This window comes from Pigmentiphaga litoralis (assembly GCF_013408655.1).
In the GTDB taxonomy this organism is placed as follows: Bacteria; Pseudomonadota; Gammaproteobacteria; order Burkholderiales; family Burkholderiaceae_B; genus Pigmentiphaga; species Pigmentiphaga litoralis_A.
In genome coordinates this window covers 3,419,123-3,648,301 of the sequence record NZ_JACCBP010000001.1, presented here as the reverse complement: position 1 = coordinate 3,648,301, position 229,179 = coordinate 3,419,123, and the positions used below count along the sequence as shown (strand labels likewise).

Sequence of the window (229,179 nt, the reverse complement as noted above, 5' to 3'; positions counted from 1 at the left end):
CGCGGCGAAATTTCGCGGCCGAAGATTTCATGGTCATCAAGCCGCACGCCGCCGGTCAGGATCAGCTGGTCGGTCAGGCGCCATTCGTCTTCCAGGAACACGGCCTTGATCGTTGTCGACAGCTTCGAGTCCGCCACGTTGATCGCACGGTACGAACTGCTGTTGTTCGGCGTGCCCGTCGCGACGCAGTTGAAGAACGGGTCGGCCGGATTGTTGCGGATGCACTCGCGACCCACATAGTTGTTGGCGGTGAAGGCTTCCTTGCGATACTGCCCGCCGATGGTCATCAGGTGATTGCCCAGCGGCAGGGTCCACTTGCCGTCGAGCACGGTGTTGCGCAACTTGTTGGGCGAGGCGGGCACCGCGCCGGTTTCAAGGTCGAAATTGCGGCGATAGGATTCTTCCTGGTAGATCGACACGGTCGACGTGCCCAGGTCGCCATACCGGCCCGTATGCGTGAGCGCGATGTTGTCGCGCTGGTTCAGGCTGCGGCCCGATGCCGTCGTGGCGGTGACCGACTCGCCGCGGTGGTACGACACGTCCTGCCGGCTGCGGCCAAGGTCCAGCACGATGTCGTGGTTCTTGTTCGGCGTCAATGACAGGCGGCCGTTCAGGTTGGTGTTCTCGGCGCGGTTAAAGCCATACAGGATCTCGTCTTCGGCACGGTTGAAGTAACCGCCGAACAGGGCCAGGCCCAGCAGGTCGTTCTTGATCGGGCCGCTCAGGTAGAAGTTGGTGCCGCCCGAATTGCCGGAGGCCGACCGTTCCTGCAGCGTGCCTTCGACGCGAACCGAGCCGCCCCACTTCTTTGCGACCTTGCGCGTGATGATGTTGACCACGCCGCCCATCGCGTCGGATCCGTACAGCGACGACATGGCGCCGCGGATCACTTCGATCCGTTCGATCGCTTCCAGCGGCGGGATCCAGCCCGCTTCGTAGCCTGCGTTGCCGTTGGTGCGGGCTTCGCGCGTGTTCTGCCGGCGGCCGTCGACCAGGATCAGGGTGTACGCGCCCGGCATGCCGCGAATGCTGATGTCGTAGCCGCCACCGCCTTGCTGCGCCGCCGCGCCGGTCACGCTCACGCCTTCCACGTTGCGCAGCGCGTCTGTCAGGTCACGAAAGGCGCCGCTGTCCAGCTCTTCCTTGGTGACCACAGTGATCGACGCGGGCGCTTCCTTGATGTCCTGTTCGAAGCCGGACGCCGACACGACGACGCTGTCGAGGGTGACCGGGTTGGGTGACGCAGTCTGCGCAAGAACGGGGGGAGCGGCGAAGGCGGCAATGAGCGCAACGCTCAGGACAGAAGGAGCGGAAAAACGGGAAACAGGGGAGGGCATGCGACAACTCTTGAAAAGTACGGAGATTTCCGACGTTACCTATGGATCTAAATGAGAATGGTTGCTAACCTGATTTACTATACGGTTTCACGCGCGTTGTCTGTCCGGCAGGTTCCCAACTTTGGCTATCTTTTGACTTCTTGATGTCCACTCCCGCTTTCCATCCCCCTCCCGTCGCACTCCGGCCACAGGCCGCCCTGGTGTCCGGTCACCCGCACACTGCCGACGGCGGGCCGTCCCCCGCCACGCCGTTGTCGATATTGCTGGTGGAAGACGACGTCGAGCTGGCGCAGATGCTGGTCGAATTCATGAGCGACGAAACGCAGGCGGTCACGCTGGCGCACGATGGCGTGGCGGCGCTGGGCCTGCTGCTGGAGCAGCCTTTCGACCTGGTGGTGCTGGACGTGATGCTGCCGCGGGCCGACGGCTTCGAGTTGCTGCAGACCCTGAGGCGGCGGTCGCAGGTGCCGGTGATCATGATGACGGCGCGCACTGCCGCGGCCGATCGCATCTCGGGCCTGGAACTGGGCGCCGATGACTACCTGTGCAAGCCGGTGGATCCCCTGGAATTGATGGCGCGGATCCGGGCCGTGTTGCGGCGCACGCAGGCGCCGTCACGCGACATGCCTGCCGAGCCCGACGCGTCGGCGCATGGCCCCTTGCGGGTCGTGCCCTCATTGCAGCGCGCGACGCTGGCCGGGGTGGACCTGGGCCTGACGGCGGCCGAACTGCGCGTGCTGGACATGCTGGTGCGGCAGGCCGGCACGCCGGTCAGCCGCGAATACCTGACCGAGCTGGCGCTGGGCCGCAGCCTGGAAGCCTATGACCGCAGCCTGGATACGCACGTCAGCAATCTGCGCCGCAAATTGCGCCGTGCCGCCGACCTGGCCAATGCGCCGGATGCCTCGGTGCCCGAGATCCGCGGGCTGCGCAGTTTCGGGTATGTGCTGACCTCGGGGGCATCGATGCCCGGGCCGCTGGCGTGAACTCGCTGTTCCTGCGCATCGTCGTCTGCTTCTGGCTGGCGATGGGGTTGATCGTGACGGGCGTGATCGTCGTGATGTCCCGCGCCGAAGCCAGCCGCAGCGAAGCCCTGGCCGCGATCGACCCATCGGCATTGGCCACCGAAGCGCGCGCGATTGCGCTGGCTGACGGCCTGCCCGGCCTGCGCACCTGGATCCGCGAAACCGAAAACGAGCACCCGATGCTGGCGGTCTACATCGTTGATAAACGCAACGAAGACCTGCTGTCGCGGGACTTGTCCGAATTGGCCGACGATCGCATCAAGGCCTATCGCGCCCGCACCGTGCGACGCTATGTCGATGACCCCGGCTACGTCGAAGGCATGGAGCCCGAGTCGACCCTGCGCGCCGCGCATCGGCAGGCGTGGTGGAACATCCGCCGGCTCTACCTGAATGACAGCACCCGCTACGAACTCATCTTCGATCCCATGTTCACGCCCGGCTTCGGCGACTTCGGTCATCCGAATCTGCCGTGGCTGTTGCTGATCTTTGCGCTGACCGTGAGCGGGCTGGTCTGCTATGGGCTGGCGCGGTATCTGGTGCTGCCGCTGCGCGATCTGCAGGTGGGTGTGCGGCGCCTGGCCACCGGCGATCTGACGCCGCTGTCGATGGGCACGGCGTCGACCCGGCGTGATGACGTGGGCGTGCTGGCGCGTGATGTGGAAACCATGGCCGAGCGCATCCGCGATCTGATCACCATGAAAGAAACGTTGCTGCGGGATGTCTCGCACGAACTGCGGTCGCCGCTTGCCCGACTGCAAGTGGCCCTGGGCCTGGCGCGCCGGGGCGGCGAGCGTTTACCTGTGCAGCTGGACCGGATCGAACGGGAATGTGCATTCCTGGAAGAGATGACGCGCCGCATTCTGGAGTCGGCCAGCCTGGAAGCACGCAGCGGCACGCTGCACGCGCTGGTGCTGGATCCGATCGTGGATCGCGTGGTGGACGATGCGCGCTTCGAAGCCAGCACGCGTCAGGTCGGCGTGCGGGTGGTGCGCGCGTCCCGGCCGCTGTGCCTGCACGGCGATGCTGTCGCCCTGCATAGTGCGATTGAAAACGTGCTGCGCAACGCGCTGCGATTTTCGCCGTCGGGATCGGAAGTGGTGGTGACCTTGAAGGAAGAACCGGGGCCGGTCCACGCCTGGGTCTGCGTCGACATTGCCGACCGTGGCCCCGGTGTGCCGCAAGCGGATCTGGACCGCATTTTTGCGCCCTTCTTTCGCGTGGCGGCGGCCCGGGATCGCAACTCGGGCGGCGTCGGCCTGGGCCTGGCCATTGTGGCCGAAGCCGTGCGGCGGCATGGCGGGAAGGTGTCGGCCCGCAACCGTGACGATGGCGCTGGCCTGACGGTCAGCCTGTGCCTGCCCGCCACGGGGCAGGACGCCGGCACGTCGCCCCACGCTCATTTGCCCGCCGCCCGATACGCCACCTTCAACGCTTCCACGATCGCGCCGTAGGCACGCTGTCGCGTGTCTTCATCGGGCGCGCGCAGCACGAACGACGGGTGATAGGTCGGCACCACCTGCCGGCCGTCGTGCTCGATCACGGTGCCAATCACGCTCTGCAAGGTGGCCGTGCGCTGCGACAGCACCGACTTCAATGCCGTGGCACCCAGGGCCACGATCACCCGCGGCCCGACATCGTCCAGTTCCTGCTCGAGCCAGTAATGACAGGCGGCAATTTCTTTTTGCGCAGGGGTCTTGTGCATGCGCCGCTTTCCGCGCGGTTCCCACTTGAAATGTTTGACCGCGTTCGTCACATAGACATCATGACGCGGCACGCCGGCTTCTTTCAGCGCCGCGTCCAGCATCGCGCCGGCGGGGCCCACGAAGGGTTCGCCCGCCAGGTCTTCCTTGTCGCCGGGTTGCTCGCCCACCATCATCAGCGGCGCGTGCTTCGGCCCGGCGCCGGCCACGCCTTGCGTTGCGTCGTGCCACAGGCCGCAGCGGCGGCAGTCGGCCAGCCGCGACGGTTGCTGATCAGGCAGGATCTCGATCGGTGTTCCGTCATTCGCGGTCACGGCCTTTCCGCTTGATGCGGGCGCGTGATTTGCGACACCTTTTGCGTTCGAAGCGCGAGGGGCCGCAGGGTGGCCCAAGTTAGTGGTGGCGGTCGTGCGAGGCATGGCGGTTTCTCCGGCAAGGTCTGCTCGTCAGTGTGCTGATGGAACGCATGCTGACTGTCAGCACACTGCCGTTCAGCATGCTGTATGCCTGGCGCCCGTTCCGCCAGCAGGCCGCCGTGTGGTGCTTTTGCCTCATCCGTCGGCTGCCACTTGAAAGCCCTCCGCGCATCGCCATGTAGTGCCTATACGCAAGAGGTACGAACGCCATGAGATCACGAGACCTGGGTTCCTGGATGTGGGGCGATGCCCTGTCGCTGCTTGAGCAGGCCGACCGCCTGCACCGGCAGTTCTTCCAGAACGGGCCGGCCGAAGGCCGCTGTTGGGAACCCCCAGTCGATGTCGTGGAAACCGCCAACGAAGTGCTGATCCATATCGCCCTCCCGGGCGTGCCGGCATCGGGCATCGTCGTCGGTTTCGATCCCGACGGGATCACCGTGTCGGGCGTGCGCCGTTTTCCGGCGCCCCGTTCGGCACGTATCCACCGCATCGAAATTCCCTACGGCCGTTTCGAGCGACGCATCGCATTGCCTCTCCACGCACTGAACCCTTCTCCCCCTGAATGGGCCGACGGGTGCCTGCTGCTGACGCTGACCAAGGTAAAGGTAAATCCATGATCCATGTTTCTCCGATGCAGGACCTGCGGACGGGTGAAGATGGCCCCCATACCGGGGCTGCAGCCGCCGCACCCACGCCAGCCCAGGGCGCCTACAAGCGTCTGCCCACGGACGCGATCGCCATCGTGCCGCTGCGCGCGTCCGTGCTGTTTCCGGGCGTGCTGTCGCCGGTGACAGTGCATCGCGCCACCGCGGTCGCCGCGGCGCAGGAAGCCGTCAAGAACGAGCATCAGGTGGGCTTCCTGTTGCAGCGCGATCCCATGACGACCGACGTGTCGCCGTCCGATCTGTACTGGGTCGGCACGGCCGGCCCGATCGTGCGCTACATCACGGGCCAGGACGATACCCATCACCTCGTGGTGCAGGGACAGTCGCGTTTCCGGGTGCTCGAATTCCTGGAAGGCTGGCCCTTCCTGGTGGCGCGCGTCGCCATGATCGAGCAGCCCAAGGGCGAGGGCAAGGACATCGATGCCCGCTTCCTGCAGTTGAAGGAACGCTCGATCGAAGCCATCGGCCTTCTGCCGCACATTCCCGATGAACTCGCGGGGGTGGTGCGCAGCATCGACTCGCCCGCCGCGCTGGCCGACATGGTCGCGAACCTGGTCGACGTCAAGAGCGAAGAGAAGCAGGACATCCTGGAAACCTTCGATCTCGAACGTCGCCTGGACAAGGTGATCGCCGCGCTGTCGGCACGTGTCGAAGTGCTGAAGCTGTCGAAGGAAATCGGCGACAAGACGCGCGCGCAGTTCGACGAGCGTCAGCGTGAACACATGCTGCGCGAACAGCTCAAGCAGATCCAGATGGCGTTGGGCGAAGGCAATGAATCGGCGCAGGAAGTCGAGGCGTTGCGCGCCGCGATCGATACCGCCGGCATGCCCGAAGACATCCACAAGCACGCCGAAAAGGAACTGAAGCGGCTGCAACGCATGGCCGATGGCAGCGGCGAAGCTTCGTCGGTGCGCACCTACCTGGAGTGGCTGACCGAGCTGCCCTGGAAGGTCGAACCGCAGGAACCCATCGACATCGGCCAGGCCCGTCAGGTGCTGGATGACGACCACTTCGGCTTGCCCAAGATCAAGCGCCGCATCCTGGAATATCTGGCTGTCCGCAAGCTCAATCCGGAAGGCAAGAGCCCGGTGCTGTGCTTCTCGGGTCCGCCGGGGGTCGGCAAGACCTCGCTCGGGCAATCGATCGCCCGCGCGACTGGTCGCGCCTTCCAGCGGGTGGCCATGGGCGGCCTGCATGATGAAGCGGAAATCCGTGGCCATCGCCGCACCTATGTGGGCGCGTTGCCGGGCAACATCATCCAGGCGATGCGTCGTGCCGGCACGAGCAACGTCGTGCTGATGCTGGACGAGATCGACAAGCTGGGGGCGGGTGGCTTCCATGGCGATCCGGCCAGTGCGCTGCTCGAAGTGCTCGATCCGGAACAGAACCACAAATTCCGCGACAACTATCTGGGCGTCGACTTCGACTTGTCGCGCGTCATGTTCATCTGCACCGCGAACGTGCTCGACACGATTCCCGGCCCGCTGCGCGACCGGATGGAAATCATCCAGCTGCCTGGCTATACCGAGGAAGAAAAGATCCAGATCGCCAAACGCTATCTGGTCGAGCGCCAGCTGAAGGCGAATGGCCTGACGACGGAACAGGTGACCGTGACCGACGATGCCATTGCGTCGCTGGTGGGCGACTACACCCGGGAAGCCGGCGTGCGGGGCCTGGAACGGGAGATCGGTGCGGTACTGCGCCGGACTGCCATGCAGGTGGCCGAAGGCGAAGGGGCGGCTGTGACGATCACGGCGGATGACCTGCCAGGCATCCTGGGCGGCAAGCGCTTCGAAAACGAAGTGGCCTTGCGGACCAGCGTGCCGGGCGTGGCGACCGGTCTGGCATGGACGCCGGTGGGTGGCGACATCCTGTTCATCGAAGCCAGCAAGGTGCCGGGCACCGGGCGGTTGATCCTGACCGGTCAGCTGGGCGACGTGATGAAGGAGTCGGTGCAGGCGGCGCTGACGCTGGTCAAGGCGGCGCGCGGGGATTCGATGGATAAAATCGACATCCACGTGCACGTGCCGGCGGGCGCCACACCCAAGGATGGTCCCAGCGCAGGGGTTGCGATGTATCTTGCGCTGGCGTCCCTGATGAGCGACAAGCCGATCCGTTCGGACGTCGCGATGACGGGCGAGATCAGCCTGCGCGGGCAGGTGCTGCCGATTGGCGGCCTGAAGGAAAAGACGTTGGCCGCGCTGCGTGCCGGCATCAAGACCGTCATGCTGCCCCGGCGCAACGCGAAGGACCTGGAAGACGTGCCGGGGGAAGCCCGCGAGAAGCTCGAGTTCGTGCTGCTCGACACGGTGGAAGACGCGGTGCGGTGCGCCATCGGGGAAGACGTGCGGACCCCGGAAGCCGCGGCGCATTAAACGATAGCAACCGGTATTCAGCGGTTGGCATGAAGCAGAAAGGCGATCGGCAACGGTCGCCTTTTTTGCGTCCGCGCTCGTTGACGTGGCCGGGCACGGCGATTGCGCTTTGGCATGAACTCAACCATACAGAGAGCCCCGCCATGACCGCCAGCTTCCCGCAATCCCCCACCGCCGCCGACCCGATCCGCTACCGCGCCGACCTGGAACAACCCGAGCCGGACGAAGCGGAAACGATCCAGGGGCTGACGGACGCCCTGCACAAGGTCAGCGCCACGGTCTACGAAGACAGCGGCCATGCCGAGCGCAGCGTCCACGCCAAAAGCCATGCGCTACTGCGCGGCGTGCTCCAGGTGGATGCGGGGCTGCCCGCGACGCTGGCCCAGGGCATCTTCAAGACGCCGGGATCGTTCGAGGTGGTCATGCGTTTTTCGACCAACCCGGGTGACATCCTGAACGACAAGGTGTCCACACCGCGCGGGCTGGCGGTCAAGGTGCTGGGGGTGGAGGGCGATCGTCTGCCTGGGTCCGAAGAGGACACGTCACAAGACTTCGTAATGCAGAACGCCAAGGCCTTCACGGTGCCCACGCCCAAGGCCTTCCTGAAAAACCTGAAGATGCTGGCCGGCACCACCGACAAGGCGCCAGGCATGAAGCAGGCGCTGTCCGCCGTCTTGCGTGGTCTGGAAAAAGGGATCGAAGCCGTGGGCGGCGAAAGCGGCACGATCAAAAGCCTAGGTGGCCATCCGCTGACGAACCTGCTTGGCGAGACGTATACGACGGTGGTGCCGCTGCGCTATGGCGATTACGTCGCGAAGATTGCCGTGGTCCCGGTCTCGCCGGGACTGGTCGCGCTCAAGGATGCGCCGGTCGACCTGGACGACAAGCCCGATGGCTTGCGGGAAGCCATGCAGACCTTCTTTGCCACGCAGTCAGCCGAATGGGAAATCCAGGTCCAACTCTGCACGAACCTGGAGACCATGCCGATCGAAGACGCGTCGAAGGAATGGCCGGAAGACGAAAGTCCGTTTGTTCGCGTGGCCACCCTACGGGTCGACCCGCAACCTGCATGGACCGACGCGCGGCATGCCCGGGTCGACGACGGCATGGCCTTTGGTCCATGGAAAGGCGTGGTCGAACATCAACCGCTGGGCGGCGTGATGCGCGCCCGCAAGTCGACCTATAAACATTCCATGGATTTCCGGAGCCAAGCAAACGGCTGTCCGATGCACCGTCTTGAAAAGACGGCGGACCTTCCGGACTAAGACGTCAGTTCAGGGGTAGGGATCGCGGGCACGGCGGCGGCGCATGCCGGCCGCTTGCGGCGCCATGCTGTCGCTGCGGTGACGGCGCTGGTTCGACGAATGCGAATGGCCGCTGGTGACGACGGCGCGTGCGGTGCAAGGCACGGCCACGCGGCGGGCGCGGCGCATGCCCGACGGGGCAGGCAGGCTGGCCCACGGCGACATGGTGTGGCTGCTGTTCATGACCATGCGGTCATCCGCCGGGGCACCCAGGCGCTTGTACATGATGTGGGCATCGACGAAGCCCAGCGACGCATGGCGGAAAGCATCGGGCAGGGTGCCGATGATCTCGAAGCCCAGGCGCTGCCAGAGCTGCACGGCGGCCAGGTTGGTCGCCACGACCATGTTGAACTGCATGGCGCGGAACCCCAGGCGCATGCTCATTTGCTGCGAGTGCTCGCACATCAGGCTGGCCACGCCCTGACCCTTGGCGCGGTCGGAAACGATGTAGGCGCAGCTGGCGACATGAGAACCGAGCCCGGGCTGATTGGCCGTCAGGTAGTAGGTACCCAGGACGTCGCCACGGTCGTTCTTGGCTACGTACGTTGCCACCGGCTGGTCGACCCAAAGCTTGCGGGCTTCGGCTTCACTGATTTCGGGCGAATACGCAAACGTTTCGCCGGCGCGAATCACGGGTGCGATGATGGCCCACACGGCGGACCAGTCGTCGACGTCGAATTTTTGGATGGCAATCATTTTTCTCAGTTATCCGTCAGCGGAACAGGTGGCGTGTTCGCCGAAGTGATATGACGTTCACGGAATGTAGATTAGCGCCTGTTATGACGACTGTCCCTCCACCTCCCCGGTTGGCTCAACCGGATCGTCGTTGATTTGCGGTAATCGCAACGTCGCTTGCTAGGAGAATGTCTCGAATGCTCTCCGTCCAACTATATCTGCGGTGCGATGATGCCCTGCGTGATGTCAGAATCGTTCTTACAACCTAAGCACTAGTCCAGTGGGCGTAAAAACTCATCCGTCCAGCTGATGCCAGACTGCGAAAATCACGAAAGCTGGCCGCTACTTGTCATAAATGTGTCAGGGCTTACATGTAGGACGAGATGACGGGTAGGTCGTCAACGGGTTCAACCGGGCTCAAAAAGCCGGTTCAACCCCTACGCCGGTTCACTGGAGACGAACCGATCGAGATTGCGCGGGTTGGCCTGCTGTCTACCGCTTCCCTAAAAGCGCCGATCCACCGATCCGCTCGGGCTTATTTGGTTTGAAGGGGAGAGGGGCGGATAGGTCAGCGGCGGCAATGGATTCGTCCAGCCGGGGAAGACTCCACGTCTTTTGCAACCGCAGACTGTTCATGCCTTCGTTCCAGGCATACAGCATTCGCTTTCCCGTTTCATGGAAAGACGGGTATTGCCGTAGTGAGTCAATGACTTGCGGAGTTACCTGCACAATGGCTTCGCAGATTCGTTCAACGCGCTGGAGCGTCTCGGCCGGGGCCAGATTGCATCGCGTCTGAAGAAAACGCTCCAGTGCTTTACCGGGTCTCCAGGTGGATCTTCCCTCGATTGCCATGCCCGGAGGGTTCTTTGCATAGTCGTCGTAGACCGTGATGGTCAGCATGTCGTAGACGGGCGCGAGTTCAATTTGCTCACGGGAGCTATAGAGCAAAGCAATGTTCTTGGTGTGGCAATCCGCGTTGCGAAGGGCATAGGTGAGCAACAGCAGATCTGCCAGATTCGACAGCGCTGCGTTCTGCTGGTCAGGAAGAGTGACGACGTCCTTGATACGGCTCACAACGCGTTCCCACGTGGATTCGTACTTCTGTTCGGGACGTAAGGTGAGCAAGCTGCAGAGGTCTTCCATGCCTTTACGTGTCGTTCCGTCCGACTCGAAGTCAAATCGATGCACCACCAAGGCTTTTCCGTCGTCGGAGACTTCCGTGACAGCAGTCGGAAAACCAGCTTGGCGCGACACCTCCATGCACAGATGCTCATTGAGGGCCACACCCGGCAAGCGTGAGGTGGTTCCCTTGATGATGTACCGGTCCGTGGCTAACGTTCCCTTGCCATGCTCTCCTAACGTTTTAGGGGAAAGAAATTTGGGCACGACACCGGACACGCCTGACATCGCATGTTGGCGCACCAGGTCAACGAAAGCCTCCTCCGAGTTGTCTCCTCGCAAGATGCCGTTCAACTCGAACGCTATGGGGGGCTGCGTAGGATCGGCATTCGGCGCCGCGACCTTGACGCGTCCGATAGCATTGCGGCCAACTACGGACAGCAACTGCAACGGAGACGCCCCGATATGGGGGCCCAGCTGCTCTTGAAGAATCGAGAGTAAAAAGCCTTCGGGCAAGTTCATCCGGAATAGCGGATGAAGTTCTGGATAAGCGTAGGACTCCGTGCGCACAGGCATCAGCAAGGACGCGAAGTTCTCGGTTGGGACGTCCGGGTGATAAGTCATCACGTGACGGAAACCGTCTATTGACTCCAGAGTCGCCACTGGCTTGTCATGAACATAGACATGCAGCTTCATCGATGTCCGCTCCACCGTGGGTCCGTTTCCCCCTCCGTTTCGAGTCGCTGCCGTTCCGCTAAAGCATCGTCAAGCGTGAAGCTGGCTTTTTTAGGCTTGAACGCCAGCTCATATCCCAGGATCTCCAATAGGCGAAGCAATTTGCGAGAACCAAATTCGGCAACGCCGCCGATTTCAAAGCGGGCAATGGTTGACTGAGCCAAGCCACTGAGGTCACCGAGCTGTTTTTGCGTTAAGCCGCGATCACGTCGCAGTTGGGCGACGGCATGTCCTAGTGCCTGAAGGTTGTCCATATGCTGTATTTGTCATCAATATTCAGCGTCTAATGGCTCTGTCGAAGAGACGAAAGCCAACAGAAGCAGCCTAACTATAGCAAATACGCTATAGGAAATGGAGTTTAAAAATGCTGTATTTTTCATAGCAGTCCAATTCCATTTTTTTACTGCTGCGGTGAAATGGTCCATGTTCACAGCGTTTCTAATAGCAAATACAGCATTTTTCGGTCGCTTGCTGTAGAGACATTTAGCTTCCAGTTCGATTGTGAACACTGGGATTAATCAAACCAAAAAAGGCAGCTTGCGCTGCCTTTTTTCACTCCACCGTCACGCTCTTCGCCAGATTCCGCGGCTTGTCCACGTCCGTCCCCCGTGCACACGCCGTGTGATACGCCAGCAACTGCATCGGCACCACGTGCAGGATCGGCGACAGCGAACCGTAGTGCTCGGGCATGCGGATCACGTGCACGCCGACTTCGTTCCGGATATTGCTGCCGGCATCGGCGAACACATACAGCTGGCCGCCACGCGCCCGTACTTCCTGCATGTTGGACTTCAGCTTCTGCAGCAACTGGTCTTGCGGCGCCACGGTGATCACGGGCATCTGGTCGGTCACCAGCGCCAGCGGGCCGTGCTTCAGTTCACCGGCCGGGTAGGCCTCGGCATGGATGTAGCTGATCTCTTTCAGCTTGAGCGCGCCTTCCAGTGCGATCGGGTAGTGCATGCCGCGGCCCAGGAACAGCGCGTGTTCCTTGCGGACGAATTCTTCGGCCCAGGAAATGATCTGCGGTTCGAGCGCCAGCACCGATTGCACGGCCACGGGCAGGTGGCGCAGCGCCTTGATGGCGTCGGCTTCCTGTTCGGCGTTGAGACGGCCCTTGAGCTTGGCCAGGGTCAGCGTGAGCAGGTACAGGCCGATCAGCTGGGTGGAAAACGCCTTGGTCGACGCCACGCCGATCTCGACGCCGGCGCGGGTCAGGAAGGCCAGGCTGCATTCGCGGACCATGGCGCTGGTCGCCACGTTGCAGATGGTCAGCGTCTTGTCCATGCCGAGTGAACGGGCATGTTTGAGCGCGGCCAGGGTGTCAGCCGTTTCGCCCGACTGCGAAATCGTGACGACCAGCGAACGGGGATTCGGCACGCTGGTGCGGTAGCGGTATTCGCTGGCGATTTCGACGTTGCAGGTAATCGACGCAATGGATTCGATCCAGTACTTGGCGGTCAGGCCGGCGTAGTAGCTGGTACCGCAGGCCAGGATCAGCACCGAGTCGATGTCTTCCAGAATGGCGGCGGCGCCTTCCCCAAACAGTTCCGGCGTGATGGCTTCCACGCCTTGCAGCGTGTCGCCGATCGCGCGGGGCTGCTCGAAGATTTCCTTCTGCATGTAGTGGCGATAGGGGCCGAGTTCAGCGGCGGCGGTGTATGCCATCACGACACGCACGGGGCGCTCGACCGGGTTGCCGTCGATGTCGACGATCCAGGTGCGCGACAACTGCAGGTCGACGACGTCGCCGTCTTCCAGGTAGACGATGCGGTCGGTGGTGCCGGTCAGCGCCATGGCGTCGGATGCCAGGAAGTTTTCGCCATCCCCCAGGCCCACGATCAATGGCGAGCCGTGACGCGCGCCCACCACCCGGTGCGGTTCGTCGCGGCAGAACGCGGCGATCGCGTAGGCGCCCTGCAGGCGTTTGACGGTTTGCTGCACGGCCAGGAGCAGGTCGCCGTCGTACACGTGGTTGATCAGGTGGGCGATGACTTCGGTGTCGGTCTGGCTTTCGAACACGTAGCCGGCCGCTTCGAGTTCGGTGCGCAGTTCATCGTGGTTTTCGATGATGCCGTTGTGCACGATGCCGATCCGGTTGTGGCCGGTGCGGTCTTTCGAAAAGTGGGGGTGGGCGTTGTGCGTGGCAGGTTCGCCATGCGTCGCCCAGCGGGTGTGGGCAATGCCCGTGTAGCCGCCCAGGTGTTCTTTTTCGATCAGGGCTTCAAGCTCGGCCACGCGCGACGTGCTGCGTGTGCGCTTGAGTTCGCCGTCGGCATAGACCGCGACGCCGCAGGAGTCATATCCCCGGTACTCGAGCCGCTTCAGGCCTTCAACGAGGATGGGGGTGATATCGCGCTGGGCGACCGCGCCGACGATGCCGCACATAGGAGGTCTCGCTTGATGAGAAGTAATCGTTGCCGCTATTCTCTGCCTTTCCGCGTGAAATATGCTTTCTGAAGACGGCTGAAAATGGTTGTAGATTTCATGGCCTATATCGGTAGACCAAATATTTCATTATCTTCAGCCTAATGAAAGAAATGGGAGGTTTTTTGGACACCAAGGCGACCCCGACTCCGCTGGACGACGTAGACCGCGCCATCCTCATGCTGCTTCAGGATGATGCGGGAATCACGAATCATGAGCTCGCCCGGCGGGTTGCCGTGTCGCCGCCCACCTGCCTGCGGCGGGTACGGCGGCTGATCGAGCAGGGCATCATCGAAAAGCAGGTGGTGATCGTGTCGCCCGAGAAGGTCGGGGCGGGACTCACGGGCATCGTGGAAGTCACCCTGGACGTGCAAGCCGCCGAAGCCCTGATCACGTTCGAACGTTGCATGGCGAAAGAAGCCACCGTCACGCAGTGCTATCGCGTGTCGCAGGGGCCGGACTTCGTGCTGATGGTGCAGGTGCCCGATATGGAGGCGTATCACGCGCTGGTGCATCGCGCGTTCACCGCACAGAACAACGTCCGCAATGTGCGGACGTTTTTCTCGATTCATCGAAGCAAGTTCGATACGCGGGTGGTGGTCTAAAGCGGCCAGCTCACACCAGCGCGGCCGCCTCGGACCGGCGCGGTCGGCTCAGACCGGCTTTTTCACCGGCCGCTTCCACCCCGGCACGCTGACCTGCTTGGCCCGCGACACGGTCAGCGTGTCGGCTGGCGCGTCGCGCGTCAGTGTCGTACCCGCTGCGATCGTCGCGCCGCGGCCGACCCGGATCGGGGCGATCAACTGGCTGTCGGACCCGATGAAAGCGTCGTCTTCAATGATCGTGCGGTGCTTGTTCACGCCGTCGTAATTGCACGTGATGGTGCCGGCGCCGATGTTGACGCGCGCGCCCACGGTGGCGTCGCCGATGTAGCTCAGGTGATTGGCCTTCGCGCCGGTGTCGAGCGTGGCGTTCTTGATCTCGACGAAGTTGCCGACATGCGTGTCGTTGCCCAGGCGGGCGCCGGGGCGCAGGCGCGCATACGGACCGACGCGCGACACGTCGCCGACTTCGGCATCGTGCAGGTGGCTGAAGGCTTCGATGCGGGTGCCCGCGCCGACCTTGACGTTGCGCAGCACACAGTACGGGCCGATGGTGACGCCGTTGCCGAGTTCGACCACGCCTTCAAAGATACAGCCCACGTCGATCGCCACGTCGCTGCCGCACGTCAGCTGGCCGCGCAGGTCGAAGCGCGCGGGGTCGGCCAGCGTCACGCCGGCTTCGAGCAGCCGCGTGGCCTGCGCCTGTTGATAGACCCGTTCCAGTTCGGCCTGCTGCACGCGGCTGTTGACGCCCAGCGTTTCCCAATCGTGCGCGGGCTGCGCGGTGGCGACCGGCATGCCTTCGGCCACGGCCATCGCCACGATGTCGGTCAGGTAGTACTCGCCTTGAGCGTTGTCATTCCTGAGCGCGCTCAACCAGCGCTTGAGCGCGGCAGTGGGCGCGGCCAGGATGCCGGTGTTGACCTCGCGGATCGCCAGCTGGCCCGGCGACGCATCCTTGTGTTCGACGATGGCAGTCACCGCGCCGGCTGTATCGCGAACAATGCGGCCGTAACCGGTTGCATCCGGCATCGTCACAGTCAGAATGCCCAGACCCCCGCCTTGCCCCGCGCACGCGTCCAGCAAGGACCGCAGCGTCGACGAGGCCACTAACGGAACGTCACCATAGAGCACCAGTGTCACATCGTCGCCACTGCCGCTTTCCAGTAGAGTGGGGACAGCCTGTTGCACGGCGTGGCCGGTGCCGAGCTGGGGCGATTGCATCGCGAACGCCAGGTCGTCGTCGCCAGCGTAGCGGGCTTCGACCGTGGCTGCGCCGTGTCCGACCACCAGCGTGATCCGGGCCGGATCAAGGGCGCGGGCACTGGCGAGCACATGGCTCAACATCGGCTGGCCGGCCAGCGTGTGCAGCACCTTGGGCAGGTCCGACTTCATGCGTTTGCCCAGGCCGGCTGCAAGAATGACGATGTTCAGCATGAAGCGCTTATCCAAGTGGGAGTGACGAGCGTCGCAGTTTAAGGCATTGGAGAAGGGAAAATGATACGTTGGGTACTCGTCGCTTTGACTGTGTTGACTTTGAGTGCCTGCACCACCATGCGGCTCGGCTACAACTCGGCCAACACGCTCATCGCCTATCGCATGAACGATTGGTTCGACACGTCGGGCGAACTCGAGGCCCCCGCGCGGGAACGTCTCGACTCGGTCATCGCCTGGCATCGCCGTGAAGAACTGCCCGAGTATTCGCGCCTGCTGCTCGGTGCGCGCGAACGCTTTGCCGACCCGGCTCCCTTTACGCCCGAGCAGGTGCTGGCCATGCAGAAGCAGGTCACGCAGCGCCTGGTCCGCACCGGCGACAAGGCGGCGGATGCCTTTGCCGACCTGTTCCCCCGCTTCGGCCTGGCCCAGCGCAAACGGGTGATCGCCCGGATGGACGAGAGCAATGCCGAGTTCACCGAAAAGAACATCGATATTTCGCCCGCCAAGTTGCGCAAGCGCCGCATTGACGACATGGAAGACCGGTTTGCCTTCTGGTTCGGCAAGCTGGACGCGTCGCAACGCGAGCGGATCGAGAAGTGGGCCGACGAGGCCGAGCCATCCGGCACCGAGCGCCTGGCCGTGCGGCGCATGCGTCAGACCGCATTCCTGAACATCATGGATACCGGCAAGACGGCCTCCGTGCCCGAGACCAACCGCAAGTTGAAGGCGTTTTTTGCCGACCTGGAGACGCCTGCCGATGCCGGTGTGCGCGAGCGCCAGCGCAAGCAATTGCAGCATTGGGCGGCCCTGACGTCCGATCTCATCAATAGCGCATCGCCTGCGCAACGTGCGCGGATCCAGGAAAAGATCAAGACCATGTCGGACGACTTCCTGACCTTGTCGCGGCAGAAATAGGCCGAATGCGGCAGGTCGCCCCCCGGTTCGCGATGCTAGGATAGGCACTTACTGACTGGAGTCCCTATGAGCAAGCTTCCCGGAATCGTGATTGCGCTGCTGCTGGCGGTGGTTGCGGCCGGCGCCTATCTCTGGTGGCGCCAGCCCGCCGAGCTGCCCGCCATCGAGCAGGCGGCAGACGCCCCGCCGCTGGCCGACGCGCCGATCGAAGTGCCGCCGCCCAGCCCCGAAACGCGGTATCCGATCGAATCGGTGCCGTCCACTGCCGATACGGCGATCACCGATCCGGGCAACGACTTTGGCGTGGCCATGAGCCAGCTCATTGGTCGTGATGCGGTCGCCAAATTCCTGCAATTGGCCGATTTCCCCCGCCGCGTGGTGGCGACCGTCGACAATCTGGCGCGCGCACATGCCGCGCCGGTGCTCTGGCCGGTCAACCCGACAGCAGGACGTTTTACGGTGGAAGGGGTCGCTGACAATCAGTCCATCGTGTCGGCCAGCAACGCGCCGCGCTACCAGCCGCTGGTGTCCGTCATCCAGAACGTGCCGACCGACAAGGCCGTTGCGCTGTATGTGCGCATGTACCCGCAATTCCAGAGCGCCTATGAAGAGCTGGGCTACCCGCGCGGGTATTTCAATGATCGCCTGATCGCGGTGATCGACAGCCTGCTGTCGACGCCCGAGCCTGACGAGCCGCCCAAGCTGCAGCTGACCGAGGTGAAGGGGGAAGTGAAGTCGCAGCGGCCGTGGGTGCGTTATCAATATGTGGACGCCAACCTCGAGGCCCTGCCGTCGGGCCAGAAGATGCTGGTGCGCATGTCGCCTGCCCAGCGCAAGACCGTCAAGGCCAAGCTGGCCGACTTTCGGCGTCGTCTGACGGGCGAAGCGCCCAATCTGTCGCTGTCGTCGGAATCGAACCGCTAGGCCTTTGCAGGCGCGGCCTCAATTCGACGGATTGCGTTCCAGCAAGGCCGCGCGCACATGCGGCGCGCGCGTTTGCGCACTCAACCAGACCGAAAACAAGGACTTTGCCAGGACTGCGTCATGGCTGCTGGCTTGCGGCTCGCCATTGAGCACCAGGCACAGGCCCGCGCCAGGCCGGTAGACGCCGATCACGACGTCGCCGGGTTCGATGTCGGGCAGGGCCGCCGACAGCCACCGCAGCCATTCGGCGCGTTGGGAATCAGTGCCCCGGCCGATCGCGCCAATCTCTTCCACCAGGCGCCGCGCCAGGTGCGGGCCGGAAAATTCGCGGGCAAAGCGCAGCGCCAGTGCAAACGGCTGGGCCAGCGTGGCCGTATCGATCCCCTGGCTGCCCGTCCACAACCACGCATCGTAGATGTAGTAGCCCCAGTGCGTGTGGCGGCATGCGCCCGACAGCCGGGGCGTGTCGAAGCACGCCTGTACGTTGGCTGGCAGGGGAAGCGTGGCAGGGGCGACCGCGTGGGCCCGGCCCCAGACGGCGATCACGTTGTCGGCCGCGCCAGCAGGCGTTCGATCTCGCGCGTCAGGCGGGGATCTTCGGGTTCGACGTTGCTGGGGAACGCAGCCACTGGCTGGCCATTCCGGTCCACCAGGTACTTGTGGAAATTCCACGCGGGCGCCTGCCCCGTGGTCTTGATCAGGGTGCGGAACAAGGGGTTGGCCCCGTTGCCCGTCACAGGGGTGGGCGTGAAGATCGGAAACTTCACGCCGTAGGTATTGAAGCAGAGCGTTTCGATCTTGCTCTTGTCGGCCGCTTCCTGGCCAAAGTCATTGGACGGGAAGGCCAGGACGACCAGCCCGCGATTGCGGTACTTGCCGTACAGCTTTTCCAGCCCTTCGTACTGGCGCGTGTAGCCGCAATAGCTGGCGGTGTTCACGACCAGCAGCACCTTGCCGGCGTACTGGCACAGGTTCTGTACCGATTCGTCCTGCAATTTGTGCATGTCGACATTGAGCGAGCTTGGGCAGGAACCTGCCGTATCGGCAACTTCCAGCGTCCGTGCATCGCTTCGTGCACCCGGTCCTGCTGCCATGGCCTGGAACGCAACCAGGGACGCCGCGACCAATGCGGTCATCATCCACGCCATGTGAAGGCGGCGGGGATCACGACGCAGGGCAAGGGTCTTGCGGGCAGGGTGGGTCATGTCATGTCTCCAGCTTTTGCGAATGGCCCGCGCAATGCCGGAGCATCGGGCGGGCCATCCTCTATCTTGCTTCAGAACGCGACAGCGTCCAAGCGCAACACCATCAGAATGCGACGGCGATGTCCGTCAGCAACGGTCCGGTCGCGCCGCCAACCAGGCCAGTGCTGGTATCGGTCGGGGCGAGCGCGGTCAGGGCGCCGGTGGCGAGGTTGACCGTGAACAGCTTCGACGGGCCGGTGGCGGTGGTCGACGACGAGGCGACTGCCAGGCCGTTGGCGCCGCCGCCGATGTCGAATCCGACGCGGGTGCCGATCGTCGTGCCCAACGGGCCCACGTCGACCAGCGTGCCGTCGTTTGGCGGGTTCTGCAGCGACAGCACGTTCGACGTGCGTTCCATGTCATACAGCGCCGTGGCGGTCGTGCCCGCGAAGCTGTTGGTGTAGGCCGCAGCCGCCACCACAGGGGCCGCGCCGGCGCGGTTGATGTTGCCGTCGGTGGTCGTTGCACCGGTGGCCACGTTGATGCGCAGGCTGGCGCCGGTGCTGGTGATCACGCGCAGGCGATCGGCGACCGGGTTGAAGTCGACCGAGAAGGTCGTGCCGGCGGCCGGGAAGGCCGTGTACGGTGCGGTCGTGTCGGCCGGATCGGCAGCCAGGGTGGCGACCACCGTTGCCACGCCCGTGGTCGGGACGACGGTGAACAGGCGGCCGGTGCTGCTCAGGCCATAGACCTTGCCATCGGCAGGACGCTGGTCGATGCCGACCACGGTTTCACCGGTGGCCAGGCCCGTGACTGCCACGTTGCTGGCGAGGGTACCCGGCGTGGCGGGCTTGAAGGTCACCAGGCGGCTGTCGGACGTCAGGCCGACCATGGTCGGACCGGCCTTCTGACGCAGGGCCAGGCCGCCCACGGCCGTGGTGCCGGCGCCGATGGCGTTGACGCGCGTCGCGGCAGGCGCGCCCGCGGCCGGCGTCAGGTTGATCGCATACAGGCTGGTCACGCCGCCGACTGTCAGTGCGGCAAAGCCCTGGTTGGTCGTGGCGTCGATGTCGAAGCCGTTGGCGGCAGTGGCGTCAAAGCCCAGCGGCACCGGGGTCGACAGGGTGCCGTCGTTCGGCGGGTTCTGCACGTACAGGACGTCGTTGGCGGTATCGATGTCATACAGCGTCGTGGCGGCGGTGCCGGCGAACGAGTTCGTGTAGGCCGCGCTGGTCACGGCTGCGCCAGCTGCGCCACCGTTCACGATGCCGTCGACGGTCGTCGCGCCGGTATCCACGTTGATACGCAGGTTCTGGCCCGTGTTGCTGACGACGCGCAGGCGGTCGGCGGCGGGGTTGAAGTCGACGCCAAAGGTGGTGCCGTTCAGGACGACAGCAGCGCCGCCGGCGGTGGCAGGAGCCAGGGCCGATTTACGCGTGGCGACGCCGGTGGCGGGGTCGATCGTGTAGATCACGCCGGTGGTCGAGATGCCGTACAGCAGGTTGTCGGCCGGGCGGAAGTCCATGCCGACCAGGGTTTCGCCAGAAGCGGCAAGACCGGTCAACGCCACGGAGGACAGGAACGTCTGGGGAGCGGCGCGGTTGAAGCTGGCGAGCTGGCCGGCTGCCGTCAGGACCACGACGTCGCCAGGGGCGGTCGGGGCAGGCGTGTTGTTGTTGTTATCGTCGTCGCTGCCGCCGCAGGCGACCAGCGCCAGGCACAGCATGCCGGCGCCAGCCAGCTTGAATGGGGTTGTCGATGCCAGGCTCGCCTTGCGGCCTGTTTGCTTGAGATTCTTCGCCATCTTCCCGCTCCTTTGTCTTTGTCATCAGTGACGTTTGCACGCGTCGCAGTACGCGTTGGCGAACACTAACCGTGGGCTCGGTATTCAGATGCAAGCCGAACGACGTATGTCTGACAAAAGGTAAGGAAAGGATGAAAGGTGTGTGACCAGTCTTCTTCAATACTAAAGAAAAGTCACCAGAACCCCGGTGTACCAGGATATGCGGTCCCCATAAATCTCGCCATTTGCGAACAAGCCAATCAAGGGAACGTCGCCCAGTTGCTGCTGCACCAGCTGCATTTCGGCCGATGGACCGCCGAACAGCGTACCGGTGCGCCCCAGGCAGGAGATGTAGAGCGCACCGCGGATGCGGTCCATGCTGCCGTAGCGTGTCTCGATGGTTTCGCGCAATTCGGTGCACGCACGGATCAGGTCGACCTGCGCGGCATGGCGATCGCGGCGGCAGAACACCACGTGATCGGCATCGTCCAGTTCGGCTCCCATGGCAAGCGCCCGTTCGTGCGGATCGACGCCGACCAGCGGCCGGACCGGATAGTTGCCCCGCAGAAACGCGTCGCCTTCACCAAAACCGATAAAAGTGCCTTGCAGCATCTGCACGGTGGAGGCTGCCTGCTGCTTGCGGGCATCAGGCGCCACCGGCACGCCTTGCACGATGCTGGGCGCCCATTCGGTCGGGGCACCCATGTCGCGCAGCAGCACGTCGAGCGCGGGCGCGTCGTCCAGCCGGTTCAAGAGCCGTCCGGCCGATGCCGTGACGCGATGCACCGGGCCGATCGGCTGGCAGCCCTGGCTGATGCGGCTTTCGACCTGGATGTTCTCGGACAGCACCACGCCCGACAGGCCGCCGGCAAAGATGCCATCGGCAATCAGGGCATTGGCGTGGCGGCTGCTGGACACACCGCCGAACAGGGTGTCGCCCGCAATCTTGCCCGCCATGTCCTGCAGCAGTTCGGGCAGGTCGGGTGTCGAGGCATCGGCGTGCACCAGGGCCGTCCACGAGGCGGACCGGCCGTTGGGAGTGCGTGCCTCCCGCGCCGGCGGGCGTGACTTGCCCGAGAACACCTGGAAGTCATCGGGCGAAAAATCCGCCAGCATGAAGGCCATGGCGGGTTCGTCAATATATTCGGCCATTCCGGCCGCCACGCCGACCCCGATCGCGCCGGTCCAGTGCGTGATCCCGGTGCGTTCCCGCAGAAACGCCAGAATGTCGTCCGAGGCTTCAGCAAAGTGGTCGGTCAGATACAGAAAGCCCAGCGTGGCCTGCCGTCCGGTTTCGGTGCGGCTGGCGTGTTCGATCTGAGCCAGACACAAGGACGCCGCCATCCGCCAATCGGGATGGGTGGCATGCGCCCAGGGAAACTGCGTGGTCATGCCTTGCCTCGGGCTCCGCGCGCGGGCGCCTTCTTGGCCGGCGCCTTGCTGGCAACAGGCGCCCGCTTGGCCGCGGTCTTGCCGGCGGCCTTTTTGGCGGGGGCCTTGGATGCAGGGGGCCGGGGCGCAGACGACCTGGATGCCGACGACTTGGATGCTGCGCCGTTCTTGCCCGACGAGGCCTTGCGGGCAGGTGGCGACGTGCGTTCAGCAGGGGCTGCCTTGCGGGCAGGCGCATCCGGCGCGCGCGACGGTTCGAACACGGTGCGCGCGGCGGCAGCGGCGGCCTTGGCCAGGTCCATGTGCGGCATCGCCGGCATCTGGGGCATCGCCGGGACGGCGGGCACCGCTTGCGAGGCGGCGGCGGTGATCTTGTTGAACTGGTCCTGCAGCATCGACCACCACGCATTGGCCTGCGGCGAGCCGGGTGGCGCACCGGTGCTGTCGTCAGCCGCCTCGGCGTCGGCCGGAGGCGTCTGGGGCTGCGACGGTGCGGCGGGCTGCGGGGTGGGCGGCTGCATCGCTGCAGGCATCGGCGGCGGCGTGGGGATGAACGCCGGCGCGGACGCCGCGGTGGACGCCGACCCGGGCATGTGCGCAGGCGTGTGCGGCCACCCGGTCGGCTGCGCAGCCGGTGCGGATGCTGCGGGGGCCGGCGCCGATGGCGCGGCGCTGGCCGAGAAGCCGAAAGGCGATGCATCGGCCGCGGCCCCCGGCGCCTTGCGCAGGCCCAGCACGATTTCCAGCGGCGACGGCGGCGGCAGGTCGGACGCGTCGGCGTCGGACGCACCCGCCGGGGTATGCGCCTGATAGGCACTGCTGACGTTCTGCGCAAAATTGCGCAGCGTCGAGATCGTGGCGCGCTGCACCTCCAGACCCTGGATGCTTCCGCGCAGCATGGTCAGGTTCAGGTTCAACCAGTTTTCAATCGCGCGCAGGTCGGTGATCCGCTTGTCCAGTTCATCCAGCCCGGGGACGTTTCCGCCCGGCGCCGCCGTGGCCATCGAACCGAGGTTGCCCCACACCTGCCGCATCATATCCAGGCTCTGCATGACCGGATTGGCCGCGCCCGGATCGAAAGACGGGCCCGCGCCGGGCATGCCAGGGAACGCAAAAGGATTACCGCTGGGGATCATCGCTCTTCCTTGTCTCGATAGGGGGCGGGGTCAGGCCGCGCCGGGGGGCGCGATCACCTGGTCAATGGCGCCGAAAATGCTGGCGCCTTTTTCGTCGAGCATCTCGATACGGATGCTGTCGCCAAACTTCATGAATTCGGTCACCGGCGCACCGGTTTCAATGGTTTCCAGACAGCGCTTTTCGGCAATGCAGGCGTAGCCCACCGAACTGTCCTTGTTCGATACCGTGCCCGAGCCCACGATGCTGCCGGCCCGGCAATTGCGCGTCTTGCAGATGTGGGCGATCAGCGCCGGAAAGTTGAAGACCATGTCTTCGCCCGCCAGCGGCTTGCCCACCACCTTGCCGTTCCATTCGACGGTGAGCGGCCGATGCACCTTGCCGTCACGCCACGCCGACCCCAATTCATCGGGCGTCACCGCCACCGGCGAAAACGCGGTGGCGGGCTTGCTCTGGAAGAAGCCAAAGCCCTTGCCCAGCTCGCCCGGAATCAGGTTGCGCAGCGACACGTCGTTGACAAGCATCAGCAGGCGGATGGCGTCGCTGGCGCCGTTGGGTGGCGTGCCCATGGCCACGTCACCCGTGATCACCGCGATCTCGCCTTCGAAATCGATGCCGAACGCTTCGGAAGGCACCACGATGTCGTCATGCGGCCCCAGAAAATCGTCGCTGCCGCCCTGATAGATCAGGGGATCGGTCCAGAACGTCTCGGGCATCTCGGCATTGCGCGCCTTGCGCACCAGTTCGACATGGTTGACGTACGCCGACCCGTCAGCCCACTGATAGGCACGCGGCAGCGGCGATGCGCACTTGGACGGATCAAAAGGGAAGGGGTGGCGGGCGCGCCCGGTATTCAGCGCGTCGGACAGGTCCTGCAATTGGGAGACGACAAAGTTCCAGTCGTCCAGCGCACGCTGCAGCGTGGGGGCGATGTCGGTGGCGAAATGCGCGGTCTTGAGGTCGCGCGACACCACCATCAATTGACCGTCGCGCGAACCGTCGCGCAAGGAGGCGAGTTTCATAAGACGTAAACGAAAGAATAGGGCGTCAGTCTGGCCGGCCGGGGCACGTGAATGCCGGGTATCGGGCAGGGGGCGACAGGATGCGCTTACAGTAACATGCGCCGCCTGGCGGTTTGGCCGGGGGAACTCTCTCGATCCGCTGGCCCTCTACACCCTGCTGCGTCCGGTACGATGAACCCCTTGCTTACAGGCGGCGCCGGGCCAACCGGCGTCTTCATGCCCCATGATTGCATTCCGCATGACCGCTTCCTTGATGACCGAACCCCTGTCGTTCGCGCGCCGGGCCGTTGCGCGCCGCGGTATCGCCCTGGCCGCCGCGCTGGTGCTTGCTCCCGTCGCAGCGTTTGTTGCGACCGGCTCTGCCGCTGCGGCGGCATCCTCGGCGGCAGCAACGCCTGCCGCCGTCAGCGTGCCCGGCTCATCGTCCATGACCTACACGCTGAAGGCTTCGGCCAAGGGCTTCAAGATCAATGTCGATAGCCACTTTGACTGGATGCGCGAAGGCGACGCCTACCGGCTCGTCAACAGCGGCCGCTTCACCCTGTTCAGCTTCAATTTCGAGAGCAGCGGCGTGATCACCCCCGACGGCCTGCAGCCCGCGCGCTATCAGGAAACCCGCAACAAACGCGTCAAGGCGGTCACCTTCGATCCGGAAGCCAAGAAGATCACCTTCTCGGGCGGCGAGTCGGAACCCCTGCAGGCCGGCACCCAGGACCGCATGTCGGTGCTGGTGCAACTGGCCGCGATGGGCCGCAAGAACCCCGACGTGTTCGCATCCGGCAAGGTCGTTCCCTTCCGCGTCGCAGGGTCCAGCCGGACCGGCATGTGGCGCTTCAGGGTGGCCGGCACCGATACGCTCGACACCCCGCTGGGCGCCGTCAAGGCCGTCCACCTGGTTCGCGAGCGGGATGAGGACGACGGGCAGAAAGTGGAAGTCTGGCTGTCGGCGGACTACGACTGGATGCCCGTGCGGGTGCTGTCCAATGAATCGGATGGGGATTACCTGGATCAGGTGTTGAGCAAGTTCGAGCGGAAGTAGGCATGTCAGCAACTATGGACGCCCACATCGCCCCGGTCGAACTACCTAAAGCCTACCGGCTGCTCAACCACGGGCCGACCGTTCTGGTTTCGTCCCGTCACGACGGCGTCGACGACGTCATGTCGGCGGCGTGGGCGTGCGCGCTGGACTTTGCGCCGCCCAAGGTCACCGTGGTGATCGACAAGGCCACCCGCACGCGGGGGCTGGTGGAGGGCAGCGGACATTTCGTGTTGCAGGTGCCGACCTTTGCGCAGTTGCAGCTGACCTACGACGTGGGCAACCTCAGCCTGGCCGATGCGCCGGACAAGCTGGCGCGCTGCGGGGTGTCGACCTTCGAGGCGCCCGGGTTCGATGTCCCGCTGGTCGAAGGATGTTCGGCCTGGCTGGTGTGCAAGGTGCTGCCCGAGCCGCACAATCAGCAGGCCTACGATCTCTTCATTGGCGAGGTGGTGGGCGCCTGGGCCGACACCCGCGTGTTCCGCAACGGACACTGGGAATTCGAGTCGGCCGGCCCCGCGTTCAGAAGCCTGCACTACATCGCCGGCGGCACGTTCTACGCGATCGGCGATCAGGCGCTGGCAAGGACGGAATAGATAGGTAGGGCACTGCGCATTAACAGGACACAGCGGATCCGGCTCCGCCGGTCCGCCAGTGTCGCCCCCAGGGGAGGCGGGAAGCGCCCAGGGGGGGCTTATTCCCCCGGTCCGCCAGTGCCGCCCCTGGGGGAGGCGCAAAGCGCCCAGGGGGGTCATAAATTCTCGAACGGCAGCTGGAAGTGGCGGGACGTCGTTTTCAATTCCTCCCGATGCAGCGCAGCCAGCCTTGCCAGCACGACCTCGCCCTGTTCCGTCAGGTGGATGCGTACCTGGCGCTTGTCTTCGGGCGCAGGTTCGCGGCGCACCAGGCCTAGCGCAACGCACCGATTCACCAGCGCGACCGTGCCGTGGTGGACCGACACCATCCGCTCGGCAAGTTCGCCGATGGTCGCCCACTCGCGGCCCGGAAAGCCCTTGATATGCAGCAGCAACAGGTATTGCAGCGGCGTGATGCCCTCTGCCTGGACGACCTCTTCCGAAAAATGCAGGAAGCGGCGCAGCTGATGCCGGAATTCCGACAGCACTTCAAAGTCGGACTTCTGCAGGGGCTTGGTCGATCGTGTGGTCATGTCGGCATGGGCGTGGAAAGGGGCGGCGTGCGTGGCGGTCAGGTCATCGGCGTCGGCGGCACGGCTACAGGCACGTGGTTCTGCGCGTTGCTCCGTACGTTGTTGCGCGCGTTGTTCCGCGTCGTCGACCAGAGTAACAAGGTCGTCGGTATCGATGGTCAACAGCTCATTGCGGCTGTCCAGCACGGCGGCGATGTCGGCGTCCGTGACCCCTGACCGCGTCGTTCGCGCCACGTGGGGCGTGCCGCCATGATGCGGATACCGGTGCCGCGTCGCCCAATGAAACAGCAACGCGCACGCGAGCATGATCACACTGTTGATCGCCACCGGCATCACTACAAAACCATACCCGGCCGCCTTGATGCCGGGCCCGCCGAATACTGCGGTGAGCGCCACCGCGCCCGACGGCGGGTGCAGACACCGGCACGCAAACATCATCGCGATCGCCAACGCCACGGCCACCGCTGCCGCCAGGATGGGCACCGGGATCCAGTTGGCACAGGTCACACCGATCGCGGCCGCCAGCAGGTTGCCGCCGATCACGCTCCAGGGCTGGGCCAGCGGACTGGCGGGCGCCGCGAACAGCAATACGGCCGATGCACCCATGGGCGCGATCAACAAGGGCAGATCCGCATGGTCGCCCATGGTCCAGATCGACATCACGCCGGTCAGGCCGATGCCGATCAACGCGCCCAGCACCGCGCGAAGGCGCTCGGTGCGGCTGACGTGAAGCGGTTCGGGCACACAGGCGCCCAGCCAGGACGCAATCGAAGCGGTGGGGAAAGACATGGAAGACGACAACAGCAATGGGGAAGGCGCAGCTTCAGGCAAGCAGCGGCGCGGCCCGACATTGTGCCATATATATCACGGCGTGATATATCAAGTTGATGTTGTCAACAGGTGGACGTCAACTGGTGGATGAAAGCAACTGGTGGATGAAAGCAACTGGTGGATGAAAGCAACTGGTGGATGAAAGCAACTGGTGGATGAAAGCAACTGGTGGATGAAAGCAACCGATCACGCGCGGCAACCACGCGCGTGTGGGCTTCCGTGCATGCTTCTGAAGTGCTACGGAAGCCCTGCCAGTCAGTCCGCGGTACCCGGCGCGGCGTCGCCTATGGGCGCCACCGCATCCGCCGCCTGATACTTCACGTTGCCCATGGCGCGGGTCACCGCATGCCACGCAAACTCGGTCTCGCCCAGCGCTTGCGTTGCCGTCACCAGCAAGGCGTCTTCCGAACTCGTGTCCGGCGACAGCCATTCCAGCGCGCCCTCGGCCGTCAATGCAATCGGGCGGCGATCGTGCACATCCAGCAACCCGGCATCCGCCGAACTGGTCACGATCGCAAACCCGTCGGACCCAAGAATGGCCGCCAGCAGCAGCGGCGCATCGTCGGTGCGATGGATGAAATGCGGTTGGCGATTCGGCTTGTCGCCCGTCCATTCAAACCAGCCATCGGCCGGGACCAGGATGCGGCCGCGTTCCCACAGCGGCTTCCAATAGCCGGACGTCGCAGCCTTTTCTACACGCGCATTCACATACATGCGCGGCGCGCGGCCGCGATAGCCCCAGTGCGCCGTTGCAGGCTCCGGGCCGTCGCCTCCCGCGCGGATGATCATCGGATCGGTGCCTGGCGATACGTTGTAGACCGGCGCGTGGGCGAAGGACGTCTGCGCAAACGGTGCAGCCGGGTTGGGGCGCAGCAGTTCGAAGTAACGTTCCGCGTCGCGATACTGGGCAAGTCGTCCGCACATGAGGGGCTCCTGGAACACGGCGATGTTCAGGGTGTAGCAGGAGTCGATCCCGGCGCGACGGTAAATGAGGCGTCGCACCGGAGCGCGACGAGGAATCGTCACGCCCGGGGGTCAGTCGCCACCGTCATGCCCATCACATCCAGCCAGGAACACGCTAGCCTCGGCCACGCTGCCCACGGTCCATCAAAAATCCAGACTGACCTTCGCGTCCTTCACCAGCTTCGCGAACCTTTCGGTATCCGCCGCAATCAGCTGCTTCATCTGGTCCGGACTGTCGCCGATCGCTTCCGCGCCCAGGTCGGCCATCCGCTTCTTGAAATCCGCCGACTGAATGATTTTGACCATGTCATGGTTGAGTTTTGCAACGATCGCGGCGGGCGTACCCGTGGGGGCCAGGACGCCGAACCACGTGCCCAGGTTGAAGCCTTTCATGCCCGACTCGTCCAGGGTCGGTACGTCGGGCAAGGCGGCCGATCGATGGGACGTGGTCACGGCCAACGCGCGCAGCTTGCCGCTTTTGATGAAGGGCAAGACGGGCGTGACGGTGTCGAAAGACATGGCGATCTGGCCGCCCATCAGGTCGGTGGTGAGCGGGCCGCTGCCTTTGTAGGGCACGTGCAGCAACTGCACGCCGCCCATGGATTCAAACTGTGCGCCGATCAGGTGCTGGCCGGTGCCCGTGCCGTTGGACCCATAGGCGAGCTTGCCGGGCTGCGCCTTGGCCAGGGTCAGCAGTTCCTGCACCGACTTGGCAGGGATGGCGGGGTTGATGACCAGCACGTTCGGCACCAGGGCAACGGTGGTGATGGGCATCAGGTCTTTCTGGAAGTCGTAGGGCAGCTTCTTGTAGACGCTGGATGCGATGGTGTGATGCACGGCGCCCATCAGCAGGGTGTAGCCGTCGGGTTTGGCCTTGGCGACATAGTCGGCGCCCAGCGTCGATCCGGCGCCCGGTTTGCTTTCGACGATCACCGGCTGGCCCAGGGTCTTGGACATTTCATTGCCCAGCGCGCGAGCCAGAACGTCGGTGGTGCCGCCGGTCGGGAAGGGCACGATCAGGGTGATCGGCCGGTTGGGATAGTCCTGCGCCAGGGCGGGGGCGGTCAGCGTAATGCCGACGGCGGCTGCGGCCAGCGCGGTCTTGATCAACGAATGGGTCATGTCATCTCCGGAGTTCACGGCCGGCGCGTCATGGCCGGCTTCTTGTGCGTAGGGGAAAAAAATCAGGCGGCGCGGCTTTGCGCGGTGGCGCAGATGCGTGCGCATACCGCTTCGGTCACTTGACGGGTGGTGGCCTTGCCGCCCAGGTCGCCGGTGTGCAGCGCGGGGTCGGCGGTGACGGCTTCGATGGCTTGCATCAGCGTGGCTGCGGCGGCGTGCTCGCCCAGGTGCTCGAGCAGCATCACCACGGACCAGAAGGTGCCGACCGGATTGGCCAGGCCCTTGCCCATGATGTCGAAGGCCGAGCCGTGAATCGGCTCGAACATGGACGGGTAGCGGCGTTCGGGGTCGATGTTGCCGGTGGGCGCAATGCCCAGGCTGCCGGCCAGGGCCGCCGCAAGATCGCTCAGGATGTCGGCGTGCAGGTTGGTGGCGACGATGGTGTCCAGCGTGGCGGGCCGGTTGACCATGCGGGCGGTGGCGGCATCGACCAGCTCCTTGTCCCACGTGACGTCCGGAAATTCCTTGCTGATCTGTACCGCGATCTCGTCCCACATCACCATGGCGTGACGCTGCGCGTTGGACTTGGTGACGACGGTCAGCAGCTTGCGCGGCCGCGATTGGGCAAGCTTGAATGCGAAGCGCATGATGCGTTCGACGCCGGCACGCGTCATCATCGACAGGTCGGTCGCGACTTCGATCGGGTGACCTTGGTGCGCGCGGCCGCCCACGCCGGCATATTCGCCTTCCGAGTTCTCGCGCACGATGACCCAGTCCAGATCGTCGGGTCCGCAGCGTTTGAGTGGGCCATCAATGCCAGGAAGGATGCGGGTCGGCCGAACGTTTGCATACTGATCAAAGCCCTGGCAGATCTTGAGTCGCAAGCCCCACAGCGTGATGTGGTCGGGAATGTGCGGATCGCCCGCCGAGCCGAACAGAATGGCGTCCATGTCCCGCAGTGCGTCCAGGCCGTCTTCGGGCATCATCGCGCCGTGTTCGCGGTAGTAGTCGCCGCCCCAGTCAAACGACGTGAAGTCGAAACGGAAGCCGGACTGCGCGGCGGCCAGTGCTTCCATGACGGTCTGTCCGGCGGGCACGACTTCCTTGCCGATGCCGTCGCCGGGAATGCATGCGATTCGATACTGTTTCATGTGATGTGTCCTAAAAAGTTGGGGTAGTCAGGTGTCAGGGAAGGCTGGCGATACGCAGCAGGTTGGTGGTGCCCGGCGCCTTGAATGGCATGCCGGCGGAAATGACGATCGTGTCGCGCGACTGCGCGAATTCCTGGTCAAGCGCCGTCGCGCAAGCGAACTCGGTCATCTCGCTGACGCTCTCGACTTCATGGACCTGGACCGCGTGCACGCCCCAGATCAGGGCCATGCGGCGTGCGGTCGATTGATTGGGGGTCATGCCCAGGATCGCGGTGCTGGGCCGTTCGCGCGACATGCGCATCGCCGAATAGCCCGAGCTGGTGTAGGCGACCAGGGCTTTGGCGTGGAGCAGGCCGCACACGGCGCGGGCCGCCATGCCGATGGCGTTGGCGGGGTCGGCCTCGGGTGGCGTACGGGACGCTTCGATCACGTCGTGGTAGTAGGGGTCGGCTTCGGTCTGGGTGATGATGCGGTTCATCATGGCCACCGCCTCCACCGGAAACTGCCCCGAGGCGGACTCGGCCGACAGCATCACCGCGTCGGCGCCGTCGTACACCGCAGACGCCACGTCAGACGCTTCGGCTCGCGTCGGGGTGGGCGACGAGATCATCGACTCCAGCATCTGGGTCGCCACGATCACCGGCTTGCCCGCGCGGCGGCAGGCTCGCACGATCCGCTTCTGAATCGCGGGCACCTGCTCGGCGGGCATCTCGACACCCAGATCCCCGCGCGCCACCATCACGGCATCGGTCTCGGCAATGATGGCGTCCAGATCAAGGATCGCCGCGGGCTTCTCCAGCTTGGCCACGATGCGGGCACGCCCGCCGATGCGTTCGCGCACCTCGCGAATGTCGGCCGCGCGCTGCACGAAGGACAACGCCACCCAGTCCACGCCCTGGTCCAGGCCAAAGGCCAGGTCCTCGATATCCTTGGGCGTCAGGGCCGACAGCGGCAGGATCACGCTGGGCACATTGACGCCCTTGCGATTGGACAGCGCGCCGCCCACCACCACACGCGTGACCGCATGCGTGGCATCGATGCGCAGCACGCGCAGGCGGATCTTGCCGTCGTCGAGCAGCAGATCGGTGTCCGGCTTGAGCGCGGCAAATATCTCGGGATGCGGCATGCTGACGCGCGTCACGTCGCCGGGTACCTGCGTGTCCAGATCGAGCCTGAAGTCCTGACCCGTGCGCAGCACGACGCTGCCGGTCTCGAAGGTGCCCACCCGCAGCTTCGGTCCTTGCAGGTCAAGCAGGATGCCGATCGGGCGCTGCACGTCCTGCTCCAGCTTCCGAATGGCGAGCACGCGCGCGCGGTGGTCGTCGTGCGTGCCGTGGCTGAAGTTCAGCCGGAACACGTCGGCGCCTGCACGGAACAATTGGCTGAGGGTGTCGGCGCTGCTGCTGGCCGGGCCCAGGGTCGCCACGATTTTGGTGTTGCGGGTACGGCGCATGACTCAGATTCCTGTGGGTGCCAGGCCGGGCCTGGCGATGTAGATGGCGCGAAAGTCATTCACGTTGGTCAACGTCGGACCGGTGACCACGGCGTCGCCAAGACAGCCGAATAGCGAATGGGCGTCGTTGTTGTCGAGCCAGGTGCGGGGCAGGGGTTGCAGGGCGCGCGTGCGAGCCCACGACGTCGGGTCGATGCAGGCGCCCGCGATCGGCTCCACGCCGTCCACGCCATCGGTATCCGCGGCCAACGCATGCACTTGCGGCTGCTCGCCCAGGGCCAGCATCAACGACAGCAGGAACTGCACGTTGCGGCCGCCACGGCCCGACCCGGTCACCGTCACGGTGGTCTCTCCCCCCGACAGCAGCACGCAGGGCAAGGTGAATGGCCCTTGATCGCGGACCGCATGCAGCACCAGTCCCGCCATCGCCTTGCCGACATCGGTGGCATTGCCTTCCCACCGGTCGCCCAGCAGATACGGCGTGATGCCAGCATGACGGGCGGCGCTGGCGGCGGCTTCCAGGGCGGCGTAAGGCGTGGCCATCATCGACACCGTGGCGCGCGCCAGCCGCGCATCGCCCGGCTTGATGCTTTCGGCGCGGCCATCCTTCAGCATGCGGAGGATCGAATCGCCGACGCGCAGGCGATAGCGGTCGATGATCTCGAGCGCATCACGGCAGGTGGTCGGATCGCCCACGGTGGGACCCGATGCGATGTCCACCGGGTCATCACCTGGCACATCGGAAATCAGCAGCGTATGCACCCGCGCGGGCAGGCAGGCCGCGGCCAGCCGCCCGCCCTTCACGGCCGACAGATGACGGCGCACGCAGTTCATCTCGGAGATGGACGCGCCGCTGTGCAGCAACTGTCGATTGATATCGCGCTTGTCGTCGGGCGCAATGCCGGGCAAGGGCTGGCACAGCAAGGCAGACCCGCCGCCCGACATCAGGCAGATCACCAGATCATCCTGTGTCAGCCCCCGGACAGCGTCCAGAATCTGTTCGGTGGCAGCCAGGCCGGCAGCGTCGGGTACCGGGTGGGACGCTTCGATCACGCGGATGCGCGACAGCGGCAACGCATGGCCGTACCGCGTCACGACGACGCCCGACATGTCACCGTCCCACGCCGCTTCAAGCGCCTGCGCCATGCTGGCGGCCGCCTTGCCCGCACCGATCACCACGGTGCGGCCCGCCGGTTGGCCAGGCAGATGCGTGGCCAGCGTTTGCGCCGGAGACGCCGCCTGGACGGCCGCCTGGAACAAGGCGTTCAATACGTCGCGGGGGCGTTGCGGTGTCATCGGGGCGGTCTCCTCCGTACGTTGCGGATAAGATGCAGCAGTCCTGTCAGGGCCGTCTGCAATGCAAAGCGAGACCGTACTGTGCAGGCGCAAGGCCCTGCGTGCCCGCGTCACCTTTCAAGCCATTGATGACTCTGGATTCAACAATGAACAAACCCGCATCGATGCTCGCCCACAATCCGCAGTTGTCGGATTTCGCCTTCTTCGTGCTGGTGGTCCGCAAAGGCAGTCTGTCCGTTGCCGCGCGCGAACTGGACATCACCTTGTCGGCAGTCAGCAAGCGACTGTCGCGGATCGAACAGGGGCTGGGTGTCCGCCTGCTCAACCGCACCACGCGGCGTCTGTCGCTGACGGAAGAAGGCAGCATCTTCCTGGACCGTGCCCGCCAGATCCTGGCCGACATCGAAGAAATGGAGCTCTATTTCCAGCGCACCCGCGTCAAGCCGAGCGGCCTGCTGCGCATCAACGCGCCAATGGGATTCGGGCGCCAGTACATCGCACCCGTGGTGTCGGCCTTTGCCAAACTGCATCGCGACATCGACGTGCAACTGGCGCTGACCGATCGGCCCGTTGGCTTGAACGACGACGATTTCGATATCGCGATCCGCTTCGGCGAATTGCCTGACGCGCGTGTGATCGCCCGCAAGATCGCACCCAACCGGCGACTGCTCTGTGCATCGCCGGCGTACCTGAACCTGCGCGGCAGGCCGGAGACGCCGCAAGACCTGCTGGACCACCAATGCATCGTGCTGCGGCAGAATGACTCGGGCTTTGGCGTGTGGCGTTTGAGCAAGGAGGGGGAAACGCATTCCATCAAGGTCAACGGGGCGCTGAGCAGCAACGATGGCGAGGTGACGCTGACCTGGGGCCTGGACGGCCACGGGATTTTGATGCGCGCCGAATGGGACATTGCCCGCTATTTCCGCAGCGGGCGTCTTGAACATGTGCTGGTGGATTACGAGCTGCCGCCCGCGGATATCTTCGCGGTGTACAGCGAGCAGAACCACACGTCGCCAAGGATCCAGGCCTTTGTCGACTTTCTGGCAAGCCGCTTTTCGTTCGACCAGGCGAGCGATGGGGCGGTGACGTCGTTGTGGTGAAGGCGGCGCGCGCAGGTTGTGGACAAAGTCAACAATGCCTTGCCTGCGCCGTCATCAATGACCGTACCTGCCGACACTACGATGTGTCCCATGAACACCCCTCACGACCTGATCCATCGGTTCTTCTGGTGCCTTGACGAGCGCGACAACGACGGCGTCCTTGCCACCCTCGCCAGCGATGTGGTGTGGTTCAGGCAAGGACAGCGCCATGCAGGACTGGATGGCGTATCGGCTGCCTTGCAGCGCCGCTCGCCCACGCTGTTCGTCCGGCATGTCATCAGCAATGTGTTTGAAATGAGCCAGCGAGATATCGCTGCGTCTGACGCAACACTGAGGCAAGTGGATGGCGATCTTCGCCCAGGCGCTTCCGGCGACATCGTGCTTTCCTATTATTTGTCCGGCTACACCTTCGACAACGGAACGCCTGTCCAGGCGCCCTGTTATGGCGGACATCTGCACAAGATGTCGTGGGTACGAACGCGCCTGTCCCGGTTCGATGACGGCTGGCGTATTGTGGACAAACATATGTTGCCGCTCTTCGTGTTCGACTCCGCATGATCTCCGTCGCCACGCATCGGCCCGACGATCGCGGGCCAACCATTCCCCGGCCCAAGTCCGACACGTCGTCGCCCGCCACGCGGTTCCCGCTGGGCAGTTGCGATTGCCACGCTCACATTTTTGGCGATCTCGACACCCATCCGGTCTTGCCCGGCAGCCACTTCGTTCCGCATCCCAGCCCTGTCGCCGACTACGCCGCCATGTTGCGCGTTCTTGGGTGCGATCGCGCCGTGCTGGTCCAGCCAAGCGTCTACGGCACCGACAACCGGTTGATTGCCCAGACGCTTGCAGGTCTGCAGGCCACGTCTGCCTGGAACGGTGGGCTTGCGCTTCGCGCCATTGCGGTGGTCGACGAGACCACGACAGATCGTGAACTGGAAGTCATGCACGCATTGGGATTTCGCGGCGTGCGCATCAACACCGCTTCGGCGACCCCGGGATTGACCCTCCCGCAGATCCGCAGGCTGGCGGATCGGATACGGCACCTGGGATGGCATGTGCAGTGCTTTGTCGACCTCAAACAATTGCCCGGCTTCACCGACGAACTGGCTCGCCTGCCTGTGCCCATCGTGATCGATCATTTCGGAAAAGTAGACGCATCGGCAGGTGTCGAAGCGGCGCCATTCAAGGCCCTGTTGGAGCTGCTCCGTCGTGACAGTTGCTGGGCCAAGTTGATGGGTCCCTACTTCGTGTCGACGCGGGGTCCTGGCTTTGCCGATGTGGCGCCATTGGCGCAGGAGATGGCCAGGGTTGCACCTGACAGGCTGGTGTGGGGCACCGACTGGCCGCACCCAAGCGCGCATGCCCAGATGCCCAATGACGGCGCGTTGGCCGATCTATTGACGACATGGATACCGGATGCCGCCCTGCGGCAGCGGGTACTGGTCGACAACCCGGCGCGACTGTACGGGTTCTGAAACGCAAGGAGACAACAATGAAAATAACGCAGACGTTTTGCGTGGCGGCGCTTGCCTTGGCCACGTCGGGCACGTACGCCCAATCCTATCCCACCAAGCCTATCCGGCTCATCATCGGGTATCCCGCAGGCGGCGGCGCTGATGTGGTGGGTCGCGTCGTTGCGCAGAAACTGGGTGAGCGATTGGGGCAACCTATCGTGGTCGAGAACCGGGGCGGAGCAGCGGGCGTCATCGCCACGACGGCCGCCGCCCAGGTTGCACCTGACGGATATACCTTGCTGCTGGGTCACGTCAATGCATTGTCGATTGCGCCCGCTGCCCCGACACCGCTGGGCTACGATGCGACGCGCGATTTTGCACCTGTCGGCTACATCGGATTTGTTCCCAACATCCTCGTGGTCAACCCGGCCACCGGCATCAAGTCCGTCGCCGAGGTGGCTGCGCTCGCTAAGAAGCAACCGGGCAAGCTCAGCTTTGCATCGCCCGGCGTGGGCAGCACCAACCACCTTGCGGGGGAGATGTTCAAGGCGGCAGCGGGTGTCGAGATGCTGCATGTGCCATACCGCGGCAGCGCGCCCGCGATCACCGACCTCTTGGGGGGGCAGGTCACCATGAACTTCGATGCGCTGTCGTCGGTCTCGAACTTCGTGCGTCAAGGCAAGATGACCGCGCTGGCAGTGACCAGCAAGGAACGGAACCCGGCGTTCCCGACGGTTCCGACCATGGTCGAGCTGGGGTACAAGGATTTCGACGTGACCATCTGGTATGGCATCGTCGCCCCTATCAAGACGCCGGCTGACATCGTGAACGTGCTCAATCGCGAGGTCAATGCCGCGCTCGTTGATCCAGGCGTGGTCAAGCAGCTTGCCGAACTGGGCGTTCAACCCAAGCAGATGACGCCTGCGGCATTCGGTACATTGATCCGGCAGGACACCGAAAAGTATGGTCAGGTGATCAAGCGCGCGGGCATTGTCATCGAATGATGCCGGGTGGCAGGATGCGGGACGTCAGACGCCCATCACCATCAGATAGCACGCGTTGAACCACGCGTGTATCACCATGCATGGCACGACAGATCCCGTCACTTCGCGGACCTTGCCGAGCAACAGCGAAGGCAGCAGCACGGCTGCCGCCATTCCGATCGGCTGATAGGGCAGGTGACAGGCGGCGAAGGCGAGGCTGGTGATGACATTGGTTCGGGTAAGGGTCGATGTGTCCGCCATCGCAAGGCGCTTCAGCAAGGCGTGCACCAGGTCCGTCACCGCGCCGCGAAACGCCAGTTCTTCCAGCACGGGCGCGGCCACGATCATCAGGATCGCGGCCTGCAGGGAAATTGGCGGCGGCCGTCCTGGCCCGCCGCCTTCATTCAGCAACGCCAACGCCAGCGCGCCTAAGGGACCTGCGGCGAGAGCCAGCGCAAGGGTCGCGCGGGTTCTGCCGCGAATCACGACAGAAAACACTGGCTGCCTCAGCCGTGCTCGGGGTCGGGCTTGGCCTTGGGTTTGCGCCGACGGATCAGCCCGAGCGCGGCAAGCAGGGTGAGCCCGGCAAGCATCGGATCGAATCCGCCCTTGCCGATGGTGCATCCGCCCCCTCCGCCGCCCCCAACGGACTCAGGCAGCGCTGCCTGCGCGGTGGCAGGAAGATCCACGAATTGGGCGGTCTGTGCGCCGGCATACGATGCCGTCACCTTGCCATCCGTGAAGGCGGCGTTGCCGCAGGTGGCGACGCCGCTTGCGTCGGTCGTTGCGGTGCAGGACGCGTTCGAGCCCTCTGCCTTGAAGGTGATGGGTTGGCCAGACACCTGGCTCCATCCGTTCTGAAGCTTTGCTGTCAGCTTGGCGGGCGTTGGCTGGCCAACGAATTCCACGGTGTTGACACGCCAGGTCGCAAATGACCTTGCGGGATCGAGTCGCGTCAGCCAGGCGGCCGAACATTCGCGGGCCACGGCCAGTTGCCGAAGCACCATCTCCTGGCCGAACACGAACTGGCTGGGCTTGCCGCGCCCCTTGGCGATGATGTCATCCACCTTCAGCACGGTGCCATCCCAGTAGATATGCGGCGTCATCACGCCTTCGACGTTCTGTTCCTTGGCCAGGGTGTAGGTGCGCTCGATGGAGTCCAGATACTGCGCCACGGCGGGCACCGAGCTGGTCATGGATTGACCGCCATTGATCAGTACACGCACATCCCGGCCGTTGTCCTTGACGGTCAGCACGGCCGACGTCGATCCTGGCGTGTGGCCGGGCGTGGAGAGCATGGTGAACGCCTTGCCGCCTACCGAAATCTGCTGCGGCGACAAGTTGTTTGAATCAATCAACTTGGGTTGGTAGGACTTGTTGGCGGTATCGGCGGATCCCAGCCATGACCGCGCACCGAGGTTGTCCAGCAACCACTGCGCGCCGCCATCGTGGTCCCCGTGGCCATGCGTCAGGAACACTTCTTTCAATGGGTAGGAGGCGCTCAGACCCAGCGAGCGGAGCGCCGGCAGGTTGTAGGTTTCCACCTCGGCCGCATTGTTGCCACCGTCCACCATCACGAAGCCGTCGGGCGTCTTGATGATGTACTGCGCCACGTAACGCGAACCGACAATCCACACATCGTCGAAGATCTGCGTCAGTGGCACGCGAATGCTGTTGGTCGCTCGCGCCGCAAGCACGATCGCGTTGTTGTCGTCGGGCAGGTTGCAGTAGAAGGCGCGTGCGTTCTGCGTCATGAACACGTCTCCGCCGACGTTACGGGTGGCGGCGTCTCGGTGGATGTCGCTTTGCGTTTGCGCCGCCACATGCGCCGATGCGCTGATGGCAATGGCAGTAGCGACGGCGCGCCTGATGAAATGACGATGCGGGCTCAATGGTGGTCTCCTGTTTTTTATATTCCCCCAACCTTCCCGGTCGGTTGCGATCAATGTACCGATCGCAACCGCGAAAAGACGTGGTCCAGGTAAAGGTGATCTTTACCTGAAGGTTGAGAGTGGAGACCTGCAATGCCGGATGGAGCTGCCGCCTAGCGCCCCGCGGCAATGCGCTGCGTGATGTCCTGCGCGATGCCCACCAGTTGCCCCGCCAGATACGTTTCGTTGAAGGCATGGAAGCGGTCGAACGCCCCCACCGCAGTGATGCTGCCGATCACGCGTTTGCCATCGAAGATCGGCGCGGCAATGCCTGCCTTGCCATTGTCCAGGTCGCCTTCCGACACGCTGTAGCCCCGCTTGCGGGTGTCCAGCATCGCCTTTGCAAAGGCCTTCCAGTGCTCACCCAGACGCTGCACATCCGGGTGGTCGGCGTTGTCGTCGTACACACGCCGCAGGTGCCGGGATGGCAGATGCGCAAGGATCACGCGGGCGGTGGCGCTGCGGAACAGCGCCATGGGGCGGCCGCGCCCGAATCGCAGGGGTTCGCTGTCGCGCCCCTGTTCCTGGTGGACGTTGATGACGGTGTCGCCATAGAGCTCGCTGAGCAGCACGCTCAGGCCGGTGGTTTCGGCAAGTTGCTGCATGGCCGCCCGGCTGCTGTTGAGCAAGGGGTCTTCTTCGCGCATCTGCAGGTCGAGCTCGATGATGCGCGGCCCGAGCGCGTAGCCGCCGGGCAGGCGCACGAGCAATCCGACGTCGCACAGTTCACGCACGTAGCGGTAGGCCGAGGCGGGGGCGTAGTCGAGTTGAGCGCAGATCGCTTCGATGTCGACGGCCGGGGTGCCGGGCTTGAAAAGGTCCAGCACGTCCAGCATGCGTCTGAGGCTGTTCATAAGAAGGGGCAGTGGCGAGTCACGGGCGTGAGGGTGACGCAAAGGTCGGTGCTTGGCAAGCCGGCACGAAATGCCCGACTTGGGCAAAAACACAGAATTTCGCTCTTGGGATAAAAATGCAAATATCGCTGGACGCCGCCGCTTTTTGATTTCACACTTCTATCCCAGGACGATAATTCTGCAAAAAGGAGTGGCGGCTATGCACACGGGTGCGACGGAAGTTCTCGCGGTTCTGCAGCAGCGCGGGGTGCACGTGTGCTTTGCCAATCCCGGGACGACCGAACTGGATGTGGTCCGCGCGCTGGAGACCCACCCGGCCATGCGCTGCGTGCTGGGTCTGCAGGAAAACGTGTGCACCGGCGCGGCCGACGGCTATGGCCGCATGACGGGAACCCCCGCGCTGACACTGCTGCATCTGGGGCCGGGCTTTGCGAACGGCATTGCCAACCTGCACAACGCACGGCGCGCCCACACGCCAATCATCAATCTGATCGGCGACCACATGAGCTGGCATTTGGCTTACGACGCACCGTTGACGTCGGATATCGAGTCGCTGGCGCGGCCGGTGTCGGGCTGGGTCCGGCGCATCACCGGCACGGCCGATGCCGTGGCCGCGGCAGCCGAAGCGGTGGACCGCTCGCACGACAACGGGGGGCAGGGCGTCACGCTGATCTTTCCGGCGGACTATCAGGCGGAAACAGTCGAGGCAGTCAGGCCGCCTGGCGCCGCCGCCGACCCCTCCGCCGCCTTCACCACCGCGCCGCGTACTGACTTCGACGTAACTGGTTGCGCCGACCGCCTGCGCGCCGCACGCAAGGTCGTGTTCCTGCTTGGCGGCGGTGGCGACACCAGTGGCCTGGGCGAACGGGCCCAGCAGGCTGCGGCCCGGCTGTGCGATGTCCTGGGCGCGACGGCCTATGCCGAGACCTTTCCGGCCCGCGCGGCGCGGGGCGGTGGCCTGCCCGACTTCGATCGCCTGCCTTATTTTCCGGAGCCGGCCCGCGCCGTGCTCGACGCGGCCGACCTGATCGTGCTGGCCGGCGCGCCGACGCCGATCACCTATTTTGGCTATGACGGCCACCCCAGCCAGCTCGTCGAGAACGATCGTCTGCTGGTCCTGGGCACGGCGGGCGATGACCTGGCCACACCGCTCGAGGCACTGGCAGACGCACTGCATGCACCGGCCTACACGCCACAACACCACGACATTCCCGGCACGGAAGACGGCGCCTTGACCCCTGCAGGCATCGCCGCGACCGTCGCGCGCCTGCTGCCTGCCGGCGTCATCGTGTCGGTGGAAGGCGGCACCTGCGGCTATCCGTTCTATGCGGCATCGGCCGGCGCGGCGCGCCACACCACCTTGACCAACACGGGCGGCGCCATCGGCCAGGGCCTGCCCGTGGCATTGGGCGCGGCCGTGGCCTGCCCGGATCGCCGCGTGGTGGCGCTGCTGTCGGACGGCAGCACGCAATACACCATCCAGACCCTGTGGACGCTGGCGCATGAAGCGCTGCCGGTGGTGGTGCTGATCGCGGCCAATCACCAGTACGGCATCTTGCGCAATGAACTCAAACGCGGCGGGCAGGCGCTGGGCGATCGCGCGACGGGGCTGACCAGCCTGGATCGCCCGCGCATCGACTGGGTGGATCTGGCCCATGCCTATGGCGTCGATGCCGCGTCGGTCGAGACGACGGGCGAACTGGCGGCGGCAATGACGCGCGCGCTGGATCGCCCGGGTCCGACGCTGATTGCCATGCAGCTGTAGTCCCACCCCCGCATCCCCCACATCGCACCCGCACTTCAAGGAGACATCATGGATTTGCAACTGAGCGGCAAGGTGGCCGTGATCACCGGCGGCAGCCTCGGCATCGGGCGCGCTTGCGCCGACGCGTTGGTGGCGGAAGGCGTCAAGGTCGCCATCGTGGCGCGCCGGCAGGCCCAGCTCGATGCGGTGGCGCGCGAGATCATGGAAGCCACGGGCGGCGAAGTGATCGGCGTGGCGGCGGACGTGTCCGACACGGCGCAGGTCGAAGCGATGATGGAAAAGGTGGCGAGCCATTTTGGCCGCATCGACATCCTGGTGAACGGCGCGGCGCATCCGGGCGGACTGGTCCGCAGCGAGATCGAACACGCCGATCCGGAAGGCCTGCTTGAAGACATCAACATCAAGGTGGTCGGCTACATGCGGTGCGCCAAGGCCGCGGCGCCGCACATGAAGCGCAACGGCTATGGCCGCATCGTCAATATCGGTGGGCTGACCGGCCGCGGCAGCAAGCAGCTGTCGGGCATGCGCAATGCCGCCATCTGCCATCTGACCAAGACCCTGTCGGACCAGCTGGGCCCATCGGGCATCACGGTCAACGTGATCCATCCGGGGGTGGTCGAGACCCCGCACATCCACGAGCTCTATGAAAAGGAAGCGATCAAGCAGGGGCTGACGGCGGCCGAGGTCGAGGCCAACTACTGCAAGATCACGCCGATCCGCCGCGTCCTGCAACCGCCGGAAATCGCCGACGTCGTGCTGTTCCTTGCATCGCCACGCGCCGCCGCCATCACGGGCGAATCGCTGGCCGTTGACGGCGGCATCACCCGCGGCATCTTCCTCTGACGCTTCCGGAGACAGTTCATGAAAGGCACGATTCTGGTCGGCACCGCAGGGCAGGGCATCCTGCGCAGCGTGGACAACGGCGCAAGCTGGCATCGCCTGGGTTTGCGTGAAGCGATCGAGTTCGATGGCGTGGTGCGCAGCCTGGCCGTGGACCCGTCGGATCCGTCGCGGGTGTTCGCGGGCGCCGATGCGGGCATGTGCATCAGCACCGATGGCGGGGCGCATTTTTCGCGGGTCGACTCGCCCATGAACGGCATGACGGTGTGGGCGATCGCGATCGACCCGACCGATGCGCGCCAGATGTATGCGGGGACCGGAGCGCCATCGCGCGCCGCCATGTTCCGCTCGCAAGATGGTGGCGCGACCTGGACGCGGCTGTCGCCCGACATTCCCGAGTTCTGCCGGGGCGTGAATCGCCCGCGCATCCTGTCGGTGTGCGTCGACCCCCAAAACGGCCGCAACGTGTGGTTCGGGGTGGAAGAAGGCGGGGCATGGCACAGCGCCGATCATGGCGACACCTGGACACGCATCGACCAGGAAGATGGCGTGCTCGGCAATCCCGACATCCACGCGATCAGTGTGCTGCCATCCGCGGGCGATGCGCCGCGGCGGGTGCTGGTCCTGACCGTCAACACGGTCTACACCACCGACGACGACGGCGAGCAGTGGACCGGCGTGCCTTCGCGCACCCGCTTCGACGGCATGTACTACACCCGCACCGTGCAGCCCACCCCGGACGGCGCAGCCCTGATGATCGCGATCGGTGACGGCACGCCGGGCACCCGCAGCAAGCTCTACCGGTCCACCGATCGCGGCGACAGCTGGACCGAAGCGCTGCTGCACACTGCGCCGAACTCCACGTTCTGGGCATTTGGTGCGCACGCGGCCGACGCCTCGCTGATGTTCGCGGGCACCAAGTACGGCGACCTGTTCCGGTCCATGGATGGCGGCGCCAGCTGGTTCAAGGAATGGCGCAGCTTCAGTGAAATCACGGCGATCGCATGGACGCCGTTCGAAGCGCCCGTGCATGCGCATCCTCAATCGATAGCCTGACCGGAGCGACCCCATGACCGAGACCATGACGGACCCCATGACCGACCCCACCGCGAACCCCGGCGCGCAGACCACCCCGCCCCTGCGCCCGCGTATTGCCCGCACCCATCTGTCCTTGTTCGTAAAGGACCCGTTCACGTCCGCGCCCTGGTATGTCGACACGCTCGGCATGCAGGAGACCGCGCGCGGGGCCGAGTGGGTGTTCCTGTCATTCGGGACCAAACACCACGACATCGCTCTGATCCGTGCGCATGACGAGACCGGCACCTACACGCGGGGTCCGATCAACATGCAGCACTACGGGCTGGAGATCGATGGCGGCGTTGACGACCTGCGCCGGCTGTATGGCGCCTTGCTCGCCAAGGGGGTCGAGATCGTCAAGATCACGGATCACAAGATCGGCTATGGCCTGTACTTCCTCGACCCCGACGGGCACAGGCTGGAATTTTTCTGCCCGCTGATCCATGACGACGAAGAAGGCAAGCGCGTGCTGCACGCCTACAACGCGCCCAGCGACCCCATGTCGCTCGAACCGCTCTGACCCGTCCATTTTTCCCGATACAAGGTTTACCGATACAAGGAGACACCCCATGCGCCCCGGCAACTTTGGCGATTTGTTCATCCGCAAGTGGTACCTGCAGTTCGAGGACACCCTGGCGACGGAAAGCGGCGAGCCTGCCGATGGCGAGCCATTGCGCAAGATCGTGATCGCGGCTGCGATCCACAACCCCCATGCGGGCCGCTATGTCGACAAGCTCGAAACCACCATTGCCGCGTCGGCCGCGCTTGGCGTCGAGTTCGGCCGACGCATCCAGGAAGCGGCTGCCGGCCAGGCCATCGAAAGTTATGGGAAGGCGTGCGTGGTCGGCCAGGCAGGGGACTACGAACACGGCAATGCGCTGCTGACCACGGTGTTTGCCAACCCGGTGCGCGAAGCCCTGGGCGGGGCGCTGTCGTGGGTGCCGTCGACCGGCAAGCGTGGCGGGCCCGGCACCACGATCGACATTCCGCTTGCCCACAAAGACGCGCTATATGTGCGGTCGCATTACGACACCGTCAGCGCCACCTTCCACGATGCGCCCAATGCCGACGAAGTGCTGGTGGTGTTTGCCTTTGCCACGCGCGGCCGGCTGCGTGCCCGGCTTGGCGGCCTGCGCGCCGCAGACATCGAAGGCCGTGACGGCCTGAACTGAGAACGCCATGGAACGCCGCGAGTACGCCGTGAAATCGGAAGGATTGTCGCTGCATGTCACCGAGTGGGGACCTGTGCACTGCGATCCGGTGGTGATGCTGCATGGCATCCGGGGCTATGCCGAGACCTTTGCCGGACTGGCAGCGGCCCTGCAGCCCGAATACCGCGTGATCGGCATCGATCAGCGCGGCCGGGGCGCCAGCGAGTGGGATCCGGCGCGCAACTACTACACCGATGCGTATGTGGCGGACCTGGCGGCGGTGGCGGACCATCTGGGTCTGCGGCAGTTTGATCTGCTGGGACATTCGATGGGCGGCATTGCCGCGATCGTGTATGCCGCCGCGCACCCGGCACGCGTGCGCCGCATGGTGATCGAAGACGCCGGCCCGGGCGCGTTCGAAGGCAGCGCGGGGGCGGAACGGATACAGCGCGAACTGGCGACCACGCCTGCCGGTTTTGCGGATTGGGATGCGGCCATGGCCTTCATGCGCGCGCTGCGTCCCACGGTGACGGAAGCGGCGCGCGAGCAGCGACTGCGCAGCATGCTGAAGGTATTGCCCGACGGGGGATACACCTGGCGCTATGACCACGCGGGCATTGTCGCGACCCGTCTGCATCCGGATCCCGCGCGGGTCGTGGACTTGCGGCCGCATGTCGCGCAACTGGCTTGTCCGACCCTCGTGCTGCGCGGCGGCCGGTCCGATTACCTGCAGAACGCGTCGGCGCAGGCCATGGCCGACGCCAATCCGAACATTCAGTGGAAAGAGGTGCCCGATGCGGGGCACTACATCCACGACGACCAGCCCGCGATCGTTGCCGGCCACGTCCGGGCATTTCTGTTGGCCCGCGACATTCCAGTGACCCGCGACGTGCAAGCGACCCCGACGCATCGTTCAGGAGACTCCCATGTTGGTTGAGATGCGCACCTATACGCTGGTGCCCGGCGGTGTCGCCGAATACCTGCGGCTGTATGAAGGCGACGCCCGCGCGCTGCAGACGCGGCTGCTGGGTGACCTGGCCGGGCTCTATCAGACGGAGACCGGCGAGTTGAATCAGCTGGTCTTCCTGTGGCGGTATGCCTCGGCCGAAGACCGCGTGCGGCGGCGGGGCGAACTCATGGCCGATCCGGGCTTCACGGCATTCCGCAAGGCCACGCGCCATCTGCTGGTCCGGCAGGAAAACCGGATGTTGAGTCCGCTATGACCGCCGCGCTGCAAGCCCTGCCCGGGTCTGCGTCGGTGCCCGCGCCGGCGACCGACACCGTGGACGTCCTGGTGATCGGCGCCGGCCCGGTCGGCGCCACCCTGGCCAATCTGCTGGGCACCTATGGCGTCCGCACGCTGGTGCTCGAGCGCAATACCGAGATCCTGGACTACCCCCGCGCGGTCGGCCTGGACGATGAAGCCATGCGCACCCTGCAAGGCGCGGGGGTGGCCGACAGCATGCTGAAAGACATGATGCAGAACGTGCCCATGCGCATGTATACGGCCAGCAATCAATGTTTTGCCGAGTTCCTGCCAGCCACGCGGGAATTCGGATGGTTCCGGCGCAACCTGTTTTCGCAGCCCCTGGGTGAACGGGCGCTGCGCACCGGACTGCAACGGTTCCCGCATGTGGAACTGCGTTCGGGTGTGGAACTGACGGGGCTCGAGCAGGATGCCGAGGGTGTCACGGCGCGGGTGCGCGATGCCGATGGCACGGAACGTGTCGTGCGGGCCAGCCTGCTGCTGGGCGCGGACGGCGGCCGCAGCACCGTGCGCGAAAAATTGCTGCAGCTGCCCTTCCCGGGCGCGACCCATGCGCGCAAGTGGGTTGTCATCGAATGCGACAACGACCCGCTCGACGCACCCTACACGGCGCTGCATTGCGACCCGGTCCGGCCCTATGTCTGCCTGCATCTGCCCTATGGCATCCGCCGGTGGGAATTCATGCTGTTTCCAGGCGAAGACGACGTGCAGATGCTGCATCCCGACAAGGTGCGCGAACTCCTGAGCCGGCAGGTGCCCGATCCGGGGGCGCTGAACGTGATCCGCGCCCGGGTCTACACGCACCATTCGCGCATCGCCTCCAGCTTCGTCGTGGGCCGGGTCTGCATTGCGGGCGACGCGGCGCACCTGACGCCGCCGTGGATCGGGCAGGGCCTGAACGCCGGCCTGCGCGACGCCTGCAACCTGGCCTGGAAGGCCGCGTGGATCGTGCAGGGCCGGCTCAAGCCCGAGGCCTTGGCGACCTACCACGATGAGCGCCATCGGCACGCCAAGGCCATGATCGAACTGGCCGACCTGTTCGGCGCGGTGCTGTCGCAGACGCAGCCGGCGCTGGCCTGGCTGCGCGACCGCACCTTCATGGCGATCCGCAATATTCCACGGCTGCGCGATTACGTGCTGCAGATGAAGTTCAAGCCCATGCCGCGCTACACCGACGGGGTGGTGCTGGATGCGGAACGCAACGATGGCGTGGGCCGCATGTTCATCCAGCCGACCGTGGACACGGCGGATCGCAGCGGCATTCGCCTCGACGACGCGCTGGGCCATGGCTTCACGTTGCTGGCCTGGCGGCACATGCCTGGCTTGAGCGCCGCCGCCCTGGATGGGCTGGACCGGCTTGGCTGCCATCGGACCGTCGCGGCCATGGCGCGCAGCGGTCCGTCCAGCGGCCGTCGCATCGATGTGCCCGCCGGCGTGGCGTTGATCGAAGACACCGAAAACGCGCTGAACCTGTGGTTTCGCGCGGCCGGGGTCGACTGGGTGCTGATCCGTCCGGATCGCTACATTGCGGCGATGGGCAAACGCGCCGATGCGGACGCCACCCTGCGGCGCTTTGTTGACCGGTTCGTGCCGGCCGCGCCTGCCTGTGCCGCCAAGGAAGCCGCATGACACCGACCGTGACCCGTAACGTGCTGTTCGTGATGTGCGACCAGCTCCGCGCCGATGTGCTGTCCTGCTACCGGCCCGGTGGCGCGCTGCAGACGCCGAACATCGACCGGCTGGCCGCGCTGGGCGTGCGCTTTGATCGCGCCCACGTCAGCTCGGCCGTGTGCGGCCCATCGCGCGCGTCGTACTACACGGGCCGTTATCCGGTGTCGCATCGGGTCACCTGGAACCGCGTTCCCATGCCCATCGACGAATGGAGCCTGGGCGACTACCTGGCGCAGCATGGCCGTGAATGCCACCTGTTGGGCAAGACCCATTTCGTGCCCGATGACCGCGGCATGAAGCAGCGCGGCCTCGATGTGTCCGGCGCGGCCGCGGTGCGGTTCCGGCAAGGCGGCTTCACGCCGATCGAACGCTACGACGGTCACTTCGAAATGCAGGCCGACAGCCCGTACCGGCAGCACCTGCTGGCGCGCGGCTACGACAGCGACCGGCCTTGGGAAGACTACGTGATCGGCAGCCTGGACACGGACGGGGCGTTCGCATCCGGCTGGTATCTGCGGAACGCGGGCCTGCCCGCGCGCGTCGATCGCCGCGATTCCGAGACGGCCTATCTGACCGACCGCGCGATCGATTTCATCCAGGCCAAGGGCGAGTCCCCCTGGACCCTGCACCTGTCCTACATCAAACCGCATTGGCCCTACAAGGCGCCTGCGCCGTACCACGCGATGTTCGGGCCCGCCGACTGCGCGCCGCCCGTGCGGTCGGCCAGGGAACGGTCGCACCCGCACCCGGTGCAGGCGGCCTACCAGAAGCATGAAGAGTCCGAAGCGTTTGCGCACGACACGGCCTGGCAGACCATCAAGCCGGTGTACCTGGGCCTGGTCAGACAGATCGATGACGAGTTCGGCCGATTGCTGGACGTGCTTGATGCGGCGGGGCGGATGCAGGACACGCTGATCGTGTTTTCGTCCGACCATGGCGACCACCTGGGCGATCACTGGCTGGGTGAAAAGGAAGTGTTCTTTGACAGCGCGATGCGTGTGCCGCTGATCGTCTATGACCCCGACGCTCGCGCCGCCGGGACTCGCGGCACGGTATCCCACGCCTTTGCGGAATGCGTCGATGTGGTCCCGACCATCCTGGATGCGCTGGGCATGTTGCCGCGTTCCCAGCGTATCGAAGGGCAGTCGCTGCTGCCCTGGTTGCGCGGCGAGACGACCGGCACGCTGCGCGAGATCACCGTGGGCACGCTGGACTACGCCTATCGCGAGGCCCGCCTGACCCTGGGACGCGGGGTGGACGAGAGCCACGGCACGATGGTCCGCGACGACCGCTACAAGCTGATGCTGTGGCAAGGCTATCGCCCGCAGCTGTTCGACCTGCACGACGACCCCGATGAATTGCATGACATCGGCAACGATCCGGCCACGGCGCCCGTGCACCGCCGGATGCGCGAGGCGCTGGACGACTGGCATGCCCGGCGTCGGCAGCGCGCGACGGAGTCCGATGCCGACGTCGTCCTGCGCACCCATGCCCACGAACGCATGATGAATATCCTGATCGGACGCTGGTGACCCGGCGAGACAGCTTTTCGACCCGGCGGTAACGGCCGCCGGGGGATCCCTGCCGGCCCTGCCGGTGCAGTGCAACCTCTGGAGAGCAAGATGGGAAGTCTCGACCCGAAATGGGTGATCGCAGCATTGGGTTGCGTGGCAGCGTTGTGCGGCGCGCCGGCCAGCGCGCAATGGCCGGCAGGGCAGGTCAGGATCGTCGTTCCCTATCCGCCCGGTACCGAGCCCGATGTCATGGCGCGCGACATCGGCCAGCGCCTGAGCCACAACGGCAACGTCGTGGTGATCGAAAACCGTCCGGGCGCCAACGGCATGATCGGCACCGCGGCGGTGGCCAAGGCCGCGGCCGACGGCAACACCCTGTTGATGATCGACCGGCTGGCCCTGGTCACCAACCCCATGCTGTACAGCACGCTGCCCTACGATCCCAAGACCGACATCCGGCCCGTGGCCGAAGTCGGCAGGATCAACCTGCTGGTGGCCGTGCGCCAGAACTTTCCGGGGTCGACCTACAAGGACTTCGTCGCCTATTCCAGAACCGCACCGGGCAAGACCAATGTCGGGACGGGCGGCAATGGCCACGTGAATCATCTCGGCATGGAAATGCTGGCGCAGTCCGAGAACATGCAGTTTTCGTACGTGCCGTACAAGGGCGTCGCCCCCGCGATCAATGCGCTGCTGGCAGGGGAAGTGGATGCGGTGATGGCAGGCGGGCTGGTCATGTCGCAGCATGCGGGCGGGGGCCGCATCAAGGTCCTGGCCGTGGGCGATACGACGCGCAGCGCGTTCCTGCCTGACGTGCCGACGCTGGGTGAAGCCGGCGGCAAACCCGGTGCGATTCCGTCCACCGTGTTCATGCTGGCCGCGCCAGGCAAGACACCCGCGCCCGTGATCGACCAGGTCAGCGCGGCGATCAACAAGGTGCTGGCCGATCCGGAACTGCAGGCTTCGTACCGCAAGCGGGGTGTCGAGTTGTTGAGCTCGACCCCGGCCTCGTCGCAGGAAGGCATCCAGCGCGAAACCGTGGTGTACGACGCGCTCATGAAACGTTCGCCAATCAAGCTGCAATAAGAGGCCGCGCATGTACCCGAGCCTGACCTTCACTCTGGACGGAACGCCAATCGGCGCCGAGAGCAGAACGACGCAGCCGGTCATCAATCCTGCCACCGGCGCGTTGGTCGGATCGTTGCCCTGCGCAACGACCGAGGATGTCGACGCCGCGTTGCAGTCGTCGCAGCGGGCCCTGCCCGGATGGCGGCGCATGTCGCCGCTCGACCGGTCGGCCATCCTGCGGCGGGCCGCCACCCTGACGCGCGATCGCGCGCCGGACATCGCGCGCGGCATTACGCTTGACGAGGGCAAGCCGCTGGCCGAAGCCCTGGGCGAAGTCATGTCGTGTGCCGAACAATTCGAGTGGCACGCGGAAGAGGGCAGACGCATCTATGGCCGCGTCGTGCCCCCGCGGCTGCCCGAGGTGCGGCAGATCGTGCTGCGGGAACCGGTCGGCGTGTGCGCGGCGTTCACGCCGTGGAACTTTCCCATGTCGCAGGCCGTGCGCAAGGTGGCGGCGGCGTTGGCGGCCGGATGCACGCTGATCCTGAAAGGGCCGGAAGAGTCGCCCAGCGCCGTGGTGGCGATGACCGATTTGCTGCACGAGGCGGGACTGCCCCCTGGCGTGTTGAACACGCTGTGGGGCGACCCGGCCGCGATTTCCACGCAGCTGATCACGTCGCCCATCGTGCGCAAGATCTCGTTTACCGGATCCGTGCCGGTCGGCAAGCAGCTGGCCGCACTGGCCGGCGCCCACATGAAGCGGACGACGCTGGAGCTGGGCGGGCATTCGCCGGTGCTGGTGTTCGATGATGCCGACATCGATCGCGCGGCCGCCATGCTGGCGCAGTTCAAGCTGCGCAACGCGGGGCAGGTGTGCGTGTCGCCCACCCGTTTCTATGTGCAGCGCAAGGCCTACGACCGGTTCGTGGCGGCGTTTGCCGATGCGATGTCCACGACCCGGGTCGGCGACGGGCTGGCCGAGGGCACGCAGATGGGGCCGCTGGCCAACGCGCGGCGCGTGCAGGCCATGGAAGCGTTCGTCGACGATGCCGTGTCGCGCCGCGCGGAAGTCGTGACCGGCGGCAGGCGTATCGGCGACACCGGCTTTTTTTATGCGCCGACGGTGCTGGCGGGCATCGTCGACGACGCGCGCATCATGACCGAAGAGCCCTTCGGTCCCGTCGTGCCCGTCACCCGCTTCGATGCGATCGACGAGGTGCTGACCCGCGCCAATGCCTTGCCGTTCGGCCTGGCGTCCTATGTGTTCACCGAGAGCCTGAAGACCGCGCATGCCGTGTCCAACGGCCTGGAAGCCGGGATGGTGAACATCAACCACTTTGGCATGGGCAACGTCGAAACGCCTTTTGGCGGCATCAAGGACAGCGGCATGGGCAGTGAAGGCGGCACCGAAAGCATGGATGGCTACCTGGTGACCAAGTTCATTACGCAGATGTAGGGCGCGTCATCGGCAGGGTCGGCAACCGGCCGGTGGCGAACGCCGTCATCAGCTGGATGACACGGCGATGGGCGGGGTGCGGCGTCGCGTCCCGCAGCAGGATGGCGCCCACTTCCTGGTAGGGCGTCTGCAGCCCATCCAGACAGCGCACCAGCCCTTCGTCCTGCAGGCGTGTCGCTTCGCTTTCGGGAAACAGCGCCAGCAGGGGATGCGAGGTCATCATCGGCAGATCATTGAGCCCCAGCATCGACAGCACCGATGCCTGCGGCGGCGCCAGGTTGTCCGACAGGAAAGCCTGTTCGAACACATGGTGCGCAAAGGTGCCCGGCGGCGGCAGGATCCATTCCTGAGTGGCCAGGGCCGCCAGGCTGGCCGACCGCTTGCGCCACCACGGATGCCCGCGGCCGCACACCACCACGAACCGGTCGCGATAGATCGGGTGGTATTCGAATTCGGCGCGCCGAAAGCCCGCGTCGCATCTTCCGAACACGACGTCCAGCGCCTTGCGTTCCAACTCGGCCAGCATGTGTTCGCGGGTGCCGCGATGCAGGCTGACCAGCATCCCGTCTTTCAGCAACGCTGCCGGCAAGGTGCCCGACACCGCGGCTTCGGCCACGCGCGTCGTGCCGATCGCGAACCGTTCGCGGGTGCCGAGCTTGGCGCGCTGGGTTTCACGTTCCAGATCATCGACGTTGCGCAAGATCGCCCGCGCGCGCTGGACCACCACCTGGCCAGCCGGTGTCCACTGCAACCCTTCGCCTGTCGATTCGAACAGCGCGTCGCCCACAATGTCGCGCAGGTCCCGCACGGTCTTGGACACCGCCGGCTGCGTCACATGCAGCAGACGGGCCGTGCGCGAGACGCCGCCCATGTCGTACAGGGTCACAAGCAGGCGCAGGTGCCGCATGGTCAGGCGACGGATGAGCTCATTCATGGCATGGGCATAAAGGAACGGTTATGGCGCTCGGATGCGGATTCATTATCCGCGCCAGGGCATCTTACCTAGAATGGCTTCACCGTAGTACTTGTCAGGACGATGCCATGAGATGCACCCGACGCAGTTTCCTAGGCGCCAGCGCCGTACTGTTGAGCGGCCTGCCGCCTGTCCGCGCCGCGGCGCCGCCGTCGCGCCTGCGCTTGCTTGTCGCCGGGCCGGCCGGGGGCGCGGTGGACGTGGCGGCGCGCCTTGCGGCCGACCAGCTCAAGGAATCGGGCTATCTCGCCATTGTCGAAAACCATGCGGGCGCGGCCGGGCAGATCGCTGTCGAGATGCTGGCCCGCGCGCCCGCCGATGGCGGCACGGTGCTGGTCACGCCGCCGGGCGTGTTCACAATCTTTCCGCACATCTACCCCCGGCTGCCCTATCGCACCGCCGACTTTTCGGGCGTCGGCACCCTGTGCGGTTACCAGTTCGCGCTGGCCGTGGGGCCGGCGGTCAAGGCCGATACCGTGCCCGGCTTTCTGGACTGGGCGCGCACGCGGCCCGAGCAGGCGTCCTACGGCACACCGGGCGCGGGGACCGAGCCGCACTTCATCGGCACCGAGCTGGAGCGCCTGTCGGGCGTCAAGCTGGCGCATGTGCCCTACCGCGGCGGCGCGCAGGCCATCAACGACCTGGCGGGTGGGCATCTGCCCGCGGTGATTTCGGCGGTGCCCAATCTGGTGGCGCAACATCAGGCGGGCAAGATCCGTGTGCTGGCGACCACCGGCAGCCACCGCAGCGACTTCCTGCCTGCCGTGCCGACCATTGGCGAAGCAGGCTATCCGCAGATTACCGGCGACCTGTTCTATGGCGTCTTTGCGTCGGCCAAGGTGCCAGGCGACACGCTGGCCGGGCTGTCGCTGGCCTTTGCCCGCGCGGCGCAGGCCACGGCGTTCCGCGATGGCCTGCGCCGGATGTCGCTCGAACCCATGACCTTGTCGCGCCCGGATCTGGCCGCCACGATGTCAGCCATGAGCGACAAGTGGGCGGCCGTGGTGAAACGTTCCGGCTTCAACCCGGAGACGTGAAGACATGGCTGCAGATCGCATGAACACCCTGTTCCTGATGTCCGACGAACATAACCCCTGGGTAATGGGGTTTCTTGGCCACCCCTGCGTGCGCACGCCCAACCTGGACCGGCTAGCCGCGCGAGGCACGACGTTTACCCGCGCCTGGGCTGCAAGTCCGCTCTGCGTGCCGTCGCGCGCATCGATCGCCACTGGCCGCTATGTGCATCAGCATCAGTGCTGGGACAACGCCATCGCCTATCCGGGCAATCCGCGTTCGTGGATGCACGCGCTGTCCAGGGCGGGTTATGTGGTCGATGCCATCGGCAAGCTGCACTTTCGCAGCGCAGGCGATCCGGTGGGCTTTCGCCAGCAGATCGAGACCGTGCACATCCAGGACGGTATCGGCCAGGTCTGGGGATCGGTGCGCGATCCCTTGCCGTCGACATCGAGCCGGTCCGGCATGTTCGACAAGCTGGGCGCAGGCGAGTCGGCCTACAACCGGTACGACCGTTTCGTGCGCGATGCCGCCTGCCATTGGCTGGAAAGCCATGCCGGAGGCGACGCGCCCTGGACCCTGTTCGTCGGGCTGGTCGCGCCCCACTTTCCGCTGGTCGTGCCGCCGTCGTTTCTAGAACGCGTTCTGAACGATCCGGGCCTGGAAGCCTGCCTGCCGGTCGATCCGCCGCCGCGCCACCATCCGTGGGTGACCCGCATGCTGTCCTACATGGACCATGATGCCGCCCTGGGGACGGCAGAACGCCGGCGGCTGGCCGTCGCCGCCTATCTGGCGCTGGTCGAGTTCATGGACGGACTGGTCGGCGATATCCTGGCCGCGCTGGAAAAGAGCGGCATGGCGGATACCACCCGCGTCATCTACACGTCGGACCACGGCGACAACCTGGGCGCCCGGCGGTTGTGGAACAAAGGCACGATGTATCGCGAATCGGCCGGCGTACCGCTCATCCTGGCCGGTCCCGACATTCCCGCCGGCAGGCTCTGCACGACCAACGTGAGCCTGGTGGACCTGCATCCCACCTTGCTGGCGGCCCAGGGCTTGCGCTGCGTCGACCCGGGGTTGCCGGGCCGGTCGCTTCTGGACATCGCGTGCGAAGCCGACGATCCTGAACGCATCGCCTTTTCGGAATACCACGGCGTCGGGTCGCCCACCGGCGCCTACCTGGTCGCCAATGGCCGCTATGTCTACCACCACTACGTGGGCTATCCGCCCGAACTGTTTGACGCCGTCAACGATCCGCGCGAGCAGCATGACCTGAGCGACGACCCGGCGCATGCGGCGGCCCTGGCGCAGATGGTTGCGGCGCTCAACGACATCGTCGATCCCGGCAGGGCCGATGCCGCGGCCAAACGCGACCAGCGGCAGCTGGTGGCAGCGCATGGGGGGCCCGAACAAGCGCTGCGCAGCGGCCATCGCGGCGCGACCGGCGTGCCGGGCGGCGCATCTTCTTCCAATTCCCTTCCGTCCATCCTGAGTGAGCCCACATCATGAATGCAGCCACGCCCACCGTGGGCGATGCGATCGTCGACTACCTGCACCGCCTTAGCGTCGAACACGCTTTTGGCGTTCTTTCCATCCACAACATGCCGCTGCTGGATGCGCTGGGGCGCGATGGCCGCATCCGGTATGTCGGTGCACGGGGCGAAGCCGGCGCGGTCGGCATGGCGGACGCCTGCGCCCGTGTCACAGGACGGATAGGAGTTGCGTTCACCAGTACCGGTACCGGCGCGGGCAACGCCGCGGGCGCGTTGATCGAAGCGTTGACCGCCGGCACGCCCCTGCTGCACATCACGGGGCAGGTGGCTGTGCCTTACCTGGATCGCGGGCGATCGTACGTCCACGAAACCAAGGACCAATTGAGCATGCTCACCGCGGTATCCAAAGCCGCGTTCCGCGTGTGGTCCGCGCGAACGGCCTTGGCCACGCTGGAAGAAGCGGCGCGCGTGGCCATGACCGCGCCCACCGGCCCGGTCAGTGTCGAGATCCCGATCGACCTGCAAGGCGAGCCCTTCATGGCGATGGTGCCGGCAGCGCCGCGCGTCGAGCGCGCCGAGCCCGACGATGCCGCGTTGCGCGAACTGGCCATTCGGCTCAAGCAGGCGCGCCGCCCGCTGCTATGGGTGGGCGGCGGCGCGCGCCATGCCAAGACCGAAGTGCGGCGTCTGCTCGACATGGGCTTTGCCGTCGTCACGACCCTGCAGGGCCGGGGCATCGTGCCCGAAGACGATCCGCGCACACTGGCTGCCTTCAATTCGCAGCCCGCGATCGAAGCGTTCTATGGCACCTGCGATGCGCTGCTGGTGGTCGGGTCGCGGCTGCGGGTTCCCGAGACCCTGACCCACACCTTGAAGCTGCCGACACCGTGTTATCAGATCGATGCCGATCCGCTGGCGTCGCAACGCGGTTACCCGACCGATCTTTTCGTCTGTGCCGATGCGCAGCGCGCGCTGTCGCGGCTGATCGCCTTGCTGGAAGAAGGCCTGGCCATCGATCCGGCATTGCAGGAGGACGCGGCCACCGCGCGGCACCAGGCGGCCAGCATGCTGCGTGCGGCGGTGGCGCCGTATGACCAGGTGGCGGACGCCTTGCAAATGGTGTGTGGCCGCGACTTCAACTGGGTCCGCGACGTCACGATCTCGAACAGCACGTGGGGCAACCGGCTGTTCCCTCTGCTGGATGTCGCCCAGGGCGTGCATGCCGTGGGCGGAGGGATCGGCCAGGGCCTGGCGATGGCCATCGGCGCCGCGGTCGGCACGCCCGGTCGCCGCACGTGGGCGCTTGCCGGTGATGGCGGCTTCATGCTGAACCTGGGCGAACTGGCCACGGCCGTGCAGGAAGATACCGGCATGGTCCTGCTCGTGATGAATGATGGGGGGTATGGCATCCTGCGCAATCTGCAGGACGCCGATTACGGTGGCCGGCGCTATTACGCGGACCTGCACGGCTTCGATCTGCGGCTGCTGGCCGAATCGGTCGGCGCCAGCTACCTGCGGGTGGGCACGATGACGGAGGTCCAGGAGGTACTGGCGGTGGCGGCTCGGCGCCGGCCGCCGGTCACGCTGATCGAATTCGACATGCAGGCGATCGGCCCGTTCGCCAAGCCCTTCACCGGACCGCCGCTCGGGAAGGGCTGACGACGATCAGGCCTTGCCGGCCACCTTGTCCAGGCAGCGCGCAAAGTCCGCCAGCAGGTCGTCGGCTTCTTCCAGGCCCACCGACACGCGGATGAAGCCGTCAGGAATGTCCATTTCCTTGCGCTTCTCAGGACCGGCTTCCCAGAAGATCGTGGCGGCGACCGGAATAACCAGGGTGCGGGTATCGCCCAGGCCCGTCGCCTTGATCGGGATGCTCAGATCGTTCATGAAGGCCACGGTCTGGCTGGCGTCGCGCAGCTCGAACGACAGCAGCCACGCGTTGGCGCGGAACAGTTCCTTTGCGCGGGCGTGTTGCGGATGGTCGGGCAGGCCGGGGTAGGACACGCGGCCCACGGCGGGGTGCGACACCAGGAATTCGGCCAGGGCTTGCGCGGTCTGGCTGCTCTGGCGCACACGCAGGGTCAGCGTTTCCATGCCGATCGACACCTGGTTCGCATGCTCGGAAGACAGCGAGCCGCCCATGTCGCGCAGCCCCTTCTTGCGGATCTGCTGCAGGCCTTGCTGGGCGGGCGCGACGTCGCGGTAGGCGTCGGCAATGTTGGGATAGCTGGCCCAATCGAACAGGCCGGTGTCGGTCACGGCGCCGCCAAGTGCGGCGCCGTGGCCGGACAGGGTCTTGGTCAGCGAGTTGATGACCAGCGTGGCGCCGACGCGCTTGGGCTTGAACAGGGCAGGCGATGTAATCGTGTTGTCGACCACGTAGACCAGGCCCTTGTCGCGGCAGATGTCGCCAATGCCTTGCAGATCGACGATCTGGGTACCGGGGTTGGCAATGGTCTCGACAAAGACCATGCGGGTGGCCGGCGTGATCGCATCGGCCACGCGCTGGGCATCGGTCAGGTCGTCCATGGTGACCAGGATGCCGAACTGGCGCAGCGTGCCGAACAGGCTGTTGGTGTTGCCGAACACATGCTGGCTGGCAATGATGTGGTCACCGGCCTTGAGGAGGGTCAGGAAGACGGCAGTGATCGCGGCCATGCCGGTCGCGAAGCAGACAGTGCCGACGCCTTCTTCCAGTTCATTGATCTTGGCTTCGAGCATGGCCGACGTGGGCGTGGCCTGGCGGGCGTAGTTGAACGCGCCTTTCTTGGTGCCCTGGAACATCCCGATCAGGTCTTCGACCTTCTCGAAACCATACTGGGCGGACATATGGACGGGGGAGCGCAGCGCGCCGAATTCCACGCCGACGCGGCGGTCGCGGTGGACGATGGTGGTGGTGATGCCCTGCTTGTCTGTCTTGTCCATGTGAATCGCATTCCTTGAAAGTGTCTGCAACGTTAACCCAACTCGGCCAGCCGTTTGGCGGCAATGGCCGCCACATGGCGCACGTGGGCCTGCGAAGCGTCTTGCGCGGCGTCCGGATCGCGGTCTTTCAGGGCCTTGACCAGCCTGGCCATTTCGGCCGCGGCGTCGGCCCGCCGGCCGGTGGACGAGATGGTCACGGCACGCAGGCGGTTGATGCGGGCGTTCAGCGACTGCACCACGCCCCAGGCCACCGTCATGCCGCTGCCGGCGAACATGGCTTCGTAGAAGTCGGCGGTGCGCGCCATGACTTCGGCAAAGTCGTTGCGGCCGAACGCGGCATGGATGCGGTCATTGAGCTCGCTCAATCTTGCAATCATGTCGTCGCTGGCCTTCTCGGCACACAGCCGCGCCGCATGGCCTTCAAGCAGGGCGCGGATCTCATAGATCTGCGCGGCCTGCCCGCTGTCGAGCCGCGCAACCACCGGACCCTGATAGGGAATCGACTCGACCAGGCCTTCGGTCTCCAGGTGCCGCAGCACTTCCCGGACGATCGACCGGCTCACGTCCAGTTGCGCGCACAGCGTGCGCTCGACCAGACGTTCGCCGGGCTTGAAGTGATCGTTGAGAATGGCGTCGCGCATTTTCTCCAGCGACAGCTCACGCAAGGTCTTGGCGCTGCGGTCGACCTTGAGCGAAGCGGCGTTAGGGACTGACATCGTGGTGGACTTCCTGATTCTTCGATTCGATATCGAAGTATTCCACGTCTCGCGGCATGGCCAGGAAGGTCCGGAGCGACGCGTTCACTTCGTCCGGATGGGTCAGGTTCATCATGTGGCGCGCATCCGGCAGGATCTTGACCACCGCATTGGGCGCGAGGTCGCCCATCGCGCGTGACATGGCCGGGCTGGAATTGGCATCGAATTCGCCGGTCAGGAACAGCGCCGGCATGGCCAGCGTGGGCAAGCGGCTGGCGTGCACGGCGTCGCTGCTGGCGAACAGGCGGTAGGTGCGCGCGTAGCCCGTGGGGCTGACGCGGGTCAGCAGGCCCGCTACCAGGTCGGCGGCATCACGCAAGCGCGCAGGCACCGGCGTGCCGAACCACCGGTCGATGGTCGGGCCGATGGTGGCCGCAAAGCCGCTTTGTTTCAGGGCCTCGGCACGCGCTTGCACCGCCGCGCGTTGCTCGGGCGTGCGCTCGAACACCGCGTTCAATGCCGCCACCCGCAAGGTGCGCTTGGGCTGCGTCAACGCAAATTCCAGCGCGATCAATGCGCCCATCGAATGCCCCACGATGTTCGCGGCCTTGATGCCCAGATGGTCCATCAGGTCCGCCAGTTGCGCGGCATAGTCAGCCAGCGTCGCCCCTTCGGCTGGCAAGGTGCTGTCGCCGTGGCCCAGCATGTCGTAGACGATGACGTCGTGATCGCGAGACAGGGCATCGACCTGCGGCTGCCACACCGACTGCGCCATGCCCACGCCGTGGATCAGGATCACGGGTTCGCCGTGACCGGTGCGGCGCCAGGCAGTCTGCGGCAGGGCGCCCGTGACAGGAAGGCGCTCAGGCATGGTTGCTGCCCAGATCGGCCAGGTCCTGGTAGCGGTCGCCAATGCGGTGATGGGGCCGGCCACCGATCGATGCACCCAGCGCCACCACGATCTCGTCCGGACCCGGCGCATCGTTGATCGCGAACTGCAGCGTCAGGTAGTGTGACCGCATGCCTTCATCGTGCTTGTGCATCATCGGGATCGAGATGGCGCAGTTCGGACCGCCGCGCACATTGGTAAAGCTCAGATAGCTTTTGGCGCCCACGGCCTTGCGATAGAAGTTGCCGAAGCGCAGCGTGTGGATCAGCGCCGATGCATGCTCGATCTCGCCATTGCTGCCCACGACCGCGGCCTTGCCATACGCTTCAATGGCATCGCCGCCGCCGGTCAGGCCCAGCAGCGTGTTGGTGATCTGCTCCCCCAGCACCGGGGCAACCGCGTGGATCTGCGGCTTCAGGTCATCGACGAAGCCCTGGCCGGCCCAAGGGTTTTTCAGCACGGCGGCGACGGCAAACAGGCGCAGCGGGGTCGCGGCGTCCTTGCCGCCTTCGATAAAGGTGTCTTCGGTATAGGTAACGATCTTGCGAATTCCGTGGCTCATGGCGTTCCAGTCAGGCAAAAGAAATGGGGCGGTGCGGGAAAGAGGCGGTGGCGCGCGGCGTCATTCCGCAGTGATGTTGGCGGCCTTCACGACCGCGCGGTATTTCTCGACCTCGGCCGCCATGAAGGTGCGCAGTTCGTCGGCCGACGCGCCCGATGCCGTGATGCCCTGATCCGCCAGGTTCTTGCGAATGGCCGGATCACGCAGCACGTCCTGCGACGCCGCCTGCACCTTCTGCACGATGTCGCCAGGCGTCTTGACCGGCACGAACAGGCCGAACCACACGCCCAGGTCGAAGCCTTCCAGCCCCGGCTGCTGACCCATCGCCGGGATGCCCGGCGCAAGGTCCGATGGCTTGGCGCTGGTCACGGCCAGTGCCTTCAACTTGCCCGACTTGATGTAGACCTGCGCTGCGCTCAGCGTGGACACGCCCAGGTCGATCTGGCCGCCCAGCAGGTCCACCAAGGCGGGAGCCGCGCCGCGATAGGGCACATGCGTCATGTCGATCTTGGCGCGCATCTTGAGCAGTTCGCCCGCCACATGCATGGGCGTGCCGTTGCCGGCGGATGCATAGCTCAGCTTGCCCGGCTCGGCGCGGGCCAGTTGCAGCAGTTCCGGCACCGTCTTGGCCGCCAGGCTTGGCTTGCCCAACAGCACCATCGGACCCGTGCCGATGAACACGGCCGGCGCCAGATCCTTCATGCCGTCATAGCCCACCGACGGGTTGATCAGCTTGTTGATCAGGATCTCGGACCCCGACCCCAGCAGGATCGTGTAGCCATCGGCCGACGCCCGCACCGCGCGCTGCGTGCCCAGCATGCCGCCCGCACCGGCAACGTTTTCCACCACAATGGTCTGGCCCAGCTTCGCGCTTAATGCCGGCGCGATGTTGCGCGCAATGATGTCCGAGCTGCCGCCCGGCGCGAACGGCACGACCAGCGTGATGGGCTTGTCGGGATAGGCGGCGTGGGCCATCAACGGGGCGGTGGCGAACAGGGCGGCCGTGGCGATCAAAGCGAGGCGGCGGGCGGGGCGCGCGGGAAGGGCGGAATGGGTCATGGTGTCCTTCTGTAGGGGAGTGTCATGAAGCGCCAGCGGGGCCGGCGGACCTAGGGCGAACGCGGTCTCTGCGCGTGCGTCATCGGAGTCAAGGTGATCGGTTGGTATGATGGTATACCAACATACCAAAAATAGTCGAGGCGGAATTCAAGCTTTTCCGCGGCGGCGTTCAACACGCCGCCGCCGCGGCCATGCCTTGTGTCAGGCCTCAGCCATCACATGTTCGGGAATCAGGACATTGCCTTCGAACAGCCGGCGCGCGGTGCGGATCAGCGCCGCCCGATGGATGACGGGGTGATCGCCGCCCAACTCGACATTCAGGTCGATGGCAATGCTGCCCGACGGATGTTCGATCTCGACCACGCCTTGCGGCGACGTATCCGGCAATCCGGACAGGCGCTGCGCAATCGTTCCGGGCGTGGCGCACGCGGCCGCCACGCAGACGGCACCCGTGACCGCATGCGCCTTGTGGCAGGCGTAGGGCACGAAGTAGCGGGACGAAATGGTGCCCCCCTTGGCAGGCCGCGCCATCAGCCCGATCTTGGGCACCACCGACTTCGACACGTCGCCCAACCCCATCAGTTCACCCGCCTGGCGACGGATCGCTTCCATGCGGGCCAGCAGCGCCACGTCGGCATCCAGTTCGTTGGCGCCTTCGTGACCAGTTTTGCCCACCTGTTCGGCCGGGATCAGCACCATGGGCATGGCGACGTCCACGCAGCTGACTTCCACGCCGTCGATCACATCGATCGGGCGGCCCGTCGGCAGCAGCTTGCCGGTGACGGAACCGATGGCGCTGCGAAAGTTCAGGCGAACCGGTGCGGCTGTTCCCGGCACGCCATCGATCGCGGTCGTGCCGGCGTAGGTGACGACGCCGTTCGGCGTTTCGACGATGGCATCGACCTCGGCCCGGGTGTTCACATTGAAGATGCGGACCGTGGTCTCGCCCGCTTGTGCAGGCACGAGGCCCTGCTCGATGGCAAACGGGCCCACCGCGCCGAGCATGTTGCCGCAGTTGGGTTTGGTGTCGACATAGCGTTCGTTGACCAGCACCTGCGCAAACAGATAGTCGACATCGATGCCAGGCCGGGTGGACCGGCTGATGATCGCGACCTTGCTGGTGAACGGCGTGGCGCCGCCGATACCGTCGACCTGGTATTCGTGCGGCGAACCCATTGCGGCAATCAGGATCTCGTCGCGCAAGGCAATGTCGTCGGGCAGGTCCCTGGCAAGGAAGAAGGGACCGCTGGAAGTGCCGCCGCGCATCATCACGCAGGGAATCTTGGTTTGCATCGTGTGTCCTTCGGCGGGAAAGCCGCCGGGTGTTTCGTGGAAATCAGTCGTCCGGGGGACAAGGAAGGCGCACGGGCCGGGTGGCGCTGCGCCAGGGCGCGGTCAGTCCACCTGGATGCGCGCGTCGGCCACGACACGCCGCCACAGGGCGACTTCTTTATTGATCTGGTCCATGAAGGCAGCAGGCGTGCCGGGCGAGGTCTCTTCGCCGGTCGTCTTCAAGTGGTCCTGGACTTCCTTGCTGCCCAGCGCCGTATTGATGGACTGGTTCAACTGCTTTTGAATCGCCGGGTCCAGGCCTTTGGGCGCGATGATGCCGTACCACACCGTCACGTCGTAGTCGGGCAGGCCGGACTCCATGACCGTTGGAATCTGCGGTTCGGCCGCGCTGCGTTTGGGTGTCGTCACGGCCAGCACGTTCAATCGCTGGTTCTTCATGTAAGGCGACGCCGCGCCGGGCGTGCTGAAGAACACATCGGTCAGGCCGGCCACCGTGTCGGTCAATGCGGGCGACGTTCCCTTGTAGGGCACGTGGGTCATGTCGATGCCGGCGCTCTTCAGGAAGAGTTCGGTCGCCAGGTGCGAGATGCCGCCCTGTCCGGACGACGCAAAGGTCAGCCCTCCGGATTTGGTTTTGGCCAGCGCAATCAGTTCAGGCACGGTGCGGGCCGGCAGCTTGGGATTCACTGCAATCAGCAGGGGCGCACGGGCAATCATGCCAACCGGGGTAATGTCCTTGAGCGGATCGAACTTGATCGGGTAAAGGCTGGGGTTGGCGGCATAACTGTTAGAGATCAGCGTCAGCGTATAGCCGTCGGGTTCCGCGCGGATACCTTGTTCGACCCCCAGCCGTCCACCGGCCCCCGCACGGTTGTCGATCACAACCGGTTGGCCAAGCGATTCCGACAGCTGCCGTCCAAGCAGCCGGGCAATCGCATCATTGCCGCCGCCGGGCGCGAACGGCACGATCAGCTTGATGGGCTTGGCGGGATAGGCTTGCGCGGTCGCGGGGTGGTGCCAGGCCAGCGCCGTCAGTCCCAGGAACAAACCGAGCGCCATGCCCAAACCCAGGACGTGCCTGCGGCCAGTGTGAAAAGTCATTGTTGCGATCTCCAGTCAATCGGCGCCTGTGTCAGGTCTGCAAGAGGTCAGCTCTATGAGAGCCGGTGGCCATCGCACGCGGCATGCAATGGCCGTGCCATGAGGCGTGGAGCCCTGCCGTGGCGCCGTTGCCGGGTGCGGCTGCCAGCGCGGCCACCGGACGCCATGCCCTGTGTTTCAATATTGGAACGTACATGAAACATCAGGAACCGACATGGCCCAGCCCTTTTCCGACGCGCAGCGCCCGGTCATCATGGCGGCCAGCGCGCACCGGCTGACCGATATCTTCCACACGGTGTCATCGGAATTCGCGGACCGCGCGCGCATCGACGTCGTGGACAAGGGGTATGACGACGCGGTGTCGGCGATTGCTCGCGGCACCGCGCACGGGCCCTGCGATGTCGTCGTCGCGGCGGGTGCGCATGGCGCGTATCTGCGCCGGCACCTGGCCCAGCCGGTGGCGCTGGTCAAGGTGGGCGGCTTCGACCTGATGGCGGCCTTGAGCAAGGCGCGATCGATCTCCGATCGTATTGCGGTGGTCATGCACCTGCGCATCTCGGCTGAGCTGACACGTTTTGCCGGCCTGTTCGATCTGCCCCTGGTGCTGCGGTCGTACGAGACCGCCGACGACGCGCGGCTGTGCCTGGCCGAGCTGACCCGTCTGGGCATCAAGGCGGTGGTAGGCCCGGGGCTGATCGTCAACCTGGCCTACGCCGCCGGGCTGGAAGGGGTGCTGGTGTATTCGCCGGACTCGGTCCGCGCCGCGTTCGACGACGCCATTGCACTGGCCAGCGCCAGGGTGGCCGAACGTTCGCGGCGGGCGCGGCTCGATTCGGTGCTGCAGCATCTGAACGACGGCGTGGTTGCCGTCGATATGTCGGGCCGCATCCTGACCGTGAATCCTGCGGTCGAAAAACTGACGGGTGCGCGGGTCTCGGGCACGCAAGGACAGGCCGTGCACACCGTGTTGCCGGAACTGAAGCTGGGCCAGGTGCTGACGCGTGGCACCAGCGAGATCGGCTCGGTCGAAGACATGGCCGGACGGTCGCTGGTCGTGGACCGGGTGCCGCTGTTCGACGAAGGCGTGCAGACCGGCGCGATCTTTACCCTGCACGGATCGAGCACGCTGGAACGCGCCGCTAGCAAGCTGCGCGCGCACAGCCATCGCAAGTCACGCGCCGCACGCTACCGGCTGGATGACGTCGTGGCCGAGTCGCCCGCCATGCACGACGTCGTCAAGCAATGCGCGGTCTTTGCCGCGCACAGCGACGCGGCGGTGTTGATCAGCGGCGAAAGCGGCACCGGCAAAGAGTTGCTGGCGCAGGGCATTCACAACGCCAGCCGGCGCCGCAGCCATCCCTTCATTGCCATGAACTGCGGCGCGTTTTCCGAAAGCCTGCTGGAAAGCGAACTGTTCGGCTACGAAGAAGGCGCGTTCACGGGCGCGAGCCGTCACGGCAAGATCGGGCTGTTCGAAGCCGCCAACCAGGGCACCCTGTTTCTCGATGAGATCGGTGAGATGCCGCTGGCGCTGCAGACGCGCCTGCTGCGCGCACTGCAGGAAAAGGAAATCACGCGGGTCGGGGGCGTGGATGCGGTCGCGGTGGATGTCCGTATCGTTGCCGCGACGCACCGGGACCTGATCACGATGGTGGCCAACGAAAGCTTTCGGGAAGACCTGTTCTACCGGCTCAACATCCTGCACGTGCCGGTGCCCCCGCTGCGCGAACGTCCGGCCGACATCCACACGCTGGGCACCCGGCTGATCGCCAACGCACTGGGCCGCGCCGATCGTTCGGACCTGACCCAGGACGTGCTGCGGCTGGCCTTGCCGGCCATGAAGAACTACCCGTGGCCCGGCAATGTGCGCGAGCTGGAGAACGTGGCCGAGCGCCTGGCCATGGCCTGCCTGTCAGGGGACCGCGCGCCGACACGCGGCGAGATCAAGGCCATGCTGATCGGCATGGGGCAGATGGCGGGTGCCGGTTCGCCGCCAGGGCAGACCCTGCCGGGCGCCCGCCGGAAGCTCGATACCGAGATGGCGCAGGCGATGTTGCGGGCCTGCGCGGGCAATCATGACGAAGCGGCCAGGCGCCTGGGCATCAGCCGCACGACGCTCTGGCGCAAGCTGCGTCGCACGTAAGGCGGGGCCTAGCCCGGCTTGCTCCACGCCTTTGGCGTCTTGGCCCATTCCTTCAGGAATTCGACAAACAGCTGCACCCGCATCGGCATGTTCTTGCGTGACGAGTGGATCGCATACACGTCCAGGGCCGAAGGCTCGTAGCCGGGCAGCACCACCTTGAGCAGGCCTTGTTCGATCTCTTCCGCGATCATGTAGTAAGGGTGCATGGACACCCCCAGGCCAGCCAGCGCCGCTTCTTTCAACGCATCGCCAAAGTCGGAACGCAGTGATCCGTGGGCGCGCACCGATACCGGGCCGTCAGGACCCGTGAAGTTCCAGATGCCGGTTGGCGACTTGTTCCAGTTCACCAGGCAGTTGTGATCGATCAGGTCTTGCGGCGTGCGGATGCGGCCATGGCGTTTCAGGTAGGCGGGGGATGCCACCAGCGCCTGTGGCGCGCCGGCCAGCGGGATCGCCACATAGCTGGCGTCTTTGAGCACCGGCACGATGATGATGCCGACATCGAGTCCCTGTTCGACAAAGGTTTCCTGCTTGCGCACCGTCAGCAGGCTCAAGGCAATCTGGATGTCGGGGTAGCGGGCGTAGAAGTCGCGGATCACCGGCAGCAGCCGCCGTGTGCCGAAAGACGGCGGCACGCCCACGCGCACGATGCCGGACACGTCGCCCGACAGATTGTTGACGGATTCGCGCAGTTCGTCATATTGCTGGAGCAGGGCGCTGCCGTTTTCCACGACTTCCAGGCCGGCGCGGGTCAGGCCCAATTGTTTGGTGGTGCGGTTCAGCAGTTTGGCGCCGAAGGATTTTTCAAGCCAGGCGACCTGCTTGGTACTGGTCGCCCGCGACACGCCAAAGTGCTGCGCGGCGCCCGAAAAGCTGTTGCGTCGCGCCACTTCCAGGAACATGCGCAGGCAGCTCAATTCGTCCACAGTGTCTCCTTGTTGAACCGTATCGGTTTCTTATCTGGAAATTATCAATTTAGCACTGCCGTCTTGATGGGTCAGGCCCCACGCCGAATAATGGCCGCTCGGCATTGTTTCGGCGAAGGGTGCATTCCGTCCGCGAGCCGTCCTTATAACAGCCAGGCTTTCAAGCCGGCGTTTCGACCTCTGGAGACACCCATGGTCCCTTTCCGCTCACGCGTTCGTTGTGGTGCGTCATCCTTGAACATGCTCAAGATTGCTGGCGCTGTCGTTGTGCTGGCGGGCGCGGCCGTGTTCTCGCAGCAGGTTCAGGCTCAGGCGTTTCCGTCGCATCCGATCCGGATGGTCGTCGCGTATGCGCCGGGCGGCGCTACCGATATCGTGGGCCGCATGCTGGCGCAGGAAATGTCGGCCGACCTGGGCCAGACCGTGGTGCTGGAAAACCGCGCGGGGGGCGGCACGCTGGTGGGTACCGACTCGGTGCGCCGCTCGCCTGCCGATGGCTACACACTGCTGTTCGGCACCAACGCCTTCGTGATCACCCCGCTGTTGCATGACAAGCCCACCTACGATCCGGTCAAGGATTTCCAGCCGGTGTCGCTGACCACAGTGCAGTCGCTGGGCATTCTGGTCACGCCCAAGCTCAATCTGCGCACCGTGCAGGACCTGATTGCCTACGCCAAGGCCAACCCGGGCAAGGTCAACTTTGCGTCGTCGGGCAACGGGTCGGCGCAGCATCTGGCGGGTGAAGCTTTCCGGACCGCGGCGAAGATCGAGATGGTGCATGTGCCGTACAAAGGTACCGGCCCCGCCATGACCGACCTGCTGGCGGGGCGCGTCGACGTCATGTTCAGTTCGCTGGTCGGCAATACGGAGCACGTGAACGAAGGCCGTCTGAACCTGGTGGCCACGACGGGCGCCAAGCGCAATCCGGCGACCCCCAATGTGCCGACGGTGGCCGAGAGCGGACTGCCAGGATACGAAGCCGGCACGTGGCAAGCCGTGCTCGCGCCTGCCGGTACGCCTGCCCCGGTGGTGGAACGGTTGAATGCCGCGATCGCCAAGGCGGCGAAGTCGCCGCGCATTGTGGAGACGCTGGCCGCGCAAGGCATGGAGGTTCGCACCTCGTCCCCCGATGCGCTGCGCGACATGCTGAAAAAGGACTCGGGCGAATATCAGGTGCTGCTCAAGCACACCAAGACGACGCTGCAGTAAACGGCCTGCACGAGGCAAAAAAACGGGCGCCCGACAGGCGCCCGTTTTTCGTTCCATCGCGTCATCACTTCAGCGCGAACCCCATCCGGTTGAGGACCTCAACCAATCGGTCGCGGCCCTTCATGGCTTCCGGACCGCGCACGCGTTGCAGCGAATGCTGGTCCCACTCGCCCTTGGGCTTCATGCCCTGGGTCTGGTAGAACTGCGCCATCACGGCGTTATAGCTGTCGGTGGCCGTTTCCAGGGTCGTGGCGTCGTACTGTTCACGAAACAGCACCGCGGCCTGCGGCAGGCGCGGTTTGACCGAGGCGGGGCGCAAGGCGTCGGGGTAGCCGATGCACATGCCGAACACACCGAAGGTGTTGGGCGGCAGGTTCAGTTCGGCGGCAACTTCTTCCGGCCGGTCGCGAATGCCGCCGATGTAGACCACGCCCAGGTCCAGCGATTCGGCGGCGACGGCGGCGTTCTGCGCGGCCAGCGCGGCGTCGATGGTGGCCACCAGGAACATCTCAAGGTGATCCAGGCTGGCATGCGGCATGCCACGCCGCAAGCCCAGGCTGCGCAGCCGGGCCAGGTCGGCGATCCAGACCAGGAACAGCGGACAGTCTTCGACATGTTTCTGGTCGCCGACCAGGTGGGCCAGGCGCAGCTTGCGCGCCGGGTCGGTCACGGCGACCACGCTCCAGGCTTGCAGGTTCGAGGACGATGACGCCGATTGCGCGGCCGCCACCAGCAACTCCAGCGTGCCATCGGGCACCGGCGCATCGGTGTAGGTGCGCACGGAACGATGCCCCAGCAGGGTGGCCAGGGTGTCATTGAGATCATCGGCCCCCGCCGCCGCCGCACCGTAGCGGGCGGCAAGCATCTGGGTCAACGTGGTCTGCGGGACGGAATTCATGGGCGGTTCGCTATTCGGCAAAAGGGTTGGACGTCATTTCTTGATGCGGTCGACAATGCCGGCCAGCTGGCGCCGGTCCTTGACGATGAATTCCTGCAAGGCCTGCGGGGGCAAAGATCGCTTGCCAGGAATCGACCGCGTAATCGGGAATGCCGGCGGCTTCCGACACGGACGGCACATCGGGCGTGGCGGGCGTGCGCGACTGGCCGGTGGTCGCCAACAGGATCATACGCTTAGCCGCGATGTGGTCCTTAAGGCCGAGCAGGCCAGTGACCATCATGTCGACCCGCCCGGCGATCAGGTCCTGGATGGCGGTACCCGCGCCTTTGCAGGGCACGTGCACGATGTCGATGCCCGTTGCGGCCGCGAAGGCGGACAATGCCGCGCTGCCCCGGTATCGGACAAGGAAGCCGCGTCACGCAGCGAAGCGGCGCTCCGATTCTTTTTCAACGAATTGCCACACGCCGCTGTCGCCGCGCACCAGGCGTTCGCGATGAAACGAAATCGACAGCGGGGCCCCCAGGGGCGCGGCGCCAGTCAAGGGCGCGTCCGCATCATGGCGATACACCAGCGTCATGAACTGCGCCTGCGCCCGGCCCGGATCGATGACATCGACCACCAGATTCTGGACCAGGTGCGCGGTGCGACGGCCGGCGGGGCGCCGTGCCAGTGCGGCGCGCACCGCAGCCGGGCCGCGCAGCGCTTCGCCCTGGCGCACCCACACGCCATCGTCGGCCATGGCCGCGCTGACGGTGTCCATGTCCGACGCATCCAGCGCGGCATAGAACCGGTGGATGGCCTGCTGGCAGCCAATCACGGCCTGCAGTTCAGCGAACGTATCGGTCGTGTCCATGCCTTACTCCCCTTGTACGAATCGATTGGTCAAGGTGCCCAATCCGCTGATCGTCACGTCCACCACGTCGCCGGCTTGCAGGTCGGGCGACGATCCATCCGTGCCCATCCAGATCACGTCGCCGGGCCACAGCGTCAGGTACTGGCTCATCGCACATAGAAAGGTCGTCACGCCGAACAGCATGTCGTTGGTCGCAAAAGTCGTGCTGACCTGGCCGTTCACGCTGACCGTGGTGGTCGCGTGCGTCGGGTCGAAATCGGTGTCGATCCACGGCCCCATCGGTTTGAAGGTGTCCGTGTTTTTTGCCCGCCAGAGCGTGCGGTCGGACCGCTGCCACACCCGTTCGCTGACGTCGTTGCCGATGGTGTAGCCCAACACGCAGTCGAGCGCCGTGTCAGGCGTCAGGTGCTTCGCCTGCTTGCCGATGACCACGACCAGCTCGCCTTCGTACTGCATCTTTTGCGCGTCGGGCGGGATCACCACGTCCTCGCCATGCGCGATCAGGGCGTTGTTGGCGCGATAGCCGATGTCGGCCTGCTTCGGCAGATTGGGTTCGACGCCGCGTTTGCGGGCGGCTTCCACTGCGTGCGCAGCGTAGTTCAGGCCGGCGCAATAGAAGGTGCGCGGGATGACCGGGACGTCGATCGTGACGTCGGCGATCGCGTGCCACGTATCCTGCATCGTGTAGCCCGTGAAGGGATCGCCCGACACGCGTTGCACACGGTCGCCGTCGACGATGCCGTAGTGCGCGGGGTTGCCAGTGCCGTCCGTGCGGTATCTCATCCAGCGCATGCGCTGCTCCTTGTCATGAATCGGGATGCCGCGCCGGCGGGCGGCGCGAGCAGGTCGGGACCGATGGCGTCGATGCGCGGCGTGCCGCACAGTTTCATGGCGCGCACCAGTTCGCTGGTCAGGATCTGCAACGCGCGTTCGGCGCCCGCGTCGCCAGCGGCCACGGCGCCCCACAAGGTCGCGCGTCCCACCAGTACGGCCTGCGCGCCCAGCGCGCGCGCCTTGACGATATCCACGCCGCGCCGCACGCCACCGTCGATCAGCACGGGCACGCGTCCGGCCACGGCGGCGGCCACTTCGGGCAAGGCGTCGAGCGTGGCGCTGGCTCCATCCAGTTGCCGGCCGCCATGGTTGGACACGATGATGGCGTCGCATCCCAAACGAACCAGCCGATCGGCGTCGTCGCCCCGCAGCACGCCTTTCACGATCAGCTTGCGCGGCCACAGGGCGCGGATCTCTGCCAGCCGGTCCCAGTCGAAAGACGGGTCGTAGTTGCGGCCGACCGCTGCCGCCACACCCGCCACGCTGGACACGTCGCGCTGCAGGCCGATCAGGTTTTCATTGACCGGAAAGCCATGCCGCAACACCGCCAGCGCCCAGCCAGGATGCCGCGCCACGTCGCCGATGCTTTTCGGGCCAAGACGGAATGGCGTACGAAAACCGTTGCGCAGATCGCGCTCGCGATTGCCGCCAACAGCCAGGTCGACCGTGATCACCAGCGCTTCGTAATCGGCCACCCGCGCGCGCTCGATCAGCTTGAGCAGGAACTCGCGGTTCTTGAGCACGTAGGCCTGGAACCACAGGCGGCCGGGTGCTTCGCGCGCAATGCGTTCGATGGACGCCGTGGCGCTGGTCGACAAGGTGTAGGGAATGCCGATGCGCGCGGCCGCTTTGGCGATGGCGACGTCGCCGCCCAGGCGGCCATAGCCGACGCCGCCAGTGGGCGCGATGGCCATCGGGAAGCCCGCTGGCGCGCCCAGTATGTCGCAGGCGGTCGAGATGTTGCTGACGTCAACCAATACCTTGGGGCGCAACCGCACGCGTTCGAACGCAAGGCGGTTGTCGTCCAGCGTCGATTCGCTTTCGGCGCCGCCGTCAAAGAAGTCGAATACCAGTCGGGGCAGCCGGCGCCGGGCCATCTGCCGCAGGTCGTCGATGGAACTGGCGCGGGCCAGCCGCGTGTCGATGGAGGGGAACATGGCGGGGCTCAGGCCCGCGTGCCAGCATGCGACTCACCCCGTGCACCGGCCAGCGCCCGCACCGATGGCGGCAAGAAGTCCGGGTCAAAGATGCGGTCCGCCATGACCTGGCATCGCTTGATCAGGCGGTGTTCGTGCGGCAGGTAGTCCGGCCATGCGGTGTGCAGGGTGCCCAGGTGATCCCACATCAACACATCGCCTTCCGTCCACTGATGCGTGTACTGGTACTTTTCCTGCAACTGATGCGCGGTCAGCATGGCAAGCATCGCGTCGCTCTCGGCCTCCGGCAGTTCATTGATCCGGATGGCATAGCCCGGATTGCAGTACAGCACCTTGCGTCCGGTGATCGGATGCGTCAGGAACAGCGGATGAACCGACGGCGGGCGTTTGGCGCGCTGCTCGGGCGTCAGCGGCGGGCGTTCGCTGCCTGGCCGCGATCGCATGTTTTCCCAGAACTTGTTGAAGTCGTGCAGCACCGTGGCGTCGCGCAGCCGTTCGCGCACATCGGCGGGCAGGTCGTCATACGCCGCATGCATGTTGGCAAAGCTGGTGGAACCCAGCGCCTTGCCATCGCGGCGCGGCACCTTGATGGCGTAGAGCACGTTCACGAAGCCGACCGTCGCGTTGTAGGACATGTCGGTATGCCAGTCCTGCCCCGCGTCTGACAGCCCGATCGGCTTGCCGTTTTCGACGATGTTGGACAGGATGCTGACTTCCGGAAAGCCGGGTTCATTGACGGGCGACAGCGTGGTCTGCAGCCCGCCAAAATGCGCCGAGAAGGCCTTGAGCGCCGCCGCATCGATGGCCTGTCCGGGAAAGCGCAGCACCCCGTGCTGGCCCAGTGCGGCAAGAATGCCGGCGAAGGCATCTGCCGGCAACTCGCGTGACAGATCCAGTCCTTCGACAGTGGCGCCGAGAATCCGGCCGGACGGCTCGATGACCATGGTGCGTGCTCCTTGCTTGAACATGCGCCCATGGTAGGCGTCGGCAGGAAGCTTGATAACTACACAGCCGCAAACTTGTTGTTTCGCAAAAGGAAACCGGAACCCGGCCGCGGGCTCATGGCGCGGCAGCCGATAGCACCCCCTCCTGCTCCGTCAGCAGCGCCGTCAGGCTGCTGGCGGGCACGGCGCGCGAGAACAGGAAACCCTGCAGTTCGTCGCAGCCCGCGTCCACCAGCGCGGTCATCTGGTGCGTGTTCTCGACGCCTTCGGCCGTGACGGTGATGCCCATGGCGCGCCCCAAGGCAACCACCGACCCCACGATGGCGGCCGAGTTCGCATCCGAACACAGGTTCTGGGTGAACGACCGGTCGATCTTGATCTTGTCGACCTCGAAGCGGCGCAGGTAGCTCAGGCTGGAATAGCCGGTGCCGAAGTCATCGAGCGCCACCTTGAATCCGGCGCGGCGCAGGCGGGCCAGCGCCTGGTTCGAGACCGGGTCTTCGCCCACCAGGATGCCTTCGGTGACTTCCAGTTCGATCTGCGACGGGTTGCAGTGCTCGGCTTCCACAATGTCGATGGCGCGCAGCGCAAAGTCCGCGGAACGCAGCTGCACGGGCGACAGGTTGACGGCCATGAACAGACGCGGCCATTCCCGCGCGGTGCGGCACGCCTGCCGCAGGATCCACTCGCCCAGCGGTACGATCAATCCCGTTTCTTCGGCGACCGGAATGAACTCGTCGGGCGTGATCACGCCACGCACCGGGTGGGTCCACCGCACCAGGGCTTCCAGTCCGACAACGGCGCCATGCCCGTCGACCTGGGGCTGGTAATGCACGTCCAGGCCGTGGGCGTCCAGCAAAGCGATGCGCAGCTGATCGGCGATCGCCTGCCGCTTCTTGACCGTCTCGTCCATGTCGGGTTCAAAGTACCGGTAGCGGTCGCGGCCTTCGCGTTTGGCGGCATACATCGCGATGTCGGCGCGGCGCATCAGGTCGACGCGATCCTGGCCATCGTCGGGCGCGACCGCGATGCCGATGCTGGTCGACCCGAAGATCTCGCTGCCCAGCAGGTGGAAGGGCTTGCGGATAGCGGCGCCGATGTCGCGGGCCAGTGAGTCCACATCGGTGCGGTCCGTCAAGCCGGGGCGGATCAGCACGAACTCGTCGCCGCCCAGTCGCGCCACGGTATCCCCGGGCCGCGCCAACGCCGAGAGCCGCGCGGCCGCCTGCTTCAGGTAGGCGTCGCCGGCATGGTGGCCCAGGGTGTCATTGATCTGCTTGAAACGATCCAGGTCGAGCAACAGCAGCCCGACCCGTTCTCCCTGATGCGTTGCGGCCAGCGACTCGGCCAGCCGCTGGTCGAACAGGGCGCGATTGGGCAGGCCGGTCAGCACGTCATGAAAGGCGAGGTGTTGCGCCTGGGCTTCGCTGGCCCGCAGTTCGATCACCGACTGCGACAGGCGCACCGCCGATTTCCACAAGCGCCGCGCAAGCATGCCTATCGCGATGACGATGAGCGCAAGCACGGCCAGCATCAGGGGAAGCAGGCTGGCCCGCATGCGCGTGCCGGGCAGGTCCGGGCGCCAGATCAGGTGGCCGACCGGTCCACCCGATGCCTGCCGCAGCGGCATGCTGTGCTCGGCAGCGCTAGTCGTGTCGCCGGTTGAAAACCTGAGATCGCTCAGCATGCTGTTGCGCGCCAGGTCGGCCAGGTAATCGTCGTCGAGCATCCTCAGGTTGACCAGCAGGTGCGTGGTCCGCGCGGAACGTTCCCGTTCCGGCGGGTCGGCATCGCTGATGCGGGCCACCGCGACCGCCGCCGGCCGGGTGCCGATCTTCAGCAGGCTGACAGATTGCTCGCCCGACGCCGCCACCTCGGCAAGCATCGCGCGCAGGTAGGGCCGAAGGTCGTCATAGCGGCGAGGCGGGACCTGAGCGCCGTTGACAGCCGCATACAGGGCGGTGCCCGACTCATTGACGATGAAGACCCGATCGTGGCGGAACATGTCGTGCAGCCATCCGCCGACGTTCTCGTTCAGCCATGCCGCATCCACTGGTGGAGATGCCAGTGCACGCGCGAGCGGCTGCCAGAGGGCGACACTGCGCTGCTGCGCGCCCAGATCCCGCAGGCTGCCGGCAATGGCGACCTGGATGATGGCGCGTTCTTCGTTGATGGAATCGGCGTCGCTATGGCCGGTCGTGGACTGGACGACAAAGGTCAGCGCAGCGGTGATGGATAGCAGCAGGCCCGTCAGCGGGAGCAGCACGTGAAGCAAAAACCGGCGGCGAAAATCCGGTGACACACCGACCATGCGATTCACCGGGCCGCTTCCGAACAGGGCATTACCGGCACACCGCGGACGCGCGCGGTGCAATGACGCCATACGAACACGATCACGACACTCCTCTTTTCTGTCCGCTGCCGACGGCGTCTGCCGGACACGGGCGAGCCCCTCGTCTGGGTGCCCGTCGATGATCGTCGGGCAACGTCCCAGAAAGGTCCCACTCTTGCGAGTAATGCCGCCTTCAGGGCGGCAGAGTGTGGCGTGCGCGCGACCCCGCGCGGTTCATGGTCAGGTCCTGCTCATCCGTAGCGGGGCAGTCGGCGTACAGAAATCGGGTGCGCGTCGGCGCACCCCAGGGACTACTTCAGCCCGAACATCGCCCGGATGTCTTCGCCGGCATTGCTTTCGCCGCTGTCATAGCGATCGCCGGCTGCCGCGCACCGCGCCGCGACCATCAGCGCAAAGGTAATGTGCGCTTCGTTGATGCGCATGCCTTCGCGCAGCAGGCCGGCTTCGCGGGCCCAGCGTTCGACGTCTTCGCGGTCATAGCTCTGCGACGTCGTGTTGGGCGCCAGGTCGATCACTTCGATGTCGACGCTTTCGACACCCGGATCGAAATAGACGGATCCATCGGGGGTTGCCAGCATCCACGGCGGCGCGCCGCAGGCCACCGAACGGAACGGGTTGACGCCAATGACGGTCCCGACATGGCGCACGCCACCGACCGTCGCAATGACATCCTTGTCCACCAGTTGTTTCCAGTCTCCGTATCTTACTTTTGGCATCTCGATTCCCTAGGACCGCGCTATGTGATGGCCGGTGTCGCGTCGCGGCTCGCTACCCGGCCTTTTTCTATCCGCGAAGTCATTGTGCTGCGGCGTTTGGCCTGCGCCCATCAGCCTTTGGTGAGACGTAGACGGCGGTGATGGTCTAGTCCAATTCCTGTCCGGAAAGATGTAGACGGATGGGCTATCGGGGAGGTGGATGAGGCGTGGTGGGGTCCCCACGCCGCCCCGGGCTAGACTGCAACGTGGCCCGGCCCCTGGCAGCCGGGTTTTTCGCCGACCGCTTTGAGGCACCCATGACCTCGCACACCCCGCGTGCACCGTCCCACTCGCTGAACCTGAACCAGCTGCCGCTCAATCATCTGCGCAGCTTCCTGGTGATCGGGCGGCACCAGAGCCTGATGCGCGCGGCCGAAGACATGCACCTGACCGCGTCGGCGCTCAGCCACCAGTTGAGCGCGCTGGAAGAACGCCTGGGCGCCAAGCTGTTCCTGCGCCATGGCCGCGGCCTGGCGTTCACGGACGTGGGCCGGCGCCTGCATGCGCGGGTCGAGACCTGTCTGGCCGAGCTGGACGAGGCGCTGCAGGAAGCGGCCCGGCCCGCGCCCGAACGCGACCTGGTCGTCAGTGCACTGCATACCTTCGCGACCCGCTGGCTGCTGCCGCGCTTCACGCGGTTTCCGGCGCAGGTCGCCAACACCGAGATCCGCATCTCGCGCATCGATACCAATTTCGATCACGACAACGTGGACTGCGCGGTGTTCTATGGCGACGGCTGCTGGCCCGGCCTGACCGCCGAATTCCTGCAAGACGAATACTTGATGCTGGTCTGTGATCCCTCGGTGCGGGCGCGTCACACGCTGGACCACTACGCCGATGTCTTGCACCACGATCTGCTGGCCGCCAAGGCCCGGCCCGAAGACTGGACCCTGTGGTGCGCGGCGGCCGGCATCACGCGGGATCCGTCGCAACGCCAATTGACCCTGGAAAGCCGCAACCTGGTGATCGAGGCGGCTGAATCCGGACTGGGGCTGGCCGTGGTCGATCCGCGCATGGTGGCCAAGGAGCTGGCCGCCGGCCGGCTGGTGTCGCCCTGGGACTTGCGGGTGCAGGGGCCGGGCGCCTACTACCTGGTCTACCCCGATGACCGCCCGCTCAGCAGCAAGGCGATGGCCTTCCGCGCCTGGCTGATCGATGAGTTTCGCAACGATATCGATGCACTGCACAACGATGTCGATGCGCATCACAACGATCCCGGCGCGCCGGCATGAAAATCCGTCAACTCTGAACTTAGGAACTTTCGTTTGTGCGGCGGGTGCGCGCTGCCTAGCATGAGGTCCTGTTGTCCACCCGCCGGGTGGCCGGAAAAGGATCTTGCATGGCTTACTTGCGCAACGCCTGGTATGTCGCAGCCTGGGGACACGAAGTCACCCGCACGCTGCGGCCCCGCACGCTTCTGAACGAACCGGTGGTGCTCTACCGCCAGCTTGACGGTACGCCCGCCGCGATTGCCGACCGGTGCCCGCACCGCTTCGCACCGCTGCATCTTGGCCGGCTCATCGGTGACGCCGTCGAATGCGGCTATCACGGGCTCAAGTTCGATTGTTCCGGCGCCTGTGTCGAGAACCCGCATGGCGACCAGCGCATTCCGGCGGCTGCTCGCGTGCGCGCCTATCCCCTGGTCGAGCAGGACGGACTGGTGTGGATCTGGATGGGCGATGCGGCCCGTGCCGACGCGTCCCAGGTGCCTGCCTACCGCTACCTGGCCGACCCGTCCTTCAAGACCATCGGCAATGTGATGCTGCAGCAGGCCAACTACCAGCTGGTGGTGGACAACCTGATGGACCTGACGCACGTCAACTTCCTGCATGCGCCGTACCAGAAGACGGATGAGCTGCTGGTGGCGCCGCACGACGTCACCCAGACCGGGCGCACCCTGGACAGCCGCCGCGCCATCCCGTCCACCCGCGCGCCGCAATCGTTCACGCCCTTTCTGGCGGATCCGGAAGCGCCGGTGGCGTACTGGCTGGACATGCACTGGCAGGCGCCGGGTGCGTGTCGGCTGGAAGTCGGCGTGACGCCGGTGGGCCAGCCACGCAGCGCGGGCATCCTGCGCCGGGGCACCCACATCGTCACCCCCGAAACCGACACCACCACCCATTATTTCTACGCCAGTTCCCGCAACTATCTGCTGGATGATCCCAAGGCCGACCAGGAAACCACCAACTGGCAGCAGGTCGGTTTCCATGAGCAGGACAAGCCCATGCTGGAAGCCGTGCAGCAGCGCATGGGGACGACGGACCTGGATGCGTTGCGGCCCGTGCTGTTGTCGTCGGACCTGGCGGCCATTCGGGTGCGACGCATACTGAAGGAATTGATGGCTGACGAAGCCCGCGGCAATGTGGACCGCCTGCCGAATGGCAGTGTACTGACGATGGATGCGTGATCCGCTTCGATCGGATCCGACCTGACCTGCTCTGCCCGACCGCGGACGCCAGAAAAGCCGCGGCGATACGAACGACAAAGAGAGACGACAATCATGACCCGACTTCCCTCGACCCTTTCCTGTGCCGCCCTGGCCGTGTCCCTGGCTGCACCGTTGGCCATCCCGGCCAGCGCCGTCGCCGCCGATGCGCCGTTCCCCTCGCGCCCGGTCAAGCTGATCGTGGCGCAGGCCGCGGGCGGCGGCCCCGATGTGCTGGCGCGGCTGATCGCGCAGGAACTGGGCGAGGCCTGGAAGCAGCCGGTCATCGTCGAAAACAAGCTGGGCGCGGCCGGCGCCATTGCCGCCGAGTACGCGGCGCGTGCCCCGGCCGACGGCTACACCCTGTTCGTGGCCAGTGCCGGCATCATGACCATTGCGCCCGCCATGGACGCCAAGCTGCCCTACACGCCGGCCGAGTTTTCGCCCATGATCCACCTGGCGTCCTTGTCCAACGTGTTCGTGGTCAACAGCCAGTCACCCATCAAGACCATGCCTGCCCTGGTCGACAAGGCCAGGCAGGCGCCGACCGGCTTCAGCTTTGCATCCATGGGGCCGGGGTCGACCGGACAGATTTCAGGCGAGATGCTGGTGCGCAGTGCAGGCGTCAAGATCGTGCAGGTCGCGTACAAGGGTGAAGCGCAGGCTGTGACCGACATTCGCGGCGGCCATCTGGACTTCATGGCGGCCGGCTTGCCGGTGGCCCTGCCGCAGGTCAAGGCGGGCGTGCTGACGCCCCTTGCCGTGACGGGATCGAAGCGGACCGCGGCCCTGCCTGACGTGCCCACCATGCAGGAACTGGGCTACACGGGGTACGACGTCTCGCAGTGGTACGCCCTGTATGCGCCGGTGGCCACGCCGCGCCCGATCCAGGACGCCGTCACCCGCGCGGTGCAGGCGGTGCTGGCCAAACCTGCCGTGCAGAAGCAGGTGATGGAACTGGGCATGGACCTGACCAACGACGCGCAAAAGGACTTTGCGGCATTCGACCGGACCGAGCGCGCCAAGTGGGCCGTCTTCATGAAAACCGGCGGTGACATGGCGGCCCGGTAAGGTCCGGAGTCAGCCCATCGCCGGGTCGCTGACCGAGTGTTCCCCTGTTTCGACACGCCCTGCAAAGCGGCGGTAGAAGGCCGGGTCGGCGTCGCAGGTCACGGCAAAGTCATACCAGCGGCCACTGTCGGCCAGGGACCAATGTTGTGAAGACGTCGCGCCACCGGCCACCGTGGCCGTCCACGGACCGTCCTTCCGATACGCCATCGACACGATGCTGAACTGCACCGAACTCGCGCCGCCGTTCATCATCTCGGCATAGACATGGCCATTGGCGATGTCGTAGCAGACACGAATCTCGGGCGATGCCTTGCTTGCGGCAAGACGGGTCGTATCGCCCTTGAAGTGACGATGGAAGCCATTGGGGCCCAACACCCACAGATCGTAGCGGCCCGCGTCGGCGGCCTGCGTTGTCCAGGTGTCATCCAGCGTCTTGCCCGCTTCCACGACATAGCGGCGCGGAATGCGGTCCAGGTGCAGCGAGTCATACACATGGAACACGGCGGCGCGCTGCCCGGTATTGGCGAACAGCAACTGCACCGAACCGTTCGCGTTGGCGCGGGCACTGGTGTGCAACTCGTACGCCAGCGCGCGGGACGGCCGCCCGCCACTGGCCTGCAACGGCAGCTGCATGTCGGTCGGCACCGGCACCGCGGGCAGCGCCTGCTGCGCCGTGCGCAACTGGTCGGCGGCATCCCGCGTCGTGCGGCCCTTGAGCGTCGGCAAGGTTTCGGTATTGGGCGTCTTGAAATTGAACGCGCTCAACAGATCGCCACAGACCGCACGGCGATACGGGCTGATGTTCGGTTCCTGCACCCCGAAGCGCGCCTCAAGAAAACGCAGCACCGACGTGTGATCGAACACCTCGGAATTGACCCAGCCGCCCCGGCTCCAGGGCGAGATCACGTACAGCGGCACGCGTGGACCCGGACCGTAGACACGATTGTCGGGAGCCGGCTGACCCTTGCTGCCCTGCGGCGCCGGATGGCGGAAATATTCGGCGGCCATGGCGGAGTCGCTCAGCGTCGACTTGCCCGCCAGCGTGTTGTCGGCATTCAAAGACGGCGCCGACGGCGACGGCACATGATCGAAGTAGCCGTCGTTCTCGTCGAAGTTGACGATCAGCACGGTCTTGCTCCACACCTCCGGATTGGCCGTCAGCGCGTCCAGCACTTCCTGCAGGAACCAGGCGCCCTGCACCGGGCTTGATGGACCCGGATGCTCGCAATAGATCGACGGCGCATTGACCCACGACACCTGCGGCAGCTTGCCCGCCTTGATATCGCGCTTGAACGCGTCCAGGTATTCCTCGGGCTTCGTGCCCGGCAGGGTATTGGCCACGCCCTTGTACAGCGGGTTGCCGGCATTGTCCTTGGCCGCGTCATACGCTTTGTAAGGCAGCGTCTGCGCCGTCAGGTCATACGGCTTGCCAGGCGATCCGCCGCTCGACACCGGATAGCCTGACGCCAGATTGGCTTTGCGAAACTGCTGGAACGCGCCCAGCATGTTGTCGCCCCATTCGTCAGGCATGTTCTGGTACGAGATCCAGCTGATCCCCGCCGCTTCCAGGCGCTCGGCATACGTGGTCCACGTGTAGCCCACATTGGCCGACGACGGCAGCCCGTCGATCGCATCCCACTCGTTGTTCACGAACGCCGTGCCCTGCGCCGTCGGCCCGTTCGTACCGGTGATGTGGAACGACCGGTTCGCATCCGTGCCCGTGTGCATGGAGCAATGATAGGCATCGCAGATCGTGAAGGCATTGGCCAGCGCGAACTGGAAAGGAATCTCGCTTTCCTTGAAGTAGCCCATCGAAATGTCTTTCTTCTGCGTCGGCCAGTTGGTCATGCGGCCGTTGTCCCACGCTTTCTGGCTGTCGACCCACGTATGGTTCGCACCCGCGGCGCGCTGCGCATTGTTCTTGCTGCCATCCAGGTGATAAGGCGTCAGCACCGTTCCGTTGGAGCGTTCCTGCTGCCACACACTGCGGCCATTGGGCAGCGGAATCGTGATGCGATCGCCAAACCCGCGCACGCCATTGAGCGTGCCGAAGTAGTGGTCGAACGACCGGTTTTCCTGCATCAGGATCACGACGTGCTCGACGTCCTTGATCGTGCCGGTGACGTTGTTGGCCTCGATCGCGAGGGCCTTGCGGATGCTGGGCGGAAAGGCGGCCAGCGCGGCCGAGGCGAACCCGGCGGTGCTGGCGGCTTTGATGAATTGGCGGCGTGATGTCATGACAGGGGGCCAGTAAGGTCAGGGCGCGCAGCGCATGACGGCTTGCGGCTGCGGCTGCGACGGGGTGGAGTCATTGCCACCGGCCGCATCGTCACCGCCACAGGCGGACAGACAGGCGGCCAGCAGCGCCATCGCGGCAAGGCGCGAGGCGAAGAAGGCGGAGGTCATGAAGGAGGGGACTGCGCACGTTGAATCGGCTACGAGGCGGCTCCCGGTGGGCAACCGCTATCGTGAGAAAGTGCGCGAATGGTAGAGGCGCGTCATGACGGTCGAGTGACACGATTCTGACGGGAAGATGAAAAGGGGACGCCTTACTTCGGCAGGTCTCTGATGTACGCGGTCAGCTCCGAGATGAATATCCGGGTCCGTGCCGACACTCGGCCGCCCGGGTAAAGCAGCCAGGTCGCGAGCGACGAGCCGTCCGAGTTGACGCATTCGTACTCGTCCAGAAGACAGACAAGTTCGCCGTTTTTGACCGCATCGCGCACTGATCCCGTGCTTGCCTGGATGATGCCCATGCCATGCCGGGCCAAGGCGATCAAAGGCAGATAGCTGTTGCTGAAAAGCAGTTGATGGACCCGTTGCCGGATCACATCTGTGCCTTTCCTGAAGGTCCAGTACCCATCGATTGCCTGCTGATGCGTGAGGCAGTCGTGTTCGATCAAGGACTCGATCGACGTCGGTTTCCCGCGGCGCGCCAGATAGGACGGCGCCGCGCACAGGACTCGGCGGTAGTCCCTGATCCGGACGCCCTTGAGCGTTGAATCAGGCAACCGGCCGGACTGGATCGCCACGTCGTAATCCCGTTTCTCGATGCCCACAATGTCGTCCATGATGGCAATCGAAAACCGGATCCTGGGGTACCTCCGAGAGAACGCGGCCAGAAACGCAGGGGTCAGGATCGTCGAGACGTATTCACTCATCACAAGGCGCAAATTTCCCGCCAATTGACCTTGCAAGGCGTCGATGTCATCGGTCAGCCGGTCGTGATGGGCCAGCACATCGCGCGCCCAGGCGAGCGTCAGCACGCCAGCCTCTGTCAGATGGATCCTGCGCGTGGTCCGGTCAAATAACCGCGTGTCCAGTTCCGCTTCGAGCCGACCTATCTTGCGTGCCGCCAGCGACGGCGCGATCTGCCACGCCCGGGCCGCGGCCGAGATGCTTTGCCGTTCGACGACCTCCACGAAAAGCCCGAGCAGTTCCAGCGAAATTCTTGAGCCGGCAGTGTCTTCTGTCATGGCGTGGGGATGACCGGGTGCGTGAGAAGGGCAATGGCGTGACCGTACCGCGCAGCTCCAGTCAGGGCAAGGGCGATTTGTGCAAATTCTGTCACGCCGCTAAGACGAAAAGCGAGTGTTCGATCGCCTGCCTGCTCGCTACCATGACTGCGCCACCTGCCGATTTCGAAGGTTGGCGATCAAGACCTATCTAGCGAGACAGAACAATGAAAAAAGGCAGCCGGCTTGCGGCCGACATTGGCGGCACGTTCACTGACGTTGCATATTTCGACTCGTCGACCGGCGCCATGTCTCTGGGGAAAACACTGAGTACCCCGCAGCACCTGGTCGAAGGCATAGCCGACGGGGTAAGCAAGGCGGGCACACGGTTCGCGGACGCAGAGATCTTCTTGCATGGATCGACCGTCGCGATCAACACCCTGCTTGAGCGCAAAGGTGCGAAGACAGCGCTGCTGATTACAGAAGGGTTCCGAGACGTCTACGAGATCGGTCGCATCAATCGCCCGGATGCCTACAACCTGTTCTTTACCAAGCACGTTCCGTTGGTCGAAAGGGACTTGCGCTTCGAAGTGCGGGAGCGGTTGACTGCCGAGGGCAGGGTCCATGTGCCCCTGGACGAATTCGGTGTCCACCGCATTTGCGATGCCTTGATCGAGCAGGGCGTGGATGCGGTGGGCATTCTGCTGCTGCATTGTTACGCGAACCCTGCGCACGAAATCACCGTCAAAAAAATCGTGCAGGAACGTCTGCCCCACGCGTTCGTCAGTGCTTCACATGAGTTGTCGCAGGAATACAGAGAGTTCGAGCGGTGCTCGACCGTTGTCGCCAATGCCTACGTGGGGCCGGTCGTCAGCAGGTATGTCGCCGAGATCGAAACACGCCTGCGTGACGAGTCGTTTCGTGGTGCGTTTCTTCTCGTTCAGTCCACTGGAGGACTGTATGAGTCGGCTCAGGCGCAGCAACACTGTGTCCGCATGCTGGAATCGGGCCCCGCTGCCGGCGTCATCGGCGCCCATGCGCTTTGCGCCGAATTGGGCTTGGCGAACGCGATCGCTTTCGACATGGGGGGCACCACGGCAAAGGCGGGAGTCATTTTCGAATCGAACGTCCTGACGACCAACATCGCCTTGGTGGGCGGGTACAACCAGGGACTGCCCATTCAGATTCCACTCGTCGACGTGTTCGAAGTTGGCACCGGCGGAGGCAGCATTGCAGAAGTGGACTCGTCGGGTTCCTTGCATGTGGGGCCCCGCAGCGCAGGCGCCGAGCCGGGCCCCGCGTGCTACGCAAGAGGGGGCCTGGCCCCCACCGTTACCGACGCGAACCTGGTTCTTGGGCGTTTGGGGGCAGACACCTTCCTTGGCGGTGAAATGCGCCTGGATGTCCCCAGCGCGCAATCCGCCATCGCTGAACGGATCGCCACGCCGCTCGGATTGGATCTGCTCGACGCTGCGAACGGCATTCTTCGCATCGCGGTGACCAAAATGTCGTATGCGGTGAAAGGGGTATCAACGGAACGCGGGCTGGATGCCGCGGCGTTTACCCTCATTGCTTACGGCGGTGCGGGCCCATTGCATGCTTCATCCATTGCTCGCGAGATCGGCATGACGCACGTGATCATTCCGCGTGCTCCCGGGCACTTCTGCGCGTTCGGCATGTTGCATTCAGACCTTCGATACGACTTCGTCAAGACAACGTTCAGAAAACTCGCCGACGTGGATTTCCAGGAAATCAATGACGAGTTCGCATCCCTGGCTGCGCAAGGCAGTGCTGCCCTTGACGGCGCCGCCATCACCCCGAACGTTGTACGCGTGACCTACTCGGCCGACATGCGCTATGTCGGGCAAGAGCACTCGGTGACGGTCGTGCTTGACGCCCAGTTGTTGGAGCGACAAGACCGCGATGCCATCAAGCAGCATTTCGACAGGGTGCACCAGCAACGCTATGGCACCTGCGCACCGACAGAAAAAGTGGAGATCGTGACGCTTCGTGCCGCAACGACTGGGGTCATGGCAAAGCCCATGATGGAGAAGATCGCTGCGGGAACGACCGTGTGCCCCGCAACGGCATCTGCCGGCTCCCGGCCGGTTGTTTTCCTGGACGGCAGCAGCAATGTCATGACGCCAATTTTCAGGCGGGACGGGCTGCTGTCCAACAACCGCATTGTCGGTCCCGCCTTGATCGAAGAACATGCGTCGACAACGGTCATCTTCCCGGGCGATGTCGTCGATGTGGACGCCTTCGGAAATCTTCACATCACGCTGGGAGCTGCACAATGACCTCGCCCGTTGAAAGCGCAGGGGTACTGTCCGCTGATCAGGACATTCCCCGTCCCGACGCGGTCCTGACCGAAATCGTGCGCAATGGTGTGCTCGCGGTGACCGAGGAAATGAAGACCAACCTCATGCGCACCGCCTACAACATGATCATCTATGAGGCCCTGGATTTTACGGTGGGCCTGTTCACGGCACGGGGCGAAACCATCTCGATAGGTATCGGCTTGCCCAGTTTCATCCGGGGCATGGCAAATACCGTCAAAGAGAAACTGTCCAGGTACGGTGTCGACGGTATTGCCCCAGGTGACATCCTGGTCACCAATGATGCGTACATCACCGGCAGTCACCTGAATCACTTCACGTTCAGTCAACCGATCTTTTCCGGCGGACAGTTGACCGCATGGGCGTGCTGCATGGCGCACTGGCCCGATGTTGGCGGGTCCTTGGGCGGGCCGACTTCGGACATCTTCTCGGAAGGACTGCAGATACCCATACTCAAGTATTCGCATGCCGGCCGTATCAACGAGGACCTTGTCGACATCATCAAGGCGAACGTCCGGTTGCCAGAGCGTGCGATGGGCGACCTTCGCGCGCAGATCGTTGCGGTAACGACAGGGACGAAACGGTTCACCGAATTGCTGGACCGATATGGCCGTGACAACGTACTGGGCGCGATTGCCAACATCATGGATCGGTCGGAAGCTGCCGCGCGCGCAAGGACGCGTTCCATTCCGGACGGTGTCTACGAAGCGGAGTCCTTCATGGATGACGACGGATTGCAGATCGGCAAGCATGTGCCCATCAAGGTCCGGGTCATCAAGTGCGGTGACGAGCTGACTGTCGATTTGTCGGAAGTCAGCCCGCAAGTGCAGGGGTTTTTCAACTCCGGGCCCAGCACCGGGTATTCATGCGCACAGGTCGCCTACAAGTGCCTGACGTCGCCAACCGACTATCCGATCAATGAAGGCAGCTTCAGGCCGCTCAAGGTCATCGTGCCAAGCGGCACGGTTGTCAGCGCGGTCAAGCCCGCTGCGATGCGCAAGTGGATGACGTTCCCCATGACGGTGGTGGATACCATCTTCAAGGCCATGGTGGCAGCCATTCCGGACCGCACGATCGCCGCGCATCATGCCGACCTGGTGATCACGCTATTCCACGGCATTGCCCCCGTGGACGGCAAGTTCTTCATCGGATTCATCGGTCCGACGGGTGGGGGCTGGGGCGCGAAACACAACGGTGACGGCATGAGCGGCGTCGTATGTTCCAACGACGGCGACACGCATAACAGTCCATGCGAACAACTGGAAGCGAAGTACCCGATCCTGATCGAGCGGCACGCGTTACGGCCGGATTCAGGGGGGGCAGGCCGGTTTCGTGGCGGCCTCGGGACGGAGGTAGTCGTGCAGGCAAGGTCCACCATTTCCGTCGACATCCAGGCTGACCGAATGCAGTGCGCACCCTGGGGTCTTGAAGGAGGCCATGCCGGATTGCCCAATGACGTTCGGGTCACGATGAAAGGCGAACGCGGAGAGGAAACCCTCGCCGGGAAGATTCGGAGTCAACGTCTTCGTGCGGGCGATCGCCTGTATCTGCGCGCGGGCGGCGGAGGTGGCTTTGGTCCACCAGAGGATCGCGATCCGATGGCGGTTGTACGGGACGTCAGGCACGGCTATGTCAGCGCGGTTGCGGCAAGGGACAGGTATCGGGTCGTCCTGGACGACATGGGCGAGCTTGATGAGGTGGCAACGATAGCGCTGCGGGCCTCCTAGCCAGTGACGCAACGATGAATCATAAAAAATAGTGGACGGAGACAACCATGATCTACTCGATTTCATCTGTGGTGCGACGCGTGCTTCTGGCGCTGACGTGTGTCGTAGTTCAGTGCCTGGGCGTTGCCGCGCAGGCTGACACATTCCCGAGCCGTCCAGTCATGCTGGTGGTTCCTTACCCTCCGGGAGGCGGCGCGGACATCCTGGCTCGCGCCGTTGCGCAGCAACTGGGACAGGAGTGGAAGCAGCCTGTCATCGTGGAGTCCAAGCCGGGCGGCGGAACAATGATCGCAGCAGATTATGTTGCACGCGCCAAGCCGGATGGCTACACGCTTCTGCTCAGTGTGACTCAGCACGCGATTGCGGTCTCGCAGTTCAAGAAGCAGCCCTATAACTATCTGACTGATCTTGCAGCGGTAGGTTTGTTGAGCGACAGCCCATTCATCCTGGTGGTCCCACCGAACTCCGCCGTTCAAACGTTTCCGCAATTGGTGGATCTCATCAAGGCAAAAGGTAGCGCCCTGAATTTTGGATCGTCGGGGTTGGGGAGCGTGCCGCATCTGAGCGGCGAGATGTTGAATCGGGCATTGAATGCCAGGGCTGCGCACATTCCCTATCCGGGAACGGCGCCCGCGTTCGCGGCGTTGATGGGCGGTCAGATCGATTATCTGTTTGGCGATACTTCGGTGCTGCCAAGCATCAAGGCAGGCAAGGTCAAGGCCCTGGCGGTGACGACCGGCAAGCGTAGCCCGAGCCTGCCTGACGTACCCGCCATGTCGGAATTTCTTCCGGGCTTTTCTTTGTCATCGTGGGTGGCTATCGAGGCGCCGGCGGCGACACCGCGGCCGGTGGTGACGAGCATCAACGCGAGCATCCAGAAGATTCTGAAGTCCCCCGAGCTGATGGCGAACTATGAAGCAACTGCCAAGGAGCCGTTGTTTTCCACGCCGGCTCAGTTCACGGAGTTCAAGGTGAATGAGGTCCAGAAGTTCCAGAAGCTTATTAACGACATCGGCATGGCGCAAGAGTGACAACGCCTCTTTCTGTGCAGGCCATCGCCGCTGCCGGCCGGTGGACAAGGCTGGTCCAGGGCCACATTCCCCTGGCCGGCCTGTCGTGCATGTGCAGTGCGGGATTCGAAGGCATCAGCGTGGCTGATTTCGAACAGGACGTACTGGATTATCTCTTTGCCAAGCATGGCGCCGACCCGGCGCTCGCCGTGCTGTTTGCGCAGGCCGGATGTTCCGCGGAGGGTGGCGGCAGCGTCCTGACCCTGCTGCAAACCATCGCCCAGGCACGTCAACATGCGCCGGGAGCGAGCCGGCTGCTGACGGATCTGGACTCGTCGCTGCGATCCTTCGAAGAGAGTCACGCAGGCACTACGGCAACACGTTGACCTTATCCACCAGTTCGGTCGTGAAAGCCTTGCGGTAATCGACGCCGGGCGCCAGCAGTTTTTCCTGCACCATGAAGTCGTACGTGGCCTTCCAGCGGGCATCGGTCATGGTCAGCAGGCCGCGCTTGGCCGCGTCACCGCCGTCCACCAGCCTGGCCTGCTTCAATGCCTTTACGCCGTAGTCGAGCAGCGCCGGGGTCATCTGCGGATTGTCTTTCAGGATCAGCGCGTTGCCGGCGGCGGGGTTGGCCAGGTAGTTCTTCCAGCCTTCGGCGCTGGCTTGCACGAAGCGCTGCAGCGCGTCGCGCTTGGCGTTCAGCGCGGTGCGTGTCGTGACCAGCGTTTGCGCATAGGGCGGATAGCCGTATTCACCCAGCAGAAAGACCGTGGGCTTCTGTTTGGTCTGTTGTTCGATCGTGTAGGGCTCGGACGCCAGGTAGCCTTGGGTGGCCGATTGTTTGTCGACCAGGAAGGGCTGGACCGAGAAGGTGTATGGCTTTTTTTGTGCGTCGGTAAAGCCGTACTTGGTCTTGAGCCAGGGCCAGAAGGTGGTCTCGCTGGCCTGGCCGATGAACAGGGTGCGGCCTTTCAGGTCGGCCAGGGTCTTGGGGCCGGGGTGCGATACCAGGACCGTGGGCGATTGCTGGAACGTGGTGGCGATGGTGACCAGCGGCAGGCCTTGTTCCACGCCCTTGTAGGTCTGCAGGTCGTCACCCATGGCGACGTCGTACTGGCCGGCCAGCAGCAATTGCATGCCGTTGACTTGCGGGCCGCCCATCTTGATCGTGACGTCCAGGCCGTGCTTGCGATAGATGCCATCCGCAACCGCCTGATAGAAGCCGCCGTGTTCGGCCTGGGCGTACCAGTTCGACCCGAAGGTAAGTTTGGTGGGGGCGGCTTGGGCGTGCAGGGCAGCCGGGGCCAGGGTCGCGCTGAGCACGCTCAGGGCGAGTGTCAACGTGGAAAGCAGCGGAGCAGAGGGCAGGCGGGCAAAGGGCATGGAGACTCCGGGCAGGGCCGTGGTGCGGGCGGGTCGGTCAGGCGTGGCTTCGATCAATCATGCGTTTCGCTGTCATGCCAGCGCGCCAGCACCACGCGCGACAGCAGCGTCATCAACGCGAACAGGATGACGCCGGCCACGGTAATGAGCAAGAGGGCGGCGAACAGGCGCGGGATGTTGATCTGGTAGCCGGCCTGCAGGATCTGATACGCCAGGCCGGTCTGCGTGCCGCCGGTGCCGGCCACGAATTCGGCCACCACGGCGCCGATCAGGGCCAGGCCGCAGGCAATGCGCAGGCCGCCAAAGAACGCGGGCAGGGCCGACGGCAGGCGCAAGCGCCACAGGATCTGCCAGCGGGATGCGCGTTTGAGCCGGAAGAAATCGAGCAGGCCCGCATCGACGCTGCGCAGCCCGAGCACGGTGTTGCTGATGATGGGAAACACCGCGACGATAGCGGCGCAGAAGGTCAGCGCGGCCGTGGTGTTCTGGATCCAGATGATGATCAGCGGTGCGATGGCCACGATCGGTGTCACCTGCAACAACACGGCGTACGGAAACAGGCTGGCTTCGATCCAGCGGCTTTGCACGAACAGAAAGGCCAGCAGCACGCCGATCAAGGTTGCGGCGGCCAGGGCCAGGCCGGTGATCTTGAGCGTGAACCACAAGGACTGCGCAAGCAAGGCCCAGTCGGCGGCCAGGGCGTGTGCAATGTCGGTCGGCGCGGGCACAAGGTAGATCGGCACGTCCAGCGCGCGGACGAGGCCTTGCCAGATCAGCAGCAGGACGAGGGCGACGATGACCGGCGCGGACCAGCGCAGTGCGGGGGTCATGACTGCGTGTTCCCGATGCTTGCGGCGTCGACGGCGCCCGCCTGTTGCCCTTTCAGCAATGCGGCCTGCAGCCGCGCGGCGCGCATGGCAAAGTCAGGCGATCCGCGAAAGTCGGCATTGCGCACCGGGACGTCATTGTTGACGTCTTCAACGATCCGTCCGGGCCGCGCCGACATGACCACGACGCGGGTCGACAAGTAGACGGCTTCGAACACATTGTGGGTCACGAACACGACCGTCAATCGATGGCGGCGCGCCAGTGCCAGCAGTTCATCATCCAGATGCTGACGCGTGATGTCGTCCAGCGCACCGAAGGGCTCGTCCATCAACAACAGCCTGGGTTCGGTGACCAGGGCGCGCGCAATCGACACCCGCATCCGCATGCCGCCCGAGAGTTCGCGCGGGAAGGCGTCGCCGAAATCGCGCAGGCCTACCCGTTCCAGTGCGGCATCGACCGCCTGCGCCGCGTCGGCCGCCGACCGCTTGCCGGCACCGCGTTCCAGGTCCAGCGGCAGGCGTACGTTGGTGCGCACCGATGCCCACGGCATCAGGGTGGCGTCCTGGAAGACGTAGGACAGGCTGTCTTCGGCCACGGCCCGGGTCAGCGTGCCGGTGGTCGGCGTATCCAGTCCGGACATGAGGCGCAGCAGCGTGGTCTTGCCGCAGCCTGACGGGCCCAGCAGGGAAACGAATTCCCCTTCGCGGACCGTCAGGTCCACCGGCGACAGCGCCGTCACGCCCTTGGTGAAGCGGCGGGACACGCCTTGGGCATGCAGGACGACCGGCGCCTCGGGCAAGTCAGTTGCCCTGAGGACGCAGAAAACGGACGGCGTGTTCGGTGATGGGGCTGCGGGTGCCCGTCACGCCATCGTCCGTTTCGTCCGTGCTGCCACAGGCGGACGCCGCCGTCGGGCTGACCGGGTCCACGGCGTCGAAGGCGGTGTCGCCATCCGCGTCGGGCACGCCCGTGGGCTTGAGGTTGACGAAGTCAAACAGATCGCGATCCATGAGGTGCGACGGTGTGACGCGCGACAGGGCATTGAAGATGTTGTCGATACGGCCCGGGAACTGCTTTTCCCAGGTGGCGATCAGCCGGCTCGATTCCTTGCGCTTCAGGTTTTCCTGCGAACCGCACAGGTTGCACGGAATGATCGGGAAGCCCTTCCAGTCCGCGTACGCAATCAGGTCCGCTTCCTTCACGTAGGCCAGCGGGCGGATCACGGTATGGCGGCCGTCGTCGGACACCAGCTTGGGCGGCATGCTTTTCAGCGTGCCACCGTAGAACATGTTCAGGAAGAAGGTGGCGACGATGTCGTCACGATGATGGCCCAGCGCGATCTTGGTCGCACCGAGTTCGTCGGCTACGCGGTACAGGATGCCGCGGCGCAGGCGCGAGCACAGCGAGCACATCGTCTTGCCTTCTTCGATCACGCGCGTGACGATCGAGTAGGTGTCTTGCGTCTCGATGTGAAACGGCACGCCCAGCTCGGTCAGGTAGCGCGGCAGGATGTCGTCGGGAAACCCGGGCTGCTTCTGGTCCAGGTTGACCGCGATGATGTCGAAGTGGATGGGCGCCCGCTCGCGCAGCTTGAGCAGGATGTCTAGCATGCCGTACGAGTCCTTGCCGCCCGACAGGCAGACCATGACCTTGTCGCCTTCTTCGATCATGTTGAAGTCGCCGATGGCGCGGCCGACTTCGCGCGTCAGGCGCTTGTCGAGCTTGTTGCGTTCGCGTTCGCGCTTGAGGCGGGCGCGCGCGGATTCGGCGGCTTGGGTGTCGGGGGCCGGCGAGCCGATCGCTGGCATGTCGTTGACATCCGCAACGACATCGCCCGGGGTCATCATTGAAGGGACGGCGTTCATGCCAGGTCTCCACGGGAGGCCGAGATTTCGATGCCGACCGCCACGCAGTCAGCAAAGGCCTGGGGTTTGCTCACACGCAGCTTCACGTGCTGCACGTCGGCGAACTGGCTGATCAGCCGTGCCGCGAGCCGGTCCACCAGGGTCTCGAGCAGGTTCACATGCGTGCGCGTGCATTCGTCGATGATGGCCTGGCGCAGATGGCGGTAGTCCAGCACTTCCTGGATGCCGTCGTGGCGCGGGATGTCGATCATCGCGACGTCGATCTCGGCGTCGATATGCAGCGGCTGCGTGGCGCCGCGTTCATGGTCGAGGATGCCGATCTGGGCATCGATGGCCAGGCGGGTAAAGAAGATACGGCGGGTGCGCATGGCGTGTCGTGCTCAGGGAGTCGCCGCAGGCGGCGCTGCGGACGGGTTCATCATGCTGAAATCGCGGGGAAAGCCGACCAGGTGCTGGCCGCCATCGACCATGAGGGTGGTGCCCGTCATGGATCCATTTTCGGCGGCGAACACCACGGCGCTCGCGATGTCATCGGGGGTGCTGGCCTGGCCAAGGGGGGACATGGCGTGGGTCTGCGCGAACTGCTCGGGCGTCTGCAGATGGCTGATCATGGTCAGCCCCGGCGCAACGCCCACCACGCGCACCGCGGGCGCAAGCGCCTGGGCCAGCATGGTGGTGGCGGCTTCCAGCGCAGCCTTGCTCAAAGTGTACGAAAGGAAGTCGGGGTTGTAGTTCCAAAGCTTCTGGTCGAGCAGGTTCACGACCACGCCCCTCGCACTGCCGCCGCGTTCCGCGACTGCATGGGCCAGCCCGCGCGCCAGCACGATGGGCGCCACAAGGTTGGGCATCAGGTGCTGGGTGAGCGATGCGGCATGGAAGGTTTCGACGTCATCGAACTCGAAACACGAGGCATTGTTGACGACCGCATCGATCTGCCCGAAACGCGCGACGACAGCCGGCACCAGATGGCCGACCTCGGCTTCGATGGCGAGGTCGCAACTGAAGGCCGCGGCCTCGACACCCAGGGCGTGCAGATCGTCCAACGTCTGCTGCGCTTCGCGCTGCGAGGTCGCGTAATGGATCGCAACGTTCCAGCCGCGGCGGGCGAACGCGAGTGCGATCTCCCGGCCGATGCGGCGGGCGGCGCCTGTGACAAGGACGACTTTGCTGTCGGAACGCGCGTCGTTCATGGGGAAAGAGGTAACCGTAAGGGCGAATCCCGCAGTTTACCAAGGGCGGGCGGACAAAGGCGGCTGGCGGTACGGGGCGGCTCAAGGCGGCATGGGTGGCGCCTGGCAGCACCGAGGCAGGACCGGCGCAGCATGGGTCCAGCAGAAGTCTGGCAACGGTCTGGCAACGGTCTGGCAACAGCGCAGCAACGCTGCAATTGCCTTCCATGGGAAAATGCGCGTCATGCCTCCTGCCTCGACGTCCATGTCTCCGTCCGCCCCCCTTCAGGGCCTGCCGCCCCTAGACCCCCTTTCGCAACAGCACAGCAGTGCCGTGGCCGACCACTTGCGCGCGCAGATCGCGGCGGCAGGGGGCTGGCTGCCTTTCGACCACTGGATGGGCGACGCCCTGTATGCGCCCGGCCTGGGCTACTACGCGGCCGGCAGTGAAAAGCTGGGATCGCCCGGCACCGCCGCATTGGGCGGCGACTTTGTGACCGCGCCTGAACTGACGCCGCTGTTTGGCGCCGCGCTGGCCCGCCAGGTGGCCGAGGTGCTGGCTGACTGCGGGTCGGTCGACGTCATGGAAGTGGGGGCGGGCACCGGCGCCTTGGCGCTGTCCTTGCTGGATGCGCTCGACGGCTTGGGCGTGACGGCACGCTACCGCATCCTGGAAGTGTCGGCCGACCTGCGCGAACGGCAGCAGACGACCCTGGCGTCCTTCGGTGACCGGGTGACGTGGCTGGACGCGCTGCCCGGCTCCTTTACGGGTTGCGTGGTCGCCAATGAACTGCTGGACGCCATGCCCGTGCGCCTGTTCCATTGGCCGGACAATGGGGGCAGACTGGAAGAACGGGGCGTATCGGTCGACGCCAGCGGCGCGTTCGTCTGGGTGGACCGCCCGGCGCCCGACGCGCTGGCCCGGGCCGTCTCGGATCGCATGCCCGCCTTGCCCGGCTACACGTCCGAGGTCAATCTGCAGGCCGAAGCCTTCGTGCGCGGCATGGGCGACTGGCTCACGCGCGGCGCGGCACTGTTGATCGACTATGGTTTTCCGCGCGCCGAGTACTACCACCCCCAACGCGCCGCCGGCACCCTGATGTGCCACCTGCGCCACGTGGCCCACGCCGATCCTTTCGTGGCGCCGGGCGTGCAGGACATTACCGCGCATGTGGACTTCACCGCCATGGCCGACGCCGCGCTGGAAGGCGGCCTGGACGTGCTGGGCTACACGTCGCAGTCGACGTTTCTGATGAACGCCGGCCTGGCCGACATCCTTGGGAACCTGGATCCGTCGGATGCCAAGGCCTACGCCCAGACGGTTGCGCCCGTGCAGAAACTGCTGTCACCCGCCGAGATGGGCGAGCTGTTCAAGGTGCTGGCGGTAGGCCGCGATGTGGACGTGAGCCTGCGCGGGTTCGCGCAGGGGGATCGGCGGCATCGGTTGTAAGGGCGGGGCACGCACCTTCTGCGGTCGCGCATCGCTAGCGCAAACCGTTGCCGTTTACGCCAACCCCAATTCCTTCGCGGCCTTCACGATTTGCCGCGCGCGGCGGCTGAAGGGCGGGTCGATCATCTGGCCGTCGACCGTGTATGCGCCGACGCCATCCTTCTCGGCCTGATCGGCTGCCGCCACGACACGCAGCGCGTGCGCGATTTCCTTGTCCGACGGGCGGAACACCTCATTGGCAATCGCGATCTGGCTGGGATGGATGCACGTCTTGCCCAGGAAGCCCAGGCGGCGCGCGGCTTCGGCTTCGGCGCGGTAGCCGTCGGGGTTGGCAATGGCCGCGTATGCGCCGTCGTAGGCCCAGATGCCCGCCGTGCCCGCCGCCATGCGCAGGGCGAACTGGACGTGGTGCACGGCCAGGGTGTCGGTGCGGTCGATGCCGAGGTCTTCGAACAGATCGCCCAGCCCCACCTGCAAGCCGACGACACGTGGGCTGGCGTTGGCGATGGCGGATGCGTGCGTCAACGCGGTGGGCGTCTCGATGTTGGCCAGCAGGCCGATCGGCGTGGTGATGCCGCGTTCGGTTTCGAAGCGCTGCAGCGCGTCGGCGGCGGCCAGGATGTCGTCGGCGGATTCGGGCTTGGGCAGATTGACGATGTGCAGGGCAGGGCAGACGATGGCGTCCAGGTCGGCGTCGAAGTGGCCGGAGTCGAGCGCGTTCACGCGAACGATCAGTGTCTTGGTTACGTCGGCAGGCGCAAGCCCGCGCAGGAAAGCCCCGATGGCCTCACGCGCTTCCTGCTTGCGGCTTTCCTGCACGGCATCTTCGAGATCGAACGATAAGGAGTCGGCCGCGCTGGCCAGCGCTTTCGGGAACAGTTCGGGGCGGGAGCACGGGACGAAGAGTTTGCTGCGCATGGGCGTCGGTCAGAGTAGGAAGCGGATCGAACGCGCAGGATACCTGAGGCAGCGCGTCGGGTAGCATGCAGACACCTGTCCCCCCGATGCCCATGCCGCCATGACGACTCGTGCGAATAAGCCTGCTTTGGAGATTGCCGCCGATGCCGCACCGGACGGTGCGCTTCATGTTGCGTCCCCCGACGCTGCGCCCATGGCGTCCGCGGCGGACGGCCCCGCGTCCGATTTGCTGGCCGCCAGCTTTGCCACCAGTTATGCCGGTGTGGTCGCCTTTCTGACCGTGGCGGCCGAAGGCAGTTTTGCCAAGGCTGGGGATAGGCTGGGCATCGGCCGGTCGGCCGTGAGCCGCAGCGTGCAGAAGCTGGAAACGCAACTGGGGGTGCGGCTGTTTCTGCGGACGACCCGCAGCACGTCGCTGACGCGCGAAGGCGAACTCTTCTACGCCAATTGCCATCCGGGCATGGTGCGCATCGAAAAAGCGCTGGAAGACATGCGCGACCTGCGCGAAGGGCCGCCGCGTGGACCGCTGCGGGTGTGCGCCACCGTGGGCTTTGGCCGCAAGGTGGTAGCGCCGCTGCTCAAGGAATTCTGCGCGGCGTATCCCGACATTTCGCTGGACCTGTTGCTTGATGACGGCCCGACGGACTTCACGTCAGACCGCGTCGATGTGTCGTTTCGCAATGGGCGCATGGAAGACAGTCAGGTCATCGCCAAACAGGTGATCCCCATGCAGATGGTGGTGTGCGCGTCGGCCGATTACGTGCGCGAGCACGGCGTGCCACAAACGCCTGCGGATCTTGAGCACCATCTGTGCGTCAACTTCCGTTTTGCATCGGGCCGCATCTACGAATGGGAGTTCAAGGTGGACGGTCACCTGCAGCGGGTGTTGCCGCGGGCGCGCTTCACGATCAACGATGCCGACCTGGTGCTGCGCGCCGTGCGCGACGGCCAGGGCTTTGCGCAGATGGCGGCGTATCAGGTCAGCGACCTGTTGCGGTCAGGCGAGCTGGTGTCCTGCCTGGACGCCTTCGCCCCCGATGATCGCGGCCATTGGCTCTGCTATCAGAGCCGCCAGCACCTGCCGGCACGTATCCGCGTGTTCATCGATTTCATGACCGACAGGATCCGCGGGCTGGGGCTGGAGCGGCCGCGTCGTGGGGCGGCATGAAGCGCGTGCTGGTGAACCGCGCTGCATGAACCGCATTGAGTGCTGAGCTGCGTGATTCCCACCAGCACAGCCGCCTTGATCAGCCCGATCGGCCGAGCTACCCAGCATGCGCCTGCGCAAACCACGCATCGAATCCCACCTTGCCCAACTGCGCCGCGGGGCCGGGCACCAGCGTGGCGTCGTCCAGCAGTGCGCCGAAGTACAGGGCTTGCGGATCGGGCACGACGGTGCGTGTGTCCTGCTTTGCACGCAGCCAACGTTGGACGAGTTCAGAAAGGCGGACGCGTTCCGGACCGCCAATTTCAACCATTCCGTTCCTGGGCGCGCTCAGCGTGATGACGGCCATCGCATCCGCCACATCGTCGGATGTGATCGGCTGCACGTAGGCGGGTGACAGGCGAATGATGTTGCCGTCAGCGCCGGACTGCGCGATGCCAGGCAGGAATTCATAGAACTGGGTCGAGTGCACGATGGTGTACGGCAGGCCGGATGCGCGGATCAGTGCTTCCTGTGCCATCTTGGCGCGGAAGTAGCCGCTGGCACCCAGCCGATCCGTGCCGACGACCGACAGTGCGATGTGATGGGCGACGCCTGCCGCGGCTTCGGCGGCGAGCAGGTTGCGGCCCGAGGTCTCGAAGAAGTCCATGACGGCCCTGTCTTCGAACGACGGCGAATTGGCCACGTCGACCACGACCTGCGCGCCGGCCAGGGCGTCGGCCAGGCCCTCGCCCGTCAGTGTGTTGACGCCGGTGTTGGGCGACGCGGCCAGGACGTCGTGACCGCCCTGGCGCAGCCGGGCGACGAGCTTGGATCCGATAAGGCCGGTACCGCCGATGACGACAATATGCATGATGGTGCTCCTGTGTAGCCCCCACGTTGTGAGGCCGGTGGATCGTGCGGCGTCCGCCAAGGGCGGATGCGCAATGGTGGATGCGAAAGGGTGGTTGCGAACCGGCAGATGCGAACCGGCCGATGCCGTCTTCCCGCTGCCGTTGCAATGCTTACGACAGCTCGGCCTTGTCCAGCCCGTACGCTTTGTCGAGCGAGCCCGGCACGCTCTGGAAGCCGACGTTGATGCGGTTCCAGGCGTTGATGACCATGATCACGTAGCTCAGGTCCACGATTTCCTGTTCCGACAGTTCGGTGCGCACGCGTTCGTAGACAGCGTCGGGCACGCCATGCGGGGCGAGTTGAGTTAGGGCTTCGGTCCACGCCAGCGCGGCGCGTTCGCGCGGCGAAAACAGGGTGGACTCGCGCCAGATGGCGACGTGGTGCAGGCGCAGGGGGCGCTCGCCGTGCAGGGTGGCTTGCTTGATGTGCATGTCGAGGCAGAAGCCGCAGCCGTTCATTTGCGAAGCGCGGATGTCGACCAGGTCGACAATGGCTGTTTCGATGCTGCCGTTCTTGAGATGCATGCCGAAGTCAACGAAACGCTTGAAGAGGTCGGGGGCTTGTTTGATGTAGTCGATGCGTTGGGTCATGGTGCACTCCTTGTGCTGGGTTGGATGGGATGGGTCCATCGTAGGAGTCGCGGGCCGATGCCGGAAGCCATGTGGACGGGCTCACGGTGTTGCCCGGAATGCACCAATCGCGGCGGGGCAGGTCAGGCGACGGCCAGAGGGCGCATCGCCGGACAGCTCGGCGCGGCACTTTGCGAGGCTGCGATAATGCAGCCCTCGCCGCCCCGGACCCGCTTGCCTTCTTCCATGATCCCCCAACACCCGTTTCCCATCACCGGCCGCACCCTGTCACGCGCCGACGTCCAGTCCTTGCTGTCGTCAACGGATGGCGCGCTGACGTTCGTGCAGTGTGATTTCGATGACGCCGACCTGACCCGGCTGGATCTGCGCGGCGCCAGCTTTATCGAATGTTCGTTTGTCGAGGCTGCGCTGAGCCGTGCTTTGCTGGCCGATTCGCGGTGGCGTCAGTGCAAGGGGCGGCAGGCCGACTTTGAATTGGCCGATCTGACCGATGCGCAGTTCGAGCGGTGCGACCTGAACAATACGCAGTGGCGGCGGGCGCGTCTGGCGTCGGCGCGCTTCAGCAATGTGAAGCTGACGGGCGCGCGGTTGGCGGAAGTAGCGGGATTGGGATTGGTGTTTGAAGAGTCGCTGCTGATCAGCACCGACTTGCGCGGCCTGTCGTTCCGCAAGCAGCGGCTGGTACAGCTGGATCTGTCGGACGCGGATCTGACCGGATGCGATTTTACGGATGCGGTGTTTGACGGTGGCAGCTTGCGCAACGCCAATCTGACCAAGGCAAGATTCGCGGGGGCGGATCTGCGGCAGGTGGATCTGGGGGGCTTGAAGCTGCCGGATACGTCAGTGCTGAAGGGCGCCACCATTTCGTATCACCAGGCGGCCGAACTGCTGGCGGAACTGGGGCTGCACGTGGCGTGAAGCCCCGCTCGTCAGCACACTGACTAAACGCAGTGGACCGGCACGCAGCGCGCCGGTCCAGAGGCCGTCCGCTTACTTTGCGGCCACCACCTTCGGATCGACCAGGAACTTGATCAACGCCACCACCGCAAACACCGCCCCGGCGATACCGACCCAGGCCCAGCCACCGTGGTCATACAGGGCGCTGGCCACCGCGGCGCCGATCGCACCGCCAATGAAGATGGCGGTCATGTAGATGCTGTTGAGACGGCTGCGGGCCTTGGCATCCAGTGCATAGACTTCGCGTTGGCCGATCACCATCGACATCTGCATGCACAGGTCCAGCACCACGGCGGTGACGGCGAGGCCGAACACACCGAGTGCGGGGTGGATCAGGGTGGGCAGGAAGCTGAGTGCGGCGCCAGCCAGGGCGATCAGGGTGCCGATGCGGCCATGGCCTGCGTCCGCCAGCCGGCCGGTAAAGGGCGCGGCAAAGGCACCGGCGGCGCCGACCAGGGCAAACAACGCGATCTGGCTTTGCGAAAAACCGTGATGACGCGACAGTTCCACCGGCACGGCGGTCCAGAAGAGCGCCACGGCGGCAAACATGCAAGCCTGGTAGAAGGCACGCTGGCGCAGCACGGGCTGGGTACGCAGCAGCACCAGCAGCGAGTGGATCAGTTGGCCATAGCTGGCGGTGTGCGCCGGCCGGCGTTGCGGCATGGTCAGTCCCAGCAGCACGACGATGGCGAGCATCAGCACGGCAGCCGCAGCAAACACGGTGCGCCAGCCAAAGTGGTCGGCAACCAGGCCTGACAAGGGACGGGACAGCAGGATGCCGAACAGCAGGCCGCTCATGACGCTGCCGACCACCCGGCCGCGCGTTTCGTCGGTCGCCATGTGGGCGGCCAGCGGCACCATCATCTGCACCGAGACCGAACTGAAGCCGATCAACATGGAAAAGACCAGGAAGGTGCTGGGCTGGCTGGACAGGGCCGCGCCAACCAGGCTGGCTGCCGAGACCAGCAGCGTGACAATCATGAGGCGGCGGTTTTCGGTCAGGTCACCCAGCGGCACCAGGAACAGCAGGCCGATGGCGTAGCCGACCTGGGTCAACGACACAATGAAGCTGGCGGCGTGGCTGGACAGGCCGACGTCGGGCGCGATGAGTTCGATCAGCGGCTGCGCGTAGTAGATGTTGGCGACGATGGCGCCGCAGCAGAAGGCGAACAGCAGCACCAGGCTGTTGGGGATGCCGGCCGGGACGGCGGGGCGGGAGGTCGCAGTGGCGACATGGGTGGTCATGGAGGACTCACGTATAGGGGTTACCGAGGGGTTCATCATCGATGTTTGCGCCTTTTGCGTAAATCCCTTACAACGCAAAGGATCTTTGCGAAATTCGCAAAATGCCAGCCGTTATCGCCCCCATCCACCAAAGCCGCCACCATGATCGAAGCCCTGCGCGATTTCGTCAGCGTTGCCACCCTGGGCAGCTTTTCGGGCGCGGCCCGTCAGCAGAATGTGGCGGTGTCGTCCATCACGCGCCGTATCGAAGGGCTGGAAACCGAGCTGCGCGCCAAGCTGTTCAACCGGAGCACCCGGGTGCTGACGCTGACCGAGGCCGGGCAGGAACTGCTGCCCCGGGCGCGCGACATTCTGGCCGAGGTGGACGACGCCCGCGATGCCGTGTCGGCCCTGCATGCCGAGCCGCGCGGCACCTTGCGGGTGACGGCGCCCACCGCGTTCTCCCGCCTGCATATCGCGCCGGCGCTGGGCAGTTTCCTGGCCCGCTATCCGCTGTTGAATGTCGAGCTTGCGACCAGCGATGAGGTGTTCGATCTGGCCACCGACCGCATCGATGTGGCGATCCGTGTCGGCCTGCTGCCCGACAGCGACCTGATCGCGGCCCAGCTTGCCCCCCAGCATCGCATCGTGTGCGCCAGCCCGGCCTACCTGGCGCGGCGGGGCACGCCCAAGACGCCGGAAGACCTGTTGCAGCACGATTGCCTCAACAAGCACTTCGGACCGGTGCCCTCGGGATGGTGGACGTTTGCGGGAATCAATGGGTATCGGCCGCTGCCCGTGCAGGGCAGCTTCCGGTCGAACGATACGCCCAGCTTGCTGCAGGCCGCGGTGGCCGGCGTGGGCATCGTGCATCTGACGAGCTGGCTGGTCAGCACCGAGATCGCGTCAGGGACGCTGGTGCCGTTGTTCATGGACTTGCCAGGCTATTCGACCCGGCAGTCCGCCATCTATGCCGTGCGGCTGTCGGGCCGGTCCCAGGCGACCAAGACCACGCTGTTCATCGATCACTTGCGAGAAAGGATAGGGTCGCCGCCCTACTGGGATGCGGTGTTCGGCCCGGCTCTGCGCTGACGGCACGCCGCGCCGGTCCCTGCACCCGCCAGGCCGCGGTCAGCCCGTCGTTCTTATTCCGCGCGGATGTCGGCGTCTTTCGCAACCTTGGCCCACTGGCGGATTTCCTGGTGGAACTGATTGGCGAAGGCCGATGACGATTGCGGCGCGGCTTCGGCGCCTTCACGCAGCAGCAGTTCCTTCATCTCGGGCTTGGCCAGGGCCTTGTTGATCTCGGCATTGAGCTTGGTCACGACCGCGGCAGGCGTTCCGGCCGGGGCCAGCACGCCCCACCACAGTTCCATGTTGTAGCCAGGCGCGCCGTTCTTGGCGAGCGGCGGGATGCCCGGGGCGACGGCCGAGGGCTCGGCGCTGGTGATGCCCAAGGCGCGAACCTTGCCGGCCCGCACCTGCGGCATGATCGACGGGCCACTGGCGATCAGGACCTGCACCTGGTTGCCGATCAGGTCGTTGATGGCGGGGCCCATGCCCTTGTACGGCACGTGCGTCATCTGGATGCCGGCGGCCTGCGCGTACTGGTGGGTCGCGAAGTGGTTGATGCTGCCGATGCCCGAGCTGACGTAATTGAGCTTGCCCGGCTGCGCCTTGGCCAGCGCGATCAGGTCTTGTGCGGTCTTGACGGGCAGGCTGTTGTTGACGGTCAGGATCAGCGGTCCCTTGGCGACCATGGCGACCGGCGCGAAGGCCTTGTCGGGATCGAACTGGGTGTTGGGCTGCACGGCCGCGTTGGTCGTGAAGGTCGACGACACGAACAGCAGCGTGTAGCCGTCCGCCGGCGCGCGCGCCACCGAGGCCGCCCCGATGGTGCCTGTGGCGCCGGCACGGTTGTCGACCACCACGGGCTGGCCCAGGGCGTCGCCCAGGTGCTTGCCCATGGCGCGCGCGAACACGTCATTCGATCCGCCGGGCGGGTTCGGCACGATCAGTGCGATCGGCTTGCTGGGCCAGGTGGCCTGTGCCAGCGCAGCGGTGCTGAAGGCGGTGCCCAGGGCTGCCACCGCAAGAAGGCAGACGGCGTGGCCACGGTGGGCCAGGGGACGGGGCGAGCGAGCCATTCAGGTCTCCAGAAGTGTTGTTGTGATCCGGCGATTTTTCCCGAGCGGATAAACTTAGGCCAGCTATTTTTTATCGCATGGCCCTTTAGGATCCCTAATGAAAGTCGAGTTCCTCCACACCCTGTGCGCGGTGATCCGTCGCGGCACCTTTGCCGCGGCGGCGGAGGACGTGCATGTGACCCCCGGGGCAGTCAGCCAGCACATCAAATATCTGGAACAGCACTTCGGCCAGTTGCTGTTCGACCGGTCGTCCCGCCGGGCCCACCCCACGCCGTTCGCGCTCGAGTTGGCCGAGACGGTGCAAGGCACGCTGGATGCGCTGGAATCCCTGCGCACGCGCGATGAGACGGACGTGTCGGGCCGCACCCGGCTGGGCACCATTGACACGGTGCAGGCGACCTTGCTGCCCGGCGCGCTGAAGTGGCTGCGTGATCAATATCCGAAGCTGGACGTGGAACTGGCGCGCGGCCGGTCCGATCATCTGCTGGGGGAATTGAATGCCGGCACATTGGATGCCGCTGTCGTGGTGCGCCCGCTGACGGGTGGGTCCAGCCGGCTGTTCTGGCAGGTGTTGCGCGAAGAGAAGATGGTGCTGGTGGCGCCGCCCGATGCGACCGGCAAGACGGTGCAGGAACTGCTGCAGCAGCACGACTGGATCCGTTTCGACAAGACGTCGACCGGTGGCATGATCGCCGCGCAGTTCGTGGAACGGCTGCAGCCCAGAATGCGCGCCCGTATCGACTTGCTGTCCAGCCATGCCATCGTGGCGATGGTGTCGGCGGGTCTGGGTGTGTCGGTAATCCCGCAGCCCTACGAGCCGTTGCGCCGGGCCTACGCGTTCCGCGAAGTGGATCTGGGAAAGAAGGGGCCGACGCGCCAGGTTGCGTTTGTCTGCCGGCAGGCGGACAAGGACAAACGCAGCATTGGCGCCCTGCAGGAAGCGTTCAGGCTTTGAAGCCGCCGGCCCTGGCGTCGTCGGGGTTCGATGCGGAGATCGTGTCGTCCGCGTCGCTGCCGAACCAGCCGTCGACCTTGCTGCGCGCCTGTTCCTTGACCGCGCCCGTGATGTACATCGACGTCACCACCAGCGCTGCAGCCATCACGCTCAGGTCGTCGGTGTACCCAACCAGCGGCGCAAAGTCGGGGATCGCGTCCAGCGGCAGAATGAAGTAGCCCAGCGCGCTGTACATGGCGGCCTTGGCCCACTTCGGGGTGGCCGGATCCTGCGCGGCGTAATGCAGCCACAGGGCCTTCTCGACCACTTCGCGCCCCGCCTTCTTGGCGTAGCGCGTCATCTTCTGGCGAAAGTTTTCGTCGGAATAATGCGTTTCGTACGTCTTGTTCATGCGTTGTCCTTGTGCCCGTCCAGGGGATGTTCGTTCTGTTGCTGCTGCGGCTGCCCGCCGTGCTGCGCCAGATGCCGTTCCAGTGCGTCCCGCCGCGCGGTCCTGACGGCGTCCTTGATCAGGGCAGGCGTCCTGGCGTGCTGCGCGGCAATCGCGCCGGCATCCACGGTCCGCGCCACATCCAGCCAGGCCATCCACCGGGTACGCCAGGCATCGCGTTCCACCGGCAGGATCAACGCCGCGCTATCCAGCAATTGCGAGAGCCGGTCTGGCTTGCGCAGGGCATCGGTCAGTTCGAACAGGCTGATCACCTGTTCCGCCGACGGCGTTTCGCCGATGGACTCCAGCGTCTTCACCATGCTCTGCAACAAACGCGCCTGATCCGCACATTCGGTCGGCGTGCGCAGCCGCTTGGCCAACGCGGCCGTATCGGCGGATTCGATGCACAGCAGGGCGTACCGGCCGGCCAGGGGCAGGCCGTTCTGCGCGGCCCGGTCGATCAGATCGGCCACCCTTGGTGTCCAGACCAGACCGGGCGCCACGCGGGGCAGGGCGTGCGTGTCGGCCAGCACGTCCAGCATGCGGGACGGCCGGTCCAGCATCAGGCCGCGCGACACTTCTTTCCAGACCCGCTCGGGCACCAGAGCATCGACTTCGCCGTCATCCACCATGTGGCGGCACAAGGCCAGCGTTTCCGGCGCGATGGAAAAGTCGGTAAAGCGCGCGGCGAAGCGGGCCAGGCGCAGCACACGAACGGGGTCTTCGGAAAACGCCGGACCGACATGCCGGAAGATCCGGTCGGCCAGGTCGCGCTGGCCGCCGTAGGGGTCGACCAGGCGGCCATCGGCATGACGGGCAATGGCATTGACCGTCAGGTCGCGGCGCCCCAGGTCGTCTTCCAGGGTGACTTCCGGACCGGTATGAAAGGTAAAGCCTTTGTAGCCCCTGCCAGACTTGCGTTCCGTGCGAGCAAGCGCGTACTCCTCGCGCGTTACCGGATGCAGGAAGACAGGAAAGTCGCCGCCGACCGGCAAAAAACCTCGGTCGGACAGCTGTTCTGGCGTGGCGCCGACCACGACCCAGTCCTGGTCGCCCGCCGGCAGGCCCAGCAAGGCGTCGCGCACGGCGCCGCCCACCACATACACGTCCAGCCCGTCGAGGGCGGGGTCCGCTGCCGCCATGCCGATTTACGTATTCCGGCCGTGGCGCGCACGCACGTCGTCAAAGCGCGTGCGCGGATGCTGGCCGGAAAGGTAGTCGGGCGCGACCGCATCGAGCGAGGTCGGATGCAGGTCCAGTTCAGGCGCCAGCGCTTCGTTCATGACGTTGTCGGTCGCCAGCGAATCCAGGTTGTCGCGCGACATGATGGGCTCGCCAGGCAACATTTCCATGAAGGCCGCCTGCAGCTTGCCCATGCCCATCGGGATCTTCACGACCGGGCGCTTGTGTCCGCCCCACAGCGCCGCCAGCCGGACCAGTTCACCCAGGGTGAAGGTTTGCGGGCCGGCCAGCGAGTAGGTCTTGCCATAGGTGCGGGGATCGTCCAGCGCGTTCGTCATGGCCTGCGCCACATCGCCCACGAAGATGGGCTGCAGCTTGGCATCGGCGCCTGCGATCGGCAGGACCGGGAAGAAGCGAGCCAGCCGCGCGAACAGGTTCATGAAGCGGTCGTGCGGGCCGAACACGACGGACGGCCGGAACACGGTCAGCGCATTGCCTTCGACGGCATCGAACGCACGGTGCACGGCCGCTTCGCCGTCGCCCCGCGACCGCTGGTACATGCTCTTGCCGGCGGAATCGGCGCCCAGCGCGCTCATGTGCAGCAGGCGCGTCACGCCGTGGCGCACGCAGGCGCGGGCAATCCGGTCGGGCAGCTCGACATGCATCTTGCGAAAGGCGTTGCCGTACGGCGTGCCGCGGTCGCCATGCAACACGCCGACCAGGTTGATGACGGCGTCTTGTCCGGCGATCAGGGCATCGAGATCGCGATCGTCGTGGATATCGGCTTCGATCGCGCTGACCGTGGGCAGCAGGATCAGGTGACGCGCGCGGATGTAGCGGCGTGTCGGGATGACGATGCGTTTGCCTTGCGCGGCCAGTTGGGCAACCAGATGGCTGCCGATGAAGCCCGAGCCGCCGATCACGAGGACACGTTGGTGTTTCATGGAGTGATGTCTTCTTCTAATCTAGGGAATCAGGGTCGTGTCGACCGCTTGTTGGGGCGCCACCGTGCCGAGGCGGGCTTTCAGGGACTGCGGCTGCCCGGTGAACAGGGCAGCGTAATAGGTGGCGTTGGACAGCACTTTCTTGACGTAATCGCGCGTCTCGGTAAACGGAATCGTTTCAGCGAAGATGGCGCCTTCGACCGGGCCCGGCAGCGTCGAGCGCCACGCGACCGGCCGGCGCGGGCCGGCGTTATAGCCCGCCGACGCCAGCAGCGGCGAGCCGCCCAGGTCGTCCAGCACGATACGCAGGTAGCTTGTGCCCAGCATCAGGTTGACGTCCAGGTCGTTGACGCGTGATGGCGAAAAGTCCGCCATGCCGATCTTGCCGGCGACCCACTTGGCGGTGGCGGGCATCAATTGCATGAAGCCCGACGCGCCGACGCTGGACCGCGCGTTCATGATGAAGCGCGATTCCTGGCGGATCAGCCCGTACACCCAGCTTTCGTCGACACCGACACCGCGCGTGGTCTGCACCAGCTGGTCGCGGAAGGGCGTCACGAAGCGCAGGTTGAAGTCATGCTGGCGCACCGTGCGGTCCGCCGTGTTGACGGCGCGATCGTAGATGTTTTCCAGATGCGCCAGCTTGGCGGCGGCGATCAGTTCGCGGTCGTCCATGTTGCGCAGCGCGTAGTTCCACTCGCGGGTGGCTTCGGTGCGCCAGTTCAGCTTGAACAGCGCCAGGGCGCGCTGCAGGGCCGGGTTGTATTGGGCAGCCGCCAGTTCCTGCGGCGTGATCGGGGGCGCCGTGGTCGGGATGGTCGTCGGCACGCCCAGTTCTTCGGCGGCCAGCTGGCCATAGAAGTTGAACTGTTCCGCAATGCTGCGGAACGCCGCCTGGCCTTCGGGCACCGCACCCGTCGCGATCAGCGCGCGGCCGCGCCAGTAGACCCAGCTGGCCGGATCTTCTTTCATGCCCGACGGCATTTCGTCCAGGTAACGCAGCACCAGGCGCCAGTCCACCGGCTGCTGGCGCAGCGCAGTGCGTACCCGCCATGCGTGGTTGTATTCGGTCAGCTCGGCGCCTTCACCTGCCCGGTACCAATCGATGGCCACCGGATCCAGCTTGATGGCGGCCGACAGCGCGAACTGATTGCGCAGCCAGGCGACATCAGCCGGCGGCAGCTGGCGCGCCCAGCTGCGCTCGAAATAGGCGTAGCCGACCTGGGGGTCGGTGCGGGCCAGACGGCTCAGTGCGTCGACGATCATTTCGCGGCTTGCCCGGTCGCGCGGCGGGTCGGCCTGCTTGACCAGCCAGGGCATGGGCGCATCGACCAGCGTGTTGAACGCCTTCTGCTGGATCGGGTTATAGATATAGCGAGCCATCCGGCGCGCGTTGGGCAGCGAGTTGTTTTCAAGCTGGCCCCGCAACTGGACGATGAAGTCTTCGGTCTGCATCACGCCGTCGGCCTGCAGGCGGTCGTACAAGGACCAGCAGACGTCGCCCGGCGAAAACAGCTCGTTCACGCGCTTGAGCGACACCTTTTCGCCGCGGGCATGCTGCGCGAGCAGGATGCCGCAGTCGACTTGCGGGGTCGTGACGGTGGTGTCGGCGTAATTGCGGATCGCGCCATAGTCGCCGGTGCGCGCCGCCGCCAGCACCAGGTCGCCTCGCAGCCGTTCGGCCAGGTAGGTGCCGCGGTGCGTGGTCAGGAAGGCATCGATTTCAAAGACCGGGGTGGGCTTGCGGGGATCCAGCGTCTGCTGGCGCAACCACCAGTATTCGGGATACGCCGCCAGCACATTGCCCTGCACCTGCGGAATCAGCGCCCGCACCGTGTCCCAGTTGCCGCTCTGGCTGGCCGAATAGGCCGACATCAGGGCGGCGTCGGTGCGCGGCGCGGACGTCTGCGCCTGCGCGCAGCCACTGACGCCGGCGACCGTGAAGGTGACCGCGGCAAGCGCGATAATCCGGGATGTGATGAAACGAGCGAAATGAGCCATGGCGGGTAGGATAGCATCGGGAAAACCGCAAGACGGTGACCCCGCGGAAGAGGATGAAAACGGCGTGCGGGCGCAACAGGCAGCGGGCGACGGCAGGGACGGCGGATCTGCGAATTCGACCGCCGGCGCCCGGGCGGTTGCTGCACCCGATGCGGCATCCGACCTTGCGGCCGACACCGCCCTTGGCCTGCGGGCCGGCTTGCGTGCCGCCCGGGCCGCCATGGACACGGCCGCGCGGCGGGCGGCCGACGCCCGCCTGATGTCCGCCCTGGCCGCCTGGACCGACGCCTGGCTGGCCGCCCGGCGCGCCAAGGGTTGGACCCGTCACACCGTCGCTGCGTTCTGGCCGATTGGCAGCGAACCCGATCTGCGGGGCCTGTACAGCCACTGGGCGGCGGCGGACGACGTCACGCTGGCGCTGCCCGTCGTCGTGCGCCAGGCCTCGCCTCTGGTGTTCCGGCGCTGGTCGGTGGGTGGGACCCTGGCGCCGGGCGCCTATGGCATCCCCGAGCCCGATGGCGACGTGGTCTGCGCGCCCGACCTGGTGCTGGTGCCGTTGCTGGGCTTTACCGACGACGCGGACCGGATCGGGTATGGCGGTGGGTATTACGACCGGACGTTGGCCGACTGGCGCGCGCAGGGCCTGGCCGTCATGTCCATTGGCATCGCCTACGCCTGCAGCCGGCTCGCGCCGGGCGAGCATATGCCCGCGCCGCACGATGTCCGGCTGGATGCCGTGGTCACGGACGCGGGATGGGTGCCAGCGCCGCCGGCAAGGTAGGCGGTCCCGGCGGTCCCTGCGGAGCCGGTGCAGCCGGCGGTCCGGCCAAGGCCGTCCCTGTGGCGGTGGCCGCCCCTTTCAGGGTGGCGCTCGCCAATGCCAGCAAATTCTGCAGCGACTCGGCGGGATTGCTTTCGCGATAGGCCACGCCGAGCGGCGACAGCGGCGGCAGGCGCGCCGGCAAGGTGACGTCCAGCAGACAGATGCGGGGATTGGCCAGCAGGCCTTTCGACACACTGCGTGGACAGATCGTGGCGGCATTTCCCTGTTGCAGCAGACCTTCCAGCACCGGCACCGACACGGTCGACACCATCAGGAACTGCGCTTCCGGAAAGCTGCGCAGCACGACAGCATCAAAAATGGCGCGCACTTCGATATTGATCGTGGGCATGACCCAACGGCTGTCTGCCATGCTTTGAATCGACACATTGGCCTTGCCCGCCATGGGGTGGCTGGCCGCGCCGATCACCACGACGTCGTCGGCCAGCAGGGGCGTGAACGCAAAGCCGGCAGGCAGACTGGACGGGGCGCGACAGAACACGGCGTCCAGCTGCTCGGCCAGCAACAGCGGCAGCAGCGCATTGCCGGCGTCTTCCTTCACTTCCAGGTGGACGTTCGGATGATCCACACAGAACACCTCCAGCAGCGGCGGCAGCAGCGTATAGGACGCCGCCGGGATGGCGCCCAGCCTGAGGGTGCCACTTGCACCGCGTTGCAACGCCGAGAGGGATTCGGCCGCGCCCATCAGGCTGGCCAGCGTGCCCCGCGCGGCCGCGATCAGCGCCTGTCCGGCCAGGGTGGCGCGAATGCCACGGGCGTGGCGATCGAACAGTTTCACGTCAAGCAGGCGTTCCAGGTCACCCACGGCCTGGGTGGCGGCGGACTGACTGAGATGGATGCTGGCAGCGGCCCGGGCAATGCTGCCAAGGTCTTCCATGGCCACAAGGAGTCGCAATTGCCGCAGTCGACCATGTGTCATCAGCCGTGCAAAAAGGACTTTTGCATGGGCCGACGTCGTTAAGTCGGACATTCGATTCCTGGAGTGGATGGCGCATGAGTGTGAACACTGACTTCACAGTACGCGCATGTTCACGCATCAACAAAGCACTCATCTGCTAGCAATGGTTGCTGATGAGCTATTGGCCGGGCCGATAGCTGCCCACGAAAATCCATTGGTGCGGCGCACTGTAAGTTCCTACAGTAGCGCCTCTGCGGTTCTGCGTACGCCCGCGTAAGTTCATTCCCTCACTCAGGAGGATCCCGTGTCTGTTGCTGTAACGGCCTTCTTGCGCCGTGTCGTTCTGGTCGCCTGCGCGGCCGTGTCCACGCCAGCCCTGGCCAACGCCGACTATCCTGTTCGCCCCGTCAAGCTGATCGTTCCGTACGCGGCAGGGGGCCCGACCGACCGTATTGCCCGCGTGATCGCCGACGCGCTGCGCGATGAACTGGGCCAGCCCATCCTGGTGGACAACCGGGGCGGTGCAGGCGGCATGGTGGGCAGCGAGGCCGTGGCCAACGCCGAGCCGGACGGGTATACCGTCGGCATCGCCACCGTCAGCACCCTGACCGTCAATCCCCTGTTCAACCCTCGGGCCATTGCCATCAACCGGCAACTGACGCCGCTGATCCAGCTGCTCAGCGTTCCGGGGGTGATTTCGGTGCACCCGTCCATGCAGGTGAAGGATTTTGCCGGCTTCGTCGCGGCGCTGAAGCGTTCGCCCGACACGTACAGCGCCGCCGTCGCCGGGGCGGGCACCATGAGCCACCTCCTGATCGAAGCGATGGCGCACACCCTGAAGGTGAAGCTGCTTACCGTTCCGTACCAGGGCCAGGCGTCCGCCGTGGGCGATGCGCTGTCGGGCGTCGTGCAGATCATGCCGGACCAGCTGCCGACCGCGCTGGCGCATATCCGGTCAGGCAAGCTGATTCCGGTCGTCGTGGCCGGCGAAAGGCGCCTGTCCGAATTGCCAGCGGTGCCCACCTTCAAGGAACTGGGCTACCCGGACCTGAATGACCTCGCCAAAAGCTGGTTCGGCCTGGTCGTGCCCGCCGGCACGCCGCCCGCCGTGGCCGAGCGCTTGCGGTCCGCCGCCAGCAAGGCGGTGCAGCGCCCGGACACCAGCGCCCGGCTGCACGCCATGGGCGCCCGCGTGATTGCCAGCGACAGCCCGGCTTTCGCCGCGCTGGTCGATGCCCAGCTCAAACGCAATCAGGCGATCGTGCAGCGGGCCAACATCCGGCTGGATTGAGGCGGGGCGGGCGGAACACACTGTGCGTTCTGCCAGCTGTCGCGCGGAGCTGCCGCGCCGGGCTCTGGCCGGAATGCAGACCAGATCCAACATAAAGTTTGCTAAAAACCGCAGTCAAAGCACTTTTATGTTGGATCAGGGCGGCCCATCAACACCCTATGTCCTACAGCTCCAGCTGCTTCCAGATCCCCAGCGTCGCGTCGGGTGAGTTCATGGTGTAGAAATGCAGGCCGGGGGCGCCGCTGTCCAGCAGGGTCTGGCACAACTCGACCATGACGTCCTGGCCGAAGGCGCGAATGGACGCCTTGTCGTCGCCGTAGGACGCCAGGCGCAGGCGGATCCAGCGGGGGATTTCCGCGCCGCACATGTCCGAAAAGCGGGCCAGCTGGCTGTGGTTGGTGATCGGCATGATGCCGGGCACGATGGGGGCGAGCACGCCCTTGGCCGTCGCGCGGTCCAGGAAATCGAAGTACGCGTCGGCGTTGAAGAAATACTGGGTGATGGCGCCATTGGCGCCGGCATTCATCTTGTTCACGAAGTGCGTCAGGTCGGCGTCGGGGCCGGCGGCCTGGGGATGCATTTCCGGATAGGCGGCCACTTCGATGTGGAACCAGTCGCCGCTTTCTTCGCGGATGAAACGCACCAGGTCGCTGGCGTACCGCAGTTCGCCCATGTCGCCCATGCCCGAAGGCATGTCGCCGCGCAGCGCCACCAGTCGGCGGATGCCGGCCTTGCGGTAGCTGGCCAGCGTCTCGCTCAGGCTGTCCAGCGTCGAACCGACGCAGGACAGGTGCGGCGCCACTTCGTAGCCAAGGCCCTGGAGGGTGCGCACCGTGTTCAAGGTGCCTTCACGGGTGGAACCCCCTGCGCCGAAGGTCACGCTGACATAGCTGGGGCCGACGGCAACCAGCTGCTTGGCGGTACGGACGAGCCGTTCCTGGGCAGCATTGTCGCGCGGCGGAAAGAACTCCAGGCTGATGGCAGCGGGAGCCTCTGCCTGGGCGGCAGAGTTCGGGGATGAGACGTCGGAGATCACGAAGGGCGCCTGAGAAATAGGGGTAGAGCCAGGAAAAGATCAGCCAGGAACGATGGCCGACAACAAGCCGGAAATCAGGCTGTACAGCAGGGCGCCGATCACGGCCCACCAGAACCCGTTGACCTGGAAGCCCTTGAGGATGGACCCGGCAAACCAGAACAGCAGGGCGTTGAGCACGATCAGGAACAGGCCCAGCGTCAGGATGGTGATGGGCAGCGTGAGCAGCACCAGCAACGGCTTGACGAGCATGTTCAGGAGGCCGAGCACCAGCGCGGCGATCAGTGCCGAGCCGAAGCTCGCCACGGTGATGCCGGGCAGCAGGTACGCGACGACAAGCAAAGCAACCGCATTCAACAACCAGACAAGCAGCAGGGTCATGGCAAGGGCCTTTCAGGGTAGGTAACCCCGGCGCGTGAACGCCGGGGCGGGTGGTGAGCCGTGACGGCCGATCGGGCGAACGATCAGTAGCGGTAGGTTTCCGGCTTGTACGGGCCGGTGACCGGGACGTTGATGTACGACGCCTGGTCATCACGCAGTTCGCTGAGCATGGCGCCGAGCTTCTTCAGGTGCAGACGCGCCACCTTTTCGTCCAGGTGCTTGGGCAGCACGTAGACCTGGCCCGACGTGTACTTGTCGTTGTGACGCCAGAGTTCGATCTGGGCGATCGTCTGGTTGGCGAACGACGACGACATCACGAACGACGGGTGGCCCGTGGCGCAGCCCAGGTTCACCAGGCGGCCCTGCGCGAGCAGGATGATGCGCTTGCCGTCGGGGAAAATGATGTGGTCGACCTGCGGCTTGATCTCTTCCCAGGTGTACTGCTTGAGCGACGCGACATCGATTTCGTTGTCGAAGTGGCCGATGTTGCAGACGATGGCCTGGTCTTTCATGGCCTTGGCGTGCTCATGCGTGATCACGTGGTAATTGCCGGTCGCGGTCACGAAAATGTCGGCCTTGTCGGCGGCATATTCCATGGTCACGACCTTGAAGCCTTCCATCGCGGCCTGCAGGGCGCAGATCGGGTCGATCTCGGTCACCCACACTTGCGCGCTCAGGGCACGCATGGCCTGGGCGCAGCCCTTGCCCACGTCGCCGTAGCCGCAGATCACGGCCACCTTGCCGGCGATCATGACGTCGGTCGCGCGCTTGATGCCGTCGACCAGCGATTCACGGCAGCCATACAGGTTGTCGAACTTCGACTTGGTGACCGAATCGTTCACGTTGATGGCCGCGAACGCCAGTTCGCCCTTCTGCGACATCTGGTACAGGCGGTGCACGCCGGTGGTGGTTTCTTCGGTCACGCCGCGCACTTGCGCCAGGCGGGTCGAATACCACTTCGGGTCGCGCTTGAGCTGTTCCTTGATCGACGCGTACAGGAATTCTTCTTCTTCGCTGGTCGGCTTGTCCAGGATGGACGCATCGCTTTCGGCGCGCGTGCCCAGGTGCAGCAGCAACGTGGCGTCGCCGCCATCGTCCAGGATCATGTTGGCCTGGCCTTCACCCGGCCATTCGAAGATCTTGTGGGTGTATTCCCAGTACTGGGCCAGGGACTCGCCCTTGACCGCGAACACCGGCGTGCCGCTGTCGGCGATGGCGGCGGCGGCATGGTCCTGGGTCGAGTAGATGTTGCACGACGCCCAGCGCACGTCGGCGCCCAGGGCCTTGAGCGTTTCGATCAGCACGGCGGTCTGGATGGTCATGTGCAGGCTGCCGGCGATGCGGGCGCCCTTGAGCGGCTGCTGCGCGGCGAACTCGTCACGGATGGCCATCAGGCCAGGCATTTCGGTTTCGGCGATGCTGATTTCGCGACGGCCCCAGCCGGCCAGGCCGATGTCGGCAATGATGTAGTCGTTGGTCTTGATGTTTTGGACAGCGTTCATGGAAGCTCCAATGAACCTGCGCATCGGGAAAGAGGGGTGACCTGACATCCGTTCAGCCCCTGAAGCAGGGGTGATCGACATCTGCTCACCATATCGCCCACGTGTCGCAGGATATGGGTGAGCGCCGTTGCGGCAGACCCCACCGGCAAGGATGCCGGGGTCTGATCGATTCCTGAGCCTGGCGGATGAACCCGTCGCAACGCTCCTCAGGAGGCCAGATTGTAGCCGGTCCGGGGAGCAATTGCAGCCCCTTGCATGTCCGACGCCCTGTCCCAGGGCGGGGGCAACGGCCTCGAAGGATCGGCGGCGACCTGGGCGTGCAGCAGTTCGCGGGCAATCTGTTCCCAACTGTGACCCAGCGCCTGCTGGCGGACGGCAGCGCGGTCCAGTTTGAGGGCATCCAGGCAGGCCACCCGCAGGTCGTCCGACAGCACGCCGGTCAGGCGGGGGCGCAGCACGGCGCGCGGCGCGGCGTCCGGAAACGCCGCCACGGGCGTGCCGCAGGCGATCGACTCCAGCATGACCAGCCCGAAGGTATCGGTGCGGCTGGGAAACACGAACACGTCAGCCGACCGGTAGTAGGGCGCCAGGGCCGAATGCGGCTGGCTGCCAAGAAAGACGGCGTCGGGATAGGTCTTGCGCAGCCGCGCTTCGTCGGGTCCGCCGCCCACCACCACCTTGGTGCCGGGCAGGTCCAGCGACAAAAAGGCGTCCAGGTTCTTTTCCTTGGCGGCGCGGCCAATGCTCAGAAAGATGGGCCGCTTGTAGGGCAGGGCGTCGCGCTCGCCCGGCTCGAAGTGCACGGTGTCCACCCCTCGCGCCCAGACCTGCAGCTGCCCCAGTCCGCGCTGCGCCAGCAGGTCGCGCACGGTGGGTGTCGGCACCAGCACCCGCTGCGACGGCTGGTGGAACCACTTCATGAACTTCCAGGTGATGCCCACCGGCACGCCCATGCGTGCTTTCAGATAGTCGGGAAACATGGTGTGAAAGCCGGTGGTAAAGCGCCAGCCGCGTTGCCTGGCCAGCCGGCGCGCGGCCAGCCCCAGGGGACCTTCGGTGGCGATGTGCAGCGAGTCGGGCAGGCGGCCATCCAGCACCCGCAGCACGTGCCGCATGGGCTCGATGCACAGGCGCACATCGGGCTCGGACGGCGCGGCGACCGTGCGGCTGCCCTGGGGGCTGACGATGATGACTTCGTGCCCCCACGCCGTCAGCGTCTTGACCATATAGGTCCACGTGTGGACCACACCGTTGACTTGGGGATGCCAGGCATCCGTGACGAGGACGATGCGCATGCGGGCGGCTACGAGGATGGGGTGCCGTCATTTGGCCTGCGCCCGATGACAGGGCCAAGACAGGCGCCCGAGCCTGCGCGTGCACACGGGCGAATTCGCTATCTCGTCGCGGCAGCGCGACGATAGAATAGGCGGGGTTCTCCGAGCTTGTTTCTTCCCTGCATTGGCTTGCGCCAATCCTGCATGCCTTCCTTCCCCCCTGTCGAAGCGGTCGTCCGTGCCGTCACCCTGCTGGAATGCCTGAACCGGCATCCGGTGTCCAGCATTGCACAGCTGCACTTCCAGACCGAAATTCCCAAGCCGTCGCTGGTCCGCCTGCTCCAGACCCTGGAAGGCATGGGCTACGTGCGCCGGGGCCCGAAAGCCGGCGGCTACATGCTGACGTCCAAGGTGCAACTGCTGGCCTGCGGGTACCACAGCCAGCCGCGCCTGGTTGAAGTGGTGGCGCCCTTGCTGGACGCCGTCACCGAAGCCATCAAGTGGCCCGCCGCGCTGGCCGTGCCCAGCAATGGCGCGGCGGTGATCTGCTACAGCACCATTCCGAATTCACCGCTGGCGCTGCTTCACAACAGCATCGACATGCGCCTGAGCCTGTTCACGCGCGCGCTGGGGCGGGCCTATCTGGCGTTCTGCGATGAGGACGAACGCGAAGCGCTCATTTCCATGGCCGACGTTGCCGACAACCCTGAAAATGCCGCGCTGCAGGACCGGCGGTCATTGGACGCGACGCTGGAATTGATCCGCCGGCAAGGCTACGCGCTGCGTGATCCCAAGGTGCGGCCGGTGTCCAAGACGCTGGCATTGCCGCTGTTCGACGGGCAGGGCGTGGTCGGCAGCATCGGCATTACGTGGTTCACGTCGACCATGAGTGACGAGGAAGGCGTGAAGCGGTACCTGGGCCTGCTGCAGGATGTGGCGGCCGAGGCCAAGGCGGCGTTGACGGCGCCGGGGCAGTCCGACGGCGCGTGATGGCCCGCGGCCGCCTCGGCGTGCGTCAGGCGGCGTAAGTCAGGGCGTTTGAGCGCCAGATGCGGTGCCAGGCGCGGCGTAGTCGCCCGAATTGGCCACCCACCCGTTCGCGATGAAGTCGGCGCGCGGCGGCGAAAACACATCGATCAGCAGATGCCTGCCCGGCCCCACGCCTTCGCTGGTGTGGATGATCTGCACCGGCACCACCATCAACGACGGCGACCCGAGCTTCTCGTGGCGGTCGTCCTGCCACGCATCCGCATCCGGTCCCCATTCCACCCGCAGGTGATGCTCGAAGTCGCCGGCCAGGGCCAGCGATCCCTGCTCGAACGACGTGTGCGAATGCGGGCTGAGCGCGTTCCGGTTGCGTGGGCCGTCGTACTCGACCCAATTGATCGACAGCGTGGCGCTCTGCAGCATTTTCAGACGGGGCTTGTCGGGCGATGCGGATACCTGGTCGATGGCCAGGATGCGAATCCGGTCGGCATCGCGAACGGGCCGGTAGGGTGGGCCGACGGGAGCGATGCGCGGATCCGGGTCGGCGTAGGCGTCTTCGTTCAGGGCGCCGGCGTTCTGGCCGGCGGCCAATGACGACAGCACGACACAGGTTGCCCCGGCAGCGAGCTGAAACTGCCAGCTTCCGGGCGGCAGCAGGCAAATGCTGCGCGGCGGCGCTTCGACATGTTGGCCTTCGCCAGCGATCGCCACGGGGGCGTCAAGCACCAGCACCATGGTCTCGAACGTCGAATCGATGTGTGTCTGATCGCTCTTTGTACCGGCACGAGTCCAGTTGACGGCGAAGTTCTGGCCGCGGCCGGTCCATTGCCCTATGCCGTTGGTGATGGCTGCAGTCGAAGCAGCCCCATTGAGGGTCGGGTCCAACAAGCTGGGTTGACGGACTGCATCGCGCGTTGATGGGGGCATGGTGGTCCTGGTCGGAAAATGGAAAAGGGTACGGATCAAATAAGGGCAAGAATCAGATGGGGGCAAGCATCAGATAGGGGCAAGCATCAGATGGGGGCGAGATCAGCCAAGCAGACGGATCGAAAAAACGTCAGCGAAGCGCGAAGCCGAACAGCCTCGCCGGGGTCTCACCCAATACTTTACGGCGGTCGGCGTCATCGGGCAGCCAGCGGTGCACGGCCTGCAGCAACGTGGCGTGATCGGTGCGCTGGGGGGCGTGCAGATAAGGCCAGTCCGATCCCCAGATGCAGCGGTCCAGCGTAAAGGCGTCGATCAGCGCATGGACATAGGGGTCGACGTCCTCGAAGGGAAACCCCTGCTTCGAAAACCGGAAGACACTGGCCAGCTTGATGAACGCCTCACCCTCGCGCCCCAGTTCAAGCAGGGCCTTGAAGCCGGGCTGGTCCAGGCCGGCGGACAGGTCGGGGCGGCCGCAATGATCGATCACGACAGGCACGCGCGCGCGGCGCAATACCGGCAACGCGTCGATCAGGGTGTCGCCTTCATAGTGCACCTGTGCGAACCAGCCCAGTTCGCGTGCGATGGCCAGCGAACGCTGTGCCTCGGGAACGAACAGCGACGGGCTGGCTGGAAAGTTCAGGTTGAACCGCAGGCCGACCACGCCTGCGTCCGCCATCTGGTGGAAATCGGCGTCGGGTGTGTCATGAGCAATGACCGCCACGCCTTTGAAGCGCCCCTTGAAGCGCATCAACGTGCTAGTCAGGCAAGTGTTGTCGGTGCCGTATCCGCCCAGCGGATTGATCAGGACACCATGGCTGAAACCGTGCGCGTCCAGCACGCAGGCAAACTGATCGGCGGTGCCGATTTCATTCGGCAGCAGATCAAAGCCACTGCTGTGATGCAGAGGGTGGCGCGCCAGGTCGTAGACGTGCGCATGGCAGTCGATCCGCCATGTCGTTGCGGACGTCAACGATCCGCCGGGCGGTGCGGACAGGGGCAAGGATTGCATCAGGCAGGGCCTCCTTCAGGTCGTGATGGCGGACATCAACGTGCCGAATCGCGCCGTCTCGTCGGCAAGCACGCGTGCCAGCGAGTCTGCGGGCATGAGATTGACCCGGGTCCGGACCCCTGCCATCGCCTTCGTATAGGACGGGTCACTGGCTGCGTCCTGGAACGCCCGTGCCAGCGTCGCCACCACGTCGGGCGGGGTGCCCCTGGGCGCATACACGGCGAAATGCGTCGAGACATCCAGATCGATGCCGGCCTCGGCCAGCGACGGAATATCCGGCGCCAACGGAAAGCGGTCTTTGCCGACCAGGGCGATCCCGTGAATGGCGTTTGCCTCGATCTGCGGCATGAGCGTGCTGGGCGCGCCGATCACCGCTTCGATATGTCCGCCCAGCAAACCCTGGATGGCGGTGGCAATGCCCGAATACGGAATGTGCGTGACGCTGCTGCCCAGCATGCGGGCCAGCGCTTCCATGCCCAGATGCGGCGACGTGCTGATGCCGGGGGATCCATAGGTCAAGGCGCCCGGCTTCTGCCTGATGAAGTCGATCAGGGCAGGCAGGGTGGTGATTGCCGATCCCTTGCGGGTGGCAATGATGTACGGCACGGTCACAAGGTTGATGATCGGAACGAAGTCCGCAAGCACGGGTGCGGCGGGCTGCACCCTGGGCGCAATCGACATCAACCCCGACCCGCAGAACAGCAGCGTGTAGCCGTCGGCTGTGCTGCGCTTGACGCGCGACGCACCCACCGTGCCGCCTGCGCCATTGACCGATTCGATCACGAGCCGGATGCCATGCGCCTGTTCAAGCGCCGGCTGCAAGGGCCGCAGATAGGTATCGGCGCCGCCCACCGCGTAGGGCACGATCGCCAGCACGGGCCGCGCGGGATACGCGTCGGCCGACTGCGCCGCGCGCCACGTCAGGGGCAGGGCGGAGCACGCGGCGGCGATCGCAAAAGTTCGTCGTTTCATGGCGCCTATCCTTGGCGGTCAGTTGAGGGTGAGATGGCCTGTGTCGACCACCCGCTTCCATCGTTCGAATTCGACGCGCGTCATGTCGCGATAGTCGGCTGGCGTGGACGTCAGGGCGGTTCCGCCAATCTTGGCCATTTCGGCCTGCATCTCGGGTCGGGCGACTGCGCGGCGGACGGCATCCACGATGCGGCTCTGCACGCCGGAAGGAATGCCCTTGGGCCCGACGATGCCGTAGTTCGCGTCCATCAGAACGCCAGGCAAGCCGAGCTCTCGGGTGGTGGCCACGTCCGGCAGGCTGGGCACACGGCGGTCGCTGACCACGGCCAGGATCTTGAGCCGGCCGCTGGCGGCCAGCGGAATCACGGGCAGCAGATCGACCATCATCATCTGTATATCGCCCGCCATGAGCGCGGCCAAGGCAGGGGCCGCGCCCTTGTACGGTACGTGCACCAGGTCTACCTTGGCTTCCTGTTTGAACAGTTCCGCGCCCAGGTGCGGCGTGGTGCCCGCGCCGGCCGATCCGTAGTTCATCGTGCCGGGGCGTTGCCGGGCCTGCGCGATCAGGGCGGCAAGGCTGTCGATGCCCGACTGGCTGCGCACGACAATGACCGACGGCGTGCGGGCGGCCAGTGTCAGGTAGGCAATGTCATCCGGTGCATACGGCAGCTTCATCAGGTTGGGCATGCCCGCGATCGGACCGGGGGCGACCAGCGCAAGCGTGTAGCCATCGGGTGGGGCCTGAAGGGCCTGCGCAAGGCCGATCGTCCCGCCCGCGCCCGCACGGTTGTCGACGACAACGGGTTGGCCCAACGCTTCACCCGCGAACCGCGCCACCAGCCGCCCGATGATGTCGGTCGGCCCGCCTGGCGCATACGGAACGATCAGCCGCACTGGCCGGGTCGGCCAGGCGTCGGGCGCGGCGCTTGCGGCGGTCGCAGGCAGGCCGGTCAGCGCAAGCAGTGCAAGGCCGGCCAGACCGATGCGGCCTGCAAGGCCCGCGTTGGCCACAAGGCCCACGCACGACACCCGCGTAGCCTTGCCCCACGTCATGATGGCAGCACCTGCTGAAGCACCTCGTGCAATACCGACGCATCGATCAGGGGCGCCAGTTGCGCGTGCGTGCGCGGTGCGCGGCCGGTTTCCTTCGCCACCCACACCTCTTCATCGACCATCGTGTCGAGCAGGTTCGACAGCAAGGTGCCTGGATAGGTGTTGTGCGGCCAGGCCCGTTCGACGGACGGCAGATCAAGGCGGGCAGCTTGCGCCACCAGCTTGATCGCCTCGCCGGGATCGCGCCGGATCTGCTCCGACGCAATCATCAGGGACCGTACCAGCGACACGATCTTGGGACGCAGGACGGGATCGGCCAGATTGCCGCGCGTGCTGTACAGACTGAACTGCTCGCGATAGGCGGCCGCATCGAAGAAAGAGACGGCGTTGGCGCCCAATGCGTCGGCGCAGCGCTGCATTTCGGGTTCCCAGATGGTGACCGCGTCGATCTGGCCACTGAGCAAGGCATCCTTCATCATCGCCAGCGGGCGGGCGGTGCCCGAGACGAAGGGCTCGATGCGCACCTCGTTGTCATTGACGCCCACGCTGTTCAGCATGCGGTGCAGGTAGTACGCCGACGACGTCCTGGGCATGGTGCCGATGCGTTTGCCGCGCAGGTCCGCCAGCGACGCGATGCCGGCCGACCGGCGCGCGATGATGCGGTAGACGCCTTCCGAAATCGTGAAAATGATGCGCAGGTCGGGGTTCTCGATGGAATACCGCAAGCCTTGCGTTTCGGAGTTGGTGGCGACATGGGAACGTCCTGTCGCCTTGAGGTTGGGCAGGTCGCCTTGCTTGTCGAACAGGCTCAGGATGCCACCCTGCGCGATCTCGATCCGGCCGGCTTCGCGCGTCGCGCCAGCAAGCAGCACCGGCGCAAATTCCAGCGTGTCGAGATTGCCAAAGACTTTCAGTGGCGCCGGATCGGCGGCCGCACCCGCCGAGGACGGGTCGGCCGTGGCAGGCACGGCGCACCCACTGAACAGCGTGCCTAGGCCCAGGACGGCGCCCAGGCCCAGGACCTCACGGCGGCCGGGAACGGGGTGCAAAGGAGGGGTCTGCATGGGCGTCTTCATTCCATGATGGTGGCGGCAATGGGCTCGACGATCGGACGCCATTTGTCCGTTTCGGTGCGCATCAGTGTCTTCAAGGCGTCGGGCGTGCCGCCGATGGCGCGCATGGCGTAGACGTCCAGCTGCTTGCGGCCTTCGGGGCTGGCCAGGAACGCGTTGGTGGCCGCATTGACCTTCTGCACGATGTCGGCGGGCAGGCCCTTGGGCCCGGCCAGGCCGTACCACCCGGTTGCGTTGACATCGATGCCCAGTTCCTTGAGCGTCGGCACATTGGGCAGGCTGGACGAGCGCTGCGGGCCCAGCACCGCCAGGGGCTTGAGCTTGCCGGCCGTGATGTGCTGAAGGTAGGTCGGGACCAGATCGAAGCTGAGATTCACAACCCCGGCCAGCAGGTCATTGAGTGCGCCCGCCGATCCCTTGTAGGGAACGTGTACCAGCGACGTGCCGGTGGCCCGTTGCAAGAGCATGGCAGCCAGATGCCCCATCGATCCATTGCCACCGGTCGAGTAGGCCACCTTGCCCGGATTCGCGCGCAAGTAATCGAGCAATTGCTTCACGTCATTAGGCGGAAACGACGGGTGCGCCGCCAGCAGCAGCGGCACGTCGGCCAGCAACGAAATCGGCGTGAAGTCGGTCAGCGGGTCGAAGGGCGTGGTGCGATACAGCAGCTTGTTGATCGACAACGGACCGGTCGTCGAAAAGAACAGGGTGTAGCCGTCCGGCGCGGCGGTCGTGACGGCGGTGGCCCCCAGGTTGCCGTTGGCGCCGCCCCGGTTTTCGACAATGAACGGCTGGCCGAAGGTGTCGTGCAGTTTCTGCGCCAGCAGGCGCGCCAGCGCGTCGGTGGATCCGCCAGCGGCAAAGGGGACAACCAGCCTGACACGCTGCGTCGGCCAGGCCGATGCGGCCGCGCGCGCGCCGGCAGGGAACAGTCCGCCAGCGCCTGCCGCCGCGCCTGCCGCGAGCCACTGCAGCGCTTTGCGCCGGCCGGGATTGTCTGTGCGATCAAGGGTCATGCGCCTTGTCTCCTAGTCTTGTTCTTGGTTTGTTGATTCGATGGTAATGAGCGATCGAAGCATTCGTGCGCGACGCGACGCGGGATTTCGCTCAACGAAAACCCGGTCGTGCCCGATCAGAAGAAATGCGTGATGCCCAGGTCGATGACACGCGACGCGCCATTGAGCGCCACGCCGGTGTAGGCGCCGCCGCCGTCCGACGCGCCGTAGTTCGATGCATGCCGGTTCTTGAGGCGGGTCAGGCCGCCGTACAGCGTGGTGCGTTTGGACAAGGTGTGCCGATAGACAACGCTCCAGATGTCGGCGTCAAAGTTGGATACCGTCCGGTCGTCATACCGCTTGTAGGACCCCGACACGGTATCGGCGCCCAGGTTGACGGTGCCGCCGACCATGTAGCTGTTGAACCGCCGGCTCCAGATGCTCGATGCGCTGGCGGGTGCGGCGGCGCTGCGGGTGCCTTCCCATCCGCCGAACTGGCCCGAAGCCGCAAGCGAGAACGTGCCGAAGTCGTAGCGCGCGGCAATCGTGGTGGCGCGGTCGTCGCCGGTGTCGGCGGCGTTGCCCACCTTGGCGTAGGTCATGCCCGCCAGCAGTTTTTCACTGCGATAGGTGACGCCCAGGCCCTTGGTGTCACCCCCGCGGGAAGGCAGTGGGGCGACCTGTTCGCCGGGCGCAAAAAGCACCCGTGCGTTGAAGCCGGCGTAGGTGGGGCTTTGGTAGCTGATGGTGTTGTCGGTCCGGCCACCGGCCGTGCCGGGCGAGCCGGACCACAGCGTGGCGATGACCGAGCCGATGCCCAGCCGCATGGGGTCGATGGCGGTCAGCAGATCGAAGGCGGGTGCGTACGCGCGGCCGGCTTCGATCGCGCCGAATTTGCCGCTCAGGCCGACGATGGCCTTGCGACCGAACAGGCGGCCGTTCTGCGCCAGCACGCCCGTGTCGATCCCGAACCCGCTTTCAAGCTGGAAGTAGGCCTTGTAGCCGTCGCCCAGATCTTCGCTTCCGCGCAAGCCAAAGCGTGAGCCGAAACTGCAGCCTCCGCCATTGACCTGGAAATTCGAACCCGCATTGCCGTTGTGCAGGGCAAGGCAGGCGTCGGCGACGCCGTACAGGGTCAGGCTGGCGGTCGACGGTGCGGTCTGTGCCTGGGCGGCCGGCGCCACCAGCATCGCAGCCGTGGCAAGCAGGCCCCACCGGGTGCGGGCGGTGTGCTGAGTCATCGTGTCTCCTCTCGTTCGTGACTTCTTGTGGTCGTGGCTTCTTTGTGAAGGCGAGCGGAGTCTAGGAGGGCGGCGCACACGGCGCAACGGATCGTTTTGCGCTTTCCGAGTGCCGGAATGTTCTGTTGCTGCAGACGAAAAAAAGCCCCACGGCGTGGGGCTTTTCGGTGCAGGGCAAGGCGGCGAAACGTCAGCCGCCGGCACGCACGAAGGGGGCACGCATCTCGACAATGTCGCCCACCGTGGCGTACTGGAAACCGCCCAGCCGGGTCAGCGGGCGCGCCTTGACGGTATCGAAGCGGCCATCTGCATCCACACAGTCTTCGCGCAAATGCAGACCGACCACGCGGCCGAAAATGACGGTGCTTGGCGTCTCGCCCGGGTAGTCGGGTGCGATGTCCACCCGCTGGATCATCCGGCATTCCAGGCTGGCCGGCGATGCGGCCACCCTGGGCGGCCTGACATGCGTGGAAGCTGCCTTTTCAAGCGCGGCATGCTCGAATTCATCGGTGCCATGGGGCAGCGGCATCGAGGTCAGGTTCATGGCCTCGCGCAAGTCCCACGACACCAGGTTCACGACGAACTCGCCGATCGCGATCACGTTGGCGATGGTGTCTTTCTGTTCGCGATCTTCTGGGGTGTTGCACGCGAACATGACCACGGGCGGCGCGGTCGACACCAAGTTGAATTGCGAGAACGGCGCGAGGTTGACGCGGCCGTCCAGGGCCATGGTGCTGATCCAGCCAATCGGGCGGGGCGCCACGATCGCATTGAAGATCGAGCGCTTGAAGCCGGGGTAGGTCAGGGGGTCGATGAACATGGGTGGCAGGAAGATCGAGGGCAGGGGTGGGAAATCCGTATCGGCAGGGGTCAGCCCGTGGTCGGCGTCTCATCGCGAAACTGGGGAAAGACGCGGCGCGATTCGTAGCGCCACGATCCATCCGCCTGTTTGACGACAAGCTCTTCGACCAGCGCCAGCATGATTGCCGGCCGCGAAGGCAGGACCGGCACGCCATCGGCAGCGTACAGATTCAGAATGTACTGGCAACGCACGCGGGTGTCGGTATCGGGCTCGATGCGAAAGTTCTGGACCACGTGCAGCGACACCCGCGCGCCGCGGTCGCGCCGCCGTTCATAGAACGCTTCGATGGCCGCGCGGCCCCGGTATTCGCGCACGCTCGACGCAAACACGGCGTCCTCAACATAGTAGCTGGCGGCCTTGCCACCGCCGGCAATGTCGACCTCGTGCCAGAAGTCGATGGTCAGGACTTCAAGTTCATAGCGCAGCAAAAGCAGTTCAGTCTTGGTCATGGCGGGGCCGGAAGAAAAGGTTGGGCGTATCGAAGGCAATGCGGTGGCGGGTGACGGGATCCGGCACCCAGGTGCTCAGGTCGTTCAGGACTTGCGTGTACGTGACTTGTGTTTCGAAGGCAGCAAACGGCCAGTCGCTGCCCCACATCAGGCGTTCGGGCCCCGCGTGTTCGAGCAGGGTGCTGGCTGCTTGCAGGACAAGGGCATCCGATCCAAGACGAAACGCCGAGGACAGCTTGACCCAGGTGCGCCCGCCGGCAATGGACCGCAGCAGGCGCTGGAAGCCTTCGCCGCCGATGCCGTCCTCCAGGTCCGGACGACCGAAATGATCGACCACGACATTGACGCCGGCCGCTTCCAGTCCAGGCAGATAGTCGGGAAGACGGCGCGCGTCGTCATGCAACTGCACGTGCCAGCCAAGGTCGGCGATATGGCGCAGCAGGGCGCGGTATTCCGTTGACGCAAAGTCCGGCACACGCGCCACGTTGCGCAACTGGAAGCGCACACCGACAGCGCCGCGGCGCGCCATGTCCTGGAGGACCTCCAGCGGACAATCGGGCGCAACGATGACCGTGGTCCGCAGGCGCGGCGAGCGATCGCACGCTGCCAGGGGGTAGTCGTTGTTGGTGCCCGAAATGCTTGCGCCGGCAAGGATGCCCGACTCGACGCCGTGTTCATCCAGCGTGCGCAGAAACAGCGGCGGATCGGCTTCGGCAGCGGGCGTGTGCCATGCGCCTTCAGCCAGCGGCATCGTCATGCTGAAGACGTGGGCGTGCGTGTCGATGATCCGCAGCGCGGGTGCTGGCGGGGTCATGCGTTCGTCTCCATGCGTGCAGTGTCCTGTGGTCAAGTTCCAGCCGCGATCTTACGGAGCGCCGTCCGGATTGCGCGAGCGGCGATGGGGGATTTCGCTGAGCGAAAACGCGTCGCACGATAGAAAGGCCGCGTGATGGGCGTTCCTATACTGGAAAAAAAGGAGACCGCCGTATGCGCTCGACATCATGCGAAACCACCGCCGTCAGGTCCGTCGTTCGCGCGATCGATCTGTTGCGGACCTTGAACCAGCGATCGATCTCCACCATCGACATGCTGCATTGCCAGACCCGCCTGCCCAAGGCGACCATCATGCGGATGATGCGCACGCTGGAAGAATGTGGGCTGGTCAAACATGCCCCGCAACACGGCGCCTATTACCTGACGTCGGGTGTGCTGGCGCTCAGCCACGGCTATCACAGCGAGCCGCTGGTGGTCGAGGCGGCCACGCCCTGCATGGATGAACTGACCCGGCGCATCAAGTGGCCGGTGGCGGTGGCGATGCTCGATGAACTGTCAATGGTCGTGCGATACAGCACCATTCCGCTGTCACCGTTGGCGCTGCGGCATTCGACACTCAATGTGTGTTTGAGCCTGGCCAGCCGCGCGATCGGCCGCGCCTATCTGGCCCACTGTTCGGTCGAACAGCAGGACGCGCTGATCACCGCGCTGGCATCGTCCGACCGTGACGAAGATGCGTTGGCCAAAGATGGCGTGGCGATCCGGGACGTGCTGGACGACGTGCGGGCCAAAGGCTTTGCGACCCGCGACACGCGGTTCTGGCCCGCGACCAATACGCTTGCGGTGCCGGTGTTCGATCGGCACGGCGTCGCCTGTGCGGTCGGCATGACCTACTTCGCATCGACCATGACCCCGGCGCAAGCCATCACCCGCCATCTTGACGACCTGCAGGCGACGGCGGCCGACATCGGCGCGCGCCTGCAGGCCATGCAGGCCGGCACGGCACGGTCCGCGATCTGAACCTGCTCACAGGAATATCTTATGAATGACACCCGCAACGATCCGGCCCGCTTCCAGCCTTTCATCGAGATGATTGCCGCTCATGCAGCAGCCATGCCGGCGAATGTGGCTTTCAGGATGGAAGACAACACGTTGACGTGGCAGACGCTGTTCGACCGGGTGCGCAGCGTGGCCCGCGCACTCGTTGCAAATGGCGTGCAGCCCGGCGATCGCGTCGCCTTGCTGGGCCCGCCGTCGCTGGCGTATGTGGAGTGCCTGTTCGGCATCGTGACGGCGCGGGCCTGCGTGGTGCCGCTGCCGGCGTCGGCCAGCGCCGACACGCTGGCGACGATGCTGGCGGACTGCGATGCCCGAATGCTGTTCGGGGATCCGGCCGTAGGGGACCTGCTGTTGACGAGTGCGCCTGGCGCGGCGTCAACGCGATGCACCACCGTCAGGTTCGGCGACGAAGGCGCGCAGGCTGCCGAGTACGCGGCCTGGCGCGATCGGCCGACGCACGATCTGCCGCTGCCTGCTCCGCAGGCCGACGATGCCTTCAACATCATCTACAGCTCGGGCACGACCGGCACGCCCAAAGGCATCGTGCACCTGCATGGCATGCGCCAGCGCCAGGCGCAGCGCAATGGCTTCGGTTTCGGGCCGCACAGCCGGGCGCTGCTATCGACGCCCATGTATTCGAATACGACGCTGACGCCGCTCCTCGGGTCATTGGCCCATGGCGGGGAATGCATCCTGATGCGCAAGTTCGACGCGGCGCACTTTCTTGCCCTGGCCAGCCGCCTGAACGCCACGCACACCATGCTGGTGCCGATCCAGTACAAGCGGCTGCTGGCCCATCCGGACTTCGCCACGTCCGACCTGTCGGCGTTTGAATTGAGCCAGTCCACGGGCGCGCCGATGGACCCGGGGCTCAAGCGCGACATCCTGGATCGTTGGCCGGGCCGCTTTCTTGAAGTCTATGGAATGACCGAAGGCGGCGTGTCGTGCTTCCTGGACGGCCGCGCCTATCCCGACAAGCTGCGTACCGTGGGGGTGCCGGTGCACGACACGGACATCCTTCTGATCGATGAAGCCGGCCAGCGCATTCATGGCAATGCCAGGGACACCACCGACCCCGTGGTGGGCGAAATCGTCGGCCGTTCTCCGTTCATGATGGCGGGCTATCACCAGCGCCCCGATGCCACGGCGGAGATCCGCTGGTTCGACGAAGACGGGCGCATGTTCCATCGCACCGGCGACATTGGGCATATCGATGCCGACGGATTCGTGACGCTGCTGGACCGCAGCAAGGACGTCATCATCTCGGGCGGCAACAATATCTATGCCGCGGATCTTGAAGCGGTGCTGGCCCGCCATGAGGACGTGCAGGACTGCGCGGTGATCGGCGTGCCGAGCGTGCAATGGGACGAGACGCCGCTGGCACTGGTGGTGTTGCGCCCCGGTGCGCGCATCGATGGAGAAACGTTGCGTGACTGGGTCAACGCCAGACTGGGCAAGACGCAGCGGGTGTCGATCGTGGAGTTTCGCAACGATCTGGCGCGCTCCGAACTCGGCAAGCTGTCCAAGAAAGCGTTGCGTGCGCCGTATTGGGCCAAGGCCAGCGCATGATCAACAAGGACACGCCGCGCCGCGTGTGCGTGATCACCGGTTCATCGACCGGCATCGGCGCGGCTACGGCGCTGCACTTCGCGCGGCAGGGTCATGATGTTGTCATCAACTATGCCCGCAAGCGTGACGCCGCGGACGCCGTGGCGGCGCAGTGCCGGGCAGACGGTGCGCAGGTGTTGGTGATCCGCGCAGACGTGTCCGACGACGTGCAGTGCCGCGCGCTGGCGGACGAAGTCGGCCAGCATTGGGGTCGTGTCCATACCCTGGTCAACAACGCGGGCACGTCGGCCGGGGTGGTCGATCCGAAAGACCTGGACGCCTTGTCGGCCGACGACTTCCATGCGATTCATGCGGTCAATGTCGTGGGTGCGTTCCAGATGTCGCGCGCACTGCTGCCCCTGATGCGGGGCCATGCCGGCGCCAGCATGGTGAACGTGTCGTCGATGGCGTCCATCATGGGGACCGGGTCGTCCATTGCCTATGCCGTTTCCAAAGGCGCGCTCAACACCCTGACCCTGTCGCTGGCCCGGTCACTGGCGCCCGACGTGCGTGTGAATGCGGTCCTGCCGGGGCTGGTGGATAGTGACTGGTTGACGGGCAGCCTGCCGCCCGAACAACTGGCGGCGCGTCGGTCACGCTATACCGCGCGTGCCTTGCTGAACGAGACGATTACCCCGGACGACGTGGCACGGACGATCCATTGGCTGGCCGTCGATGCAATCAAAATGACAGGGCAATTGATCCAGCTGGACGCGGGATTCAGGCTGGGATGAGGAGGCGGTCAGTGGCGCCCGCCACGGACCCGACCGACGCGGTTTCTTGCTGAAGCGCGGCGTTTCGTAGCAAGTCAGCCGCGCCGCCGAGGATAGCCCTGCGCGCGGATTCTTTCCCACACTGCCTGCTTTTCCTCGTCGGTCATGAACACCCAGTTCGAGACTTCCATGGCCGTCCTTCCGCACCCTCGGCAGATGTCATCGAAGAGGGTCGAACACACGGCCACGCACGGAGAGTCCGTGGCCGTGAAGGAAGCGGAGCTGACCGTTTTTGTGTAGCCGTTGTCGTTGGAAGCCATGGAATCCGGAAAGGGTGACGCTTAGCGGCCGGCGGCGGCGCGCAGCGCGGCAGCCTTGTCGGTCGCTTCCCAGCTGAACTCGGGTTCCGACCGGCCAAAGTGACCATAGGCAGCCGACTTGGTGTAGATCGGGCGCAGCAGGTCCAGCATGGCGACGATGCCCTTGGGACGCAGATCGAAGTGTTCCTGAACGAGGGCCACGATCTGGTCATCGGGGATCACGCCGGTGCCGTTGGTGTCGACAGTGATGTTGATCGGGGCGGCCACGCCGATGGCGTAGCTGACCTGGATCTGGCATTGCGTGGCCAGGCCGGCCGCGACCACGTTCTTGGCCACGTAGCGCGCGGCGTAGGCGGCCGAACGATCAACCTTGGACGGATCCTTGCCCGAGAACGCGCCGCCACCGTGCGGGCATGCGCCGCCGTAGGTGTCGACGATGATCTTGCGGCCGGTCAGGCCAGCGTCGCCTTGCGGACCGCCGATCACGAAACGCCCGGTCGGGTTGACCAGGTACTTGGTGTTCGCGGTCAGCATGCCGTCGGGGAAGCTTTTCTTGATGATCTCTTCGATCACGGCTTCGCGGATGGTTTCCTGCGAGACTTCCGGCGCGTGCTGGGTCGAGAGCACCACGGTATGCACTTCAACCGGCTTGCCATCGACATACCGGAAGGTGACCTGCGACTTGGCGTCCGGACGCAGCCACGACAGGCGGCCGTCTTTGCGCAGTTCGCTCTGGCGCTGCACCAGGCGGTGCGCGTACCAGATCGGTGCGGGCATCAGGTCGGGGGTTTCGGAGCAGGCAAAACCGAACATCAGGCCCTGGTCGCCGGCGCCCTGGTTCAGGTAGTCGTCGGACGCGCGGTCCACGCCTTGGGCGATGTCGGGGGACTGCTTGTCATAGGCCACCAGCACGGCGCAGCCCTTGTAGTCGATGCCGTAGTCAGTATTGTCGTAGCCGATGCGCTTGATGGTGTCGCGCGCGACCTGGATGTAGTCGACATTGGCGCGGCTGGTGATCTCGCCCGCCAGCACCACCAGGCCGGTGTTGCACAGCGTTTCGGCGGCGACCCGCGACGTGGGGTCCTGTTCCAGCAACGCGTCCAGGATCGCATCGGAGATCTGGTCGGCGACCTTGTCCGGATGCCCTTCGGAAACGGATTCAGAGGTGAAGAGGTAGTCTTTGTTGGCCACTCGATGGTCCTTTTATCAACTTGCCGGGAGTCTGCAACCGGCCCGGCATATCGGTTATGCGGCGCGTTGCACGGCAGGGTCAAGACCTTGTACGAGCAGCGACGCTTTAGCGGAATGTGGCGGTCGCGCATGCGCAAACGCCCGATCGCCCCGCAAGTTGTCGTGTTAACTCGGCGATCACCGTCATTTTAGGGGAAAATCGAGGATTGGGCCGCAGTGGCCCTACCGTCCTGTCGGTCTTGTCGGGCCGGCATGGCACCCGTTTTCTTCAATTCGAGTCCGATGCTTACATTTTATCGACTGCTGGCCTGGCTGCCGCTTTCCTGGCTCCATTTCCTGGGCCGCCGCCTGGGCCTCCTGGTGTATCGGCTGTCGCCGACCTATGCTTCGCGCCTGCGGGAGAACGCCGCACTGGCAGGCTTCACCGGCGAAACGTTCGCCCGTGCATCGGCCGCGTCGGCGGGTGAAGGCGCCCTGGAAGTCCCGAAGTGCTGGTTCCGGCCTGACGAATCGCTGGCCAAAGTGCAGGCCGAGGGCTGGGATGACGTGGCGGCCGCCATTGCCGAAGGCAAGGGCATCCTGTTCATGACGCCGCACGTCGGGTGCTTCGAGATCGCCGCGCGCTACTACGCGCACCGCGGCGGCCCGCTGACGGTGCTGTATCGCCCGCCGCGCAAGCAATGGCTGTCCACCCTGGTGGAAGCCGGACGCAAGGGCCCGAACCTGGACACCGCGCCGGCCAACCTGCAAGGAGTGCGACGATTGGTAAGGGCGTTGCGCAAGGGCGACGCGATCGGCATCCTGCCCGACCAGGTCCCCGGCAATGGCGAAGGGGTATGGGCGCCGTTTTTCGGACGCGATGCGTTTTCGATGGTGCTGCCAGGCCGCCTGGCTACCCAGACCGGCGCTGCGGTGGTGCTGGCGGCGGGTGAACGCCTCAAGGGCGGCAAGGGCTGGCGCGTGCACTTCGTGCGGCTGCCCGGCCCGGTTCCGGAAGGCACCGAAGCGCAGGCGGCCTGGGTCAACGCCGCCATGGAACGCATCATCCGCCGCGTGCCCGAACAATATCTGTGGGGCTACAACCGGTACAAGAAGCCCCGCGCCGCGGAAGCGGCCGAGGCGCCGGTGGACGGGCAATAGCGCCTGCCCGGAACGCCCCTTACCCCAGCCGCCGCAGCACCGCTTCGATCGCCACCGTGTCGTAGGGCTTGCGCAGCACCTGGAAGCCGGCGGGCAGGGTGTCGGGTTCGGTGCCGGTGGCAAAGACGATTCCCAGGCCGGGTGATGCCTCCTTGGCCGCGCGGGCCAATGATTCGCCCGACTCGCCGGGTAGGCCCAGGTCGGTGATCAGCACGTCGATCGGCTCGCGGCCCAGGGTGGCCAGCGCGTCGGGGGCGTTGCCTGCAACGAACACCGTGTGCCCCAATTCCTGCAGCAGTTCGCGTGTGTTCTCGCGGATCAACGCGTCGTCTTCCACGAACAGGATGCGGCGCGTGTGGGCGGCCGGCTGGGCCTCCCGTGTTGCTGCCGCCGGGCCGGTGCCGCCGGCGGTGCCCGGAAGTCCGGCGCCGCGTTTACCCTCCGCGGCCAGGACCTGGCGGATCTTTCGGGCCAGTGCCTCGCGCGTGTAGGGCTTGCTCAGAAGGTCCACGCCGGCATCGAGCCGGCCGCCATGCACGATGGAATTTTCGGTGTAGCCCGACGTGAACAGCACGGCCAGGCCGGGCACGCGTTCGCGTGCACGGCGAGCCAGTTCGGGGCTGCGCAGCGGGCCGGGCATGACGACGTCGGTAAACAGCAGGTCGATGGCCATGCCGCTGTCGACGATGGCCAGTGCGCTGGCCGCGTCCGACGCTTTCAAGACGCGGTAGCCCAGTTCGGACAAGGTTTCGACCACGGTGGCGCGGACCTGGTCGTCGTCTTCGGCCACCAGGATGGTTTCGCGGTCGCCTTCGACCGTGGCGGTTTCCAGCACCACGCCCGTCTCCTCGGCGTCGTGCGACCGGGGCATGTACAGCTTCACGGTGGTGCCCATGCCGGGCTCGCTGTAGATCTTGATGTGGCCGCCCGATTGCTTCACGAAGCCGTAGACCATCGACAGGCCAAGCCCGGTGCCCTTGCCTTCGGGCTTGGTTGAAAAGAACGGTTCGTAGGCCTGCGCAAGCACCTCGGGCGTCATGCCGCAGCCGGTGTCCGTCACGGCCAGCATCACGTATTGGCCGGGCGTGACTTCCACATGCTGCCGCGCATAGGCATCGTCCAGGAAGGCGTTGCCCGCTTCCAGGGTAAGTTTGCCCGTGCCGTCCATCGCGTCGCGCGCGTTGATGGCCAGGTTCAGGATGGCGTTTTCCACCTGCGTCGGATCGACCAGCGTGTTCCACAGGCCACCCGACACCAGGGTTTCGATCTCGACGGCTTCACCCAGGCTGCGGCGCAGCATGTCTTCCATGCCGCCGATCAGCCGGCCGATCCTGATGGTCTTGGGTTCAAGCGGCTGGCGCCGGCCAAAGGCCAGCAGCTGGCTGGCCAGCTTGGCGCCGCGCTGCACGCCGCCCAGCGCGTTGGCCAGACGGCGTTCGGCGCGGCCGTTGCCGGCCACGTCGGTGGCCAGCAATTGCAGGTTGCCCGATATCACCTGCAGCAGGTTGTTGAAGTCATGCGCGACGCCGCCCGTCAGCTTGCCGATCGTCTCCATCTTTTGCGACTGCTGCAGCGCGAGTTCGGTGCGGCGCAGGGCATCGGCGGCTTCGCGATCGGCGGTGATGTCGCGGCCCACGGCGTGAATGAACCGCGCGTCGGGCACGGCCGTCCACGACAGCACGACATAGTGGCCGTCGCGGCAGCGGTAGCGATTGACGAACTTGTAGGTGCGCTTGCCGGCGCTCAGGTCTCCCACTTCGGCCAGGGTCTCGATCCGGTCGTCGGGGTGTATCAGGTCCATGAAAGACCGTCCGACCAGCGCACTGGGTTCCCAGCCCAGCAGTTCGGTCCATGCCGGATTGATGGCGACGATGTTGGCGTCGAAGTCGGCCACCAGCATCACGTCGGTGGACAGCCGCCACATGCGGTCGCGGTCGGCATGGCTTTCGGCGACCTGTTGTTCAAGCGTCTTGTTCAGGCGTTCCAGCGCACGCGCGGCCGACTTCTGGTCTTCGATATCGGTATTGCTGCCCACCCACCGCACGATGTCGCCCGCTGCATCGCGGATCGGCAAGGCCCGCGACAGATGCCAGCGGTAGATGCCGTCGGCCCGGCGGATCCGGAATTCGCATTCGTAGGTGCCGCCCGTATCGATCGCGCGTTGCCAGCGGTTCAGCGCGTGGGGCACATCGTCGGGGTGCAGCGTGGCCTGCCAGGCAGTGCCATCCAGCCTGCCGGCCGGCTGGCCGCTGTAGCCATAGACCTTGTCGTTGAACCAGTCCAGCGCGCCGCGGCTGTCGGCGGACCACACCTGATTCGGCATGGCCTGCGCAAAGGTACGGAACTTGGCTTCGCTTTCGACCACGGCGCTTTCGGCCAGCAGGCGGTCCGTCACGTCGGTGCCCTGGATGAAGATGCCGATCACATCGCCGTCTTCACTGCGTACGGGCTGATAGACGAAGTCCACGTGACGCAGTTCGGGTGCGGTCCCCGGTGTGCGAGTCAGGTGCATCGGTTGCGCAAAGCCGGCGTGCGATCGGCCCAGGGCATAGACCTGATCCAGCCGTTCGAAAAAATCCTGGCCGGCCAGTTCGGGCAGGCAATCGCGCACGCTGCAGCCGATCAATTCCCGTTGGCCCACCAGCGACAGGAAGGCGGCGTTGGCCATGTCGATGGTGTGGTCGGGTCCGGTCACCATGGCCATGAACCCCGGCGCCTGTTCGAACAGGCGCCGCAGACGTTCGCGTTCGCCGCTCAGCCAGCGTTCCGCGCGTACCTTGGCCGTCGTCTCGACCACGATGGCGATCACCCCTACCGGTACGCCGTCGGGCCCCGGAATCGGCGAATAGTCCAGGTTCATCCAGACCGGTTCGCCAATGCCATTGCGATACAGCGTCAGTTCCTGATCCTCGTATCGCAGCGTCTTGCCGGCCAGGCCGACCTTCATGACGTTGTCATTGAAGTCAGCAATTTCCGCCCAGCCTTCCCGCACGTTCGACCCGAGCAGTTCCGGATGGCGGCCCCCCGCGAATACCGAATAGGCGTCGTTATAGAGCATGACGCCTTCGTCGCCCCACAAGGTGACGATGGGCAGCGGCGCGCGCAGGATCAGTGCAAGGGTGGTGGTGAGCGTGCTGGACCAGGTATCAATCGGGCCGATGGGAGTAGCCGACCAGTCACGGCGGGCAATGATGTCGGCGACATCGCCGCCTTGCGCAAGGAAGGGGAAGGATGACGAGGGCAGGTCGGTCATGAATGCGGTGAACGCGCTGCGGGGCAGGCGTCACATCAAGGAGCGGTCAGGGAAGGTCGAGCACGGCTCTTGCATCTTACCTGCCGATGACTCGGGTCATGCCGGGCATGCAACGAGATGTAGCGTCGAGCTGCCAGCGGCACATCGGGAAACAGAAAAGCCCGGACGGCGCTGGCATCCAGCGTGTCCGGGCTCGGCGCAAGCGCCTTGCTGCTCAGCCCGACGGGGTCAGGCGGTTTTCAACTGCGCGCTGGACACCGGCAGCTTGCGGATGCGTTGACCGGTCGCGGCAAAGATGGCGTTGGTCAATGCAGGCGCGGTGGCCGCCGTGCCCGGCTCGCCGATGCCGCCCGGATCGTCGGTGCTCTTGGCCAGCACGACTTCGATCCTTGGCGCTTCGTTCAGCCGCATCATGCGGTAGTCGCCAAAGTTCGACTGCTGCACCCGCCCCTTGTCGAAGGTGATCTCGTTCCACAAGGCCGCTGTCAGCCCGAACACCACACCGCTTTCGATCTGCGCCATGACGGTGTCGGGATTGACCAGCTGACCGCAGTCGACGGCGCAGACGACACGCGTCACCTTCACTTCGCCCGCGGGGTCGACCGCCACGTCAATCACCTGGGCGATGTAGCTGCCGAACGCAAACTGCGCCGACACGCCGCGGCCCACCCGATGGCCTTCGACGGCGCGCGCGGGCGTGCCCCAGTTGGCCTTCTCGGCCGCCAGGTTCAGCACCTGGCGCAGACGGGGCGACTTGTCGAGCAGTTCGCGCCGGTAGGCAACCGGATCCTGCTTGCTTGCCGCGGCCAGCTCATCAATAAAACTTTCGACCACCCAGATGTTGTGCGTCGGCCCGACACCCCGCCAGAACGCGGTAGGCACCGGTGGTTCGTGACGCACGTAATCCACATGCACATTCGGAATCTTGTAGGGCATGTCGCGCGCGCCTTCGACGGCATCGGGGTCCAGTCCGTCTTTCATGGCGGCGGGTGCAAAGCGCGCCATGATCGATGATCCGGTAATGCGATGCGACCAGCTTTGCGGCATGCCCTTGTCGTCGATCGTGGCCGACAGCCGGTCGTAGTAGTAAGGCCGGTACATGTCGTGCTGGATGTCTTCTTCGCGGGTCCAGACGAACTTGACCGGTTGCTTCACCTGCTTGGCGAAAGCCACGGCCTGGGTCACCATGTCCACTTCCAGCCGCCGGCCAAAGCCGCCGCCAATGAAGTGGTTGTGCACCTTGACCTGGTCGTTGGTCAGGCCGGTCAGCTTGGCCGCCGCGCCTTGCGCCAGCGCGGGCACCTGGGTGCCCAGCCACAGATCGCAACCATCGGCGCGCAGGTCTACCGTGCAGTTCATGGGTTCCATCGTCGCGTGGGCCAGGAAGGGCATCTCGTAGACAGCTTCCAGGCGTTGGCCGCCCTTGGGCGCTTCCTTGTTGGCGTCGCCATCGTTACGCGCCACCACCCCGGCGGTGTTCGATGCCGTCTTCATGTCGGCAACGATGGTGGCCGTGGTCATGGCCGCGTTCGGCCCGTCCGACCAGGTCGGATCCAGTGCGGCCAGGCCCTGCTTGGCGGCCCACATGTGATCGCCCACCACGGCCACGGCGTTGTCCAGCTTGAGTACATGCCGCACGCCCTTCACCGCCATGGCTTTCGCCTCGTCGGCGGCCTGCAGCTTGCCGCCCGGCACGGGGCAGGCCGCGACCGTGGCGACCAGCATGTTGGGCAGGCGCACGTCGATGCCGAACTTGGCCTGGCCGTTCACCTTTTCAGGCGAATCCAGGCGCTTCAGCGACTTGCCGATCACGGTGAATTCGTCGGGCTTTTTGAGCGTGATCGTTTTTGGCGTGTCCATCTTCGCGGCCGCATCGACCAGCTCGCCGTAATGCATCGTGCGGCCGGTGGCGGTGTGCGTGACCTTGCCATTGCGGGCCTGGCATTCGCCGGCATCGACCTTCCATGCTTGCGCAGCGGCGCCGATCAACACTATGCGCGCGGCCGCGCCGGCTTCGCGCATGGGTTGCCAGCCGCCCCGGATGGACGTGGAGCCCCCCGTTACCTGGCCGCCCAACAACGGGTCGCTATACAACGAGTTGTCGGCCGGCGCGTGTTCGAGCTTGACCTGCGACAGGTCCACTTCCAGTTCTTCGGCAATCAGCATGGGCATCGACGTGTAGGTGCCCTGGCCCATTTCGGTCTTGTGCACGATCAGGGTCACGACACCCTGACGGTCGATGCGGATAAACGCACGCTGCGCCAGCGCCGGCGCATCGCCGGTCACGTTGGTGGTGGCGTGGCCCACCGCGGCTTCGGGCGGCTTGGCGTTGCGATCTTCACGGCTGCACGCGGTCAGGCCAAAGCCGATCAGCAGGCCACCGCCGGCTGCGGCGCCCACCTGCAGGAAGCGGCGGCGGGTGGGGGAGTCGATGGCTGCGGGAGTAACGATATCGGTCATGTCGGCTCCTTACGTCGCGGCGGCGATCTTGATCGCGGCGCGGATGCGGCCATAGGTGCCGCAGCGGCAGATGTTGCCGGACATGGCGCCGTCGATGTCGGCATCGGACGGGGTCGGCGTGGTCTTGAGCAGCGCGGTCGCGGCCATGATCTGGCCCGACTGGCAGTAGCCGCATTGCACCACGTCGATCTGGCGCCACGCCGCCTGCACCTTCTTGCCGACCGGATCCTGGTCCATGACTTCGATGGTGGTGATGGCCTTGCCTTCCGCCACCGATACCGGCGTCACACAGGACCGGATGGCCGCGCCGTCCATGTGCACCGTACAGGCGCCGCACATGGAAATGCCACAACCGAACTTGGTGCCGGTCAGGCCGGCCACATCGCGGATCGCCCACAGCAGGGGCATGTCGTCAGGGACGTCGAGCGTAGTCGGCTGTCCATTAAGCGTGAAGGAAGGCATGGTGGGCTCCGTACGAAAACGACAGCGTACTGCCGTCACGACTGGCAGGGCAGGGGTAGCCGGTAAAGGTGTAGGGAAATCCGGTGCAGCGTTCAGCGGGGTGTCAGGCGGCGCCCATGCCAAGGTCGGCCAGACCGGCCTGGCGGATGCCGGCGCGCGCCTTGACCAGGATGCGGCCGCGCGGCAAGGCAGGCAGGCGGCGCCAGTCCAGCTCGGTGTCGCCAGGGATCACTTCGCTGCGCAGCAGGTGGTCGGTAAACAGAGACATCAATGCCGTGGTGACATCTTCGCCCGGGCAACGGTGGTGCGTGCGGACATCGGCGCCACCTTGCGGCACCAGGTCGAACGGGCCCAGCGCGCGGTCAAGGAAACGGGCCGGGTCGAAACGTTCCGGCATGTCCCAGGTGCGGGGATCGTGATTGGTGCCATACAGGTCGAGCAGGGCGCGGCGGCCACGTTCAATGCGCAGACCGTTCCACTCGAAATCGCGGGTGGCGCGTGCCACCACCGCAGGAAAGAACGGGTAGTGCCGCCGGATTTCCTGAACGAAAGCGAGCTTGAATCGCCGGTCGCCGTCGGCAAGCCGCCGGGTACACGCCGGATGCATCGCCAACGCGTGCGCGACGAACACGATGTAGACCGACACGGCCACGACCGGCCGCAATACGTTCAACAGTTCGGCGGCCGCTACATGGGATGGCATGGCCTGCCCATCGGCGTCACGATGCCGCGCCACCGCCGCCAGCACGCTGTCGGCAGGCGGCGTATAGCGGCCGGCCCGCACGTTGTCGATCACGCCCGCCAGCCACCGCTCGGCCTGGCCGCGGGCAGTGCGTGCACGAAAATGGCTGGCCACGTTGCGCGCGGCGTCATCGAACAGCGCGACAAGCTGGCCCTGGCGGCGGGGCGCCTCTTCTCTGGACAGCGGGACACCCGCCCACCGGCACACCGCGCGCGTCAGCACGCAGTGCGTCAGTTCATACAGGGGCTGCGCCGTGCCGCCCGACAGGGCGGCGTGCCATTCGCGCGAGGTGTGCTGCACCAGCGACTGTACCGCCGCCGCATTCAACACATCGACGAACATGGCCTTGCGCACGCGGTGGGCGTCGGCGTCCAGATTCTGTACCGTCACTTTGCCGAACAGGGTGGCGCGTACGGGTTCGGGTGCGGCAGTGGCGCGTCGAAAGCGGTCGGTGTCGTAGAACACGGCCGCCGCCTGCGCGCCACTGAAGCAGATCGTTGGCTGCAACATGATCCGGGCTTCAAAGGCCTCGGTGCCCAGGCGCCTGCACTGGCTCGATATATAGCGGTAGGGATCAGCCAGCATGGCCAGCGTGCTTTCCAGCCGGCCATCCCGGGGCATCGTTGCAAGCATCAACCTTCCTTGAAACGGATGAGCGGGATTTGCTCGCGGCGGCAGACCCTGCTCAGGCGTGCCACCGTATCTCGTTCATCGGGGCGCTCAGTCCTTGCCGAGCTTGGTCTGCAGGGTCTTGGCCATCTTCAGGTGCTGTTCCAGCGACGGCAGCGTCTTGGTGGCAAATGCCTTCACGTCAGGGTCACGGGCACTGCGCGACGCTTCGCGGAACTGCTTGATGGTGGCTTCATGCGACGCCACGCCGATACGGCGGATGAACATCTTGTCGAAGTTGTCACCGTCGAGCACGCCCAGGGCACGCAGTTCGGTCCGCTGCACCACCGACGGTTCGGTCGGCGGCGTGTAGCCCTTGGACGAAGCCAGGGTCGCCAGTTCCTGGTTCACCTTGGTGTGTTCATCGATCAGCATCTGGCCAAAGGATTTGACCTCGGCATTGCTGGCCTTGCTTTGCGCCAGCTTGCCGGCTTCCACTTCGGCAAAGCCGCCCTGCGCCGCGTTCTCCAGGAATGCGGTGTCCGTCTTGTGCAGGTTGGAGCGCGATCCTTTTGTTGAAGGCATCGACGTGTCAGGCGATGTCGCGGGGGCCGCGCGGACGGTCGGGCCATCCGGAGGCGTCTGCGAGCCGGTCTGTGCGACCGCGGCTGTGCTGGCCATGACGAAACATGCGGCGACAGCGCTCAAGGTTGCGGTGCGAATGCTCATGGAGGACTCCTTGTGGGTTTTCTTGGGAGCTTCCGGTACAGCAAGTGGCGCGCCCGGGTCAGGCGAACACCAGCGATTGGTGGACGGCCACGCCGGCCTGGAAGCCATCGCCAACGGCTGACGCAAGGCTGTGCGTGGCGCGCGCCGCGTCACCACAGGCGAAGACGCCCGGCACGTCGGTTGCCTTGCAGGCGTCGGTGCGGATGAAGCTGCCAAAGGGGCCTTCTTCAAGCGTGCAGCCGAGCTGCTGCGGCAGCGTGCTGGTCATCCGCTGGCGCGGCGCCACGAACAGGCCGCGCAAGACCTGGCGCCGGGCGTCGTCCATGACGATCGTGGCCTGCTCGTCGATGGACGCGACGATGCCGTCCACGACGTCGACCCCGCGCGCCTGCAGTTGGGCTGCCTGGTCGGCATCCAGCGCCACGCAGCCATTCGTGAACAGGGTGACCGTGCCCCAGTCGGTCAGCATCATGGATTCGTGCACCGACAACGCGCCGGTACCGAGCAGGCCGACGGGACCGCGATCCAGTTCATAACCATCGCAATAGGGGCAGTTGAAGACCGTCTTGCCCCAGCGTTCCGACAGTCCGGGAATGTCGGGCAGATCGTCGATCAGGCCGGTGGCCAGCACCAGCCGGTCGGAAGACACCGGCACCCCATCGTTGCAGGTAACAACGAAACGATCACCGTCGCGCCGAACGGTTTCAGCAAACGCGTCGCGCCATTGCACATTGGGATAGGCCAGCAGCTGTTCGCGGCCCAAGGCCGCGATCGCAGCGGGGCCCTTGCCGTCATGGCCCAGGAAGCCATGCGCGCGTTCGACCGTCCGGTTCCTGCGCTGGCCGGCGTCGATCATCAGTATGCTGCGCCGGGCACGGGCAAGCGGCATGGCCGCCGACAGGCCGGCATAACTGCCGCCGACGACAATGACATCGAAGTGCTGCGGGGACATGCAAATTTCCTGGAGTCGGGACGCCCGACCCAAGCAAGCTGCGCGCCCGGGCTGCGGCCAAAGGGGTCGCGCCCCTCGGCCGTCAGCTGTCGAGCCAGTCTTTCGGCGACCGCTTCGACACCACCAGCACCAGCTTGATCATGGCCCGCGTCGCGCCCACGAACAGCTTGCGTTTGGTCTTGGTGTCCAGCGCTTCGAAGTCAATTTCGGTAAACACCACGGCCGCCGCGGCCTGGCCCTTGAAGCGGTAGATCGACTCCATCAGCACGTCGCCTTCCGAAAATTCCGGCTTGCCGAACAGGTCGTAGGTGCCGGTAAAGGTGCGCATGGCATGCGGGCCAAGCTGCGACTGGCGCAGCAGGGCCGACTGCTCGCGGCCACGGAATCCGATCACGGCAATGTCGCTGCGCTTGAAGCCCGCCGCCAGGCAATGCGAAATCGCCTTCTTGGTGTGGTCGATCAATTGCGCGGTGTCGTCATAGACCATCACTTCCACGTCAGACGTGGCGATCGGCCCGCAGGGTTCCACCGTGACCGTATCGGGCAGCAGGTTCTGCAGCAGCTTGACCACGCTGCGCGGGCTGCGGTAGTTCGCCGTGGCATGCAGGGTGACCCACTTGGGCAGTTGCACGGGCGGCTTGTCGTACAGGTTCTGCATCGGATCTTCAAGCCACACGATGCGCGCGTCGGGCGCCGCGTGGCGCAGCACGATGTCGCGCCAGTGGTCGGTAAAGTCCTGGCCTTCGTCCACGATCACGGTGTCGAAGATCATGGATGGCGGCACGGGAATCGTCGCGGCCTGCTCGACCAGATCGTCGAACACGCTGGCGCGCGAAAAGTCGGCCTGCGTGCCGATCGTGCGCAGCATGGCGCCGCACAGCGTGTGGAAGGTGCAGGCCATGCCGCCTTCCGGTGCGACCTCGGCAAAGTGGTCGGCCAGCGGACGGTTGAAGCACACATACAAGGGCCGCTTGCCGGCATCGATCGCGTCGCGGTATTCGGCCTGCGCCAGCAGGGTCTTGCCGGATCCGGCCGTGCCAATCACATGCAGGCGGAAGGGATCGAACTCCAGCTGATGCGCCCAGTGCGTCAGGCCGCCCGAGATCCGCGTCACCATCGCCTGCGCGCGGCCCACCATCACGCTGGTGTCAGGATGCAGCTGGATCACGTCGCTCAGGAAGCGGTGGACATGCGCGCCCTGGCCGTTGGGCGGGCCGGGCGGGATCGCCGCCTGGATGATCGCGCATAGCTGGTCGCGGCGATCGGCGTCCACGATACGTTCCGGCGCCAGGCCGGCCGTGTCGGGAAAGCGCACCAGATAGTCAGGGCAGTACAGCAGGTATTCCACCCGCACCGGGCCGATGTTGGGCCGCTTCGACAAACGGCTCTGCAGTACCGATACCTGCCGGGCCAGTTGCACGCGCACGTTCTTGGCGCCATCGGGATACTTCTTGAAGATGCCTTCGGGCGTCTCTTCCAGAAAGCCGGCCTGCTGCTCGATCAGCAGCAGTTCGCCGGCGGGGCTGACCACGGCAAAGTCGATGTCGCCGTAGATCGAAAAGCCCTGTTCGACGTTGGTCCAGTGGACCGCGTGATAGACGGTGTAGCCCTCGGGCAGCCCGCGCGCGAGCAGCGCCAGGGTTTCGATTTCGCGCTGGGCGGCGCCGGTGGCGCTGACTTCGCGCCAGCCGTCGGGAACGATACGGGCCATGGTCAACCGGGAAGAAAGGGGCAAGTCCGCAGAATAGCAAGCCCGGCCCGGTGACTGCCGCGTTCGTTGGAAACCTGCTGTTGCGGCGGCCCCGCGGCGGGCGCACGGCCGAATGTGCAACAAGGTGCGATAATCCGGCGATGGACTGGCACTTCACCAAAATGCACGGCGCAGGCAACGACTTTGTCGTTCTCGATGGCGTTCGTCAAAACATCACGCTCACCCCCGAGCGCGCGCGCAAGCTCGCCCATCGTCAATTCGGTGTCGGGGCCGATCAAATCCTGTTGGTGGAACCTGCGACGCGGGCCGACGCCGACTTCCGGTATCGCATTTTCAATGCCGACGGTGGCGAGGTCGAACACTGCGGCAACGGCGCGCGCTGCTTCGTCCGCTTCGTGCACGAGCAGGGCCTGACCGACCGCAATCCGATCCGCGCCGAAATCTGCACCGGCATCATCGTGCTCAACGAGCAGGACGATGGCGAGGTCAACGTCGAAATGGGCCGCACCAGCTTCGAGCCGGCGGCCGTTCCGTTCGACAGCGCCGGCCTGGTGCCGCGCATCGAAGGCGAAGACCGGCTCTGGCCGCTGGCCCTGACCGGGGAAGACGGCGCCGAACGCACGGTGTGGGTATCGGTGGTCGGCATCTCCAACCCGCACGCGGTGCAGGTGGTCGACGATGTCGATACCGCCCCGGTCGCCACGGTGGGCCCGCGAGTGGAAAGCCATCGCCGCTTCCCGCGCCGGGTCAACGCCGGCTTCATGCAAGTCGTCGACCGGCGCAACATCCGGCTGCGCGTGTTCGAACGCGGGTCGGGCGAAACCCTGGCCTGCGGGACGGGCGCCTGCGCGGCGGTGGCCGCCGGCATCCGCCGCGGACTGCTGGATTCGCCGGTGCGCGTGCAGACGCGCGGCGGCGTGCTCACCATTGCGTGGGACGGCGAACAATTGGTCATGACCGGCCCGGTCGTGACGGTCTTCCAGGGCGTGATCGACGTCGACACCCTGCTGGGCTGAACGCGGTCGCCCGGCGCCAACCCGCCGGGCACTCCCTGGAAGAAGGTAATCAATGGATCTAGAAAAGCACACGATGGACGCCAACGCAGTCGCGCAATACTTGCAGGACCACTCCGATTTCTTTGAACAGCATGCCGAGCTCTTCAGTACGCTGAAGGTGCCCCACCCCCATGAAGGCCGCGCGATTCCGCTGGCCGAACGCCAGGTGCTGGCGCTGCGCGAACGCGTGCGCGGCATGGAACTGCGGGTGGCCGAACTGGTTCGGAACGCCGCCGAAAACGAACACATCGCCGACAACCTGCAGCGCTGGAGCCGCGCGCTGCTGAAAGAAGCGTCGGCGCGCAAGCTGCCCGACGTGCTGACCACCGGCCTGGCCGACATCTTCAGCGTGCCCGACGTGGCGCTGCGGGTGTGGGGCCTTCCGGTAAAGACTGATGGCGCGGGTGACACCCCGGTCTGGCAGGGCAGCGTCACCGACGACGTGCGCAGCTTCACCAACAGCCTGATGTCGCCGTATTGCGGCCCGAACGCGGGCTTCGAGGCGGCCACCTGGCTGGAACGCACGGTGGGCTCGATCGCGCTGATCCCCCTGCGCGTGGGCCTGTCGCCCCAGGCCTTCGGCCTGCTGGTCCTGGCATCGCCCGATCCGGACCGCTTTTCGCCGTCGATGGGCACGGCCTTTTTGGCGCGCATTGGCGAAGTCGCCAGCGCGTCGCTCTCGCGGCTTTTGGCAGACTGACATGGCGGGCGCGCCAGCCGACACCGTTCCCTTGGCGCCGCCGATGCTGCAGTGGTTGCAGCATCTGGAAACTGCCCGCCGCTATTCCGCCCATACCCTGTCCGCCTACCGGCGCGACCTGCAGCAATTGATGACGCTGGCGGGGGGCCTGCCGCTGGCCGACATCTCGTCCGGCCATATCCGCCGCTATCTGGGCCAGCTGCATGCCCGCGGCATGGGGCCGCGCAGCCTGGCACGCATGCTCGCGTCGTGGCGCGGCTTCTATCAGTGGTGGGCGCCCCAGGCGGGCCTGCCCGGCAATCCGGTGGCGGGTCTGCGCGCGCCCAAGGCGCCCCGCGGACTGCCCAAGGCGCTGTCGGTCGACCAGACCCAGGCCTTGCTGGATCACGTGCCCGGCACCGTGGGCGGCGTGGCCGCGCACCTGTCGGAACCCGACCGGCTGGTGGCCAGCCGCGACCGGGCCATGTTCGAGCTTTTCTATTCCAGCGGTCTTCGCTTATCGGAGTTGACCGGACTGGACGTGCGTTACCTGAAGACGGCACAGTACGAGTCGGCGGGCTGGATCGATCTGGATGCGGCTGAAGTCAGCGTGCTGGGCAAGGGCGGCAAGCGCCGCACGGTGCCCGTGGGCGAAGCGGCCCGGACGGCGCTGACCGCCTGGCTGGCCGACCGGCCGTCGCTGGCCAAAGACGACGCATCGCAGCTGGCCGCGCATCCGGCCGACGCCAATGCCCTGTTCGTGGGCGTGCGCGGCGCCCGGATCGCGCCGCGGGTGGTGCAGATGCAGCTGGCCCGGTGGGCGCAAGCGGCCGGCGTGCCGGCCCATGTCCACCCGCACGTGCTGCGCCACAGTTTTGCCAGCCATGTGTTGCAGTCCGCCGAAGACCTGCGCGCCGTGCAGGAAATGCTGGGTCACGCCAGCATTTCCACCACGCAGATCTACACCCGGCTCGACTTCCAGCACCTGGCCAAGGTGTACGACAAGGCCCATCCGCGTGCGGCGCGGGCGGCGCCCGACGACAAGAAAACGTCGTCCTGATCACTCGCCGGCGCGGCCGGCGGCCAGGACGGCACACCGATTTTTCAGGGGGAAATGTCCATGACCATCCAGCACCTTGCCCGCCGTTCCACCGGCGCCGTCTTCCTTTTCGTCGCCATGACGTGCTGCGCGATGGCGCAGAACCTGGCGAATGTCGTCATCCTCGGGACCGGCGGCACCATTGCCGGCGCGGGGGCCGCGGCGACCAATACGTCGGCGTACCGGTCGGCCGTGGTGCCGGTCGACGCCATCATCGAAGCCGTCCCCGACATCAAGAAGCTGGCCAATGTGCGCGGCGAACAGGTGTTCCAGATCGGCAGCGAAAGCTTCAACGACGAACGCCTGATGACCCTGGGCCGCCGCGTGGCCGACCTGGTCAAGCGCGATGACGTCGACGGCGTGGTCATCACCCACGGCACCGACACCATCGAAGAGACCGCCTACTTCCTGAACCTGGTCATCCACAGCACCAAGCCGGTGGTGATCGTCGGATCGATGCGTCCGGGCACGGCCCTGAGCGCCGATGGCTCGCTCAATCTGTACAGCGCCGTGCTGGTCGCGGCCACCCGCGAAGCCGGCGGCAAGGGCGTGCTGGTGGTGTTGAACGACGAGATCCATTCGGGCCGCGACGTCAGCAAGACCAACACCTTCAAGCTCGAGACCTTCAAGTCGCCCTATGGCCCGCTGGGCTATGTGGTCGAAGGCCAGGCGCAGTTCTACCGCCTGCCGGCGCGTGCGCATACCGTCAACAGCGAATTCGACATCGCCCAGCTGACGACGCTGCCCAAGGTCGGCATTGCCTACGCCTACGGCAACGTGGATCGCGCCGCCGTCGACGCAATCGTGAACGGCGGCGCCAAGGCCCTGGTCTACGCGGGCACCGGCAACGGCAGCGTGTCGGAATTCATGGTGCCGGCCTTGCAGGACGCCCGCAGCAAGGGCCTGCAGGTGTTGCGCGCCTCGCGCACGGGCAGCGGCGTCGTGGTGCGCAATGGCGAGCAGCCCGACGACAAGTACGGCTGGGTCGTGGCCGGCGACCAGAACCCGCAAAAGGCGCGGATCCTGATGGCGCTGGCGCTGACCCGCACCAATGATCCGGCTGTCATCCAGCAGATTTTCTGGAAGTACTGACCCCCGGGGCACGGTCCCCATGGCGCCCGGCGGTCTGCACGCCGAGCGCCGATCGCATAACATCCCCGCTTTCGTGAATTTGGGCGCCCGCCGCCCGCAAGAGATCCCCCCATGAGTGAAGTCGTCCTGAAGTCCGGCAAAGAACGGTCGCTGCTGCGCCGCCATCCTTGGGTGTACGCCACCGGCATCGCCCAGACTGTGGGCCGCCCCCTGTCGGGCGACACGGTGCGGGTCGTGGACGACAAGGGCCGCTTCCTGGCATGGGGCGCCTTCAGTCCCGAATCGCAGATCCGCGTGCGCTGCTGGAGCTTCATCGAGCAGGACACGATCGATGCGGCCTGGATGGCGCAGCGCGTGCACGAAGCCGTGGCGCGGCGCAGTTCGCTCGCGGCGCGCAGCAATGGCGCCCGCGTCGTGTTTGGCGAGGCCGACGGCCTGCCGGGCTTCGTGGCCGACCGCTACGATGGCCAGTTGGTGGTGCAATTTCTGGCCGCCGGGGTGGAGCGCTGGCGCGAAGCCCTGGTGGATGGCCTGGTCGCCGCCACCGGCTGCACGCAGGTGTATGAACGGTCGGACGCCGCCGTGCGCGAACGCGAAGGTTTGGAATCGCGGGTCGGCCCGATGCGGGGCGATGCGCCTTCCGCACCGGTCGAGATCGTTGAAGATGGCGTGCGGTATGGCGTTGACGTCTTGCATGGCCACAAGACCGGCTTCTACCTGGATCAGCGGGAAAGCCGCAAGCGCGTCGCGGAACTGGCGGCGCAGATCGGCCCGTCGGCCACGATCCTGAATTGCTTTTCGTACACGGGCGGATTTTCGCTGGCGGCCATGAAGGCCGGCGCGGCGCGCGCGATTTCGGTCGATTCGTCGGCCGATGCGCTGGCGGCGGCGGCCCAGAATGCGGCCCGCAACGGCATTGATCCGGCGGCGTTCGAATGCCGGGTCAGCAAGGTGGCCGACGCCCAGCGCGCGCTGGCCGCCGAGGGCCAGCAGTTCGACATCGTCGTACTGGATCCGCCCAAGTTCGCGCCATCGGCCCACCATGTGGACAAGGCGGCGCGGGCGTACAAGGACGTCAACCTGAAGGGGATGCGTCTGGTGAAGCCGGGCGGCTACCTGCTGACGTTTTCGTGCTCGGGCGCCATCACCGTCGATTTGTTTCAAAAAATCGTCGCTGGCGCGGTGACGGATTCGCACATGGAATTCGTCCTGCTCGAGCGCCTGGCCGCCGGCATCGACCACCCGATGCGGATGACGCACCCGGAAGGCGAGTACCTGAAGGGCCTCCTGCTTCAGCGCGTGGGGTAGGGAGCCCCCTCAAGCGTGCCCTGGGACTTGAAATTGCCGTATTTGGACATACATGTAGCGCCTGTTGACGGCGATTCGTGTTACACCGTCCGCTGCTTTTTTCGCGGTATCAGGGGTAAGTCCGGGTTTGCGGGTGGAAGTCAGCGCGTGCTGTAATCCGGCGCCCTCATTCGCCCGCTGCTTTCAGGAGGAATGCGTGGAGGAACAAGCTCGCGAAGCGATTCGCACGCAGGGCGCGCGGGTGACTGCGACCCGGGTGCGAGTGCTGGCGACCCTGTTGGACGCGGTCAGCGCCCTCACGCATCAGGAAGTATTCGACCGGATCGGCAGGGCGGTGTCCGTCGATCGGGTCACGGTATACCGCGTATTGGAATGGCTGGTGCAATGTGGCCTGGCGCACCGGATCGCCGGTGAAGACCGGGTCTGGCGTTTCAGCGCGCTGCATCAGTCCGACCACGATCACCCGACGCACGACGGTCATGACGGCGAGGCGCATACCCATGCCCAGCACGGTCATTTCCAGTGCGACGCGTGCCGGCGCATGTTCTGTATCGACGCCCCGGTGGGCATCGAGCAGACCTTGGAGCGCCTGCCCGCCGGATTTGAAGGGCGCGACGTGGAGATGGTCGTGCGAGGCCTTTGCCCGGCCTGCGGCAAGGAAGCCGCCGCCCCACCGCCACGTCGACGCAGTAAAGACGCATTGCGCAAGGAGCTCTAATTCATGTCGTCCGCCAAGAAAAGCACTACCGCACAGATTCCGGTCACCATCCTGACCGGGTTTTTGGGCGCCGGTAAGACCACGCTGCTGAACCGCATCCTGACCGAATTCCATGGCCGCCGCGTCGCCGTCATCGAAAACGAATTCGGACCGGAAGGGATCGACAACGATCTGCTGATCCAGCACAACGACGAAGAAATCGTCGAAATGAACAACGGCTGCATCTGCTGCACGGTGCGCGGCGACCTGGTCCGCATCCTGCTCGAACTGAAAGCCAAGCGTTACGCCGGCAAGCTGAATTTCGAACGCGTGATCATCGAAACCACCGGCATGGCCAACCCAGGCCCGGTGTGCCAGACCTTCTTCATGGACGACGACGTGTCGTCGTACTTCAAGCTCGACGCCGTGATCACGGTGGTCGACGCCAAGCACGGCATGACCACGCTGGACGAACAGCCCGAAGCCCTGAGCCAGGTCGGCTTTGCCGATCGCGTGCTGGTGTCCAAGATCGATCTGGTGAAAGACGCCGAGTACCAGGCGCTGCGTTCGCGACTGTTGCGTATCAACCCACGCGCGACGATCACGCCTGTAAATTTTGGTGAGGTCGACCTCAAGGAAATCATCGATATCAATGGCTTCAACCTGAATGCCATCCTGGATATCGATCCTGAATTCCTGGCCGAAACCCACCCCGACGCCGCCGAATCTCACGACCACGATCATGGCCATGAACACGGTCATGACCATGGGCACGACCACGGACACGACCACGCGCACGACGATCACGATGCCGCGACGTGCACCGATCCGACCCACGATCATGGGCATGGTCACGCACATCATCACCATCACGATGACGCCATCGGCGCCTTCGTTTTCAAGTCGGATAAGCCTTTCGACTCCATGCGTTTGGAGGAGTTTCTGGGAGGCATTGTGCAGGTGTACGGAACGGATTTATTGCGGTACAAGGGAATTCTGTATATGGACGGCGTCAACCGTCGCATGCTGTTCCAGGGCGTGCACATGCTGATGGGCGCAGATGTCGGTCGGGCCTGGGGTCCGAACGAAAAGCGCTCCAGCAAAATGGTGTTCATCGGCCGCAATCTGCCGAAGGACGTCTTCATGCACGGGCTGGAGCAGTGTCTGGCTGCTTGAGCCCGCTCAACGCCACATAGGCACTCGAAGCGCGGGGCATGCGATGGTAACGAAAGCGGCACCAAAAACCCAAGAAGTCACTCAGGAGGACGCGTTGGAAAGCGTGATTACCAAACCGGCCACGGCCGTGATCTCGGAACAAGCGCTGTTGGCCATGCCAGAAGCCGAGTACATGAACGACGTGCAGCTCGCCTTCTTCAAGGCCCGTCTGCAGGAAATCGAACGCGAACTGCTCCAGAACGCCGGTGAAACCACCGAGCATCTGCGCGAAACCCCCTTCGTGCCCGATCCCGCCGATCGCGCCACGATCGAGGAAGAACACGCGCTGGAACTGCGCACCCGCGATCGCGAACGCAAGCTGCTCAAGAAAGTGCAGCAGGCGCTCCAGCGCATCGATGGTGGCGACTACGGCTGGTGCGAAGAGACAGGCGAGCCGATTGGCGTGCCGCGTCTGCTGGCCCGTCCGACCGCCACGCTGTCGCTCGAAGCGCAGCAGCGCCGCGAACTTCGCCAGAAGCTGTACGGCGACTGAGCCTGCTTGAACCGCCGGCCTGCGCCGGCGGTGTGCCACGCTGTCCATGAATCCCTGCATCAGGCCGCCCGTACCCCGGGCCGGCCAGCGATGCAGGGATTTTTTTGTCCTGTCGACCAGACGTGCAAATACACAAAAACGGGCATCGTGTTGAATCGACAATATTCTTACGAAACCGCGATCGATTCCCGGATAAACAGCATTGCATCGTACCGACCATCGTGCAGCTGGAGCTGTCGAAATGGCTGAATCGCGAACTGGGTGAAGATGAGGCCGACCGGGTCATCGCCTACACGCAGAAGTGTGTGGTCGTTCCTCTGGACACCTCGATCGCGTTGCTGGCTGCGGATCTTCACCGCGAATACAGGCTTGCCACCGCTGACGCGATTGTCTATGCGACAGCACGCCATCAGCGTGCCGAACTCTTGACCTGCGACGCCCATTTCAAGGGCCTGCCTGACGTCGCGTTCTACTCCAAAAGCGCCTGACAGGTTTTTTTCGTCCATTTTTTCGCTTCGGGGTCTTGCCTGGTCCGCGGGCTGTCCCCATCTGTCCTGACATGGAAAAAGACATCGAACAATTTCACGGCACGACGATCGTCAGCGTTCGTCGTGGCAACCGCGTCGCCATCGGCGGCGACGGCCAGGTCACCCTCGGCAACATCGTCATGAAGGGCACGGCCCGCAAGGTTCGCCGCCTGTACAAGGATTCCGTCCTGGCAGGCTTCGCGGGTGCGACCGCCGACGCCTTCACCCTGATCGAACGGTTCGAGGCCAAGCTGGAAAAGCACCAGGGCCACCTGCTGCGCGCCGCCGTCGAACTGACGCGCGACTGGCGCACGGACCGGGTGCTGCGCAAGCTCGAAGCCATGCTGATCGTGGCCGACGCGACCACCACGCTGGTGCTGACCGGCAACGGCGACGTGCTGGAACCCGAACATGGCCTGGCCGCGATCGGTTCGGGCGGCTCCTACGCCCATTCGGCCGCGCTGGCCCTGCAGCAGAACACCGACCTGCCGCCCGAAGAGATCGTGAAGAAGGCGCTGACCATTGCCGGCGACCTGTGCATCTATACCAATCAACACCACACGATCGAGGTGTTGGGATGAACATGACCCCTAGCGAAATCGTTTCCGAACTCGACAAATTCATCGTTGGCCAGAACAAGGCCAAGCGGTCCGTCGCGGTCGCCCTGCGCAACCGCTGGCGCCGTCAGCAGGTGCCCGAGCCCCTGCGCCACGAGATCCACCCCAAGAACATCCTGATGATCGGGCCGACGGGCGTCGGCAAGACCGAGATCGCCCGCCGCCTGGCCAAGCTGGCCGACGCGCCGTTCGTAAAGGTCGAAGCCACCAAGTTCACCGAAGTGGGCTATGTGGGCCGCGACGTCGAAACCATCATCCGTGACCTGGCCGAAGTGGCCGTGAAGCTGGTGCGCGAAAACGAAATGCGCGGCGTGCGCACGCAGGCCGAAGACGCTGCCGAAGACCGCATCCTGGACGTGCTGGTGACGCCGCCGCGCGATGCGTCGGGCAACCCGGTCCGCGAAGACAATGCCGCCCGCCAGACCTTCCGCAAGCGCTTGCGCGAAGGCCAGATCGACGACCTGGAAATCGAAATCAACGTGGCGCAGACCGCCCCGCAGATGGAGATCATGTCGCCGCCGGGCATGGAAGACATGACCGAGCAGATCCGCGGCATGTTCGCCGGCATGGCGCAGGACAAGAAAAAGCCGCGCAAGATGCGCGTGAAGGAAGCCTTCAAGCTGCTGGTGGAAGAAGAGGCCGGCAAGCGCGTGAACGAAGAAGAACTGCGCACCAAGGCGATCGCCGCGGTCGAGCAGAACGGCATCGTGTTCCTGGACGAGATCGACAAGATCGCCACGCGTCAGGAAACGAGCGGGTCGGATGTGTCCCGCCAGGGCGTGCAGCGCGACCTGCTGCCGCTGGTGGAAGGCACGTCGGTCAAGACCAAATACGGCATGATCAACACCGACCACATCCTGTTCATCGCGTCAGGCGCGTTCCACCTGTCGCGGCCGTCGGACCTGATCCCGGAACTGCAGGGCCGCTTCCCGATCCGGGTCGAGCTCGACTCGCTGTCGGCGCAGGACTTCGTGCACATCCTGTCGGACACCGATGCGTCGCTGATCAAGCAGTACACGGCGCTGCTCGGCACCGAAGAAGTGACGCTGGAATTCACGCCCGACGGCATCGAAAAGCTGGCCGAACTGGCGTTCGCGGTTAACGAAAAGACCGAGAACATCGGTGCCCGCCGCCTGTACACCGTCATGGAAAAGCTGCTGGAAGACCTGTCGTTCGACGCCACCAAGAAGTCCGGTGACGTCATCCGGATCGACGCGCCCTACGTGGTGGAACGGCTGCAGGAAGCCGTGGCGCAGCAGGACCTCGCCCGCTACGTGCTGTAAGGAACACGGCCAGCCTGCTCAACGGCTGGGCGTCTCGCCCAGCAGCAGGTCCGTCATCAGATCGGCGACTGCGGAAATATTCCGTACGTCGCCGATTCGCTGATTGATTACGAATCCGTCAAACGCCATCCAGATCACGTGCGCCAGCAGGCCGTCCTTGGCCAGGCTCTGGCGCTCGGGCGGCAGGCTTTCCAGGATCATCTCGGTCAGGAAGGTTTCGACCGTGGCGAGCAGATCGGTGGGCTTGCCCATGTTTTGCGGCGCCGAGGCCAGCGCCTCGATCAGCGCGTTCGCAAACGAGTGTTCCGCCTTCGGAATGTCGTCCCAGATCCCCATGAAGATACGCTTGAGCTTGCTGCGCGGCGAGCGCGACCGGCGCACCGCCTGCCGCAGCGTGTCCAGCTGGCCGCCCAACCAGGGGCGGTAGATCTCGTACAGGATCATCAGCTTCGAATCGAAATACACATACAGGTTGGCCACGGTCATGTTGGCCGCCCGGGCGATCTCCGCCATGGTCGTGGTGGTATAGCCTTTTTGCGAGAAGAGGTGGAACGCAGCTTCCACGATGGCTTCCCGCATCCCCTGTTTCTTGACTTGCGGCACGGTGTCTCTTTGCTGTTGTAGGTGTGGTCTGGATGCGGGCAGTGTAGAACAGCCCGCGTCCGCCCTCACGTCTACAGCGCGACGTCGTAGCGCGACAGCATCTTCTTTGCGACCCAGCGCACGATCCGGTCGATCACAAATCCCAACAGGCCCAGGGTAATGATCCCGACGAACACCCAATCGGTCCGCGCGTAGTTGCGCGACGCCCAGATGAGCGCGCCCAGGCCTTCCTGCGCCGCAACGATCTCGGCCGACACGATGGTCAAGAAGGAATTGCCCATGGCCAGCCGGGCGCCGGTCACCATGAACGGGACGGTGGACGGCACCACGACCGAGAACAGCGTCTTGACCGGCCCGGCGCCCAATGCGGCAGCCGCCCGCACGCGCAAGGGATCCACGGACTGCACGCCTGCGATCATGTTCAGGGTGACGATGAACACGGTGGTGTAGACGATCAGCGCAATCTTGGAGCTTTCATCGGGGCCGAGCCAGATCACCGCCAGCGTCACGAAAGCAATGGGCGGCACGAAGCGGAAGAACTCGATATAGGGATCGAGCAGGCGGCGCAGCAGCCGGAACTGGCCCATCAGAATGCCCAGCGGCACGCCAACGGCAACGCCGATGGCCCAGCCGATCAGGATGCGGCGCAGCGATGCCACGACCGATCCCCACAGCGTGCCGTCTTGCGCCAGTTCGACCGCGCCGGCCCAGGTGGCCGAAGGGGAGGGCAGGAACAACGGCGGCACGCGCAGGCTGACCAATTGCCACAGCAACAGCCCGGCCAGCACCGACACAAGGCCGGTCACCGACGGACCGAAGGCGCCCAGCCGGAACGCCGGGCGGCGCGGGGCAGCCAGCGGCGCGGTGACGATCTTGGCGGACGCGTTCATGCGGCCACCTCGCGCACCAGGCCTTGCCGTCGCATGACCTTGTCCACTTCCGCCGCAATGCCGTCGCGGATCGTGCTGTAGAGCCGGATCGCGTCGGGATCGGCCTGGTCGCGCGGCGCGGGCAGGTCGACCCGGATGTCGGACTTGATGCGCGCCTGCGGGCCCGCCGTCATGGTGATGACCCGGTCGCCCAGCACAATGGCTTCCCAGATGTCGTGGGTCACGAACACCACCGTGGCCTGGGCCGCGCGGCGGATGCGATCGACTTCGCGCTGCATGACTTCGCGCGTTTGCGCATCGAGCGCGCCGAACGGCTCGTCCATCAGGATCACCGACGGTTCATTGACCAACACGCGCGCAATCTGCGCCCGTTGCCGCATGCCACCCGACAGCTCGCGCGGAAACTTGTGCGCGGCATGCGTCAGCCCGACCATGTCGATGTAGTGGCGCGCCTTGGCGGCGCAGTCCTTGCGCGACAGGCCACGCAGGCGTGGGCCGTACATCACGTTTTCGGTCACGGTCAGCCACGGGAACAGGGCTTCGGTACTCTGGAATACCACGCCGCGGTCCACGCCGGGCCCCGTGACAGGAACGCCGCCCACCGTGACTCGCCCTTGTGCTGGCAGAAAGCCCGCCATCACATTGAGCAGCGTGGATTTGCCACAGCCGCTGGGGCCGAGCAGACAGACGAATTCACCGGGCGCCACGTCCAGCGACGTTTCACCAACAATGCACTGCCCGCCCAGGTCGATGGACAGCCGGTCGATATGGATTGCCGCGCCGGGAACCATGGCGTCATTCCTTGTAGAAGCCGCGGACCATGGACTTCCGGAAGTCGACGCGGGTGGGAGTGATCTTGGCCTTGGCCAGGAAGTCGGCGATCTGGTCGTAGCTGGCCATGTCCTGGTCGGTGAAGTCGCGCACCGTGCAGTCCACTTCCGACAGAAAGCTCAGGGTCATGGCCGGCGGCGCTTTGGTCTCGGCCTGCGCGGCCGCGGCGCCCTTGGCGGGGTCGGCGCGGATCTCGCGGCACGCCTGGGCCAGGCTGGCCACCACACGCCGGGCGTCGTCCTGATGGGTGTCGAACCAAGGGCCGGCGGCCGTCACCCACAAAGTGAAGGTGTAGCCGACGTCGCCGCTGTTCATCAAAATCTTCGCGCCCTGTTTGACTGCCAATGACGGCCACGGCTCGGGCGAAAAGAAGGCGTCGATTGCGCCGGACGTGAGCAGGGCCGGCAGCTCGGGCGGCCCGGATTTGATGATCTGCACCGACGCCGGATCGATCCCGTTCTTCTCAAGCAATTTGACTGTCGCATAGTCGCTGACGCTGCCCGCAATCACGCCATATTTCTTGATCTGCCTGGCGTCGGTAATGCCCGGCCGCACGGCCAGCTTGATGAAGTTGGCGGACTGCCCGAACACCGCCAGCGCGCGCACGTCGCCATGGGCCATGCGCACCAGCACGCTGGGTTCGGCCGCGCCGGACATATCGATCATGCCCGCGAGCGAGCCGTCGAGCGCTTCGCCGCCATTCGCAAATTTCTTGAAGTTGACCTTGAGTCCTGCCTTGTCGAAGCCCTTCTGGCTGTTGGCCAGGTACCAGGGCGTGTAGGCCGCGTCGATGCCGGTGCCGATACGCACCGGTGCGGCAGCGGTCTGCGCGTGGACGGGCGCCACTGCAAGTGCAGTGGCGCAGGCGAGGGCGGCGGTGCGGAGAAACGTGCAGGCAACCCGGCGGGCACGGGGGACAAACAGGCGGCGGGGCGCCGGCAGCGAAAGCGGTGACATGGCATGTTCCCAGAGTTGGACAGCGGTCGGCGGAGCCCGGCCGGTGACAGCCGGGTCCTGATGGCGGATCAGCGTTTTCGTTTGTAAATAAATAATGACATTCTTTTTTTAATCCGCAAACACCTTATTTCCGGGCGGTGCCCATGACCGGCCGGACGTTTCGCAAATTCCGTTGACATGCGTGTTTGGCGTAATACAGAATGACGTTCATTATTGAAGCTTGGGGATGGGCATGAGCCGGACGACCGCAAGACTGCATGATCGTTACCCTGAACTGGGCACCGGGCCGGTGCCGGTCGAACCCTATATCTCGCCGGCCTACTTCGCGCAGGAAAAGGAAAAGATCTTCAAGAAGACGTGGCTGCACGTCGGGCGCGTCGAAGAGATCCCCGGGGTGGGCGACTATTTCGTCAAGGATCTGGCAGCCTGCGATACATCGATCATCGTGGTGCGCAACAAGCAGGGCGTGATCCGCGCCATGCACAACGTCTGTGCGCACCGCATGAACCAGGTCGTGTACGAGCCCTGCGGCAAGGCGCGCAAGTTCTTCTGCAAGTTCCACGGCTGGGCCTATGACCTGGACGGCAAGCTGACCGGCGTGCCGGAAGAGGGCTGCTTTTTCGATCTGGACAAGGTCGACTACGGGCTGTCGCGGGTCGCCTGCGAGGTGTGGCAAGGCTTCATCTTCGTCAACATGGACCCCGAACCCGCCCTGTCCCTCGCGGACTTCATGAAGCCCATGTATGGCGACATCGAAGGCTATCCCTTCGACAAGCTGACCACCGGCTTTTCGTGGACGACCGAGGTCAACTGCAACTGGAAGCTGGCGCTGGACGCCTTCCAGGAGGCCTATCACGTGGCCTATGTGCACGGCCATTCGATCGCCGACGCGATCGACAAAAGCGACGGCGGATCGATGCGGCCGCTGGACGCGCTGTGTGGCGAATTCCATCGCCGGCTGTCATTGGCGGGCAACCCGAAGTCGGTGTACGGCAATCCCAAGGCCGTGACCTCGGGCGGGGAAGCGGCGCGCGAAGCCCTGGCCGAGTCGGCCGCCACCCGCCCGATCGCTGCCGCCGCGCTGCGTGCCGGGATGGGCAGCGCCACGCATGAATTCCGGCTCGACACACTGCCCAAGGGCATGAACTGGACGGGCAGTGACAACTGGCTGTTCGACATCAATGTCGTGTTCCCCGAGTTCTATCTGTCCTTGCGGCCCAACTACTGCCAGGCCTACAACTTCCGTCCCATTTCGCACAACCGCACGCTGCTCGAAGCTCGCGTCTATTACCCCGACATGCCCACCGCAGGCGGCCGCTTCTTTCTGGAATACATGAAGGTGGCGCTGCGCGATGTGCTGCTCGAAGACTTGAGCACGCTGGAGCGCACCCAGACCGCGGCACAGACAGGCGTGAAGAAACACATGATCCTGCAGGACTATGAACTGCTGGTTCGCCACAACTACAAGGTGGTCGACGGGCTGGTCCAGGCCGACGCCGCACGCTGATTGGAATCGTTGATGTCATCCATTACCTTGCCTGATGCCTTCGCCCACCTGGCGCCTTTCACGCGCTGGTGCCTGGCCACCGAGACCGAACGCAACACGCTGCGCAACACCAGCTCGATGGCCGACATTCTGGCGTTCAAGGACGCGATGTTGCCCGAGGTCGATGCCCTTGTTGCGTGGCTGGATCGCCATCCGATCGACGCCTTGCCCGATGAAGACAAACCGCTGATGTACTTGCTGCTGTCGCTGGCCGAGGTGGGTCCGGCCGTGGAGTTCTACAAGCAGCCCGCCGTTATCGATGGCTACGATCCCCGCCGATTCATAGCGAACGAAAGCTTCGTGCTGCGTCCTTCCCTCTGAGTCCAGGAGCATTCACCATGGCCAAATGCAGAGTGTTCGGTATCGATGACAGCCTGAAGGAAGTGGTGCCCGGTGGCTTGTACATGAAGCACTTGTTCGGCAAACACATCAGCGTGGCAGTCGTGAAGTTCGTCGAAGGCGCCGGGCGCGATCTGCCCGCCAAGGCACACGCCCATGGCGAAGAAGCGTCGCTGCAGGTCAGTGGCGGCTGTTCGGTGTTCGAAGGATTGGGCGCGCCGGGCGATCTCGAATTCGTGATGGATGAAGGCGATGCGCTGATCATTCCGGGTGACGTGATGCACTACGGCGGCAATCGCTTCGAGCCTGCCGGTATCAGCCTGCGACTGAATGTGGTGACGCCTGCGCGCAAGGAATATGGGCCGGAAGACACGACGCCGTATTACCCGCTCAAGGACAGGGAGACGCAGGCATGAACGCGATGAATGGTTCGGGCGGTGAAGGCCTTGCGCACGAGGGCGCCGCACGGGGTGCTGCGGTTGCGGGTGCTGCGGTTACGGATGCTACGGTTGCCACGGTTGCGGATGCTGCGGCCACCCGCGCGGAGCATGCCGGGTCCGCACATTGCCTGCGCGTTGACGCAGGCGCCAAATGGCGCGCTGCGGACGCCGCCGGCCAGCAGTTCGATGCCACCGGCAAGGCCTTTGATGTGGCCATCCGTGTGTTCGCTGAAGGTGAGACGGTCAGTGCGGATGCCGATGCGATCGGCGAAGAAGTTGCCGCCGTGCTGGAAGGCCAGTTCCATGTTGACGCCGCGGGCGAAAGCTACGACCTGGCGCGTGGCGAAGCCATCGTGATACCGGAGTTTGAGGCCCGCACGTGGCGCTGCACGTCCGCGCGGGGCGTGCTGTACCGCGTGCTGGTGCGTGAGCCGGGCGTGCCGGAAGACGAGGCGGCGGCGGTCAACGCGGCCGATTCCGTGCCCGCGGCCCCGGCCATGGCCACGCCCCCCGCCACGCCCCCCGCAGTTACGTCCACCGCAGCGTCCCCATCATGATGTCTTCGCCGCGCTTCGCCGCCACAGACGACTCCCTATCGCTGGCCGACCGCCTGGACCGCCTCGAATCCCTGGCGGCCATCCAGTCGCTGAAGGCACGCTACGGCGCCCTGGCCGATGCGAAGTACACGGCGGATTACGCGCGGGTCGATGCCGACACGATGCGCCAGGTGGCCTGGCAACAGGCGCAGTGCTTCACCGACAACGCCGTGTGGGAAGCCGGTGAAGGCTTCGGCGCGAACCGCGTCGGGCGCGATGCCTTGTTCGCCTGGTTCCAGCAGTCCCCCTGGTGCTTTGCCGTGCATTACTACGGCAGCCCGGTCATCGACGTGCAGGGCGACGCGGCCACCGGCACGTGGCGCCTGTGGCAGATCGCCATGGCCGACGACACGCGCGAAGCCGTGCTGCTCGCGGCGGTCACCCACGAATCCTATGCACGCCAAGCCGATGGCGCCTGGCTGCACAGCCGGATGCGCTTCGAGCAACTGCACATGCTGCCCGTCGGACGCGGTCCCGCGCCGCTGGCAGCCACCCTGGCCGCGCTGGCAAGCCGCCGGTCTGCGTCGTCCATGACACTGGAGAGTCCGCCATCATGTTGAGTCCCCCCCTGCACGTCGTGGGTGGCACGGCCGCCCCGGCGTGCGACCGGCCGCTGTCCGACCGTCCGGCCCCGGCATTCACGGTGGCAGAAAACCTGTGCACCGTGCTGTCCAACGACTGGGTCAATCCCGAATACAAACACCTGGTCTTGAAAGCGCCGCCTATCGCATTGACCGCGCGGCCCGGGCAGTTCTTTCATCTGGCCTGCCCACCCAGCGGCACCGACAGCCCCTACCTGCGCCGGCCCATGAGTCTGTACCGGGTGGACCCGGCGCAAGGCCACGTCGAATTTCTGTACAAGGTGCAGGGCGCGGGCACGCGGGGGCTGGCTTTCCTCAATCCGGGCGACACCCTGGACGCCGTCGGCCCGGTGGGCGTGGGCTTCGACCTGCCGGCGGACTGCCGCCATGTGCTGTTGCTGGCCCGGGGCGTGGGCCTGGCCACGCTGGCGCCGCTGGCCGACTATGCGATCCGGCAAGGCGCTGCCGTGACCGCGGTGCTGAGTGCGCGCAGCCCGGCCCTGGTCATGTCCGAAGCGTATCTGCGTGAGGTCGGTGCACGGGTCCACACCGTGACCGACGACGAACAGACCAGCGACATCGTGCATGTCGAAAGCCTGATCCGCGACCTGCATGCGCGCGAACCCTTCGATCTGCTGACGACCTGCGGATCCAACCGCCTGCTGCTGTTGCTGCAGCGGCTGAGCGACGACCTGCACGTACCGGGTCAGGTCGCGCTGGAACAGCACATGGGATGCGCGCTGGGCATGTGCTATGGCTGCGTCAAACCCTTTCGCAAGGCGCCCGGCGCCACCGTGCTGACCTACAAGCGGGTGTGTTGGGACGGCCCGGTGTTCGATCTGCAGGAGACCGTATAGTGGTAGACATGAGCGTATCGATAGGCAGCATGACGCTGGCCAATCCCGTGATGCCCGGGTCAGGCACGTTTGGTGAAGGCATGGCCAAGGTGATCGATCTGAACCTGCTGGGCGCCATTGTCAGCAAGACCATCACGCACGACGTGCGCGAAGGCAATCCGCCGCCGCGCATTGCCGAGTTCCGCGACGCGACCCTGTTTTCGATCGGCATTCCGAGCAAGGGCGCCGACCACTATGTGAACGAACTGGTGCCGTTCTATACCGGCTATGTGCCACCCCTGATCGCCAGCATTTCGGCCGATACGGTGGAAGGTTTTGCCGACCTGGCCGCGCGCATTTCGGTGCCGGGCGTGATGGCCATCGAAGCCAACGTGTCATGCCCGAATATCAAGAAAGACGGACAGGCCTTCGGCATGGATGCCGATGCGACCGAGCAGGTGGTGCGCGCCATGAAGGCCGCGACCAAGGTGCCGGTATGGGCCAAGATGACGCCCAACGCGGGCAACATGGCTGCCGTGGCGCGGGCCGCCGAACGGGGCGGCGCGGATGCCATCGTCGCGGCCAACGCGTTGCTGGCCATGGCGATCGATGTCGACACCTTCCGCCCCAAGGTCGCCAACCTGATGGGCGGCATTACCGGCCGCGCCACCAAGCCCATCATCCTGCGCATGGCCTACCAATGCGCGCAGGCGGTGTCGATTCCGGTGATCGGTTGCGGCGGCATCTCGGACGCGAACGACGCGCTGGAATACATGCTGGCGGGTTGCAGCGCGGTGCAGATCGGCACCGCCAGCTTCGTCAGCCCGAATGCCATGCCGCGCATGATCGACGACCTGGCGGCCTTCTGCCAGCGCCGCGGCATCTCGCGCATCCGCGACCTGATCGGCGCGATGCAGATGTTCGAACCTGTGATGCTGGAACGGAGGGCGACCTTATGAACGCAATGATTTCAGGGGCGGGCAGTGATCGTGGCGATGATCACGGCAACGACCTGCACGACGGCGCCCCGGGTGCTGACTGGCATGACCTGGGTCCGCGCGACGCCTGCTTTGGCGACTCGCCGTGCCTGCAGGCAACGGTCAACGGCGTCAAGGTCGGCCTGTTCCTGGTCGATGACGAGGTCTATGCCATTGACGATCTGTGTACGCACGGTCACGCCATGTTGACTGACGGCGAACTGGACGGCTTTGAAGTGGAGTGCCCGCTCCATGGCGGCGTGTTCGACGTGCGATCGGGCAAGCCCATGTGTTCGCCGGTGACGCGTCCGGTGCGCACCCATCCGGTCCGTTTCTATCAGGGCGGGGTGTACGTGAAGGTGGAAGGGTGACGAGCGAGCCGGGCAGGGCGGCCATAGGCGTGACAGGCATGTCGAGCAGGACTGCGGCGTCATCGCGGCGTCCGCGTATCGCCGTCATCGGCACCGGTGGCACTTTTGCCATGCAGGCGCGCCATCGATTCGACTGGGTCGAGTACAGCGAAAGCGGCGTGATCCTTGGCATTGATCACTTGCTGACGACGATGGGCGAACTCGCGCCGCACATCGATATCGTCCCGATCGGGTTTCGTGCGCTGGGCAGCACCGGCATCGTACCGGCGGACTGGCTGGCGCTGTCATTGTTGATTTCGTCAACGATCGCCAACGATCCTCTGCTGGACGGCATCGTCATCACGCATGGCACTGCCACCCTCGAAGAAACCGCCTGGTTCCTTGACCTGACGCTGGCACTGGACATTCCCGTGATCGTGACCGGCGCACAGCGGCCGTCCAACACCGAGGGGTCCGACGCGTGCGTGAATCTGCGCGCCGCGTTGGCTGCGGCGTGCTCGCCCGCCTTGCGGGATCTGGGCGTATTGGTGGTGATGGACAACGTCGTGCTGCCCGCGCGGGACGCCACCAAGGTATCGAGCTTCGAGCTGGCCGCGTTCGAAGCGCCGGGCTTTGGGCCGCTGGCCCGCATCGATGCACAAGGGCAGGTCGCGCTGCGCCGTCTGCCCGTGCGGCCCGCGGGCAGGTTGCCGATCACGAACCTGGCCGATGTGGGGGCCCTGCCGCGGGTGGACATCGTGCTGTCGTACGCGGGCGCCGACCGCGTCGTGATCGACGCGCTGGTCGCCGCCGGCACGCGCGGCATCATCAGCGCGGGGCTGCCGCCCGGTCGTCCGGCCAGTGGCGAACGCGCCGGGCTGGTCGATGCCGTGGCTCAAGGCGTGACTGTGGTGCAGTCGACCCGGGCAGCGCGCGGCACGGTGCCGGTGCAACGCTTTCTGTCCGCCGACGGCATCCTGGCAGGCGGCGACCTGTCGCCGCAGAAGCTGCGCATCCTGCTGATGCTGGCGCTGGTGCGGACCGACGATCCCCAGGTGATTCAGCAGATGTTGTTTGCGTATTGATGGCGGTCTGCGTTGCACCGCCATCCGTCCCCAGCTGACCGGAGTTCCGCATGCGCTTTTCCTACATCGTCACGTTCCGGCATGAAAACGATCCGACGGCGCGCCTGTCGTCCGCTGATCTGGAAGCCATACGGACCGTCGTGCTGGGCACGCCGGGGCTGCGCCTGGCGCATCTGTTCACCCCTGAGTCGGCACGCGACTACTACACCGATGACGGCCCGTCACCGCTGTTCATGATGCAGCTGAAGTTCAATGAGTTGCCGGAACTGGAAGCCGCCGTCGCGGCCAACGGCCATCTGCAGCAGCTGGCCGATGCCAGTGCACTGCCGAGCCTGGCGGGCACGCACGTCACGCAGCAAGTCATGGTGACGCGCCCCTTCCCGGTCATCGACGCGCGCGCTGACGCCGCGGCCGATACCTTGCCCTGCAGCTACCTGGTGCATTACCCCGGCCAGGCCGCCGATCTGAATGCATGGCACAGCTACTACCTGTCGCACCATCCGCAGATCATGAAAGACTTTCCAGGTATTCGCGAGATCGAGATCTTTTCACGCGTGGACTGGTGCGACGCCATGCCGTGGGAACGGGTGGCGTACATGCAGCGCAACAAGCTGGTGTTCGACAGCGCCGCTTGCCTGACGGACGCCCTGCAATCCGACGTGCGCCACCGCATGCGCGCCGACTTTGAACAATTCCCGCCGTTCACCGGCAGCAACGCACACTTCGCGATGGCGACACACACGGTGGCGCCCGGGCGGGAATGACAGCAACGATCAGCGCTCCAGCGCGGTGATCGTGTACTGGCCGTTGATCTTGTCGGCCGCGAAGCGGACCTTGTCGCCCGGCTTCACGTTCTGCAGCATGGCCGGGTCGGCCACGTGAAAGACCAGGGTCATCGCGGGCAGATCCAGATTGGAAATCGCGCCGTGCTTGATGGTGATCTTGCCTGCGGCGGCGTCGATGCGACGCACTTCGCCGCTGGTATTGGCCGATGCGGCCATGACCAGGCTGGTCGCCAGCAACGCGGCGGCTGCGGCAATAACGGTCAACGTTCGTTTCATGCGGTCTCCTTCAGACGATGGTGCAGTGCACATGCTAGCAGGTGATCGCGGGCTGCCCTTCCAGTCCAGCAAGAATCGGGCAGTCCGGCCGATGATCGCCGTGGCAGTGCGAAGCCAGGTTTTCCAGCGTGTCGCGCATGGCCTGCAAGGCGCGGATCTTGTCGTCCAGTTCCTGGATATGCCCCATCGCCAGCGTCTTCACATCGGCGCTGGGCCGGCCCCGGTCTTTCCACAGCTGCAGCAGCGTATCGATCTGCGCGATCGAAAAGCCCAGGTCCCGCGCGTTGCGGATGAACTGCAGGGTGTGGATGTCGTCGTCCTTGTACAGCCGGTAGCCGGCGTCGGTGCGCCGCGCGGCAGGGATCAGCCCGATCGATTCGTAGTGCCGGATCATCTTGGCCGACACGCCCGACGCTTTTGACGCGTCACCAATATTGAGCGCGTTCATCTCAAGCCTCCTTGGCAAGTGCGGTCGTCACCCCGTTGGATGCTGCCTGCCCCGGCGGGGCTGCCCGCCGCGGCGCGGGTGACCAGCGGCGCAGCAGTACGGCATTGCTGACCACGCACACGCTGCTCAGCGCCATGGCGGTGCCGGCCAGCACGGGGTTCAGCCATCCCATTGCCGCCAGCGGAATGCCGACGACGTTGTAGGCAAAGGCCCAGAACAGGTTCTGGTGGATCTTGTGCGTCGTGCGGCGCGAGATGGCAATGGCATCCGCGACCAGCCCCGGGTCATTGCGCATCAAGGTGATGCCTGCCGTCTGCATGGCCACGTCGGACCCGCTGGCCATGGCGATGCCCACATCGGCGGTGGCCAAGGCAGGCGCATCGTTGATGCCGTCCCCGACCATGGCGACCCGCCGCCGTTCCGCGCGCAGCCGCGCCACGGCGGCAACCTTGTCGGCGGGCAGCATCTGGCTTTCCACGTGGTCGATGTTGAGCGCATCGGCCACCGCCGCCGCACTGCCCGCGTTGTCGCCGGTCAGCAGCACGACCTGCACGCCCAGCCGATGCAGTTCCGCCACTGCGGCTGCGGATTCCGGGCGGATCGTGTCGCCAAAAGCCAGCACGCCGAGCAGGGTGGGGGCGTGGGGGCCAATGTTCGGCCCGGCGTCATTCGCGGACGTGCCGTTGCCCGCCGAGGTCGCCGCTGCGCCCGTTGACGCGGCCGACGCGTCATCCGCCGCCAGCCATGACACCGTGTAGCCGGCTGCCTCCGCTTCCCGCGCCGCCACCTTCAACACATCGGTCGCCACGCCCAGATCGCGCATCAACGCGCCGCTGCCCAGCCACACGCGGCGGCCTTCCACGTCACCTTGCAGGCCCTTGCCAGGCAAGGCTTGCGTCTGATCGCTGGCCGGGACGTCACCGCCCCGCGCCGCCTGCGCGTCCAGCACCGCCTTGGCCAGCGGATGTTCGCTGCCCCGCTGCAAGGCGGCCGCCAGCCGCAGCACGGCGGCATTGGACGCATCCCCGCCCACTGCCTTGATCACCGTCAACGTCGGATGCCCGGCTGTCAACGTGCCGGTCTTGTCGAAGGTCACGCAATCCACCCGGTGCGCGGTTTCCAGCGCCTGGCCATCCTTGATCAGAATGCCGTGACGCGCGGCCACGCCGGTCCCGGCCATGATCGCCGCGGGCGTGGCCAGCCCCAGTGCGCACGGGCAGGCAATCACCAGCACGGCGACGGCATTGAGCAGCGCCTGCGGCCAGTCATGCGTGGTCAGGCCCCAGCCCAGCAAGGTCACCAGCGCAATCAGCAGCACGATGGGCACAAAGATGGCGCTGACCCGATCCGCCAGCCGCTGCAGCGGCGCCTTGGTGGCCTGCGCGTCTTCTACCAGCCGCACAATGCGCGCCAGCGTGGTCTGGCTGCCGATGGCGCGCGTGCGCACCGCCAGCAGCCCGTCGCCATTGATGGACCCGCCGGTGACCCGGTCGGCCACGGTCTTTTCCACGGGCCGGCTTTCCCCGGTCAGCATCGACTCGTCGGCATAGCTGCGGCCTTCTTCGACGTCGCCATCGACCGGAATGCGCGCGCCGGGCTTGACCAGCACCAGGTCACCCACCCGCACGTGATCGATCGGGATTTCCACCTCGACAGGGCCCTTGCCGTCGCCCCCCGCGCGCCGCACCCACGCGGTATCCGGCCGCAGGGCCTGCAGCGCGCGCAGGGCCTCGGTGGTCTGGCGGCGCGCGCGGGTTTCAAGCCACTTGCCCAGCAGCACCAGCGTGATCACCGCGGCAGACGCTTCGAAATACAGATGCGGCATGTGATCGCCGCCATGCTGCAGCAATTGCCAGACCGACAGGCCATACGCAGCGGACGTTCCCAATGCGACCAGCAGGTCCATGTTGCCGGTGCCAGCCAGCGCCGCCTTGGCCCCCGCGCGGTAGAAGCGGGCGCCCAGCCAGAACTGCACCGGCGTCGCCAGCAGCCATTGCAGCCAGCCCGGCAACATCCAGTCGCGGCCGGCCAGCATGCCGGCCATGGGCAGGATCAGCGGCGCGGTCAGGATGGCGGCCACCACCACCGGCCAGGCATCGGGCAGCTTGCTGGACGGCGCCTGGGTATCATCGGCCAGCGCGCGGGCCTCGTAGCCGGCCTTTTCGATCGCGGCCGCCAGCGCTTCGACCTGCACGCCCGGGGCGTCCACGTGCGCCTGTTCGGTCGCCAGGTTGACGGACACGTCACGCACCCCCGGCAGCTTGCGCAAAGTGCGTTCGACCCGCCCCACGCACGAGGCGCAGGTCATTCCCCCGACCGACAGGCGGTGCGTGGCGTGAAAAGTGGCGGCATCCATGGCAAAACTCCCTGAGGTAGGCCCGGCATCAAGGAACGCCGTCGTAACGGCACGCCTGACGATCCGGGCAATGACCTGACTTTCAAGCCTACCATGATGTCAAGGTCAAGCCCTTGTCGCCAGTCCACCGGTGCATAAGCCTGTGGGCAAGCTGTGTGCAGCCGGTGGATAGCCGGTGGACAGCGCGGGAAAACCGGTGAACAAGGGGGTGGACAAGCCTGGGGATGGCGTGTGGACAAGTCCAGGTCACCCTTGCGTACATTCGTGTCACGCCGCAGTGGCTACAATCGGGTTTTTCGTCGCTCGACACATTCATTCAGGCGCCTCCATGACAGATTTCACGCAAGCAGATTCCTCGTACGCCGAGAAGGCCGGTCCGCTGGTTACGACGCTGACGCCGCGCATCAAGGCCGAGGTGCTGGCCGAGGCGCTGCCCTACATCCGCCGCTTCCACGGCAAGACCATCGTCGTCAAATACGGCGGCAACGCCATGACCGAAGAGCGCCTGCAGCGCAGCTTCGCGCATGACGTGGTCCTGCTCAAGCTGGTCGGCATCAACCCGATCGTCGTCCACGGCGGCGGCCCGCAGATCGACAGCGCCCTGAAGCGCGTCGGCAAGCAGGGCACCTTCGTCCAGGGCATGCGCGTCACCGACGCCGAAACCATGGAAGTCGTGGAATGGGTGCTGGGCGGCGAAGTCCAGCAGGACATTGTGATGATGATCAACGAGTTCGGCGGCAAGGCCGTGGGCCTGACCGGCAAGGACGGCGGCCTGATCCGCGCCAACAAGATGCGCATGCCCGACAAGAACAATCCAGGCGCTTTCCTGGACCTGGGCTTTGTGGGCGAGATCGCTTCGATCGATCCGTCGGTGGTCAAGGCCCTGCAAGACGACCAGTTCATTCCGGTCATCTCGCCTATCGGTTTCGGTGAAGACGGCCTGGCCTACAACATCAACGCCGACCTGGTGGCCGGCAAGATCGCCGAAGTGCTGCGCGCCGAAAAGCTGGTCATGATGACCAACACCCCGGGCGTGCTGGACAAGAACGGCAACCTGCTGACCGGCCTGACCGCCAACAAGATCGACGAACTGTTCGCCGACGGCACCATTTCGGGCGGCATGCTGCCCAAGATCTCGTCGGCACTCGAAGCCGCCAAGAGCGGCGTCAACTCGGTGCACATCGTCGACGGCCGCGTCGAACATGTGCTGCTGCTGGAGATCCTGACCGCGCAGGGCGTCGGCACGATGATCCGGTCGCACTGATGACCGATCACCTTGTCGTCAGCGATGCGGCGGCGCGCGCCACGGGCGTGCCCGCGCTGGGCGACTACCGGCGGCAGGTCAAACGGCCGCTGGGCCGGGTGCGCGCCAGCCGCCGGCTGCTGCCCTCCGCCAAGTCCAAGGAACTGGTCTGGTTCTTTGACCTGGACAACACGCTGCACGACGCGTCGCACGCCATCTTTTCGCATATCGACCTGTCGATGACGGCGGCGGTGCGTGAAACCCTGAATGTGTCCGAAGAGGAAGCCCACGCGCTGCGCAAGAAGTACTGGCAGCGCTACGGGGCCACCCTGATCGGCATGGTGCGCCACCACGGCGTGTCGTCGGCAGACTTCCTGCATCGCAGCCACAACTTCGACATCCGCCCGTTGGTGCGTGCCGATAAAGACCTACGCAATCGCCTGGACAAGCTGCCGGGCCGCAAGGTCCTGCTGACCAACGCTCCGCATAATTACGCACGGACAATCCTTTCGCATCTGGGTATCCTGCGTTGCTTCGACAGCCTGTGGGCCGTCGAAGACATGCGCTTCCATGGCGATTTCAAGGTCAAGCCGTCACCTGCCTTGATGCGTCATGTGCTGGCGCACGAAGGGGTCAGCGCCCACCGCGCCGTGCTGGTCGAAGACACTGCCGCCAACTTGCGGGGGGCGCGTCAGGTCGGCATGCGAACGGTGTACGTGCGGCACCCCCAGACGCCGTTTGCCAAGACCCACCGTGGCCGTCCGATGTTTATCGACCTTCAAGTAAACTCGGTCAGTCACTTGTTGTTACAGCGTCGCCTGCTCCGCCGCGTGTAGTCCTGCCCCCGGGTGAGGGCCACCCGGGACAGCGACGAAGATTCCTTCTTTACACGGATTCAGCGCTTTATGGCGGCCATCAAGTCAGGCGAAAGAAAGACCCAGATCCTTCAGATGCTTGCAGAGATGCTCGAGCACCCCAAAGGCGAGCGTATTACCACCGCGGCCCTGGCGGCCCGGCTTCAGGTGTCCGAAGCGGCGTTGTATCGCCACTTCGCCAGCAAGGCCCAGATGTTCGAAGGGCTGATCGAATTCATCGAAACGTCCATCTTCGGCCTGATCAACCAGATCGCCGACAGCGAAGCCAGTGGCATCGCGCAAAGCCGCAAGGTCATCTCGCTGCTGCTGTCCTTCGCGGAACGCAACAAGGGGCTGACCCGGGTGCTGGTGGGCGACGCCCTGGTGATCGAAGATGAACGGCTGCAGGAACGCATGAACCAATTCGTCGACCGGATTGAAGCGTCATTGCGGCAGGGGCTGCGCAATGCGCTGTCGCTGGGCGAATTGCCGCCGGCCGACGACATTCACGCGCGGGCCAGCCTGATCCTGCATTTCATCCTGGGAAGGTGGCAGCGATATGCCAAGACGGGGTGGAAGAAATCCCCCACCGAGTTCCTGGATTCGCAAATGGTGCTGATGCTGCGGGCCTGAGCCAGCCCAAGCAGCCTGAACGAGGCCGAACGCCTTTCAGCGGTCCGAGCAGACCGCGCAGCCCGGATCCCGGGCCACCCGCACGCTGTGCCATTCCATGCTGAGCGCTTCCAGCATCAACAGCCGGCCCGACAGGCTCTTGCCTACGCCGGCGATCAGCTTGATCGCTTCGGCCGCCTGCATGGACCCGACGATGCCTACCAGCGGCGAGAACACACCCATCGTGGCGCAGCGTTCTTCCTGGACATCATCGCCGTCCGGGAACAGGCAGTGATAGCAGGGCGCCTTCGCGTCCCGCAAATCAAAGGTGCTGACCTGCCCATCGAAACGGATGGCGGCGCCCGATACCAGCGGCGTGCCGTGCCTGACGCAGGCGCGGTTGACCGCATGGCGGGTCGCAAAATTATCCGAGCAATCGAGCACCACATCGGCCTTGGCCACTTCGGCCTCCAGCGCGTCACCCGCCAGCCGCACCGTCAACGCAATCACCTCGACTTCCGGGTTGATGGCATTGAGCGTGCGCCGGCCCGAGTCGGCCTTGGGCTGGCCGATCCGGTCGGTGGTGTGAAGGATTTGTCGCTGAAGATTGGTCAGGTCGACGGTGTCGTCGTCAGCCAGCACGAGCGTGCCGACCCCGGCCGAAGCCAGGTAATAGGCAGCGGGCGATCCCAGACCGCCCGCGCCAATGATCAGAACCCGCGACGCGATGATCCGCGCCTGCCCTTCGATCCCGAGTTCATCGAGCAGGACATGGCGCGAATACCGCAATAGCTGGTCGTCGTTCACTTCGCCGCGGTCACTTCGCCGGTGCGGGCGTCGGCTTGATCACTTCGACCGGCTTGTTGGCCTTGTCACCGTCGGACGGACGGTTCGGCTTGGTGCCCTTTTCTTCGTCGGCCTTGGATGCCGCCTGCTGGGCTGCCGCCTTGGCAACGTCTTCGGCCTTGGCGACCTGCACCGGACGGCCGGCCAGCTGATTCAGCGCCTGCTGCAGCTGGAAGTCGTCGGCGCCGCCGAATTCGATCGGCTTGAGCGCAGCCTTGCGCTGTTCCGCAAGCTTTTCGGGGTCGAGCACGGCCGACTTCTTCTCTTCCGGATCCTTGTCGTTGATCAGGTGCTTGGCCAGGTCGGCCTCGCGAGGACGCTCGAACAGATCGCCGTCGGGGGTTTCGGTCACGGCCAGATCAGGGACGATGCCCTTGGCCTGGATCGAACGACCCTTGGGGGTGTAGTAACGCGACGTCGTCAGCTTGATGGCCGATTCGCGCGAGATCGGCAGGATGACCTGCACCGAGCCCTTGCCGAACGTTTGCGTACCCAGCACCTTGGCGCGGTCCGTATCCTGCAGGGCGCCGGCCACGATTTCCGATGCCGAAGCCGATCCGGCATTTACCAGGACGACCATCGGAATGGTTTTGGCCCAGGCGGGCAGGCGCTTCATGTAGTCGTCGCTGCTGCGCAGGTAGTCTGCGGGCACCGATTCGTACTTGCGCTTGGAGTCGGGCGTGCGGCCGTCGGTCGTCACAATCACCGAACCCGGCGGCAGGAAGGCGCCCGCGACACCGATGGCGCTATGAAGCAGGCCACCCGGGTCGTTGCGCAGGTCCAGCACGAGGCCCTTGGGCGCGCCGTTCTTGCCCAGGCGATCCAGATGCGTGATCAGGTCAGCGCCGGTCTGTTCCTGGAATTGCGACACACGCACATAGCCGACGCCGTTATCCAGCGTCTTGCTGCGTACGCTCTGGACCTTGATGACGTCACGTTCGATCTTCACGACCAGCGGCACGTCGGCGCCCTTGCGCACCAGCGTCAGCACGATCGGGGTCTTGGGCTTGCCGCGCATCAGCTTGACGGCGTCATTGAGCAGCAGGCCCTTGGTGGACTTGTCGTCGATCTTGATGATCAGGTCGCCCGCCTTCACGCCGGCGCGTGCAGCCGGGGTGTCTTCGATCGGGGAAATGACTTTGACGAAGCCGTCTTCGGTACCCACTTCGATACCCAGGCCACCGAATTCGCCCTGCGTCGTGCTTTGCATTTCGCGATAGGCGTCGGCGTCCAGATAGGCCGAATGCGGGTCCAGGTCGGACAGCATGCCGGCGATTGCGCCGTCGATCAGCTTCTTGTCGTCGACGGGTTCGACGTAGCTGCTCTTGATCGTGGCGAATACGCTGGAGAACTGGCGGAGTTCTTCGAGGGGCAGCGGGCCACGCGTGTCGCGCTGGGCGACGGCCGTCAGGCCAACGCTGACCAGGACACCTGCCACGACGCCCACGCTGACCAGGCCAATACTGCGAACTTTACTTTTGCTGCCCATGTATTCCTCCGGGGCTACGATCGGAATGATCCACAGTTGGACATCCGACTGGCCTGCGGGTTCGGTTGGAGGTTGAAAATGATGGATACGGCGACGCGCCGCGCTGATGACAGGATTATCCGGTTCCTGCGCGCTAACGCAATGCGGTCCATTTGAGTGGATCGAACGGGGCGCCGCGGAAACGGAGTTCAAAGTATAGGCCCGATTCCGACTGTCCCCCGGTGGCGCCTACGTTGGCGATCACATCGCCGCTCGCGATGCTGTCGCCGACGTGTTTGAGGATGGATTGGTTGTTACCATAAATCGACAAATACTGGCTGCCGTGGTCCACGATCACCAGATTGCCGAATCCTCGCAGCCAGTCGGCGAACACCACTTTGCCGGCTGCGACGGCATGCACGGTGGCGCCTTCGCCCGCCCGGATGAACACGCCGCGCCAGCTGCCGCCTTCGCCGCGCGGGGAGCCGAAGCGGCCGACCACGTCGCCGCGCACCGGCAGCCGCAGGCGGCCCCGCAGCTTTTCGAATTGGCCGGACAGCGACGCATCGGGCACGTCGTCGTTGCGGGCCACCGCCGTTTCAGGCGGCGGCGGTGGGGGAGCCGGACGCACCGCCACCGGCGGTGGCTCGGGCGGCGGGGTGCGGCCCTGGCGCGCCGCTTCGGCCCGCGCGCGGGCCTGGGCCTGAGCTTGCGCCTTGGCCGCGGCTTCGGCGCGGCGTGCCTCGGCCGCGGCGGCGGCCGCCACGCGCCGGGCGTCTTCTTCGCGCCGTTTCTGTTCGGCGATCCGCTTCTGGCGGGCCTCTTCGGCCTGCTTGGCGATCATCCGGGTCAGCTCGTCGATCACGCGCGACAGGCGCTGTTCGTCGCGGGCGACAGCCGTGGCTTCCTTGCGCTGGCTGTCCAGCTGCGCCGAAATCGTGTCCATCACCTTGCGGCGTTCGGCCGATTGCTTGAGCAGTTCTTCGCGCTGCCTGCCTTCTTCCTTGGCGAGCGTGTCGAGTTCCGTGCGCCGGTTGTCGGCCTGGTTGCGCAGCTGGTTCAGCTGTTCCAGTTCCGACCGCAGGTCGACCACGGCCGCGGCGCGTGCCTGCGACACGTAGCCCAGGTAGGACAAGTTTCGGCCCAGGCGCTGCGGGTCGTCTCCCGACAGCAGGGCGCTCCACGGCGTAATGCCGCCGGTGGCGTATTGCTTGCGCAGCAGGTCGCCCAGATTGTCCTGGCGGCGGGCCAGCACGGCTTCCTGCGTCGCGATCTGTGAATTCTTGGCATCCAGTTCCGCGCGGGCTTTGGCCTGGGACGCGGAAATTTCAGCAAGCCGCCGATTGGTGCGGGAAATGGTCTGTTCCGATTCCTTCAGCGCGTCGGCTGCGTCGGATTTGGCCTCTTCCTGCTCGGCAATGTCTTTTTTGAGGGCTTCCAGGCGGTTGCGCAGCGCTTCCCGCTCGCGCGCCACCACCTTGGGATCGGAAGGTGCCCCGGGCGGGGGCGTGGTGGCGGACTGTGCCGCCACCGCGGCCGACGTGCCGCTGGCCACCAGGACCAGCGCAGCCAGCGAAAACGTCGCCGCTTGCAGAATCACTTGGCCTTCGCCTTGCCTTGTGCGGCCACGGCGGCCATGGCGGCGGCGATCTCGTCCGCATTGCCTAGGTAGTAGTGCTTGATCGGCTTGAGGTTTTCGTCGAGTTCGTACACCAGCGGCTGGGCGGTCGGGATGTTCAGGCCTACGATTTCGTCGTCGGACACGTTATCCAGGTGCTTGATCAGGGCGCGCAGGCTGTTGCCGTGGGCGGCGATCAGGACACGCTTGCCGGCCTTGATGGCGGGGGCAATCGACTCGTTCCAGTAGGGCACGACGCGTTCGACCGTGTCCTTCAGGCATTCGGTCGCGGGCAGTTCGGCGGCGCTCAGGGCGCTGTAGCGCGGATCGAAGCGCGGGTGACGCTCATCGTCGATGTCCAGCGGATTCGGCGCGATGGCGTAGGCACGGCGCCAGATCAGGACCTGCTCGTCACCGTATTTGGCGGCCGTCTCGGACTTGTTCATGCCTTGCAGGGCGCCGTAATGACGCTCGTTCAGGCGCCAGCTGTTGATGACCGGCAGATACATGGCGTCCATCGTGTCGAGGGCGATCCACAGGGTGCGGATGGCGCGCTTGAGCACCGAGGTGTAGGCGACGTCGAAGCCGTAGCCTTCGCGCTGGAGCAGTTCGCCGGCCTTGCGCGCTTCTTCGCGGCCTTTTTCGGTCAGGTCGACATCGGTCCAGCCGGTGAACCGGTTGTCAAGGTTCCATTGGCTTTCGCCGTGACGCATCAGTACGATTTTGTACATGGGATAGGGGCGGCGCTGCCGCAAAGGTGAAGGTTGAATACAATCCGGCGTCCCGGTCCATCTTGGACCGGGACGCCGCCGAAAGCTTGAAATTTGGCACGCAACCCCGACATTTTATAATCCTGCGGCTATTCCCAACATCCATCGTGATGGCGAGGCGCTCCGCGGGACATATCCGAGTCCGGGGCGTTCTATCAGATCTCCTCTTCAGGATCCTCTAGTGAAATTTTTAATCGATAACATCTTTCTGGTTGCCCTGGCGGCCGTGTCCGGTCTCATGCTGCTGTTGCCGACCCTGCGCAACGGCAAGCGGGGCGGGGCCGTGACGCCCGTCGAAGCGACCCAGATGGTCAACCAGCGCCAGGCCGTGTTCGTCGATGTCCGTCCGCCCGCCGAATTTGCCGAAGGCCGCATTGCGCAGTCGCGCAACGTGCCGGAAGCCGAAATCGAACAGAAAGCCGCTGCTCTTCCCAAGAACAAACCCTTGGTCCTAGTCTGCATGAACGGAAAGGCGTCTGCAAAGACAGTTGAAAAATTCCGTAAGCAGGGCTTTGCCGAAGTCACCAGCCTGGCTGGCGGCATTGCAGGATGGGTCCAGGCCGGGTTGCCAATCGCCAAAGGATAACGCCATGCAAAACGTTGTGATGTACGCCACGGGCTACTGCCCCTACTGTCAACGCGCCGAAATGCTGCTGCAGCAGCGCGGCGTCGAGAACATCGAAAAGATCCGCATCGACGTCGACCGGACCAAGCGTGACGAGATGATCGAACGCACGGGCCGACGCACGGTACCGCAGATCTACATTGGCGACACACACGTTGGCGGCAGCGATGACCTCGCGGCGCTCGACCGGGCAGGCAAGTTGCTGCCGCTGCTGAACGGCGAAGCGTGACGTTTTTGTCCCGGCCCCGCTGATCTGCCCGCCCGGCCCGGTGTATCGTGCCGGGCTGAGATGTTTTTTCCGTTCCGGCCGCCCGCGGCCGGATTCTGCCCTCCGGCTCCCGTTTTTCGCGAATTCCGTCCATGTCCGACATCCAAGACCAAGAAGCTCCCGCTCCTGTTTTCAACATCCAGCGCGTCTACCTGAAAGACCTGTCGCTCGAGTTGCCCAATTCGCCGCAGATCTTCCTTGAACAGGAACAGCCCGCGGTCGAAGTGTCGATCGACGTCGGCGCCGCGGCGTTGGCCGAGACGGTGTTCGAAGTGACCGTGACCGCCACCGTCACCACCAAGATCAACGACAAGGTGCTGTACCTGGTCGAAGGCAAGCAAGCCGGCATTTTCGAGCTGGCAAACCTGCCGGCCGAGCAGCTGGATCCGGTGCTGGGCATCGTGTGCCCGGGCATCGTCTATCCGTACCTGCGTTCGAACATTGCCGACGCGATCAGCCGTGCCTCGATGGCCCCGCTGCACCTGGCCGAAGTCAACTTCCAGTCGATCTACGAGCAGCGCATTGCCGCCGCGATGGAACAGCAGGCTGCCGCCGAAGCCGCCGGCAACGACAGCGGCATCATCCTTCCGGGTGGCGCTGGCGACATCAAGCACTGATCGCCTGACCGGAGCGGTGCTCATGACTGGTACGCACCGTCCGCTGCGGGTGGCCGTGCTGGGCGCGGGAAGCTGGGGCACGGCGCTGGCCGCCGCCAGCGCCCGCAACCAGCCCACCCTGCTGTGGGCGCGTGATCCGGCCATGGCGGCCAGCCTGGTGGCATCGCAGGAAAACACCCGCTATCTGGCGGGTGTGCCGCTGCCCGACACGCTGGCCTTTACCAGCGACCTGGACGCCGTTTTCGACCACCTCGACCTTCCCGATACCGACGCCCTGATCATCCTGGGCGTGCCGGTAGTGGGCATGGCGGGCGCCTGCCGCATGCTGGCCGATGCGCTGGCACGCCGGCCGCTGGCCGCCTTGTCGGTCGTCTGGACCTGCAAGGGCTTCGACGCCGACACGGGCCGCCTGCCGCATGCGGTGGCCGCCGACGTGCTGGGCGGCATGCCAGGGGTGTCGACCGGCGTGCTGTCGGGGCCGTCGTTCGCGCGCGAGGTGGCCCAGGGGCTGCCGGTGGCATTGACGGTGGCCAGCAGCAGTGCCGACCTGCGCGAGCAGGTCACGCATGCCTTGCACGGCGGCGCGATCCGCGTCTACGCCAGCGACGACGTCGTGGGCGTGGAAGTGGGCGGCGCCGTCAAGAACATCATGGCCATTGCCTGCGGGATCGGCGATGGCCTGGGCATGGGCGCCAACGCCCGTGCCGCCCTCATTACCCGCGGACTGGCCGAAATGACGCGGCTGGGCGTGGCGCTGGGCGCGCAGGCCGATACCTTTTCTGGCCTGACCGGCCTGGGGGACCTGATCCTGACCGCGACGGGTGACCTGTCGCGCAACCGCCGGGTCGGACTCGAAATCGGCCGGGGCGCGTCGCTCGACGCCATTCTGGCCGACATGACGCAGGTGGCCGAAGGCGCGCGCTGCGCGCCTGCGGTGCTGGCGCTGGGCCGGCGCCATGGCCTGCAGATGCCGATCACCGAGGCGGTCTGCGCGGTGCTGTTCGACCGCGTCCCGCCCGCCCTGGCCGTTACCCGTTTGCTTGCACGCGATCCGCGTGCCGAAGGAGCTGTATAGATGGATGCGATCTGCGTCTATTGCGGATCGAGTCCCGGCACCGATCCGCGTCATGCCGAGGTCGCCCGCGACTTCGGCACCGCGCTGGCCCGCCGCAACCTGCGCCTGGTCTATGGCGGGGGCAACGTCGGCCTGATGGGCGAGGTGGCCAATGCCACGCTGGCCGCTGGCGGCACCGTGACCGGCATCATTCCCGAACGCCTGTGGGAAAAGGAAGTGGGCCATCGCGGCCTGACCGACCTGTTCGTGGTCCCGACCATGCACGCGCGCAAGGCGCGGATGGTGGAACTGTCGGACGCGTTCGTCGCCTTACCAGGCGGTTTCGGCACGCTGGACGAATTGTTCGAAGTGCTGACCTGGCAACAGATCGGCTATCACCAGAAGCCGGTCGGCCTGCTGAACGTGAATGGCTATTACGACGGGCTGATCGAATTTGCGCGGCATGCCCATGCCCAGGGCTTCGTGCGCAAGGACCACCTGGACTCGATGATCATCGATACCGATATCGAATCCCTGCTCGACACGCTGATCCATGCCGAACCGGTGCAAGTGGAAAAGTGGTTGAATCGCGATGTGCCGGTCTGACCGACACGGCCATCCGCAAAAACAATATCTCTGGAGACACCCCATGACTTCCCGTACGACGTCGGCGCCGCGCCGCACTCTGATGCTGGCCGCGCTGACGGCCGTCGTGGCCGGCGCTTTCGCCGCGCCCGCCGCCTACGCGCAATCGGACTGGCCCAACCGGCCGATCAAGATGATCGTGCCATTCCCGGCCGGTTCGTCGCCGGATACGCTGGCGCGCATGATTGCGCAGCCGCTGGGCAAGGCGCTGGGCCAGGCCATCGTCGTGGACAACAAGCCGGGTGCGGGCGGCAACATCGGCACCGCCGCGGTGGCGCATGCGCAGCCCGACGGCTACACCATCCTGTATACGATCAACGGCCCGCTGGTCACCGCCCCGGCGCTGTACACCAAGCTGCCGTACGACCCGGTCAAGGACCTGGCGCCGGTCACGTTGGTGGCCACCAGCCCCAACGTGCTGGTCGTTGATCCTGCGCTGAAGGTCGACTCGGTGGCGGCACTGGAAGCCCTGGTCAAGAAAGCACCCGGCAAGCTCAACTACGGGTCGGTCGGCGCAGGCAGTTCGGCCCACCTGGCCATGGAACTGTTCAAGGGCCGTCAGGGCCTGGACATCCTGCACGTGCCGTACGCAGGTTTTCCGCAGGTGATCACGGCGATGCTGGGCAACCAGGTGCAGGCTGCCTTCATGGTGCCGGCGATTGCCATGCCGCAAGTGCGTGACGGCCGCATCAAGGCGCTGGCCGTGACCAGCCTGCAGCGCAGCCCGACGCTGCCCGACCTGCCCACGATGGTGGAGCAGGGCTCGCCCGGCTTCGAGGCGATTTCGTGGAACGCGATCCTGGTGCCGGCCGGCACGCCACAGCCGATGGTGGATCGCCTGAACACGGAACTGGTCAAGATCATTCGCAGCGACGAAGCCAAGACGCTGTTCACGGCGCAGTACTTCACGCCGGTGGGCTCGACACCCGCCGAACTGAGCGCGCTGATCAAGAAGGAAACGCAGGTGCTGGGCGGCGTCATCAAGCGGTTGAATCTGACGCTGGATTGAACGGCCTTTCCGTCAAACACCTTCTGGTCCCGCGCATCCATGCATTCTCTTCGAGGCCAGTTGGTGTTTTTCTGGGCGCTGCTGTTCGGCGCCTGCCTGGCGCTGGCCGGCATGATGTTCACGCTGTACCAGGGCAGTGCCGGCGCGCAGATCGCCGCAGCGCGCAGCGCGACCGAAATGTCCTGCCAGAACATCACCACGCGGTATGCAAAGTCGCTGACATCCCCTTCCACCCAGGCGCCGCGCATCGACCTGTTGCAGGTCCTGCTGCAACTGGTGCTGATCGAAGCGCCGCAGGTTGAAGGCGGCGTGTGGCAGACCGGCAAAGGCCACCTGGCCTATGCCTATCCCACCTATGAAGGCAGCGGGGTCAAACGTGACCTGCCCGAAGCCGAACAACCCCTGATCACCGAGATGGCCGAGCGCGCCGTGCGCACGCGCGAGACGCAGACCGACGTCGTGCGCGGCAGCCGCGAAGCGCTGATCGTCACCGCGTGCCCACTGCCGGCAGCCAACGACGATCTGTCGGCCTGGACCATGACACGCAGCCATGGCGGCGCGCTGGCCGCGCAAGACAGCCTGCGTGCCGGGCTGGCCGGACTGCTGGTGCTGGTGGTCGTGTCGGGCCTGTGGCTGGGCGCGATCCTGCTGCGGGGCCTGCGGCATGTGCAGCGGCTCGAGGCACGGCTGGTGCAGGCGCATGCCGATGGTGGCGCAATGCCCGAACTGACACGCACCGGCGTCAGCGAACTGGACCGTATCGTTGACAGTTTCAACCATTACCGGCTGCGCTTCGACGAAGCGCGCGCCCATCTGCGGGCGGCGGCACAGCAGCGTCATCGCGATCAACGGCTGGCCGCCTTGGGCCGCATGACGGCCGGCATCGCGCACGAAATTCGCAATCCCATCGCCACGATGCGGCTCAAGGCCGAGAACGCCTTGCACGCCGCGCCCGAGCGGCAAGGGCCGGCCCTGCAGGCCATCGTCGGGCAGATCGATCGGCTGGATGGCCTTGTGCAGAGCTTGCTGGCGCTGGTGCAGCCGATCACGCTGGCGACCGACGTCGTCGTGATGGAACGTTGGCTGGCCGAGCGTGTTGCGGGGGTGGCGGCGCGTGCCAAGGCATCTCAGGTGCAGGTGACCGTGGTTCCGGGCGCGCCCGCCACGGCGGTGTTCGATCCGGTGCATCTGGCGCGCGCTGTCGATAACTTGTTGGACAACGCCGTGCGGCACACGCCGGCGGGCGGAACGGTGCGGCTGTCGGCGCATGTGGCGCCACGGCTGGCCGCGCCGTCGGCTGGACAGCCGTCACTGTTGTCCTCTCACGCCAGCGAAGCGCGTACGCTGGTGATCCGCGTTGACGACACGGGCCCGGGCATTCCGGAATCCCTGCAGCCGTCCTTGTTCGAGCCCTTCGCCACGGGCCGTGCCGACGGCACCGGACTCGGACTGGCGTTGACCCGCGAAGTCGCCCTGGCGCACGGCGGGGATGTCCATCACGTGCCACTCGACCCGGGTGCACGATTCGATCTGGAGATTCCATGGCGCGCGTCCTGATCGTCGATGACGACGATGCCTTTCGCGAAACCCTGGCCGAGACGCTGGAAGGTCTGGGCCATGGGGTGACGTCCGCGGCAAGCGGCCGCGAGGCCCTGGACGTGCTGTCGCGCGAGCGGGTGGATGCGGTTTTCCTGGATCACCGGATGCCCGGCATGGACGGTCTGCAGACGCTAGCGGGCATGCAGGCGCAACTGCCGGAGATGCCCCCCGTCATCGTGCTGACGGCGTTTTCCAGCGCGGGCAACACGATCGACGCGATGCGTCTGGGCGCCTTCGACCACCTGACCAAACCGGTCACGCGGGACGCCATGCGTGACGTGCTGGCGCGCGCGCTGCAGGTCCGGGCGGCGGCCTTGGGGGACGGGTCTGCGGGCGACGGGTCTGCGGACGACGGGTCGGTGAATGACGGGTCGGTGGATGATCGTGACAACAGCGATCTGATCGGCATCAGTCCCGCCATGCGCGAGGTGCACAAGCGCATTGGCATGGCGGCCGCCAGCGCGCAGCCTGTCCTGCTGCTGGGCGAAACGGGCACCGGCAAGGAAATGGTCGCGCGCGCCTTGCACCGACATTCGAGCCGGGCAGGGCGGCCGTTCGTGGCGCTCAATTGCGCGGCGATCCCCAAGGATCTGTTGGAAAGCGAACTGTTCGGCCACGTGCGCGGCGCCTTCACCGGCGCGACCGGCGATCGGCCAGGATGCTTTCGCGCGGCCGATGGCGGGGTGCTGCTGCTCGATGAAATCGGCGACATGCGGCTCGACGTGCAGGCCAAGATGCTGCGCGCCCTGCAGGAAGGCGAGATCACGCCGCTGGGCAGCCATCGCCCCGTCAAAGTCGACGTGCGGGTGATCGCGGCGACCCACCACGACCTGGCCGCAGCGGTGCGCGAAGGCCGGTTCCGCGAAGACCTGCTGTATCGGCTCGACGTGCTGACGGTGCACCTGCCGCCCCTGCGCGAGCGCCTTGCCGACATCCTTCCCCTGGCCGAACATTTTCTGCGGCTGGCGGCGCGCGCGGAGGGTGCCGCGCCCAAGGCGCTCACGGCCGACGCCGCGCAGCAGTTGCTGCGTCACACCTGGCCCGGCAACGTGCGTGAACTGCGCAACGTCATGGCCCGCAGCCACGCCTTGTCGCGGCACGCGATGATCAGTGCGGCCGACCTGGAGCTGGGCCCGAGCCGGGTGACAGGTGCCGATGCGCAGCCAGCCAACGTGCAGCCGGCTAACGTGCTACCGACCGAGTGGCTGAACGCCGAATTGCCGGACGTAATCGAAAAGGTCGAACGGTTGATGATCGCGCACGCGCTGGCCCAGGCAAACGGCAACCGCGCCGAAGCCGCGCGGCGGCTCGGCATTCATCGGCAGTTGCTGTACCGGAAGCTGACGGCGTACGGGCTGGAGTAGAGGCGGGGCGCGACGGCGTCGGCAGGAACGGAAGCCGGCAACGTGTCCGGGGCTATCCGGCGAACATGGCGTCTTCATCCAGGACGTCTGGACGTCTGACTGTCCGGATCCGGGACAGCTGGTGTCCTGAAATCATCCAAAGCGTCAACTTGCACTAACCGTAAGTACTTGATCTATAAGGAATCGCCGGCAGGCACGATCCGTGTATAGGGAACAGCACCCCACACGGAGTTCGACATGTCGCCGCGCCTGCCATTCCTCATTGCCGCCAGCCTGCTGACGGCAAACGCCGTCCAGGCGCAGGTCGCGCTACCGCCCCGAGCGCTGGCGCCCCTTGCGCCATCCGTTGTGGTCCAGCCTGCGCTTGAGGCGTCTTCCTCGCTGCCGACGGCGCCGTTGCCCCCTGGGGCATCCGACCGACCGGATCCGCCCCCGCCGCACCGGGCACGCCGCACGGCTGGCGAGGCAACGGTGGTATCGGGCCGCATCCAGCACTGGCTCGTCAACCCGAACGGCGAGGCCGACGGCATCGTCCTGGCCGACGGCACCCAGGTCGCGTTTCCGCCGCATCTGGCGCAGGAAGTCACCGGTCTGGCCAAGGTGGGGGACACCCTTCAGGTCACTGGCTGGCGTGCGCCGGGCGTGCCGGTGATGCGCGCGCAGTCCCTGTCCGCCCACGGCCGCACCGTGACCGACCGCCCTCCCGAAGGCGCTCCGCGGCCGCCGCGTGAACCGGGCGCGCTCGCCGCGCTATCCGCTAGCGGCACGATTGAACGGCTGCTGTACAACGACCGCGGCGATGCGCATGGCGTGGTGCTGTCCGACAAGACCATCGTGCGCTTCCCGCCGCATGTGGGCGCACGCCTGGCCAGCCAGTTGACCGTGGGCAGCGGCTTGTACGCCGTCGGCTGGGGAACGCGCGGCACGCACGGATCCGCCATGGAAGCGACCAGGATCGGTGCCACGGCAGACAGCCTGCGCGAGGTGTTCGGCCCGCCGCAGGCAATGGGCGACAACCCTCCAGGCGAAGCCGCACCGCCTGTGCAGCCCGGCGCTGCGAGCCAGGCCGGCCCGATGACAATGAGAGGACCGGCGGGCAATCCACCGCCGGCGCCCGCCCCATGACCGCCGTTGCACCCGCCGCTGTCGCAGCCTCACCCGCCGCACCCGCCGCTGCCGGCGCTGCACCCGCACCCGCACGCCGCAGCTTGCGCGCCCTGGACATGCTGGCCTTCTTCGCGCCAGACATCCAGGGCGGGGTCGGGCCGTTCCTCGTCGTCTTCATGGCCGGGACGCTGGCCTGGGATCCGCAGCGCATCGGCACCGTCATGTTCGTGTCGGCGCTGGTCGCGTTGATCGTGCAGGCGCCGGCCGGCGCGTTGATCGACCGGGTGCCGAACAAGCCGCGCTGGGTAGCCGCGGCCATCACGTTGATCGCGGTTTGCCTCGTTGTCATGGCGAACTGGCCGAGCTACTACGTGATCCTCGGCGGGCAATCGATCATCGTTGCGGCGGGCACGCTGGTCGCCCCGGCGATCGCATCCACCAGTCTCGGCATGGTCGGACGGCGTGGCATGGATGCGCGGATCGGGCGCAATGCGGCGATCACCGCCGCGGGCACCCTGGTGTGGGCATTCGGGACCGGCCTTGTCGGCCAATATTACGGACCGCACGCCATGTTCTTCTACGCCGTCGCCATGGCCGTGCCGACCGTCGTGGCCGCCATGCTGATCCGGCAGCGGGATGTCGATGTGCGCCTGGCGCGCGGCGCAGATAGCGATGCGCCATCGACGTCATCGACGCCACTGACGCCATCCACGTCATCGCCGCCAGCGAACCCGACGATGCGGAGTGACGAGCAAAGCGGCAACGGTGAATCGAGCGATGGCACGACGCTCGCAAATGCCTCGCACGCAGCGAATGCCTTGCACGCCGTCAATGCCACACACGCCACAGACACCACACACGCCTCGAAACCATTGCAGGCCACCGATGCCTCGCAAGTTTCGAACGCCGCGCACGGCACAAACACCACGCACGACACGAACACCGCACACGGCACACACGCCACACACACCACCGCCGCCCCTTCCGCGCCCCCAGCGTCGGTTTCCCCGCGCTGGTACGACCATCGCCTGGTCATCCTTCTGGCGTCTGCCTTCCTGTTCCACCTTGCCAACGCCGCCATGCTGACCCTGGTTGCGCAGAAGGTCGGCACGCAGGCGGGCACGTCGGCCACGGTGTGGTTGTCGGGCGGCGTCATCATCACGCAACTCGTCACCATTCCCATCGGCCTGGCCGTGGGCCGGTACGCGCCGCGCCTGGCACGCAAGCCCATCTTCCTGGTGGGCTTTGCGGTGCTGCCGATACGCGGGCTGCTCTATCTGCTGGCCGACAGCCCGTCTGCCTTGCTGTCCTTGCAGGTGCTGGATGGCATCGGCGCGGGCGTGTTCGGCGTGATGCTGACCCTGATGATCGGCGACCTGACGCGGGGCAGCGGGCATTTCAGTCTTGCCCTGGGCATCGGTGCGGCGTGCGTGGGACTGGGCGCGGCGCTGAGCAATCTGCTGGCCGGGACCATTGCCCATCTGGCCGGATACGACCTGGCATTTCTGGTGTTGGCCGGCGTCGCTGCAGCGGCACTGATCCTGTTCGCAGTCGGCATGCCGGAGACGCGTCACGCGGATGCGTCGCAGAACGATGCCGGCCCGCGCCCTGGAGCTACGCCGCCCCAGTCACCCGCGCTTCCCCTGACACCCTCGCCTCCCCTGACTCCCGCGCTTCCCCTGACTCCCACATTACCCCTGACACCCGTCGTCCCTCCGGCATCCCCCGCGCCATGAGGGCCGACACCGCCACGCCGCTGCACGCTTGCGCCCCTGAACACGTGCGCCGCGGCACTTTCTTGACTGCATCACAAGGACATTCACATGCCAAAACCTACCCATGACACGGTTGATATCTGGTCCGTCGAAGGCCAGTTCAGCCACCTGATCTACAGCCCGAAGGGCGGGATCGAAGGCGTCTTGATCGACACCGATGGCATCCCCACCCAGTTCGTGTTTGACCGCCACGACGACGGCGCGGCTTCGCGCTTTACCGGCGTGCGGGCGGGGCAGACTGTCGTGATCGAAGGCACCGAAGAGGGGCCATCGCCCAAGGGGGAAGCGGTGCACACGGTGTATCGCTTCGAGCGGCTGGCCACCGTGGACGGCAAGCCCGTGCCGGCGGCGGCATTCGAAGGGCCGGTCGAAGGCAAGGTCGTGCGCCTGAACTACGCACGGCACGGCGAGCCCAATGGCGTGGTGCTGGACACGGGAGACTTCGTGCACACTAAGCCGCATGGGTTCGCACGTCTGGGCCTGGCCGTGGGCGACACGATCCGCGCCGAAGGCCGCGCGGTGCCTTTGTCCGTCGGTAAAGGCCGTGTGGTCGAAGCCGTGCTGGTCAACGGCAAGCCGGTGGACGACACCGAGGCAGAATAGGCAAGGCAGGGTGGGCGGGCCGGGACACCGCCTGCAGCGATGGCGCTAACCATGGCTGCAGGCCATGGCACCAGCCTGACCGCAGGCCATGGCACCAGCCTGACTCCAGGCCATTCCACCAGCCCGACCGCCAGCCGCCACCCCTCTGGTCACACGCCGCCCGGATACCCCTGCTGCCGCCACGCTTCAAACACCACGACGGCCACGGAATTGGACAGGTTCAGGCTGCGCTGCCCGGGCTGCATCGGCAGCCGCAGCCGCTGGTCTTCCGGAAAGGTATCGCGCACCTCGGGCTTCAGGCCGGCCGTCTCGCTGCCGAACACGAACACATCGCCCGGCTCGAACGCCACGCCCGCAAACGAACGCGACCCTTTCGTCGTGAAGGCGAACAGCCGCTCAGGGCGTGCGCCCGTCGCGGCCATGGCGTCGGCAAAGGTGTCGTGCACCTTGACCGCGGCCCACTCGTGATAGTCCAGGCCCGCGCGCCGCAGCTTGGCGTCGTCGAGTTCGAAGCCCAGCGGCTTGACCAGGTGCAGTTGCACGCCCGTGTTGGCCGCCAGGCGGATGGCGTTGCCCGTGTTGGGCGGAATCTCTGGCGAGACGAGTACGACGTGAAACACGATCAGTCCTGGGGTCGAGGTTTGACGGGAGGTGCGAGGTCCTGGTCCCAGCCGCCGCCAATGGCGGCGATCAGCGCCACGCTGGCGGTCAGGCGGTTGCCGAGCAGCGTCAGGTTCGTGCGCTCATTATTGAGCGCCGTCGTCTGGACAGTGACCAGGCTCAGGAAGTCGATGATGCCGGCTTCGAACTGATTGGTGGTCAACCGCAACGATTCGCGCGCGGCATCCAGGGCGCGCTGCTGCACCACCTGTTCGCTGGCCAGCACCCGCAATTGAACCAGATTGTCTTCCACTTCACCCAGCGCGGTCAGCACCGTCTGCCGATACGCCGCCACCTGGGCATCGTAGGCGGCTTCGTTCTGCGACACCTGCGCGCGGCGCAAGCCGCCGTCGAACAGCGGCGCAGCCAGCGCCGGACCCAATGACCAGAAGCGTGCAGGCGCCGTCAGCCAATCCGCAAATGTGGAGTTGCGATAGCCGCCGCTGGCCGACAGGGTCAGCGTCGGGAAGTACGCCGCCTTGGCTACGCCGATCCGCGCGTTGGCGGCTTGCATGGTGCGTTCGGCGGCCGCGATGTCGGGCCGGCGCTCCAGCAGTTCCGACGGAAGGCCCACCGGCACGTCGGGCAAGGCCGTGTTCAACGGCGCGGGCGCGATGGCGAAGTTGGACGGCGGCTGGCCGGTCAAAATGGCAATGGCATGTTCCAGTTGCGCCCGTTGCCAGTCCAGATCGATGGCCTGCGCCCGCGCGCCTTCAAGCTGCGCGCGCGCCTGGACGATGTCGGCCCGTGCACTGACCCCCACGTCATACCGGTTTTCGTTCAGGCGCAGCGACCGTTCATACACCTTGATCGTGGCTTCGAGCAGGCGCTTCTGTTCGTCCATCACGCGCAGCTGGAAGTAGTTGCGGGCCAGGGTCGATTGGGCGCTCAGGCGGGCGGCGGCCAGGTTGGCGGCGCTGGCCTGCACGCTGGCCGAATCGGCTTCGACGCCGCGGCGGATACGGCCCCACAGGTCGATTTCCCAGCTCGCGCTCAGGCTGGTGCTGAACTGGTTGCGGATGCTGGAACTGCTGCTTGGGGTGTTGATGATGGTCGTGCCGGTGCCCGTTCCCGTGCCCGTACCGGTGCCGGTTCCCACGCCGGTGCCGGTGGTGGTGGTCGTCGTGCCGCTGCTGACGCCATTGCCGCTGCGCGTGGCCGATACGTTGCCGTTCAGGGTCGGCAATTCGGCGGCGCGCGTGCCGCGCAGCACGGCAAGGGCCTGCCGGTACTGCGCTTCGGATTGCGCCAGCGTCTGGTTGGCGGCTTCCACCTGCGGCATCAACCGGTTCAGGACCGGGTCGTTGTAGATCTCCCACCAGGCGCCGCGGGTGATGTCGTCGCTGGGTTGGGCGGCTTTCCAGCCTTCGGTTTCCTTGAATTCGATACCCGTCGGCGCGGTGGGCCGATGGTAGTCCGGACCAACTGCGCACCCTGCAATTAGGGCGGCCAGGGTCAGTCCGGCCAACAGATTCAGGGCGGCGGGGCGCGATGGCCGGAGCACGCGGGCGTTCACGACGGAACGCGGCGCCACGGTCAAGGGCTGCTTCATAGATTGCCTCCAGGGAGCGGCACGGCAGGCGCGGGGGTGCCCCAGCGCCGATGCGCCCAATGGCGCATCCGGTCAAGATAGAGATAGACCACGGGGGTGGTGTACAGGGTCAGCAACTGGCTCAGGAACAGGCCACCCACAATGGTGATGCCCAGGGGCTGTCGCAGTTCGGCGCCCGCGCCGGTGCTCAGCACCAGGGGCAGGGCGCCCAGCATGGCGGCCATGGTTGTCATCAGGATGGGCCGGAAGCGCATCAGGCACGCCTGGTAAATGGCCTCGCGCGGCGACAGCCCCAGCCGCCGTTCGGCATCCAGCGCAAAGTCCACCATCATGATGGCGTTCTTTTTGACGATGCCAATCAGCAGGAACACCCCGATCAACGCGATCAGCGTGAACTCCTTGCCCAGCACCATCAGCGCCAGCAGCGCGCCAATCCCGGCGGACGGCAGCGTCGACAGAATCGTCAGCGGATGGATATAGCTTTCATACAGAATCCCCAGCACCAGATACATAGTGACCAGCGCCGCCAGGATCAGCCAGGGCTGTGCGCTCAGGGTCGACTGCAGGGCCTTGGCGCTGCCCGCAAAGCCCGCCTGGATTTCGGTGGTGGGCAGACTGATGCGGGCAATGGCCTGCTCGATGGCGGCAGTGGCCTGGCCCAGCGACACGCCGGGCGCCAGGTTGAACGAGATGGTGTCCGCCACGAACTGGCTGTCGTGCTGCACGCTCAGCGGCGCGTTGGTCGTCTGCCACTTGGCAAAGGCCGACAGCGGCACGCGCGTGCCCGCCGCCGTGATCACGAACACCTTGCTGAGCGCATCGGCATTCTGCGCATAACGCTGGTCCACTTCCATGACCACGCGGTACTGGTTCAAGGTGTTGTAGATCACCGAGACCTGACGCTGCGTGAACGAGTTGTTCAGCACGGCTGCAATGGTGGACATGTCCACCCCCAATCGCGTGGCGGTTTCGCGGTCGATCTGCAACGAGATCTGCTGGCCCTTGTCTTCAATATCGGTATCGACGTCGGCCAGCTCAGGCATCTTGACCAGGGCCTGCTGCACCTTGGGCATCCACTCGCGCAGCGCCGACAATTCCGATGCCATCAGCGTGTACTGGTAAGACGATCGCGACGACCGCCCGCCGATCCGGATGTCCTGGTTGGGCACCATGAACATCTGCGCGCCGGCAATGTTCGACAGCCGCATCCGCAGGCGCGCGATCACCTGATCCACGTTTTCCTTGCGCTGCGTGATCGGCTTCAACTGGATCATCATGAAGCTCGAATTGCTGCCACCGCGGCCGCCGCTGTAACCCACCATGCTTTCCACCGCAGGATCCGACAGCACGACCTTGCGGAAGTATTCGAGCTTCGGCCCCATGGCCTGGAACGACGTGCCCTGGTCAGCGCGCACGAAACCCATCAGCTGCCCGGTGTCCTGCTGCGGGAAAAATCCCTTGGGCACCTTGACGTACAGGTACACGTTCAGCCCCACCGTCAGGCCGAGCACGATCAGGGTCAGCAGCGAATGCTTCAGCGCCCAGGCCAGGCTGCGGTCATAGCCGCGCAGCAAGGTGTCAAAGAACCGGCCCAGCGCGCGCGACACGCGGCCGGGCGGCTTGATCTGCGCGGGCGTCTTGAGCAGCCGCGCGCACATCATCGGCGTCAACGTCAGCGACACCACCAGCGACACCAGAATGGCCGCCGACAGCGTGACGGCAAATTCGCGGAACAGCCGGCCCACGATATCGCCCATCAACAGGATGGGAATGAACACGGCGATCAGGGACAGGCTCATCGACAGCACGGTAAAGCCGACCTCACGCGCACCCCTGAGCGAGGCGCGCAGCGGCGACATGCCTTCTTCGATATGCCGCGAAATGTTCTCGAGCACCACGATCGCATCGTCGACCACGAAACCGGTCGCGACGATCAGCGCCATCAGCGACATGGTGTTGAGCGAATAGCCACACAGCCACATCACGATGAACGTGCCGATCAGCGAGACCGGCACGGCCACGCTCGGGATCAGCGCCGCGCGCCCGTTGCGCAGGAACAGCAGCACCACCATGATCACCAGGCCGACGGCAATGATCAGCGTGTGTTCGGCCTCGGCCAGCGACGCCCGGATGCTGGGCGTGCGGTCCTGCGCCACCGTCAGTTCCACATCGCCTGGCAGCATCGACCGCATCTGCGGCAGCGCATCGCGAATGCGGTCCACCGTCTCGATGATGTTGGCATTCGCCTGCCGGCTCACCACCAGCAGGATCGCCCGCTGGTTGTTGTAGAACCCCATCTGGAACAGGTCTTCGACCGAATCCTCGACTCGCGCGACATCGCTCAGCCGCACGGCCGCATTGTTGCGATACGCAATCACCAGTTCCTGGTACTGGCTGGCCTTGCGCAGCTGGCCGTTGGTCGCGACCTGCCAATGCGTCGTGTCGTTCTCGAGCACGCCTTTCGGGCCATTGGCATTGGCGCCCGTCACCGCCTGCCGCACGGTATCCAGCGGAATGTCGTACTGGTTGAGCAGATTGGGATTGAGCTCGATCCGCACGGCAGGCAAGGAACTGCCCCCCACCTGCACTTCGGCCACGCCCTGGATCTGCGCGATCCGCTGCGCCATGATGGTCGAGCCGACGTCATACAGCTGGCCCTGGTCCAGCGTCTTGCTGGTCAGCGCCAGCACCATCACAGGCGCCGACGACGGATTGCGTTTGTTGTAGGTGGGATTGCTGCGCAGGGCCGACGGCAGCATGCTGCGCGCGGCGTTGATGGCCGCCTGCACATCACGCGCCGCGCCGTCGATGTCGCGGCTCAGGTCAAACTGCAGCGTGATCCGGGTGGACCCCTGCGAACTGCTCGACGTCATCTCGCTGACCCCGGCAATGCTGCCCAGCGACCGTTCCAGCGGCGTCGCCACACTCGATGCCATGGTTTCCGGATTGGCCCCTGCCAGGCTGGCCGACACCGAAATCGTCGGGTAATCGACCTGCGGCAAGGGCGCCACCGGCAGCATCAGGAACGCGAGCACGCCCGCCAGCACAATGGCCAGCGTCAGCAGCGCGGTCGCCACTGGCCGCATGATGAAGGGCGCCGACAGGTTCATGCCGTCTGGTCTCCGGCCACCGGCACGCCTTCCTTGCGCGCGCGGCGGTCACGCACCCGCTGCCCGAGTCGATCGAACATCAGGTAGATGACCGGCGTGGTGAACAGCGTCAGCACCTGGCTGACCAGCAGACCGCCCACCATCACCAGCCCCAGCGGCTGGCGCAGTTCCGCGCCGGTGCCGGTACTGAGCATCAGCGGCACCGCGCCGAACAGGGCGGCCAGCGTCGTCATCAGAATGGGACGAAAGCGCAGCAGGGCCGCCTGGTGGATCGCATCGCGCGGACTCATGCCCTGCTTGCGTTCGGCATCGAGCGCAAAGTCGATCATCATGATCGCGTTCTTTTTCACGATGCCGATCAGCAGGATGATCCCGATGATGCCGATCATGTCCAGATCATTGCCCGCGATCATGAGCGCGAGCAGGGCGCCCACGCCCGCCGACGGCAGCGTCGACAGAATCGTGATCGGGTGGATGTAGCTTTCGTACAGCACCCCCAGCACGATATACATCGTGGCGATCGCCGCAATGATCAGCAGCAGCGTGCTGTCGAGCGAGGTCTGGAAGGCCTGCGCCGCGCCCTGGAACCGGGTCTGGATGGCGGTCGGCATGCCGATGTCCTGTTCCGCTTTCAGGATGGCTTCGACCGCGCCGCTCAACGACGCGCCCGGAGCCAGGTTGAACGACACCGTGGCCGACGGGAACTGGCCAAGGTGGCTGATCGCCAGCGGCGTATTGCGTTCCGACACCTTCACGATATTGGTCAGCGGCACCTGCTTGCCGTCGGCCGACGCCACATGGATCTGCGACAAGGACGACGGATCCTGGCGGAACTGGGGCTGCACTTCCAGCACCACGCGATACTGGTTCGACTGCGTGAAGATGGTCGAGATCAGCCGCTGCCCCAGCGCGTCGTACAGCGCCGCGTCGATCGTCGTGGCCGTGATGCCCAGCCTGGATGCGGCATTGCGATCGATCTCGATATAGGTCTGCAGACCCTGGTCCTGCAAGTCGTGGTTCACGTCGGCCAGTTGCGGCAGCGTCGCCAGCTGTTCGACCAGCTTGCGGGTCCAGATGCCCAGATGGGCCAGGTCGGGATCCTGCAGCGTGAACTGGTATTGCGTGCGGCTGACGCGATCTTCAATCGTCAGGTCCTGCACCGGCTGCATATAGAGCTTGATGTCGGGCACGTCATGCAGCGCATCCTGCAGCCGCTTGATGATGGCCGGGGCCGTATCCGACCGGTCGCCCCGCGACTTCAGGTTGATCTGGATGCGGCCGCTGTTGAGCGTGGCATTGCTGCCATCCACGCCAATGAACGACGACAGGCTTTCGACATCCGGATCTTCAAGAATGACTTTGGCCGCTGCCTGCTGGCGCTGCGCCATGGCCGAGAACGACACCGATTGCGAGCTTTCGGTAATGGCCTGGATGACGCCCGTATCCTGCAGCGGAAAGAACCCTTTGGGGATCAGCACATACAGCAGCACGGTCAGCAACAGGGTCGCCAGCGCGACCAGCAGGGTCAGCGGCTGGTGCGCCAGCACCCGCTGCAACATCCGGTCGTAGCCCGCGATGATGCGGTCGAATACGGCGCCGCTTTTCCGGTAGAAACGCGTCTGCCGTTCTTCGGGGATGTGCTTCAGGAACTTGGCGCACATCATGGGCGTCAGCGTCAGCGAGATCACGAGCGAGATCAGGATGGACACGGCCAGCGTGACGGCAAATTCGCGGAACAGCCTGCCGATCACGTCGCCCATGAACAGCAGCGGGATCAGCACGGCGATCAGCGAGACCGTCAACGAGATCAGCGTGAACCCGATCTGCGCGGCCCCCTTGAGCGCGGCATGCAGCGGCGTTTCGCCTTCTTCCAGGTAACGCGCGATGTTCTCGATCATCACGATGGCATCGTCGACCACGAAGCCGGTGGCCACCGTCAGCGCCATCAGCGTCAGGTTGTTCACGCTGAACCCGGCCAGGTACATGATGCCGAAAGTGCCGATCAAGGACAGCGGAACGACCACGCTCGGGATCAGCGTCGCCGTCAGGTTGCGCAGGAAAACGAAGGTGACCATGACCACCAGCGCAATCGCCAGCAGCAATTCGAACTGCACGTCGCGCACCGATTCCTTGATGGTCTCGGTCCGGTCCGACAGCACTGCCACGTCCAGCGTGCTGGGCAGGCCCGCCTGCACATCGGGCAGCAGCTTGCGGATGCGATCCACCACGTCGATCACGTTGGCGCCGGGCTGGCGCTGCACATTGATCAGGATCGCCGGCTTGCCATTGGCCCAGGCCGCCTGTCGCGTGTTCTCGGCGTCTTCGACCGTTTCGGCCACGTCCGACAGGCGCAGCGGCGCGTTGTTCTGGTACGAGATGATCAGGTTGCGGTACTGGTCGATGGTCTTGAGCTGGTCGTTTGCGTCCAGCGTGGTGGCACGGCTCGGGCCATCGAAGTTGCCCTTGGGCTGATTGACGTTGGCGCCCGTGATCGCGGTGCGCACGTTGCTCAGGTTCAGGCCATAGGCAGCCAGCGCCTGGGGGTTGGCCCGGATCCGCACCGCGGGCCGCTGGCCCCCGGCAATGCTGACCAGACCCACGCCCGATACCTGCGCAATCTTCTGCGCCATGCGCGTGTCCACCAGATCGCGCACCTTGTACAGCGGCAGCGTGGGCGACGAAATCGCCAGGGTCAGCACCGGCGTGTCGGCCGGGTTCACCTTGTTGTAGATCGGCGGGGCGGGCAGGTCGCTGGGCAGCAGGTTGGACCCGGCATTGATCGCGGCCTGCACTTCCTGTTCGGCAATATCCAGCGCCAGGTCCAGATTGAACTTGAGCGTGATCACCGATGCGCCGCCCGAACTGATCGACGACATCTGGTTCAGGCCCGGCATTTGCCCGAACTGGCGTTCTAGCGGCGCGGTCACCAGCGACGTCATCACATCCGGACTGGCGCCCGGATATTGCGTCGTCACCTGGATGGTCGGGTAGTCGACCTCGGGCAGCGCCGACACCGGCAGCAGCCGATACGCGATCAGCCCTGCCAGCAATAGCGCGATCATCGCCAGGGTCGTCGCAACCGGGCGCAGGATGAAGAGCCGTGACGGATTCATCAGGGTCTCGGCGTCTGTCCGCGATTCGGGCGGGAACCGCCTTCACCGCTGCGCTGCAACTGGCTCCCCGCGGCCGCCGGCACCTCGGCCGCGCCGGTCACCACGTCCACCTTGGCGCCCGCGCGCAGGCGGTCCACGCCTTCGACCACGACCTGCTCGCCCGGCTTCAGGCCTTCGGTCACCGCAACCCGTTCGCCATTGGGCTGGCCGAGCTTGATCACCCGCACGTCGATCGTGTTGTCGGGCTTGACCACATACACGAAGGTGCCAGGCGTTCCGCGCTGCACGGCGGCGGTCGGGATGACGGTGGCGTCTTTCAAGGTGCGCACATGCAGGCGTGCGTTGACGAACTGGTTCGGGAACAGGGACTCGTCCTTGTTTTCGAACCGCGCCTTCATCTTGACGGTACCGGTGGTGACGTCGATCTGGTTGTCCAGCGTGTCCAGCACGCCGTCGGCAATCTTGATCAGGTCGGCACGGTCATAGGCTTCGACCGCCAGCCGGTTGCCGCCGCGCAACTGCTGCAGCACGCGCGGCAGGTCGGATTCGGCAATGGTGAAAATCACGGAAATCGGCTGCGTCTGCGTGATGATGACCAGGCCATTGGTATCGCTGCTGCGCACCAGGTTGCCCTGGTCCACCTGGCGCAGGCCCACGCGCCCCGCGATCGGCGCCGTCACGCGGGTGTAGTCGAGCTGCAGTCTGGCATTGTCGACCGCGGCCTGGTTGGTCTTGAGCGTGCCTTCGTACTGGCGGACCAGCGCGGCCTGCGTATCGACCTGCTGCCGGGCAATCGAGTCCTGCGAAAACAGGGTCTGGTAGCGATCCAGGTCCTTCCGGGCGTTTTCCAGCTGCGCCTGGTTCTGCTGCAAGGTACCTTGCGCCTGCGACAGCGCGACCTGATAGGCGCGCGGATCGATCTGCGCAATCAGATCGCCGGCCTTGACCCGCTGGCCCTCCTTGAACAGCACTTTCATGAGTTCGCCGTCGACCCGGCTGCGCACCGTGACCGTATTGAAGGACGTGACGGTGCCCAGCGACTTGATGAAGACATCCAGGTTCTCGGACCGGGCGGCTTCGACCTTGACCGGGATCGGGGGCATCGCAAAGGCGCCGGCCGCGCCGGGCGGGCCGCCCGCACCCGGGGCACGAGGCCCGCGCGCACCCGCCCCGCGAGGCGCACCGGGTGCGCCAGGGGCTGCTTCCTGGGCCGTCCGCCCATGCCACCACCACCAGCCGACCGCGGCAAGAACGAGCAGGAGCACCACGATCCACGGCCAGCGCGCGCGGCGGGGCAGGGGACGGGACGGGGACGCGGGGTCGCCGGAGCGATCGGGCGCGGGAGGGAAATCAGCCATGGTGTTCCAGGAGGGGCCTTTGCGTGACCGTTAAGGTAGACCAGAAGCGGTCGGAAGTCGGCGGGATCATCGGGTTTTGAAATGGTTCGAAATCGTTATTCACGTTGTCTGCGAAAATTCGTCCCTGCCTTGCGAACATCCGGCCGCGCGATCGTTCCCGCATCGGGCGGATGGGGCGTACGCGCCGCGACCAGCGCCGTCACGCTGGCGGCGCCGGCCGCCTTCAGCGCCAACGCGATTTCGTGCAGGGTGCTGCCGGTGGTCATGACGTCGTCGACGATCCCGATATGCCTGCCCCGCACGCCGGGTGCGCAAGCATACAGGCCCTGCGCGGCCTCCCGGCGTTCCAGCCGGCCCAGGGTGTGCTGCTGCGCCTGCTGCCGGGTGCGCGCCACCCAATCGTGCCGCACCGGCAAGCCCAGGTCGCGGCCCAGCGCGCGGGCAATTTCCGCCGCCGGGTTGAAGCCTCGCGCCCGCAATGCGTCGCGGCTGGCGGGCACCGGCAGCAGCACGGTCCCGGCCGGCAGCGCCCGCCCGTCGTGGCGGATGGCTTCGGCCAGCAGGTTGCCGAGCAGGTCGCCCTGCGCGTAGTGGCGTTGCGCCTTCATGCGCAGGATCAGCGCGTCGGCCGGCGGAACGTAATCCAGCGCGGTCACCGTTCGGTCGAACGCCGTATCCCGCTCCGCGCAATCGGGGCAGGGACTGTCATGCTCGGGCAGGGGCAGCGCGCACCGCAGGCAGCGCCAGGTCATGCCCGTGCCGGGCGCGCTGCGCAGCAGGCCCGTGACCTCGGCATCACATGCGCGGCACAGCGCGCCACCCCGCGCCGGCGCGCTGCACAGGGGGCAGTCGGTCGGCAGCCGGGCGCGCGCCATCGCGACGGCATCGGCGGCACGGGCGCGCCACCGGCCCGCCGCCCAAAAGCGGGGCGGCGTCCAGCGCGGCAGGGGAAACCGGAGCGGCGGTATGGGCATGAAGCGTGCGAGCGTGCAGGCGTGGCAAGGTACGGTGGACATGGGCCGTGGCAAGCCATGGCATGATGAGAGGGCGGCGCAGTCCACCCGATGCTCTGCCGTAGTGTAAAGACTCCCTTGATACGTGTGCCCACCCGCAATGACAGAAACATCCATGCCCGCCGCCGCCCCCGCCGCACGGCTTCCCGCCTTGCCCCTGGTCGGCCGGCATGTCGTGCGCCAGTTCGATCGCCGCGGCGACCTCGAAGAAGCGCAATTCCTGTATGGGGAAATCGCGCGGCGCATGCTTGAGCGCCTGGACTACATCCGTGTCGATCCGGCAGCGCTGCTCGACGCCGGTTGCGGCGCGGGGGCTGCGCTGCCCGTGTTGCGTGAACGCTACCCTGCTGCTCACTACACCGGCGTCGACCTGAGCCCATCCCTGCTCGACCACGCGCGCCGGAAATTCCAGCCATCGGCGGTGGCCCGCATGCGGCAAAGCGTCATGGGCCTGGTGGGACGCGCCGGCTCGACTGCCCCGGACTTCCTGGAAGCCGATCTGGCCGCCACCGGCCTGCCGCCCGAACAATTCGATATGGTGTGGTCCAACCTGGCCCTGCACTGGCATGCCGAACCGCATCACGTGCTTGAAGAATGGCGCCGGGTCCTGAAAGTAGGCGGACTCGTCATGTTCAGCTGCCTGGGCCCCAATACCTTCAAACAATTGCGGGACGCCGTGGGGCAGGCCGGGCTGGACACCGCCACGCCGCCGTTCGTCGACATGCATGATTTTGGCGACCTGCTGATCGAAAGCGGCTTTGCCGATCCGGTCATGGACCAGGAAATCCTGACGCTGACCTACAACGACCCGGCGTCGCTGCTGCTGGACGTGCGCCGCCTGGGTGGCAATCCGGCGGCCGGACGGCGGCGCGGGCTGGCCGGACGGGCCTGGCGCGATCGCCTGGCCGCCGCGCTGGACGCCCAACGCGCCCCCGACGGCCGTATCCACCTGACGCTGGAAGTGGCGTATGGTCATGCGTGGCGGGCGGGGTCTCACAAATTGGCTACAGGGGAAACCCGACTATCCGTGGCGTCGATCGGACGTTCGGCGAAACGATGAGCAAGAGGAAGCGTGCAGCGCATTTGCTGCGCCTTCCCACGTACCCGTATAATCCGGCGGTTCTAAGCATTAACCTGCTAAGACACCGCAAATAACAATTAATTTAGTGGTTGGCCGGGGGAGCGCTGCGAGGAGATACGCAGCCGGGGCTCGACTGCCTGAAAGTAAACGATGTTCTTCGAGGTCGGACATGAAGAAGTGGTTGAGTGGGTGGGTAGGAGCCTTGTTCGCAAATATGCTGGCCAGCAGCGCAGCGCTGGCGGTCAACGACAGCGTAGGCGGCCCGAAGGTCAATCAACTCAACCTGCATGAGCCGGTCACGAGCATCGCCTCGCAGATCCAGTGGCTGCACTGGATGATGCTGGCGATCTGTCTGGTGATCTTCATCGCGGTGTTCGCCGTGATGTTCTATTCGATCTGGGCGCACCGGAAATCGCGCGGCGCCAAGCCGGCGACCTTCCATGAAAGCATCGGGGTCGAGATCGCCTGGACGATCATTCCCTTCGTCATCGTGATCGGCATGGCGCTTCCGGCGACCAAGACCGTCGTCGCCATGAAGGACACCACCAACGCCGACCTGACCGTCAAGGCCACCGGCTACCAGTGGAAATGGGGCTACGACTACCTGACCGGCGAAGGCGAGGGCATCGGTTTCCTGTCCAACCTGGCCACGCCGGCCGACCAGCGCGACGGTACCGCGCCCAAGGGTGACAACTACCTGATGGAAGTCGACAACCCGCTGGTGGTGCCGGTCGACAAGAAAATCCGTGTGGTTACCACGGCCAACGACGTGATCCACGCCTGGATGGTGCCGTCGTTCGGCGTCAAGCAGGACGCGATCCCCGGTTTCGTGCGCGACACGTGGTTCCGCGCCGAAAAGATCGGCGAATTCCGCGGCCAGTGCGCCGAACTCTGTGGCAAGGACCACGCCTTCATGCCCATCGTGGTGAAGGTGGTGTCCGCCGAAGATTACACAAAGTGGGTCGATGAAAAGAAGAAGGCGATGGCTGCCCTCGCCGACGATCCCAACAAGGTCTGGACTGCCGACGAGCTCAAGACGCGCGGCCAGACGGTCTTTGCCTCGAATTGCGTGGCCTGTCACCAGGCGACCGGGAAGGGCGTGCCTGGCACGTTCCCGGCGCTGGATGGTGATGCCGCCGTTCTGGGACCCAAGGCCCGGCAGATCGAGACACTGCTGAAAGGACGTCCAGGGACGGCGATGGCATCGTTTGCCCACCTGTCCGACACTGAACTTGCTGCCGTCATCACCTATACCCGCAATGCCTGGAGCAACGCCGGTAAGGGGACCGATCCGGTCGTGCAACCCGCCGATTTGAAAGCCGCCCGCTGATCGCTCCGGCCGGCCGCCGAAGGCCTCATAGCCAGGGATTTCAGGTTTCGTATTCGAATGGATGTCCATCGTCACGCACGATGACAGCAGTACAGAGCAGCAAGGAGCCATCATGAGCAGCACCGCGATCGACCACGCCCACGGGCATGATCATGCGCACGACGACCACGCCCACGCACGTCCGACCGGGTGGCGTCGCTGGTTGTTCGCAACCAACCACAAAGACATCGGGACGATGTACCTGATCTTCTCGTTCACGATGCTGCTGATGGGGGGCGCGCTTGCCCTGCTGCTGCGCACCGAACTGTTCGAGCCCGGCATCCAGTTCTTCCAGCCCGAACTGTTCAACCAGTTCACCACTATGCACGGCATCATCATGGTGTTCGGCGCGATCATGCCCGCCTTCGTGGGCTTCGCGAACTGGATGATCCCGCTGCAGATCGGCGCATCCGACATGGCGTTTGCCCGGATGAACAACTTCAGCTTCTGGCTGCTGCCCGTGGTGGGCATCCTGCTGAGCGCGTCGTTCTTCGTGCCGGGTGGCGCCACCGCCGCCGGCTGGACGCTGTACGCGCCGCTGTCGGTGCAGATGGGCCCCGGCATGGACATGGCGATCTTTGCCCTGCACATCGCGGGCGCTTCGTCGATCATGGGCGCCATCAACATTGTCGTCACCATCCTGAACATGCGCGCGCCTGGCATGACCCTGATGAAGATGCCGCTGTTTTGCTGGACCTGGCTGATCACGGCTTACCTGCTGATCGCCGTCATGCCCGTGCTGGCCGGCGCCATCACCATGGTCCTGACCGACCGTCATTTCGGCACGTCGTTCTTCAACGCGGCCGGCGGCGGCGACCCGGTCATGTACCAGCACATCTTCTGGTTCTTCGGGCACCCCGAGGTGTACATCATGATCTTGCCGGCGTTCGGCATCGTCTCGGCCATCGTGCCGGTGTTCGCCCGCAAGCGCCTGTTCGGCTACGCCTCGATGGTTTACGCGACCTCGTCGATCGCCATCCTGTCCTTCATCGTGTGGGCGCACCACATGTTCACGACCGGCATGCCGGTCACCGGCCAGCTCTTCTTCATGTACGCGACGATGCTGATCGCGGTGCCGACCGGCGTGAAGATCTTCAACTGGCTGGCCACGATGTGGCGCGGTTCCATGACGTTCGAAACCCCGATGCTGTTCGCGGTGGGCTTCATCTTCGTGTTCTCGATGGGCGGTTTCACCGGCCTGATCTTGGCCGTGGCCCCGATCGACATCCAGGTGCAGGACACCTATTACGTGGTGGCGCACTTCCACTACGTGCTGGTGGCGGGTTCGCTGTTCTCGCTGTTCGGCGGCACCTACTACTGGCTGCCGAAGTGGACCGGCGTCATGTATGACGAAAAGCTGGGCAAGCTGCACTTCTGGTCGTCGCTGATCTCGTTCAACGTCACCTTCTTCCCGATGCACTTCCTGGGTCTGGCCGGCATGCCGCGTCGATATGCCGACTACGCCGCGCAGTTCACCGATTTCCACCAGATCGCCACCATCGGCGCCTTCTGGTTCGGCCTGTCGCAGCTGCTCTTCCTGTACATCGTGCTGAAGGCGTTTGCCGGCAAGGGCGAACCGGCGCCCGCGAACCCCTGGGGCGCCGAAGACGGCGGCCTGGAGTGGTCGGTGCCGTCGCCCGCGCCGTTCCACACGTTCGAGACGCCTCCGTTGGTCAAGTAATGACGCCGGAACAACGCCGCAACAACCGGCGACTGGGCATCATCCTTGCCGCAGTCGCCATTGGATTCTTCCTGATGGTCATCCTCAGGAAGGTCTATTACGGCTAGAGGCATGCCATGACGACACCGCAAGACAAGACGCCAGGCCCCGCAAGCGACAACCGTCGCATGCTGGGCAAGCTTGCGGTCATCATCCTGCTCATGTTTGGCTTTGGCTACGCGCTGGTGCCCATGTACAAGGCGATCTGCGAAGTCACGGGCATCAATTTCCTGACCAAGATCGACGATGACGCGGTCGAGTTCGCCAAGAACACCCAGGTGGACGCGTCGCGCACCATCAAGATCGTGTTCGACGCCAACATCCACGGCCCGTGGCGCTTCCGGCCGGTGCAAACGTCGATGGAAGTGAATCCGGGCGAACTGGCCACGATCACCTACGAGATCGCCAACCAGCAGGACCGCGAAATGGTCGGGCAGGCGATACCGAGCTACGCGCCCATGGCGGCAGGACAGTATTTCAAGAAGATCGAGTGCTTCTGCTTCACGCAGCAGGACTTGAAGGCGCGCGAAACGCGTCAGTTCCCGGTGGTCTTCGTGGTTGACCCGAAGCTGCCGAAAGAAGTGACCACCATCACCCTGTCGTACACGTTCTTTGAAGTGGCCGGTCGCACGGCCGCCCAGAAAGACGACACGGCAGGCGCGGGGGCGGGGGGCGTATGACCGAGCCGCGCGTGGAATCCCGCGCAACGGCGCGCAAGCTCAATTTCTTCCAGACGGTCCAGGCCGTGCTGTGGTCCTTCATCGGACTGCGCCGCGGCAAGGACTACCAGCAGGACATGGCCAACCTGAACCCCGTTCACCTGGTGATCGCGGGGGTCCTGATGGCGGCGTTGCTGGTGCTGGTGCTGGTTGGAATCGTGCAGGCGGTGGTAGGGTAGAGGCAGCACGGCGGCCGCGCAGCGACCGCCCCGACTTTCATAAAAAGAACGTATTACATAGACATCGCGAAGGAGAGTTGTGATGAGTGCAGGTCACTCGGTTGAAAGCACGGAGGCGCCGTACTACTTTGTCCCGGCCCCGTCCGTTCATCCGGCCACGGGAAGCCTGGCGCTGCTGTTCTTCGGCGGCGGCATGGTCATGTGGGTCAACGACATCGCGATGGGCCCCTGGGTGGTCCTGGCCGGGGTGCTCGGTTTCCTGTTCGTGCTCTACCAGTGGTTCGGCGACGCGATCGCCGAGTCCGAAGGCGGGATGTACAGCCGGCGCGTGGACGTCTCCTACCGCTGGAGCATGAGCTGGTTCATCTTTTCCGAAGTCATGTTCTTTGCGGCGTTCTTTGGCGCGCTGTTCTACACCCGCGTGTTCACCACGCCGTGGCTGGGCAACTTCGACCACCGCCAGGTGCTGTGGCCCGCGTTCTCGGCGGTCTGGCCCAACCAGGGTCCGGCAGGCGTGGTCGAGGCGTTCGCCACGGTCGGCCCGTTCTGGCTGCCCACGATCAACACGGCGCTACTGCTGACGTCGGGCATCACGCTGACGATCTCCCACCATGCCCTGCGCGAAAACCTTCGCAGCAAGTGCATCACGTGGCTGGCCATTACCGTGCTGCTGGGCCTGACGTTCGTCTGTGTCCAGGCCTACGAGTACTACCACCTGTACACCGAACTGAATCTGCGCCTGACCTCGGGTGCCTACGGTTCGACGTTCTACCTGCTGACAGGCTTCCACGGCTTCCACGTGTGCCTGGGCGCGTTAATGCTGGCCGTGGTGCTGCGGCGGCTGATCAAAGGCCATTTCACGGCGGATCAGCACTTCGGCTTCGAAGGCGCCGCGTGGTATTGGCACTTCGTTGACGTGGTGTGGCTGGGCCTGTACCTGTTCGTGTACTGGTTCTAAGCCCTTACTGGTTCCAAGCCCTTCGGTCATGACTCGGCAAGGCGGATGGCAGCGGCACGTACCGCCGCCATCCGCCTTGTCTTTTCAGGGCGCGGCCCGCATGTCAAACGGCCTAGCGCAGCCCGGTGCTCTGGATCCACCCCATCCAGTGCGCGAACAGCACGAACAGAAACAGCATGACCGACAGGCCGATCCGGGCGGTCAGTGCATTGACGGTCCGGTTGGTCTTGCCCTTGTCCCGCATCAGGAAAAACAGGGCGGACGCCAGGCTGTACAGAATGCCGATAAAGGCAATGGCAACAATGATGCGCATCAAACTCCTCCCGCAAGCGTCGATTATCGCAGTGCCCCGGGCCTGATGGGGACCCCGCCGGTGCAACAAAAGGCTATGCCCCCGTCTGGCCCTGCCAGCAAGGCGCGGCCCAGCCGCGGCCGCGTCGTGGTCGCGCTCGTGCTGCTGGCCATCACGGTGCTGGTATGTGTGTCGCTCGGGCGGTGGCAGGTCGCGCGCGGCAAGGAAAAGGCCGCGCTGCTTGCACAGGTGGAAGCGGGCAAACGCCAGGCGCCCTTGCAGGTGGTGGCGTCCACGCCGCCTGCGGACCTGACCGCCTGGCGGCCGGCTTCGGCTCAAGGCCAGTGGCTGCCCGATCTGACCGTGCTGCTGGACAACCGGACCGCCGGCGGCCGGCCGGGATTCTGGGTGGTGACGCCGCTACGCTTGGACAATTCGTCCGAGGCGCCAACAACGGCCGGCGGCTACACTGGTGCCGGCCCGGTCGTCCTGGTGCTGCGAGGGTGGCTGCCCCGGCAATTTCCCGATCAGCCGCTCAGCGCGGTGCCCGCGCCCGCAGGCCAGGTCAAGGTGTCCGGCACGGTGCTCTCCCATATTCCCCGCTTGCTCGAACTGTCGAGCCTGGGCGCCGGCAAGGCGGCCGTGCTGCCCGACCGGCTGCCTGCCGATCGGCAACCGGCCGACGGGCCGCTGCCCCGGGTACAGAACCTGGATGTGGCCGCCTTTGCGCGCGCCAGCGGCCTGACCGTGCTGCCCGCGGTACTGCAGTCGTCGCAGCCCGACGGCAACCTGGTGCAGGATTGGCCCGCGCCACCGGCCAATACCGACATGCATCGCGGCTATGCGCTGCAGTGGTTTTCTTTCGCGGCCATTGCCGCCATTGCTTTTGGAGTGCTTCTTGTCCGACACCTCCGTTTCTCGCGCCGCTGACCCGCGCGGCCGCAACGCGCCGCCGCCGAAGCGCTCGACCTTTACCCTGTTCATGGTGTTGCTGGTGTGCGCCGCGCCGGTACTGTTCGCGGCCGCCGCCTATTTCCTGAACTGGCGGCCCGCGGGCTCGACCAACTATGGCCAGCTGATCACGCCGCAGCGTCCGGTCCCCGACGCCGCCGTCATGCCGCTGACCAATTTGGACGGCACGCCCTTCGACTTGCGCAGCCTGTACGGCAAGTGGGTGCTGATCAGCAGCAATTCCGGCGCGTGCGACGAAGCCTGCGCCAAGAACCTGTTCATCATCCGCCAGACCCACGCCAGCACCGGCAAGGAAATCGGCCGGATCGAACGGGTCTGGCTGATCAACGACAAGGAACCCGTGCCGACGATCGTGATCCGCGCCTACGAAGGCATGCGCTTCGTGCGTGGCGATGCGCGCCAGATTGCCGACTTCCTGGCCTTGCCCGACGGCGTGGCCAACACCCCCGAGGCGCTGCGCAAGCACATCTGGCTGGTGGATCCCCGCGGCAACCTGATGATGCGTTTCCCCGAAAATCCGGATCCGGCCGAACTGCGCAACGACATCGGCGAACTGCTGAAAGCCTCGCGCATCGGGTAACAGGTACAGACACGCATGATGTCCGCTCATTCCCCAACCACAGGAACACCCGATCCCGCGCCGTCGCGGTTTGCCCGCATCCGTGCGCGGTACGCCAAGCTCGTCGCGGTCACGATGTTCCTGACTTTCGACCTGATCATGTTCGGGGCCTTTGTGCGGCTGTCCGACTCCGGTCTGGGTTGTCCGGACTGGCCTGGCTGCTACGGAAACGTGACGCCGATCGGCGCGCGGGCGGATATCCATGCGGCGGTGCAGGCGATGCCGGACGGCCCGGTCACCGTGCCCAAGGCCTGGATCGAAATGATCCATCGCTATGTCGGCACGCTGCTGGGCATCCTGATCATTGCGATCGTGTTCATGGCCTGGCGTCATCGCAAGACGCTGGCGCAGTCGCCCTGGTTGGCGACCATTATCCTGCCGGCGGTGTGCCTGCAAGGGGCGTTTGGCGCGTGGACGGTGACGCATCAGCTGATGCCGGTGGTGGTAACGGCGCACCTGCTGGGCGGCATGATCCTGCTGTCCCTGCTGACCTGGCTGTCCGCCAACCAGCAGGCGCACATTCCGATTCCGGCTGACGCCCGACGATGGCGAACCGCAGCGATCATTGGCCTGGTCCTGCTGTTCACCCAGTTGGCGCTGGGCGGGTGGGTGAGCACTAACTACGCGGCCCTGGCCTGCCTGGAATTTCCAACCTGCCACGGCGAGTGGGTTCCGCCCATGGACTTCAAGAGCGGCTATTCCATCATCCGTGCGCTGGGCGAACTGCCAAGCGGCGAGATCATTTCGCAAGACGCCCTGACGGCCATCCACTGGACGCACCGGAACTTCGCCTTTGTCGTCCTGATCTATCTGGGGTGGCTGGCCTTCAAGCTGAAGCGCATTCCCGGCACGCGCGGTCCGGCCCGCCTGCTGAACATCATGCTGCTCGTCCAGCTGCTGACCGGCCTGACCAGCATTTTCCTGCAATGGCCTATAGTGATTGCCGTGCTGCATAACGGCGGCGCGGCGGTTCTGACCATCCTCTGCATCACCCTGATCGTGCGCCTGTCCCACGCCGGACGGGCCGACCCGCCGCCGGTGGGCGCTGTCGCCAGCACGAACGCTTGAGTTAACCTTCAGCCATGGAAAGCCTTACCGCGTCGCGCGCCAACCTGCGCATCCGTCAATACCTGGTCCTGACCAAGCCCCGGGTCACCCAGCTGGCCGTGTTCTGCGCGGTCATCGGGATGTTCCTGGCGTCGCCCACGTTGCCGCCCTGGCAGACCGTGTTGTCGGCCACGATCGGGATCTGGCTGCTGGCGGCGGCGGCCTTTGCGGTCAATTGCCTGATCGAAGAGCAGGTCGACGCCAAGATGACACGCACCGCCCATCGGGCGTCGGCCCGCGGGGAAATCAGCGCGCCGCACATTCTGCTGGTGTCCGGCATCGTTGGCGGCGCGGGCATGTTCGTGCTCTACCGATGGGTCAATCCGCTCACGATGTGGCTGACCTTCGCCACCTTTGTCGGCTACGCAATCATCTACACGATCATCCTGAAGCCGCGCACGCCGCAGAACATCGTGATTGGCGGCCTGTCGGGCGCCATGCCGCCCGCCCTGGGCTGGGCCGCCGTGGCCAACAGTGTCCCGGCCGAAGCCTGGCTGCTGGTGCTGATCATCTTTGTGTGGACCCCGCCGCACTTCTGGGCGCTGGCGCTCTATCGCACCCGCGACTACGAAAACTCGGGCCTGCCGATGCTGCCGATCACGCACGGCGAAGCGTTGACCCGGCTCCATATCCTGCTGTATTCCATCGCCCTGCTGGCGACCACGCTGCTGCCCTATGTGATCCGCATGAGCGGCTGGGTCTACCTGGTGAGCGCGCTGGTGCTGGGTGCGATCTTCGTGGGCTATGCCTGGAAGCTGTACCGTCAGTACAGCGACGCCCTGGCGCGCAGCATGTTCAAGTTCTCGATCCTGTATCTGTCGCTGCTGTTCGCCGCCTTGCTGGCTGATCACTGGCTGCTGAACGTCTGACCTGCCGGTTTTTCCGACTGTTCGTTTTCCTTGCGGCGCCTTGGCGTCCTGCTCATGACATCCTCTCTTTTCCCGCGCCGGCGTCTGGTCCTGCGTGCTGGCGCCGCACTGACGCTGGCCGGTCTGATGGCCGGCGCCCTGGCTGGCTGCCAACGCAAGGAACTGGCGTTCAACAGCACGGACGTCACGGGCAGCGATATCGGCGGAGACCTGAACCTGACGGACCACAACGGGGCCAGGCGCGGCATGGCCGACTTTCGCGGCAAGGCCGTGGTGGTCTTTTTTGGATTCATTCAGTGCCCCGATGTCTGCCCGACCACGCTGGCGAATTTTGCCGAGGTCATGAAACGGCTGGGGCCGGACGCCGACAAAGTGCAGGTCGTCTTCGTGACGGTCGACCCGGAACGCGACACCGCCGCCGTCATTAAGGACTACGTGACGCAGTTCGATCCGCGGTTCCTGGGGCTGTCAGGGTCGGCGGAAGACACCGCCCGGGTCGCCAAGTCGTTCAAGGTCTTCTACGCCAAGGTTCCCGGCAAGGAACCGGGTTCCTACAGCATGGACCACTCGGCGGGCATCTACATTTTCGACCCCAAGGGCAATCTGCGCTTGTACGGCCGGCATACGGCCACGCCCGATGCGCTGGCGTCCGACATTCGTCAGTTGCTCGACTGACACTCCAGCGGGCAACGATTCCGGCGGGCATAAAAAAACGGGGCACCTTGCGGTGCCCCGTTAACATATCCGCCTCGAGTGGGGGGGAGGGAGGAGAAATACAGAGGCGGACGTACGCTGGTACCGACAAGACTGTCCGGAAGAACGGCGTGAAGGCGGGGGGGCCTCACGACGTCCGACACAAGGCATTGCGCCTGTTTGTGCCCCAACTGATAGTTAGGCGCCTGCGAAAGCCAGAAGTTTCCCGGTTGTCGCTTTTTTCTTCATTAAATGAGCCTCAGCAGGTAACAGAGTGTGTCGAGGTCGTCCTGCCGTCTAAACCGGTGTATGGGCGCAAAAGAAAAAAGCGGCCGTGGCCGCTTTTTTTCTTGCCGTGCCGGCGGTGAAGCCAGTCAGGCGATGGTGTCCGCTCAGGCGTATTCGGCCAACGCGCCACGCATCTTGACCATGGCGCGCGCTTCGATCTGGCGAATGCGTTCTGCCGACACGCCGAACTCGGAAGCGAGTTCCTGCAAGGTCAGACCGCCTTCATCCTTCAACCAGCGCGCTTCAATGATGCGGCGCGACCGGTCGTCCAGCGCGTCGAGCGCCGAGTGCAAGCCAACGCCATGCAGCTCGTCGCGGCGGCGTCCTTCCAGCACCTGGGTCGGCTCATGCTGCCCTTCGTCCGACAGGTAGGCGATCGGCGCAAAATCCGTTTCGCCGTCGTCCGTCCCGCGGCCTTCAAGCGCCATATCCTGGCCCGACAGCCGCACTTCCATGTCGGTCACGTCTTGCGGACGCACGTTCAGCGCGGTCGCGATCTCGGTGACCTGATCCGGGGTGAGCGAACGCGAGTCCTTCTTCATGCTGCGAAGATTGAAGAACAGCTTGCGCTGCGCCTTCGTGGTCGCGACCTTCACGAGCTTCCAGTTCTTGAGGATGTACTCGTGGATTTCGGCCTTGACCCAGTGAATCGCGAACGACACCAGGCGCACGCCACGTTCCGGATCGAAACGCTTCACGGCTTTCATCAGGCCCACGTTGCCTTCCTGGATCAGGTCGGCATGCGGCAACCCATAGCCCAGGTACTGGCGAGCGATCGCCACCACCAGACGCAGGTGCGACAGGACCAGCTCGCGGGCGGCGCCCAGGTCTTCGGTTTCCTGATAGCGACGGGCCAGCGACGTTTCCTGGTCGGCAGTCAGCACCGGCAGGCGGTTCACCGCGCCGATATATGCCTCTATCGTACCGAGCGCACCTGGATTGGCAATTGCCATGGCCAGCGCTCCGGGGCCGAAACCGGCAGGGACGACGGGGGACTGCTTCAACGATTTGTTCATGGATTCATACCTCCCAATGCATCAAGGTTAGCACTCCAGCAAACCGAGTGCTAATGCGTCTTTTTGATAGCTGCGATAGCCGGAATGTATGGTGCAAGGGCAGGCCTTGCCGCCCTGTGCTGCGCTGCGGTCCCGCCCGGCAGACACCTCATTCCTGCTTGCGCCTTTGCTTGGCATTTGCCTTGATGGCGCGCGGATAACCAACGTACCCGACCTATAAGAATAGACAGCTTTTCTTGCCGGATGTTCTGTAAAAATTCGCAAAAATGCGGCGACACGGTAAGGCCGAGCCATCTGTCCCTTTTTATTGTAACCTGAGCGGATGGCACGTCTTCCCAGACTCTACGCAGCTGGCCTTCCGCACCTTGCGCAGGCCCGGTTTACCTCGCCCCTGGCCCCTTCGGAAGGGTCGGTGGCGGCGCTTTTCGATCGTGTCGCGGCATGGCTGGCCGACGAAGCCCGCATGCATGGCGTCGCGCTGCATGGGTGGACATTGGCGCCCGACCAGTTACTGCTGCTTGCAACGCCCGCCGGCTCGAATGGTCTGGCCGGCCTGCTGCAGGCCATCGGCCGCCGGCTGGCGGCGCATTTGCGGTCCGGCCCGGTTTTCCAGGGCCGCTACCGGTCCACGCTAGTGGAACCCGGCGCCTGGGTCCTGCCGGCGCAAGCCTGGGTTGAAACCCTGCCGCTGCGACAAGCCCTGACAGATGACGCCGAGCAATGGAGATGGTCATCGGCCGCCGCGCACATGGGCGGCGCCAAGCAACCCTTTCTGCACGATCACGGCGACTACTGGGCCTACGGCAATACCCCGTTCGACCGCCAGGCCAAATACCGCCGCTACATATTGGCAGGATTGTCGTCGCGCGACGCGGACGCCATCGGACGGGCGTTGCAGGGCCAGTGGGCCCTGGGATCGGACAGCTTCCTGGAAATGCTGGGGGGCGGCGCGGCCAGCCGACGGCCCGCCGCCGCAAAACGTGGCCGGCCGCGCAAGACGGTCGCGCCGGCAATGGAAGCAGGGGTGGAGAACGCGGCGCAAAAGGACGAGTCTTCGGGACCGGAAACCGCAGTTCGCCAACCGCCCTGAAACGCGCATGGATGCTGGATGTACGGGGGATGAGAAAATGGTCCGTCCCCAATTAAATGTCTGAAGCGGTAAGGCTGAATAAATAAAAGGGACAGTCCCCTAATATTGTCCTTGCGCCGGCTGCTGCGCCGCAGTATCGTCAGGCTATCGGTGCCCGCCAGCCCTGCACGTCATGCATTGCCTGGCCGCGACCTGCCCATCCTGTCAGACCTGTCCACGACCCGTTCCTTTGCCGGGTCGCTTTACCGGAGCGTTTCATGCCCCATTCCCACCAGGATCCCTCCTCGGTGTCCCCGTCGTCGCAAGTCCAGATGGCCGTCATCGACGCCAGCCGCATCGGCTTCAACGGTCATACCCGGGCAGCCGCTGCCGCGCCGGCCATCCATACCGCGCCCGAAGCGCAGGGCATGTATGACCCGGCCAATGAACACGACGCCTGTGGTGTCGGCTTCGTTGCGCACATCAAGGGCAAGAAAAGCCACTCCATCATCCAGCAAGGCCTGAAGATCCTTGAAAACCTGGACCACCGGGGTGCCGTCGGCGCCGATCCGCTCATGGGCGACGGGGCCGGCATCCTGATCCAGATTCCCGACGCGTACTACCGCGAGGAACTGGCGCGCCAGGGCGTCAACCTGCCGCAGCCAGGCGAATACGGCGTGGCCATGGTCTTCCTGCCCAAGGAAATCGCATCCCGCCTGGCCTGTGAACAGGAACTCGAGCGCGCCGTGCGCGCCGAAGGCCAGGTCGTGCTGGGCTGGCGCGACGTGCCGATCGACACCGACATGCCGATGTCGCCTACCGTACGCGCCCACGAACCCGTCATTCGCCAACTGTTCATCGGCCGCGGCGGCGACGTCATGGTGCCGGACGCGCTGGAACGCAAGCTGTACGTGATCCGCAAGATGGCGTCGCACGCGATCCAGGCGATGCGCCTGAAGCACGGCAAGGAATACTTCGTGCCGTCGATCTCGACCCGTACCGTCGTATACAAGGGTCTGCTGCTGGCCGACCAGGTCGGCCGCTACTACCGCGACCTGGCCGACGAACGCGCCGTGTCGGCACTTGCGCTGGTGCACCAGCGGTTTTCCACCAACACCTTCCCGGCCTGGCCGCTGGCCCACCCGTACCGCCTGATCGCCCACAACGGCGAAATCAACACGGTCAAGGGCAACTTCAACTGGCTGCGCGCCCGTGAAGGCGTCATGCAGTCGCCGGTGCTGGGCGACGACCTGAAAAAGCTGTACCCCATCGTCTACGAAGGCCAGTCCGACACCGCCACGTTCGACAACTGCCTTGAACTGCTGGTCATGTCCGGCTACCCCATCGCCCACGCGATCATGATGATGATCCCGGAAGCCTGGGAACAGCACACCGAAATGGACGAGGCCCGCCGCGCCTTCTACGAATTCCATGCTGCCATGATGGAACCGTGGGACGGCCCCGCCGCCATTGCCTTTACGGACGGCCGCCAGATCGGCGCCACGCTGGACCGCAACGGCCTGCGTCCGGCCCGCTACATCGTGACCGACGACGACCTGGTCATCATGGCGTCGGAATCGGGCGTGCTGCCCGTGCCGCAAAGCAAGATCGTCAAGAAATGGCGCCTGCAGCCGGGCAAGATGTTCCTGATCGACCTGGAACAGGGCCGCATCATCGACGACAAGGAACTGAAAGACCAGCTGTCCAACAGCAAGCCCTATCGCCAATGGATCGAACGCCTGCGCATCAAGCTGGACACGCTGGCCGAACCCGCAGCCGAAGAAATCGCCGAAAGCCGCTCGTCGGTGCCGATGCTGGATCGCCAGCAGGCCTTTGGCTGGACGCAGGAAGACTACAAGTTCATTTTGCGCCCCATGGCCGAACTGGGTGAAGAAACCACCGGTTCGATGGGCAACGACTCGCCGCTGGCCGTGCTGTCGAACCGCAACAAGAGCCTGTACAACTACTTCCGTCAGCTGTTTGCGCAGGTCACCAACCCGCCGATCGACTCGATCCGCGAAAACCTGGTGATGTCGCTGGTGTCGTTCATCGGCCCCAAGCCCAACCTGCTGGACATCAACAACGTGAACCCGCCGCTGCGCCTGGAAGTCGCGCAGCCGGTGCTGGACTTCGCCGACATGGCGCAGATCCGCCACATCGAACGCGTCACCGGCGGCAAGTTCAAGAGCTTCGAACTCGACATGACCTACCCGGCAGCCTGGGGCAAGGAAGGCATCCAGGCCCGCGTGGCCGCGCTGTGCGCGCAGGCTGTCGATGCGGTCAAGAGCGGCTATAACATCCTGATCGTGTCGGACCGCCTGGTTGACGCCACCCGCGTGCCGATCCCGGCGCTGCTGGCCACGTCGGCCGTGCACCAGCACCTGATCCGCGCCGGCCTGCGCACCAGCACCGGCCTGGTGATCGAAACGGGTTCGGCGCGTGAGGTGCACCACTTTGCGCTGCTGGGTGGCTACGGCGCCGAAGCCGTGCACCCCTACCTCGCCATGGAAGCGCTGCTGGCCGAACACGCCAACAACCCCAAGGTGTCGGGCGAAAAGGCCATCTACAACTTCACCAAGGCGGTGGGCAAGGGTCTGCAGAAGGTCATGGCCAAGATGGGCATTTCGACCTACATGTCGTACACCGGCGCGCAGATCTTCGAAGCCATCGGCCTGAGCAGTTCGCTGGTCGAGCAGTACTTCCCGGGCACGTCCAGCAACATCCAGGGCGTGGGCATCTTTGAAGTCGCCGAAGAATCGATCCGCATCCACCGTGCGGCCTTCGGCAACGACCCGCTGCTGGAAAACGCGCTGGACGAGGGCGGCGAATACGCCTTCCGGGTCAAGGGCGAAGACCACATGTGGACGCCCGATGCGATCGCCAAGCTGCAGCACGCCAGCCGCGCGAACAACTACCGCACGTACAAGGAATACGCCCAGCTCATCAATGACCAGAGCAAGCGCCACATGACGCTGCGCGGCCTGTTCGAGTTCAAGTTCGATCCGGCCAAGGCCATTCCGCTTGAAGAAGTGGAATCCGCCAAGGACATCGTGACGCGTTTCGCGACGGGCGCCATGTCGCTCGGCTCGATCTCGACCGAAGCGCACTCCGTGCTGGCCGTGGCCATGAACCGGATCGGCGGCAAGTCGAACACCGGGGAAGGCGGCGAAGACGAAATCCGCTACCGCGCCGAAATGCAGAGCGGCCAGTCGGCGATCAAGGATGGCGACACCCTGGCATCCGTGCTGGGCGCCGACCGGATCGTGGCCGACGTGCCGCTGCTGGCGGGCGATTCCATGCGCTCCAAGATCAAGCAGGTCGCATCGGGCCGGTTCGGCGTGTCCGCCGAATACCTGGCCAGCGCCGACCAGATCCAGATCAAGATGGCGCAGGGCGCCAAGCCTGGCGAAGGCGGTCAGCTGCCTGGCCACAAGGTCACCGACTACATCGCGAAGCTGCGCTTCTCGGTCCCGGGCGTGGGCCTGATTTCGCCCCCGCCGCACCATGACATCTACTCGATCGAAGACCTGGCGCAGCTGATTCACGACCTGAAGAACGCCAATCCGCAGGCCTCGATCTCGGTCAAGCTGGTGTCCGAATTCGGCGTCGGCACCGTGGCCGCGGGCGTGGCCAAGGCCAAGTCCGACCACGTCGTGATCGCCGGCCACGATGGTGGCACGGGCGCATCCCCGATCTCGTCGATCAAGCATGCCGGCACGCCCTGGGAACTCGGCCTGGCCGAAACCCAGCAGACCCTGGTGCTGAACCGCCTGCGCAGCCGTATCCGCGTGCAGGCCGACGGCCAGATGAAGACCGGCCGCGACGTCGTGATCGGCGCGCTGCTGGGCGCCGACGAATTCGGCTTTGCCACGGCGCCGCTGGTGGTCGAAGGCTGCATCATGATGCGCAAGTGCCACCTGAACACCTGCCCGGTAGGCGTGGCCACCCAGGATCCGGTGCTGCGCGCCAAGTTCCAGGGCAAGCCTGAACACGTGGTGAACTTCTTCTTCTTCATCGCCGACGAAGTGCGCGAACTGATGGCGCAGCTGGGCGTGCGCAAGTTCGACGACCTGGTGGGCCGTGTGGACCTGCTCGACACCCGCGCCGGCATCGAACACTGGAAGGCCCGCGGCCTGGACTTCACCCGTGTCTTCTTCCAGCCCAACGTGCCGGCCGACGTGCCGCGCCGTCAGGTCGAAGAACAGGATCACGGCCTGGCCAAGGCGCTCGATCATCAACTGATCGAACGCAGCCGCCCGGCGCTGGATCGCGGCGAAAAGGTGTCGTTCATCGTGCCGGTGCGCAACGTGAACCGCACGATCGGCGCCATGCTGTCCGGCACGGTCGCCCGCAAGTACGGCTATGACGGCCTGCCTGACGACACCATCCACATCCAGTGCACCGGCACGGCCGGACAGAGCTTCGGCGCCTTCCTGGCGCACGGCATCACCCTGGACCTGGTGGGCGAAGCCAACGACTACGCCGGCAAGGGGCTGTCGGGTGGCCGCATCATCGTGCGTTCGCCCAACGATTTCCGCGGCTACGGCCCGGAACACATCATCGCTGGCAACACGGTCATGTACGGCGCGCTGTCGGGCGAAGCGTATTTCAACGGCGTGGCCGGCGAACGTTTCGCGGTCCGCAACTCGGGTGCGGCCACGGTGGTGGAAGGCGTGGGTGACCACGGGTGCGAATACATGACCGGCGGCACGGTCGTGGTGCTGGGCGACACCGGCCGCAACTTTGCGGCAGGCATGTCGGGCGGCGTGGCCTTTGTGTGGGATCCGGACGGCACCTTCCGTTCGCGCACCAACCTGGCCATGGTCGACCTCGAACCGGTCATGACCAGCGCGGCGCAGGAAAAGGAAAACGCCCAGCGCCTGCGTCACAGCATGGTGCGGGGCGGCGAGCAGGAAACCGACGAAGCGATCCTGCGCCGCCTGGTCGAAAATCACTTCCGCTACACGGGCAGCTTCCGCGCCCGCGACATGCTGGACAAGTGGGAAGTCTCGCGCAGCAAGTTCGTGAAGGTCATGCCGACCGAATACCGCCGTGCACTTGGCGAGATGTGGCAGGCACAGAACGGACAACAACTGGCGGCCTGAGGCTCGCGCATCACCCACTCAACATCACAAAAAATCGTCAGGATATAGCCATGGGTAAGGTCACTGGATTTCTCGAGTTCGAACGGCTGAAGGAAGCCTCCGAAGCGCCGGACTCGCGGGTCAAGCACTGGAAGGAATTCGTCGTTCGTCTGGACGACACCGCTGCCAAGCAGCAGGGCGCCCGCTGCATGGACTGCGGCATTCCGTTCTGCTCCAGCGCGTGCCCGGTCAACAACATCATTCCGGACTGGAACGACCTGGTGTTCCGCCAGAACTGGAAGCAGGCGATCGACGTCCTGCACATGACCAACAATTTCCCGGAATTCACGGGACGTGTGTGCCCCGCCCCGTGCGAAGCGGCCTGCACGCTGAACATCAACAACGACGCCGTCGGGATCAAGTCGATCGAACACGCGATCATCGACAAGGCCTGGGAAAACGGCTGGGTCGTGCCCGTGCCGCCCAAGCTCAAGACCGGCAAGAAAGTTGCGGTCGTGGGCAGCGGCCCGGCCGGACTGGCCTGTGCCCAGCAACTGGCGCGCGCCGGCCATGACGTCACGCTGTTCGAAAAGAACGACCGTATCGGCGGTTTGATGCGCTACGGCATCCCCGACTTCAAGCTTGAAAAATGGCTGATCGACCGCCGCATGGCGCAGATGGAACAGGAAGGCGTGACCTTTGCGCCGTCCACGTTCATCGGCAGCCAGGAAGACGCCGCAGCCTATGGCGGGAAGCTGACCTGCAAGACGCCGGACGAACTCAAGGCCGAATTTGACGCCGTTGTGATCTCGGGCGGCGCCGAAACGCCGCGCGACCTGCCGATCGAAGGCCGTGACCTGAACGGCGTGCATTTCGCCATGGACTTCCTGCGCCAGCAGAACAAGTCCAACGCGGGTGACAAGATCAAGGGCCAGCTGTCGGCCGCCGGCAAGCACGTCGTCGTGATCGGCGGCGGCGACACCGGTTCCGACTGCGTGGGCACCAGCAACCGCCACGGCGCCAAGTCGGTCGTGCAGTTCGAAGTCATGCCACAGCCGCCGGAATCGGAAAACAAGGCGCTGACCTGGCCCTACTGGCCGACCCGCATGCGTACCTCGTCGTCGCACGAAGAAGGCGCAGAGCGCGACTGGAGCATCACCACGCGCAAGTTCGTCGGCAAGGACGGCAAGATCACCAGCCTCGTCGGCAACAAGGTCGAATGGGTCAAGGACGATACAGGCCAGATGAAGATGGTGGACGTGCCCGGATCGGAATTCGAAATCCCGGCCGACCTGGTCCTGTTTGCCATGGGCTTTGTGTCGCCCGTGCAGAAGATGCTGGACGGTTTCGGCGTGGACCGCGATCAGCGCGGCAACGCACGTGCCAACGCAGAAGACTATCGCACCAATGTCGATAAAGTGTTCGCCGCCGGTGACATGCGCCGTGGCCAATCCCTGATCGTCTGGGCGATCCGCGAAGGCCGCCAATGCGCGGCCGCCGTGGACACCTTCCTGATGGGTGCGACCGAACTGCCGCGTTAACCGCGGGGGTTGCCAGCAAGACAAATGCCGCTGCGATCCAGCGGCATTTTTTGTTCGCGTTGTCCAAGATTGACCCTGCGCGCGACAGGGGTTTGACGCACCGGCGCGTGGCGCCTGTTTCCCTGTCATCCTTGGGGAAAACAATGCAGCATAGGCAGGATAAAAACGGCTCATCCTCGACGAAATAATTTGTTCGAATCGTCCTTATTGAGGAACTCGCGCCTTGCAGGAGAGCCTTACTTCAATGCACGATGTGACAAAGCGTCGTGAAGTGTGCGAAAGCAACATCAATTGCGTTGCATGAATGGTGGCTACGCACGAAGATATACCCAAGGGGGCCTCGATCAGCGGGGCTCTGGACATCACCGGGGGCAGAAAGATTTGACCAATCTACTCCGCACCATTCAGCGTTACAGCGAGTCCATCACCGCCGCACCGTAAGCCTTGCTGCAAAACTGAACGCCAAGCCGGCACAGACCCGGCGCCGGGGCCACCCCGGCAGACGAGAACGGAGTTTCAAAGACCTTTTCCATTGCTGTTGGAGGTTTTCCGTGCTGAATATTGTCGAAGGCTTTAAGTCGCAGTATGCAAAAACCCAAGAGACCGAGATGTCTCTTGAGGACTACCTCAACCTTGCTAAACGCGACCCGATGGCTTATTCCAGTTCTGCGGAACGGATGCTGGCTGCCATCGGTGAGCCTGAAATCGTTGACACCCGCAACGATCCGCGTTTGTCCCGTCTGTTCTCGAACCGCGTCATCAAGCGTTATCCGGCCTTCAAGGAATTCTTTGGCATGGAGGACGTGATCGCGCAGATCGTTGCGTTCTTCAAGCATGCGGCGCAGGGCCTGGAAGAACGCAAGCAGATCCTGTATCTGCTGGGTCCGGTGGGGGGCGGCAAGTCGTCCATTGCCGAACGCCTCAAGGTGCTGATGGAAGCCTATCCGGTGTATGCGCTCAAGGGTTCGCCCGTCAATGAGTCGCCGCTGGGCCTGTTCCACCCGGATCGTTTTGGCGATCTGCTCGAAAACGAATACGGCATTTCGCGCCGCTATCTGACCGGCATCATGTCGCCGTGGGCCGTCAAGCGCCTGCGCGAGTTCGATGGCGACATCTCCAAGTTCCGCGTGGTGCGTCTGAACCCGTCGGTCCTGCAGCAGATCGCCATCGCCAAGACCGAACCGGGCGACGAAAACAACCAGGACATTTCGTCGCTGGTTGGCAAGGTCGATATCCGCAAGCTCGACCGCTACTCGCAAGACGATCCCGATGCGTACAGCTACTCCGGTGGCCTCTGCCTGGCCAACCAGGGTCTGCTCGAATTCGTCGAAATGTTCAAGGCCCCGATCAAGATGCTGCACCCGTTGCTGACCGCGACGCAGGAAGGCAACTTCAAGGGCACGGAAGGCTTTTCGGCCATCCCGTTCAACGGCACGATCCTCGCCCATTCGAATGAATCCGAATGGCAGACCTTCCGCAACAACAAGCACAACGAAGCGTTCCTGGACCGGATCTACATCGTCAAAGTGCCGTATTGCCTGCAGGTGTCCGAAGAGGTTCACATCTACGACAAGCTGCTGCAGAACAGTTCGCTGTCCGCGGCGCCGTGCGCACCTGGCACGCTGGAAATGATGGCGCAGTTCTCGGTGCTCACGCGGCTGAAGGAACCCGAAAATTCCAGCATCTATTCCAAGATCCGCGTGTACGACGGCGAGAGCCTGAAAGACGTCGATCCGAAGGCCAAGGCGCTGCAGGAATACAAGGATTACGCGGGCACGGACGAAGGGATGAACGGGGTGTCGACCCGCTTCGCCTACAAGATCCTGTCGGCGGTGTTCAACTATGACCAGACAGAAGTCGCGGCCAATCCGGTGCACCTGATGTACGTGCTGGAGCAGAAGATCGGCCGGGAAGACTATCCGGAAGAAACGCGCCGCAAATACCTGGACTTCATCAAGGGGTATCTGGCACCGCGGTATGCCGAGTTCATCGGCAAGGAAATCCAGACGTCGTACCTGGAATCGTATTCCGAGTATGGCCAGAACATTTTTGACCGGTATGTGACGTTTGCCGATTGCTGGATCCAGGACGAAGAGTTCCGGGACCCGGAAACCGGTGAAAGCTTCGACAGGTCCTCGCTGAATGCCGAACTCGAAAAGATCGAGAAGCCGGCAGGCATCGCGAACCCGAAAGACTTCCGCAACGAGATCGTCAACTTCGTGCTGCGTGCCCGCGCCAACAACGGCGGCACCAACCCGACCTGGACGAGCTACGAAAAGCTGCGCGAAGTCATCGAGAAGAAGATGTTCTCGAATACCGAAGACCTGCTGCCGGTCATCTCGTTCAACGCCAAGGCCTCGGCCGAAGACCGCAGCAAACACCAGAGCTTTGTCGAGCGCATGGTGGACAAGGGTTATACCGAAAAGCAGGTGCGTCTTCTCTGCGAATGGTATCTGCGGGTGAGGAAGTCTTCCTGAACAAAGGTGAATATGAATTCACTTATCGATCGTCGTCTTAACGGACGCAACAAGAGCGCTGTCAATCGAGAGCGCTTCCTGAGGCGGTACAAGGACCAGGTTCGCAAGGCCGTCCGCGAACTGGTGCAGGAGCGTTCCATCGAACAGATGGACCAGGGCGGGGAGATCAATCTCCCGGCCCGGGACATTTCCGAGCCCAGTTTCCGCCACGGCATGGGCGGGGACCGCGAAATGGTGCATCCCGGCAATCGGGAATTCGCGAAAGGGGACAAGATCGATCGTCCCCGCGGGGGCGGCAATGGGTCCGGCAGCGATCCTGGCGAAGGGGAGTCGGTGGACCAATTCACCTTCAGCCTCTCTCGCGAGGAATTCCTCAACCTGTTCTTCGAAGACCTGGAACTTCCCCACCTGGTGCGCACGCAACTTGGCGACGTGCATCAGAAGAAGTTCCAGCGTGCCGGCTACACCACTTCCGGATCTCCCAGCACACTGAGCGTCGGCCGTACGCTCAAGACGTCGTTGTCCCGCCGGATCGCGCTCAGCGTGCCGGCCCGCAGCGAGCTGGAACTGGCGGAACTGAAAATGGAAGAGGCAAGGGCGTCCGGCGCCGATGCGGACACGCTGGCCTCGATCGAAGTCGAAATCGAAGAAGCCCGGGCGCGGTTGGCCCGGGTGCCGTTTCTTGATGAGCTGGACCTGCGCTACCGCAACCGCGTGTCGGTGGCGGCGCCCATGGCCCGGGCCGTCATGTTCTGCCTGATGGACGTGTCGGGTTCGATGGATGAGCCCAAGAAGGACATTGCCAAGCGTTTCTTCACCCTGCTGTACCTGTTCCTGTCGCGCAAGTACGAACATGTCGATCTGGTCTTCATCCGCCATACCGACAACGCCGAAGAAGTGGACGAGAACACCTTCTTCCACGACCCGAAAAGCGGTGGCACGGTCGTGCTGTCGGCGCTGGAACTGATGCGCGAGATCATGCACGACCGGTATCCGCCATCGACCTGGAACGTGTACGCCGCGCAGGCGACCGACGGCGATTCGTTCGGCGCCGATGCAGGCAAAAGCGCGCGCTTCCTGGCGGAGCATCTGCTGCCGGCTACCCGCTATTACGCCTATATCGAGATTCCCGATCCGGGCGATGCCCGCAAGACCAGTCTGTGGGCCGAGTACGAGCAGGAATCGGCGCCGCATTTCGTGATGCGGCGCATCCGTGAACGCGGAGAAATCTTTTCCGTGTTCCACGATTTGTTCAAGAAGGAGCTCGCATGAGTGCCGTCATCGAACCCAGGGCCCCGATCCAGACCCCCAAGGCCCACGCCGGGACGGGCCCGATTTCACGCGGGTCCGAATGGACCTTCGAGCTCATCCAGCGCTACGACGACGCAATCGCCGAAGTCGCCCGGGAATACAAGCTCGACACCTATCCTAACCAGATTGAAGTGATCACGTCCGAGCAGATGCTCGACGCCTATGCGTCGGTGGGGCTGCCCATCGGATATCCGCACTGGTCCTACGGCAAGGAATTCATCCGGAACGAGCAGGCCTATCGCAAGGGCGCGCAGGGCCTGGCCTACGAAATCGTCATCAATTCCAGTCCCTGCATTTCGTACCTGATGGAAGAAAATTCCATGGCGATGCAGGCGCTGGTGATCGCGCATGCGTGCTACGGGCACAACTCCTTTTTCAAGGGCAACTACCTGTTCAAGCAGTGGACCGACGCCGAAGGCGTGCTGGACTACCTGGTGTTCGCACGCAATTACGTGATGCAGTGCGAAGACCGCTACGGCATTGGCGCGGTCGAAGAATTGCTGGATTCCTGCCATGCGCTGATGCCGCATGGCGTGGATCGCTACAAGCGGCCCAGCCCGATGTCGATGCGGGAAGAAGCGGCGCGCATGGCTGCCCGGGCCGAACATGAACGGGTGCAATACAACGACCTGTGGCGCACCGTGCCCAAGTCCGATCCGGTGCCCGAGCCGGGCAAATACGAAAAATTTCCGGCGGAACCGGAAGAGAACCTGCTGTATTTCATTGAAAAGTACTCGCCCAAGCTTGCGCCCTGGCAGAAGGAGCTGGTGCGCATCACCCGCAAGGTGTCCCAGTACTTCTACCCGCAGGGCCAGACCAAGGTCATGAACGAAGGTTGGGCGACCTTCTGGCACTACACGATCCTGAACCGGCTGCACGAAAAGGGCCTGGTCGACGACGGCTTCATGATCGAGTTCCTGCAAAGTCACACCAACGTGGTGAGCCAGCGGGGATTCGATCAGCGTGGCTACGGCGGCATCAACCCGTACGCGCTGGGCTTTGCGATGATGACGGACATCCGCCGCATCTGCGAAAACCCGACGGAAGAGGACAAGCGCTGGTTCCCCGACATCGCCGGCGGGGACTGGCTTGAAACCCTGCACTTTGCCATGCGCAACTTCAAGGACGAGTCGTTCATTTCGCAGTACCTGTCGCCCAAGCTGATCCGCGACTTCCGCTTCTTTGCGGTGGCGGACCATCAGGCCAAGGCCAAGCTCGAAATCGACGCGATCCACGACGACGAAGGCTACCGGCGCATCCGCAAGCTGCTGTCGGAACAGCACAATCGCGACAACATGGTGCCGGACATCCAGGTGACCCGGTTCTATCGCGAGTCCGACCGGTCGCTGGTGCTGCGCCATTCACGGGCGCGCAGCCGGCCGCTGGCGGGCGACGACGCCGATCAAGTGATGAAGCATCTGGCACGCCTGTGGGGTTTCAAGGTCCGGCTGGAAGAGGTCGAAAGCGACGGGCGGGTTAGCTCGTTTCGCGAGGTGAGCGGCTGATTGACGGCCAGCGTTCAAGGTTCTAGTTAGTGCTCACTTAATCGGGGCGCCCCCGGTTAGGGGGCGCCCCGATGTTTTCCTGTCTCTGGCGCGCCACAGGCGCACGGCGGCCTGTCGGGCTTTTGTGTCCGTGCGTAAGTCTGCTCATGCTTGCAAGCCTCCTGTCAGACTTTATTTCCGACGCAAACTGCTAGAATCAATGGTTGTTACCGATTGCCAACCAGCCAGTCTCCCTTGTGCGGACACTGGTGTCACCTACGGTTCACCCTGCCACCCATGCCAGATTCGGCGATTCCCCCCACGGCCCGCCCGCCTGCCGACGTCGCGCTGTCTTTCAGCGGACTGTCGGTCGGCTATGGCGACAGGACCATCCTGCGCGATATCGACATGGTGGTCCGGCCGGGGCAGGTCGTTGCCATCATGGGCGGATCCGGATCGGGCAAGACGACGCTGCTGCGCGCGGCGGTCGGCCAGCTCGCACCCCAGAAGGGCACGGTCCAGGCGTTTGGCCAGGACCTGTCCCGCCTGTCGGGCGACGCCGTCTTCACGGTCCGCAAGCGCATGGGCGTCCTGTTCCAGCAGGGCGCGCTGTTCACCGATCTCGACGTCTATGAAAACGTCGCTTTCCCGCTGCGCGAACATACCGACTGGCCCGAAAGCAAGATCCGCGAAACGGTGCTGGCCAAGCTGCAGGCCGTCGGCCTGAAAGCCGCTGCCTTCCTGCGTACCTCGGAAATTTCCGGTGGCATGGCGCGGCGCGTGGCGCTGGCCCGCGCGGTCGTGCTCGATCCCGAACTCATTCTGTACGACGAGCCCTTTGCCGGGCTCGATCCGATTTCCCTGGGCGTGACGGCGCAGCTGATCCGCACCATGACCGACCAGCTGGGTTGCGCGTCGGTCCTGATCACGCACGACGTGCAGGAATCTTTCGCCATTGCCGACCAGGTCTACCTGCTGGGCAAGGGGTCCGTGGTGGCGGCCGGTTCGCCGGCTTCGCTGTCGGCATCGCAAGACCCGTACGTGCGCCAGTTCCTGGACGGCGCGCCCGACGGCCCGGTGGCGTTCGAATATCCGGAAACGCCGGCTTACCTCGATTGGCTGGCCCGCCAACAGGCTGGCAAGCAATGAGGGCAGGCAAGCTATGAATGTCGCGACGCGTTTCCTGACGGCCATCGGTGCCGGCGCCCGAGGGTGGGTGTACGGTCTGGGCGCCTTCACCCGTTTCTTTGTCACCCTGCTCGGCAAAAGCGCCACGGCCCTGCGCCGGCCCGGCCTGGTGGTGCAGCAGATCCATTTCATCGGCAACTATTCGCTGGTGATCATCGCGGTGTCGGGCCTTTTCGTCGGCTTCGTGCTGGCGCTGCAGGGCTACTACACCCTGAGCCGCTACGGCTCGGAACAGGCGCTCGGCCTGCTGGTCGCGCTCAGCCTGGTGCGTGAACTGGGCCCGGTCGTCACGGCGCTGCTGTTCGCGGGCCGCGCCGGCACGTCCCTGACCGCCGAAATCGGCCTCATGAAGGCAGGCGAGCAGCTGTCGGCCATGGAAGTCATGGCGGTCGACCCCGAACGCCGCGTGCTGGTGCCGCGCCTGTGGGGCGGCATCATTGCGATGCCGCTGCTGGCCGCCGTGTTTTCGATGCTGGGCATCCTGGGTGGCTGGGGCGTGGGTGTCCTGCTGATCGGGATCGACGATGGCGGGTTCTGGTCGCAAATGCAGAACGGCGTCGACGTCTGGAAAGACGTGGGCAATGGCGTGATCAAGAGCCTGGTGTTCGGCGTGGCCGTCACGGTCATTGCGCTCTACCAGGGCTATCACGCCAAGCCGACGCCGGAAGGCGTATCGCGCGCCACGACGCGCACCGTCGTGGCAGGTTCGCTGGCGGTCCTGGGTCTGGATTTCCTGCTGACGGCACTGATGTTCGGCAACTGATCGCGGTGTCTGGATGGCGGGCGCAAGCCGGCAGTCACGGACGTTAATGTTTCATTTAGGTAGGGTGGCACGCCAGACGGCGTCGCCGGGAGGTCACAAGATGTCGCGTGAAAAAGTCGATTTGTGGGTGGGCCTGTTCGTATTGCTGGGCGCCGCCGCCATCATTTTCCTGGCCCTGAAGGCCGGCAACCTGAGCACGTTCTCGTTCGGCAAGAGCTACACGATCACCGCCAACTTCGACAACATCGGCGGCCTGAAGTCGCGCGCGCCGGTCAAGAGCGCGGGTGTCGTGGTCGGCCGGGTGTCCGGCGTCAGCTTCGACGACAAGATGTACCAGGGCGTCGTCACCCTGGACATGGACAGCAAATACCAGTTCCCCAGCGACTCGTCGGCCAAGATCCTGACCTCCGGACTGTTGGGTGAACAATACATTGGCATCGAACCGGGCGGCGACGAGAAGAATTTTGCGGCAGGCGACAAAATCCTTTATACGCAAAGCGCGGTTGTGCTGGAAAATCTGATCAGCCAGTTCCTTTACAGCAAGGCGTCGGATGCCGCGACGCCCGCTGCCGGCAGCGGCGACAGCGCTGCGCCGGCCGCCGCGCCTGCAGCTGCCCCGGCAGCGGCTCCTGTGGCGCCGACGGCACCGACCCCTTCCGCCGGTTCGCAAGAACCTGCCAACAAATAAAAAGAACCCACCGATGACTACCGCACTCAACAAGAACCTGCTGGGCCTGGCGCTGGTCGCCATCCTGTCCGGCTGCGCGACACCTCCTCCTTCCGGCGTCCCCGTGGGCCAGAATCCGCGTGACCCGCTCGAAGGCGTCAACCGCCAGGTCTACGCGTTCAACGACAGCCTGGACCGCGCCGTGCTCAAGCCGGTGGCCCAGGGCTACGTGAACATCGTCCCGGGTCCGGTCCGCAGCTGCGTCCGCAACGTCTTCAACAACCTGGGCGACGTGTGGTCCGCCGCCAACAGCGTGCTGCAGAACCGGGTGCCGGAAGGCATCAACATGACGTTCCGCTTCATGCTGAACACCACCATGGGGGTGGGCGGCTGTTTCGACGTCGCGTCCAAGCAAGGCGTGCCGCGCGTACGCGCCGATTTCGGCCAGACCCTTGGCGTCTGGGGCCTGCCGACCGGTCCTTACCTGATGCTGCCGCTGCTCGGCCCCAGCACGATCCGCGAAGCCAGCGGCACGGCCGTGGACTTCGCCTTCGATCCGCTGGCCCTCAGCGCCATCGTCGACAATGTGCCTGTCCGTAACTCGCTGTACGTCCTGAAGCTGATCAACACCCGGGCCAATCTGCTCGACGTGGGCAACCTGCTGAACGACGTCGCCCTGGACTCCTACGCCTTCACCCGCGATGCCTATCTGCAGCGCCGCGACAGCATGGTCCGTGGCGTCAAGACCGACGGCGAAGGCAACCTGCCTGACTACTCGCTGCCCGACTACGGTGATGATCCGGCCACGTCGTCGACGCCTTCGACAACGCCCAACCCGACCGCGATCCCCGCAACACGTTGACACTGCAGGGGTCTGAACTCTGTGGTGTGCTACAGGTCAGACTCCTACTGCTTTTCCCTTACAGGTTATCCATGAACGTACAAGCACTTACTCAAGCGGCACCCCAGCCGCTGTATCGCCGCTTCGCGGTGATTTGCGCGATGCTGGTTGGCCTGACCCTGGCTGTGACCGGTTTTCGCGCCCACGCGCAGGAAGCCGACGCGCCGGAAGCCCTGGTCCAGAAGCTGACCAACGACGTCCTGGCCGCCATCAAGAGCGACAGCGCCATCCAGTCCGGCAACCCGCAGCGCCTGCTGCAGCTGGTCGACGAAAAGATCCTGCCGTACACCAACTTCGAAAAGACGACGCGTCTGGCTGCCGGCCGCTACTGGCGCCAGGCCACGCCTGAACAGCAGAAGGCGCTGGTGAAGGAATTCCGTACGACGCTGGTCCGCACCTATAGCGGCGCCGTGTCGTCGGTCAAGCAGCAGACTTCCATCGAAATGAAGCCTGCCCGCCGCGAAGCCAATGCCACCGACACCGTGGTTCGTACCCTGATCAAGCAGCCCAATGGCGATCCGATCCCGGTCGACTACCGTCTGGAAAAGGCAGGTACCGCCTGGAAGGTCTATGACGTGAACGTGCTGGGCGTCTGGCTGATCGAAAACTACCGCAACCAGTTCTCGCAAGAGATCACGAAGGGTGGCGTCGATGGCCTGATCAAGTCGCTGGCCGACCGCAACCGTTCGTTCGAAACTGCCAAGTAATCACTGGCACGTGGGGGCGCGGTCCGGCCCCTGGCAGTACTGATGTGGTGTTCTGCAACGGGTCCCTGGCGTAGCCACGGACCCGTTGTCGTTTCCTGCGGCGTCTGCGTAGCTGGCTTTCCGGCCCGCTGTTCCGTCTGATTCCTGTCCGATTTCTTGCCTTTTCCCGGCCGCGCCTATAATAGCGGGTTCAGCCTCCTGATCCGCTGGCGTGCGCTTGCCGCCGTCCGCCGATCCCACGCAGCCGTCCTTGCAGCCCGCCATGCCATCCGCAGTTCGTATCGAACACGTTTCCAAGACCTATCCCGCCGCCACCTCCTGGTGGAAACGCGTGGGGGGCGCCTCGAAAGAAGGATTTCGCGCGTTGAATGACGTCAGCCTTGACGTCGCGCCAGGCGAATTCTTCGGTCTGCTGGGGCCGAACGGGGCGGGCAAGACCTCGCTGATTTCCATTCTGGCCGGGCTGGCGCGTGCGTCTTCCGGCAAGGTGTCGGTCTGTGGATACGATGTCGTCGACCAGTTCCGCGAAGCGCGCCGCTCGCTCGGCGTGGTGCCGCAGGAACTGGTGTTCGACCCGTTCTTTACGGTACGCGAAGCACTCCGCATCCAGTCGGGCTACTTCGGCCTGCGTAATAACGATGCGTGGATCGACGAAATCTTGGAAAACCTGGGCCTGACATCCAAGGCCGACACCAATATGCGTGCGCTGTCGGGCGGCATGAAACGCCGGGTGCTGGTCGCCCAGGCGCTGGTGCACCGTCCGCCCGTCATCGTGCTGGACGAGCCGACCGCCGGGGTCGATGTGGACCTGCGCCGCACGCTCTGGCAATTCATTTCGCGTTTGAACCGCGAAGGGCACACCATTCTGTTGACCACGCACTACCTGGAAGAGGCCGAAGAGCTCTGTCATCGCATCGCCATGCTCAAGGGCGGGCGTGTCGTGGCGCTGGACACTACGCGGGCGCTGCTTGCTCGCGTGGGCGGTTCGCGCCTGGTGCTGCACATGGGCGCCGGGGGCTGGCCCGCCGGCCGCAACCCGCTGCTGGACGACCGGGTGGTTGACGTGCAGGGGCCGCGGGTCGCGCTGCGCCTGGAAGCCAGCCTGGAAGTGGAAGAGGTGCTGGCACAGGTACGCGCCGCCGGGGGCGTGGTCGAGGGCATCGAAGTGCTGCCGGCCGACCTGGAAGACGCTTTCCTCAATATCATGCATGACGATCCGGTGGCCGCCGCCGTTCTGAAGGAGGCCGCATGAGCGCCGTTCCTGGCACACCCGCTGCGCCCGCTGCGCCGGTGCTGCAGCCCGACCTGACCGCCGGGTCGGGGTTTCGCACGCTGTTCTACAAGGAAATGCTGCGTTTCTGGAAGGTAGGCTTCCAGACCGTGGCCGCGCCGGTCGTCACCGCCGTGCTGTACCTGCTGATCTTTGCGCACGTCCTTGAAGGGCGAGTGATGGTCTACGGCTCGATTCCGTACACCGCTTTCCTGATTCCCGGGCTCATGATGATGAGTATGCTGCAGAACGCCTTTGCCAATGCTTCGTCGTCGCTGATGCAGAGCCGCGTCACCGGCAACCTGGTATTCATGTTGCTGCCGCCGATCACCCACTGGGAATTCTTCTGGGCCTACGTGCTGGCCGCCGTGGTGCGTGGCCTGGTCGTGGGTACCAGCATCTACGTCGTCGCCCTGTTCTTTACCGGACCGCACTTTGCGGCGCCCTGGTGGATGCTGGTGTTCGGCCTGCTGGGATCGGCGATCATGGCGGTGCTGGGCCTGATCGCGGGCATCTGGGCCGAAAAGTTCGACCAGATGGCGGCCTTCCAGAACTTCCTGATCATGCCGGCTACGTTCTTGTCCGGAGTGTTCTATTCCGTGCACTCGCTCCCGCCGTTCTGGCAGGCCGTGTCACACTGGAACCCTATCTTCTACACCATTGACGGATTCCGTCATGGATTCTTCGGTGTGTCCGACGTGTCGCCCTGGCTCAGCCTGGCGGTGGTCGGCGGCACTTTCTTGGTGGTCGCGGCGATTGCGCTGCGGCTGCTGGCCTCGGGTTACAAGCTGCGCTACTGAACATGAATCTTCCTCTTCCCACCCCTGAACAGGTCCGCCAGTACATTGTCGACGGCCTGGCCTGTGATCACGTCGATGTGCAGGGCGACGGTCAGCACTTCGAGGCAGTCATCGTCAGCTCGGCGTTCGAAGGCAAACGCCCCGTCGCCCGCCATCAGCTGGTCTACGCCGCCCTGGGCGAACGCATGCGCGCGGAAATCCACGCGCTGTCGATGCGCACTCTTACACCGCAAGAATACAAAGGCAATTGATGGACAAGCTGCTCATTACCGGCGGCACGCCGCTCCGTGGCGAGGTTGAAATTTCGGGCGCGAAGAACGCTGCCCTGCCCAGCCTGTGCGCCGCGCTGCTGACCGCCGATACCGTCACGTTGGAAAACGTGCCGGAACTGAACGATATCGGCACCACCTTGCGCCTGCTGCGCAAGATCGGCGTGCGCGCCGACCGCGGCACGCCGGGTGACGCGTCCGACAGCCACCGTGTCCGCCTGACCGCCAACCACATCGAATGCCTGGAAGCGCCGTACGAGCTGGTCAAGACCATGCGCGCGTCGATCCTGGTGCTGGGTCCGCTGCTGGCGCGCTTTGGTGAAGCCAAGGTCAGCCTGCCGGGCGGCTGCGCCATCGGCCAGCGTCCGATCGACCAGCACATCAAGGGTCTGGCCGCCATGGGCGCCGACATCAGTATCGAACACGGCTTCGTGATCGCCCGGGCCCGCAAGCTCAAGGGCGCGCGGATCCGTACCGACATGGTCACCGTGACAGGCACCGAAAACCTGCTGATGGCCGCCACGTTGGCCCAGGGCACGACCGTGCTCGAGAACGCCGCGCGCGAACCCGAAATCGTCGACCTGGCCGAACTGCTCATCAAGATGGGCGCGCAGATCACTGGCCACGGCACCGACCGTATCGTGATCGAAGGCGTGGATCGCCTGCACGGCGCCACGCACCGCGTCATGCCCGACCGGATCGAAGCCGGCACCTTCCTGTGCGCGGTCGCCGCCACGGGGGGCGACATCACGCTGCGCAACGCCGACCCCAAAAGCATGGGCGCCACGCTGGACAAGCTGCGCGAAGCCGGCCTGAAGATGGAATGCGGCGACGACTGGATCCGCGCCACCATGACGGAACGGCCGCAGGCCGTGGGCTTCCGCACGCAGGAATACCCGGGTTTTGCCACCGACATGCAGGCGCAGCTGATGGCGCTGAACACGGTGGCCGACGGCACCTCCATCATTGCCGAAACCATCTTTGAAAACCGCTACATGCACGTGCAGGAACTGCGCCGCCTGGGCGCCAGCATCGACATCGACGGCCACACCGCTGTCGTGATCGGCACGCCCGCGCTGTCGGGCGCCATCGTCATGGCGACCGACCTGCGGGCGTCGGCCAGCCTGGTCATCGCCGGCCTGGTGGCCGAGGGCGAAACCACGATCGAACGTATCTATCACCTCGACCGCGGCTACGAACGCATGGAAGGCAAGCTTGTGAAGCTGGGTGCCCAGATCCGCCGGGTGGTCGGCACCGGAGCGCCGGAATGAGCGCCTTTTCTCCTGCCAATCCGCAAACGCCGATCACGATTGCCCTGTCCAAGGGCCGGATCTTCGACGAAACGATGCCTTTGCTGGCCGAAGCCGGCATCACCGTGCTCGAAAATCCCGAAACGTCGCGCAAGCTGATCCTGCCGACCAGCGACCCATGCGTGCGCGTCATCATTGTGCGCGCGTCTGACGTCCCCACCTATGTCCAGTACGGCGCGGCCGATCTGGGCGTGGCCGGCAAGGACGTGCTGATCGAACACGCGGCGCAGCATCCGGGCGGGCTGTATCAGCCGATCGACCTGCGCATCGGCAAATGCCGCCTGTGCGTGGCCGTGCCCAACGGCTTTGATTACCCGAATGCGGTGCGCCAGGGTGCGCGCCTGCGGGTGGCGACCAAGTATGTCCAGGCGGCGCGCGAGCACTTTGCCGCCAAGGGCGTGCATGTGGACCTGATCAAGCTGTACGGATCGATGGAACTGGCGCCGCTGATCGGCCTGGCCGATGTGATCGTCGACCTGGTGTCGACCGGCAGCACCCTGAAGGCCAACAACCTGGTCGCAGTGGAAGACATCATGGACATCTCGTCGCGGCTGATCGTGAACCAGGCGGCGCTCAAGATGCGGCGACATCGATTGCAGCCCCTGCTCGACGCCTTCTCGCGCGCCAGTCTGGCCATGCCTGGCTGACACGGGCGCAGCGGCCTCCGGGCCGCAGCCGAGACGGCGCGCAGGGGCTGCGATCCCGCAACCACGGCGTGCCCCGGCGCGCCCACCGCAGGCCGGTTGCCTTTCCAGGCGCCGCCTGTCGGCCCCGAATCCCGAATTTCTGCAGAGCGTACCGCCATGTCCCTGATCCACAAACTGGATACCCGTAGCGACGATTTCCGTCACCAACTCACCACGTTGCTGGCGTTCGAGGCGTCCGAAGACGCGTCCATCGAACACGCCGTCACCGACATCCTGCTGGACGTGCGCTCGCGCGGCGACGCCGCCGTGCTCGAGTACACCCGCCGCTTCGACCGCCTGAAAGCCGACAACATCGAAGCGCTGGAAATCCCGCGCAGCGAATGGCTCGCCGCGCTCGACGCCTTGCCCGCCGCGCAGCGCACGGCCCTGGAAAGCGCCGCCGACCGGATCCGCCGCTATCACGAACGTCAGCTCATGCAGACCTGGACCTACACCGAGCCCGACGGCACGGTGCTGGGCCAGAAAGTCACGGCGCTGGACCGTGTGGGCCTGTACGTGCCGGGCGGCAAGGCCGCCTATCCGTCGTCCCTGCTGATGAACGCCGTGCCCGCCAAGGTGGCTGGCGTGGCCGAAGTCGTGATGGTGACCCCGACGCCCGACGGCGTGCGCAATCCGCTGGTGCTGGCCGCGGCGGCCATTGCCGGCGTGGACCGCGCAATCGCCATCGGCGGCGCGCAGGCGGTGGGTGCGCTGGCCTACGGCACGGCATCGATCGCCGCCGTCGACAAGATTGTCGGCCCGGGCAATGCCTATGTGGCAGCCGCCAAGCGGCGTGTGTACGGCACGGTCGGCATCGACATGATTGCCGGCCCCAGCGAAATCCTGGTGATCTGCGACGGCAAGACGCCCGCCGACTGGATCGCG

213 protein-coding genes and 1 riboswitch (2 of these 214 only partly in view) are annotated in these 229,179 nt (G+C 65.2%); of the genes, 113 read left to right on the top strand and 100 right to left on the bottom strand.

Going from position 1 to position 229,179, the window contains the following annotated elements:
* A protein-coding gene (locus tag HD883_RS16540) for a TonB-dependent receptor domain-containing protein (RefSeq protein WP_179583509.1) crosses the window boundary here: on the bottom strand, positions 1-1,337 show its 5' portion. It extends 778 nt beyond the left edge of the window; only the first 1,337 of its 2,115 coding nucleotides appear in the window; its start codon is at positions 1,335-1,337; the stop codon falls past the left edge of the window.
* A gap of 143 nt (positions 1,338-1,480) precedes the next feature.
* Between HD883_RS16540 and HD883_RS16535 the strand changes: the two genes are divergently transcribed.
* Complete coding sequence (locus HD883_RS16535) at positions 1,481-2,323, top strand: response regulator transcription factor (RefSeq protein WP_179583511.1); 843 nt, start codon at positions 1,481-1,483, stop codon at positions 2,321-2,323.
* A complete protein-coding gene (locus HD883_RS16530; protein ID WP_179583513.1) occupies positions 2,320-3,813 on the top strand; it encodes a sensor histidine kinase in 1,494 nt (497 codons plus the stop codon). Before HD883_RS16535 ends, HD883_RS16530 begins: the two co-directional genes overlap by 4 nt.
* Here the strand turns inward: HD883_RS16530 and HD883_RS16525 are convergent.
* Complete coding sequence (locus HD883_RS16525) at positions 3,759-4,376, bottom strand: UdgX family uracil-DNA binding protein (RefSeq protein ID WP_373563385.1); 618 nt, start codon at positions 4,374-4,376, stop codon at positions 3,759-3,761. The genes HD883_RS16530 and HD883_RS16525 overlap by 55 nt on opposite strands.
* 311 nt (positions 4,377-4,687) lie before the next feature.
* On the opposite strand from HD883_RS16525, the gene HD883_RS16520 reads away from it, so the two are divergent.
* The 3 genes from HD883_RS16520 to HD883_RS16510 all read left to right on the top strand — a co-directional run bounded on the left by HD883_RS16520 (position 4,688) and on the right by HD883_RS16510 (position 8,783).
* Positions 4,688-5,095: an Hsp20/alpha crystallin family protein gene (locus HD883_RS16520; protein ID WP_179583517.1), complete on the top strand. Its 408-nt coding sequence runs from the start codon at positions 4,688-4,690 to the stop codon at positions 5,093-5,095.
* Positions 5,092-7,518, top strand: a complete 2,427-nt coding sequence (gene lon, locus HD883_RS16515; protein ID WP_179583519.1) for an endopeptidase La — start codon at positions 5,092-5,094, stop codon at positions 7,516-7,518. Before HD883_RS16520 ends, lon begins: the two co-directional genes overlap by 4 nt.
* Before the next feature lie 143 nt (positions 7,519-7,661).
* Positions 7,662-8,783, top strand: a complete 1,122-nt coding sequence (locus tag HD883_RS16510; RefSeq protein WP_179583521.1) for a catalase family protein — start codon at positions 7,662-7,664, stop codon at positions 8,781-8,783.
* 9 nt (positions 8,784-8,792) lie between these two features.
* Here the strand turns inward: HD883_RS16510 and HD883_RS16505 are convergent, their stop codons facing one another.
* From HD883_RS16505 to glmS, 4 genes are all read right to left on the bottom strand, one after another.
* Positions 8,793-9,518, bottom strand: coding sequence for a GNAT family N-acetyltransferase (locus HD883_RS16505; protein WP_179583523.1), 726 nt, complete (start codon positions 9,516-9,518; stop codon positions 8,793-8,795).
* Between the two features lie 471 nt (positions 9,519-9,989).
* Positions 9,990-11,312 (bottom strand): type II toxin-antitoxin system HipA family toxin, encoded by a 1,323-nt coding sequence (locus HD883_RS16500; RefSeq protein ID WP_179583525.1) that lies wholly within the window; start codon positions 11,310-11,312, stop codon positions 9,990-9,992.
* The gene (locus tag HD883_RS16495) at positions 11,309-11,605 is read right to left on the bottom strand and encodes a helix-turn-helix domain-containing protein (RefSeq protein ID WP_179583527.1); all 297 of its coding nucleotides are present in this window, start codon (positions 11,603-11,605) and stop codon (positions 11,309-11,311) included. The genes HD883_RS16500 and HD883_RS16495 overlap by 4 nt, the downstream gene beginning before the upstream one ends.
* A gap of 298 nt (positions 11,606-11,903) precedes the next feature.
* Positions 11,904-13,736, bottom strand: coding sequence for a glutamine--fructose-6-phosphate transaminase (isomerizing) (glmS, locus tag HD883_RS16490; protein WP_179583529.1), 1,833 nt, complete (start codon positions 13,734-13,736; stop codon positions 11,904-11,906).
* A gap of 143 nt (positions 13,737-13,879) precedes the next feature.
* Between glmS and HD883_RS16485 the strand changes: the two genes are divergently transcribed.
* Positions 13,880-14,380 (top strand): Lrp/AsnC family transcriptional regulator, encoded by a 501-nt coding sequence (locus HD883_RS16485; RefSeq protein ID WP_373563384.1) that lies wholly within the window; start codon positions 13,880-13,882, stop codon positions 14,378-14,380.
* 48 nt (positions 14,381-14,428) lie between these two features.
* On the opposite strand, the gene glmU is transcribed toward HD883_RS16485, so the two are convergent.
* Positions 14,429-15,814 carry a bifunctional UDP-N-acetylglucosamine diphosphorylase/glucosamine-1-phosphate N-acetyltransferase GlmU gene (gene glmU / locus HD883_RS16480; RefSeq protein ID WP_179583533.1) on the bottom strand — a complete coding sequence of 462 codons (1,386 nt, stop codon included), beginning with the start codon at positions 15,812-15,814 and terminating at the stop codon, positions 14,429-14,431.
* Between the two features lie 60 nt (positions 15,815-15,874).
* On the opposite strand from glmU, the gene HD883_RS16475 reads away from it, so the two are divergent.
* Together HD883_RS16475 and HD883_RS16470 are read left to right on the top strand one after the other, a co-directional pair.
* Positions 15,875-16,729, top strand: a complete 855-nt coding sequence (locus tag HD883_RS16475; protein ID WP_179583535.1) for a DUF6279 family lipoprotein — start codon at positions 15,875-15,877, stop codon at positions 16,727-16,729.
* Positions 16,730-16,795: 66 nt separating this feature from the next.
* Positions 16,796-17,653 (top strand): DUF3014 domain-containing protein, encoded by an 858-nt coding sequence (locus HD883_RS16470; protein WP_179583537.1) that lies wholly within the window; start codon positions 16,796-16,798, stop codon positions 17,651-17,653.
* An 18-nt stretch (positions 17,654-17,671) separates the two neighbouring features.
* Here the strand turns inward: HD883_RS16470 and HD883_RS16465 are convergent, their stop codons facing one another.
* From HD883_RS16465 to HD883_RS16440, 6 genes are all read right to left on the bottom strand, one after another.
* Positions 17,672-18,199, bottom strand: coding sequence for a chalcone isomerase family protein (locus tag HD883_RS16465; RefSeq protein ID WP_179583539.1), 528 nt, complete (start codon positions 18,197-18,199; stop codon positions 17,672-17,674).
* Positions 18,196-18,858: a glutathione peroxidase gene (locus tag HD883_RS16460; protein WP_179583541.1), complete on the bottom strand. Its 663-nt coding sequence runs from the start codon at positions 18,856-18,858 to the stop codon at positions 18,196-18,198. The genes HD883_RS16465 and HD883_RS16460 overlap by 4 nt, the downstream gene beginning before the upstream one ends.
* A 103-nt stretch (positions 18,859-18,961) precedes the next feature.
* On the bottom strand, positions 18,962-20,641 hold the full coding sequence (locus tag HD883_RS16455; RefSeq protein ID WP_257022253.1) for a DUF4394 domain-containing protein: 1,680 nt from the start codon (positions 20,639-20,641) through the stop codon (positions 18,962-18,964).
* A gap of 162 nt (positions 20,642-20,803) precedes the next feature.
* Positions 20,804-22,012 (bottom strand): FIST signal transduction protein, encoded by a 1,209-nt coding sequence (locus HD883_RS16450; RefSeq protein WP_179583543.1) that lies wholly within the window; start codon positions 22,010-22,012, stop codon positions 20,804-20,806.
* Positions 22,009-23,148 (bottom strand): PhaM family polyhydroxyalkanoate granule multifunctional regulatory protein, encoded by a 1,140-nt coding sequence (locus HD883_RS27960; protein ID WP_179583545.1) that lies wholly within the window; start codon positions 23,146-23,148, stop codon positions 22,009-22,011. Before HD883_RS27960 ends, HD883_RS16450 begins: the two co-directional genes overlap by 4 nt.
* Before the next feature lie 30 nt (positions 23,149-23,178).
* Positions 23,179-24,168, bottom strand: coding sequence for a fumarylacetoacetate hydrolase family protein (locus tag HD883_RS16440; RefSeq protein WP_179583546.1), 990 nt, complete (start codon positions 24,166-24,168; stop codon positions 23,179-23,181).
* A 238-nt stretch (positions 24,169-24,406) separates the two neighbouring features.
* On the opposite strand from HD883_RS16440, the gene HD883_RS16435 reads away from it, so the two are divergent.
* Both HD883_RS16435 and HD883_RS16430 read left to right on the top strand, forming a co-directional pair.
* Entirely contained in the window at positions 24,407-25,207 is an 801-nt protein-coding gene (locus HD883_RS16435; RefSeq protein ID WP_179583548.1) for a DUF3108 domain-containing protein, read from the top strand.
* A gap of 14 nt (positions 25,208-25,221) precedes the next feature.
* Complete coding sequence (locus tag HD883_RS16430; RefSeq protein ID WP_179588517.1) at positions 25,222-25,800, top strand: flavin reductase family protein; 579 nt, start codon at positions 25,222-25,224, stop codon at positions 25,798-25,800.
* 155 nt (positions 25,801-25,955) lie between these two features.
* Here HD883_RS16430 and HD883_RS16425 read toward each other — a convergent pair whose 3' ends face one another.
* From HD883_RS16425 to HD883_RS16400, 6 genes are all read right to left on the bottom strand, one after another.
* Entirely contained in the window at positions 25,956-27,161 is a 1,206-nt protein-coding gene (locus HD883_RS16425; RefSeq protein ID WP_179583551.1) for an HPP family protein, read from the bottom strand.
* 297 nt (positions 27,162-27,458) lie between these two features.
* Entirely contained in the window at positions 27,459-28,127 is a 669-nt protein-coding gene (locus HD883_RS16420; protein WP_179583553.1) for an SOS response-associated peptidase family protein, read from the bottom strand.
* 183 nt (positions 28,128-28,310) lie between these two features.
* Positions 28,311-29,288 (bottom strand): Bug family tripartite tricarboxylate transporter substrate binding protein, encoded by a 978-nt coding sequence (locus tag HD883_RS16415; RefSeq protein ID WP_179583555.1) that lies wholly within the window; start codon positions 29,286-29,288, stop codon positions 28,311-28,313.
* 62 nt (positions 29,289-29,350) lie between these two features.
* Positions 29,351-30,439 carry a tartrate dehydrogenase gene (locus tag HD883_RS16410; protein WP_179583557.1) on the bottom strand — a complete coding sequence of 363 codons (1,089 nt, stop codon included), beginning with the start codon at positions 30,437-30,439 and terminating at the stop codon, positions 29,351-29,353.
* A 34-nt stretch (positions 30,440-30,473) separates the two neighbouring features.
* A complete protein-coding gene (pyk, locus tag HD883_RS16405; protein ID WP_179583559.1) occupies positions 30,474-31,892 on the bottom strand; it encodes a pyruvate kinase in 1,419 nt (472 codons plus the stop codon).
* A gap of 3 nt (positions 31,893-31,895) precedes the next feature.
* On the bottom strand, positions 31,896-33,188 hold the full coding sequence (locus tag HD883_RS16400; protein WP_179583561.1) for a glycerate kinase type-2 family protein: 1,293 nt from the start codon (positions 33,186-33,188) through the stop codon (positions 31,896-31,898).
* 146 nt (positions 33,189-33,334) lie between these two features.
* Here HD883_RS16400 and HD883_RS16395 point away from each other — a divergent pair, with 146 nt between their 5' ends.
* The 4 genes from HD883_RS16395 (at position 33,335) to HD883_RS16380 (ending at position 36,746) form a co-directional block, all read left to right on the top strand.
* The gene (locus tag HD883_RS16395) at positions 33,335-34,288 is read left to right on the top strand and encodes a LysR family transcriptional regulator (RefSeq protein WP_257022250.1); all 954 of its coding nucleotides are present in this window, start codon (positions 33,335-33,337) and stop codon (positions 34,286-34,288) included.
* Positions 34,289-34,378: 90 nt separating this feature from the next.
* The gene (locus HD883_RS16390) at positions 34,379-34,846 is read left to right on the top strand and encodes a nuclear transport factor 2 family protein (RefSeq protein WP_179583563.1); all 468 of its coding nucleotides are present in this window, start codon (positions 34,379-34,381) and stop codon (positions 34,844-34,846) included.
* A complete protein-coding gene (locus tag HD883_RS16385) occupies positions 34,843-35,763 on the top strand; it encodes an amidohydrolase family protein (protein ID WP_179583565.1) in 921 nt (306 codons plus the stop codon). The genes HD883_RS16390 and HD883_RS16385 overlap by 4 nt, the downstream gene beginning before the upstream one ends.
* A gap of 17 nt (positions 35,764-35,780) precedes the next feature.
* On the top strand, positions 35,781-36,746 hold the full coding sequence (locus tag HD883_RS16380; protein ID WP_179583567.1) for a Bug family tripartite tricarboxylate transporter substrate binding protein: 966 nt from the start codon (positions 35,781-35,783) through the stop codon (positions 36,744-36,746).
* A gap of 24 nt (positions 36,747-36,770) precedes the next feature.
* On the opposite strand, the gene mrtJ is transcribed toward HD883_RS16380, so the two are convergent.
* The 3 genes from mrtJ to HD883_RS16365 form a co-directional block, all read right to left on the bottom strand.
* Entirely contained in the window at positions 36,771-37,142 is a 372-nt protein-coding gene (mrtJ, locus tag HD883_RS16375) for a JDVT-CTERM system glutamic-type intramembrane protease MrtJ (protein ID WP_179583569.1), read from the bottom strand.
* A gap of 89 nt (positions 37,143-37,231) precedes the next feature.
* Positions 37,232-38,617: a JDVT-CTERM domain-containing protein gene (locus HD883_RS16370; protein WP_179583571.1), complete on the bottom strand. Its 1,386-nt coding sequence runs from the start codon at positions 38,615-38,617 to the stop codon at positions 37,232-37,234.
* A 152-nt stretch (positions 38,618-38,769) separates the two neighbouring features.
* Positions 38,770-39,510, bottom strand: coding sequence for an IclR family transcriptional regulator (locus tag HD883_RS16365; protein WP_179583573.1), 741 nt, complete (start codon positions 39,508-39,510; stop codon positions 38,770-38,772).
* A 199-nt stretch (positions 39,511-39,709) separates the two neighbouring features.
* On the opposite strand from HD883_RS16365, the gene HD883_RS16360 reads away from it, so the two are divergent.
* The 11 genes from HD883_RS16360 (at position 39,710) to HD883_RS16310 (ending at position 51,319) form a co-directional block, all read left to right on the top strand.
* Positions 39,710-41,275, top strand: a complete 1,566-nt coding sequence (locus tag HD883_RS16360) for an acetolactate synthase large subunit (RefSeq protein ID WP_179583575.1) — start codon at positions 39,710-39,712, stop codon at positions 41,273-41,275.
* Between the two features lie 48 nt (positions 41,276-41,323).
* The gene (locus tag HD883_RS16355) at positions 41,324-42,118 is read left to right on the top strand and encodes an SDR family NAD(P)-dependent oxidoreductase (protein ID WP_179583577.1); all 795 of its coding nucleotides are present in this window, start codon (positions 41,324-41,326) and stop codon (positions 42,116-42,118) included.
* Positions 42,119-42,136: 18 nt separating this feature from the next.
* Positions 42,137-43,171, top strand: coding sequence for a WD40/YVTN/BNR-like repeat-containing protein (locus tag HD883_RS16350; RefSeq protein ID WP_179583579.1), 1,035 nt, complete (start codon positions 42,137-42,139; stop codon positions 43,169-43,171).
* Positions 43,172-43,184: 13 nt separating this feature from the next.
* Positions 43,185-43,712 carry a VOC family protein gene (locus HD883_RS16345; RefSeq protein ID WP_373563383.1) on the top strand — a complete coding sequence of 176 codons (528 nt, stop codon included), beginning with the start codon at positions 43,185-43,187 and terminating at the stop codon, positions 43,710-43,712.
* A gap of 49 nt (positions 43,713-43,761) precedes the next feature.
* Positions 43,762-44,364: an amino acid synthesis family protein gene (locus tag HD883_RS16340; protein ID WP_179583581.1), complete on the top strand. Its 603-nt coding sequence runs from the start codon at positions 43,762-43,764 to the stop codon at positions 44,362-44,364.
* Between the two features lie 7 nt (positions 44,365-44,371).
* On the top strand, positions 44,372-45,280 hold the full coding sequence (locus HD883_RS16335; protein WP_179583583.1) for an alpha/beta fold hydrolase: 909 nt from the start codon (positions 44,372-44,374) through the stop codon (positions 45,278-45,280).
* Positions 45,270-45,566, top strand: coding sequence for an NIPSNAP family protein (locus HD883_RS16330; protein WP_179583585.1), 297 nt, complete (start codon positions 45,270-45,272; stop codon positions 45,564-45,566). Before HD883_RS16335 ends, HD883_RS16330 begins: the two co-directional genes overlap by 11 nt.
* Positions 45,563-47,239, top strand: coding sequence for a bifunctional 3-(3-hydroxy-phenyl)propionate/3-hydroxycinnamic acid hydroxylase (locus tag HD883_RS16325; protein WP_179583587.1), 1,677 nt, complete (start codon positions 45,563-45,565; stop codon positions 47,237-47,239). Before HD883_RS16330 ends, HD883_RS16325 begins: the two co-directional genes overlap by 4 nt.
* Positions 47,236-48,813: a sulfatase-like hydrolase/transferase gene (locus HD883_RS16320; protein ID WP_179583589.1), complete on the top strand. Its 1,578-nt coding sequence runs from the start codon at positions 47,236-47,238 to the stop codon at positions 48,811-48,813. The genes HD883_RS16325 and HD883_RS16320 overlap by 4 nt, the downstream gene beginning before the upstream one ends.
* Positions 48,814-48,903: 90 nt before the next feature.
* The gene (locus HD883_RS16315; protein ID WP_179583591.1) at positions 48,904-49,881 is read left to right on the top strand and encodes a Bug family tripartite tricarboxylate transporter substrate binding protein; all 978 of its coding nucleotides are present in this window, start codon (positions 48,904-48,906) and stop codon (positions 49,879-49,881) included.
* 10 nt (positions 49,882-49,891) lie between these two features.
* Positions 49,892-51,319 (top strand): NAD-dependent succinate-semialdehyde dehydrogenase, encoded by a 1,428-nt coding sequence (locus HD883_RS16310; RefSeq protein ID WP_179583593.1) that lies wholly within the window; start codon positions 49,892-49,894, stop codon positions 51,317-51,319.
* Here the strand turns inward: HD883_RS16310 and HD883_RS16305 are convergent.
* Positions 51,306-52,253: a LysR family transcriptional regulator gene (locus HD883_RS16305; protein WP_179583595.1), complete on the bottom strand. Its 948-nt coding sequence runs from the start codon at positions 52,251-52,253 to the stop codon at positions 51,306-51,308. The two genes, HD883_RS16310 and HD883_RS16305, sit on opposite strands and share 14 nt — an antisense overlap.
* 107 nt (positions 52,254-52,360) lie before the next feature.
* On the opposite strand from HD883_RS16305, the gene HD883_RS16300 reads away from it, so the two are divergent.
* The 3 genes from HD883_RS16300 to HD883_RS16290 are packed head-to-tail and all read left to right on the top strand — an operon-like array spanning position 52,361 to position 56,461.
* Positions 52,361-53,329 (top strand): tripartite tricarboxylate transporter substrate-binding protein, encoded by a 969-nt coding sequence (locus HD883_RS16300; RefSeq protein WP_179583597.1) that lies wholly within the window; start codon positions 52,361-52,363, stop codon positions 53,327-53,329.
* Positions 53,330-53,333: 4 nt separating this feature from the next.
* Positions 53,334-54,818 (top strand): sulfatase-like hydrolase/transferase, encoded by a 1,485-nt coding sequence (locus HD883_RS16295; RefSeq protein WP_179583599.1) that lies wholly within the window; start codon positions 53,334-53,336, stop codon positions 54,816-54,818.
* Complete coding sequence (locus tag HD883_RS16290) at positions 54,812-56,461, top strand: thiamine pyrophosphate-binding protein (protein ID WP_373563436.1); 1,650 nt, start codon at positions 54,812-54,814, stop codon at positions 56,459-56,461. The genes HD883_RS16295 and HD883_RS16290 overlap by 7 nt, the downstream gene beginning before the upstream one ends.
* A 6-nt stretch (positions 56,462-56,467) precedes the next feature.
* Here the strand turns inward: HD883_RS16290 and HD883_RS16285 are convergent, their stop codons facing one another.
* From HD883_RS16285 to HD883_RS16255, 7 genes are all read right to left on the bottom strand, one after another.
* Positions 56,468-57,727 carry a cystathionine gamma-synthase family protein gene (locus HD883_RS16285; RefSeq protein ID WP_179583603.1) on the bottom strand — a complete coding sequence of 420 codons (1,260 nt, stop codon included), beginning with the start codon at positions 57,725-57,727 and terminating at the stop codon, positions 56,468-56,470.
* A gap of 32 nt (positions 57,728-57,759) precedes the next feature.
* The gene (locus tag HD883_RS16280) at positions 57,760-58,443 is read right to left on the bottom strand and encodes a GntR family transcriptional regulator (RefSeq protein WP_179583605.1); all 684 of its coding nucleotides are present in this window, start codon (positions 58,441-58,443) and stop codon (positions 57,760-57,762) included.
* A complete protein-coding gene (locus tag HD883_RS16275) occupies positions 58,430-59,293 on the bottom strand; it encodes an alpha/beta fold hydrolase (protein ID WP_179583607.1) in 864 nt (287 codons plus the stop codon). The genes HD883_RS16280 and HD883_RS16275 overlap by 14 nt, the downstream gene beginning before the upstream one ends.
* The gene (locus HD883_RS16270; RefSeq protein ID WP_179583609.1) at positions 59,286-59,873 is read right to left on the bottom strand and encodes an amino acid synthesis family protein; all 588 of its coding nucleotides are present in this window, start codon (positions 59,871-59,873) and stop codon (positions 59,286-59,288) included. The genes HD883_RS16275 and HD883_RS16270 overlap by 8 nt, the downstream gene beginning before the upstream one ends.
* Before the next feature lie 60 nt (positions 59,874-59,933).
* Positions 59,934-60,932 carry a Bug family tripartite tricarboxylate transporter substrate binding protein gene (locus tag HD883_RS16265; RefSeq protein ID WP_257022247.1) on the bottom strand — a complete coding sequence of 333 codons (999 nt, stop codon included), beginning with the start codon at positions 60,930-60,932 and terminating at the stop codon, positions 59,934-59,936.
* A 201-nt stretch (positions 60,933-61,133) separates the two neighbouring features.
* A complete protein-coding gene (locus HD883_RS16260) occupies positions 61,134-62,225 on the bottom strand; it encodes a 4-oxalomesaconate tautomerase (protein WP_179583611.1) in 1,092 nt (363 codons plus the stop codon).
* Positions 62,226-62,327: 102 nt separating this feature from the next.
* On the bottom strand, positions 62,328-63,326 hold the full coding sequence (locus HD883_RS16255; protein WP_257022240.1) for a Bug family tripartite tricarboxylate transporter substrate binding protein: 999 nt from the start codon (positions 63,324-63,326) through the stop codon (positions 62,328-62,330).
* Positions 63,327-63,540: 214 nt separating this feature from the next.
* Here HD883_RS16255 and prpR point away from each other — a divergent pair, with 214 nt between their 5' ends.
* The gene (gene prpR, locus HD883_RS16250; RefSeq protein ID WP_179583613.1) at positions 63,541-65,469 is read left to right on the top strand and encodes a propionate catabolism operon regulatory protein PrpR; all 1,929 of its coding nucleotides are present in this window, start codon (positions 63,541-63,543) and stop codon (positions 65,467-65,469) included.
* Positions 65,470-65,477: 8 nt separating this feature from the next.
* Here prpR and HD883_RS16245 read toward each other — a convergent pair whose 3' ends face one another.
* Positions 65,478-66,395 (bottom strand): LysR family transcriptional regulator, encoded by a 918-nt coding sequence (locus tag HD883_RS16245; RefSeq protein WP_179583615.1) that lies wholly within the window; start codon positions 66,393-66,395, stop codon positions 65,478-65,480.
* Positions 66,396-66,587: 192 nt separating this feature from the next.
* On the opposite strand from HD883_RS16245, the gene HD883_RS16240 reads away from it, so the two are divergent.
* Positions 66,588-67,604, top strand: coding sequence for a Bug family tripartite tricarboxylate transporter substrate binding protein (locus HD883_RS16240; protein ID WP_179583617.1), 1,017 nt, complete (start codon positions 66,588-66,590; stop codon positions 67,602-67,604).
* Between the two features lie 64 nt (positions 67,605-67,668).
* Here the strand turns inward: HD883_RS16240 and HD883_RS16235 are convergent, their stop codons facing one another.
* The 8 genes from HD883_RS16235 to HD883_RS16200 form a co-directional block, all read right to left on the bottom strand.
* On the bottom strand, positions 67,669-68,502 hold the full coding sequence (locus HD883_RS16235) for an NADPH-dependent oxidoreductase (protein ID WP_218863120.1): 834 nt from the start codon (positions 68,500-68,502) through the stop codon (positions 67,669-67,671).
* A gap of 10 nt (positions 68,503-68,512) precedes the next feature.
* Complete coding sequence (locus tag HD883_RS16230; protein ID WP_179583619.1) at positions 68,513-68,881, bottom strand: Bug family tripartite tricarboxylate transporter substrate binding protein; 369 nt, start codon at positions 68,879-68,881, stop codon at positions 68,513-68,515.
* Positions 68,882-68,917: 36 nt separating this feature from the next.
* Positions 68,918-69,355 carry a nuclear transport factor 2 family protein gene (locus HD883_RS16225; protein ID WP_179583621.1) on the bottom strand — a complete coding sequence of 146 codons (438 nt, stop codon included), beginning with the start codon at positions 69,353-69,355 and terminating at the stop codon, positions 68,918-68,920.
* 3 nt (positions 69,356-69,358) lie between these two features.
* Positions 69,359-70,147, bottom strand: coding sequence for a fumarylacetoacetate hydrolase family protein (locus HD883_RS16220; protein WP_179583623.1), 789 nt, complete (start codon positions 70,145-70,147; stop codon positions 69,359-69,361).
* Positions 70,135-71,346 carry an alpha-hydroxy acid oxidase gene (locus HD883_RS16215; RefSeq protein ID WP_179583625.1) on the bottom strand — a complete coding sequence of 404 codons (1,212 nt, stop codon included), beginning with the start codon at positions 71,344-71,346 and terminating at the stop codon, positions 70,135-70,137. Before HD883_RS16215 ends, HD883_RS16220 begins: the two co-directional genes overlap by 13 nt.
* Before the next feature lie 8 nt (positions 71,347-71,354).
* Positions 71,355-72,290 (bottom strand): TauD/TfdA dioxygenase family protein, encoded by a 936-nt coding sequence (locus tag HD883_RS16210; protein ID WP_179583627.1) that lies wholly within the window; start codon positions 72,288-72,290, stop codon positions 71,355-71,357.
* Between the two features lie 115 nt (positions 72,291-72,405).
* Entirely contained in the window at positions 72,406-74,601 is a 2,196-nt protein-coding gene (locus HD883_RS16205; protein ID WP_179583629.1) for a putative bifunctional diguanylate cyclase/phosphodiesterase, read from the bottom strand.
* A gap of 332 nt (positions 74,602-74,933) precedes the next feature.
* Positions 74,934-75,359: a hypothetical protein gene (locus HD883_RS16200; RefSeq protein ID WP_179583631.1), complete on the bottom strand. Its 426-nt coding sequence runs from the start codon at positions 75,357-75,359 to the stop codon at positions 74,934-74,936.
* A gap of 296 nt (positions 75,360-75,655) precedes the next feature.
* On the opposite strand from HD883_RS16200, the gene HD883_RS16195 reads away from it, so the two are divergent.
* The 3 genes from HD883_RS16195 to HD883_RS16185 all read left to right on the top strand — a co-directional run bounded on the left by HD883_RS16195 (position 75,656) and on the right by HD883_RS16185 (position 78,894).
* Positions 75,656-76,630: a LysR substrate-binding domain-containing protein gene (locus HD883_RS16195; protein WP_257022238.1), complete on the top strand. Its 975-nt coding sequence runs from the start codon at positions 75,656-75,658 to the stop codon at positions 76,628-76,630.
* Positions 76,631-76,737: 107 nt separating this feature from the next.
* Positions 76,738-77,805, top strand: coding sequence for an aromatic ring-hydroxylating dioxygenase subunit alpha (locus tag HD883_RS16190; protein ID WP_179583633.1), 1,068 nt, complete (start codon positions 76,738-76,740; stop codon positions 77,803-77,805).
* A gap of 93 nt (positions 77,806-77,898) precedes the next feature.
* Positions 77,899-78,894 carry a Bug family tripartite tricarboxylate transporter substrate binding protein gene (locus HD883_RS16185; protein WP_179583635.1) on the top strand — a complete coding sequence of 332 codons (996 nt, stop codon included), beginning with the start codon at positions 77,899-77,901 and terminating at the stop codon, positions 78,892-78,894.
* Positions 78,895-78,903: 9 nt separating this feature from the next.
* On the opposite strand, the gene HD883_RS16180 is transcribed toward HD883_RS16185, so the two are convergent.
* The 3 genes from HD883_RS16180 to HD883_RS16170 all read right to left on the bottom strand — a co-directional run bounded on the left by HD883_RS16180 (position 78,904) and on the right by HD883_RS16170 (position 82,370).
* Positions 78,904-81,132, bottom strand: a complete 2,229-nt coding sequence (locus HD883_RS16180; protein ID WP_179583637.1) for a phosphocholine-specific phospholipase C — start codon at positions 81,130-81,132, stop codon at positions 78,904-78,906.
* Positions 81,133-81,150: 18 nt separating this feature from the next.
* Positions 81,151-81,300, bottom strand: coding sequence for a hypothetical protein (locus HD883_RS16175; protein ID WP_179583639.1), 150 nt, complete (start codon positions 81,298-81,300; stop codon positions 81,151-81,153).
* A 143-nt stretch (positions 81,301-81,443) separates the two neighbouring features.
* Positions 81,444-82,370 (bottom strand): LysR family transcriptional regulator, encoded by a 927-nt coding sequence (locus HD883_RS16170; protein WP_179583641.1) that lies wholly within the window; start codon positions 82,368-82,370, stop codon positions 81,444-81,446.
* Positions 82,371-82,576: 206 nt separating this feature from the next.
* On the opposite strand from HD883_RS16170, the gene HD883_RS16165 reads away from it, so the two are divergent.
* From HD883_RS16165 to HD883_RS16150, 4 genes are read left to right on the top strand one after another with little or no spacing between them, the layout of a single operon-like run.
* On the top strand, positions 82,577-84,649 hold the full coding sequence (locus HD883_RS16165; protein ID WP_179583643.1) for a hydantoinase/oxoprolinase family protein: 2,073 nt from the start codon (positions 82,577-82,579) through the stop codon (positions 84,647-84,649).
* Positions 84,646-86,415, top strand: a complete 1,770-nt coding sequence (locus HD883_RS16160) for a hydantoinase B/oxoprolinase family protein (protein ID WP_179583645.1) — start codon at positions 84,646-84,648, stop codon at positions 86,413-86,415. Before HD883_RS16165 ends, HD883_RS16160 begins: the two co-directional genes overlap by 4 nt.
* 47 nt (positions 86,416-86,462) lie before the next feature.
* Complete coding sequence (locus HD883_RS16155; protein WP_179583647.1) at positions 86,463-87,446, top strand: Bug family tripartite tricarboxylate transporter substrate binding protein; 984 nt, start codon at positions 86,463-86,465, stop codon at positions 87,444-87,446.
* A complete protein-coding gene (locus HD883_RS16150; RefSeq protein ID WP_179583649.1) occupies positions 87,443-87,811 on the top strand; it encodes a hypothetical protein in 369 nt (122 codons plus the stop codon). Before HD883_RS16155 ends, HD883_RS16150 begins: the two co-directional genes overlap by 4 nt.
* On the opposite strand, the gene HD883_RS16145 is transcribed toward HD883_RS16150, so the two are convergent.
* Genes HD883_RS16145 through HD883_RS16120 form a run of 6 tightly spaced genes read right to left on the bottom strand, consistent with a single transcriptional unit; the run spans position 87,795 to position 92,694 of the window.
* Positions 87,795-88,811, bottom strand: coding sequence for an ABC transporter substrate-binding protein (locus HD883_RS16145; protein WP_179583651.1), 1,017 nt, complete (start codon positions 88,809-88,811; stop codon positions 87,795-87,797). The genes HD883_RS16150 and HD883_RS16145 overlap by 17 nt on opposite strands.
* Before the next feature lie 53 nt (positions 88,812-88,864).
* Complete coding sequence (locus HD883_RS16140) at positions 88,865-89,641, bottom strand: ABC transporter permease (RefSeq protein ID WP_179583653.1); 777 nt, start codon at positions 89,639-89,641, stop codon at positions 88,865-88,867.
* Positions 89,638-90,438 carry an ABC transporter ATP-binding protein gene (locus HD883_RS16135; RefSeq protein ID WP_179583655.1) on the bottom strand — a complete coding sequence of 267 codons (801 nt, stop codon included), beginning with the start codon at positions 90,436-90,438 and terminating at the stop codon, positions 89,638-89,640. Before HD883_RS16135 ends, HD883_RS16140 begins: the two co-directional genes overlap by 4 nt.
* A 1-nt stretch (position 90,439) precedes the next feature.
* Positions 90,440-91,447, bottom strand: a complete 1,008-nt coding sequence (gene ttcA / locus HD883_RS16130; RefSeq protein WP_257022533.1) for a tRNA 2-thiocytidine(32) synthetase TtcA — start codon at positions 91,445-91,447, stop codon at positions 90,440-90,442.
* 53 nt (positions 91,448-91,500) lie between these two features.
* Positions 91,501-91,872, bottom strand: coding sequence for a dihydroneopterin aldolase (gene folB, locus HD883_RS16125; RefSeq protein ID WP_179583659.1), 372 nt, complete (start codon positions 91,870-91,872; stop codon positions 91,501-91,503).
* A gap of 12 nt (positions 91,873-91,884) precedes the next feature.
* The gene (locus HD883_RS16120) at positions 91,885-92,694 is read right to left on the bottom strand and encodes an SDR family oxidoreductase (protein WP_179583661.1); all 810 of its coding nucleotides are present in this window, start codon (positions 92,692-92,694) and stop codon (positions 91,885-91,887) included.
* A 244-nt stretch (positions 92,695-92,938) separates the two neighbouring features.
* On the opposite strand from HD883_RS16120, the gene HD883_RS16115 reads away from it, so the two are divergent.
* On the top strand, positions 92,939-94,123 hold the full coding sequence (locus HD883_RS16115; RefSeq protein ID WP_373563435.1) for a class I SAM-dependent methyltransferase: 1,185 nt from the start codon (positions 92,939-92,941) through the stop codon (positions 94,121-94,123).
* A 54-nt stretch (positions 94,124-94,177) separates the two neighbouring features.
* Here HD883_RS16115 and HD883_RS16110 read toward each other — a convergent pair whose 3' ends face one another.
* Entirely contained in the window at positions 94,178-95,041 is an 864-nt protein-coding gene (locus HD883_RS16110) for an HpcH/HpaI aldolase/citrate lyase family protein (RefSeq protein WP_179583665.1), read from the bottom strand.
* Positions 95,042-95,234: 193 nt separating this feature from the next.
* On the opposite strand from HD883_RS16110, the gene HD883_RS16105 reads away from it, so the two are divergent.
* A complete protein-coding gene (locus HD883_RS16105; RefSeq protein ID WP_179583667.1) occupies positions 95,235-96,209 on the top strand; it encodes a LysR family transcriptional regulator in 975 nt (324 codons plus the stop codon).
* Between the two features lie 97 nt (positions 96,210-96,306).
* Here the strand turns inward: HD883_RS16105 and HD883_RS16100 are convergent, their stop codons facing one another.
* Together HD883_RS16100 and HD883_RS16095 are read right to left on the bottom strand one after the other, a co-directional pair.
* Complete coding sequence (locus tag HD883_RS16100) at positions 96,307-97,059, bottom strand: SDR family oxidoreductase (protein WP_179583669.1); 753 nt, start codon at positions 97,057-97,059, stop codon at positions 96,307-96,309.
* A 151-nt stretch (positions 97,060-97,210) separates the two neighbouring features.
* Entirely contained in the window at positions 97,211-97,690 is a 480-nt protein-coding gene (locus HD883_RS16095; RefSeq protein ID WP_179583671.1) for a carboxymuconolactone decarboxylase family protein, read from the bottom strand.
* A gap of 225 nt (positions 97,691-97,915) precedes the next feature.
* Here HD883_RS16095 and HD883_RS16090 point away from each other — a divergent pair, with 225 nt between their 5' ends.
* On the top strand, positions 97,916-98,608 hold the full coding sequence (locus tag HD883_RS16090) for a pentapeptide repeat-containing protein (RefSeq protein ID WP_179583673.1): 693 nt from the start codon (positions 97,916-97,918) through the stop codon (positions 98,606-98,608).
* 72 nt (positions 98,609-98,680) lie between these two features.
* Here the strand turns inward: HD883_RS16090 and HD883_RS16085 are convergent, their stop codons facing one another.
* Complete coding sequence (locus HD883_RS16085) at positions 98,681-99,892, bottom strand: MFS transporter (protein WP_179583675.1); 1,212 nt, start codon at positions 99,890-99,892, stop codon at positions 98,681-98,683.
* A 141-nt stretch (positions 99,893-100,033) separates the two neighbouring features.
* Here HD883_RS16085 and HD883_RS16080 point away from each other — a divergent pair, with 141 nt between their 5' ends.
* The gene (locus HD883_RS16080; protein WP_179583677.1) at positions 100,034-100,963 is read left to right on the top strand and encodes a LysR family transcriptional regulator; all 930 of its coding nucleotides are present in this window, start codon (positions 100,034-100,036) and stop codon (positions 100,961-100,963) included.
* A 53-nt stretch (positions 100,964-101,016) separates the two neighbouring features.
* Here the strand turns inward: HD883_RS16080 and HD883_RS16075 are convergent, their stop codons facing one another.
* The gene (locus HD883_RS16075; protein WP_179583679.1) at positions 101,017-102,018 is read right to left on the bottom strand and encodes a Bug family tripartite tricarboxylate transporter substrate binding protein; all 1,002 of its coding nucleotides are present in this window, start codon (positions 102,016-102,018) and stop codon (positions 101,017-101,019) included.
* Positions 102,019-102,115: 97 nt separating this feature from the next.
* Here HD883_RS16075 and HD883_RS16070 point away from each other — a divergent pair, with 97 nt between their 5' ends.
* Positions 102,116-102,973, top strand: a complete 858-nt coding sequence (locus HD883_RS16070; protein ID WP_179583681.1) for a LysR family transcriptional regulator — start codon at positions 102,116-102,118, stop codon at positions 102,971-102,973.
* Here the strand turns inward: HD883_RS16070 and HD883_RS16065 are convergent.
* Genes HD883_RS16065 through HD883_RS16050 form a run of 4 tightly spaced genes read right to left on the bottom strand, consistent with a single transcriptional unit; the run spans position 102,963 to position 107,530 of the window.
* Positions 102,963-103,364, bottom strand: coding sequence for a YkvA family protein (locus HD883_RS16065; RefSeq protein WP_179583683.1), 402 nt, complete (start codon positions 103,362-103,364; stop codon positions 102,963-102,965). The two genes, HD883_RS16070 and HD883_RS16065, sit on opposite strands and share 11 nt — an antisense overlap.
* Positions 103,361-104,545 (bottom strand): CCA tRNA nucleotidyltransferase, encoded by a 1,185-nt coding sequence (locus HD883_RS16060; RefSeq protein ID WP_306455867.1) that lies wholly within the window; start codon positions 104,543-104,545, stop codon positions 103,361-103,363. Before HD883_RS16060 ends, HD883_RS16065 begins: the two co-directional genes overlap by 4 nt.
* A 6-nt stretch (positions 104,546-104,551) precedes the next feature.
* Positions 104,552-105,529, bottom strand: coding sequence for a complex I NDUFA9 subunit family protein (locus tag HD883_RS16055; protein ID WP_179583685.1), 978 nt, complete (start codon positions 105,527-105,529; stop codon positions 104,552-104,554).
* Positions 105,530-105,550: 21 nt separating this feature from the next.
* On the bottom strand, positions 105,551-107,530 hold the full coding sequence (locus HD883_RS16050) for a lytic transglycosylase domain-containing protein (RefSeq protein ID WP_257022237.1): 1,980 nt from the start codon (positions 107,528-107,530) through the stop codon (positions 105,551-105,553).
* On the opposite strand from HD883_RS16050, the gene HD883_RS16045 reads away from it, so the two are divergent.
* The gene (locus HD883_RS16045) at positions 107,529-108,311 is read left to right on the top strand and encodes a 5-formyltetrahydrofolate cyclo-ligase (RefSeq protein WP_179583687.1); all 783 of its coding nucleotides are present in this window, start codon (positions 107,529-107,531) and stop codon (positions 108,309-108,311) included. The genes HD883_RS16050 and HD883_RS16045 overlap by 2 nt on opposite strands.
* On the opposite strand, the gene HD883_RS16040 is transcribed toward HD883_RS16045, so the two are convergent.
* Positions 108,271-109,290 (bottom strand): LysR family transcriptional regulator, encoded by a 1,020-nt coding sequence (locus HD883_RS16040; protein ID WP_257022236.1) that lies wholly within the window; start codon positions 109,288-109,290, stop codon positions 108,271-108,273. The two genes, HD883_RS16045 and HD883_RS16040, sit on opposite strands and share 41 nt — an antisense overlap.
* A 283-nt stretch (positions 109,291-109,573) precedes the next feature.
* Between HD883_RS16040 and HD883_RS16035 the strand changes: the two genes are divergently transcribed.
* Positions 109,574-110,560 carry a Bug family tripartite tricarboxylate transporter substrate binding protein gene (locus HD883_RS16035; protein WP_179583691.1) on the top strand — a complete coding sequence of 329 codons (987 nt, stop codon included), beginning with the start codon at positions 109,574-109,576 and terminating at the stop codon, positions 110,558-110,560.
* Between the two features lie 163 nt (positions 110,561-110,723).
* On the opposite strand, the gene metF is transcribed toward HD883_RS16035, so the two are convergent.
* The 4 genes from metF to HD883_RS16015 all read right to left on the bottom strand — a co-directional run bounded on the left by metF (position 110,724) and on the right by HD883_RS16015 (position 114,771).
* Positions 110,724-111,593, bottom strand: coding sequence for a methylenetetrahydrofolate reductase [NAD(P)H] (gene metF, locus HD883_RS16030; protein WP_179588526.1), 870 nt, complete (start codon positions 111,591-111,593; stop codon positions 110,724-110,726).
* 42 nt (positions 111,594-111,635) lie between these two features.
* On the bottom strand, positions 111,636-111,974 hold the full coding sequence (locus HD883_RS16025) for a phage holin family protein (RefSeq protein ID WP_179583693.1): 339 nt from the start codon (positions 111,972-111,974) through the stop codon (positions 111,636-111,638).
* 83 nt (positions 111,975-112,057) lie between these two features.
* Positions 112,058-113,476 carry an adenosylhomocysteinase gene (ahcY, locus tag HD883_RS16020; protein ID WP_179583695.1) on the bottom strand — a complete coding sequence of 473 codons (1,419 nt, stop codon included), beginning with the start codon at positions 113,474-113,476 and terminating at the stop codon, positions 112,058-112,060.
* 112 nt (positions 113,477-113,588) lie between these two features.
* Positions 113,589-113,690, bottom strand: a riboswitch (S-adenosyl-L-homocysteine riboswitch).
* Positions 113,683-114,771, bottom strand: coding sequence for a glycosyltransferase family 4 protein (locus HD883_RS16015; protein WP_179583697.1), 1,089 nt, complete (start codon positions 114,769-114,771; stop codon positions 113,683-113,685). (Overlaps the previous riboswitch by 8 nt.)
* A gap of 183 nt (positions 114,772-114,954) precedes the next feature.
* Between HD883_RS16015 and HD883_RS16010 the strand changes: the two genes are divergently transcribed.
* Complete coding sequence (locus tag HD883_RS16010) at positions 114,955-115,740, top strand: DNA-binding transcriptional regulator (RefSeq protein ID WP_179583699.1); 786 nt, start codon at positions 114,955-114,957, stop codon at positions 115,738-115,740.
* Between the two features lie 39 nt (positions 115,741-115,779).
* Here the strand turns inward: HD883_RS16010 and HD883_RS16005 are convergent, their stop codons facing one another.
* From HD883_RS16005 to HD883_RS15960, 10 genes are all read right to left on the bottom strand, one after another.
* Positions 115,780-116,664: a hypothetical protein gene (locus HD883_RS16005; protein WP_179583701.1), complete on the bottom strand. Its 885-nt coding sequence runs from the start codon at positions 116,662-116,664 to the stop codon at positions 115,780-115,782.
* Between the two features lie 130 nt (positions 116,665-116,794).
* Complete coding sequence (locus HD883_RS16000; RefSeq protein ID WP_179583702.1) at positions 116,795-117,673, bottom strand: amidohydrolase family protein; 879 nt, start codon at positions 117,671-117,673, stop codon at positions 116,795-116,797.
* A 15-nt stretch (positions 117,674-117,688) separates the two neighbouring features.
* Complete coding sequence (locus HD883_RS15995) at positions 117,689-118,645, bottom strand: Bug family tripartite tricarboxylate transporter substrate binding protein (protein ID WP_179583703.1); 957 nt, start codon at positions 118,643-118,645, stop codon at positions 117,689-117,691.
* 18 nt (positions 118,646-118,663) lie between these two features.
* Positions 118,664-119,698: a tripartite tricarboxylate transporter substrate binding protein gene (locus HD883_RS15990; protein ID WP_179583704.1), complete on the bottom strand. Its 1,035-nt coding sequence runs from the start codon at positions 119,696-119,698 to the stop codon at positions 118,664-118,666.
* Positions 119,695-120,762, bottom strand: coding sequence for an ABC transporter substrate-binding protein (locus HD883_RS15985; protein WP_179583705.1), 1,068 nt, complete (start codon positions 120,760-120,762; stop codon positions 119,695-119,697). The genes HD883_RS15990 and HD883_RS15985 overlap by 4 nt, the downstream gene beginning before the upstream one ends.
* 8 nt (positions 120,763-120,770) lie before the next feature.
* Positions 120,771-121,787 carry a Bug family tripartite tricarboxylate transporter substrate binding protein gene (locus HD883_RS15980; protein ID WP_179583706.1) on the bottom strand — a complete coding sequence of 339 codons (1,017 nt, stop codon included), beginning with the start codon at positions 121,785-121,787 and terminating at the stop codon, positions 120,771-120,773.
* Between the two features lie 116 nt (positions 121,788-121,903).
* Positions 121,904-123,007: a porin gene (locus HD883_RS15975; protein ID WP_179583707.1), complete on the bottom strand. Its 1,104-nt coding sequence runs from the start codon at positions 123,005-123,007 to the stop codon at positions 121,904-121,906.
* Between the two features lie 190 nt (positions 123,008-123,197).
* Positions 123,198-123,827 carry a flavin reductase family protein gene (locus HD883_RS15970; RefSeq protein WP_179583709.1) on the bottom strand — a complete coding sequence of 210 codons (630 nt, stop codon included), beginning with the start codon at positions 123,825-123,827 and terminating at the stop codon, positions 123,198-123,200.
* 50 nt (positions 123,828-123,877) lie between these two features.
* Positions 123,878-124,318 (bottom strand): nuclear transport factor 2 family protein, encoded by a 441-nt coding sequence (locus HD883_RS15965; protein WP_179583711.1) that lies wholly within the window; start codon positions 124,316-124,318, stop codon positions 123,878-123,880.
* Positions 124,305-125,132, bottom strand: coding sequence for an amidohydrolase family protein (locus HD883_RS15960; RefSeq protein ID WP_179583713.1), 828 nt, complete (start codon positions 125,130-125,132; stop codon positions 124,305-124,307). Before HD883_RS15960 ends, HD883_RS15965 begins: the two co-directional genes overlap by 14 nt.
* A 173-nt stretch (positions 125,133-125,305) precedes the next feature.
* Here HD883_RS15960 and HD883_RS15955 point away from each other — a divergent pair, with 173 nt between their 5' ends.
* Genes HD883_RS15955 through HD883_RS15945 form a run of 3 tightly spaced genes read left to right on the top strand, consistent with a single transcriptional unit; the run spans position 125,306 to position 128,493 of the window.
* A complete protein-coding gene (locus tag HD883_RS15955; protein ID WP_179583715.1) occupies positions 125,306-126,112 on the top strand; it encodes a DNA-binding transcriptional regulator in 807 nt (268 codons plus the stop codon).
* A gap of 21 nt (positions 126,113-126,133) precedes the next feature.
* On the top strand, positions 126,134-127,720 hold the full coding sequence (locus tag HD883_RS15950) for a class I adenylate-forming enzyme family protein (protein ID WP_179583717.1): 1,587 nt from the start codon (positions 126,134-126,136) through the stop codon (positions 127,718-127,720).
* Complete coding sequence (locus HD883_RS15945; RefSeq protein ID WP_179583719.1) at positions 127,717-128,493, top strand: SDR family NAD(P)-dependent oxidoreductase; 777 nt, start codon at positions 127,717-127,719, stop codon at positions 128,491-128,493. Before HD883_RS15950 ends, HD883_RS15945 begins: the two co-directional genes overlap by 4 nt.
* Positions 128,494-128,567: 74 nt before the next feature.
* Here HD883_RS15945 and HD883_RS15940 read toward each other — a convergent pair whose 3' ends face one another.
* Together HD883_RS15940 and metK are read right to left on the bottom strand one after the other, a co-directional pair.
* Positions 128,568-128,792 carry a DUF1289 domain-containing protein gene (locus HD883_RS15940; RefSeq protein WP_179583721.1) on the bottom strand — a complete coding sequence of 75 codons (225 nt, stop codon included), beginning with the start codon at positions 128,790-128,792 and terminating at the stop codon, positions 128,568-128,570.
* Between the two features lie 21 nt (positions 128,793-128,813).
* The gene (gene metK, locus HD883_RS15935; RefSeq protein WP_179583724.1) at positions 128,814-129,983 is read right to left on the bottom strand and encodes a methionine adenosyltransferase; all 1,170 of its coding nucleotides are present in this window, start codon (positions 129,981-129,983) and stop codon (positions 128,814-128,816) included.
* A gap of 282 nt (positions 129,984-130,265) precedes the next feature.
* Here metK and HD883_RS15930 point away from each other — a divergent pair, with 282 nt between their 5' ends.
* Positions 130,266-131,123, top strand: a complete 858-nt coding sequence (locus tag HD883_RS15930) for a lysophospholipid acyltransferase family protein (RefSeq protein WP_179583726.1) — start codon at positions 130,266-130,268, stop codon at positions 131,121-131,123.
* 19 nt (positions 131,124-131,142) lie between these two features.
* Here HD883_RS15930 and HD883_RS15925 read toward each other — a convergent pair whose 3' ends face one another.
* From HD883_RS15925 to HD883_RS15895, 7 genes are all read right to left on the bottom strand, one after another.
* Positions 131,143-134,376 (bottom strand): hybrid sensor histidine kinase/response regulator, encoded by a 3,234-nt coding sequence (locus HD883_RS15925; RefSeq protein WP_179583728.1) that lies wholly within the window; start codon positions 134,374-134,376, stop codon positions 131,143-131,145.
* Positions 134,377-134,604: 228 nt separating this feature from the next.
* Positions 134,605-136,836: a xanthine dehydrogenase family protein molybdopterin-binding subunit gene (locus HD883_RS15920; protein WP_179583730.1), complete on the bottom strand. Its 2,232-nt coding sequence runs from the start codon at positions 136,834-136,836 to the stop codon at positions 134,605-134,607.
* A 9-nt stretch (positions 136,837-136,845) separates the two neighbouring features.
* Positions 136,846-137,298 (bottom strand): (2Fe-2S)-binding protein, encoded by a 453-nt coding sequence (locus HD883_RS15915; RefSeq protein ID WP_179583732.1) that lies wholly within the window; start codon positions 137,296-137,298, stop codon positions 136,846-136,848.
* Positions 137,299-137,401: 103 nt separating this feature from the next.
* Complete coding sequence (locus HD883_RS15910; RefSeq protein ID WP_257022234.1) at positions 137,402-138,673, bottom strand: cytochrome P450; 1,272 nt, start codon at positions 138,671-138,673, stop codon at positions 137,402-137,404.
* An 87-nt stretch (positions 138,674-138,760) separates the two neighbouring features.
* Complete coding sequence (locus HD883_RS15905; RefSeq protein ID WP_179583734.1) at positions 138,761-139,378, bottom strand: DUF4142 domain-containing protein; 618 nt, start codon at positions 139,376-139,378, stop codon at positions 138,761-138,763.
* A gap of 58 nt (positions 139,379-139,436) precedes the next feature.
* Complete coding sequence (locus HD883_RS15900) at positions 139,437-140,330, bottom strand: NAD(P)/FAD-dependent oxidoreductase (RefSeq protein WP_179583736.1); 894 nt, start codon at positions 140,328-140,330, stop codon at positions 139,437-139,439.
* A gap of 82 nt (positions 140,331-140,412) precedes the next feature.
* The gene (locus HD883_RS15895; protein WP_179583738.1) at positions 140,413-142,041 is read right to left on the bottom strand and encodes an ATP-binding domain-containing protein; all 1,629 of its coding nucleotides are present in this window, start codon (positions 142,039-142,041) and stop codon (positions 140,413-140,415) included.
* Positions 142,042-142,181: 140 nt separating this feature from the next.
* On the opposite strand from HD883_RS15895, the gene dapF reads away from it, so the two are divergent.
* The 11 genes from dapF (at position 142,182) to hslU (ending at position 152,106) form a co-directional block, all read left to right on the top strand.
* Complete coding sequence (dapF, locus tag HD883_RS15890) at positions 142,182-143,057, top strand: diaminopimelate epimerase (protein WP_179583740.1); 876 nt, start codon at positions 142,182-142,184, stop codon at positions 143,055-143,057.
* A gap of 73 nt (positions 143,058-143,130) precedes the next feature.
* Positions 143,131-143,796 (top strand): DUF484 family protein, encoded by a 666-nt coding sequence (locus tag HD883_RS15885; RefSeq protein ID WP_179583742.1) that lies wholly within the window; start codon positions 143,131-143,133, stop codon positions 143,794-143,796.
* Position 143,797: 1 nt separating this feature from the next.
* Positions 143,798-144,835, top strand: a complete 1,038-nt coding sequence (gene xerC / locus HD883_RS15880) for a tyrosine recombinase XerC (protein ID WP_179583744.1) — start codon at positions 143,798-143,800, stop codon at positions 144,833-144,835.
* Positions 144,836-144,895: 60 nt separating this feature from the next.
* Complete coding sequence (locus HD883_RS15875; protein ID WP_373563382.1) at positions 144,896-145,966, top strand: type II asparaginase; 1,071 nt, start codon at positions 144,896-144,898, stop codon at positions 145,964-145,966.
* Positions 145,967-146,077: 111 nt separating this feature from the next.
* Positions 146,078-147,274 (top strand): class I SAM-dependent rRNA methyltransferase, encoded by a 1,197-nt coding sequence (locus HD883_RS15870; protein WP_179583748.1) that lies wholly within the window; start codon positions 146,078-146,080, stop codon positions 147,272-147,274.
* A 196-nt stretch (positions 147,275-147,470) separates the two neighbouring features.
* Positions 147,471-147,992, top strand: coding sequence for a Fur family transcriptional regulator (locus tag HD883_RS15865; protein ID WP_179583750.1), 522 nt, complete (start codon positions 147,471-147,473; stop codon positions 147,990-147,992).
* Positions 147,993-147,995: 3 nt separating this feature from the next.
* Positions 147,996-149,147: a CobW family GTP-binding protein gene (locus tag HD883_RS15860; protein ID WP_179583752.1), complete on the top strand. Its 1,152-nt coding sequence runs from the start codon at positions 147,996-147,998 to the stop codon at positions 149,145-149,147.
* Positions 149,148-149,301: 154 nt separating this feature from the next.
* Positions 149,302-149,679, top strand: a complete 378-nt coding sequence (dksA, locus tag HD883_RS15855; protein WP_257022530.1) for an RNA polymerase-binding protein DksA — start codon at positions 149,302-149,304, stop codon at positions 149,677-149,679.
* Between the two features lie 122 nt (positions 149,680-149,801).
* Positions 149,802-150,167: a type II toxin-antitoxin system VapC family toxin gene (locus HD883_RS15850; protein WP_179583760.1), complete on the top strand. Its 366-nt coding sequence runs from the start codon at positions 149,802-149,804 to the stop codon at positions 150,165-150,167.
* A gap of 83 nt (positions 150,168-150,250) precedes the next feature.
* Positions 150,251-150,787 carry an ATP-dependent protease subunit HslV gene (hslV, locus tag HD883_RS15845; protein ID WP_179588529.1) on the top strand — a complete coding sequence of 179 codons (537 nt, stop codon included), beginning with the start codon at positions 150,251-150,253 and terminating at the stop codon, positions 150,785-150,787.
* A 2-nt stretch (positions 150,788-150,789) separates the two neighbouring features.
* Positions 150,790-152,106, top strand: a complete 1,317-nt coding sequence (gene hslU, locus HD883_RS15840) for an ATP-dependent protease ATPase subunit HslU (protein ID WP_179588528.1) — start codon at positions 150,790-150,792, stop codon at positions 152,104-152,106.
* Positions 152,107-152,124: 18 nt separating this feature from the next.
* On the opposite strand, the gene HD883_RS15835 is transcribed toward hslU, so the two are convergent.
* The 4 genes from HD883_RS15835 to HD883_RS15820 all read right to left on the bottom strand — a co-directional run bounded on the left by HD883_RS15835 (position 152,125) and on the right by HD883_RS15820 (position 155,276).
* Positions 152,125-152,709 (bottom strand): TetR/AcrR family transcriptional regulator, encoded by a 585-nt coding sequence (locus HD883_RS15835; RefSeq protein WP_179583762.1) that lies wholly within the window; start codon positions 152,707-152,709, stop codon positions 152,125-152,127.
* 71 nt (positions 152,710-152,780) lie between these two features.
* Entirely contained in the window at positions 152,781-153,599 is an 819-nt protein-coding gene (locus HD883_RS15830) for an ABC transporter permease (RefSeq protein WP_179583763.1), read from the bottom strand.
* Positions 153,596-154,390, bottom strand: a complete 795-nt coding sequence (locus tag HD883_RS15825; RefSeq protein WP_179583765.1) for an ABC transporter ATP-binding protein — start codon at positions 154,388-154,390, stop codon at positions 153,596-153,598. Before HD883_RS15825 ends, HD883_RS15830 begins: the two co-directional genes overlap by 4 nt.
* A 4-nt stretch (positions 154,391-154,394) precedes the next feature.
* On the bottom strand, positions 154,395-155,276 hold the full coding sequence (locus tag HD883_RS15820; protein WP_179583766.1) for an ABC transporter substrate-binding protein: 882 nt from the start codon (positions 155,274-155,276) through the stop codon (positions 154,395-154,397).
* 343 nt (positions 155,277-155,619) lie between these two features.
* Here HD883_RS15820 and HD883_RS15815 point away from each other — a divergent pair, with 343 nt between their 5' ends.
* From HD883_RS15815 to HD883_RS15770, 10 genes are read left to right on the top strand one after another with little or no spacing between them, the layout of a single operon-like run.
* Positions 155,620-156,894: an aromatic ring-hydroxylating oxygenase subunit alpha gene (locus tag HD883_RS15815; RefSeq protein WP_179583767.1), complete on the top strand. Its 1,275-nt coding sequence runs from the start codon at positions 155,620-155,622 to the stop codon at positions 156,892-156,894.
* A 12-nt stretch (positions 156,895-156,906) separates the two neighbouring features.
* Complete coding sequence (locus HD883_RS15810) at positions 156,907-157,254, top strand: hypothetical protein (RefSeq protein ID WP_179583769.1); 348 nt, start codon at positions 156,907-156,909, stop codon at positions 157,252-157,254.
* 17 nt (positions 157,255-157,271) lie between these two features.
* Positions 157,272-157,688 (top strand): cupin domain-containing protein, encoded by a 417-nt coding sequence (locus tag HD883_RS15805; RefSeq protein ID WP_179583770.1) that lies wholly within the window; start codon positions 157,272-157,274, stop codon positions 157,686-157,688.
* Positions 157,685-158,269, top strand: a complete 585-nt coding sequence (locus tag HD883_RS15800; protein ID WP_179583771.1) for a hypothetical protein — start codon at positions 157,685-157,687, stop codon at positions 158,267-158,269. Before HD883_RS15805 ends, HD883_RS15800 begins: the two co-directional genes overlap by 4 nt.
* Complete coding sequence (locus tag HD883_RS15795; RefSeq protein WP_257022231.1) at positions 158,266-158,868, top strand: nuclear transport factor 2 family protein; 603 nt, start codon at positions 158,266-158,268, stop codon at positions 158,866-158,868. Before HD883_RS15800 ends, HD883_RS15795 begins: the two co-directional genes overlap by 4 nt.
* Entirely contained in the window at positions 158,862-159,746 is an 885-nt protein-coding gene (locus tag HD883_RS15790) for a dihydroorotate dehydrogenase electron transfer subunit (RefSeq protein ID WP_179583772.1), read from the top strand. The genes HD883_RS15795 and HD883_RS15790 overlap by 7 nt, the downstream gene beginning before the upstream one ends.
* Positions 159,746-160,684 carry a dihydroorotate dehydrogenase gene (locus HD883_RS15785; protein ID WP_179583777.1) on the top strand — a complete coding sequence of 313 codons (939 nt, stop codon included), beginning with the start codon at positions 159,746-159,748 and terminating at the stop codon, positions 160,682-160,684. Before HD883_RS15790 ends, HD883_RS15785 begins: the two co-directional genes overlap by 1 nt.
* On the top strand, positions 160,681-161,073 hold the full coding sequence (locus HD883_RS15780) for a non-heme iron oxygenase ferredoxin subunit (protein ID WP_257022230.1): 393 nt from the start codon (positions 160,681-160,683) through the stop codon (positions 161,071-161,073). The genes HD883_RS15785 and HD883_RS15780 overlap by 4 nt, the downstream gene beginning before the upstream one ends.
* A 38-nt stretch (positions 161,074-161,111) precedes the next feature.
* A complete protein-coding gene (locus tag HD883_RS15775) occupies positions 161,112-162,137 on the top strand; it encodes an asparaginase (RefSeq protein WP_179583779.1) in 1,026 nt (341 codons plus the stop codon).
* A gap of 50 nt (positions 162,138-162,187) precedes the next feature.
* Positions 162,188-162,901 carry a hypothetical protein gene (locus tag HD883_RS15770; RefSeq protein ID WP_179583781.1) on the top strand — a complete coding sequence of 238 codons (714 nt, stop codon included), beginning with the start codon at positions 162,188-162,190 and terminating at the stop codon, positions 162,899-162,901.
* A gap of 9 nt (positions 162,902-162,910) precedes the next feature.
* Here the strand turns inward: HD883_RS15770 and HD883_RS15765 are convergent, their stop codons facing one another.
* The 3 genes from HD883_RS15765 to HD883_RS15755 are packed head-to-tail and all read right to left on the bottom strand — an operon-like array spanning position 162,911 to position 166,002.
* On the bottom strand, positions 162,911-163,198 hold the full coding sequence (locus HD883_RS15765) for a copper-binding protein (protein ID WP_179583783.1): 288 nt from the start codon (positions 163,196-163,198) through the stop codon (positions 162,911-162,913).
* A 34-nt stretch (positions 163,199-163,232) separates the two neighbouring features.
* The gene (gene cueR, locus HD883_RS15760; protein WP_179583785.1) at positions 163,233-163,646 is read right to left on the bottom strand and encodes a Cu(I)-responsive transcriptional regulator; all 414 of its coding nucleotides are present in this window, start codon (positions 163,644-163,646) and stop codon (positions 163,233-163,235) included.
* Position 163,647: 1 nt separating this feature from the next.
* Entirely contained in the window at positions 163,648-166,002 is a 2,355-nt protein-coding gene (locus tag HD883_RS15755) for a heavy metal translocating P-type ATPase (RefSeq protein ID WP_179583786.1), read from the bottom strand.
* A gap of 328 nt (positions 166,003-166,330) precedes the next feature.
* Here HD883_RS15755 and argB point away from each other — a divergent pair, with 328 nt between their 5' ends.
* The 3 genes from argB (at position 166,331) to slmA (ending at position 168,732) form a co-directional block, all read left to right on the top strand.
* Positions 166,331-167,266: an acetylglutamate kinase gene (gene argB, locus HD883_RS15750; RefSeq protein ID WP_179583787.1), complete on the top strand. Its 936-nt coding sequence runs from the start codon at positions 166,331-166,333 to the stop codon at positions 167,264-167,266.
* On the top strand, positions 167,266-168,081 hold the full coding sequence (locus tag HD883_RS15745; RefSeq protein ID WP_179583788.1) for a pyrimidine 5'-nucleotidase: 816 nt from the start codon (positions 167,266-167,268) through the stop codon (positions 168,079-168,081). The genes argB and HD883_RS15745 overlap by 1 nt, the downstream gene beginning before the upstream one ends.
* A gap of 69 nt (positions 168,082-168,150) precedes the next feature.
* Positions 168,151-168,732 (top strand): nucleoid occlusion factor SlmA, encoded by a 582-nt coding sequence (gene slmA / locus HD883_RS15740; protein ID WP_179583789.1) that lies wholly within the window; start codon positions 168,151-168,153, stop codon positions 168,730-168,732.
* Positions 168,733-168,768: 36 nt separating this feature from the next.
* Here slmA and HD883_RS15735 read toward each other — a convergent pair whose 3' ends face one another.
* The 4 genes from HD883_RS15735 to gpmA form a co-directional block, all read right to left on the bottom strand.
* Entirely contained in the window at positions 168,769-169,518 is a 750-nt protein-coding gene (locus tag HD883_RS15735) for a HesA/MoeB/ThiF family protein (RefSeq protein WP_179583790.1), read from the bottom strand.
* Positions 169,519-169,528: 10 nt separating this feature from the next.
* Positions 169,529-171,046 carry a S41 family peptidase gene (locus HD883_RS15730; RefSeq protein WP_179583791.1) on the bottom strand — a complete coding sequence of 506 codons (1,518 nt, stop codon included), beginning with the start codon at positions 171,044-171,046 and terminating at the stop codon, positions 169,529-169,531.
* A 133-nt stretch (positions 171,047-171,179) separates the two neighbouring features.
* A complete protein-coding gene (locus tag HD883_RS15725; RefSeq protein ID WP_373563381.1) occupies positions 171,180-172,625 on the bottom strand; it encodes a murein hydrolase activator EnvC family protein in 1,446 nt (481 codons plus the stop codon).
* Positions 172,622-173,374 carry a 2,3-diphosphoglycerate-dependent phosphoglycerate mutase gene (gpmA, locus tag HD883_RS15720; RefSeq protein ID WP_179583792.1) on the bottom strand — a complete coding sequence of 251 codons (753 nt, stop codon included), beginning with the start codon at positions 173,372-173,374 and terminating at the stop codon, positions 172,622-172,624. Before gpmA ends, HD883_RS15725 begins: the two co-directional genes overlap by 4 nt.
* A 220-nt stretch (positions 173,375-173,594) precedes the next feature.
* On the opposite strand from gpmA, the gene HD883_RS15715 reads away from it, so the two are divergent.
* From HD883_RS15715 to HD883_RS15665, 11 genes are all read left to right on the top strand, one after another.
* Entirely contained in the window at positions 173,595-173,999 is a 405-nt protein-coding gene (locus HD883_RS15715; RefSeq protein WP_373563380.1) for a rhodanese-like domain-containing protein, read from the top strand.
* A 4-nt stretch (positions 174,000-174,003) separates the two neighbouring features.
* Complete coding sequence (gene grxC, locus HD883_RS15710) at positions 174,004-174,267, top strand: glutaredoxin 3 (RefSeq protein WP_179583793.1); 264 nt, start codon at positions 174,004-174,006, stop codon at positions 174,265-174,267.
* A 131-nt stretch (positions 174,268-174,398) separates the two neighbouring features.
* Positions 174,399-174,923: a protein-export chaperone SecB gene (gene secB, locus HD883_RS15705; RefSeq protein ID WP_179583794.1), complete on the top strand. Its 525-nt coding sequence runs from the start codon at positions 174,399-174,401 to the stop codon at positions 174,921-174,923.
* A 22-nt stretch (positions 174,924-174,945) separates the two neighbouring features.
* Positions 174,946-175,998 (top strand): NAD(P)H-dependent glycerol-3-phosphate dehydrogenase, encoded by a 1,053-nt coding sequence (locus HD883_RS15700; RefSeq protein WP_179583796.1) that lies wholly within the window; start codon positions 174,946-174,948, stop codon positions 175,996-175,998.
* Positions 175,999-176,583, top strand: a complete 585-nt coding sequence (locus tag HD883_RS15695; protein ID WP_179583798.1) for an LOG family protein — start codon at positions 175,999-176,001, stop codon at positions 176,581-176,583.
* Between the two features lie 43 nt (positions 176,584-176,626).
* Positions 176,627-177,631, top strand: coding sequence for a Bug family tripartite tricarboxylate transporter substrate binding protein (locus HD883_RS15690; RefSeq protein ID WP_373563379.1), 1,005 nt, complete (start codon positions 176,627-176,629; stop codon positions 177,629-177,631).
* A gap of 39 nt (positions 177,632-177,670) precedes the next feature.
* Entirely contained in the window at positions 177,671-179,188 is a 1,518-nt protein-coding gene (locus HD883_RS15685; protein WP_179583799.1) for a sensor histidine kinase, read from the top strand.
* Positions 179,173-180,594 (top strand): sigma-54-dependent transcriptional regulator, encoded by a 1,422-nt coding sequence (locus HD883_RS15680; protein ID WP_179583800.1) that lies wholly within the window; start codon positions 179,173-179,175, stop codon positions 180,592-180,594. The genes HD883_RS15685 and HD883_RS15680 overlap by 16 nt, the downstream gene beginning before the upstream one ends.
* 237 nt (positions 180,595-180,831) lie before the next feature.
* Positions 180,832-181,719 carry a hypothetical protein gene (locus tag HD883_RS15675; protein ID WP_179583801.1) on the top strand — a complete coding sequence of 296 codons (888 nt, stop codon included), beginning with the start codon at positions 180,832-180,834 and terminating at the stop codon, positions 181,717-181,719.
* On the top strand, positions 181,716-183,437 hold the full coding sequence (locus tag HD883_RS15670; RefSeq protein ID WP_179583802.1) for an MFS transporter: 1,722 nt from the start codon (positions 181,716-181,718) through the stop codon (positions 183,435-183,437). Before HD883_RS15675 ends, HD883_RS15670 begins: the two co-directional genes overlap by 4 nt.
* An 87-nt stretch (positions 183,438-183,524) precedes the next feature.
* Positions 183,525-184,079: a hypothetical protein gene (locus HD883_RS15665; protein ID WP_179583803.1), complete on the top strand. Its 555-nt coding sequence runs from the start codon at positions 183,525-183,527 to the stop codon at positions 184,077-184,079.
* A gap of 149 nt (positions 184,080-184,228) precedes the next feature.
* On the opposite strand, the gene HD883_RS15660 is transcribed toward HD883_RS15665, so the two are convergent.
* The 6 genes from HD883_RS15660 to HD883_RS15635 form a co-directional block, all read right to left on the bottom strand.
* Positions 184,229-184,699, bottom strand: coding sequence for a tRNA (cytidine(34)-2'-O)-methyltransferase (locus HD883_RS15660; protein ID WP_179583804.1), 471 nt, complete (start codon positions 184,697-184,699; stop codon positions 184,229-184,231).
* Between the two features lie 2 nt (positions 184,700-184,701).
* A complete protein-coding gene (locus HD883_RS15655) occupies positions 184,702-186,291 on the bottom strand; it encodes an efflux transporter outer membrane subunit (RefSeq protein ID WP_179583806.1) in 1,590 nt (529 codons plus the stop codon).
* Positions 186,288-189,401 (bottom strand): multidrug efflux RND transporter permease subunit, encoded by a 3,114-nt coding sequence (locus tag HD883_RS15650; protein WP_179583807.1) that lies wholly within the window; start codon positions 189,399-189,401, stop codon positions 186,288-186,290. Before HD883_RS15650 ends, HD883_RS15655 begins: the two co-directional genes overlap by 4 nt.
* Entirely contained in the window at positions 189,398-192,514 is a 3,117-nt protein-coding gene (locus HD883_RS15645; protein ID WP_179583808.1) for an MdtB/MuxB family multidrug efflux RND transporter permease subunit, read from the bottom strand. The genes HD883_RS15650 and HD883_RS15645 overlap by 4 nt, the downstream gene beginning before the upstream one ends.
* Positions 192,514-193,872, bottom strand: coding sequence for an MdtA/MuxA family multidrug efflux RND transporter periplasmic adaptor subunit (locus tag HD883_RS15640; protein WP_179583809.1), 1,359 nt, complete (start codon positions 193,870-193,872; stop codon positions 192,514-192,516). The genes HD883_RS15645 and HD883_RS15640 overlap by 1 nt, the downstream gene beginning before the upstream one ends.
* A gap of 95 nt (positions 193,873-193,967) precedes the next feature.
* A complete protein-coding gene (locus tag HD883_RS15635; RefSeq protein ID WP_257022228.1) occupies positions 193,968-194,888 on the bottom strand; it encodes a ComF family protein in 921 nt (306 codons plus the stop codon).
* Positions 194,889-195,000: 112 nt separating this feature from the next.
* Here HD883_RS15635 and HD883_RS15630 point away from each other — a divergent pair, with 112 nt between their 5' ends.
* From HD883_RS15630 to HD883_RS15605, 7 genes are all read left to right on the top strand, one after another.
* Complete coding sequence (locus HD883_RS15630; RefSeq protein ID WP_179583810.1) at positions 195,001-195,945, top strand: methyltransferase domain-containing protein; 945 nt, start codon at positions 195,001-195,003, stop codon at positions 195,943-195,945.
* Positions 195,946-196,135: 190 nt separating this feature from the next.
* The gene (gene coxB, locus HD883_RS15625; protein WP_179583811.1) at positions 196,136-197,296 is read left to right on the top strand and encodes a cytochrome c oxidase subunit II; all 1,161 of its coding nucleotides are present in this window, start codon (positions 196,136-196,138) and stop codon (positions 197,294-197,296) included.
* Between the two features lie 112 nt (positions 197,297-197,408).
* Positions 197,409-199,016 (top strand): cytochrome c oxidase subunit I, encoded by a 1,608-nt coding sequence (gene ctaD / locus HD883_RS15620; protein WP_179583812.1) that lies wholly within the window; start codon positions 197,409-197,411, stop codon positions 199,014-199,016.
* A complete protein-coding gene (locus tag HD883_RS27475; RefSeq protein ID WP_218863127.1) occupies positions 199,016-199,123 on the top strand; it encodes a cytochrome oxidase small assembly protein in 108 nt (35 codons plus the stop codon). Before ctaD ends, HD883_RS27475 begins: the two co-directional genes overlap by 1 nt.
* 9 nt (positions 199,124-199,132) lie before the next feature.
* Positions 199,133-199,735 carry a cytochrome c oxidase assembly protein gene (locus HD883_RS15615; protein ID WP_179583813.1) on the top strand — a complete coding sequence of 201 codons (603 nt, stop codon included), beginning with the start codon at positions 199,133-199,135 and terminating at the stop codon, positions 199,733-199,735.
* Positions 199,736-199,746: 11 nt separating this feature from the next.
* On the top strand, positions 199,747-199,953 hold the full coding sequence (locus HD883_RS15610) for a DUF2970 domain-containing protein (protein WP_373563378.1): 207 nt from the start codon (positions 199,747-199,749) through the stop codon (positions 199,951-199,953).
* Positions 199,954-200,035: 82 nt separating this feature from the next.
* Complete coding sequence (locus HD883_RS15605) at positions 200,036-200,911, top strand: cytochrome c oxidase subunit 3 (RefSeq protein ID WP_179583817.1); 876 nt, start codon at positions 200,036-200,038, stop codon at positions 200,909-200,911.
* A 112-nt stretch (positions 200,912-201,023) separates the two neighbouring features.
* Here the strand turns inward: HD883_RS15605 and HD883_RS15600 are convergent, their stop codons facing one another.
* A complete protein-coding gene (locus HD883_RS15600; RefSeq protein WP_179583819.1) occupies positions 201,024-201,224 on the bottom strand; it encodes a twin transmembrane helix small protein in 201 nt (66 codons plus the stop codon).
* 75 nt (positions 201,225-201,299) lie between these two features.
* On the opposite strand from HD883_RS15600, the gene HD883_RS15595 reads away from it, so the two are divergent.
* From HD883_RS15595 to HD883_RS15575, 5 genes are read left to right on the top strand one after another with little or no spacing between them, the layout of a single operon-like run.
* Complete coding sequence (locus tag HD883_RS15595) at positions 201,300-202,133, top strand: SURF1 family protein (RefSeq protein ID WP_179583821.1); 834 nt, start codon at positions 201,300-201,302, stop codon at positions 202,131-202,133.
* Positions 202,102-202,755, top strand: coding sequence for an SCO family protein (locus HD883_RS15590; protein ID WP_179583823.1), 654 nt, complete (start codon positions 202,102-202,104; stop codon positions 202,753-202,755). Before HD883_RS15595 ends, HD883_RS15590 begins: the two co-directional genes overlap by 32 nt.
* A gap of 18 nt (positions 202,756-202,773) precedes the next feature.
* A complete protein-coding gene (locus HD883_RS15585; protein ID WP_179583825.1) occupies positions 202,774-203,862 on the top strand; it encodes a COX15/CtaA family protein in 1,089 nt (362 codons plus the stop codon).
* A 14-nt stretch (positions 203,863-203,876) separates the two neighbouring features.
* Positions 203,877-204,770, top strand: a complete 894-nt coding sequence (gene cyoE, locus HD883_RS15580; protein WP_179583827.1) for a heme o synthase — start codon at positions 203,877-203,879, stop codon at positions 204,768-204,770.
* A gap of 54 nt (positions 204,771-204,824) precedes the next feature.
* The gene (locus HD883_RS15575) at positions 204,825-205,445 is read left to right on the top strand and encodes an SCO family protein (protein ID WP_179583829.1); all 621 of its coding nucleotides are present in this window, start codon (positions 204,825-204,827) and stop codon (positions 205,443-205,445) included.
* Between the two features lie 410 nt (positions 205,446-205,855).
* On the opposite strand, the gene rpoH is transcribed toward HD883_RS15575, so the two are convergent.
* Positions 205,856-206,767: an RNA polymerase sigma factor RpoH gene (gene rpoH / locus HD883_RS15570; protein WP_179583831.1), complete on the bottom strand. Its 912-nt coding sequence runs from the start codon at positions 206,765-206,767 to the stop codon at positions 205,856-205,858.
* A 412-nt stretch (positions 206,768-207,179) separates the two neighbouring features.
* Between rpoH and HD883_RS15565 the strand changes: the two genes are divergently transcribed.
* From HD883_RS15565 to hisD, 17 genes are all read left to right on the top strand, one after another.
* Entirely contained in the window at positions 207,180-207,857 is a 678-nt protein-coding gene (locus HD883_RS15565; RefSeq protein ID WP_179583833.1) for a hypothetical protein, read from the top strand.
* A gap of 311 nt (positions 207,858-208,168) precedes the next feature.
* Positions 208,169-212,941: a glutamate synthase-related protein gene (locus tag HD883_RS15560; protein WP_373563434.1), complete on the top strand. Its 4,773-nt coding sequence runs from the start codon at positions 208,169-208,171 to the stop codon at positions 212,939-212,941.
* A gap of 50 nt (positions 212,942-212,991) precedes the next feature.
* Entirely contained in the window at positions 212,992-214,461 is a 1,470-nt protein-coding gene (locus HD883_RS15555) for a glutamate synthase subunit beta (protein ID WP_179583838.1), read from the top strand.
* Positions 214,462-215,015: 554 nt separating this feature from the next.
* The gene (locus HD883_RS15550; protein WP_179588536.1) at positions 215,016-216,938 is read left to right on the top strand and encodes a PrkA family serine protein kinase; all 1,923 of its coding nucleotides are present in this window, start codon (positions 215,016-215,018) and stop codon (positions 216,936-216,938) included.
* Positions 216,939-216,950: 12 nt separating this feature from the next.
* Entirely contained in the window at positions 216,951-218,210 is a 1,260-nt protein-coding gene (locus HD883_RS15545; protein WP_179583840.1) for a YeaH/YhbH family protein, read from the top strand.
* The gene (locus tag HD883_RS15540) at positions 218,207-219,754 is read left to right on the top strand and encodes a SpoVR family protein (protein WP_179583842.1); all 1,548 of its coding nucleotides are present in this window, start codon (positions 218,207-218,209) and stop codon (positions 219,752-219,754) included. The genes HD883_RS15545 and HD883_RS15540 overlap by 4 nt, the downstream gene beginning before the upstream one ends.
* Positions 219,755-220,030: 276 nt before the next feature.
* Entirely contained in the window at positions 220,031-220,882 is an 852-nt protein-coding gene (locus HD883_RS15535) for an ABC transporter ATP-binding protein (protein ID WP_179583844.1), read from the top strand.
* A gap of 13 nt (positions 220,883-220,895) precedes the next feature.
* Entirely contained in the window at positions 220,896-221,684 is a 789-nt protein-coding gene (gene mlaE, locus HD883_RS15530) for a lipid asymmetry maintenance ABC transporter permease subunit MlaE (protein ID WP_179583846.1), read from the top strand.
* A 100-nt stretch (positions 221,685-221,784) separates the two neighbouring features.
* Complete coding sequence (gene mlaD, locus HD883_RS15525) at positions 221,785-222,372, top strand: outer membrane lipid asymmetry maintenance protein MlaD (RefSeq protein ID WP_179583848.1); 588 nt, start codon at positions 221,785-221,787, stop codon at positions 222,370-222,372.
* Positions 222,373-222,385: 13 nt separating this feature from the next.
* Complete coding sequence (locus HD883_RS15520) at positions 222,386-223,213, top strand: MlaA family lipoprotein (protein ID WP_179583850.1); 828 nt, start codon at positions 222,386-222,388, stop codon at positions 223,211-223,213.
* Between the two features lie 71 nt (positions 223,214-223,284).
* Positions 223,285-223,959 (top strand): MlaC/ttg2D family ABC transporter substrate-binding protein, encoded by a 675-nt coding sequence (locus tag HD883_RS15515; RefSeq protein WP_257022226.1) that lies wholly within the window; start codon positions 223,285-223,287, stop codon positions 223,957-223,959.
* Between the two features lie 262 nt (positions 223,960-224,221).
* Positions 224,222-225,211, top strand: a complete 990-nt coding sequence (locus HD883_RS15510; protein WP_179583852.1) for an ABC transporter ATP-binding protein — start codon at positions 224,222-224,224, stop codon at positions 225,209-225,211.
* Entirely contained in the window at positions 225,208-226,029 is an 822-nt protein-coding gene (locus HD883_RS15505) for an ABC transporter permease (RefSeq protein ID WP_179583854.1), read from the top strand. Before HD883_RS15510 ends, HD883_RS15505 begins: the two co-directional genes overlap by 4 nt.
* A gap of 2 nt (positions 226,030-226,031) precedes the next feature.
* Entirely contained in the window at positions 226,032-226,280 is a 249-nt protein-coding gene (locus HD883_RS15500; RefSeq protein WP_179583856.1) for a BolA family protein, read from the top strand.
* Entirely contained in the window at positions 226,280-227,569 is a 1,290-nt protein-coding gene (murA, locus tag HD883_RS15495; protein WP_179583858.1) for a UDP-N-acetylglucosamine 1-carboxyvinyltransferase, read from the top strand. Before HD883_RS15500 ends, murA begins: the two co-directional genes overlap by 1 nt.
* Positions 227,566-228,255 carry an ATP phosphoribosyltransferase gene (gene hisG / locus HD883_RS15490; RefSeq protein WP_179583860.1) on the top strand — a complete coding sequence of 230 codons (690 nt, stop codon included), beginning with the start codon at positions 227,566-227,568 and terminating at the stop codon, positions 228,253-228,255. The genes murA and hisG overlap by 4 nt, the downstream gene beginning before the upstream one ends.
* Positions 228,256-228,411: 156 nt before the next feature.
* On the top strand, positions 228,412-229,179 hold the 5' portion of the coding sequence (hisD, locus tag HD883_RS15485) for a histidinol dehydrogenase (protein ID WP_179583862.1). The gene runs 558 nt beyond the window's last position; only the first 768 of its 1,326 coding nucleotides appear in the window; its start codon is at positions 228,412-228,414; the stop codon falls past the right edge of the window.

Coding starts and splice junctions, on each gene's coding strand:
- HD883_RS16535 (WP_179583511.1), top strand. CDS start 1,481: ATGTCCACTCCCGCTTTCCATCCCCCTCCCGTCGCACTCCGGCCACAG.
- HD883_RS16520 (WP_179583517.1), top strand. CDS start 4,688: ATGAGATCACGAGACCTGGGTTCCTGGATGTGGGGCGATGCCCTGTCG.
- lon (WP_179583519.1), top strand. CDS start 5,092: ATGATCCATGTTTCTCCGATGCAGGACCTGCGGACGGGTGAAGATGGC.
- HD883_RS16510 (WP_179583521.1), top strand. CDS start 7,662: ATGACCGCCAGCTTCCCGCAATCCCCCACCGCCGCCGACCCGATCCGC.
- HD883_RS16505 (WP_179583523.1), bottom strand. CDS start 9,518: ATGATTGCCATCCAAAAATTCGACGTCGACGACTGGTCCGCCGTGTGG.
- HD883_RS16500 (WP_179583525.1), bottom strand. CDS start 11,312: ATGAAGCTGCATGTCTATGTTCATGACAAGCCAGTGGCGACTCTGGAG.
- HD883_RS16495 (WP_179583527.1), bottom strand. CDS start 11,605: ATGGACAACCTTCAGGCACTAGGACATGCCGTCGCCCAACTGCGACGT.
- glmS (WP_179583529.1), bottom strand. CDS start 13,736: ATGTGCGGCATCGTCGGCGCGGTCGCCCAGCGCGATATCACCCCCATC.
- HD883_RS16485 (WP_373563384.1), top strand. CDS start 13,880: ATGAAAGAAATGGGAGGTTTTTTGGACACCAAGGCGACCCCGACTCCG.
- glmU (WP_179583533.1), bottom strand. CDS start 15,814: ATGCTGAACATCGTCATTCTTGCAGCCGGCCTGGGCAAACGCATGAAG.
- HD883_RS16475 (WP_179583535.1), top strand. CDS start 15,875: ATGATACGTTGGGTACTCGTCGCTTTGACTGTGTTGACTTTGAGTGCC.
- HD883_RS16470 (WP_179583537.1), top strand. CDS start 16,796: ATGAGCAAGCTTCCCGGAATCGTGATTGCGCTGCTGCTGGCGGTGGTT.
- HD883_RS16460 (WP_179583541.1), bottom strand. CDS start 18,858: ATGACCCACCCTGCCCGCAAGACCCTTGCCCTGCGTCGTGATCCCCGC.
- HD883_RS16455 (WP_257022253.1), bottom strand. CDS start 20,641: ATGGCGAAGAATCTCAAGCAAACAGGCCGCAAGGCGAGCCTGGCATCG.
- HD883_RS16450 (WP_179583543.1), bottom strand. CDS start 22,012: ATGACCACGCAGTTTCCCTGGGCGCATGCCACCCATCCCGATTGGCGG.
- HD883_RS27960 (WP_179583545.1), bottom strand. CDS start 23,148: ATGATCCCCAGCGGTAATCCTTTTGCGTTCCCTGGCATGCCCGGCGCG.
- HD883_RS16440 (WP_179583546.1), bottom strand. CDS start 24,168: ATGAAACTCGCCTCCTTGCGCGACGGTTCGCGCGACGGTCAATTGATG.
- HD883_RS16435 (WP_179583548.1), top strand. CDS start 24,407: ATGACCGCTTCCTTGATGACCGAACCCCTGTCGTTCGCGCGCCGGGCC.
- HD883_RS16430 (WP_179588517.1), top strand. CDS start 25,222: ATGGACGCCCACATCGCCCCGGTCGAACTACCTAAAGCCTACCGGCTG.
- HD883_RS16425 (WP_179583551.1), bottom strand. CDS start 27,161: ATGTCTTTCCCCACCGCTTCGATTGCGTCCTGGCTGGGCGCCTGTGTG.
- HD883_RS16420 (WP_179583553.1), bottom strand. CDS start 28,127: ATGTGCGGACGACTTGCCCAGTATCGCGACGCGGAACGTTACTTCGAA.
- HD883_RS16415 (WP_179583555.1), bottom strand. CDS start 29,288: ATGACCCATTCGTTGATCAAGACCGCGCTGGCCGCAGCCGCCGTCGGC.
- HD883_RS16410 (WP_179583557.1), bottom strand. CDS start 30,439: ATGAAACAGTATCGAATCGCATGCATTCCCGGCGACGGCATCGGCAAG.
- pyk (WP_179583559.1), bottom strand. CDS start 31,892: ATGCGCCGTACCCGCAACACCAAAATCGTGGCGACCCTGGGCCCGGCC.
- HD883_RS16400 (WP_179583561.1), bottom strand. CDS start 33,188: ATGACACCGCAACGCCCCCGCGACGTATTGAACGCCTTGTTCCAGGCG.
- HD883_RS16395 (WP_257022250.1), top strand. CDS start 33,335: ATGAACAAACCCGCATCGATGCTCGCCCACAATCCGCAGTTGTCGGAT.
- HD883_RS16390 (WP_179583563.1), top strand. CDS start 34,379: ATGAACACCCCTCACGACCTGATCCATCGGTTCTTCTGGTGCCTTGAC.
- HD883_RS16385 (WP_179583565.1), top strand. CDS start 34,843: ATGATCTCCGTCGCCACGCATCGGCCCGACGATCGCGGGCCAACCATT.
- HD883_RS16380 (WP_179583567.1), top strand. CDS start 35,781: ATGAAAATAACGCAGACGTTTTGCGTGGCGGCGCTTGCCTTGGCCACG.
- HD883_RS16365 (WP_179583573.1), bottom strand. CDS start 39,510: ATGAACAGCCTCAGACGCATGCTGGACGTGCTGGACCTTTTCAAGCCC.
- HD883_RS16360 (WP_179583575.1), top strand. CDS start 39,710: ATGCACACGGGTGCGACGGAAGTTCTCGCGGTTCTGCAGCAGCGCGGG.
- HD883_RS16355 (WP_179583577.1), top strand. CDS start 41,324: ATGGATTTGCAACTGAGCGGCAAGGTGGCCGTGATCACCGGCGGCAGC.
- HD883_RS16350 (WP_179583579.1), top strand. CDS start 42,137: ATGAAAGGCACGATTCTGGTCGGCACCGCAGGGCAGGGCATCCTGCGC.
- HD883_RS16345 (WP_373563383.1), top strand. CDS start 43,185: ATGACCGAGACCATGACGGACCCCATGACCGACCCCACCGCGAACCCC.
- HD883_RS16340 (WP_179583581.1), top strand. CDS start 43,762: ATGCGCCCCGGCAACTTTGGCGATTTGTTCATCCGCAAGTGGTACCTG.
- HD883_RS16335 (WP_179583583.1), top strand. CDS start 44,372: ATGGAACGCCGCGAGTACGCCGTGAAATCGGAAGGATTGTCGCTGCAT.
- HD883_RS16330 (WP_179583585.1), top strand. CDS start 45,270: ATGTTGGTTGAGATGCGCACCTATACGCTGGTGCCCGGCGGTGTCGCC.
- HD883_RS16325 (WP_179583587.1), top strand. CDS start 45,563: ATGACCGCCGCGCTGCAAGCCCTGCCCGGGTCTGCGTCGGTGCCCGCG.
- HD883_RS16320 (WP_179583589.1), top strand. CDS start 47,236: ATGACACCGACCGTGACCCGTAACGTGCTGTTCGTGATGTGCGACCAG.
- HD883_RS16315 (WP_179583591.1), top strand. CDS start 48,904: ATGGGAAGTCTCGACCCGAAATGGGTGATCGCAGCATTGGGTTGCGTG.
- HD883_RS16310 (WP_179583593.1), top strand. CDS start 49,892: ATGTACCCGAGCCTGACCTTCACTCTGGACGGAACGCCAATCGGCGCC.
- HD883_RS16305 (WP_179583595.1), bottom strand. CDS start 52,253: ATGAATGAGCTCATCCGTCGCCTGACCATGCGGCACCTGCGCCTGCTT.
- HD883_RS16300 (WP_179583597.1), top strand. CDS start 52,361: ATGAGATGCACCCGACGCAGTTTCCTAGGCGCCAGCGCCGTACTGTTG.
- HD883_RS16295 (WP_179583599.1), top strand. CDS start 53,334: ATGGCTGCAGATCGCATGAACACCCTGTTCCTGATGTCCGACGAACAT.
- HD883_RS16285 (WP_179583603.1), bottom strand. CDS start 57,727: ATGGACAAGACAGACAAGCAGGGCATCACCACCACCATCGTCCACCGC.
- HD883_RS16280 (WP_179583605.1), bottom strand. CDS start 58,443: ATGTCAGTCCCTAACGCCGCTTCGCTCAAGGTCGACCGCAGCGCCAAG.
- HD883_RS16275 (WP_179583607.1), bottom strand. CDS start 59,293: ATGCCTGAGCGCCTTCCTGTCACGGGCGCCCTGCCGCAGACTGCCTGG.
- HD883_RS16270 (WP_179583609.1), bottom strand. CDS start 59,873: ATGAGCCACGGAATTCGCAAGATCGTTACCTATACCGAAGACACCTTT.
- HD883_RS16265 (WP_257022247.1), bottom strand. CDS start 60,932: ATGACCCATTCCGCCCTTCCCGCGCGCCCCGCCCGCCGCCTCGCTTTG.
- HD883_RS16260 (WP_179583611.1), bottom strand. CDS start 62,225: ATGCAAACCAAGATTCCCTGCGTGATGATGCGCGGCGGCACTTCCAGC.
- HD883_RS16255 (WP_257022240.1), bottom strand. CDS start 63,326: ATGACTTTTCACACTGGCCGCAGGCACGTCCTGGGTTTGGGCATGGCG.
- prpR (WP_179583613.1), top strand. CDS start 63,541: ATGGCCCAGCCCTTTTCCGACGCGCAGCGCCCGGTCATCATGGCGGCC.
- HD883_RS16240 (WP_179583617.1), top strand. CDS start 66,588: ATGGTCCCTTTCCGCTCACGCGTTCGTTGTGGTGCGTCATCCTTGAAC.
- HD883_RS16235 (WP_218863120.1), bottom strand. CDS start 68,502: ATGAATTCCGTCCCGCAGACCACGTTGACCCAGATGCTTGCCGCCCGC.
- HD883_RS16225 (WP_179583621.1), bottom strand. CDS start 69,355: ATGGACACGACCGATACGTTCGCTGAACTGCAGGCCGTGATTGGCTGC.
- HD883_RS16220 (WP_179583623.1), bottom strand. CDS start 70,147: ATGCGCTGGATGAGATACCGCACGGACGGCACTGGCAACCCCGCGCAC.
- HD883_RS16215 (WP_179583625.1), bottom strand. CDS start 71,346: ATGTTCCCCTCCATCGACACGCGGCTGGCCCGCGCCAGTTCCATCGAC.
- HD883_RS16210 (WP_179583627.1), bottom strand. CDS start 72,290: ATGGTCATCGAGCCGTCCGGCCGGATTCTCGGCGCCACTGTCGAAGGA.
- HD883_RS16205 (WP_179583629.1), bottom strand. CDS start 74,601: ATGGTCGGTGTGTCACCGGATTTTCGCCGCCGGTTTTTGCTTCACGTG.
- HD883_RS16200 (WP_179583631.1), bottom strand. CDS start 75,359: ATGCCAAAAGTAAGATACGGAGACTGGAAACAACTGGTGGACAAGGAT.
- HD883_RS16195 (WP_257022238.1), top strand. CDS start 75,656: ATGACCTCGCACACCCCGCGTGCACCGTCCCACTCGCTGAACCTGAAC.
- HD883_RS16190 (WP_179583633.1), top strand. CDS start 76,738: ATGGCTTACTTGCGCAACGCCTGGTATGTCGCAGCCTGGGGACACGAA.
- HD883_RS16185 (WP_179583635.1), top strand. CDS start 77,899: ATGACCCGACTTCCCTCGACCCTTTCCTGTGCCGCCCTGGCCGTGTCC.
- HD883_RS16180 (WP_179583637.1), bottom strand. CDS start 81,132: ATGACATCACGCCGCCAATTCATCAAAGCCGCCAGCACCGCCGGGTTC.
- HD883_RS16175 (WP_179583639.1), bottom strand. CDS start 81,300: ATGACCTCCGCCTTCTTCGCCTCGCGCCTTGCCGCGATGGCGCTGCTG.
- HD883_RS16170 (WP_179583641.1), bottom strand. CDS start 82,370: ATGACAGAAGACACTGCCGGCTCAAGAATTTCGCTGGAACTGCTCGGG.
- HD883_RS16165 (WP_179583643.1), top strand. CDS start 82,577: ATGAAAAAAGGCAGCCGGCTTGCGGCCGACATTGGCGGCACGTTCACT.
- HD883_RS16160 (WP_179583645.1), top strand. CDS start 84,646: ATGACCTCGCCCGTTGAAAGCGCAGGGGTACTGTCCGCTGATCAGGAC.
- HD883_RS16155 (WP_179583647.1), top strand. CDS start 86,463: ATGATCTACTCGATTTCATCTGTGGTGCGACGCGTGCTTCTGGCGCTG.
- HD883_RS16145 (WP_179583651.1), bottom strand. CDS start 88,811: ATGCCCTTTGCCCGCCTGCCCTCTGCTCCGCTGCTTTCCACGTTGACA.
- HD883_RS16140 (WP_179583653.1), bottom strand. CDS start 89,641: ATGACCCCCGCACTGCGCTGGTCCGCGCCGGTCATCGTCGCCCTCGTC.
- ttcA (WP_257022533.1), bottom strand. CDS start 91,447: ATGCCAGCGATCGGCTCGCCGGCCCCCGACACCCAAGCCGCCGAATCC.
- folB (WP_179583659.1), bottom strand. CDS start 91,872: ATGCGCACCCGCCGTATCTTCTTTACCCGCCTGGCCATCGATGCCCAG.
- HD883_RS16120 (WP_179583661.1), bottom strand. CDS start 92,694: ATGAACGACGCGCGTTCCGACAGCAAAGTCGTCCTTGTCACAGGCGCC.
- HD883_RS16115 (WP_373563435.1), top strand. CDS start 92,939: ATGTCTCCGTCCGCCCCCCTTCAGGGCCTGCCGCCCCTAGACCCCCTT.
- HD883_RS16110 (WP_179583665.1), bottom strand. CDS start 95,041: ATGCGCAGCAAACTCTTCGTCCCGTGCTCCCGCCCCGAACTGTTCCCG.
- HD883_RS16105 (WP_179583667.1), top strand. CDS start 95,235: ATGGCGTCCGCGGCGGACGGCCCCGCGTCCGATTTGCTGGCCGCCAGC.
- HD883_RS16100 (WP_179583669.1), bottom strand. CDS start 97,059: ATGCATATTGTCGTCATCGGCGGTACCGGCCTTATCGGATCCAAGCTC.
- HD883_RS16095 (WP_179583671.1), bottom strand. CDS start 97,690: ATGACCCAACGCATCGACTACATCAAACAAGCCCCCGACCTCTTCAAG.
- HD883_RS16090 (WP_179583673.1), top strand. CDS start 97,916: ATGATCCCCCAACACCCGTTTCCCATCACCGGCCGCACCCTGTCACGC.
- HD883_RS16085 (WP_179583675.1), bottom strand. CDS start 99,892: ATGACCACCCATGTCGCCACTGCGACCTCCCGCCCCGCCGTCCCGGCC.
- HD883_RS16080 (WP_179583677.1), top strand. CDS start 100,034: ATGATCGAAGCCCTGCGCGATTTCGTCAGCGTTGCCACCCTGGGCAGC.
- HD883_RS16075 (WP_179583679.1), bottom strand. CDS start 102,018: ATGGCTCGCTCGCCCCGTCCCCTGGCCCACCGTGGCCACGCCGTCTGC.
- HD883_RS16070 (WP_179583681.1), top strand. CDS start 102,116: ATGAAAGTCGAGTTCCTCCACACCCTGTGCGCGGTGATCCGTCGCGGC.
- HD883_RS16065 (WP_179583683.1), bottom strand. CDS start 103,364: ATGAACAAGACGTACGAAACGCATTATTCCGACGAAAACTTTCGCCAG.
- HD883_RS16060 (WP_306455867.1), bottom strand. CDS start 104,545: ATGGCGGCAGCGGACCCCGCCCTCGACGGGCTGGACGTGTATGTGGTG.
- HD883_RS16055 (WP_179583685.1), bottom strand. CDS start 105,529: ATGAAACACCAACGTGTCCTCGTGATCGGCGGCTCGGGCTTCATCGGC.
- HD883_RS16045 (WP_179583687.1), top strand. CDS start 107,529: ATGGCGGGTAGGATAGCATCGGGAAAACCGCAAGACGGTGACCCCGCG.
- HD883_RS16050 (WP_257022237.1), bottom strand. CDS start 107,530: ATGGCTCATTTCGCTCGTTTCATCACATCCCGGATTATCGCGCTTGCC.
- HD883_RS16040 (WP_257022236.1), bottom strand. CDS start 109,290: ATGACACATGGTCGACTGCGGCAATTGCGACTCCTTGTGGCCATGGAA.
- HD883_RS16025 (WP_179583693.1), bottom strand. CDS start 111,974: ATGACCCTGCTGCTTGTCTGGTTGTTGAATGCGGTTGCTTTGCTTGTC.
- ahcY (WP_179583695.1), bottom strand. CDS start 113,476: ATGAACGCTGTCCAAAACATCAAGACCAACGACTACATCATTGCCGAC.
- HD883_RS16015 (WP_179583697.1), bottom strand. CDS start 114,771: ATGCGCATCGTCCTCGTCACGGATGCCTGGCATCCCCAAGTCAACGGT.
- HD883_RS16010 (WP_179583699.1), top strand. CDS start 114,955: ATGCCTTCCTTCCCCCCTGTCGAAGCGGTCGTCCGTGCCGTCACCCTG.
- HD883_RS16005 (WP_179583701.1), bottom strand. CDS start 116,664: ATGCCCCCATCAACGCGCGATGCAGTCCGTCAACCCAGCTTGTTGGAC.
- HD883_RS16000 (WP_179583702.1), bottom strand. CDS start 117,673: ATGCAATCCTTGCCCCTGTCCGCACCGCCCGGCGGATCGTTGACGTCC.
- HD883_RS15995 (WP_179583703.1), bottom strand. CDS start 118,645: ATGAAACGACGAACTTTTGCGATCGCCGCCGCGTGCTCCGCCCTGCCC.
- HD883_RS15990 (WP_179583704.1), bottom strand. CDS start 119,698: ATGACGTGGGGCAAGGCTACGCGGGTGTCGTGCGTGGGCCTTGTGGCC.
- HD883_RS15985 (WP_179583705.1), bottom strand. CDS start 120,762: ATGCAGACCCCTCCTTTGCACCCCGTTCCCGGCCGCCGTGAGGTCCTG.
- HD883_RS15980 (WP_179583706.1), bottom strand. CDS start 121,787: ATGACCCTTGATCGCACAGACAATCCCGGCCGGCGCAAAGCGCTGCAG.
- HD883_RS15975 (WP_179583707.1), bottom strand. CDS start 123,007: ATGACTCAGCACACCGCCCGCACCCGGTGGGGCCTGCTTGCCACGGCT.
- HD883_RS15970 (WP_179583709.1), bottom strand. CDS start 123,827: ATGTTCATCGACCCCCTGACCTACCCCGGCTTCAAGCGCTCGATCTTC.
- HD883_RS15965 (WP_179583711.1), bottom strand. CDS start 124,318: ATGACCAAGACTGAACTGCTTTTGCTGCGCTATGAACTTGAAGTCCTG.
- HD883_RS15960 (WP_179583713.1), bottom strand. CDS start 125,132: ATGACCCCGCCAGCACCCGCGCTGCGGATCATCGACACGCACGCCCAC.
- HD883_RS15955 (WP_179583715.1), top strand. CDS start 125,306: ATGCGCTCGACATCATGCGAAACCACCGCCGTCAGGTCCGTCGTTCGC.
- HD883_RS15950 (WP_179583717.1), top strand. CDS start 126,134: ATGAATGACACCCGCAACGATCCGGCCCGCTTCCAGCCTTTCATCGAG.
- HD883_RS15945 (WP_179583719.1), top strand. CDS start 127,717: ATGATCAACAAGGACACGCCGCGCCGCGTGTGCGTGATCACCGGTTCA.
- HD883_RS15940 (WP_179583721.1), bottom strand. CDS start 128,792: ATGGCTTCCAACGACAACGGCTACACAAAAACGGTCAGCTCCGCTTCC.
- HD883_RS15930 (WP_179583726.1), top strand. CDS start 130,266: ATGCTTACATTTTATCGACTGCTGGCCTGGCTGCCGCTTTCCTGGCTC.
- HD883_RS15925 (WP_179583728.1), bottom strand. CDS start 134,376: ATGACCGACCTGCCCTCGTCATCCTTCCCCTTCCTTGCGCAAGGCGGC.
- HD883_RS15920 (WP_179583730.1), bottom strand. CDS start 136,836: ATGACCGATATCGTTACTCCCGCAGCCATCGACTCCCCCACCCGCCGC.
- HD883_RS15915 (WP_179583732.1), bottom strand. CDS start 137,298: ATGCCTTCCTTCACGCTTAATGGACAGCCGACTACGCTCGACGTCCCT.
- HD883_RS15910 (WP_257022234.1), bottom strand. CDS start 138,673: ATGCTTGCAACGATGCCCCGGGATGGCCGGCTGGAAAGCACGCTGGCC.
- HD883_RS15905 (WP_179583734.1), bottom strand. CDS start 139,378: ATGAGCATTCGCACCGCAACCTTGAGCGCTGTCGCCGCATGTTTCGTC.
- HD883_RS15900 (WP_179583736.1), bottom strand. CDS start 140,330: ATGTCCCCGCAGCACTTCGATGTCATTGTCGTCGGCGGCAGTTATGCC.
- HD883_RS15895 (WP_179583738.1), bottom strand. CDS start 142,041: ATGGCCCGTATCGTTCCCGACGGCTGGCGCGAAGTCAGCGCCACCGGC.
- dapF (WP_179583740.1), top strand. CDS start 142,182: ATGGACTGGCACTTCACCAAAATGCACGGCGCAGGCAACGACTTTGTC.
- HD883_RS15885 (WP_179583742.1), top strand. CDS start 143,131: ATGGACGCCAACGCAGTCGCGCAATACTTGCAGGACCACTCCGATTTC.
- xerC (WP_179583744.1), top strand. CDS start 143,798: ATGGCGGGCGCGCCAGCCGACACCGTTCCCTTGGCGCCGCCGATGCTG.
- HD883_RS15875 (WP_373563382.1), top strand. CDS start 144,896: ATGACCATCCAGCACCTTGCCCGCCGTTCCACCGGCGCCGTCTTCCTT.
- HD883_RS15870 (WP_179583748.1), top strand. CDS start 146,078: ATGAGTGAAGTCGTCCTGAAGTCCGGCAAAGAACGGTCGCTGCTGCGC.
- HD883_RS15860 (WP_179583752.1), top strand. CDS start 147,996: ATGTCGTCCGCCAAGAAAAGCACTACCGCACAGATTCCGGTCACCATC.
- dksA (WP_257022530.1), top strand. CDS start 149,302: ATGCCAGAAGCCGAGTACATGAACGACGTGCAGCTCGCCTTCTTCAAG.
- hslU (WP_179588528.1), top strand. CDS start 150,790: ATGACCCCTAGCGAAATCGTTTCCGAACTCGACAAATTCATCGTTGGC.
- HD883_RS15830 (WP_179583763.1), bottom strand. CDS start 153,599: ATGAACGCGTCCGCCAAGATCGTCACCGCGCCGCTGGCTGCCCCGCGC.
- HD883_RS15825 (WP_179583765.1), bottom strand. CDS start 154,390: ATGGTTCCCGGCGCGGCAATCCATATCGACCGGCTGTCCATCGACCTG.
- HD883_RS15815 (WP_179583767.1), top strand. CDS start 155,620: ATGAGCCGGACGACCGCAAGACTGCATGATCGTTACCCTGAACTGGGC.
- HD883_RS15810 (WP_179583769.1), top strand. CDS start 156,907: ATGTCATCCATTACCTTGCCTGATGCCTTCGCCCACCTGGCGCCTTTC.
- HD883_RS15805 (WP_179583770.1), top strand. CDS start 157,272: ATGGCCAAATGCAGAGTGTTCGGTATCGATGACAGCCTGAAGGAAGTG.
- HD883_RS15800 (WP_179583771.1), top strand. CDS start 157,685: ATGAACGCGATGAATGGTTCGGGCGGTGAAGGCCTTGCGCACGAGGGC.
- HD883_RS15795 (WP_257022231.1), top strand. CDS start 158,266: ATGATGTCTTCGCCGCGCTTCGCCGCCACAGACGACTCCCTATCGCTG.
- HD883_RS15790 (WP_179583772.1), top strand. CDS start 158,862: ATGTTGAGTCCCCCCCTGCACGTCGTGGGTGGCACGGCCGCCCCGGCG.
- HD883_RS15780 (WP_257022230.1), top strand. CDS start 160,681: ATGAACGCAATGATTTCAGGGGCGGGCAGTGATCGTGGCGATGATCAC.
- HD883_RS15775 (WP_179583779.1), top strand. CDS start 161,112: ATGTCGAGCAGGACTGCGGCGTCATCGCGGCGTCCGCGTATCGCCGTC.
- HD883_RS15770 (WP_179583781.1), top strand. CDS start 162,188: ATGCGCTTTTCCTACATCGTCACGTTCCGGCATGAAAACGATCCGACG.
- HD883_RS15765 (WP_179583783.1), bottom strand. CDS start 163,198: ATGAAACGAACGTTGACCGTTATTGCCGCAGCCGCCGCGTTGCTGGCG.
- cueR (WP_179583785.1), bottom strand. CDS start 163,646: ATGAACGCGCTCAATATTGGTGACGCGTCAAAAGCGTCGGGCGTGTCG.
- HD883_RS15755 (WP_179583786.1), bottom strand. CDS start 166,002: ATGGATGCCGCCACTTTTCACGCCACGCACCGCCTGTCGGTCGGGGGA.
- argB (WP_179583787.1), top strand. CDS start 166,331: ATGACAGATTTCACGCAAGCAGATTCCTCGTACGCCGAGAAGGCCGGT.
- HD883_RS15745 (WP_179583788.1), top strand. CDS start 167,266: ATGACCGATCACCTTGTCGTCAGCGATGCGGCGGCGCGCGCCACGGGC.
- slmA (WP_179583789.1), top strand. CDS start 168,151: ATGGCGGCCATCAAGTCAGGCGAAAGAAAGACCCAGATCCTTCAGATG.
- HD883_RS15730 (WP_179583791.1), bottom strand. CDS start 171,046: ATGGGCAGCAAAAGTAAAGTTCGCAGTATTGGCCTGGTCAGCGTGGGC.
- gpmA (WP_179583792.1), bottom strand. CDS start 173,374: ATGTACAAAATCGTACTGATGCGTCACGGCGAAAGCCAATGGAACCTT.
- grxC (WP_179583793.1), top strand. CDS start 174,004: ATGCAAAACGTTGTGATGTACGCCACGGGCTACTGCCCCTACTGTCAA.
- secB (WP_179583794.1), top strand. CDS start 174,399: ATGTCCGACATCCAAGACCAAGAAGCTCCCGCTCCTGTTTTCAACATC.
- HD883_RS15700 (WP_179583796.1), top strand. CDS start 174,946: ATGACTGGTACGCACCGTCCGCTGCGGGTGGCCGTGCTGGGCGCGGGA.
- HD883_RS15695 (WP_179583798.1), top strand. CDS start 175,999: ATGGATGCGATCTGCGTCTATTGCGGATCGAGTCCCGGCACCGATCCG.
- HD883_RS15690 (WP_373563379.1), top strand. CDS start 176,627: ATGACTTCCCGTACGACGTCGGCGCCGCGCCGCACTCTGATGCTGGCC.
- HD883_RS15685 (WP_179583799.1), top strand. CDS start 177,671: ATGCATTCTCTTCGAGGCCAGTTGGTGTTTTTCTGGGCGCTGCTGTTC.
- HD883_RS15680 (WP_179583800.1), top strand. CDS start 179,173: ATGGCGCGCGTCCTGATCGTCGATGACGACGATGCCTTTCGCGAAACC.
- HD883_RS15675 (WP_179583801.1), top strand. CDS start 180,832: ATGTCGCCGCGCCTGCCATTCCTCATTGCCGCCAGCCTGCTGACGGCA.
- HD883_RS15670 (WP_179583802.1), top strand. CDS start 181,716: ATGACCGCCGTTGCACCCGCCGCTGTCGCAGCCTCACCCGCCGCACCC.
- HD883_RS15665 (WP_179583803.1), top strand. CDS start 183,525: ATGCCAAAACCTACCCATGACACGGTTGATATCTGGTCCGTCGAAGGC.
- HD883_RS15655 (WP_179583806.1), bottom strand. CDS start 186,291: ATGAAGCAGCCCTTGACCGTGGCGCCGCGTTCCGTCGTGAACGCCCGC.
- HD883_RS15650 (WP_179583807.1), bottom strand. CDS start 189,401: ATGAACCTGTCGGCGCCCTTCATCATGCGGCCAGTGGCGACCGCGCTG.
- HD883_RS15645 (WP_179583808.1), bottom strand. CDS start 192,514: ATGAATCCGTCACGGCTCTTCATCCTGCGCCCGGTTGCGACGACCCTG.
- HD883_RS15640 (WP_179583809.1), bottom strand. CDS start 193,872: ATGGCTGATTTCCCTCCCGCGCCCGATCGCTCCGGCGACCCCGCGTCC.
- HD883_RS15635 (WP_257022228.1), bottom strand. CDS start 194,888: ATGTCCACCGTACCTTGCCACGCCTGCACGCTCGCACGCTTCATGCCC.
- HD883_RS15630 (WP_179583810.1), top strand. CDS start 195,001: ATGCCCGCCGCCGCCCCCGCCGCACGGCTTCCCGCCTTGCCCCTGGTC.
- coxB (WP_179583811.1), top strand. CDS start 196,136: ATGAAGAAGTGGTTGAGTGGGTGGGTAGGAGCCTTGTTCGCAAATATG.
- ctaD (WP_179583812.1), top strand. CDS start 197,409: ATGAGCAGCACCGCGATCGACCACGCCCACGGGCATGATCATGCGCAC.
- HD883_RS27475 (WP_218863127.1), top strand. CDS start 199,016: ATGACGCCGGAACAACGCCGCAACAACCGGCGACTGGGCATCATCCTT.
- HD883_RS15615 (WP_179583813.1), top strand. CDS start 199,133: ATGACGACACCGCAAGACAAGACGCCAGGCCCCGCAAGCGACAACCGT.
- HD883_RS15605 (WP_179583817.1), top strand. CDS start 200,036: ATGAGTGCAGGTCACTCGGTTGAAAGCACGGAGGCGCCGTACTACTTT.
- HD883_RS15600 (WP_179583819.1), bottom strand. CDS start 201,224: ATGCGCATCATTGTTGCCATTGCCTTTATCGGCATTCTGTACAGCCTG.
- HD883_RS15595 (WP_179583821.1), top strand. CDS start 201,300: ATGCCCCCGTCTGGCCCTGCCAGCAAGGCGCGGCCCAGCCGCGGCCGC.
- HD883_RS15585 (WP_179583825.1), top strand. CDS start 202,774: ATGTCCGCTCATTCCCCAACCACAGGAACACCCGATCCCGCGCCGTCG.
- cyoE (WP_179583827.1), top strand. CDS start 203,877: ATGGAAAGCCTTACCGCGTCGCGCGCCAACCTGCGCATCCGTCAATAC.
- HD883_RS15575 (WP_179583829.1), top strand. CDS start 204,825: ATGACATCCTCTCTTTTCCCGCGCCGGCGTCTGGTCCTGCGTGCTGGC.
- rpoH (WP_179583831.1), bottom strand. CDS start 206,767: ATGAACAAATCGTTGAAGCAGTCCCCCGTCGTCCCTGCCGGTTTCGGC.
- HD883_RS15560 (WP_373563434.1), top strand. CDS start 208,169: ATGGCCGTCATCGACGCCAGCCGCATCGGCTTCAACGGTCATACCCGG.
- HD883_RS15555 (WP_179583838.1), top strand. CDS start 212,992: ATGGGTAAGGTCACTGGATTTCTCGAGTTCGAACGGCTGAAGGAAGCC.
- HD883_RS15545 (WP_179583840.1), top strand. CDS start 216,951: ATGAATTCACTTATCGATCGTCGTCTTAACGGACGCAACAAGAGCGCT.
- HD883_RS15540 (WP_179583842.1), top strand. CDS start 218,207: ATGAGTGCCGTCATCGAACCCAGGGCCCCGATCCAGACCCCCAAGGCC.
- HD883_RS15535 (WP_179583844.1), top strand. CDS start 220,031: ATGCCAGATTCGGCGATTCCCCCCACGGCCCGCCCGCCTGCCGACGTC.
- mlaE (WP_179583846.1), top strand. CDS start 220,896: ATGAATGTCGCGACGCGTTTCCTGACGGCCATCGGTGCCGGCGCCCGA.
- mlaD (WP_179583848.1), top strand. CDS start 221,785: ATGTCGCGTGAAAAAGTCGATTTGTGGGTGGGCCTGTTCGTATTGCTG.
- HD883_RS15520 (WP_179583850.1), top strand. CDS start 222,386: ATGACTACCGCACTCAACAAGAACCTGCTGGGCCTGGCGCTGGTCGCC.
- HD883_RS15515 (WP_257022226.1), top strand. CDS start 223,285: ATGAACGTACAAGCACTTACTCAAGCGGCACCCCAGCCGCTGTATCGC.
- HD883_RS15510 (WP_179583852.1), top strand. CDS start 224,222: ATGCCATCCGCAGTTCGTATCGAACACGTTTCCAAGACCTATCCCGCC.
- HD883_RS15505 (WP_179583854.1), top strand. CDS start 225,208: ATGAGCGCCGTTCCTGGCACACCCGCTGCGCCCGCTGCGCCGGTGCTG.
- HD883_RS15500 (WP_179583856.1), top strand. CDS start 226,032: ATGAATCTTCCTCTTCCCACCCCTGAACAGGTCCGCCAGTACATTGTC.
- murA (WP_179583858.1), top strand. CDS start 226,280: ATGGACAAGCTGCTCATTACCGGCGGCACGCCGCTCCGTGGCGAGGTT.
- hisG (WP_179583860.1), top strand. CDS start 227,566: ATGAGCGCCTTTTCTCCTGCCAATCCGCAAACGCCGATCACGATTGCC.